Here is a 223,727-nt window from a genome sequence, read left to right as displayed (position 1 = left end):
GGACCGGCGCCGCCGGTGAGCTGCTGCTGGAGACCGCGCTGACGAAGTCGCTGCTCGGCGTGGGTTCGGCGGAGGTGCACTCATGAACACCGTGGTCCTGTTGACGCTGACCGGGCTCGGCCTGGCGGCGCTCTACTTCCTCGTCGCGTCCGGCCTGTCCCTGGTCTTCGGCCTCGCCGACGTGCTCAACTTCGCGCACGGCCTGTTCCTCGGCGTCGGCGCGTACGCGACCTGGTGGGCGGCCGGCAACCTGCCCGGCGCCGGGCCGGACGGCCTCGGCTTCGTGGTCGCGGTGCTGTTCGGCGTGCTGGCCGGCTCGCTGGTCGCGGTGCTGGTCGAGCTGGTGCTGATCCGGCCGCTCTACTCCCGCACCATCGAACAGGTGCTGGTCACCGTCGGCCTGTCGCTGGCCGGCGTGGCGCTGCTCCAGGCCACCTGGGGCGCGGACCCGCGCACGTTCCCGCGCCCCGACTGGAGCCGGAACGTGACAGCGGTGCTCGGCGCGCAGGTGCCGAACGCCGGGCTGCTGCTGATCGTCGCCGCGGTGCTGGTGCTCGGCGCGCTGCTGGCGTTCCTGCGCTGGACCCGGTACGGCCTGATCATCCGGGCCGGCGTGGAGAACCGGGAGATGGTGACCGCGCTCGGCATCGACGTGCGCAAGGCGTTCACGCTGGTCTTCGCGATCGGCGGGGCCGCCGCCGCGCTGGCCGGCGCGCTCGGCGGCGTCTACTTCGGCACCGTCTCACCCGGACAGGGCGGCTCGCTGCTGATCTTCGCGTTCATCGTGGTGGTGATCGGCGGAATGGGCTCGGTCGTCGGCTCCGCGTACGCGGCGGTCGCGGTGGGGCTGCTGCAACAGTTCGTCAACTACTACGGCACGTCCGGGCTGGGCGACCTGTGCGTCGTCGGCCTGCTCGCCGTGGTGCTGCTGCTGCGTCCGCAGGGCCTGGCCGGAAAGGTGGCTCACGCATGACCGAGGTCAAGAGTGCCGAGGTGCCCGCGCCGCCGGCCACGGTGCCCGACGAGTTGACCCCCGGGCCCTCCCGCTGGCACGGGCTGCGTCCGTACCTGCCGCTTGTCGCGCTGGTGGTGGCCGCGGTCCTGCCGTACTCGACGGTGAACCTGCCCGGCATCTTCGAGGGGCCGCTGAACTCGCCGGGCACGCTGCAACTGCTCGCCATCTGCCTGGTCTTCGGCGGGCTCGCGGCCGGCTACGACCTGCTGTTCGGGCGCACCGGCATGCTCTCCTTCGGGCACGCGCTCTACTTCGCCGCCGGCGTCTACGGCACCGACATCCTGGTCACCAAGGCCGGGCTGCCGCTGTGGCAGGCCGCCGTGCTCACCGTGGCCGGCGGCACCACGCTGGCCGCGCTGCTCGGCGCGGTGGCGCTGCGCACCGTGGGCATCGCGTTCGCCATGGTGACGCTGGCGTTCGCGCAGGTCGGGGCGATCCTGGTGGCCCGCGACTTCGGCGGGCTGACCGGCGGCGAGGAGGGCCTGCCGCTGGACGTGTCCGGGCTGCCGTCGGCGCTCGTCGGCGTCACCAACACGGTCAACCTCTACTGGCTGGCGCTGGCGTACCTGGCGCTGGTGGTGCTGGTGGTGCACCGGGTCAGCGGTTCACCGACCGGGCGGGTGCTGGCCGGGCTGCGCGACGACGAGCGCCGGATCGGGGTGCTCGGGCTCGACCCGTACCGGTTCAAGCTCGTCGCGTTCACCCTGGCCGGCGGTCTGGCCAGCGCCGGCGGGGTGGTCTACGTGCTGATCGTGGGCGGTGCCAGCCCGCACATCACGTCGTCCGAGCTGACGCTGTCGCTGCTGGTGATGGTGGTGCTCGGTGGCCCGGGCACCCGGTGGGGGCCGGTGCTGGGCGGCGTCCTCTACATGTACCTGGACCACCGGCTCACCGCGTTCGGCAGCAGCGACGCGGTGAACAGCCTGCCCGCGTTCCTCAGTCACCCGCTGAGCCAGCCGCTGTTCGTCCTGGGCACCGTGTTCATCCTGGCGGTGTACTTCTTCCCCGGCGGCCTGGCCAGCCTGCGCACCCGACTGGCCCCCCTCGGGACCGCGCTGCGCCCGCGCCGCTGACCGCCGCGACGGGCGGCGGCCCCCCGTGTGGCCGCCGCCCGTCGCGCTGGTCGCGGGTCAGCCGTTGAGCATCTCGTACACCAAGGCCGGCGCCTTCTGCACCTGGTCCCCGGTGGGCTCGGCGATCTTCGGGGCCTTGCCGTAGTCGTAGTACCTGGTGATCAGCTTCATCGCCTTCTGCTTGCCGGCCGCCGGCACGTTCAGGGTCAGCGAGGCCAGGTTGCCGTCCGCCCCGACGACGGCGGTGAACGGCACCCTCTTCCCCGCCTCGCCCAGCGCCGTCAGGTCCACGTTGTCGAACGTGCTCTGCACGTCGGCGTTGTCGGTCAGGTCGGCGAGCCCGGTGTACGTGCCGTCACCCTTGGCCTCGACCGTGTCCGCGGTGCGGATGACGGCGGCGGTGTTGCCCGGGTCGGCGCCCTGGTAGGCCGGGATGCTGGACTCGTCCTTCAGCTTGTCGCGGTCCATCGCCATCCAGCGCTTGGGCAGCCTGAGCGAGTCGGGTACGTCGGTGAGGCCGGTCAGCTTGATCCGCATCCACAGCGCCTCGTCGATCCACCGGAACGTCATGTCCATGGTGAACTTCGGGTCGTCGTTCCGCTGCTTGACGGCGAGGTCCATGGCCTCGGTGGCCGGGTCCAGCACGCCGGTGAACTTGTCGGCGCCGTCCTGGAGCAGGAACCGGAAGGCCGGGTCCTGCTCGGTCGGCACGGCGGCCAGCAGGGCGGCCTTCGGGTCCGCCGACGGGGTCGGCGCGGGGCCGGCGCCATCGGAGGCGTCCCCGGCGCCGCACCCGGCGGCCAGTGCGGTGGTGGCCAGCACGGCGGCCGCGCGGAGCCCGATCCGCCGGACGGTCGCGGCGGTGCCGTTTCGCTGCGTCATCTTCGTTCGACTCACTTTCCCAGGTGGCTGATGCCGGGGAAGCTTCGCAGGCCGCCATCGCCGTTCCACTGCCGATATGCTGCCGTCCGACTGCCGCCGGCCACGGCGGGCGACGGCCGGGGGTACGGGGGCGGGAAACTCGCATGTCAGAGGCGCTGCGTTTCGAGCTCCTCGGTCCACAGCGGGCCTGGTACGCCGACCGCCCGCTCGATCTGGGCCCGGCCAAACAGCGGGCCGTGCTGGCCGTGCTGCTGCTCGCCGCCGGCCGCCCGGTCCCCACCGGGCAGATCGTCGAGGCGGTGTGGCCCGAGGAAGCGCCGGTGAACGGCCCCAACGTGGTGCAGAAGCACGTGGCCGGTCTGCGCCGGATGCTGGAGCCCGACCGGTCACCGCGTACGCCGGCCCAGGTGCTCACGCTGACCGATGCCGGATACGTGCTGCGGGTCGCGCCGGAGGCGGTCGACGTGACGCGCTTCGAGCGGGGCGTCCAGCGCGCCCGGCAGGCGCAGGCGGCCGGGCGTACGGCGGAGGCGCTGGCCGAGGTGCACGCCGCGCTGGAGCGGTGGCAGGGCGAGCCGTTCACCGGGTTCGCCGGCCCCTGGTTCGACGCCGCTCGGCACCGGCTGGTGGAGTTGCGGGCCGTCGCGCTGGAGACGCGTACCGAGCTGGAGTTGGCCGCCGGCCGGCACGGCGAGGCGGTGGGCCGGCTGGTCGAGCTGGTCGCCGAGTTCCCGGTCCGGGAGCGGCTGCGGCTCCAGCTCATGCTGGCGCTCTACCGGAGTGGCCGGCAGGCCGAGGCGCTCGCCGCCTACCGGGACTTCGCCGACCTGCTCCGCGAGGACTACGGCATCGAGCCCGGCGGGTCGCTCCAGGACCTGCACCGGCGGATCCTCCGCTCGGATCCGGCACTGTTGCCGCCGGTCGCGGACCTGCCGTCCCCGGTGCCGCCCGTCGCGGACGCGCCATCCACGACGACGCGGCCCGGACCCGTGCCGCCACCGCCCGCACCCCTGCCGCCGGTGTCGGCTACGCCTGTGCCCGGGCCGCCCCCGGCCGCGCCGACGACGGCCGCTCCGACGACGGCCGCTCCGACGACGGCCGCTCCGACGACGGCCGCTCCGACGACGGCCGCTCCGACGACGGCCGCCCCGATGCCGCCCCCGGCCGGCTGGGCCGGCCCGGACCCGCTCCCGCACGCGCTGCTGCTCGCCCTCAACCCGCCGCCGGAGACCACGCCGCGCCGCTCGCCGAGGTGGGTCCAGGTCACCGCGACCGTCTTCGGTACGGCCACCGTGCTGCTCTCGTTCGGGTCGCTCACCTGGGCGGTGGTCCTCGGGTACGCGCTGTGGCGGCGGAGCTGGCGGCTGGCCCTGGCCGGCGTCAGCTACTTCCTGCTCATCTTCATCCTGGTCGTCGTCGCGCTCAACATGCCGGAGAACGAGGAGGTGACGGACGCCGAGGCGTTGTATCTGATCGGGGCGATGGGCGTCTGCTGGTTGGTCGGCGCGGGGCACGTGGTGCTGCTCAACCCGGCGCTCTGGGCGGCCCTCGGCGCGCTGTTCTGGACCGGCCGACAACGCAGCGACGAGCAGCGCCGGCTGCGTCGGGAGCAGGCGCGCCACCTCCTGCACCACTATCCGGCCGCCCGGACGGAGCTGCGCATCGGCCGCCCGGACCTGCTCCGCGGCTACGACGACGGCGGTCTGGTCGACGTCAACGCCGTACCCGAGCCGGTGCTCGCGACGCTGCCCGGGCTGACCGCCGAGCAGTGCCGCCAGCTCGCGGTGGACCGCTGGCTGCGCGGCCCGTACGGCTCGCTGGAAGAACTGGCCGGGCGCTGCCACCTACCGTCGTCGACCACCGAACCGCTGCGCGAGCTGCTGCTCTTCCTGCCGCCCGAGCCGTCGCCCGCCCCGCCGGTGTGGTCGGCCGCCCCTGGTAGAAATGCCGGATGAGCCAGGATCGGAACGCCGTCCGGGAACGCGCCGAGGCGGTCCTGCGGCGGCTGGCGGGTGACCACGCCCGGCTGCGCGAGGACCAGTGGCGCGCCATCGAGGCGCTGGTCGTCGACCGGCGGCGGGTGCTCTGCGTGCAGCGCACCGGCTGGGGCAAGTCGGCCGTCTACTTCGTGGCCACCGCGCTGCTGCGGTCCGGCGGCGGGCACGGGCCGACCGTGATCGTGTCGCCGCTGCTGGCGCTGATGCGTAACCAGGTCGACGCCGCCGCCCGCGCCGGCATCCGGGCCCGCACCATCAACTCCGCCAACCTGGACGAGTGGGACGAGATCACCGCCGAGATCCACGCCGGGGCGGTCGACGTGCTGCTGATCAGCCCGGAACGCCTCAACAACCCGGACTTCCGGGACGGCGTGCTGCCGAAGCTGGCCGCCACCACCGGGCTGCTGGTGGTGGACGAGGCGCACTGCGTCTCCGACTGGGGGCACGACTTCCGCCCCGACTACCGCCGGCTGCGCACGTTCCTGGCGAACCTGCCCGAGCGCACGCCGGTGCTCGCCACCACGGCCACCGCCAACGCCCGGGTCACCCGCGACGTGGCCGAGCAGCTCGGCGACGCGCTCGTGCTGCGCGGCACGCTGGACCGGGAGTCGCTGCGCCTCGGCGTACTCGATCTGCCGAGCCCGGCCCACCGCCTGGCCTGGCTGGCCGACCACCTGGACCGGCTGCCCGGCTCGGGGATCGTCTACACGCTCACCGTGGCCGCGGCCACCGAGACGGCCGAGTTCCTTCGCGGCCGGGGCTGGTCGGTGGCGTCCTACACCGGGCAGGCCGAGGACGCCGACCGCCGCGCCGCCGAGCAGGACCTGCTCGACAACAAGATCAAGGCGTTGGTCGCCACCAGCGCGCTCGGCATGGGTTTCGACAAGCCCGACCTGGGCTTCGTGGTGCACCTCGGCGCGCCGCCGTCGCCGATCGCCTACTACCAGCAGGTCGGTCGCGCCGGCCGCGCCGTCGAGCAGGCCGAGGTGCTGCTCCTGCCCGGCGTCGAGGACGCGGCCATCTGGCGGTACTTCGCCTCGCTCGCGTTCCCGCCCGAGGAGCAGGTCCGGGCCGTGCTCGCCGCGCTGGACACCGACCGGCCGATCTCCACCCAGGCCCTCGAACCGGTCGTCGACCTGCGCCGGGCCCGGCTGGAGCTGATGCTCAAGGTGCTCGACGTGGACGGCGCGGTCCGCCGGGTGCGCGGCGGCTGGCTCGCCACCGGCGAGCCCTGGACCTACGACGAGGCCCGGTTGCGGCGCGTCGCCGACGCGCGCACCGCCGAGCAGCGGGCCATGCGGGAGTACGCGGACACGTCCCGCTGCCGGATGCGTTACCTGCGGGAAGGGCTCGACGACACCGGGGCGGAGGACTGCGGCCGGTGCGACAACTGCGCCGGCCCGCTGCTCGACGCGGACGTCTCACCGGAGGCGCTCACCGCCGCGCAGACGTTCCTCGGCCGCCCCGGCGTCCAGATCGCGCCGAAGAAGCTCTGGCCGACCGGGTTGGACGCGGTCGGCGTACCCCTGAAGGGTCGCCTCCCCCCGGCGGAACAGGCGCTGCCCGGGCGGGCCGTGGGGCGCCTGTCCGACCTGGGGTGGGGCGGGCGGTTGCGGGGCCTGGTCGGCCCGGACGCGCCGGACGGCCCGGTGCCCGACGACGTGGCGGCGGCCGTGGTCGAGGTGCTGAAGGCGTGGGCGCACGGCGACGACCCGTGGCCGCGCCGCCCGGCCGGCGTGGTCGCGGTCGGCTCCCGGGCCCGGCCGACGCTTGTCGGCTCGTTGGCCGAGCGGATCGCCGCGGTCGGCCGGCTGCCGTTGCTCGGCGTGGTCGTGCCGACCGGTCCGGCCGGCGCCGGCGGGCCGCGCGGCAACAGCGCCCAGCGGGTACGCGCGCTGCACGACGCGTTCCACCTGCCGGACGAGTTGGCCGGCGCGCTGCCCGCGCTGGACGGGCCGGTGCTGCTCGTCGACGACCTGGTCGACTCCGGCTGGACGATGGCCATGGTGGCGCGCCTGCTGCGGCGCGCCGGCGCGCCGGACGTGCTGCCGCTCGCCCTCGCCCTCGCCGGCTGAGTGCGAGGGGGTGGGTGCGAGCGACGCCACCGTTCGCGCGGGCGTCGTCCGCGGGCGTCCCGGCCGGCGGTACCGTGGGGCCATGACCGAGCAGCGACCCGTCGTCCAGACGTACACCGTGACCGGGATGACCTGCGAACACTGCGTCCGGGCGGTGACCGGGGAGCTGTCCGCGCTGCCGGGCGTCGAGGAGGTCCGGATCGACCTGGTCGGGGGCACGGCCACCGTCACCAGTGCGGCTCCGCTGCCGGTGGAGTCCGTCCGCGCCGCCGTCGACGAGGCGGGTTACGAGTTGGCCGGCGGCGTTGCCTGAGTCGCCGTCCCTCGCCGAGCCCGCGCCCGACCTCGTCGGTCCCGCGTCGGGCTCCGTCAGCGACGGTAGCGGTGCCGACGGTTCCGTGGCGACGGGTCCGGCGGTGGTGGACCGGGACACGGTACGGCTGGCCCTGGTGGTGGGCGGCCTGGTGCTGGCCGTGCTGCTCGGTTTCGGGCTCGGCCGGTTGAACCCGCCGGCGAACCCGGGCGGCGGCGCGGCTCCGGCCGGCACGGTCCCGGCGGGCGACGCCGCCCCGGCCGGTGGCGCCCACTCCCACGCGCCCGGCACCGGCGCGCACTCGCACGACGGGGCCACGGTCACCCAGGGCGGTGGCGACGGCGCGACCGGGCTGTCGATCAGCTCGGCCGGCTACACGCTCGTCCCGTCGACCGGGGACCTGACCGCCGGTCGCGTCGGTGAGCTGCGGTTCCAGGTCCGCGACGACAAGCGTCGGGCGGTGACCCGCTTCGCGGTCGTGCACGACAAGCCGATGCACGTGATCGTGGTCCGCCGCGACCTCACCGGCTATCGGCACCTGCACCCGACGATGGCCGCCGACGGCACCTGGTCGGTGCCGTTGACGCCCACCGCGCCGGGCGCCTGGCGGATGTACGCGGACTTCACCGCGGTGGCCGACGACGGCCGGCAGGTCGCCGCCGTGCTCGGTGCCGACCTGGCCGTGCCGGGCGACTACCTGCCCCGGCCGCTGCCCGCCCCGGAGACGTCGGCCACGGTCGACGGGTTCACCGTCGGGTTCACCGGCACGCCCGACGTGGGACGGTCGGTGCCGTTGCGGTTCCGGGTCACCGACGCCGGCGGCGCGGCCGCTGCCCTGGAGCCCTACCTGGGCGCGTTCGGTCACCTGGTGGCGCTGCGTGACGGCGATCTCGGCTACCTGCACGTGCACCCGGAGCCGGCGCGGGACGGCGACGCCGTGACGTTCTGGTTGACCGCCCCCGGGCCGGGCCGCTACCGGATGTTCCTGGACTTCCAGGTCGGCGGCGTGGTGCGGACCGCCGAGTTCACGCTGACCGTCGCCTGACCGGCCGGCCCGGGGTCAGCCGGCGCGGCGGACCGGTCGGCGGGCCAGGTAGCGCAGCAGGTCGCGGATGTGGTGCTTCTCCTCGGCGGGGACGTTCGGGTCGGCCAGCCGTTCCAGGATGACCCGAACGTCTGCCTCGACCGGACCGTCCTCGGCGGCGCGTCGGCGGGGCACCGCCCCGGCGTCGGGCAGGCCCAGGGCCCGGAACGCGGCGGCCACCGGCAGATCGAGGGCGGCGCAGAAGCCGCGCACCTTGGCGAGCTCGGGATAGTCCTGCCAGTCGCCGGCCAGCCAGCGGAACACCGTGGAACGGCCGACGCCGGTGTGGGTGGCGAGGTCGGTCACCGTCCAGCCGCGCTCTTCACGCGCGTCGTCGATGGCCCGTCGCACGAACCGTGCGAAGGCCATCTGCGGCGAAACCTCTGCGGAGCCCATCCCTCCTCGGCTGTCCCCTTCCGCCGGTGCGCCCGGCTCTGCGCCCCGAGCCTAGTACGCCCGGGGGAAGAAGTAACTGACTGATCGGTCGGAAGGTCTCGTGGGCGGGACCGACGCAGCATGAACAGTTGCGGACTGTCAACTAAGCTGAACGAATCCTCCCCGGCAGCGACTTCAGAGGAGCAGCATGGCCGAACCAGACCGTCCCGTTCCGCACCGTCCTGGCGCGGTGAGCCTCTTCTTCGTGGCGAAGGCCGGCGTGTTCGCGCTGGGTTTCTGGATCTGGCTGCTGGTGCTGGCGGTGCGGGGCGACCCGGCGGAGGGCGTGCACCTGATCGCCGCGACCGGCGCGGTCTGCACCACCCTGGTCGGTGTGGTGCTGGGCGCGCGGGTGGCGCTCCAGCGCAACGCCGCGGCCCGGCACGCCGAGCTGAAGCGGTTGCTTGTCGACATCTCCTGGAACGCGTTCGCCGCCGTCGGCAACTCCGACCAGCAGGCGAAGGTGGTCCCGTTCCCGACCGTGCCGCCGGACGGTGACCGGGCCACCAACCGCGGCCCCGGCGAGCGGGTGTCGGCGCTGGACCGCGGCGACCGCAACCGCGGCGAGCGGCGCCGCTAGACCGGGTCAGGGTCCGGCGCGGCGAGCAGCGTCTCCAGCCGGGGCGTGACGCCCCACCGGTCCACCAGCTCGCGGTATTCGGCCCGTTGGTCGTCGGTCGGCGAGCCGGCCGTGCGTCGTGCCCGGATGAGCAGGTTGCGTGGGGTGTGCTGCGAGTCGACGAACTCCACCACCTCGGCACGGTAGCCGTGCAGCCGGAGCAGCCCGGCCCGCAGCGCGTCGGTGAGTACGTCGGCGAACCGCTCGCGCAGGATGCCCTGGCGGGTGAGCAGTCCGTCCGGCCCGGGCGCGGGCCGGGCCCGGAGCTGGGCGGCCAGGTCGTGGTGGCAGCACGGGGCGGCGAGCACCCAGCGGGCGCCCCAGTGCACGGCCCGGGCCAACGCCTCGTCGGTCGCCGTGTCGCACGCGTGCAGCGCCAGCACCAGGTCGGGCGCCGGCTCGACAGGGGCCTGCGCGATGGTGCCGGCGACGAAGCTGACCCGGTCGGCCCAGCCCAGCCGTTCGGCCAGTTCCGTGTTGCGGCGGCGCTGGTCCTCCCGGACGTCGACGCCGATCAACGTCACGTCCAGGCCGCGCCGGGTCAGGTAGCGGTGGGCAGCGAAGGTCAGGTAGGCGTTTCCGCAGCCCAGGTCCACCACGCGCAGCGGGCCGGTGAGGTCGTCCGGCAGCGTCGCGGCCAGTGCGCGGAGGAACGCGTCGACCTGGCGGCGCTTGGCCGCCGAGCCGCCGATCGCGGCGAACAGCGGATCACCCGGGTCGAGCAGCCAGTCCTTGGCCCGGTCGTGTCCGTCCGGCTCGGCGACCGGCCGGCTGGCCTTGGCGCGGTGCACCTGCGCCTCGCCGGACTTGGTCACCCGGAGCTGGAGCGTGGTGCCGGTGGTCTCCACGTGCCAGTTGCCGAACGGCTCGGCGAGCAGCGCGTCGACGGCCGTGTCGGCCTCCTCCGTACCGGGGGTGACGTTACGGGTGTGCGGTCGGGCGCCGTCGGAGGTGGCGATCTGCAACCGCGCGCCGGCCTTCAGCGTGACCGGGCGCAGTTCCGCGCGGACCACCGAGGGCCGCTGTCCTCGTTGCCGGCCGGCGGCGACCGCCCGGGTCAGACCGGGGTCGAGCAGCAGTGCCCGCACCTCCCGCAGCGCCGCGTCCAACGCTTCCGGCATCCCTGCTCCTTCCGTCCTGCGGCCTCCCCGCCCGCCGTCCCCCGCTCGCGTTCGGTCGATCATGAGGTTGGCGGCGCGACACGCCGGGCGGGCGGGCGCCAACCTCATGATCGACACGGGCGAAGAGTGCCGGGGTGGGGACAGGGAGCGGCCCCCGGAGCGGGTCCGAGGGCCGTCGTGTGTGGAGACTCCGCTCAGTCCGTGGTGGGGGACTCGGCGGTGCCGGCGCTGCTGCGGCGACGCCGACGGCGGCGCGGCTTGGTCGCGGTCTCGTCGCCGCCGTCAGCGGCGGCGACGGTGGTGATGGTGGGCTGCTCCGTCGCGCCCTCGGTGGCGATCACTGCGGTCGGCTGCTCGCCGGCCACCGTCTCGCCGGCCCGGCGGCGACGCCGCCGGCGCGGGGTTCGGGTGCCCTCGTCCGTCGCGACCGCTGTCGCGCCGCCTTCGGCGGGCGCCCCGCCGGTCTCGCCACCACGCCCACGTCGGCGGTCCCCGCCGCGCCCGCGGCTGTCGCCGCGGCTGTCGCCGCGCCGGCCGTCCCGCCGGGACCGGCCGCCGCCCAGGTCCTCCTCGACCTCGGCCGACAGGCCGGCGCGGGTACGCGCGGCGGTCGGCAGGGTGTCGCTGACGTCCGGGGAGATGTCCAGGTCGGTGTAGAGGTGCTTGGAGGTGTGGTAGGTCTCCGGGGGCTCGGGCATGTCCAGCCCGAGCGTCTTGTCGATGATGCGCCAGCGGGGCATGTCGTCCCAGTCGACGAACGTCACCGCGACACCTGTCGCCCCGGCCCGACCGGTGCGGCCGATCCGGTGGGTGTAGGTGTCCTGGTCCTCGGGGCAGTCGTAGTTGATCACGTGGGTGACGCCGGTGACGTCGATGCCCCGGGCCGCCACGTCGGTGGCGACGAGCGTGTCGATCTTGCCGGCGCGGAACGCCCGCAGCGCCCGCTCCCGGGCACCCTGGCCCAGGTCACCGTGCACGGCCGCCACGGCGAAGCCGCGGAAGTCGAGATCCTCGGCGACCCGGTCGGCGGCCCGCTTGGTGCGGCAGAAGATCATGGTGAGCCCGCGCCCCTCGGCCTGCAGGATCCGCGCCACGATCTCGACCTTGTTCATCGAGTGGGTGCGGTAGGCGAGCTGCTGGGTCTGCGGCGACGGGCCGGTCTCGGCGGTGTGCCCGGCGTGGATGGTGACCGGCCGGCGGAGGAACCGCCGGGACAGCGCCACGATCGGGTCCGGCATGGTGGCCGAGAACAGCATGGTCTGCCGGTCCTCCGGCAGCATCGCCAGGATCTTCTCGACGTCGTCCAGGAAGCCCAGGTCGAGCATCCGGTCGGCCTCGTCGAGGACGAGCGCGCGGACCCGGTCGAGCCGCAGGTGCTTCTGCTTCTGCAGGTCGAGCAGGCGGCCGGGCGTGCCGACCAGGATCTCGACGCCCTTGCGCAGCGCCTCGATCTGCGGCTCGTACGCCACGCCGCCGTAGATCGGCAGCACCCGGACGCCCCGGGTGCGACCGGCGGCGTCGAGGTCCTTGGCGACCTGGATGCCCAGCTCGCGGGTGGGGACGACGACGAGTGCCTGGGGCACGCCGTCGCTGCCCTCGGACGGGGCGAAGACGCGCTCCAGCAGGGGGATGCCGAAGCCGAGCGTCTTGCCGGTGCCGGTCGGGGCCTGCCCGATCAGGTCGACGCCGCGCAGCCCGATCGGCAGCGCGTACTCCTGGATGGCGAAGGCGCGGGTGATGCCCGCGGCGGCGAGCGCCTCGACGGTCTCCTGGCGGGCGCCGAGCGCGGCGAATGTGGGTGCCTCCGGGGGAACCGGAGCGGTGGGGGCCAGTGGCTGGCCTGTGCTCTGCTCACTCATGTGGATGTGGGGGTGCCCTCTCGTGGTGCGCCCCTCATGTCCTCAGGGCGCGGACGGTTTGGCGCGGGCCACGCGGTCGGGGGCGGTTTCGCCGAGCCGGACCGGGCCGCACGCGCGCCGGGGACCGGTGCTGATCAGCGACGCTGGCCAGGTCGGTGCCCACGGCAACTGCTTCATCCTACCTGAACGGCCTGCGAGCCGTCCCGATTCCAGGTGTCGGCCGGGCAGCCGGGGGCACTTCATGTGACCTGCATCACAGCAAGTGGGCGGTAGCCTGCGCTCGTGTCCGCCCCCGATTCCGCCGCCGTCGGCCTGTTCGGCCTCGTCGCGTACGGCGAACTGCTCGCCTTCGACCGGCTGGCCGCCGACGCCCGGCTCGCCCCCGACCTGCGCCGTCGCGCCGCGCTCAGCGAGATGGCCGCAGGCGAGATGGCGCACTACCGGTGGCTCACCGACCGCCTCACCGCGCTGGGCGTGACCCCCGAGGAGGCGATGGCCCCCTACGTCGAGGCGTTGCGGGCGTACCACGACTCGACCGAGCCGCGGGACTGGGCGGAGGCGGTGACCAAGGCGTACGTGGGCGACGCGATCACCGACGACTTCCTGCGCGGGACCGCCGACGGCCTGGCCGGGCCGGACCGTGCGCTGCTGCTCGACGTCCTGCACGACTCCCGGTACGCCGAGTTCGCCGCCACCGAGATCCGGGCCGCGATCGAGGCGGACCCGAGGGCGGCCGGACGGCTCTCGATGTGGGCGCGTCGACTGCTCGGCGAGGCGCTCTCGCAGGCCGGACGCGTCGCCGCCGCCGACCGGGGCGCGCTCGCCGCGTTGCTCGGCAGGGCCGGCGACGACGTGCCGGCGGTGCTGCGCCGGCTGACCGAGGCGCACGCCACGCGGATGTCGGCGGTCGGGCTGAACAACTGAGCCGCCGCGGCGGGTCTCCCCGCCACGGCGACCGGTGCGACGCGGATCAGCGGACGGTGAACCCGACCGCGCGGGGCGAGGCCTCCGCGATCTCGACGTAGGCGACCTTGCCGACCGGCACGATGACCCGCCGGCCCTTCTCGTCGGTCAGGGAGAGCGTGCCCTCGCTCCCGGCGAAGGCGTCGGTCACGATCTGCTCGATCTCGGCCGGCGACTGCGCGCTCTCCAGGACCAGCTCCCGCGGCGCGTACTGCACGCCGATCTTGACCTCCACTGTGCCTCCTCAACTGGGGCGAAAAAGCCACCGTGGGAAGGCTATCCGATCGGGCGGCGCGATGGTCAGGCTGACTCACCTTGCAGCGGGAAGCTGGCGATGCCACGCCAGGACAGCGCCGCGACCAGCGCTTCCGCCTCCGGCTTGGCCACCTGCCGACCGCCCGCCAGCCAGAACTGCGCGGCGGTCTCCGCGGCGCCGACCAGGCCGGACGCGAGCAGCTCGGCGTGCGCCCGGCTCACCCCGGTGTCCGAGATGATGGTGTCGGTGATCGCCGCGATGCAACCCTGCTCGACCCGCTCCACCCGCTGCCGCACGGCCGGGTCGTTGCGCAGGTCGGATTCGAAGACCAGGCGGAACGCCTCGCTCTCGTGGTCGACGAAGTCGAAGTAGGCCCGCACGGCGGCGCCGACCCGCTCCTTGTTGTCGTTGGTGCCGCGCATGGCGTCGTGCACCTTCGCCACGATGGCGTCGCAGTGTGTGTCCAGCAGCGCCAGGTAGAGCTCCATCTTCCCGGGGAAGTGCTGGTAGAGAACGGGCTTGGAGACGCCGGCCCGCTCGGCGATGTCGTCCATCGCGGCGGCGTGGTAGCCGTGTGCGACGAACACCTCCTGGGCCGCGGCGAGCAGCTGCTTGCGGCGCGCCGAGCGGGGCAGGCGGGTGGGCCGGCCGGCCGTGTGTGCACCGTTCCCCACTGCCGTCATGGGAACCTCCGAGTATCTGCGTCGAGCCGGCACGTATCGCCCGAACCGGTCCGGGTTCGTGAACCCGTCGCGGAATTGGCCCGCCGCTGTAACTTATCGCCACTGTCACCACACGGTAGCCTCAGCGAGGGCGACCAAGGAGCGCGCGGTGAGTGAAACAGGGCAACCCGGAGCCGCCACCCCGGGAGAGCACGGCGACGGGACGGGCCAGCACGACGACCCGGCCCGCACCGGCGGCGGATGGGCGCCCCCGGCGGACGGCTGGTCCCGCGGCGCCCCGGCGCCCGGTGGCTGGCCCTACGGCGACCTCGGTGGCGGGTGGGCGGCGTCCTCGCCCCGGCACGGCGACCTGCCGGCCCCGCTGTCCGGCCACCCGGCCGAGGAGCCGGCGGCGCGCGTCAACGGCCGCCACGTCAACGGCGTGCACCACGCCGGGGAGGAGTCACCCGTGACCCGCCAGGCGCCGGTGAGTGCCCCGCCCGTGGGCGAGCCGCCGCGGGAGACCGACGGCGACCGGCTGGCCGTGCCCGCCCCCCGCCCCGCGCCCGCCGTCGAGCAGCGTCCCGGCCCGGCCGACCCCACCGGCTCCCGGCACGCCTCGGACGACACGTCCGCCGGGCGGTCGCCCCGCTGGGCCGAGAGTGGTCCGGCCTCCGCGCCCCCGGCGCTCCAGGTGCCGCCGGTCGGCGCCGCCGCCTCCGGCTTCGAGGTGCCGCCGGGCTTCCACGCCCCGACCGTCGACCAGGCCCCGGCGCTGCACCAGGGCTGGCCACACCGGGGTCCGACCGAGCCGCCGGTGACGGTTCCCGGCCGGGGCGAGCCGCCGGCGGCGGAGCACCACCCGGGCGACGCCCACCCCGGAGAGGGGCCGCGGACCGCCGCCGATCCCCACGCCGCCGCGCCGAACGACCCGGGCACGGGGCCGGCGGGTGAGCCGGAGTGGCCCGGGCCGTCCTGGAACCGCCCGAGTTGGGGCGACGGCTGGGCCCCGCCGTGGGCCCGCGCCGACGAGCCGGTCGGGCGCCGCTCGGCCCGCGACGACGCGCCGGCCGAGCGACGGACCGTGGACGACGAGCCGACCGGCCGCCGCGCCGCCCGCGAGGACCGCGCGTCCGAGTGGGCGCCCGAACCGATGCGACCGTACGAGCCGACCCGCGTCGATCCGCCCACCGGCTACCAGCCGACCCGCGTCGATCCGGCCGGCGGTTACGAGCCGCGGCCCGAGCCGGTCCGACCGTATGAGGCGGTGCGGGCCGAGTCGACGGCAGCGCCCGAGCCGCCGCGTCCCGAGGCGACCCGGCCGTTCCGGCTGCCCCGCGAGGACGCCGAGCCCCGCTCGGGTCACGAGCCGCCCGCCGAGCGGCCCTCCTGGGCGGGTCCGCCGGTGCCGGTGACCCCGTTCGGCGCGCGTCCCGAGCCGGCCGGCGCGGCGCCGGTCGCCCGTGAGCGCGAGGCGCCGGCCGGTCCACCGCCGGCGGCGTACGCTGCGGGGCCGGCCTCCCGGGCCGTCGGTGAGCCGGCCGCCGGGTACCCCGCACCGGACCCGTCGCACGGCGAGCCGGCCGGCCTCCCCGCGCCGGGCGGGACGGCGCGGTTCGACCCGCCGCCCGCGCCCCGCCCGACGAGCGCCCCGCCCTACGCGGCCCGCCGGTCCGCCCCGGAGCCGACGCCGGCCGCCGAGGCAGCTGGCGGGCCGGAGCCGACCGAGTCGGCCCCGGCGGTGCTGCCGCAGCGCGTCCCCGCCGAGCCGGATGTGCCGGTCGTGCCGGAGCCGCCGGCCGTGGAACCGTCCGCCGAGACCCCGGAGTTGGCCCGCATCGCCACCCACCTGCGTCGGGACGACGAACCGGCGCCGCTGCGCGAGCGGCCGGAGGGCTTCGACGTCAACGCGATCCTGGACGCCGTGCGCGAGGTGGCCGGCGTCCGGGACGCCGCGCTCCGCCGCACCCCGGCCGGTGCGCACAGCCTCCGGCTGGACCTGGCCGACGGCGCGGACCCGGCCGAGGTGAGCCGGCTGGTGGCCCGGCTGCTCCAGGATCGGATGGGTCTGGCCGCCGCCCCGCAGAACCTGCCGGGCGCGCCGGCCGTACCGCCGCCGCCGGTCCGCCGGCGGTCCGCCACCGCGCGCACGGACCGCCTGGCCGAGGCCGCGGCCGTCCGCGACCGTCCGGTGGAGGTGCCACCGGGCCGCGCCGACCGCCTCGCCGAGGCCCCGCCGGTGGCGGAGGTCCCGCCGGGCCGTGCTGCCGACCGCCGTGCCGAGGCCGCGTCGGTCGAGCCCCGATCCGGTACGCCGCGCGCCGACGACGAGCCGGGCGCTCCGGCGCGGGGCGGGGCCTCGTCCGGTCCGGTCGAGGCGGACATGCCGGCGCGGGCCGGCGTGGTGCGGCCGGCGTCGAACCGGCTGGCCGAGAACCGCTCCGGCGAGGGCCGGTTCGGCGGCGTGGAGTCGCGTGCCGGCCGGCTGGTCGACGCGCCGGGGGAGGACGCCGACGAGCCGCCGCGCCGCCGCCGGCAGGCCACCCACCGGGGCCGGGCCACCGTGGACGAGACGTCGCTGGCCGCCGCGCCCACCGGCATGTCCACCGGCAGTCCGGTCACGCTCGGCACCTCGTACTCCGGTGGGCAGGTGACCACGACGGAGACCGCGCCGTCGCGACCGCTGGATCCGGGCGGCGTGCCCGGGCCCCGGGTGGTGATCGACCACGTCCTGGTGAGCACGTTGGGGCTGGACGCCACCACCGAGGTCCGCCTGCTCGCCGGCGACCGGACGGCCGAGGGGCACGCGACCGGGCCGGCCGTCGACGGGTACGTGCTGCGGCTCTGCGCGGTGGCCGCGGCCGCCGCGGTGGACGAGCTGCTCGGCCCGGCCCTGCCGGCGGGCGAGCGGGGCCGGTGCTTCGTCGAGCACGCCGCCGTGGTGCCGTTCGGCAACTGCGAGGTGGCGACCGTGGTGGTGCTGCTGGTCTGCGACGGGTGGGTGGAGCAGTTGGCCGGTTCCGCCCTGGTCGCGGGCGATCCGCGGCAGGCGGTGGTGCGGGCCACGCTGGCCGCGGTGAACCGGCGTCTGGAGGCGCTGCTCGCCTAGGGGACTGTGCGGACGGGGCCGGCGCGGGGAAGACTGGACGCATGAAGCGTGCCGCGCTCGGGCCCGAGCATCTCCTTCCCGCGCATCATCTCCCGCCGCCCTGGCCGGGCCGGCACGTGCGGCTCGACGGCGCGCTCGTGCACGTCCGGGACACGCCGGCCACCGGGCCCGACGCCGAGCCGGCGCTGTACGTGCACGGGCTCGGCGGCTCCGCGCAGAACTGGACCGACCTGGCCGGCCTGCTGGCGCCCCGGCTCGACGGCCAGGCGATCGACCTGCCCGGCTTCGGGCGCAGCGAGCCCGGCCGGCGTTACACGATCCCGGCGTTCGCGGACCGGGTGGTCCGCTGGATCGAGCACAGCGACCGGGGCCCGGTGCACCTGTTCGGCAACTCGCTCGGCGGGGCGGTCGCGGTCCGGGTGGCGGTGCTGCGCCCGGATCTGGTCCGCACGCTCACGCTGATCTCGCCGGCCCTGCCGTTCCTGGACTTCCGGCGCTCGTTGCAGGGGCGGATGTTGCCGGTGCTGGTGATCCCCCGGGGTGAGCGGCTGGCCGCCTGGCGGCTGGCCCAGCTCGCTCCGGAGGCGATGGCGCAGCAGGTCATGGAGTCGTGCGTGGCGGACCTGACCCGGATCAGCGAGCAGCGCCGGCAGGAGGCGATCGAGGAGATCCGGATCCGGTACGAGGCGGCGCACTACGCCGCCGCGTACGTCCGGACGTTCCGGGGCCTGGTCGGCAGTTTCCTGCGGTCGTACCTGCCGGGGGAGGGCGCGCTCTGGCGGCAGGCCGCGGCGGTGCGGGTGCCGACGCTGGTGGTGGGTGGACGGCAGGACCGGCTGGTCGACGTGCGCGTCGCTCCGCAGGCCGCCCGGGTGATCCCGGACAGCCGGCTGCTGATGCTGGACGGCGTCGGGCACGTGGCCCAGTTGGAGGTGCCCCGGACGGTGGCCCGGGCGGTGCTGGCACTGCTCGACGAGGCGGCGCCGACCGGGTCGCCGGAGGCCGCCACGCCGGGGTCTGACGGCCGGAAAGCGCAGGCCACGGCGCTGCTGACCGGAATGGGGGAGAGCGGCGGCGTCCGCGACATGGCAGGCTGAGCGGGATGCCCAGCTCCCGCCGTCCGCGTTTTCCGCGGTCCCTGTCCGCTGCCCGTCGTTGGCGCTCCGCCGTCGTGGTCTGCGCGTTCCTGGCGACCGCCGGGGCCGGCGTGGGAGTGGCGCTGCAACTGCCGCCGGCCGGCGCGCGGGAGGTGGTCGCCGACGGGTTCGCGGCCCAGCCGGTGGCACCGGTGGCACCGAGCGTCCCGTCGTCGTCGCCGCCGTCGCTCGCGCCGCCCCGCTCGCCGGCGCCCGTGCTGAGTCTGCCCGGTCCGGTGCCCGCGCGGGGCACGGGCGGTTTCGGGTACGACGACCGGGCCGGCGGCGTGCTGGGCCGGGGCGGTGAGTTGCGCCGCTTCCGGGTGGCGGTGGAGCGGGGCGTCGGTGAGGACGTCCGGGCGTTCGGGGACGCGGTGCAGCGGGCCCTGGCCGGGCCGGGGAGCTGGGTGGACAGCGGCCGGCTGCGGTTGCAGCGGGTCACGCCGGGCAGCCGGTACGACTTCACGATCTATCTGGCGAGCCGGGACACCGCCGGCCGGCTGTGCGGGGCGGGCGGGATCGACATCCGCAAGGGCGGCGTGCCGTACACGTCCTGCCGGGTGCCCGGCAGGGTCGTGCTCAACCTGGACCGGTGGCGGACGTCCGCGCCGCACCTGGTGGCCGCCGGGATGCCGCTGGAGACGTACCGGCTCTACGTGGTCAACCACGAGGTGGGGCACCAGCTCGGGCACCACCACGAGGCGTGTCCGGGCGCCGGGCGGGCCGCGCCGGTGATGCAGCAGCAGACGCTCTTCCTCGACGGTTGCCGGCCGAATCCGTGGCCGTACCTGGGTGGGAAGCGGTACACCGGGCCGGCATTGTGACCGAGTTATGAGCAATTCTCAGGACTTGCGCCGCAAAAGCAGCTAAATGCCCGAATTGCGTGGCACGCTGTCCGCATGACGTCGTACCCGCCCGAACGCCCCGGGCTGCGCCGGATGCGCCGCCGACGCCGACGCGCGGCGCTGCTGCTGGCGATGCTGCTCGCGGCCGTCGGCGGCGCGGCGGGCATCACCCGGCTGAGCGAGCCGCCGCGTCCCGTGCGGGTCCCGCTCGCCGCCGAGCCGACGCTGATGCCGGACGCCGACACCGCCGCGTCGGCGTCGCCGACCGGCTACCCCACCGCCGGCCCCGGCACGTTCGCGGTGGCCGACGGGCGTTCACCGGTACGCGGCCTCGCCGGCCCGCTGCGTCGCTACCGGATCGAGGTCGAGCACGGTACGGGGCAGGACGCCGACGCGTTCGCCGCGACCGTGGACGCGGTGCTCGGCGACCCGCGTAGCTGGATCGCCTCCGGGGAGCTGCGGGTGCAGCGGGTGCCCGAGGCCGCCGCCGCCGACTTCACCGTCTACCTGGCCACGCCGGCCACCTCCGAGCGGATGTGCGCCGAGGGCGGCCTGCACACCGAGCGCTACACGTCCTGCCGGCTGCCCGGTCGCGTGGTGCTCAACCTGGCGCGCTGGATGACCGCCGTGCCCGACTACGGCGCCCCGCTCGACGTCTACCGGACGTACGTGGTCAACCACGAGGTCGGGCACGAGTTCGGCGAGCTGCACCAGGCGTGCCCGCGCCCCGGCGCCCCGGCCCCGGTGATGCAGCAGCAGACGTACGGGCTGGACGGCTGCCTGCCGAACGCGTGGCCGTACGTCGACGGGGTGCGGTACTCCGGCGAGCCCACCGACGGCGCCTGAGATATTCCCGGTCCCGCAGTTCGGGCCGGGTGTCCCTCGTCATGGCCGATCCCCACCACGGCGAGCGACAATGGCGCGGTCCCACCGCCGATCCCGGGGAGTCCACCGTGTCGTTGCCCCCGCTCGTCGAGCCCGCCGCCGAGCTGACCGTTGACGAGATCCGCCGCTACTCGCGCCACCTGATCATCCCGGACGTCGGGGTCGAGGGGCAGAAGCGGCTGAAGAACGCCCGGGTGCTCTGCGTGGGCGCCGGCGGTCTCGGCTCGCCGGCCCTGCTGTACCTCGCCGCCGCCGGCGTCGGCACGCTCGGCATCATCGACTTCGACACCGTCGACGAGTCGAACCTCCAGCGGCAGATCATCCACGGTGTCTCCGACGTCGGCCGGTCCAAGGCCGAGTCCGCCGCCGCCTCGATCCGCGAGATCAACCCGCTGGTCAACGTGGAGATCCACGACACCGCGCTGGACCGGGAGAACGTCCGGGACATCTTCTCCCGGTACGACCTGATCGTCGACGGCACCGACAACTTCGCCACCCGCTACATGGTCAACGACGCGGCCGTGCTGCTCGGCAAGCCGTACGTCTGGGGTTCGATCTACCGCTTCGACGGCCAGGCGTCGGTGTTCTGGGCCGAGCACGGCCCCTGCTACCGCTGCCTCTACCCGGAGCCCCCGCCGCCCGGCATGGTCCCCTCCTGCGCCGAGGGCGGCGTGCTCGGCGTGCTCTGCGCGTCCATCGGGTCGATCCAGGTCAACGAGGCGATCAAGCTGCTCGCCGGCATCGGCGAGCCGCTTGTCGGCCGGCTGATGGTCTACGACGCCCTGGAGATGAGCTACCGCAAGATCAAGGTGCGCAAGGACCCGAACTGCGCGCTCTGCGGCGAGAACCCCACGGTCACCGACCTGCTGGAGGACTACGAGGACTTCTGCGGCGCGGTCTCCGAGGAGGCGCAGGAGGCGGTGGTCGACTCCACCATCACCGCGCGGGAGCTGAAGGAGTGGCAGGACGCCGGCAAGGACATCTTCCTGGTCGACGTACGTGAGCCCGCCGAGTACGAGATCGTCCGCATCCCCGGTTCCACGCTGATCCCGAAGGGGGAGATCCTCTCCGGCGAGGCGCTGGCGAGGTTCCCGCAGGACCGGCAGATCGTGCTGCACTGCAAGTCCGGCGTCCGGTCCGCCGAGGCGCTGGCCGCGCTCAAGGCGGCCGGGTTCAAGGACTCCGTCCACGTGCAGGGGGGCGTGCTCTCCTGGGTCAAGCAGGTCGACCCGTCGCTGCCCGCGTACTGACGTCGATGTCGTGAGGGCCCTTCCGGTGCGCCGGGAGGGCCCTCGGCGTCTGCCGCTTTCTGGCCGAGCTACCGAGGCGTGACCGCGTCCGCGCAGGTAGCGTCACGACCGTGGTCGATCTGGAAGCGGCGATCGGGTTCGTCGTGGCACACGGGGACGCGGTGGACCGCGCCCGCCTGTCCCGACTGCGTTCCGGCACGCCGGTGCCGCCGGCGGTGCTCGACGCGGCGGAGTCCGGTCAGGCTCCCGGCGGTGGCTGGCCCGCCGTGCTCGGTGGCGACGTCGCCTCCGTCGACGCGACCTGCTTCCGCCTCGCCGAGCTGGACGACCTCGGCGCGCTGAGCCGCCCCGCCGCCCGGCACGCGCTGGACTGGCTGGCCGCCGGCCAGCTTGCCGACGGTGGCTGGGACGAGCACTCGTCGCTGGCCGGGTTCGCGCCGGAGTGGGCCGCCCCGGGCGACCCGGAGGCGCGGTTCTACCTGACCGCCGACGCCGGGTTCTGGCTCACCGTGGCCGGGCTGGACGCCCGTGCCGCCGGCCCGCTCGATTACCGCGTCGGCGGGGCGTACGCCGGGGTGGTGCAGGCGGCGGCCCACACGCTCGCCGCGCAGCTCGCCCCGGACGGGAGCTGGCCGTCGTTCCTGCCCGCCGGTTGGCTCGCCGCGGCGGTGCTGCACCGCCAGCGGATGTACCACGAGTCGGCCCGGATCCAGGCGGTGCTCGCCGACCGGATCCCGGAGATGTCCCCGGCCGACGTGGCGTGGCTCGCCGCCACGCTGCGCCGGGTGGAGGTGGGCGAGGAGCAGTGGCTGCTGGTCTCGGCACGGCGTCGGCTGGCCGGGACGCAACGCAGCGACGGCGGCTGGGACAGCGACGACGGTCACCAGTTCGACGTGCACACCACGCTGCGCGCGATCCGGGCCTGCCGGCCGACCGAGCCCGAGGTCGCGGCGTCCGGGGCCCCGTTCGTGGCGCCGCGCGCCGCCGCGCTGCCCGAGCCGCCGTCCCGCCGCCGCGCGCCCGAGCCGCCGCCCGCGCCGCCCGCGCCGCCCGCGCCGGCCGTTCCCGACCCGGTCGCGCCCCCGGCCCCGGCCCTGCTGCCGGCCCCGGCCGCACCCCCGCCCCGGCCTCCGGCCGCCTCGCCGGCTCCGACCCTGCTTCCGGCCGTGGCTCCGCCTCCGGTCGTGGTCCCGGCTCCGGCCGCCTCCCCGGCTCCGGCCGCCTCCCCGGCTCCGGTCGTGGTTCCGGCTCCGGTCGTGGTTCCGGCCGGGACGCCGGGGCCGGCTCCGGCCCCGAATCCGCTCCGGGTGGCGTAGCCCGCCGCCACGGGCGCGAGCCGGGGCCGGGTGCGGCTCAGCGCAGGTGGCCGTCGCCGGTGACCACGTACTTCGTGCTGGTCAGCTCCGGCAGGCCCATCGGGCCGCGGGCGTGCAGCTTCTGGGTGGAGATGCCGATCTCGGCACCGAACCCGAACTCGCCGCCGTCGGTGAACCGGGTGGACGCGTTCACCATCACGGCGGCGGCGTCCACCCGGGCCACGAACTCCCGCGCCGCCCGCTGCGAGTCGGTGACGATCGCCTCGGTGTGGCCGGTGCCGTAGCGCCGGATGTGCGTGACCGCCGCGTCGAGCGAGTCGACCACGGCGACCGAGATGTCGGCGGAGAGATATTCGGTGGCGAAGTCCTCCTCGGTCGCCGCGACCACCGCGTCGGAGTGGGCGGCCACCTCCGGGCTGCCGTGCACGGTCACCCCGGCCTCGGCGAACGCGGCCAGCACGGCCGGCAGGAACGCGTCCGCGACGGCCCGGTGGACCAGCAGCGACTCGGCGGTGTTGCAGGTGGACAGCCGCTGCGTCTTGGCGTTCAGCGTGATCGCTACGGCCTTGTCGAGGTCGGCGGCGGCGTCCACGTACACGTGGCAGTTGCCCACCCCGGTCTCGATCACCGGCACGGTCGACTCCTCGACCACGGCGCGGATCAGCGACGCGCCGCCGCGCGGGATCAGCACGTCGACCAGGCCCCGGGCGCGCATCAGCTCCTTGACCGAGTCGCGCGTGCTGGCGTCGAGCAGTTGCACCGCGTCCGCCGGCAGGCCGGCGCCGGCGACCGCGTCGCGCAGCACCGCGACCAGGGCGGCGTTGGAGTGCGCCGCCGACGAGGAGCCGCGCAGCAGCGCCGCGTTGCCCGACTTCAGGCAGATGCCGGCCGCGTCGACCGTCACGTTGGGCCGGCCCTCGTAGACGATGCCGACCACCCCGAACGGCACCCGCACCTGGCGCAGCTCCAGCCCGTTCGGCAGCGTGGACCCGCGGACCACCTCGCCGACCGGGTCGGGCAGCGCGGCCATCTCGCGCAGCGCGTCCGCGATGGCGGCGACCCGGCCCTCGTCGAGCGCGAGCCGGTCCAGCACGGCCGCGCTCAGTCCGGCGTCGCGCCCGGCCGCCAGGTCCGTCGCGTTCGCCGTCAGGATCTCCGGGGTACGCGCCACCAGCGCGTCGGCCATCGCGTGCAGCGCGGCGTCCTTGGCCGTACGGGTGGCCGCCGCCAGGGCCTCCGCCGCGTCCCGGGCCCGGCGGGCCTGCTCGACGACGCTCATGGTGCGCTCTCCTTCGCAGTGGCGTTAGCAGGGGCCCCCTGTTATGCGGAATGCGTTAACAGGGGGCCCCTGCTTACAACAAGACGAGGTCGTCTCGGTGGACGACCTCACGTTCGTAGGCCGGGCCGAGCGCCGCGGCGAGTTCCGCGGTGGAGCGGCCGAGCAGGCCGGGCAGCTCCACCGCGTCATAGTTGACCAGGCCACGGGCCACCGGCGCGCCGGCGGTGTCGACCAGGTCCACCGGGTCCCCGGCGGTGAACGCGCCGTCCACCGCGGTGATGCCGGCCGGCAGCAGCGACTTGCGCCGACCGACCACGGCCTGCACCGCGCCCGGGTCGAGGTGCAGCCGGCCGCGCGGCGCGGTGGCGTGCGCCAGCCAGAACAGCCGGGCGGCCGGGCGTCGGCTGCTGGCGTGGAAGAACGTGCCGACCGGCTCGCCGGCCAGCGCCGGGCCGGCCAGCGGCGCGGCGGTGAGCACCACCGGAATGCCGAAGCCGGTGGCGATGCGCGCCGCCTCCACCTTGGTGACCATGCCGCCGGTGCCCACCCCGGCCTGGCCGGCCCCGCCGACGTCGATGCCGGCCAGGTCGCCCTCGCCGTGCACCTCGGTGACCCGGGTGCTGCCCGGACGGGTCGGGTCGCCGGTCCAGAGCGCGTCCACGTCGGAGAGCAGCACCAGCAGGTCGGCGTCGACGAGCGCGGCGACGAGCGCGGCGAGCCGGTCGTTGTCGCCGAACCGGATCTCGTCGGTGGCCACCGTGTCGTTCTCGTTGACGATCGGCACGGCCCGCAGGTCGAGCAGCTTGCGCAGCGTGCGGTACGCGTTGCGGTAGTGCGCCCGCCGGGTCACGTCGTCGACCGTGAGCAGCACCTGCCCGACGGGGTGACCGTGCCGGGCGAACGCGGTCGCGTACCGGCCGATGAGCAGGCCCTGACCGACGCTGGCGGCGGCCTGCTGGGTGGCCAGGCCGCGCGGGCGTCGGGGCAGCCGGAGCGGGGCGAGGCCGGCGGCGATCGCACCGGAGGAGACCAGCACCACCTCGCGTCCCGCGCCGATCAGGGCGGCGAGCGTGTCGACGAGCGCGTCGACCCGGGCGTCGTCGAGGCCGCCCGTCGCGGTGGTCAACGAGGACGATCCGATCTTGACCACGATCCGGCGGGCCGAGGCGACTGCTTCACGCACCCGACCATTCTGCGGGTCGCGGTCCGCGCGGTCGTGGCGCGTTCCCATATCGTGGCAGCTCGTGACACCTGACGAGTACATCGAGGCGGTGCTGACGCTGGTCGAGCGGATTCCGCCCGGGCGGGTGATGTCGTACGGCGCGGTGGCCGACGCGCTGGCCGAGCGGTCGGGGCGTGCGTCGCCACGCCTGGTCGGCTCGATCATGGCGCGGCACGGGGGCGGGGTGCCGTGGCACCGGGTGGTGAACGCGGCCGGCCGGCTGCCGCCGGGGCACGAGCTTCAGGCGCGGGCCCGGCTGCGCGCCGAGGGCTGCCCGTTGCGCGGGGATCGGGTCGACCTGGCGGTGGCCGCCTGGTCGCCGGAGGAGGGGATGTGACCGCGACCATAACGTGAGTAGCATTCGGCTCCATGACAGCTTCGGGCCTGCCCCGCCGGGTGCACCTCGGGTACGCGTCGGGCTCGCTTGTCACCGGCGCGTTCGGGACCGTGCCCGGGCTGCTCCTGCTGCCGTACCTGACCGACACGCTGGGCGTCGCGGCCGGGCTCGCCGCGCTGCTGGTGCTCCTGCCGAAGGCGTGGGACGTGCTGGTCAACCCGGTCGCCGGCCGCGTCTCGGACCGGACCCGCTCGCGCTGGGGTGCCCGCCGGCCCTACCTGCTCGGCGGCGGGCTGGCGCTGGCCGTGCTGTTCGCCGCGATCTTCGCCGCCCCGTTCGGGCGCGGTCCGGCCGCCGCCGGATACGTGGCGCTGGCGTTCCTGGCCACCGCGACCGCGTTCGCGTTCTTCCAGGTGCCGTACGTGGCCATGCCGGCCGAGCTGACCGCCGACCCGGCGGAGCGTACCCGGCTGATGACCTGGCGGATCGCGGTGCTGGCGCTGGCCATCCTGGTCTCCGGCGCGGTGGCCCCGGCGGTGGTCTCCGCCGGCGGCGACGGCGTGCCCGGTCACCGCTGGATGGGCCTGTTCGTCGCCACGCTGATCGTGGTGGGCGCCCTCGGCGCGTTCCTCGGCACCCGGTCCGCGCCGGCCGGGACGGTCGGGGAGAGCGAGCCGAGCCTGCGCGCCCAGCTCGCGGTCGCCGGCCGCAACCGGCCGTTCTGGGTGCTGCTGGTCTGTTTCGTGCTCCAGTCCGCCGGGGTGGCCACCGTGCTGGCCGGCGTGAAGTACTTCGCCGACCAGGTGCTGCGCGCGCCGGACAGCGGGCCCACCCTGCTCTTCGCCTGCTTCGTCGCGCCCGCGCTGCTGGTCATGCCGCTCTGGCGCCGGGCCGGCGACCGGCTCGGCAAGCGCACCTCGCTGGTCGCCGCGTCGCTGCTCTTCGCGGCCGGCGCGCTGGCACTGGTCGCCGCGCCCGCGCTGCCGGCCGCCGGGGTGTACGCCGTGGTCGCGCTGATCGGCGTCGGCTACGCCGGCCAGCAGGTGTTCGCGCTGGCCATGCTGCCGGACTGCATCGCGTACGACACCGCGCGCACCGGCCGTCGGCAGGCCGGCGTGTTCACCGGGCTGTGGACCGCCGGCGAGACGTTCGGCCTGGCGCTCGGGCCCGGCATCTACGGCCTGGTGCTCCAGCTCTCCGGTTACGTCTCCTCGTCGACCGGCGCCGCCGCCGTCCAGCCGGACTCCGCCCGGCTCGGGGTGCTGCTCGGGTTCACCGTGCTGCCCGCCCTGCTGGTGGCCGCCCCGGTGGCGCTGCTGCGCGGCTACACGCTCACCCCGGCCGACCTGACCGCCGCGTCCGACGCTGCCGCGTCCGGGTCCGGGTCCGGCGACACCGCCGCCGCGCCGGTGGCTCGGGCGTGAGGCATCGCACCCGTCCGCCGGTCGACGCGGACCGTCACGAGAGGAACACCTGATGAGCGACACGGCGGGGACGGGCGCGCTGCCCGCACGGGGGGTGCCGGCGGCGCGGGTGCTCGACGAGATCCGGGCGCTGCGGTCGGCCGACCGCCCGACCCACGGCGGCCGGCTGTTCGCCTACGTCTACGACCCGGGCGTGGCCGGCCTGGACGAGCTGGCCCAGGCCGCGTACGCCGAGAGCGCGCACGTCAACGGCCTCGACCCGACCGCCTTCCCGTCGCTGCTGGCGATGGAGAACGCGCTTGTCGCCGCCGCCGCCCGGCTGCTCGGCGGCGGCCCCGGCACCACCGCGCCGGACGTGGTGGGCAGCGTCACCGGCGGCGGCACCGAGTCGCTCCTGCTCGCCGTCAAGGCCGCCCGGGACGCCCGCCCCGAGCTGACCGCACCGCGGCTCGTGGTGCCGGCCAGCGCGCACGCCGCGTTCGCCAAGGCCGCCCACTACCTGCGGGTCGAGCTGGACACGGTGCCGGTCGACCCGGTGACGTTGCGCCCGGCGGTGGCCGACGTGGCCGCCGCGATCCGGCCGGAGACCGTGCTGGTGGTCGCGTCCGCCCCGTCGTACGCGCACGGCGTGATCGACCCGGTGGCCGGGATCGCCGAGGTGGCGGCCGGGGCCGGGGTGCGCTGCCACGTGGACGCCTGCTTCGGCGGCTGGGCGCTGCCCTGGCTGCGTCGGCTCGGCGCGCCGGTGCCGCCGTTCGACTTCGCCGTGCCCGGCGTCACCTCGATCTCGGTCGACCTGCACAAGTACGCGTACGCGCCGAAGGGCGTGTCGGTGCTGCTGCACCGCGATCCGGCGTTGCGCGCCCCGCAGTTCTTCGCGTACGCGGACTGGCCCGGCTACACGATGGTCAACCCGGTGATCGCCTCCACCCGGTCCGGCGGCCCGATCGCCGCCGCGTACGCCACGCTGCGGCACCTCGGCGAGGACGGCTACCTGCGACTGGCCGCGTCCACCCGGGACGCGGTCGCCGGGCTGGCCGACGCGGTGCGGGCGGCGGACGGGCTGCGGCTGATGGCCGAGCCGGAGTCCACCGTGGTGTGCTTCACCGCCGACGACCCGAAGCTGGACCTGTTCGTGCTGGTCGACGAGTTGACCGCGCGCGGCTGGCACACCCAGCCCCAACTCCGGTACGCCGACCTGCCGGCCAGTGTGCATCTCACGGTGACCGCCGCGGTGGCGTCCCGGGTGGCCGAGTTCGCACCGGCGCTGGCCGACGCGGTCGCCGCGGCGCGGGCCGCCGGCCCGGTCGTGCTGCCACCGGAGCTGCTGGCGCTGGCCGCCGGCCTCGCCCCGGAGGCGCTCACGCCGGATCTGGTGGCCGGGCTGGCCGAGGGGCTCGGCCTGGCCGGCGGCGTCCCGGACCGGATGGCGGTGGTCAACACGCTGCTCGACGCCGCCCCGGCGGCGGTCCGGGAACGCCTGCTGGCGGAGTTCGTCGGGCTGCTCCAGCGACCCGCCTGGTGACCTCGGCCGGCCGCCGGAGCAGCCCGGCCGGCGCGTGAACGCCGGCCGGGCGAGGGGGCGTCAGCCCGCGTCGGCCACCGTCACGGTGAACGAGGCGGTGTTGTCCGCCGGGGCGGCGTCCGGCACCGTGACGGCGTCCCACTGGGTGTTGAGCTGGAGCGTGGCGGTGCCGAGGTCACCCGGCACGGTGCCCGGCTCGGCGTAGAGCAGCACGTCGAAGCTCCGCTGCTCGCCGGCCATGAAACGCCCGCCCGGCACGATGAAGCTGGTGAAGAAGCTCGGTGCGTCCTGCGGGTCGGTGCCCCAGATCTGCACGCCCGCCGGCAGCCCGCTCGCCTCGGCCCAGAGCTGGTCGTGCGCGGCGTCGCCGGCCCACCCGACGGTCACCGGCAGCCGGCCCCGGTAGCTGCCGTCCTCCTGGCGGGTCAGCGTCGCCGCCCCGGCCGTGGTGATCGAGGCGCGGGCCTGGGTGTCCTGCACGTAGGGCACCGGGTCGCGCAGCGACCCCGTGGTGGAGCGGAACCGCGCCGCGTAGCTGGCCCGGTCGGCGACCTCGTCCCGGCCGTCGCCGACGTTCACCGAGATCTTGCCGCCCTTCGCGATCATCGCGACGTCGCGGGTCGCCGTGAGCACCTCGAACGTGACGGCGAACTGCCGGCTCTCGCCCGGCTCGATGTCGCCGCCGGGCACGCCGCAGGTGGCGGTCCGCCGGTTGTCCTGCAACGCCCCGAAGCCGCACGCCTCCTCCGGGTTCACGCCGCGGAACGAGCCGGCCACCGGCTCCCGCAGGAAGACGCTGAAGTAGGTGGCGACCGGGCCGTTGTTGGTCACCGTGACCGGCAGGCTGCCGTGGTAGCCGCGCGCGCTCGGTTCGAGCACCAGCCGACCCACCGAGATGTCGGCGGCCGGAGCGGCGGTGGGCGCGGCGGCGGCCGGAGCGGTGAGCGCCAGCAGCGCGGCGGCCGAGCCGAGCAGGACGCCGGCGAGCCGGCCTCCGATACGTGTCCTCATCTGGAAGGTCCTCCCAAGGTCCCCGTCACCGCGCGGCTGGTCCGCGCGGCGTCACCGGTAGCACGCGACGGGCGTCGATCCGGTTGCGATCTTTTTCTGCATGGAATCCGACAGCGGTTCAGCGGTACGTGTAGCGGTCCTCGTTGTTCTCGTGGTTCGGGTCCAGCAGCGGGTCGGCGTCGCTGCCGACCGGCGTCACCTCGGCGATGCCGGTCCCGCTGGCGCTGTTCGTGTTGCGCAGGCCGAACCGCAAGGTCCGCTCCGCGCCGGGTCCGAGCGGACCGAAGCGGCAGATGATCGGTCCCTTCGGCGGTGCCCCGTCCCGGCAGGCCGACCAGGCGTCACCGTCCGCTACGGTGCCCACCTGCATCCGCAGGTGCAGTTCGACCAGGTCGGCCGGGACCGCGCTGAGGTTCCGGACCGTGACCGAGATCGTCCCGGTGCGTGCGCCGTCCGCGTCCGGCGCGCTCCACGCCACGTCACCGGCGGAGACGGTCAGGTCGGCCAGGTGCGGGTTCGGGCCGAACGAGGTGGGCCCGTCCACCTGGTCGAAGCGCTTCCCGGTCCACCGGTACTCGCGCCACTGGCGTTGCGACCAGTCCAGCGACCAGCCGCCGCCGGGCGCGATGTCCGCCATCTCCACCCGGACCGTGCCGTGGTCGGTGACCTGCGTGTCCAGCAACCACTCGGGAGCCGTCCTCGCGGACCGGGCGACCTGGCCGAGGACGACGATCCGGCCGTCGGCGTCCCGGTCGAGCGCCACCACCTGGGACGGGCCGTGCTGGAAGATCTGGCAGCGGAGCAGGGCGACCGTCTCCACCGTGCCGTCGCCGTCCACGTCGCCGTGGACGAGTTCCTCCAGCAGCACGTCGCCCTCCTTGCGGTAGGTGGCGGCGATCCGGGTCGGACCCGCCGGGCAGACCGGGTCGGGTGTCAAGGCCGGCAGGTCGACCCGGGCGGCCAGCAGTTGGGACCGGCTGATCCGTCCGTCCGGTGCGGCTCGGCTCGGGCTGGCGGTGGTCGGCGCCGGCGTCGTCGGCGGTGGTGGTGGTGGCGACGACGTGGTCTCGGCCGGGCTCGGGGTGACGGTCTGGGCCGGCGTCGGGGGCGGCCCGGTGCGCCGGTGCAACGCCCCACTGGCGCCCACCGGGACCGCCACCGCGAGCACCACCGCCGCGGCGGTCACCACCGTGGTCCGCCGGCGGCGCCGGCGCACGGTCCGCCGGACCGCCGCCGTCCCGGCCGGATGCACCACCGGCACGTACGCCGCGCGGAACTCGGCGAACTCGCCGCCGACCAGGATGTCGTCGGGCTCAGTCATGGTGGTTCACCTCAGTCGTGGTGGTGAGTTTCGCCGCCAGCGCGGCCCGCCCCCGGTGCAGCCAGGACTTGACGGTGCCCTCCGGCACGTCCTCCTGGGCCGCGATCTGCGCGACGCTGAGATCGGCCAGGTAGTGCAGCACCACCGCGCGACGCTGGTTGGCGGGCAGGTCGGCCAGCGCCGCGGTCAACGCGACGCGGTCCGGCCCGGGGCCCGGCACGTGCTCCTCACGCTGCCGGTGCAGCCACGCCTGGGCCGTCCGCACCCGCCGCCACCGGCTGGTCGCCAGGTTCCATGCCACCCGACGGATCCAGGCCACCGGATCGTCGTAGCGGGACACCCGGGACCAGCGCGCGAACGCCCGGCAGAACGCCTCCTGCACCATGTCCTGCGCCTGGGCCAGGTCCCCGCAGTAGGCGGTGAGCTGAATGGTCAGCGACCGGAAATGCGCATGGTAGAGACCGTCGAAGTCGGCCGGCCCCGCTCCGGCCGGGCGCCTCGTGGTCTCCTCGGGCGGCGGCTCGTCGAGCCGCGGCTCCCTCGTCACTGTCATCCGGTCCTCCCCGTGAGCATGCCGCCGGCGCGGTCACACCGGTCACACGTCCGGACGCCGGCACGGGTTGCGGCCGTTGCCGTACCGGCGGGTGGCCGACTGTCCGGTCGGGGACAGCGGCGGTGGCCGGCGGCCGGTCCGGGCCCCGGACGCTGTGGTTGACTGTCGGTTCGGGGACCGTGGAGGGAGAGTCAGGTGCAGTTGCCGGCCGTGCTCGGTGAGCCGATCCGGTTCGTGCTGAACTGGGGCCGTCGCTACTCGCTCTGGGTGTTCAACTTCGGCCTGGCCTGCTGCGCCATCGAGTTCATCGCGACCAGCATGGGCCGGCACGACTTCATGCGGCTCGGCGTGATCCCGTTCGCCCACGGCCCCCGGCAGGCCGACCTCATGGTGGTCAGCGGCACGGTCACCGACAAGATGGCCCCGGCGGTCAAGCGGCTCTACGACCAGATGCCCGAGCCGAAGTACGTGATCTCGTTCGGCGCCTGCTCCAACTGCGGCGGCCCGTACTGGGACTCCTACTCGGTGACCAAGGGCGTCGACCAGCTCATCCCGGTCGACGTCTACGTGCCCGGCTGCCCGCCCCGTCCGGAGGCGCTGCTGCACGGCATCCTCCGCCTCCAGGAGAAGATCGCCGCCGAGCAGTCCGGCCTCGGCGGCGTGCCCCGCCCGGACCGGCTCGCCTCCCCGGCGGACGTGGTCCCGCGCCCGGTCGAGGCGCTGACCGCGCCCCCGGTGCGTCCCCCGATCGGCTGACCCGCTCCGGTGGCGCGGCGGAGCTAGCCTGCGGACCATGACCGACTCTGCGGAGAAGCGTTCCGCCTACATCGTCGACGTGCTGACCGAGGAGTTCGGCCCGTCCATGGCGATCGACCCGGCGGCGTTCCGCCGGAAGTTCCGCAAGATGGCCGCCTCGCCGTTCGCGTTCTACCGCGGCAGCGCCTCGCTGTTCTACGCCGACCAGCGCGGCGACTTCGCCAGCGACCGGTTCCTCGACGACCGGACCAGCCGGGTCTGGATCCACGGCGACCTGCACGCCGAGAACTTCGGCACCTACATGAACGCCTCCGGCCGGCTCGTGTTCAACGTCAACGACTTCGACGAGGCGTACGTCGGACCGTTCACCTGGGACCTGAAGCGGTTGGCCGCCAGCGTGGCCCTGCTCGGCTACGCCAAGGCGCTCTCCGACCGGGTGATCGGCGAGCTGGTGACCGGCTTCGCCCGGTCGTACCTGACCGAGCTGCGGGCGATCGCCACCGGTGGGGACGACGCGATCGGCTCGATCACGTTGGAGAACGCCGACGGCGTGCTGCGTCGGGTGCTCCAGCAGGCCCGACTCAGCACCCGGGTGGACCTGCTCGCCGCGCAGACCACCGTCGACAACTACGAGCGGCGGTTCTCGCTCGGCGACGGCGTGCACGAGATCGACGCCGCCACCCGGGAACGGGTCTGCGCCGCGTTCGGCGACTACCTGCACACGCTGCCGGAGTCGAGTGCCCGGCTGCGCCCGGTGGCGACCACCATCAAGGACGTGGTGCTGCGCAAGGGCGTGGGCATCGGCTCGGCCGGGCTGCCGTCGTACAACCTCTTGCTGGAGGGGCACACCGAGGCGCTGGAGAACGACGTCGTCATCTACATGAAGCAGGCCCAGGTGCCGGCCGTGGCGCGGCACATCGACGACGAGCGGGTCCGGTCGTACTTCCGGCACCAGGGGCACCGCACCGCCGAGTCGCAGCGGGCGTTGCAGGCGCACGCCGACCCGTGGCTGGGCTTCACCGAGCTGGACGGCGTCGGCCAGCTCGTCGCCGAGGTCTCCCCGTACGCGGCGGACCTCGACTGGGCCGACGTGAACGAGCCCGAGGACCTGGCCGGGGTGCTCACCGACCTGGGCCGGGCGGTGGCCCGGATGCACTCGGTGGCCGACGACGAGTCCAGCCACGACCTGGTCGACTACTCCACCGAGGAGTCGATCGTCGCGGCCGTGGACGCCGATGCCGACGGCTTCGTCGACTACCTGGTCGACTTCGCCCACCGGTACGGCATCCGGGCCCGCGAGGACCACCAGCTCTTCGTGGACCTGTTCCGCAACGGCCGGCTGCCCGGCATCTGAGCCGGCACCCGGCTCACTGGACGAAGTCCAGCACCACCTTGATGTCGTCGCCGGTCGACGCGTACGCCTCCCGGTACGCGGAGACCGGCACCCGGCGGGTGACCAGCGAGGTCAGCCAGGACCGGTCGGCGCGGGCGAGCGCCTCGGCGGCCAGCTCCCAGTGCCGGCGGCCCGCGTTGACCGACCCGAACACCACGTTGTTCTCCAGCACCAGCTCCCGGTTGAGCGCGCCGGCGTCGAAGTCGATGGTCCGGCCGCCGCTGGACACCCCGGTCAGGCAGACGATGCCGGTCGGCGCGGCCTTGCACATCGCGTCCAGCACCACCGGCGGCGCGCCGGTGCACTCGACCACCACGTCCGGTGCGAGGTCCAGCTCGGCCACCGTCGACGTGTGGTAGGTCGCGCCGAGCGCGCGGACCAGGTCCGGCTTCGGGCCGGTGGTGTTGCGGTCCAGCACGTGCACGGACAGCTCACGCTGGCTGGCCAGCAGCGCGGCCAGCAGACCGATCGGCCCGGCACCGGTGATCAGCGCGGTCTTCGGCTTCCACTCGGCCCGGCGGCCGATCCGCTCGATGTGGTCCCACGCCTTCGCCACCACGCTCGTCGGCTCCAGCAGCATGCCCACCGACTCCAGCGCCGGGTCCAACCCGACGGCGAACTTGGGCGGCAGCCGCCAGCGGTCCCGGGCGAAGCCGGGCAACCCCTTGATGCCGTGCTCGGTGTACCGCCCGTTGCGGCACATGTCCCACTCGTCCACCGCACAGTTCGCACAGGGCACCGGGTCGGGGCGGCGGACCACGCCGGCCACCAGGTCACCGGGGCGCAACGTGCCGGTCGGGTCCTCCAGCACCCGGCCCAGCGACTCGTGCCCGAGCACCAGGCGCTCCTGACCCGGCGGCGCCTCGCCGTACTCCCCGGCGATGATCTCCTGGTCGGTCCCGCAGACGCCGACCGCCAGCGCCTCGACCAGGATCGCGCCCTCCTCGGGCGCCGGCTCGGGCCAGTCCTCGGTGAGCCGCAGCGAGTCCGGAACACCGGGGGTCACAGTCACAGCGCGCACGGCCTCATCTTTCCCCGCCGGCCAACCGCCCGCCCGGCAAAGCGGCGAACCGGGCCCGGACGGCCCGACCCGGCCGGGAGCTGCCGGCCATAGGATCAGCGCATGACTCCGGAAGAGGTCGGCCGCCGCGTGGTCGCGCTGCTCGCGCCCGTCGAGGCCGCCGCGTCGGTCTCCGGCGGTCAGGGGTACGCCCGGGCCACCGTCGACGTACCGCCGGCGAGCTGGGCGGACGCGGTGCGCGCGGCGCGCGACGACGCCGAGCTGGGCTGCGACTTCCTCGACTGGCTGTCGGCGGTGGATGAGCTGGCCGACGGCTTCGACGTGGTGGCGCACCTCTGGTCGGTGCGGCACCGGCACGGGCTGCTGCTGCGCACCCGGGTCCCCCGGGACACGCCGGTCGTGGCCTCGGTGGTCGACGTCTTCCCCGGCGCGGCGTGGCACGAGCGGGAGACCCACGAGATGTTCGGCATCGACTTCGCCGGGCACGGCGAGCTGCGGCCACTGCTGCTGCCCCCGGAGTTCGAGGGGCACCCACTGCGCAAGGAGTTCGTGCTGGCCTCCCGCGTGGCGAAGCCGTGGCCGGGCGCGAAGGAGCCGGGCGAGTCGGAGGCGGGCGGCGGTCGCCGGCCGGTCCGGCCGCCGGGCGTGCCCGCGCCGGGGGAGTGGGGGACGACGCCCACGCCGGCCGGCGCGGCCGGCGTCGGCGAGGGCCCACGCGGCGGTACGCCGGCCCGCCCGGCCCGCGAGCGCCCCGCGCGCCCGGCCCCGGGTGAACGCCCGGCCCGGCGGGAACCCGCCCCGCCGCCGGCGGAACCCGGCCCGCTCGGGCGCCCGCTGCCGGGGGAGCGACCGACCGGTCCGCCGCGGCAGGAACCGGCGGACGACCGGCCCGCCGGCCCGGCCCGGCCCGACGCGGGCTCCGGCGTCGAGGCGGGGGAGGACTGATGCCGGACTGGTTGGAGCTGGTCCTGCGGGTGGCCGGAGTGCTGGTCGCGTTCCTCACCCTGCCGCTGATCGTCGGCCAGGCCGAGCACAAGGTGATGGCGCACATGCAGGGCCGGCTCGGCCCGATGTACGCGGGCGGCTTCCACGGCTGGGCGCAGCTCGTCGCGGACGGCATCAAGTTCGTGCAGAAGGAGGACGTCACCCCGCGCGAGGCGGACCGGCCGGTGTTCCGGCTGGCGCCGGCGGTGGCGCTGGTGCCGTACCTGCTGGTGCTGCTGGTCATCCCGCTCGGCCCCGCGGGCCTGGTCGCCCAGCCGCTGGACATCGGCCTGTTCTTCGTGCTCGCCGTGGTGGGCATCGGAGTGCTGGCGGTGCTCATGTCGGCCTGGGCGTCGGCCAACAAGTACAGCCTGCTCGGCGGGCTGCGCGGCGCGGCCCAGTTGCTCGGCTACGAGCTGCCGCTGGTGTTGGCCGCCGCCTCGGTGGCGATGGCGGCCGGCACGCTGAGCCTGAGCGGCATCGTCGAGGCGTGGCGGCCGTGGTGGCTGCTCTGGCAGGCGCCGGCCATGGTGATCTTCTTCGTGGCCGGGCTGGCCGAGATCCGCCGCCCGCCGTTCGACATGCCGGTGGCCGACTCCGAGCTGGTCTTCGGCTACATGACCGAGTACACCGGCCTGCGTTTCGCGTTCTTCCTGCTCGCCGAGTACGTCGGCATCGTGGTGATCGCGGCGCTGACCACGGTGCTCTTCCTCGGCGGCTGGCAGGGCCCGTTCGCCGACGCGCAGCTCGGTTGGCTGTGGACGCTGCTCAAGGTGTTCGCCGTGGCGTTCGTGATCATCTGGCTGCGGGTGAGCTACCCCCGGCTCCGCGAGGATCAGCTCCAACGCCTCTGCTGGCTGGTCCTGGTCCCCCTCGCGTTGGCCCAGCTCGTCCTCACCGTCGCCGTCCGCCTGGCGCTGTAAGGCGGGGCCCCCTCTTAACGCATTCCGCACAGGAGGGGGCCCCGCTTAACGCCACAGCTCAGCGCAGGGGAGTGTGGGCGGGGTCCACGCGCTCGGCGGGGGGCGGAGGCGGGGGTGGGGTGCCGTCGCCGAAGGGGCGACCGCCCAGATCCTCGCGGCCGTGCGGGGTCAGCCAGTTCGACAGGTCCGGGCCGAGCGGCACGATGCCGGTCGGGTTGATGTCCCGGTGGACCTCGTAGTAGTGCCGCTTGATGTGGTCGAAGTCGATCGTGTCGCCGAAGCCCGGCGTCTGGAACAGGTCCCGGGCGTACGCCCAGAGCACCGGCATCTCGCTCAGCTTCTGCCGGTTGCACTTGAAGTGCCCGTGGTAGACCGGGTCGAAGCGGGCCAGCGTGGTGAACAGCCGCACGTCCGCCTCGGTGATCGTGTCGCCGACCAGGTAACGCTGGCCGGTCAGCCGCTCGCTCAGCCAGTCCAGCCGGTCGAAGAGCCGGTGGTACGCCTTGTCGTACGCCTCCTGGCTGCCGGCGAAGCCGCACCGGTAGACACCGTTGTTGACGTCGGCGAAGACGACCTTGTTGACCTCGTCGATCTCGGCGCGCAGCGGCTCCGGGTACAGCTCCGGCGCGCCCGGCCGGTGGTACGCGGTCCACTCGGTGGACAGGTCCAGGCTCATCTGCGCGTAGTCGTTGGTCACCACCTGGCCGGTGGGCACGTCGACAAGCGCCGGCACGGTGATGCCCCGCTCGTACCCGGGGAAGCGGGCGAAGTAGGCGTCGGCGAGCCGCTCGATGCCGAGCACCGGGTCCTTGCCGCCGGGGTCGAGGTCGAACGTCCAGCTCCGCTTGTCGTGCGTGGGACCGGCCACGGCCTGCGAGATGGCGTCCTCCAGCCCGAGCAGCCGGCGCACGATGATCAGCCGGTTCGCCCACGGGCAGGCCCGGCTGACCGCCAGCCGGTAGCGGCCCGGTTCCACCGGCCAGCCGTCCCGTCCGTCGGCGGTGATCCGGGTCGCGATGTACCGCTGGTCGCGGGTGAACTCGCCGCCCGGTTCCACGTACTTGCCGCCGGTCCGGTCGAGGATCTCGTCGTCGCTGCCGCCCACGCCCACCTCCCAGGTTGTCGTCGCCTCCCATCATGGTCGCTCGGACCGGTCCCGGCAGTTCGAGCGGCGGAGACGGCCGCCACGACCGTTCGAGCGGCGGAGACGGCCGCCACGACCGTCCGAGCGGTGGAGACCGTCGCGCCGGTCCGTCCCGGCGGGCCGGGTGCCGTCGAGCCGGCATAGGCTGCCGGCCGTGACCGATCTGGAGGCGGCGGCCCGACGTTTCATCGCCGACGTGTGGAACGCCGGCCGCGAGGAGAGCGCGTACGAGCTGGTGGCCCCGGAGTGCCCCGGGCTGGGCGGCGCCGGGCCGGACGCGGTGCTGGCCGGGCACCGGGACCGGCGGGCGTCCTTCCCGGACCTGCGCTACAAGATCGTCGAGCTGGTGCCGGGCGACGGGCGGGTCGCGGTGCACTGGCGGGCGGCCGGCACCCAGGCCGGGCAGTTCGGCCCGGTGCCGCCGACCGGGCGGGTGGTCAGCTACTCCGGGGCGTCGTTCCTGCGCTTCGACGACGCCGGGCGGATCGTGGACGTGTGGAGCGTCAACGAGCTGTTCCAGGTGCTCCAGCAGCTCGGTGTGGAGATGTTGCCGCCGCTCACACCCGGCGGGGCGTGATCCGGCTGATCGGCAGGTTCACCGGGAACGGCTCGCCGGTGTCGACGAACGTGGTCCACCGACCGGTCTCCGTGTAGACCTCGTGCACCGGATCGATCTTGTAGGTGTGGACGACGAGACCCTCGTCCTCGATCTCGATCCGCCAGTGGAACGGGATGCCGGCCTGCGCGTAGAGCGCCGGCTTGAGAACACGGTCGATGGACCGGGTGCTGGGCGAGACGATCTCCACGGCGAGCACCACCTCGTGCGGCTCGTACCGGGACGGCTCGCGGGCGGCGGCTGCCGCGGTGGTGACCAGCACGTCCGGGATGAAGAAGCGGTCCCGGTCGAGCCGCACCCCCACCGCCTGGGTCACGTCGTACCCGGCGGGGCAGTCCTCGTCGAGGGCCACCATGAGCAGGGCAGCGATGCTCTGGTGCGTCCGGCCGCGCAGGGACAGGAGCATCGCGCCGTCGACCAGTTCGCGACGGCGACCGTCCTCCGGCAGCAGGTCCAGGTGATCGGTCGTCCAGCCGCCCACCGGCGGGCGCAGACTCTCCAGGTCGGCGGTCATCGACCGGCCCTTCCCGGTGTGTCGTTCTCCCCGCGCTCACGATAGCGCCGCCAAGAGTCGGGTGGTGGTCGCGCGCGCCGGGGGCACAGGGCAGGATGGGCGGCATGAGCGAGCACGGTGGAGTGCCCGGCGGCGGGCTGGTGAAGGGCCTGGCGGTCACGTTGAAGACGATGACCCGCCGGTCGACCACCCAGCAGTACCCGGACGTGGCGCCCGAGCTGCCGCCCCGCTCCCGTGGCGTGATCGCGCTGCTGGAGGAGAACTGCACGGTCTGCATGCTGTGCGCCCGGGAGTGCCCGGACTGGTGCATCTACATCGACTCGCACAAGGAGGAGGTGGCGGTGCCCGGCGCCGCCCGCCCCCGGCAGCGCAACGTGCTCGACAAGTTCGACATCGACTTCTCGCTCTGCATGTACTGCGGCATCTGCATCGAGGTCTGCCCGTTCGACGCGCTCTACTGGTCGCCCGAGTTCGAGTACGCCGAGTACGACATCAAGGACCTGCTGCACGACAAGGACCACCTGGGCGAGTGGATGGGCACCGTACCGCCGCCGCCGGCCCACGACCCGCTCGGCGACCCCTCGAAGGAGGAGACCACCGCCGCCCGCAAGGCCGCCGCGCCCGCCGCCCGTCCGGCCCCGACCCGGGTACGCTCCGACGACGCCGACTCCCCGGGCGGAGGCGCGGCCTCATGACCGGTGCGGACGTGCTGCTGCTCGCGCTCGGCGCGGTGGCGGTGGGCGCGGGCGCGCTGGTGGTGGGCACCCGCCACCTGGTCCGGGCCGGGCTGTGGCTGGTGGTGTGCCTGGGCGCGCTGGCCGGCGACTACCTGGTGCTCACCGCCGAGCTGGTGGCCTGGGTGCAGGTGCTGATCTACGTGGGCGCGGTGGTGGTGCTGCTGTTGTTCGCGGTGATGCTGACCCGCGCCCCGATCGGCCCCTCGGACGACCTGGACCGCCCCGGCTGGCCGGCTGCGCTGGTCGGCGCCGGCAGCGGCCTCGGCCTGGCCGTGCTGCTTGTCGACGCGTTCCGGTGGTCGCGGGTGGAGTTGCCGGCGGCGGGGACCGCCGAGCGCCTCGGCGAGCAGGTGTTCCGGTCCTGGGTGCTGCCGTTCGAGGTGCTCTCGGTGCTGCTGCTGGCCGCGCTGGTCGGCGCGATCGTGCTCTCCCGCCCGGACATCGGCCGCCCGACCAGGCCCGTCGACGCCGCCGACCTGACCGTGGGCACCGGTCCGACCGTGGGCACCGGGCCGGCCGGCAGTTCCGGGCCGGCCGGCGAGTCCGGGCCGGCCGTCGGCCTGGAACCGGCCGCCGCAGCCGCCGACGAGGGCGGACGCCGGTGAGGCCGGTCATCCCGTACGTCACCGCCGCGCTGCTGTTCGGCCTCGGCGTGTACGGCGTGCTGCGTCGCCGCAACGCGGTGCTGGTGCTGATGGCGGTGGAGTTGATGCTGAACGCGGTCAACCTGGTGCTGGTCACCGCGGACACCACGGTCCGGGCCGCGTTGCCGCACTCCGGGCAGGTGTTCGCGCTGTTCGTGATCGTGCTGGCCGCCGCCGAGATCGGCGTGGGGCTGGCCATCGTGCTCCAGCTCTACCGGCTGCGGGCCAGCGTCACTGTCGACGACGTTCCGCTGGCCGAGCGGTCCTCGGAAGGCGCGGCCCGATGAGCGCGTCGACGGTCTGGCCGGCGGCGGTGCTGCCGGCCGCGCCGCTGGTCGCCGGCCTGCTCGGGCTGCTGTTGCCGCCCGCGTCGCACGGGGACCGGGCGCCGGCCCGGAAGCTGGCGGTCGGGCTGGGGGTGACCGGCGCGGCGGTGGCGTCGTTGGCCGCGCTGGCGTTGCTGGTCCGTGTGGACGGGCCGGTGGAGGCGGCCACCACCTGGGTCGAGGTGGGCGGGCTGAGGGTCACGCTGGGCCTGCGGCTGGACGGCGTGGCCGTGCTGGTCGCCACCGCGGTCACCGTGGTGGCGCTGGCCGTGCAGGTCTACTCGACCGGTTACCTGCGTCGCGGGCCGCACGACGACGTGGACGTGGACCACCGCTACCCGCCGTACGCGGCGCAGCTCAGCCTCTTCACCGCCGCCATGCTGACCGTGGTGGTCTCCGGCGACCTGATCATGCTGCTGGTCGGTTGGGAGGTGATGGGCATCTGCTCGTACCTGCTCATCGCCCACGACCGGCGGCTGCCGGAGGCGCCCGGCGCGGCGGTGAAGGCGTTCCTGGTCACCCGCGTGGGTGATGTGGGCTTCCTGCTCGGCATCGCGCTGCTCGGCGTGGGCGCGGGCAGTTTCCGGATCGCCGACGTGCTGGCGCACGACTACGGCACCGGCACGCTGACCGCCGCCTGTCTGCTGCTGCTGGCCGGCGTGGCCGGCAAGAGCGCCCAGTTCCCGCTGCACACCTGGCTGCCGGACGCGATGGCCGGCCCGACGCCGGTCTCCGCGCTGATCCACGCCGCGACCATGGTCGCCGCCGGGGTCTACGCGGTGGCCCGGCTGTTCCCGCTGTTCGAGCGGGCCCCGGCCGCGCTCGCCGTGCTGGGCGTGATGGCGGCGGTCACCATGCTGCTGGGCGCGTTCGCGGCCACCGCCCAGGACGACCTCAAGCGGGTGCTGGCCTGGTCGACGGTCTCCCAGATCGGGTACATGACCGGCGCGCTCGCGGTCGGCGCGCCGGCCGCCGCGCTGTTCCACCTGCTCACCCATGCCGCGTTCAAGGCGCTGCTGTTCCTCGCCGCCGGTGCGGTGATCCACGCGGTGGGCACCACGCTGATGTCCCGGATGGGTGGCCTGCGCGCCGCCATGCCGGTCACGTTCTGGTGCATGCTGGTGGGGCTCGGCGCGCTGGCCGGGGTGCCGCCGCTGTCCGGTTTCTGGAGCAAGGACGGCGTGCTGGCCGCCGCCGAGGCCGCCGCGCTCGACGACGCCGGCCCGACCGCGCCGTGGGTGGGCTGGCTGGTCTGGCTGGCCGGGCTGCTGGGGGTGGCGGTCACCGCCTGGTACGCGACCCGCCTGCTGCTGCGCGTGTTCTTCGGCGCGACCCGTACGCCGCTGCTCCGACCGCACGATCCGCCGGCGTCGCTGCGCTGGCCGGTGCTGCTGCTGGCGGTGCCGGCGGCGCTGCTCGGGCTGGCCGCGTTCGCGCCCTGGTTCGCCGACCGTCTGCGGGTGCCGGGTGACGCCTCCGGCGAGGCGGTCGAGCTGGTGCACCTGGCGCCGAACCTGATCCTGCCGTTCCTGCTGCTGGTGGCCGGCGCGGGCGTGGCCTGGGCCGGCTGGCGTCGGGACCCGGCCGCCGACCCGGCCCGCTTCCTGGGTCCGCTGCGGCCGGTGTTCGCCCGGGCGTTCCGGCTCGACGACGTCCAGCACGCCCTGGTCGTACGCCCGACCGGCGCGTTGGCGCGGGCCGTGCGGGCCGGCGACGAGCTGGGCGTGGACGGCCTGGTCGAGGGCGCCGGCCGGGCGGCGGTGGAGGCGGGCGGCGGGCTGGCCGCGCTGCACCGGGCGGCGCTGCCCCGCGCGGCGGCCGGCGTGCTGGCCGGCGCGTTGCTGATCGGCCTGGCGGTCGCCCTGATCGGAGTCACCTCATGACGTTCGGGCAGGTCCTGCTGGTGGCCGTGCTGGCGGTCCCGGCGCTGGGCGCGGTGGCGACCGCCGCCGTGCCGGGTGACCGGGCCGGCCGGCTGGTCGGCACCGTCGCCGCCGCGTTGACGCTGCTGGCGACGCTGCCGCTGGTCGGCGGCGAGCACGGCTGGTTCGGGTACGGTCCGCGCCCGGCGGTGCAGCCGTGGCACCGGCTCGACGTGCCCTGGGTGCCGGGCCTCGACCTGCGCTTCCACCTGGGCGTGGACGGCATCTCCTGGCCGCTGGTGGTGCTGACCGCGCTGCTCACGTTGCTGTGCTGCGGCTACACGTGGTGGCGGGTGCCGGCCGGTGGTGGCAGCGGGCGGGCGCTGGTGGCGTTGCTGCTGGTGGTCGAGGTGGGCATCCTCGGCACGTTCCTGGCGCTGGACCTGGTGCTGTTCTTCCTCTTCTTCGAGGTCGTCCTGCTGCCGATGTACGCGATCATCGCCGGCTGGGGTGGGGACGACCGGCGGCGGGCGGCCCGCAAGTTCGCGCTCTACACGCTGTTCGGCTCGGTGCTGCTGCTGGTCGGCGTCTACGTCGTGGTGGCCGCCGCGGGCACCGCCGACCTGGTCACGTTGACCGGCGGCGCCGGCCTGTCGCGGAGCACCCAGCTTGCCGCGTTCACGCTGCTGGCGTTGGCGTTCGCGGTGAAGAGCCCGCTGTGGCCGCTGCACTCGTGGCTGCCCGACGCGCACACCCAGGCGCCGACCGTGGGCAGCGTGATCCTGGCCGGGGTGCTGCTGAAGATGGGCACGTACGGGTTGATCCGGGTGGCGGTGGGGGTGGCCCCGGAGGGGGCCCGCTGGGCGTCGCCGGTGCTCGGCGCGCTCGCCGTCGCGGCCATTCTGATCGGTGGCCTGGTCTGCCTGGCGCAGGACGAGCTGAAGCGGCTGATCGCGTATTCGAGCGTGGGGCACATGGGTTTCGTGCTGCTGGGGGTGGCCACGCTCACCGCCACCGGCCTCCAGGCGGCGCTGATCGGCAACATCGCCCACGGGGTGCTCACGGGGCTGCTGTTCTTCCTGGCCGGGGCCGTCAAGGACCGGACGCACACCGGTTCGTTGGCCGAGCTGTCCGGGTTGCGGGAGACCGCGCCCCGGCTGGCCGGGCTGCTGGGCTTCGCGGCGGTGGCCTCGCTGGGGCTGCCCGGTCTGGCCGGCTTCTGGGGTGAGGCGTTCGCGGTGGTGGCGGCCGTGCGGCGGGGCGGCCCGCTGTGGCTGACGCTGGCGGTGCTGGCCGCGTTGGGCGGCGCGCTGGCCGCCGCGTACCTGTTGCGGTTGTTGCGTCGGGTCACCCACGGCCGGCCCTCCCCGGCGGTGGCCCCGCTCGGGCCGGGGCTGGCCGGCGCGGAGCTGACCGCGTGGGCGCCGCTGGTGCTGCTGGCGCTGGCGGTCGGCCTGGCCCCGGCGTTGGTCCTGTCCTACGCTTCCGGCCCGGTGGAGGCGCTGCTGGGGGTCGTGCCATGAGTCTGGTGCAGAGCGTCGACAACGTGGCGTTGCTGCCGGGCTACCTGGCCGCCGGCACCGCGATCCTGGTGCTCCTGGTGGACCTGCTGGTGGCCCGTCGGGCGGTGACGGTGGCGGTGGCGGCGCTCGGCGCGGCCGGCACCGCGGCCGGTGCGGCGCTGGTGGGCGCGGCCGGCACCCGGCGCACGTTCTGCGTCGACGCGGACTGCTCCTGGGTGTGGAACGGTCGGGCGGCGTTGGCGGCGGTGGTGATCGCGTTGCTCACGCTCGGCGTGCTGGCGATCTCCGGTCCGCTGCTGCGCGCCGGGCGCACGCCGGCCGGGGAATACTGCTTCCTGCTCGCCTGCGCGATGACCGGCGGCGTGGTGCTCGGCGCGGCCGGTGACCTGATCACGCTGATCGTGGCGTTGGAGACGTTGACGCTGCCGTTGTACGTGCTGGTCGGGCTGCGCCGGGCGAGCCTGGCCGGGGCCGAGGCGGCGGTGACGTTCTTCGTGGTCAGCGTGGTCGCCACCACGGTGACGCTGCTCGGCGCGGCGTTGCTCTACGCGGTCACCGGCAGCCTGCACCTGGACCGGCTCGGCGCCACCCTGGCCGCCCGGGACGACCTGACCGACCTGCCGCTGACCACTGTCGCGGTGGCGCTGGTGGTGGCCGGGCTGGCGTTCAAGATCGCCGCGGTGCCGTTCCACGCCTGGGCGCCGGCCACCTACGACGGAGCGCCGCTGCCGGTGGCCGCGTACCTGTCGACCGCGTCGAAGCTGGGCGGTGTGGTGGCGTTGCTGGCGGTGGTGCAGCGGGCGCTGCCGGGTGGGGTGACCGGTCCGGTGCTGGCGTTGCTGGCGGTGCTGACGATGACCGTGGGCAACCTGGTGGCGCTGCGTCAGCGGCGTACCGTGCGGTTGTTGGCCTGGTCGTCGGTGGCCCAGGCGGGCTACGTTCTGGCCCCGCTGGGCGCGTTGGCGCTGGCCGCCGGGCGCACCCCGGACGCCCGCGCCGGGGCGTACGCGGCAGCGGTCGCGTACGCCGTGTTCTTCGTGCTGCTGGAGTTGGCCGCGTTCGCCGCGGTGGTGGCGTTGCGGCCGGCGGACGGTGACGGCGGCACGCTCGCCGACCTGCGCGGCGCGGCGCGACGGCACCCGTGGGTGGGTGGCGCGTTCGCGTTGGCGCTGATCGGGCTGGCCGGGCTGCCGCCGGGCCTGGCCGGGCTGTTCGCCAAGGTGACGGTGGTGCGGTCGCTGCTGGCCGGGCACGCCGGCTGGCTGGCCCTGGTGGTGGCGTTGAACGCGGTGCTGGGCCTGGCCTACTACCTGCGCGTGACGGCGTCGCTCTACGCGGTGCCGAGCGGCGTCGCCCCGGCCCGACCGGCTCGCGCGGTGGCGGTCGCGCTCGGGGTGGCCACCGTGGCGGCCGTGGTGATCGGGGTCGCACCGCAGCTCGTGCTGGACGTGGCGGCCCGCTGACCGGTTCCTGCCCGGGTGGGCGGTCGGTTCAGCGGGTGCACAGGAATCCCCAGTCAACTTTCAGCCATGAGCCGGATGGTTGACGGGTACCGGTGTGTTGAACCGGTCAGCGGGTTCCCGTGTGGCCCCGCGGCACCGAAGGAGCGATCGTGCATCACAACCGTCTCAAGACCGCAGCGCTGCTCGGCCTGTTGACCTCGCTGATCCTCGCGGTCGGCTACTGGTTCGGCGGTAGCGGCGGTCTCGTCATCGCCGTGCTCGTCTCGTTGGTGATGAACGGCGTGACCTACTTCTACTCCGACAAGCTGGCCCTGCGTTCGATGAAGGCGCAGCCGGTCAGCGAGGCCCAGTTCCCCGAGCTCTACCGCATGGTGCGGGAGTTGTCCACGCAGGCCGGCAAGCCGATGCCCCGGCTCTACGTGAGCCCGACGTCGCAGCCGAACGCGTTTGCCACCGGGCGTAACCCGGAGCACGCGGCGGTCTGCGTCACGCAGGGCATCGTGGAGATCCTGGACTACCGGGAGCTGCGCGGCGTGATCGGGCACGAGTTGTCCCACGTCTACAACCGGGACATCCTGATCTCCAGCGTGGCGGCCGGTCTGGCCGGCATCATCACCATGCTGGCTAACATCGCCTGGTTCATCCCGTTGGGCTCCTCGGACGACGAGGACGGCCCGAACCCGGCGGTGCTGCTGCTCACCCTGATTCTCGGCCCGATCGCGGCCACCGTGATCCAGTTGGCGATCAGCCGCAGCCGGGAGTACCAGGCCGACCAGTCCGGCGCCGAGCTGAGTCGCGACCCGCTGGCCCTGGCCAGCGCGCTGAAGAAGATCCACATGGGTACGCAGGCCCGCCCGCTCGCGCCGCAGGGCCAGCTCGCCAGCACCGCGCACCTGATGATCGACAACCCGTTCAAGCGGGGCGGTGGCATCGCCGCGATGTTCGCCACCCATCCCCCGATGGAGCAGCGGGTGGCCCGGCTGGAGCAGATGGCCCGCAACTCCGGGCCGGTGCAGTTCCAGCGCTGACCCGTCCGTCCGTCACCCTCCGCCCGCGTCCGGCCCCGGACGCGGGCGGGGTCGCGTTCCGGCCGCCTCCCGAGGGGAGCCGGTCTCAGGCCGGTTCGGGAATCCGGTCCAGCCGGGTGAACAGCCCCACGACGAGCAGCAGCAGCCCCGACGCCAGATAGGCCGCGGCCGGACCGAACAGCGCGGCGGTGCCGCCGAGCAGGAAGATCCCGACGCCGGAGAGCATGATGTTGCCGGCCACCATGGTCGCCTCCACCTGCCCCATCCGCTCCCGGGGCGCCAACCGCGCGAACGTCGCCTGCGCGCCGATCAGCCAGCCGCCACCGGCGCCGATCAGCGCGTTCGCCACCGCCAGCGCCCAGAGCGGGGCGCCGATCACCACCAGCAGGCCGGCCAACAGGAACGCGGTGCCGAGCGCGCGGGTGGCCAGGACCTGGCCGGCGATCCGGGCCAGCCAGCTCCGACGCCCGACCACCAGCACGAACACGGCCCCACCGAACGACGAGGCGGCCAGCAGCACCGGTCGCCAGGCTCCGCCGGTCAGGTCCGGGGCGAGCGTCTCCGGCAGCGCCCCGGACAGCGCGGTGGTCACGGTGAGCAGCGCGACGCCGCGCAGGACCGGATGGCCGGCGATGATCCGCAGGCCGGCGGTGGCGGGTGGCCGGGGACCCCGGCTCTCCTGCCGGCCGACCGGCAGGCCGGCGAGCACCACGGCCGCGAGCAGGAACGACACCAGGTCGATCACCAGGGCCGTCCGGGGGCCGAGCGCCACCGTCATGCTCGCGCCGGCGACCAGGCCGACCACCTGGCCGCTCTGGTTCGCGAACGCGGAGAGCCCGAACAGCGGCAACCGCAGCGGCGCCGCCACCGCCTCGGCGGTGACCGCCACGTGCACGCTCGAATACCCGGCCCGGACCGCGCCGAGCAGCCCGGCGGCCACGATCGCCGGCAGCGGCTCGGGCACCACCACCGGTACGGCGATGAGCGCCGCGCCGGCCAGCGACAGCCCGACCAGCATGGTGCGTCGGGCCGGCACGTCCAGCCAGCCACTGAACACGGTCGCGACCAGCAGCGCGGGCAGTGTCCGGGCGGCGTAGACGGCGGCCGGCCCGAGCACCGAGTCGGTCTGGTCGTAGGCGAGCAGCAGCAGCGCGGCGAGCCCGACGAAGTCACCCAGCTCGGAGATGCCCCGGGCGATCAGCAGCCGGGACGCCACCGGATGCCGGAAGAGCGCCCGGTAGCCGGGCGTCGCGGGGTCGGTCATCGGGCTGACGGGTCCGCTGTCTCGACCCGCGACGGCGCACCCGCCGTGCCGCTCATCCGACCTCCGTAGACGCCGGCGGCCGACCCTGCCGCCGTTGGCATGGACTCAATTCGATGAGGAACCTACCCCGTACCGATCGGTACGGCAGCCCCTGTCCTCCGGTGAGATGTGCGGCGGCGGGAACCGGCCGGGGTCAGCGCTACTGCCCGCAGAGCCGTGCCTGGGAGAACGGCGGTCCCGGCGGCACGTGTCCCCGCCAGACATGGTTGATCGTGATGGCCAGCGTGGGGGCCTGCCAGGCCGCACCGAGCAGTTGGAACGTGCCGTACTCGCGCCGCTGCGACCGGATGTCCTCGCCGGAGAGGAACGCGATCGCCCGGTCGGTGATCGCCTTCTCCCCGAGCAGTCCCCCGTGCAGGGCGGGCACCTCGTAGACCGGGATCTGGGTGAACTGGCCGGGCGGGAGTTCCGTCGCGCTGACCGTGGGCAGGAAGGCGATCATCCGGACCCCGGGGACCGGGCACATGGTCTGGAACCGGTAGAACGGCGCATGGTCCAGCAGCGAGCGGATGAACGGCTCGTCCGGACTGTCGCCGCCCCCGCTGAGGCGGGCCGCCAGCGCGAAGATCCCGCGTAGCTGCCAGCCGGGGGTGATGCCCCAGCCCGCCGCCGCGTCCTCCGGGGGGTAGTAGTCGCGGGCGGCGCGGACCAGTGGGCTGAACATCAGCAGCGCCTTCACCGGGGAACTCGGCCGGTCGCGCAGGTAGGTCCGCCCGACCATCGCCCCTTCGCTCTCGCCGAGCAGCGCCACCGGCCGGCCGGTCCGGGCGTGCAGCGCGTCCACCTGCCGGGCGAGCAGGACCGAACTGGAGTCGAGCGAGCGGTGCGTGTCCCGGGACTGGTAGGGCTTCGGACGACCGGCGGCGTCCGGACCGGTGTAGGAGAACGTCTCCGCCATCGGGTCGACGGCGGGCCGCCCGTCGTACCGCGAGTTGTGCGGGCCGATCACGATCACCGCGTACCGGACCGAGGCGGGCAGCCGTCGGTCGAGCAGCAGCGGCCGGAACGCGCCCACCTGGTACGACGGACTCGACGTCACCACCTGCGCCGCCAGCGGGATGGCCAGTGCGAGCACCACGACGAACGGGGTCACCGGCACCCGGGGCCAGTGGACCCGGGACGGCAGCAGCGCCGCGCGTACCGACCGGTTCCACAGCAGGCCGTTGGCGGCCCCGGCGAGTGCCGCCACCAGCAGCGTCCACCAGCCGGGCACCCGCCAGACCACCGCGCCGGCGACGGTGATCACCACGAAGTCGAGCAGCGACCAGCCGACCAGCGCCGCCGACGGCAGGCCGCGCCATCCGTGGGAGTTGACCGCGGCCCGTTGCAGGAACGGCGCGAGCAGCAGCATCGGCCCCACCGCGGCGAACACGAACCAGGACAGCGACACCACGCCCGCGGCGACGGCGAGCGCGGCGAACGGGGTGACGATCACCGCGGTCAACGCCGCGATCCCCAGGTTGCGCAGCAGGATCCGCCGGCTGGCCGGCCGGGGCGCCTCGACCGGCCAGGCGAGGCTCACCAGGGCCGCGCAGAACAGCCCTCGCAGCCCGATGACGACCACCAGCCCGAGCACGTACGCCTGCCAGGAGTCGTGGTAGACCAGCAGCCACCGCATGTCGGTGTACGAGTCGTACGGCCAGACCGCCGAGCCCTGCGGCGAGAGGCCCTCCGCGCTGCGGAAGTCAAGCGCCAGGAACAGCACGTTCTGGAGCACCGGGACGGCCGCGGCGAGCGCGACGAGCCCGAGCAACCTGCCCCTCGGGTGGCTCACCGCGCTCCTCCTCGACCCCGGTATCCCTCCCGACTCTCCGACGCCTGGTGGCCGCGGCGGGACGGAATGCCGGAAATCGCTGGCGCGATCCGGGTGGGCCGGGCCACTGTGAGGCAGCCGACCGTTTCCATCGCCCCCGGTCGGCGTTAGGGTCGAAAGGCTTCTGACTCGTTACATCCCTGGAGGTCGACAGTGGCCGCGCTGCGCCAGTACCTGGGTGTCTGGCGGATCCCCGGCGCGCCGATGCTGTTGATCCTCGGCATCATCGGGCGGCTCGGGATCGGCATGACCCCGCTGGCGCTGCTGCTGGTGGTCGAGCAGGTCACCGGCCGCTACTCGCTCGCCGCCGTCGCCGGTGGCATCTACGCGCTCTCCGGCGCCGCGCTCAGCCCGATCGCCGGCCGGATCGCCGACCGGGTCGGTCCCACCCCGGTGTTGCTGGCCACCGCGCTGGCCCACCCGCTGGCGCTGCTCGGGCTGCTCGGCGCCAGCCGCTCCGACGCCGGCAACCTCGCCCTGATCTACCTCGCGGCGGGCGTCGCCGGTGGCACGTACCCGCCGCTGACCGCCGCCATCCGGGGCGCCTGGAACGACCTGACCACGCCGGCCAGCGGGCGCGGGCACCTGCGCAACACCGCGCTCGCGGCCGAGACCTCCCTGTTCGAGGTCGTCTTCGTGCTCGGTCCGCTGCTGGTGGCCGGCTTCGTGCTGTTCGCCGACGCGTCCACCGCCCTGCTCGGCGCCGCCGTGGTCACCCTGGTCGGCACCGGATCGGTCGCGCTCGGCCGGGTGATGCGCGCCTGGCGCCCGCACCCGCGCGAACACCACGCCCGGGGGCTCGGCCCGCTGCGAGTCGGTGGCTTCCCCGCGCTGCTGCTCTGCGTGGCCAGCCTCGGCATCGCGTTCGGCGCGTCCGGCGTGATCGTCCCCGCCTTCGCCGGCAACAGCGGCGCCGCCGACCCGGAGAGCCTGGCCGGCGTGCTGCTCGCCGTCTGGGGCATCGGCAGCGCCGCCGGTGGCTTCACCTTCGGGGTACGCAAGCCGGCCGCCAACATGACCCGCCAGTTCGCCTGGCTGCTCGGCGCGGTGGCGGCCAGCTTCGCCGTCTTCGCGGTGATGCCCGGCCCGGCCGCGCTCGGCGTCGCGCTGGTGCTCGGCGGCGCCGCCATCGCGCCCGCGCTCACGCTGGAGAACACGCTCGTCGGGCGGATCGCCCCGGCCGGCATGCTCAACGAGGCGTACACCTGGGTGGTGACCATGTCGGTCGCGGCGAGCGCGGCCGGCGGCGCGGTCGCCGGCCTGATCGTCGACCACGCCGGCGGCGTGCCGTGGGCGTTTCTCTTCGCCGGCGCGGCCGTCGCCGTCGGGGCCGTGGTCGCCGCACTGCCCACCGGCCCGATCGCCCGCGCCGAGGCGTCCGCGGTCCGCGCCGAGCAGTCGCTCGCCGCCTGAGCCCCTCCTGCCCGCTCCCTCGCGCCGCTCCCTCGCGTTGATCATGAAGTTGGCGGCAACCTGCGCCCGATTTGTCACCGCCAACTTCATGGTCAACGCGACAATTCCCGGGCCGGCGGAGCGCGCCCGCCCCGGCCGCCAGCAGACCCAGCGCGACGGTCCCGACCGCGCACACCAGCAGCGTGGGCCGTGCGCCCAGCGCGACGGTCGCCGGGCCGCCCAGCATCGTGCCCAGCGGCACCGCCAGCACCGTCACCGCGCCGTTGGCGGCCAACACCCGGGGCAACTCCGCCACGCCGGCCCGCCGCTGGAACAACGCGGTCGCGGTCGGCAGGTAGGGCGCCCAGACCAGACCGGCCACCGCGAACGCCGGCAACGACACCACGACCGGCGCGCCCAGACCCAGCGGCAGCAGCGCCGCCCCGAACGCCACCACGATGCCGAGCAGCGTGGGCCGCAGCGGCCGGTCCCGCAGATGACCGGTGAGCAGCCCACCGGCCAGCGACCCGACGCCGAACGCGGTGTAGTAGCCGCCCAGCGTCGCGGCGGACGCGTGCAGGTCCTCGGTCACGTGCAGCGGCATCGCCACGTAGAACGGCCCGAACAGGAAGAAGAACCCGCAGCTCAACGCCAGCAGGCCGAGCAGCGACCGGTCCCGGCCGATGACCCGGAACCCGGAGGTACGCGACGGGCCGGCGCCCGCCGCCCGACCCGCGCGACGGCGTACGGCCGGGACCACGAGCCGGTAGCTGACCGCCAGTACCGCGAAACTGGCCGCGTCGATCGCGATCACCCACACCGCGCCCGTCCCGGCGATGAGCAACCCGGCCAGCGGCGGCCCGACCACGGTGGCCGCCTGCCCGAACAGCCCGAGCAACGCGTTGCCGGCCAGGTGGTCCCGCTCCGACAGCAGCTCGGCCACCAGCGTGAACCGGCCGGCCGACCCCCACGGGTGCAGCAGCGAGGAGGCGGCGAGCAGCGCCACGTACAGCCCGACGTCCAGCACCCCGGCGAGGTGCGCGACCGGGATCGCCCCCAACGCCAGCGCCCGCAGCGTCGCGTCCCAGCCGGCGAGCTGCGCCCCGCTCCGCCCGCCCAGCACGCGCCCCAACAGCACCGCACCGGCCGCGCCCGGCAACGTGTACGCCGCCACCGCGAACGCCGTCCAGATGCCGCGCTGCCCGGCCGGTGCGAGTTGCAGCGCCAGCCACGTGACCGCGACCAGGGCCAGCCCGTCACCGAGCGCGGAGACCGCGAGCCCGGGAAGCAGCCGGCGCAGCACGGGTTGGGCGAGGACCGGGCGGTAGGGGAGGAGCGGCATGGCTCCCACCCGACCGCACGGCGGGCCCTCACCTCAACGAAGTTGCCTCAGGGCAGAAGAACTGGCGTCATACGGGTCACGGGCGGCCAGCGCGGCGGCCTCCGACACTCCGAGCCGGTGGCCGACCCGCCGCCGCGCCCGTACCTGGGCACTCGTGCGGGGCCGGAACTTCGGCTCCCGCCCGCAGCCGCACACCTCGAACCCCTCGTACCGCAGGCCCGCCCCGAGCACCGCCGCGACCGCCGCCCAGCCGGAGTCGTTCCGGCGGCGGGGCGCCGCGAAGTCGTGCCCGGCGAACACCATCGGCCGCCGGCACGACGTGCAGCGGTGCGTCGCGTCGTCCCAGGCGTACTTGTGGCTGCGACGGCACGGCACGCACACGTAGTGGACCCGGTAGAAGGTCATGGCGTACCGGCACATGCCGGCAGCGTAGCGGCGCGGCGGACGAAGGTCGCGGCGGTTACCGCGCCTACCGGTAGTTGGTGAACTGGAGCGCCACCCCGAAGTCCTCGCCCTTGAGCAGCGAGATGACGGCCTGAAGGTCGTCCTTCTTCTTTCCGGTGACGCGGAGCTGGTCACCCTGGATCTGCGCCTGCACGCCCTTCGGGCCCTCGTCGCGGATCTTCTTGCTGATCGCCTTGGCCTTCTCCGTGTCGATGCCCTGGATCACCTTGGCGTCGATCTTGAAGATCTTGCCGGACGACCGGGGGTCGCCCGCGTCCAGCGACTTCATGGAGATGTTCCGCTTGATCAGCTTCTCCTTGAAGACGTCAAGCGCGGCGCGCACCCGCTCCTCGGTCTCCGCCTGGAGGCTGATCGCCTCCTCGCCCGACCAGGAGATCTCGGCGCCGGTCCCACGGAAGTCGAACCGCGTCGCGAGCTCCTTCTCCGCCTGGCGGAGCGCGTTGTCGACCTCCTGGCGGTCAACCTTGCTCACGATGTCGAACGACGGGCTCGCTGCCATGATCATGCTCCTGCTGTCCGGCGGTGTGTCCTGATCCGTCCCGCACTGACCAGCGTGGGACCCCCTGACGGTACCCCGTTGCGCAGGGGCCGGGGACAACCGCTATCCTTGCTTCCGCTGCCGCGTCACGACGCGGTGGGTGCCCTGGCGGGTTGCCCGAGCGGCCAATGGGAGCGGACTGTAAATCCGTCGCGAAAGCTTCAGAGGTTCGAATCCTCTACCCGCCACCAGGTGCAGATGCGGCCCCTGACCAGCAGGAATGCTGATCGGGGGCCGTTGTCGTTGATCTAGCCGAGTCCGGCTGAGTCCAGCCGTTGACGACTGGTTGTGGGCAGATGGTGGGCAGATCGATCTTGCCCGCTGAAGGCTCTTCTGGGGCTGTGAACGCTGGCGTTGGTGACCTTGGTCCGGTCTGGCGGAGTCCGTGCGTGTAGCGATTGGCTGAGGGATCCGCAGTGAGGTGTCGCCGGCTGGGGGAGAGGGACCGGGGGCAAGCCAGTCCCGGGGTTGGACTGGCGCGGCAGTCGGAAGCCCTGACCGTCGACGAGGCCGACCGGCTTGGCTTCCGTACCGCCTGGCCGTGATCGTGCCGCCGGCCGCATCAACGAACTCGGGGCGGCGGTCCGGCGGCAGTCGGTGGCTCTCCGCCCCGGCGCCGGAGGCGGCCGGGGCGGCTTGCCGCCGGCCGGGTTACCGCCCCGCGACGCGCGGAGCGCGGCGCCTTGATCTAGAACAGAGGAAATCGGCAGCGATTGTCCTTGACGGCAAATACCAGCGAGGATCGTGCTCGGGCCGGCTCACGTTCTGGTGTCGGACCCACCCATTCGCTGTGAACTAGACTCGGGCACTCTTGGTCGGTACGGTTATCTATCTGGCCCTGATGCCTGATGCATGGGAGTACGATGCGCGCTGATAGTGACGTCATTCGGAGATTCGAGCTGGCGCAAGATGCGTTGGTCCTTCAGGCGTCCGACCTGTCTCTTGAAACGGTGGCCTCGATGGTCGAGGGCGAGGCTATCGATGTGCGTCCCCAGTTTCAACGTCGTGAAAGGTGGGATGCGGCTAAGCAGTCGGCTCTAATCGAGTCTTTCTTGCTAAACATCCCCGTGCCTCCGGTATACCTGGCTGAAGATGATTTCGGAAGCTATTCGGTAATTGATGGAAAGCAGCGACTGACGGCGATTCATGAATTCATGAGAAACCGCCTCTCCCTCTCGCTTCTTAGTAGGTTCGAGGAGCTTAACGGTTACCGGTTTAGGGATCTTCCCCCTTCATTAAAGAACGCGCTGCTTGTTCGTCCGTATATTCGCGCAGTTACACTCCTGCGCCAGAGTGACCCTGCAACGAAGTACGAGGTCTTTCACCGTTTAAACTCGGGTGGCCAGCCGCTCAACGCCCAAGAGATCCGTAACGTAATATACCGAGGCACCCTCAACGATCTGCTCGTGAAGCTGTCGGAAAACTCCTTCCTTCGCCATCAGCTAAAGATTCGTGATACCAGGTCTCCTGCATACAGGGCAATGCTGGATGTCGAGTATGTCTTAAGATTCTTCACCCTCATGGATTCTTGGCAGCAGTTTTCGGGTGACTTTCGGTTGTCTATGGACATTTACATGCAGAGGAATCAGAACCCCGACTCTAAGTCACTAAATGATTTATCCTCCGCCTTCCTAAACGCAGTAAGTAGCTGTGAGCGACTCTGGGGTGCTAACGCTTTCAAGCGGCCCGACAGGGCTGCATGGCGAGACCAAGCGTTGGCTGGGATGTATGACAGTCAGATGATTGCCGTTAGTCTGGTTTCCCCTGCCGTAATCGAGAAATTGGGGCGCAGAAAGGGGCGCGCGGAGCAGGTCACTCGCAGACTTTTTGAAGACGATACCTTTGAGGATGCGGTCCGTGTCGCAACCAATACGCCCTCAAAAGTAAAGTACAGAGTTAGCGAAATGGCCAATGCGCTACGCGAGGCGGCTGAATAGCGCATGTCGGTCACGCGTCGCAACTTCTTAGACAGAGTTGTTGCCGTGCAGGATGCACTCGCACAGCCACTTCTTATTGACCAGGCGCTTACTGAAACCTCTCACAACAACCGTGCTCGGATCCTGCGCAATGGCCTAATGGTTGTGACGTTCAGTGCACTTGAAGACTTCATACGCGAGAGATCGGCAGAGGTCCTAGCCTATATCAGTAGAACTGCGCTCGTATTCTCCGATCTCCCCCGCGACTTGGTCCTTGCTGCCACTGTGGAGGTTATGCGGGCGGCTCATGCCCATGCAAAGATGGCGAGCCGCCAGGGGGACGATCCGGTGCCGCTTCTGCAGCAGGCCGCGTCCGAGGTCGCAAGCACTCTCAACGGTCCGTTGCACATATCGAAGTTTTCACTGGGCTACAGCGGGTCCAATGTGGGCGCGGATGAAGTGGGCAATATTCTCAAGACGCTCCATGCTGCGGATCCATGGAATGAAATGACAAGGCTTGGTTCTCGCGTCGGTCTGGGGGCAGTGCCACTCCGTGATGCATACGCCCAAGGGCTGAGGCTGCGCAATCGGGCGGCGCATAAGGCGGACTCTAATATTCAGCCAAGTGAGTTGCTTACCTTCTGTCAGCAGGCTAAGGCAATCGCTCTTGGGTTCGACCTCCTTGCCAGTAGGGCGGCACGTTTAATTCATGATAGCGCCACCAGTTTCGCGCAAGCTTCGCGGCCGAAGTTGGCGGATGATATCTCTATTGTTTTCGTCGATTTTGATGGTAGGCGCTACGCCTGCAAAAGGGAGAACGCGCGCCGAGCGCTAAAGACCGACCTTGACCGGAACGCCATCTGGTTGCACGCTATTTCGAAAGCTCGCGTGAGTTACGATGCTGTGGTAGAAAGAGACAAGAGTGGAACGGCGATCCGTTGGGAGAGCACAGACTGCGCTTGAGCGGACTGCGATGATTATAATCAGGCGGGCTGCACTTCTATTGATCTTCTGGTCTTACCCGATAGACTCGGATAACCGTCTCCGTGCGTCCTTCCACCCATTCGACGCTCTCGTATTCGGTCAACAGTGCCCCGGCCTCAATGCCGAACAGGCCTGCTAACTCTGCATCCGCAGCCGTTCGCCACCCTCGGCACCCCTCCCGACTACATCCGCACCGCTGCGGCGCGGACTTCAACGACCTGGTGGCGGTCAAGCCTTCCCGATCCTGCGACCACGAGAAGATCGAATATCGCTGGGGACGCCTGGTGCTCGCCGGCACCTCGCCGCGCGCCGGCTCGCACTGGACCGACGACGGCGGCTCCCACGAGCGGCGCGGCCTCAAGCACCGGGGTAGGGCCGAGACTCGCACGGTCCCGATTCCGCCCCGGCTGGTCGAGCTGCTGTGCGCGCACGTCGACAATCACGGGGTCGCCCCAGATGGCCGCTTCTTCCGGGGCCTCCACGGTGGGCCGCTTTCTGAGTCGGTCTACGACCGGTGGTGGAAGCTCGGCCGCGAGAAGGCGCTGACCGCATCACAGGTCGCCTCGCCGCTCGTCCGCCGGCCCTACGACCTCCGGCACGCGGCGGCCTCGCTCTGGCTGAATGCCGGCGTCCCGCCGACCGAGGTTGCCCGGCGCCTGGGCCACGGCGTCGCCGTCCTGCTCCGCGTCTACGCCAACTGCATCGACGGCGGTGACGACAGCATGAACGACAAGATTGGTGACGCCCTCGGATGACGTTCCTGCCAGCCCGGGTCACATTTGCGGACGTCCGGCCGAGCACCGATGTGGACGAGGTGCGCTAGAAGTAGGGAGTGGAGTTTCCTGTGCCCCAAGCTTCAACCCGGCCGGAGGTCCTTGTCGCGGTTGGTTCCGTTTCAGCCACCGACAGCCCTGTGCCAGAGCTGCGGCTCTGGGGAATCCGTCGGTCAATCGCCTTGGCTGTTGCGATTGCGTTGCTGTTAGTTGGCAGTCTGATCACTGCGGCGCTCTGGTATGCGGGGTGGCCTGGTGTTAAGCGGGATGCGACTGTTACGGCAGCTACCCTGTTCGACCTCTTAAAGCTTGTGTTCGCCGTTGTGGCCGGCACCGGCGGTGTGGCAGCCCTGGTGGTCGCCTACCGTCGGCAGCGCGTAACAGAGCACACGAACGCGCTGGCGGAGTTCGCTCACCAACTGGCGCACGCTGCTGATCTGCGGGCCGAAGTGACCAAGGCTCTCGCTGAGGCGGCCGACGAACGGGCAAAGATCGAGACCGATCGCAACGGCGTCCGCCTTTTCAACGAACGCTTTGCCAAGGCATCCGAGCAGCTTGGGTCGGAGAAGGCTGCCGTACGACTGGCTGGTGTGTACGCAATGGCCGGTCTTGCTGATGACTGGCTGAAAGGGCGGCAGACCTGCATCGACGTCCTTTGCGCCTACCTGCGCATGCCCTACGCCCCTCTGGCGGACGCGGTCAGGGAAACGCCAGCACCGGCTGACGACCAAGTGCCGATCATGGGCATTGAGACGGCCAGGATCGCTCGCGAGGAGCGGGAGGTACGTCGCACCGTCGTCCGACTAATTGGCGGACATTTACGCCTCGGCGCTGAGGAGGAAACCTCATGGAGTGGCTGCGACTTCGACTTCACCGGCGCGGTCTTCGACGGCGGGGATTTCTCGCATGCGTTGTTCAGCGGCGGGAAGGTGTCCTTCGATGAGGCGTTGTTCAGTGGCGGGAGGGTGTCCTTTCATCAGGCGAAGTTCTGCGGTGGGGAGGTATCCTTCCTCGGCGCGAAGTTCACTGGTGGGGAAGTGTCCTTTAGCAATGCGTCCTTCAGTGACGGAACGACGTCTTTCGGTAGAGCGGAGTTCAGCGGTTCGAAGGTGAACTTTGACGAGGCGAACTTCAGTGGCGGGCAGGTGTCCTTCTCGGGGGCGAAGTTCGCTGGTGGAGATGTTTCCTTCAACAATGCATCGTTCAGTGGCGGGCAGGTCTTCTTCCTCTTTGCGTGGTTCAGTAGCGGGACTGTGTCTTTCTTTGGGGCGAAGTTTAGAGGTGGGGGAGCGTCGTTCTACGGTGCGAAGTTCAGAGGTGGAGACGTTCTCTTCTTCGATGCCTCCTTCTCTGGTGGAGAGGTGTCCTTCGACAATTCGGTGTTCAGTGATGGACAGGTGTCCTTCTTTCAGGCGGCTTTCAACGGTGGGCATGTCTCCTTCAGCGATGCGGTATTCAGCGCTAATGGGCGGCTGTCCTTCCCTGAGGCGGTATTCGGTGGGGGAAGGGTGTCTTTTGTGAGCCAGTTCAATGGCGGAGAAGTCTCCTTCGAGGGGGCTTGTTTTAAAGGCGGACAGTTGTCCTTCCAGGGGTCGAATCTCCGAGTTCCGCTCAAGTTTGATGCTTGGCCGGAGGGCTATCCGCCGGATGGCTTGGTCCTTCCATAAGCATTGATTCCGTAGGCGTGGGCATATAGTGGGCTGCGCGTCGACTGGCTTGCGATCGAGGGAGTAGATGGCCAGGTCACGCAGGTTGAGGCAGGTGAGAATACGGACGCTCTGTAAATCCGTCGCGAAAGCTTCAGAGGTTCGAATCCTCTACCCGCCACCAGGTGCGGATGCGGCCCCTGACCAGCAGGAATGCTGATCGGGGGCCGCTTTCGTGATTCGCGGACCCCTTTCGGATGCCGAAGCTCAGCTATGGGAGCTGTCCTTCACGAACTCGACGAAAGAGTTCCAGTGCGCCGAGCTGAACGTCAGCGACGGACCGGCGACGTCCTTGCTGTCCCGTACGCCCACGACGCCCGGAAGATTGTCGGCAACCTCGACACAGTTGCCCTCGTTGCCGCTGTAGCTGCTCTTCCGCCAGCGGGCCGTGGTCATCTCAGTCATCGAAAGTCTCCTTGATCACGGCACCCACCAGATCCTCGGAGGCGCGCTGGTCCAGGGCAAGGTCCCACAGAGTCTCCCAAGCCGACGAGTAAGTCTCTACCTCGCTCCGCCGATCGAGGTAGATGCTGCCGGTCATCGACTCGCTGTAGACGGTGGTCGGCTCGGCAGGCCGAGTGCCCTTCGCGGGAAAGTCGAGCAACACGAAGTTCCCTGCGACGGACGCTCGGTGTGGGCCGATGCTGCTCGGCAGTACCCGGACCCTGATATTCGTTGCCTGAGTCGCGTTGACCAGGTAGGCCAACTGAGCCCGCCAAGCCTCCACGTCACCGAGCGGCCGGTGTAGGACAGCCTCGTCGACGATCGTTTCGAAGAGGGGCGCTGCCGGACTCCTGCGAGCCAGGAGCTTCTGTCGTTCCATCCGGAGGGCGACTTTCTGGGCCACCTCTTGTGGCGTGCGGCCGGGTTTGGTCTCGAAGACCGCCGACATGTACTCGGGTGTCTGAAGGAGTCCAGGGATCAGGTTCGGCTCGTACTGCCGGATGTGGCAGGCGGCGGCTTCCAACCCGACGTACAGCTCGAACCAGGCGGGGATCGCATCGCCGTAGGCGTGCCACCAACCCCGGCTCTTGCTCTCCCGGGCGAGTGAGACGAGGACTTCGGTCAGGTCGGTCGACGTGCCGTAGAGCTGGCACATGAGGTTCACGTCGTGGGTGCGTAGCGAGGTGTGGCCGGCTTCCAGCCGATACATCTTCGCCCGTGACCACTCCAGCGTTCTCGCGGCGGCTTCCAGGTTGATGCCGGCTTCCTCGCGCGACTGCCGCAGCAGCCGGCCGAGTTGCCGACGCGGGACGGAAGATCCCGTCTCGGCCATCTGGTCCCCAATCTCCCGTCAGATGCTCCTGTGTCTCATTCCAGCCACCCTGCCCGCCCGAATGGCACGCCGTCAATCTCTATGTCCGAATCCCGCGATGAGACATTGCAGTCACGGTGTCACTACGCCACGTTGACTGCGGAAAGGGGTCGACCGACGATCGCCGGAGGTGCGCGATGCCCCGCTGGAAGTGGTTCCTACGCAGCAACGAGCCGGTCGACGTGGTGCAGCGGCCGACCGGCAACGAGCGCCCTCGCGTAATCAGGAAGCGGAACGACACGGCAAATGTCCTGCCGCTGGTCCGACCTCCCGCGGACCGGGCCGCACAGGATCGGACAGAACACCGCGAGAAGCGGCGTAACGGCGGGGCGCCGTGAGGCCGGAACGGAGACCCGACACGCCTCTCCTGGTGGCGGTGTCCTGGGCCGTCATCGACTACCACGTGGCGTACACCTGCTCGCGCTGCCGGCCGTACGGATGGTGTCCCCGTGTGGTCGTCGCCCGCGCCCGCATCCGCGCCTGGCGCAAGGTCTGCGAGCAGTGACGGAGCTGAAGCCCGGCGTGCTGCTTCTCGTCGACAGGGCGGCCGGCGTGCAGTTCGTGCGGCCGTTCCACTTCCGGCTGATCCGCGTCCTCGACTGGAGCACCTACGACGGGTGGACATGGCTGGACGGCTACCAGCTCGACGAGCAGGGCGACGCCGTGGCGCGTCGGTCGATCTTCGTCAAGCAGTGCGGGCTGAGAGCGGGCGCTGCTTCTCCACAAGCAACCAGAATGCTGGGGATGAGGCCGGCTCCGGACGGTGGACGCCGGAGCGACGGAGTGCGGGTTCCCGCCAGCCGTCCTCACTGCCCGGCACGGGAACGGACAGGCTGATGGTGCGCAGTTGGCAGGACACCCGCTCGCGGATGAACCTCGACGAGGCCCAGGTTGCCGCGCATCGGAAGCGCATGCTCGCCGAGGTCAGGGCATCGCGTGCGGAGCTACCACCCGCTCCGGTCGACCGCCCCCAAGGGCCGTCTCCGAGGACCGGCGATGACCACTGACCCCGCGTCGGAAGCCCGGTTGGTCGACGTGCCCGCCGCTTGTCTGCACCGCCGGTTCCTGGGTGGGGCGCGGTGAGCATTCTTCGGGCCGGCGACGAGAAGTTCCACTACAGCGACGGCTCCCACCGGTGGATCCCGCCGGACCCGGACTACGACCAAGAGGTCTGGGACGAGCAGGTACGCCAACACAAGCAGGGCCACCTGCGGAACGAACGCCCGAAGGTCCGCATCCGACGCCTGACCTGAGGCCGGCACCCACGCACCCATGGCGTTCCACCCACCGGCCGGGCGGCCCTCGGGTGGAACGCCATGGGTGTCTCCGGTGCCCTGATACACCCATGGCGTTCCACTCGCGGACGTCGGGGAGCGCGACTGGAACGCCATGGGTGTCTGACGAGAAGTTGCACTGCGGCGAGGGCTCGCCGGACCGGACTACGACCGGGAGGTCTGGGATGAGCAGGTGCGTCAGCACGAGAAGGACCACCCGAGGAACGGACGCCTGGTCCGAGCGCCGGCGCGCCGCCGTACAAGAAAAGGTCGTACCGTGCGGTCATGCTCTATGTCGGCCTGCTCGGCTGGGTGCTGATCCACGTGCTGGCCCTCGCCGCGGTGGTCGCCGTCGTCTGCCTCGCGCGGTGGTTGTGGCGGTCGACGCGACGCGGCGTGGCGGCGCTGCCGGGCCGGCTCCGGGCGCTGCCGGGCCGGCTCCGGGCGTTGCCCGGCCGGCTCCGGGCGCTCACGGTGGAGCCGCCGCCGGGGGCGGCGTTCAACGACGCCCGGGACGTGTGGCCGATGCCGGTGGACGACTGAGGCGGAACCGGCAGGTGAGGGGATGTGTCGGTGATTCGCCAGCGATTGACCCGTATCGCCCTCTGGTGCTGAGGCGAGTTATAGGTATGGTGGTCTATGCCCAGGGTCGTCCGAGCCACGGGGATGGGGAGTGCGGCCGGGCGCAGCGGCCCGATCGCTTCGAGGCCGCCTAGATCAGTTCGCGCTGAAGGTCGGAATACGCAATGGACGGACGGCCGCGGGGCCCCTGAGCCCGCTGATCTGGCTTCGCGTCCCTCTGGCACCGGGCCGATCGGCGAAACCTTTTCGACGGTCGGATCGGGCCTGTTCCCACCGCTTTCCTGCGTGCGGGCCCTGTGGCACGATCGTGGAACCTCCACCATCCCCGGTGTCCCATCCCCGACAGGAGAGCGAACATGTCTGGTCGAAGACTGGGCCGGCTGCTTGGCTCAATGCTGGTTTTTGCCGCTGTCATGAGTGGCGTCCTGGTCGGCGCAGGGCCGGAGCTCGGCGACATGCAGACCGCGGACGTCATCTGGAACATGCCTGCGACTCGCTGACGTTCACCGTCCCCTCCGAGCCAGGCGAACGTCGATCGACGGAAGGGGCGGCATGTCCGCACAGCCCGTCAAGGGCTCGCGGTCCAACGATCACGCTTGGCTGATCACCGGGCCGCTCGTCCTTTTCGCTGTCGTCTGTGCGACGGTGACCGGTCTGATCAGCGACCATCCGTTCGGCGGTTGGCCGCTGGCGGTGGTGCTGCTGGTGGCGATGGTCGCCGCCGGGCTTCCGGTGCTCAACTTCACCGTACGACGCCAGTCGCTCGGTGTGACGATCACCGAGATCCCGTTGGTGCTCGCGTTCTATCTGACCCGTCCGCTGACGGTGGTCGCGATCTGCACCGGGGCCGCGATCCTCACCCATCTCTGGCACCGGATGGGCGCGACGAAGCTCTGGTTCAACGTCGCCCGTGCGGCGGCCGGCTCCTCGCTCGCCGTGCTGGTGTTGCAGGTGCTGCCCCCGGTCGAGGGCGTGGGCCCGCGCACCTGGCTGACGCTGTTCACCGCCGCCATCATGGTCAACCTGGTCAGCATCACGTCGGTGGCCGGCGTCTACACGCTGGTCCAGGGCTGGCAGACCGGCCGCGACGCCTTCCGCAAGTCGCCCTCCGCGCTGTTCTCCGCCGGCATCAACATCGTCGCCGGTCTGATCGTCCTGATCCTGATCACCTCCAACTGGTGGTCGCTGGTCCTGCTGTCCGCACTGGTCTCCGCGCTGGCGCTTGTCTACCGCGCGTACGCGCAGTTCTTCCGGCAGCACCGGACGCTCTCCGACATGTACGAGCTGAGCCGCGCGGTCAGCGGCAGCGGCCAGGACGGCACGCTCGCCGACGCCCTGCTGGGCCGCGTCCGGGCGATGCTCCAGGCGGAGTACGCGACGCTCTGGCTGCCGGCGCAGCGCCGCCACCCGGAGGTGCTGCTGACCTCCCGGATCGCCGACCCGGGGCTGCTGGACGTGGCGCCCACGCCCGCCGCCCTGCGCGAGCAGGTCCGCCGGGACGGGCAGACGCTGGTGCTCACCCGCGGCGCGGGCGCCGACGGGAAACTGCGGACCGCGCTCACCGAGCAGCGGGTCAAGGACGTCATCGTGGTGCCGCTGCGCTCCGGGCAGGCGGTCGTCGGCACCCTTGAGGTGGCCAACCGGCTCGGCGCCAGCAACTCGTTCAGCCGCACCGACGTGCCGCTGCTGGAGACCGTCGCCGCGCACGCCGCGGTCGCGCTGGAGAACTCCCGCCTGGTCGACCGGCTGCGGCACGACGCCGAGCACGACACGTTGACCAAGCTGCCGAACCGGCGGCGACTCATCGCGGCGGTGGGGGAGGCGGTCAAGATCCGTGCCCCCGGCGAGGTGGTGGCGCTGCTGCTCTTCGACGTCGACCGGCTGCGCCAGGTCAACGAGTCGTTGGGCCACGCGGCCGGCGACAAGGTGCTGGTCGAGGTGGCCGAGCGGCTGCGGGCCTGCGCGCCCTCCTCGGCGCTTGTGGGTCGCGCCGGCGGGGACGAGTTCCTGGTGACGCTCCGGCTGGAGGGCGTCGAGGCCGCGCTGGACCTGGCGACCCAGCTCCGGGAGCAGATCCGGGACGAGATGGTCTTCGACGCGCTCACCCTGGACGTGGACACCGCCGTCGGCGTGGCCGTCCACCCCGACCACGGTGGGGACGCGGTGGCGTTGCTCCAACGCGTCGACCTGGCGGCCAACGCGGCGAAGTCGGTCCCGGGCAGCGTGCAGCTCTACAGCCCGGCGCTGGAGTCGCGGTCGCTGCGCCGGCTCGGTCTCGCCGGCGACCTGAAGCGGGCGCTGGAGGACGGCGAGCTGGAGGTCTACTTCCAGCCCAAGGTCACGCTGGGGGACCGCCGCCTGGTGGGCGTGGAGTGCCTGGCGCGTTGGGAACACCCGGCGCACGGCACGGTCTCGCCTGACGACTTCGTGGCGGTGGCCGAGCACACCGGCCAGCTCGGCCGGCTCACCGAGTTCGTGCTGCGGGAGAGCATGCGGCGCAGCCGCGACTGGAGCCACGGCGAGCAGCCGCTCTGCGTCTCGGTCAACCTGGCCGCCCGGACGGTGAACGACCCGCGCTTCCCGGGGCTGGTGCGGGAACTGCTGACGGAGTACGGCGTGCCGCCGCAGCGACTCACGCTGGAGATCACCGAGGCGGGCGTGCTGGACGGCACCGAACGACCGGTGCCGATCCTGCGCTGTCTGCGCGACATCGGGGTCCGGCTCTCGGTGGACGACTTCGGCACCGGCAACTCGTCGCTGGCCCAGCTACGCCGGCTGCCGGTGCACGAGGTGAAGGTGGACCGGTCGTTCGTGCAGGGCATGGCGACCGATCCGGGCGATCTGGCCATCGTCAACGCGGTGGTGACGCTCTCCCAGCAGTTCGGCCTGACGGTGGTGGCCGAGGGGGTGGAGAGCGAGCTGACCCTGGAGCTGCTCCAGGACATCGGTTGTGAGATCGGCCAGGGCTTCCTGTTCAGCCGGCCGCTGCCGTACGAGCGACTGGAGGCGTGGTTCGGCGCCCAGGTCGACCCCGAGACGGTCGCCGCGGGGGAGCTGCCGCGGCTGCGTGTGGTGCCCTGAGCAGGGATGGCACCTGTCGGGGGGATCCGATTTCACCTCCGCGACGCGGTCGTGTACTGTTTCCTCTGCGCGACACCCGAAGGGTGATCGAGCAGGCCCCCTTAGCTCAGTCGGCAGAGCGTCTCCATGGTAAGGAGAAGGTCTACGGTTCGATTCCGTAAGGGGGCTCAAAGGGTCCGGCTGGACCCGCCACGGCGGTGTAGCTCAGATGGTAGAGCAAGCGGCTCATAATCGCTGTGTCGCCGGTTCAAGTCCGGCCACCGCTACTCTCGTCCCCCGGGTCCGCCCGGTGGTCGGTGGGATGGGCGCCACAGGGCGCCCGCTTTGCATGTCCGCGTGGTCAGCGCGTAGGCTGACACGCCGTAGTTGATATCCGTGAGCGAGGAAGGCACTCCGCCGTGGCGAAGGCGACCGATGTCCGGCCGAAGATCACTTTGGCGTGTGTGGAGTGCAAGGAGCGCAACTACATCACGCGCAAGAACCGCCGTAACGACCCGGACCGCATCGAGCTGAAGAAGTTCTGCCCCCGGGACGGCAAGCACACCGTCCACCGCGAGACCCGCTGACGCCCGGCCGGCACCGCCGGCCCCGCAGCAGCATCCCGTACGCCGATTCGCACCGGTCGACGGCCTGAGAAGGCCGCTCGACCGCGCGGGTCGGCGTTCGTGTGTTCCGTGTAGGTTCGCGGCATGTCCCTGGACCCGTCCTTCGTCGGCCGGACCTATCCGCCGACCGCCCCCTACCTGGTGGGCCGAGAAAAGATCCGCGAGTTCGCCACCGCCATCGGCGCGATCGACCCGGCGCACCACGACCCGGAGGCGGCCCGGACGCTCGGCCACCCCGACGTGGTCGCGCCGCCGACCTTCCCGGTGATCATCACCATGGCGGCCAACCAGCAGATCGTCGATGACCCGGCGCTGGGCGTCGACTACAGCCGGGTGGTCCACGGCGACCAGCGCTTCGCGTACACCCGGCCGGTGGTGGCCGGTGACGAGCTGGTGTGCGTCAGCGTCATCGAGGATGTCAGCAGCCGGGGCGGGCACGGTTTCCTGACCACCCGCACCGACGTGAGCACCGTGGCCGGTGAGCCGGTGGTCGCGGTCTGGTCCAAGATCGTCGTACGTCGGGAGGAGGCGTGAGCATGGAACTGCCCGTCCAGACGTTCCGGGTGACCCGGGCGGACCTGGTCCGCTACGCCGGCGCCTCGGGGGACTTCAACCCGATCCACTGGAGCGACCGCACCGCCACCGGGGTGGGCCTGCCCGGGGTCATCGCCCACGGCATGTTCACCATGGCGCTGGTCGGTCGCGCGGTCGCCGGCTGGGCCGGCGCGCCGGACGCGGTGGTCGATTTCGGCGTCCGCTTCACTCGGCCGGTGGTCGTGCCGGACACCGACGAGGGCACCGAGATCGAGGTCGCCGCCGTGGTCAAGGACGTCACCGAGGCGGGCCTGACCAGGCTCGACATCACCGCCACCTGTCGGGGCGAGAAGGTGCTGTCGCAGGCCCGGGCGCTGATCCGTACTCCTCGCTGAGGGGCCACCCGACGCGCGAGGGGCAGACCGGTTGGGAAAGTCGCACGACTACCCGTACACTGGTCCGCCGTGGGGCAAGTGACCCCCGCTCGGCACAACGTGTCCGGGTGGAGGTGAGTTGCCGCACAGGGGTGTAGCTCAATTGGCAGAGCAGCGGTCTCCAAAACCGCAGGCTGCAGGTTCAAGTCCTGTCACCCCTGCGCCTCAGGCCTGACCGTTCCCGTGGGTCGTGCCGCCGTTCGCGGCGGCGTCCGGCCCGTGGTGGTGGCACCGGTGGGGTGGTTCCGAGGCGTTCGGGGCCCTCCCGTCCGGTCCGCCGGCCGCGGCCCGTCGCGGGACGGTTGGTCCGGCCGGCGTGACCAACACGCCGCGCACGCCGCCCGGCGTGCGACCCCATACCCGCACGGAGGGCGAAGTGGCCGAGAAGAAGCGGCGCGGCGAGGACGACGGCGACGAGCGTCTGAACGACGACGCGACCGTCGACGGCGTGGCCGACGACGACGTGGCCGACGATGCCGCCGACGCGGACGAGCCGGTCTCCCGGGGCGGCACCGCCACCCGCAAGCGGGCCCAGGCCGAGCCGGCCGAGGGCCGGAAGACCCGCAAGGACACCGAGCGGATCGGGCTGTTCGCCCGCATCGCGCGGTTCTTCCGCGAGGTCGTGGCCGAGCTGCGTAAGGTCATCTGGCCGACCCGCAAGGAGCTGCTGACCTACACGGCCGTGGTGGTCACCTTCGTGGCGGTGATGCTGGCGATCGTGGCCGGCCTGGACTACGGCTTCGCCAAGGCGGTGCTGTGGGTCTTCGGCAACCCCAGCTGACCTGCGCACAGTAATACTGACGGAAGTGAGCGAGCGTGCCTGAGTACGACGAGACCGCCGAGACCCCGGACGAGCAGTCCGCGGTGGCGACGGCGGCCAACAACGAGTCGGTCGAGGCCGCCAGCGAGCCGGAGTTCCCGACCACCGAGCCGGCCCCGGACGAGGATTTCGACCCGGTCGCCGAGCTGCGCCAGAAGCTGCGCTACGCGCCCGGTGACTGGTACGTGGTGCACTCGTACGCCGGCTACGAGAACAAGGTCAAGACCAACCTCGAGACCCGGATCACGTCCCTCGACATGGAGGACTACATCTACCAGGTCGAGGTGCCGACCCGGGAAGAGGTCGAGGTCAAGAACGGCAAGCGGTCGCAGGTCCAGGCGAAGGTCTTCCCGGGCTACATCCTGGTCCGGATGGAGCTGACCGCGGAGTCCTACTCCTGCGTCCGGAACACCCCGGGGGTCACCGGCTTCGTCGGCGCCACCGACCGGGCCGACCGGCCGGCGCCGCTGAGTCTCGACGAGGTGCTCAAGTGGCTCGCCCCGGCGGTCGAGACCGAGCAGAAGAAGGCCAAGCCCGAGATCAAGGTCCTCGACTTCGAGGTCGGCGACTCGGTCACCGTCACCGACGGCGCGTTCGCGTCGCTGCCGGCGACGATCAGCGAGATCAACGCCGACCAGCAGAAGCTCAAGGTGCTGGTGTCGATCTTCGGTCGGGAGACCCCGGTCGAGCTGAACTTCAACCAGGTCGCCAAGATCTGACGGACGTCCGCACCGGCGGTCGGCCTTCCCGGGCCGGCCGCCGGTGTGCCGTTCCACCGCTCGCCGACCTCGGCGGCGAACCCGGTAGCGGGTTGCGCTACCCTTGAACGTCGGCCGTCCGCACCGCGCTGACCGTGCGCGCCCGCGGGCGGCGGAGAATCCCAGTTTCAAGCCCCAGGAAGAGACATGCCTCCGAAGAAGAAGCTCGTCAAGACGTTCACGCTTCAGCTGCCGGCGGGCCAGGCCACCCCGGCGCCGCCGGTCGGCCCCGCGCTCGGCCAGCACGGCGTGAACATCATGGAGTTCTGCAAGTCCTACAACGCGCAGACCGAGTCCCAGCGTGGCGACGTCGTCCCCGCCGAGATCAGCGTCTACGAGGACCGCACCTTCACCTTCGTGCTGAAGACCCCGCCCGCCGCCCGGCTGCTGATCAAGGCCGCCGGCGTGCAGAAGGGCTCGGGCGTCCCGCACAAGGAGAAGGTCGGCTCGGTCACCCGCGCCCAGCTGCGCGAGATCGCCGAGAAGAAGATGGCGGACCTCAACGCCAACGACATCGAGCAGGCCGAGAAGATCATCGCCGGCACCGCCCGGTCGATGGGCCTGACCGTCGCCGACTGATCTCGTCGTACCCGCTCCACCCGATCCGTTCGTGGGAGGGCCGCGAGTCCCGCGCGCCCGCCAGAGACCACAGGAGTCACCAGAAATGCAGCGCAGCAAGAGCTACCGCAAGGCCGCCGAGGTCATCGACCGGTCGAAGCTGTACGCCCCCGCCGAGGCCGTGAAGCTGGCCAAGGAGAACACCAACGTCAAGTTCGACGCCACGGTCGAGGTCGCGATGCGCCTCGGCGTCGACCCCCGCAAGGCGGACCAGATGGTCCGCGGCACGGTCAACCTGCCGCACGGCACCGGTAAGACCGCCCGCGTGATCGTCTTCGCCGCCGGCGCGAAGGCCGAGGAGGCCGCCGCGGCGGGTGCGGACGAGGTGGGCACCGACGAGCTGGTCGCCCGCATCCAGGGCGGTTGGCTGGACTTCGACGCGGCGATCGCCACGCCGGACCAGATGGCCAAGATCGGCCGGATCGCGCGGATCCTGGGCCCGCGCGGTCTCATGCCGAACCCGAAGACCGGCACCGTGACCATGGACGTCACCAAGGCGGTCGCGGACATCAAGGGCGGTAAGATCACCTTCCGGGTGGACAAGCACTCGAACCTGCACCTGATCATCGGCAAGGCATCCTTTTCGGAGAACCAGCTGATCGACAACTACGCCGCGGTGCTGGACGAGGTCCTCCGGGCCAAGCCGTCCGCGGCCAAGGGCACGTACCTCAAGAAGGTCACGCTGACCACCACCATGGGCCCGGGCGTCCCGGTCGACCCGAAGCTGATCAAGAACCTGCAGGAGGGCTCGGCCGAGGGCTGAGCACGCACCTCCCGGACGGGGCCCCGCCACCACCACGTGGCGGGGCCCCGTCCGTCTGTCCGTTGTGGCAGGCTCGGCGCATGCGGCTCGACGGCGTCTGGCTCCGGTACCACCGGCACGGCCCCTGGGTGCTGCGACAGGTCGACGCGACGATCGGTCCGGGCGAGGTCGCGGTCGTGCTCGGCCGCAACGGCGCGGGCAAGTCCACCCTGCTCCAGCTCGCCGCCGGGGTGCTGCGGCCGAGCCGGGGCCGGGTCGTCGACCGGCCGGCGACCGTCGGCTGGGTGCCGGAGCGCTTCCCCGCCGACCAGCCGTTCACCGTCGGGGACTACCTGGCCGCCATGGGCCGCGTCGCCGGCCTGCCCGGTGCCGCCGCCGACCGGGCGGTGCGCCACTGGGTGGAGCGGCTGGGCCTGACCCGCTTCTCCGACGTGCGCCTGCCGCAGCTCTCCAAGGGCACCGCGCAGAAGGTCGGCCTGGCCCAGGCGTTGCTGCGCCCGCCCGGCCTGCTGGTGCTCGACGAGCCCTGGGAGGGGCTCGACGCCGCCGCCCGCGAGCTGGTCCCCGAGATGATCGGCGAGGTGCTGGCCGGCGGCGGCGCGGTGCTGGTCAGCGACCACCGGGGCGAGACGGTCCGACTGCCCGGCGCCCGCCGCTGGTCGGTCACCGACGGCACGCTGGCCGAGGAGGCGTCGTCCGAGAGCTCGGCCGTCGCGGTGGTCGAGCTGGCGGTGCCGGCCGCGGGGCTCGCCGTCGCCGTCGCCCGCCTGCGCGCCGACGGCCACCAGATCCTTCGGGTACGCGAACCTGCCGTCCCGCCCGCCGCCGGGTCACCGGCACCGGCTCCCGCCGGCGGGCCGGGCGTCGAGGCCCCCGGCGAGTCACCGGCACCGGGCCGGTCCGGCGCGTCGACGGTCGACGCCGATGCCGGACCACCGGTCCGGTCCGGCGTATCGGTGGTCGGGGCCGATGGCGGGTCACCGGCCCGCTCCGGCGCGTCGGCGGTCGCGGCCGATGGCGGGTCACCGGCCCTTCCCGGTGCGTCGGCGGTCGAGTCCGATGGCGGGTCACCGGATGTCCCCGGCGCGCCGGGCGTCGAGGCCGGGGCCGGGTCGGAGACGCCGCAGGCCGGTGCCGTCCGTTCCGGCGTGACGTCGGAGGTGACCCGGTGATCGCCCTGGTCCGGCTGCGGCTGGTCGGCTTCGTGCGTACCGGACGGGCGCTCGCGCCGGTGCTGGCCGGTCTGCTCGCCCTGGGCATTCTCTACGGCGGCGGTGGCGCGGGCCGACCGGCGGAGGTCTACGGCGTCTCCGCGGTGGTGATCTTCCCGGTGCTGGCCTGGCAGACCAAGATCCTGCTGGACGTCGAACCCGACGTGCAGCGCCGGTTGGCCCGGGTCGTGGTCGGGCCGGCCCGGGAACGGGCGGCCGGGTTGCTCGCGGCGCTCGTGGCCGGGCTCGCCGTGGTGCTTGTCGCCCTGGCGATGCCGTGGCCGCTCGGCGCGGTGTCGCTGGCGGGCGGGCCGGCGGGCCGGCCGGCGCTCGTCGGGGTGGCGCTCGGCGTCTGGGCGCACCTGCTCGCGCTGCCGGCGGCGGTGGCGCTCGGCGCGCTGGCCAGCCGGCCGATCACCCGCAGTGCCGGCTACGGGGCGGCGGTGCTGGCGGTCGGCGTGGTCGGGGTGGTGGTGTGCGGGTTGTCCGACTCGGTGGTGCCGTGGCTGGTCCCGCCGGTGATGGCGACCGCGCGGGCGGTCACCGCGCCGGTGACGCCCGGCGCGGGGCTGCTGCTCACCGGCTGGGCGGCGCTGTGGGTGGCGGTGGCGCTGGCCGGCTATGCCTGGGGGCGGCGCACCCGGGCCTGACCGCCGGGTGACCCGGAGCACTCCGGGGCGATTTGGCGCTCTGCCGCACGTCGCGTAACCTGAACCGGTAGTTCCACCCAAAGACCGCTGGTCACCGTGCCCCGGCACGGTCGAAGGTCCCGCGACGACGGGCGACCCGCGCAGGGCGGCAAGCGAAACTCGGTGTCAGGCACGGTCCGCCGACTGTGTTCCATGATCCCGGCCCTCGCCCCGTGCGCCCCGCGCCGGGGCTTTTTCGTTGTCGTGGTGCCTCCGCCGCCGTCGCGACGTCCCGTCGCCGGCGTGCCAGCTCCGAGTAACGAGAGAGGAGGGACATGGCGGACAAGCCGATCCGGGCCGACAAGGCCACGGCCGTCGCCGAGCTGACCGAGAACTTCCGCACCTCGGGAGCCACCGTGCTCACCGAGTACCGCGGGCTCACGGTCTCGCAGCTCACCCAGCTGCGGCGCGCGCTCGGCAAGGAGACCAGCTACACGGTCGCGAAGAACACGCTGGCCAAGCGTGCCGCGACCGATGCGGGCATCTCCGGCCTCGACGAGCTGTTCACCGGTCCTACCGCGCTGACTTTCGTTTCGGGCGACGTCGTCGAGGCGGCGAAGGGGCTTCGCGACTTCGCGAAGGCCAACCCGAAGCTCGTCATCAAGGGCGGTGTCTTCGAGGGCAGGGCCATTTCCGCGGCCGAGGTCACGAAGCTCGCCGACCTGGAGTCCCGCGAGGTGCTGCTGGCCAAGCTGGCCGGCGCCATGAAGGGCAACCTGAGCAAGGCCGCGGCCCTGTTCCAGGCGCCGCTCTCCAAGGCCGCCCGCGCGGCGGCCGCCCTGGCGGACAAGAAGCGCGAGCAGGAGGGCGCCGAGGCGGCCTGAGGCCGCACGGCGCACCACATTCTTAGTTTTCACTTGTAGAAAGGACGCCAGACATGGCGAAGCTCAGCACCGACGAGCTGCTCGACGCGTTCAAGGAGATGACGCTGATCGAGCTCTCCGAGTTCGTGAAGCAGTTCGAGGAGACCTTCGAGGTCACCGCCGCCGCTCCGGTCGCGGTTGCCGCTGCCGGCGGTGCCGGTGGCGCTGCCGCCGCCCCGGCCGAGGAGGAGAAGGACGAGTTCGACGTCATCCTCGACGCCGACGGTGGCAAGAAGATCCAGGTCATCAAGGTCGTGCGTGAGCTGACCGGCCTGGGCCTCAAGGAGGCCAAGGACCTGGTCGAGGCCGCTCCGAAGGCCGTCCTGGAGAAGGCCAACAAGGAGACCGCCGAGAAGGCCAAGGCCAAGCTCGAGGGCGAGGGCGCCAAGGTCACCCTCAAGTGACAGTGGTCTGACCTGACGCGCGTCCGGCTCACGTGAGCCGGGGCACACCGTGTCGCAGCGGGCGGTGATCCGGGAGACCGGGTCACCGCCCGCTGTCGTGGTGTCACCCGCTGGAAGCGCCGTGAGCAGGGCGTACAGGTTCCTCGTACCGGCCTCTCAGCGATGTGGAGCCGGTAGCCCGTCGGTGGGAAAGACACTCTGAGCGGTAACCGGCCCTTGACGCGGCACCGGCCGGCAGGCACGCTGGCATCAGCAAGACCTTCCGCGCTTGCAACGGCCGCCACTCGGGTAAGGGCAACGGCAGCACCAACGCCGCGGCTCCCGAGCGGACCGGCAGGAGCGTCGCGTTCCGAGCGGCCCGGTGGACCCGGTTTTTCGAGGTCCCAGGGCTTGTTCCGCGACGACCTGCGGGGTGGGCTGGACAGCGGTTAGCCTCTCGGCTACACTGCTAGTTTGCGCTGCCTTCCGACTTGACCCCTGCTCGGAAATGTCCGATTGCGGATATTTCTGGTGGGGTCATTGGAGTGCACGCGTACCAGCCGTTCTGCAGCACCGGTCCTCGGAAGGACGCATCTTGGCAGCTTCCCGCCCTGCGAAGACCAGTCGTACGTCGAGCGCTTTCGCACCCCGCCGAGTTTCATTCGGCCGGATCACCGAACACCTCGAGGTCCCCAACCTCCTTGCCATTCAGAACGAGTCCTTCGACTGGCTCGTCGGCAACGAGGCTTGGCAGGGCCGGTCGGCGGACGACCCGCACGCACGCTCGGGTCTCGCGGAGATCCTCGACGAGATCAGTCCCATTGAGGACTTCTCCGGCACCATGTCGCTCTCCTTCTCCGCTCCGCGCTTCGACGAGGTCAAGGCCTCGATCGAGGAGTGCAAGGAGAAGGACCTGACCTACTGCGCGCCACTGTTCGTGACCGCGGAGTTCACCAACAACACCACCGGCGAGATCAAGAGCCAGACGGTGTTCATGGGTGACTTCCCGATGATGACGCCGAAGGGCACCTTCATCATCAACGGCACCGAGCGCGTCGTGGTCAGCCAGCTCGTCCGCTCGCCGGGCGTCTACTTCGACAAGCAGCCGGACAAGACCTCCGACCGCGACCTCTCCAGCGTCAAGGTCATCCCGAGCCGGGGTGCCTGGCTGGAGTTCGACATCGACAAGCGCGACACGGTCGGCGTACGCATCGACCGCAAGCGTCGGCAGGCCGTCACCGTCCTGCTCAAGGCCATCGGGTGGTCCGCGGAGCGCATCCGCGAGAAGTTCGGCTGGTCCGAGCTGATGATGACCACGCTCGAGAAGGACCACATCGCCGGCCAGGACGAGGCGCTGCTCGACATCTACCGGAAGCTCCGCCCTGGCGAGCCGCCGACCCGTGAGAACGCCCAGACCCTGCTCGACAACCTCTTCTTCAACCCGAAGCGGTACGACGTCGCCAAGGTCGGGCGCTACAAGTTCAACAAGAAGCTCGAAGTCGACGTGCCGATGAACACCGGCACGCTGACCGAGGACGACATCGTCGCCACCGTGGAGTACCTCTGCCGGCTGCACGCCGGTGAGGAGGGCTACGAGGCCGACGACATCGACCACTTCGGCAACCGTCGCCTGCGTACCGTGGGCGAGCTGATCCAGAACCAGGTCCGGGTGGGTCTCTCCCGGATGGAGCGGGTCGTCCGCGAGCGGATGACCACCCAGGACGTCGAGGCGATCACGCCGCAGACCCTGATCAACATCCGCCCGGTGGTGGCGGCGATCAAGGAGTTCTTCGGCACGTCGCAGCTGTCCCAGTTCATGGACCAGACCAACCCGCTGGCGGGTCTGACCCACCGGCGCCGGCTGAGCGCGCTCGGCCCGGGTGGTCTGTCCCGGGAGCGGGCCGGCTTCGAGGTCCGGGACGTGCACCCGTCCCACTACGGCCGGATGTGCCCGATCGAGACGCCGGAAGGCCCGAACATCGGCCTGATCGGCGCGCTCTCCACGTTCGCCCGGGTCAACCCGTTCGGCTTCATCGAGACGCCGTACCGGAAGGTCATCGACGGTCGGGTCACCGACCAGATCGACTACCTGACCGCGGACGAGGAGGACCGGTTCGTCAAGGCGCAGGCCAACGCCCCGCTGAAGTCGGACGGCACGTTCGCCGAGGACCGGGTGCTGTGTCGTCGTAAGGGTGGCGAGACCGAGGACGTGGTCCCCAGCGCCGTCGACTACATGGACGTCTCGCCGCGGCAGATGACCTCGGTCGCCACCGCGATGATCCCGTTCCTGGAGCACGACGACGCCAACCGCGCGCTCATGGGCGCGAACATGCAGCGTCAGGCGGTGCCGCTGGTCAAGGCCGAGGCCCCGCTGGTCGGCACCGGCATGGAGTACCGCGCGGCCGTGGACGCCGGCGACGTGGTCGTCGCCGAGGTCGGCGGTGTGGTCGAGGACCTGTGCGCGGACTACATCACCGTGCACCAGGACGACGGCCACCGCCGGACGTACCTGCTGCACAAGTTCCGCCGCTCCAACGCCGGCTCCTGCGTCAACCAGAAGCCGGTCGTCTTCGAGGGCGACCGCGTCGAGGCCGGTCAGGTCGTCGCCGACGGTCCGTGCACCGACGAGGGCGAGATGGCGCTCGGGCGCAACCTGCTCGTGGCGTTCATGTGCTGGGAGGGCCACAACTACGAGGACGCGATCATCCTGTCGCAGCGCCTCGTGCAGCAGGACGTGCTCACCTCGATCCACATCGAGGAGCACGAGGTCGACGCCCGGGACACCAAGCTCGGCCCGGAGGAGATCACCCGCGACATCCCGAACGTCAGCGAGGAGATGCTCGCCGACCTCGACGAGCGCGGCATCATCCGGATCGGCGCCGAGGTCGTCCCCGGCGACATCCTGGTCGGCAAGGTCACGCCGAAGGGCGAGACCGAGCTGACCCCGGAGGAGCGGCTGCTCCGCGCGATCTTCGGTGAGAAGGCGCGCGAGGTCCGGGACACCTCGCTGAAGGTGCCGCACGGCGAGACCGGCACGGTCATCGGTGTGCGTACCTTCTCCCGCGAGGACGGCGACGAGCTGCCCCCGGGCGTGAACGAGCTGGTGCGGGTCTACGTGGCCCAGAAGCGCAAGATCCAGGACGGTGACAAGCTCGCGGGCCGCCACGGCAACAAGGGCGTCATCTCCAAGATCCTGCCGGTCGAGGACATGCCGTTCCTGGAGGACGGCACCCCGGTCGACATCGTGCTGAACCCGCTCGGTGTGCCGTCCCGGATGAACATCGGCCAGGTCCTGGAGACCCACCTCGGGTGGGTGGCCAAGACCGGCTGGAGTGTGGACGGCGACGACGCGGAGTGGAAGCGCCAGCTCAAGTCGATCAATGCGCACGAGTCCGAGCCGGACACCAACGTGGCCACCCCGGTCTTCGACGGTGCCCGCGAGGAGGAGATCTCCGGCCTGCTGGCGTCGACCCTGCCCAACCGGGACGGCAAGCAGCTCATCGGGCGCACCGGCAAGGCGCAGCTGTTCGACGGTCGTTCCGGCGAGCCGCTGCCCGACCCGATCGCGGTCGGCTACGTCTACATCCTGAAGCTCAACCACCTGGTCGACGACAAGATCCATGCCCGGTCGACCGGCCCGTACTCGATGATCACGCAGCAGCCGCTGGGTGGTAAGGCGCAGTTCGGTGGCCAGCGCTTCGGTGAGATGGAGTGCTGGGCCATGCAGGCGTACGGCGCCGCCTACGCCCTGCAGGAGCTGCTGACCATCAAGTCCGACGACGTCCTCGGCCGGGTCAAGGTCTACGAGGCGATCGTCAAGGGCGAGAACATTCCCGAGCCGGGCATCCCGGAGTCGTTCAAGGTGCTGCTCAAGGAGCTGCAGTCGCTGTGCCTCAACGTCGAGGTGCTCTCCAGCGACGGTGTGGCCCTGGAGATGCGCGAGACCGACGACGAGGTGTTCCGGGCCGCGGAGGAGCTGGGCATCGACCTGTCCCGGCGCGAGCCGAGCTCGGTCGAAGAGGTCTGAGGCGGTGATTCGGGGGCCGGCTCGCCGGCCCCCGATCCCGCCCGTTAGCTAGCAGTACAGACGACGACATAGGGGACACAGTGCTCGACGTCAACTTCTTCGACGAGCTGCGCATCGGTCTCGCCACCGCCGACGACATCCGTCAGTGGTCCCACGGCGAGGTCAAGAAGCCCGAGACCATCAACTACCGCACCCTCAAGCCGGAGAAGGACGGGCTCTTCTGCGAGAAGATCTTCGGTCCGCAGCGGGACTGGGAGTGCTACTGCGGTAAGTACAAGCGGGTCCGCTTCAAGGGCATCATCTGCGAGCGCTGCGGCGTCGAGGTGACCCGCTCCAAGGTTCGCCGGGAGCGGATGGGTCACATCGAGCTGGCCGCTCCGGTGACCCACATCTGGTACTTCAAGGGCGTGCCGAGCCGGCTGGGCTACCTGCTGGACCTCGCCCCGAAGGACCTCGAAAAGATCATCTACTTCGCCTCGTACGTCGTGACGAGCGTGGACGCCGAGTCGCGTCACCGTGACCTCTCGACCATCGAGAACGAGATCCTGGCCGAGAAGCGGCAGTCGGAGAACAGCCGCGACTCGGAGATCGAGAAGCGGGCCGCCAAGCTGGAGGCCGACCTGGCCGAGCTGGAGGCCGAGGGCGCGAAGGCGGACGTCCGGCGCAAGGTCAAGGAGGGCGGAGAGCGCGAGATGCGCCAGATCCGCGACCGGGCCCAGCGCGAGATCGACCGCCTCGACGAGGTCCTCGACACCTTCCGCAAGCTGGAGCCGAAGCAGCTCGTCACCGACGAGCTGCTCTACCGCGAGCTGCGCGACCGCTTCGGTGAGTACTTCACCGGCAGCATGGGCGCCGAGGCCATCAAGGCGCTGGTCCAGAACATGGACCTCACCGCCGAGGCGGAGAACCTGCGCGAGACCATCCGCTCCGGCAAGGGCCAGCGGAAGATCCGGGCGCTCAAGCGGCTGAAGGTCGTCGCGGCGTTCCAGAACACCCGGAACTCCCCGCTCGGCATGGTGCTGGACTGCGTCCCGGTCATCCCGCCGGACCTGCGCCCGATGGTGCAGCTCGACGGTGGCCGCTTCGCGACCTCCGACCTGAACGACCTCTACCGCCGGGTGATCAACCGGAACAACCGCCTCAAGCGACTGATCGACCTCGGCGCGCCCGAGATCATCGTCAACAACGAGAAGCGGATGCTCCAGGAGGCCGTCGACGCGCTGTTCGACAACGGCCGTCGTGGTCGCCCGGTCACCGGCCCGGGTAACCGGCCGCTGAAGTCGCTCTCCGACATGCTCAAGGGCAAGCAGGGCCGGTTCCGCCAGAACCTGCTGGGCAAGCGCGTCGACTACTCCGGCCGTTCGGTCATCGTGGTCGGCCCGAAGCTCAAGCTGCACCAGTGCGGCCTGCCCAAGCAGATGGCGCTGGAGCTGTTCAAGCCGTTCGTGATGAAGCGGCTGGTCGACCTCAACCACGCGCAGAACATCAAGTCCGCCAAGCGGATGGTCGAGCGGCAGCGGCCGGTCGTGTGGGACGTGCTGGAAGAGGTCATCGGCGAGCACCCGGTGCTGCTGAACCGCGCGCCGACCCTGCACCGCCTGGGCATCCAGGCCTTCGAGCCGCAGCTGGTCGAGGGCAAGGCCATCCAGATCCACCCGCTGGTCTGCACCGCGTTCAACGCCGATTTCGACGGTGACCAGATGGCGGTCCACGTGCCGCTGTCCGCCGAGGCCCAGGCCGAGGCGCGGATCCTGATGCTGTCGTCGAACAACATCCTCAAGCCGGCCGACGGCAAGCCCGTCACCATGCCCACCCAGGACATGGTGATCGGCCTCTACCACCTCACCCACCTCACCCCGGGTGGCACGGGCGAGGGCCGGGCGTTCAGCTCGGACGCCGAGGCGCGGATGGCGTACGACAACGGCGAGCTGCACCTGCAGACCCCGGTCAAGATCCGACTGCACGACGTGGTCGGCGTCGACAACGGCGCCGGCGCCGAGCCGTGGACCGCGCCCGAGGGCTGGGTCGAGGGCGAGCCGGTGACGGTGGAGACCACGCTGGGCCGGGTCCTGTTCAACGAGACGCTGCCCCCGGGCTACCGCTTCGTGAACTACGAGATCCGCAAGGGCCAGCTCTCCGCGATCGTCAACGACCTCGCCGAGCGCTTCCCGAAGGTGGCCCTGGCGGCCACCCTGGACGGGCTCAAGGAGGCCGGTTTCCACTGGGCCACCTGGTCCGGCGTCACCATCGGCATGGAGGACGTCATCGCTCCGCCGCGCAAGCGGGAGATCCTGGAGCGGTACGAGAAGGAAGCCGACCGGATCGACAAGCAGTACCAGCGTGGTCTGATGACCGCCGAGGAGCGCCGCGGCGAGCTGATCGAGATCTGGACCAAGGCGACCAACGAGGTCGCCAAGGAGATGGACACCGCGCTGCCGCAGGAGAACCCGCTGTGGAAGATGATCAACTCGGGTGCCCGCGGTAACCTGCTCCAGCTCCGGCAGATCGCGGCGATCCGTGGTCTGGTGGCCAACCCGAAGGGTGAGATCATCCCGCGGCCGATCAAGGCCTCGTACCGGGAGGGTCTGTCCGTGCTGGAGTACTTCATCTCCACGCACGGTGCCCGTAAGGGCCTCGCGGACACCGCCCTGCGTACCGCCGACTCGGGTTACCTGACCCGGCGTCTGGTGGACGTCTCGCAGGACGTCATCATCCGCGAGGAGGACTGCGGCACCGACCGGGCCATCCCGATGCAGATCGGCGAGCGGGTCGACGGCAAGCTGGTCGTGCACGAGCACGCCGAGACCAGCGTGCACGCCCGGACGCTGGCCGACGACATCAAGGGGCCGGACGGCACCGTGGTGGCCCACCGCGGCCAGGACATCAACTCGATCGGCGTCGACGCGATCGTCGCCGCCGGCGTGGAGACGGTGCGGGTGCGCAGCGTGCTCACCTGCGAGTCGAAGCTGGGCGTCTGCGGTGCGTGCTACGGCCGCTCGCTGCCGACCGGCAAGACCGTGGACGTCGGCGAGGCGGTCGGCATCATCGCCGCCCAGTCGATCGGTGAGCCGGGTACGCAGCTGACGATGCGTACCTTCCACACCGGTGGTGTCGCGGGTGAGGACATCACCCAGGGTCTGCCCCGTGTCCAGGAGATCTTCGAGGCCCGGGTGCCGAAGGGTAAGGCGCCCATCGCCGACACCCCCGGCCGCATCCGGATCGAGGACGGCGAGCGGTCCCGCAAGATCGTGGTCATCCCGGACGACGGCAGCGACGAGATCGTCTACGACAAGATCTCGAAGCGGGTCCGGCTCCGGGCGCACGACGGCGACCACGTCGAGGTCGGCGAGAAGCTCACCGAGGGCACCATCGACCCGCACGAGCTGCTGCGCATCCTCGGCCCGCGCGCGGTCCAGGTCCACCTGACCCAGGAGGTCCAGGAGGTCTACCGCTCGCAGGGTGTGCTCATCCACGACAAGCACATCGAGATCATCATCCGCCAGATGCTCAAGCGGGTGACGGTCATCGACTCCGGCTCGACCGAGTTCCTGCCGGGCGTGCTCGTCGACCGGGCGCTGTTCGAGTCGGAGAACCGCCGGCTCGTCGGCGAGGGTGGCGAGCCCGCCGCCGGTCGCCCGGTGCTGATGGGTATCACCAAGGCCTCGCTGGCCACGGATTCCTGGCTGTCGGCGGCCTCCTTCCAGGAGACCACCCGGGTGCTGACGGACGCGGCGATCCACGCCCGCAGCGACTCGCTGATCGGCCTCAAGGAGAACGTGATCATCGGTAAGCTCATCCCGGCCGGTACCGGCATCAGCAAGTACCGCAACGTCCGGGTCGAGCCGACCGAGGAGGCGAAGGCCAAGGTCTACTCGATGACCGGCTACCCGGAGACCGACTACGGCTTCGGGCCGGCCAGCGGCCAGGCGGTGCCGCTGGACGACTTCGACTTCGGGTCGTACCGCTAACCCGCACGAACGACGAGGCCCCCGGCACCCGCCGGGGGCCTCGTCGCGTCCGGGGCCCGGTCGCGCCCGGAGCGGAGGCATGATGGAGGGCATGACGACCGTGCCCGGGCAGGTGCCCCACGTGCCGCAGGCGCACCGCCATCCGCACGACCCGGATCCGGTCCGCTCCACGAAGGCCCGCGCGGTCTTCGCCCTCGGCCTGATCGGGGCGCTGACCGGCTTCTTCGTCGGCGGGGTGGTGCCGTCGACCATCGCGCTCACGCTGGCCCGGCAGGCGCGCCGGGAGGCGTACGCGTCGGGCGGTTACCTGACCGGCGCCGACTGGCTGCGGCGCGGTGAGCGGCTGGCCCGGATCGGCCTGCTGCTGACCGCCGTGGCGGTGGTGGCCGCGGTGGTGATCGGGGTGGTCCGGCACGCCGACGCGTCGTTCGGGCACGACTTCGCCCCGAACTTCGACTGACCGGGCGGGGGAGCGGCCCGCGCCGGCCCACCGGTGGTGACCCGCGGCGGTAGCCTGGCCGGTGTCCGCCGCGTGGCGGGTGAGCCAGGTGACAGGAGGACCCCGTGACGGAACCGGCCGCGCCGGGAGGCGACCCGATCCGCCCCGGTGCCGAGCCGGACGCCGCCGCGTCGCCCGGCCCCGACCCGGTCAGCCCGTGGGCCGCGCCGTCCGACCCCCCGCCGTCGAACCCGCCGTCGAACCCGGGCCCGCCGCCGCACTCCGCCCCGCCGTCGGACCCGTCCGCGCCGCCGTTCTACTCGGCCCCGGCGCCGGACCCGGCCCCGCCGCACTCCGCGCCGCCCGGTCCCTGGCCGCCGGCGGGACCGTATCCACCGGGCGGGCACGGTCCGGCGTCCGCGCCGGCCCACCATCCGGGTTCGCGCGGGCCGGGGGCGGCACACCAGCCCGGGCCGTTCGGGCCGGCGTACCCGCCCGGACCGGCCGGGCCCGGGTCGGCGTACCCGCCGGGACAGCACGGGTACGGCGCTCCGGGGGCGGGGTTCGGGGCGTACCCGGGAAACGAGCCCGGCCACGGCGGCGGGTGGGGGGCGCCGGCGCTCCCGCCGCCCCCGCGCGAGGCGCCCCGGCCGCCGAAGCGGGTCGACGCGGTGCCGGGCACCCCGTTCGGGGTGGTGCACCTGGACGTGCCGCCGGTCACCTCCGGGCTGGCGATCGGCTCGCTGATCACCGGCGTCGCCTCGATCCTGGTGTCGCTGCTGGTTCTCTGCTTCGGCATCGCCGGGCCGGACTACGGCGGCGCGTGGGCGGCCGGCGCGTTCACGGTGCTCGGCGCGCTGGCCGGGGTCGGGGCGATCGTGGCCTGGCTGCTCGCCCGCCGGCAGATCCGGCGACCGGCGCCGCCGCCGGCGGTCCGGTTCACCGGTGGCGGCCTGGCCGTGGCGGGGCTGAGCTGCGGCGCGGTGGGGCTGCTGCTGAGCGTGGTCGGGCTCGGGATCGCCCTGGTGGTGCAGATCACGTGACCGCCGGCGCGCCGCTGACCGGTTGAGGGATGTATGTCCGGGTCTTCGGCGCTCATCCGGTGTCGGGGCCGCCGGGCCGTGCGCCGGACGAGCCGGTACACTTGTGGTCGTAGGTGCCTGTCGGGGGCGCACCGGTGATCCGGAACCGACCGTTCGGGGCTGCGATGCAGCCCTCCCGAGTCGATCCGTTTTGACCGGCGCGGCTGTGGTAGGTACTCTTTCCCCTTGCGCCCGGGCTCGCCCGGGCAATGCGTGCGTGCGCTGGAGCCGCTCAGTCGGTGATCGTGTGGTCGCACCACCAAAGACCAAATTCCGGTACGACGCGTCAGCGGTCGGCACCGGGACCGTGACTCGGGCGACACGCCCGACCGCGGGTGCTGGGGCCGCCTCAGGTGACCCCGGCTGGAATGTAGGAGAGCCGTCCATCAGGCCGGCTAGAGCAGACGGCGCGGTCGCCTCGCAGCGGCCGAAGGGAGCGGAGAAACCCGGTGCCCACCATTCAGCAGCTGGTCCGAAAGGGCCGACAGGCCAAGACGACCAAGACCAAGACCCCTGCGCTCAAGGGGTCTCCCCAGCGGCGCGGTGTGTGCACCCGCGTGTACACCACCACCCCGAAGAAGCCGAACTCGGCGCTGCGCAAGGTCGCTCGTGTCAAGCTCAGCAGCCAGATCGAGGTGACCGCCTACATCCCGGGCGTCGGCCACAACCTGCAGGAGCACTCGATCGTGCTCGTGCGTGGCGGCCGTGTGAAGGACCTCCCCGGCGTGCGGTACAAGATCGTGCGCGGCTCGCTGGACACCCAGGGTGTCCGCAACCGCAAGCAGGCTCGCAGCCGTTACGGCGCGAAGAAGGAGAAGAGCTGACATGCCGCGTAAGGGACCCGCTCCGCGGAATCCGCTGGTCGCTGACCCGGTGTACAACTCGCCGCTGGTCACCCAGCTGGTGAACAAGATCCTGCTGCGTGGCAAGCGTCAGCTCGCCGAGCGCATCGTGTACGCCGCCCTGGAGGGCTGCCGCGAGAAGTCCGGCACCGACCCCGTCGTCACGCTCAAGCGGGCGATGGACAACGTGAAGCCGACCCTCGAGGTGCGCAGCCGCCGTGTCGGTGGCGCCACCTACCAGGTTCCGGTCGAGGTCCGGCCGGCCCGCGCGACCACGCTCGGTCTGCGCTGGCTGGTGACCTACTCCCGGGCCCGGCGTGAGAAGACCATGATCGAGCGGCTGATGAACGAGCTGCTCGACGCGAGCAACGGCCTCGGCGCCGCCGTCAAGCGGCGTGAGGACACGCACAAGATGGCGGAGTCCAACAAGGCCTTCGCGCACTACCGCTGGTAACACCTGTGGTTCCGGCGCCCGGATGGGCGCCGGAACCAACCACCAGTTGTGTCGAGACGACGATAAGTAGGGATTGAAGTGGCCGCCGCAGACGCGCTCGCCAACGTACGCAATATCGGCATCATGGCGCACATCGATGCCGGTAAGACCACTACCACCGAGCGAATCCTGTTCTACACCGGCATCACGTACAAGATCGGTGAGGTCCACGAGGGCGCCGCCGTCATGGACTGGATGGAGCAGGAGCAGGAGCGCGGTATCACCATCACTTCCGCCGCCACGAAGTGCGAGTGGAAGGGCCACACGATCCAGATCATCGACACGCCCGGCCACGTCGACTTCACGGTCGAGGTGGAGCGGTCGCTGCGGGTTCTGGACGGTGCGGTCGCGGTGTACGACGGCGTGGCCGGTGTGGAGCCGCAGACGGAGAACGTCTGGCGGCAGGCGGACAAGTACAACGTCCCCCGCATGTGCTTCGTCAACAAGCTCGACCGGACCGGTGCCGACTTCTTCCGCTGCGTGCAGATGATGATCGACCGGCTCAACGCCACCCCGCTGGTGCTTCAGATCCCGATCGGCCTCGAGGGCGACCACATCGGCGTCGTCGACCTGATCGGCATGCGCGCCCTCACCTGGCGCGGGGAGACCCAGAAGGGTGAGGACTACGCGATCGAGGAGATCCCGGCCGAGCTGGCCGACTCCGCGGCCGAGTGGCGCGAGAAGCTGATGGAGACCCTCGCCGACGTCGACGACTCGGTGATGGAGAAGTACCTGGAGGGCGAGGAGATCTCCGCCGAGGAGACCAAGGCCGCCATCCGCCGGGCCACCATCGCCGGCAAGGCCAACCCCGTGCTCTGCGGTTCGGCGTTCAAGAACAAGGGCGTGCAGCCCATGCTCGACGCCGTCATCGACTTCCTGCCGTCGCCGCTGGACGTTCCGGCGATCGAGGGTACGGCCACCGACGGCGAGACGCCGATGCTGCGGAAGCCGTCCCCCTCCGAGCCGTTCTCCGGCCTGGCGTTCAAGATCCAGACCGACAAGCACCTCGGTAAGCTCACCTACGTCCGGGTCTACTCCGGCGTGGTCGAGTCCGGGTCCCAGGTGGTCAACTCCACCAAGGACCGCAAGGAGCGCATCGGCAAGATCTACCAGATGCACGCCAACAAGCGTGAGGAGCGCGGCTCCGCCAAGGCCGGCGACATCATCGCGGTCCAGGGCCTGAAGCAGACCACCACCGGTGACACGCTGTGCGACCCGGCGAACCCGGTCATCCTCGAGTCGATGACGTTCCCGGAGCCGGTCATCGAGGTGGCCATCGAGCCGAAGACCAAGGCCGACCAGGAGAAGCTCAGCACCGCCATCCAGCGGCTGGCCGAGGAGGACCCGACCTTCCGCGTCAAGCTGGACGACCAGACCGGTCAGACGGTCATCTCCGGCATGGGCGAGCTGCACCTGGACATCCTGGTCGACCGGATGCGCCGCGAGTTCAACGTCGAGGCGAACATCGGTAAGCCGCAGGTGGCGTACCGCGAGACCATCCGCCGCAAGGTGGACAAGGTCGAGTACACCCACAAGAAGCAGACCGGTGGTTCCGGCCAGTACGCCCGCGTGATCGTGAGCCTCGAGCCGCTGCCCATGGGCAACGACTCGCCGACCTACGAGTTCGCGAACGCCGTCACCGGTGGCCGCATCCCGCGGGAGTTCATCCCGTCGGTGGACGCCGGTGCCCAGGACGCCATGCAGTACGGCATTCTCGCCGGCTTCCCGCTGGTGGGTCTCAAGCTGACGCTGCTGGACGGCCAGTACCACGAGGTCGACTCGTCCGAGATGGCGTTCAAGATCGCCGGTTCGATGGTGATGAAGGAGGCGGCCCGCAAGGCCGACCCCGCACTGCTCGAGCCGATGATGGCCGTTGAAGTCACCACTCCGGAGGAGAACATGGGTGACGTCATCGGCGACCTCAACTCCCGGCGGGGCATCATCCAGGCGATGGAGGAGCGCAGCGGCGCTCGCGTCGTCCGGGCACTGGTGCCGCTGTCGGAGATGTTCGGCTACGTCGGCGACCTGCGGTCGAAGACCCAGGGCCGGGCTAGCTACAGCATGCAGTTCGACTCCTACGCCGAAGTGCCGCAGAGCGTGGCGAAGGAGATCATCGCCAAGGCGACGGGTGAGTGACGCTCACCCCGAGCTGACCCGATGATCCGAGGGCGGTCGCGGGAGGGATCTCCCACCCGCGGCCACCTCGGTCGGGTTGTGTGAATCCGGGCCTGTAGGCTTCATCGCCGCAGAACCCACAAAGGCTATCCGGCCGTCAGGCCGGAAAGGCTGTCGACAGAGTCCTACGCGCCGACCGGCGCACCGGGGCGAACGAACCAAGAAAGTCCACCAGGAGGACACCAGTGGCGAAGGCGAAGTTCGAGCGGACTAAGCCGCACGTCAACATCGGCACCATTGGTCACATCGACCACGGTAAGACGACGCTGACGGCGGCCATCACGAAGGTCCTGCACGACCAGTACCCGGACCTGAACCCGTACACGCCGTTCGACGAGATCGACAAGGCGCCGGAGGAGAAGGCCCGCGGCATCACGATCTCGATCGCACACGTCGAGTACCAGACCGAGGCGCGGCACTACGCGCACGTCGACTGCCCCGGTCACGCCGACTACATCAAGAACATGATCACCGGTGCCGCGCAGATGGACGGCGCGATCCTGGTGGTGGCGGCGACCGACGGCCCGATGCCGCAGACCCGCGAGCACGTGCTGCTGGCCCGTCAGGTCGGTGTGCCGTACATCGTCGTGGCGCTCAACAAGAGCGACATGGTCGACGACGAGGAGCTCCTGGAGCTCGTCGAGCTCGAGGTCCGCGAGCTGCTGTCGGCGCAGGAGTACCCGGGTGACGACCTGCCGGTCGTCCAGGTCTCCGCGCTGAAGGCGCTCGAGGGCGACCCGGTCTGGACCGAGAAGCTGCTCGAGCTGATGAGCGCGGTCGACACCGCGATCCCGCAGCCGGAGCGCGAGACCGAGAAGCCGTTCCTCATGCCCGTCGAGGACGTGTTCACGATCACCGGTCGTGGCACCGTCGTCACCGGTCGTGTCGAGCGTGGCGTGCTGCTCCCGAACGAGGACGTCGAGGTCGTCGGCATCCGCGAGAAGGGCTTCAAGACCAAGGTCACCGCGATCGAGATGTTCCGGAAGACCCTGGACGACGCCCGCGCAGGTGAGAACGTCGGCCTGCTGCTGCGTGGCACCAAGCGCGAGGACGTCGAGCGCGGCATGGTCGTCATCAAGCCGGGCAGCAACACCCCGCACACGGAGTTCGAGGCGACGGTCTACATCCTCTCCAAGGAGGAGGGTGGCCGCCACACCCCGTTCTTCCAGAACTACCGCCCGCAGTTCTACTTCCGGACCACGGACGTCACCGGCGTCGTCACGCTGCCCGAGGGCACCGAGATGGTCATGCCGGGCGACAACACCACCATGTCGGTGAAGCTGATCCAGCCCATCGCCATGGAGGACAACCTGAAGTTCGCGATCCGCGAGGGTGGTCGTACGGTCGGCGCGGGTCGCGTCACCAAGATCGTCAAGTGAGCTGGGTAACCCCGATTAGCGTCGCCGCCGGTCGTGCGGCATACTAGTCAGGTTGCGTAACGACGGTCGGTCACCTGCGTCCGGTTGAGGCTGGACCTCCGGGAGTCAGATCGTTTCGCGTGGGGTGGTTGATCGCCATCGGCGGTCAACCACCCTCGCGCGGCGTCCAGGTCGCGGTCACCGCGATCGGCGCCATGACCCACCGCGCGGTCAGAGAATCGCTCCGGAGCCTCGGGGCGGAGCCTGGTCCACGGGCGCGACACGCCCGACCGCGGGGGTCGGCGGAAGTGGGCCTGTACCAGCCGGTACAGGTGCCCGCGACACAGCGGCATCGAGAGAAGGAACAGAAGCCACCATGGCGGGACAGAAGATCCGCATCCGGCTCAAGGCCTATGACCACGAGGTCGTCGACTCCTCGGCTCGGAAGATCGTCGAGACGGTGACGCGTACCGGGGCGCAGGTCGCTGGCCCGGTGCCGCTGCCCACGGAGATCAACCGTTTCTGCGTCATCCGCTCGCCGCACAAGTACAAGGACTCGCGCGAGCACTTCGAGATGCGCACGCACAAGCGTCTGATCGACATCATCGACCCGACCCCGAAGACGGTCGACTCGCTCATGCGCCTCGACCTGCCGGCTGGCGTCGACATCGAGATCAAGCTGTAGGGATCGATCAAATGGACAGGCAAGTCAAGGGGATCCTGGGCGCCAAGCTCGGCATGACCCAGGTCTGGGACAACAACAAGGTCGTCCCCGTGACCGTGGTCGAGGCCGGCCCGTGCGTCGTGAGCCAGGTTCGTAGCGCCGACAAGGACGGCTACGCCGCCGTTCAGCTCGCCTACGGGGCCATCGACCCGCGCAAGGTCAAGAAGCCGGTCGCCGGGCACTACGCCAAGGCGGACGTCGCGCCGCGTCGGCACATCGTCGAGCTGCGCACCGCCGACGCCGCGGACTACGCGCCGGGCCAGGAGGTCACGGTCGACGCGTTCCCGGTCGGCGCCGTGATCGACGTGACCGGCAAGACCAAGGGCAAGGGCTACGCCGGCCCGATGAAGCGGCACGGCTTCCACGGTCTGCGCGCCAGCCACGGTGTCGAGCGCAAGCACCGCTCGCCCGGCTCGATCGGCGCCTGCGCCACCCCGGGTCGCGTCTTCAAGGGCACCCGGATGGCGGGCCGGATGGGTGGCGTGCGCTACACCGTCCAGAACCTGACCGTCCAGGCGGTCGACACCGAGAACAACCTCCTGCTCGTCCGTGGCGCCATCCCGGGCCCGAAGGGCGCGCTCGTCCTGGTCCGCACCGCGGCCAAGGCGAAGGTGAAGAAGGGCGGTGTGGCCAAGTGACCACCGTTGACGTCCTCAACGTCGAAGGCGGCAAGAGCGGCTCCGTCGAGCTGCCGGCCGACATCTTCGACGTCCAGGCGAACGTCGCGCTGATGCACCAGGTCGTGGTGGCTCAGCTCGCCGCGGCCCGGCAGGGCACGCACAAGACCAAGACCCGCGGTGAGGTCTCCGGCGGTGGCCGGAAGCCTTACAAGCAGAAGGGCACCGGTCGGGCCCGTCAGGGTTCGACCCGCGCGCCGCAGTTCGCCGGCGGTGGCGTGGTCCACGGCCCGACGCCGCGCGACTACAGCCAGCGCACCCCGAAGAAGATGAAGGCCGCCGCCCTGCGTGGCGCCCTCTCCGACCGGGCCCGCGCCGGCCAGGTGCACGTCGTCGAGGCGTTCGTCTCGGGCGAGAAGCCGTCGACCAAGGCGGCCCTGGCCACGCTGACCAAGCTGACCGCCGCCCGCCGGGTCCTGGTCGTGCTGAGCAGCACCGACGAGCTGAACTGGGTGTCGCTGCGGAACCTGCGCAACACGCGGGACAGCCGGGTGCACCTGATCGAGGCCGGCCAGCTCAACACGTACGACGTGCTGGTGGCCGACGACGTGGTCTTCACCAAGGAGGCCCTGGACGAGTTCCTGGGCGTGCCCGCCGAGACCACCGAGGAGGATGGCAAGTGAGCACGATCGCCGATCCGCGTGACGTCATCGTCGCGCCGGTCGTCTCGGAGAAGAGCTACAGCGAGCTGAACCGGAACTGGTACACCTTCCTGGTGCACCCGGACGCGAACAAGACCGAGATCAAGATCGCTATCCAGCAGATCTTCAACGTCCGCGTCCTGACGGTCAACACGCTCAACCGCCAGGGCAAGCGCAAGCGGACCAAGACCGGGTTCGGCAAGCGCAAGGACACCAAGCGGGCGATCGTGAAGCTGGCTGACGGTGACCGTATCGAGGCCTTCGGCGGCCCGGTCAGCTGAGGGGTGTAGACAATGGCTATCCGTAAGTACAAGCCGACGACGCCGGGCCGGCGAGGCTCCAGCGTCGCCGACTTCGCCGAGATCACCCGGTCCACGCCGGAGAAGTCGCTGCTGGCTCCGCTGCCGAAGAAGGGCGGGCGTAACGCCCACGGCCGGATCACCACGCGGCACCACGGTGGCGGCCACAAGCGCCAGTACCGTCTGATCGACTTCAAGCGGGTCGACAAGGACGGCGTGCCGGCGAAGGTCGCCCACATCGAGTACGACCCGAACCGCACCGCGCGCATCGCGCTGCTGCACTACGCCGACGGCGAGAAGCGCTACATCCTCGCGCCGAAGGACCTGAAGCAGGGCGACCGCGTCGAGTCCGGCCCGGGCGCCGACATCAAGCCGGGCAACAACCTGCCGCTGCGCAACATCCCGGTGGGTACCACCATCCACAACGTGGAGCTGCGTCCGGGCGGCGGCGCCAAGCTGGCCCGCTCGGCCGGCGTCGGCATCCAGCTGCTCGGCCGCGAGGGCGCGTACGCGACCCTGCGTATGCCGTCCGGTGAGATCCGGCGGGTCGACGTGCGCTGCCGCGCCAGCGTCGGCGAGATCGGCAACGCCGACCAGTCGAACATCAACTGGGGCAAGGCCGGCCGGATGCGGTGGAAGGGCAAGCGCCCGACCGTCCGTGGTGTCGCCATGAACCCGGTCGACCACCCGCACGGTGGTGGTGAGGGTAAGACCTCCGGTGGTCGCCACCCGGTCAACCCGCAGGGTAAGCCCGAGGGCCGTACCCGTCGTAAGGGCCAGCCGAGCGACCGGCTGATCGTCCGCCGCCGCTACGCCACGCGTAAGCGCGGCTGAGGGAGATAAGACATGCCTCGCAGCCTGAAGAAGGGCCCGTTCGTCGACGACCACCTGCTCAAGAAGGTGGAGACGCAGAACGACAAGGGCTCGAAGAACGTGATCAAGACCTGGTCGCGCCGCTCGACGATCATCCCGGAGATGCTGGGACACACGATCGCCGTGCACGACGGACGCAAGCACGTCCCGGTCTTCGTGACCGAGGCCATGGTCGGGCACAAGCTCGGCGAGTTCGCGCTGACCCGCACGTTCAAGGGTCACGAGAAGGACGACCGGAAGAGCCGCCGGCGCTGACGCCGCGGGCATACGGATAGAGGAACAAGGGGTTACAGCGATGCCAGGAAAGGGCGACGCTCCGGTGCTTCCGGGCGCGCGGGCGGTTGCGCGGCACGTGCGCATCTCGCCGATGAAGGCGCGCCGGGTGGTCAACCTCGTCCGCGGCCTGCCCGCGAAGGAGGCTCTCACGGTGCTGCAGTTCGCGCCGCAGGCTGCGAGCGAGCAGGTGTACAAGGTGCTCGCGAGCGCGATCGCCAACGCGGAGAACAACGAGCGGCTGGACCCCGACGCGCTGCTCGTCAGCGAGGCGTTCGTCGACGAGGGCCCGACGATGAAGCGGTTCCGGCCGCGGGCGCAGGGCCGGGCGTACCGGATCCGCAAGCGGACCTGCCACATCACGGTGGCGGTCGAGGCCGTGGCGCCGGCCGCGCCGAAGAAGTCGGCGAAGAAGGCCGCTCCGGCCAAGCAGGCCGAGCCGGCGCAGGCGCAGAGCACGACGGAGGGTGCCGAGTAATGGGTCAGAAGGTTCACCCCACTGGGTTCCGGCTCGGCATCTCGACCGACTGGAAGTCCCGCTGGTTCGCGGACAAGCTCTACAAGGACTACATCGGCGAGGATGTCAAGATCCGCCGGATGATGTCCAAGGGCCTCGAGCGTGCCGGCATCTCCAAGGTCGACATCGAGCGCACCCGCGACCGGGTCCGCGTGGACATCCACACCGCCCGGCCGGGCATCGTCATCGGCCGTAAGGGTGCGGAGGCCGACCGGATCCGCGGCGAGCTGGAGAAGCTCACCGGCAAGCAGGTCCAGCTGAACATCATCGAGGTGAAGAACCCCGAGTCGGACGCGCAGCTGGTCGCCCAGGGCGTCGCCGAGCAGCTGTCCAGCCGGGTCAGCTTCCGTCGGGCCATGCGCAAGGCGATGCAGTCCGCGATGAAGAACCCGGCCTGCAAGGGCATTCGGGTTCAGGTCTCGGGCCGTCTCGGCGGCGCCGAGATGAGCCGGACCGAGTTCTACCGCGAGGGTCGTGTCCCGCTGCACACGCTGCGGGCCAACATCGAGTACGGCTTCTTCGAGGCCCGTACCACCTTCGGCCGGATCGGCGTGAAGGTCTGGATCTACAAGGGCGACGCCGTGCCGGGCCGTGAGGCCCCGGCCGAGGCCGCCCCGTCGCGCGGCCCGCGCCGTGACCGTGGCGACCGGCCGGACCGGCCGCGTCGTGGCCGGTCGGGCTCGTCGGGTACGACCGCCGGCGGTACCGAGGCCGGGCGTGCTGCCGCGACCACCATCGCGCAGCAGGCGGAGACGCCGGCCGGCGAGCCGGTCGACAGCAGCGCTGTCGCCGCCGCCGCCTCGGCTCCGAACCAGCCGGCAGAACAGCAGCAGGAGGGCTGACAGATGCTGATGCCGCGCAAGCCCCCGAAGGGCTTCCGCAAGCCGCACCACCCGGACCGCAGTGGCGCGTCCAAGGGTGGTAACCGGGTGGTGTTCGGCGAGTTCGGGATCCAGGCTCTCGAGCCGGCGTACGTGACCAACCGTCAGATCGAGTCGGCACGTATCGCGATGACCCGCCACATCAAGCGTGGTGGCAAGGTCTGGATCACGATCTTCCCGGACCAGGCCCTCACCAAGAAGCCGGCCGAGACCCGGATGGGTTCCGGTAAGGGTTCTCCCGAGTGGTGGGTCGCCAACGTCAAGCCGGGGCGGGTCCTCTTCGAGATGTCCTTCCCCAACGAGCAGATCGCGCGAGAGGCGATGCGTCGCGCGATCCACAAGCTCCCGATGAAGTGCCGCATTGTTACGCGCGAAGTGGGTGAATCCTGATGGCAGCCGGCGTCAAGCCCTCCGAGCTGCGTGAGCTCTCCGACGAGGAGCTGGTCACGAAGCTGCGCGAGGCTAAGGCGGAGCTGTTCAACCTCCGCGTGCAGGGCGCGACCGGGCAGCTGGACAACAACCGGCGGCTGCAGGTCATCCGTCGGGAGATCGCCCGGATCTACACGATCATGCGTGAGCGTGAGCTGGGTCTCTCGGCCGCGCCGACTGAGGTGACTGCATCATGAGTGAGAACACCACTACCACCGCCGCCGCGCGGTCCCGCCGTAAGGTGCGCGAGGGCCTCGTGGTCAGCGACAAGATGGACAAGACCGTCGTGGTCGAGGTCGAGGACCGGGTCAAGCACGCGCTGTACGGCAAGATCATGCGTCGTACCAGCAAGCTGAAGGTGCACGACGAGCAGAACTCGGCCGGCATCGGCGACCGGGTCCTGATCATGGAGACCCGGCCGCTCTCCGCCACCAAGCGGTGGCGGCTCGTGGAAATCCTCGAGAAGGCCAAGTAGCGAAGGCTCGAGCTCGGCCGGGATCGGTCGGGCGCAGGTTCCGCCAGGCTCCGGCCGCCCCCGGCGGCCGGAGAACCGGCAGACATAGGAGATAGACGTGATTCAGCAGGAGTCGCGACTGCGCGTCGCCGACAACACGGGTGCCCGGGAGATCCTGTGCATCCGGGTTCTCGGTGGCTCCGGTCGGCGCTACGCGAGCATCGGCGACGTCATCGTGGCCACGGTCAAGGACGCGATCCCCGGTGCCGGTGTGAAGAAGGGCGACGTCGTCAAGGCCGTCGTCGTTCGGACCGCCAAGGAGAGGCGGCGGCCGGACGGGTCGTACATCCGCTTCGACGAGAACGCCGCCGTCATCATCAAGGACGGTGGGGACCCGCGCGGTACCCGTATCTTCGGCCCGGTGGGTCGTGAGCTGCGGGACAAGCGGTTCATGAAGATCATCTCTCTCGCGCCGGAGGTGTTGTGACCGTGAAGGTCAAGAAGGGCGACACGGTCGTCGTCATCGCCGGCAAGGACAAGGGTGCCAAGGGCAAGGTCATCGCGGCCTACCCGCGGCAGGACAAGGTCCTGGTCGAGGGCGTGAACCGGGTCAAGAAGCACACTCGCATCAGCACCACCCAGCGTGGCGCCAAGACCGGCGGCATCGTCACCCAGGAAGCCCCGATCCACGTCTCGAACGTGATGGTCGTGGACTCCGACGGCAAGCCGACCCGCGTCGGCTACCGGATCGACGACAACGGCCAGAAGGTCCGCATCGCGCGTAGCACCGGTAAGGACCTGTGATGACCACGGCTACCGAAACCAAGACCCAGCCGCGCCTCAAGGAGCGGTACCGCAACGAGATCGTGGCCGAGCTGCAGAAGCAGTACAGCTACGGCAACCCGATGCAGGTGCCGCGGATGGTCAAGATCGTCGTCAACATGGGTGTCGGCGAGGCCGCTCGCGACGCCAAGCTGATCGACGGCGCCGTCCGCGACCTGGCCACCATCACCGGCCAGAAGCCGCTGGTCCGGCGGGCCACCAAGTCCATCGCGCAGTTCAAGCTTCGCGAGGGCATGCCGATCGGCGCGAAGGTCACCCTCCGGGGCGACCGGATGTGGGAGTTCCTGGACCGGCTGCTCTCCATCGCGCTGCCGCGTATCCGTGACTTCCGCGGTCTGGACGGGCGCAAGCTCGACGGGCACGGCAACTACACGTTCGGTCTGACCGAGCAGTCGGTGTTCCACGAGATCGACCAGGACAAGATCGATCGCCAGCGGGGCATGGACATCACGGTGGTCACGACCGCCACGACCGACGACGAGGGCCGGGCGCTGCTCAAGCTCCTGGGCTTCCCGTTCAAGGAGAACTGAGATGGCCAAGAAGGCGCTGATCCTCAAGGCGGCCGCGAAGCCGAAGTTCTCGGTTCGCGCGTACACCCGCTGCCAGCGGTGCGGGCGTCCGAAGGCGGTCTACCGCAAGTTCGGTCTCTGCCGGGTGTGCATCCGGGAGATGGCCCACCGCGGTGAGCTGCCCGGCGTGTCCAAGGCTTCCTGGTAATAGCCCGGCGCGCTCCGGCGCGTCAGCTGAACTGTCTCTTCGCCGTAGGCCCCGGGCCCGGCCCGGGGAACCCCGGCGAGAAAGGTTGACGAGTTTTCATGACGATGACCGACCCGATCGCAGACATGCTCACGCGTCTGCGTAACGCCAACCAGGCGTACCACGACCGGGTGACGATGCCCTACTCGAAGATCAAGGCGAACATCGCCGAGGTCCTCAAGGCCGAGGGTTACATCGCCACCTGGTCGGTCGAGGACCCCGAGGAGGGTGCCGTCGGCAAGCGACTGGTCGTCGAGCTGAAGTACGGCCAGAACCGCGAGCGGAGCCTGGCCGGCATCAAGCGCGTGTCCAAGCCCGGTCTCCGGGTGTACGCCAAGTCGGAGGGGCTCCCGCGGGTGCTCGGCGGGCTTGGTGTGGCGATCATTTCGACGTCCCAGGGGCTGCTCACCGACCGGCAGGCCCGCAAGCGGAGCGTTGGCGGGGAAGTCCTCGCCTTCGTCTGGTAACGGGAGACAGGTAGAAATGTCGCGTATTGGACGTAAGTCGATCCCGGTGCCATCCGGCGTCGACATCACGATCGACGGCCAGACCGTCAAGGTCAAGGGCCCCAAGGGCGAGCTGAGCCACGTGCTGGCCGAGCCGATCACGGCGGAGCGCAGCGAGAACGGCGAGCTGCTCGTCAACCGGCCCAACGACGAGCGCAAGGCCAAGGAGTTGCACGGCCTGAGCCGTACGCTGGTGGCCAACATGATCGTCGGGGTGACCGAGGGCTACCGCAAGAGCCTGGAGATCGCCGGCACCGGTTACCGCGTGACCGCCAAGGGCAAGGACCTGGAGTTCGCGCTCGGGTTCTCGCACCCGGTCGTGGTGCCGGCACCGGACGGCATCACCTTCACGGTCGAGCGGCCGACGCTGTTCCACGTGGCCGGCATCGACAAGCAGCAGGTCGGCGAGGTCGCCGCCAACATCCGGAAGATCCGCCCGCCGGAGCCCTACAAGGGCAAGGGCGTGAAGTACCAGGGCGAGGTCATCCGCCGTAAGGCTGGAAAGGCAGGTAAGAAGTGAGCGCCACGCTGCTCAAGCGCCGCCGCGGCGTTGCCGCCAAGCGTGCCGTCGGGCGTGCGCGTCGGCACTTCCGGGTCCGCAAGAACGTCAGCGGCACCGCCGAGCGTCCTCGCCTCGTCGTCACCCGTTCCCTGCGGCACATGGTCGCCCAGGTCGTCGACGACACCAAGGGTCACACCCTGGCGTCCGCGTCGACCATGGACGCCTCGCTGCGCGGCGCCGAGGGCGACAAGAGCGCCCTGGCCGGCAAGGTCGGCGCGCTGCTCGCCGAGCGGGCCAAGGCCGCCGGCGTCTCGAAGGTCGTCTTCGACCGCGGTGGCAACCGGTACGCGGGGCGGGTCGCCGCGCTTGCCAAGGCCGCCCGCGAAGCCGGGCTCGAGTTCTAGAAACCCCGTCACGAGAGAGAAGGAAGGCTGCTGATGCCAGGTCAACAGCGCCGTGGCGGCGGGTCCGGTGGCAACGAGGGTGGTCGCCGCGACAACCGCCGTGAGGGCGGCCGCGGAAACGCGCCCGTCGAGAAGACCCCGCACCTCGAGCGGGTCGTCGCGATCAACCGCGTCGCCAAGGTCGTGAAGGGCGGTCGTCGCTTCAGCTTCACCGCCCTGGTGATCGTGGGCGACGGCGACGGCACCGTCGGCGTGGGCTACGGAAAGGCCAAGGAGGTGCCCGCGGCGATCGCCAAGGGCGTCGAGGAGGCCAAGAAGCACTTCTTCAAGGTGCCGCGGATCGGTCAGTCGATCCCACACCCGGTCACGGGCGAGGACGCCGCCGGTGTGGTGCTGCTCAAGCCGGCCTCCGCCGGTACGGGTGTCATCGCCGGTGGTCCGGTGCGTGCCGTGCTGGAGTGCGCGGGCATCCACGACGTGCTCTCCAAGAGCCTCGGCTCGTCCAACCCGATCAACATCGTGCACGCCACCGTGGCGGCCCTGAAGGGGCTCGAGTCCCCCGAGCAGGTCGCGGCGCGTCGTGGCCTGCCGGTGGAGGACGTCGCGCCGGCCGCCATGCTGGCGTCGCGTGCGGGGGTGGCGTCCTGATGGCACGTCTGAAGGTCACCCAGGTCCGGTCCGGGATCGGGCGCAAGCAGAACCAGCGTGACTCGCTGCGTTCGCTCGGGCTCAAGCGGATCAACGACGTGGTGGTCAAGGAGGACCGGCCGGAGATCCGCGGCATGATCTTCACGGTCAACCACCTCGTGAAGGTCGAGGAGGTCGAGTAATGACGATCAAGGTGCACCACCTGCGTCCCGCCCCGGGAGCCAAGACCGACAAGACCCGGGTGGGTCGCGGTGAGGGTTCGAAGGGCAAGACCGCTGGACGCGGTACCAAGGGTTCGAAGGCCCGGAAGAACATCTCGCCGGCGTTCGAGGGTGGGCAGATGCCCATCCACATGCGCCTGCCGAAGATGAAGGGCTTCAAGAACAAGTTCAAGGTCGTGTTCCAGGTGGTCAACCTGGACCGGCTGGCGGAGCTCTTCCCGAACGGCGGCCAGGTCGGCCCGGTCGAGCTGGTCGAGACCGGCGCGGTCCGCAAGGGCCACCCGGTCAAGGTGCTCGGCACCGGCGACCTCGGTGGTGTGTCCCTCCAGGTGTCGGCGCACGCGTTCAGCGCGTCGGCCAAGGAGAAGATCACCGCGGCCGGCGGCTCGGTCACCGAGCTCTAAGGGCATTTTCGTGGCGCCCGCTCAGTTGTTCGCGACTGGGCGGGCGTCATGGTCTACCGGTCGCGTGTGCGCCGGGTAACATCGGATTCGTTTTATGTAGCCGGGCACATCTGCCCGGACCGGGATCGGGCTGTTAGAGTCCGTTGCCAGCCATGGATACCGGGCACTCCGCCCGGCACCCACCCCGCCCCGCCAGGGATCGTCACCGGCGGCCCGCGTCGCGCAGGAGGAAGAAGTTGCTGTCCGCCTTTCTCAGTGCGTTCCGTACGCCTGACCTGCGCAAGAAGCTGCTGTTCACAGTAGGCATCATCGCGGTCTACCGGCTGGGCGCCACGCTGCCCAGCCCGGGCGTCTCGTACGGCAACGTGCAGAAGTGCCTCGACACCATCCAGGGCAGCACCGGCGTGCTCAACCTGCTGGATCTGTTCTCCGGCGGCGCGCTGCTCCAGCTCTCGGTCTTCGCGCTGGGCATCATGCCCTACATCACCGCGTCGATCATCCTGCAGCTGCTGACGGTGGTGATCCCGCGCCTGGAGCAGCTCCGCAAGGAGGGCCAGGCCGGCCAGGCGAAGATCACCCAGTACACCCGCTACCTGACGCTGGGGCTGGGCATCCTCCAGTCCTCCGCGTTCGTGGCGCTGGCCCGCTCCGGGCAGCTGTTCAACAACCAGTGCGACCAGTTCCCGATCGTGCCCAAGGGCACCGGCATCCCGGACTGGCTGACGCTCACCGTCCTGGTGATGACGATGACCGCCGGCACCGGCGTGGTGATGTGGCTCGGCGAGCTGATCACCGACCGGGGCGTCGGCAACGGCATGTCGGTGCTGATCTTCACCTCGATCGCGGCCCGGCTCCCCAGCGAGGGCTGGAAGATCAAGACCACCAAGGGCTGGGGGATGTTCCTCCTCGTCATCGCCCTGGTGCTGCTGGTCATCACCGCGGTCACGTTCATCGAGCAGGCGCAGCGCCGAATCCCGGTGCAGTACGCGAAGCGCATGATCGGCCGGCGGATGTACGGCGGCACCTCCACCTACATCCCGCTCAAGGTGAACCAGGCCGGCGTCATCCCGGTCATCTTCGCCTCGTCGCTGCTCTACCTGCCGACGCTCGCGCTCCAGTTCTTCGACCAGAACGACCCGGGCAAGGTCCAGGCCTGGATCCAGAACCACATCGTGAAGGCGAGCGCGCCGGAGCACATCGCGATCTACTTCCTGCTGATCATCTTCTTCACGTACTTCTACGTGTCGATCACGTTCAACCCGACCGAGGTCGCGGACAACATGAAGAAGTACGGCGGCTTCGTGCCGGGCATCCGCCCCGGCAAGCCGACCGCCGAGTACCTCGACTTCATCCTCAGCCGGATCACCCTGCCGGGTGCGCTCTACCTCGGCATCATCGCGATCCTGCCGAACTTCTTCTTCATCTGGCTGGACAACCAGCAGTTCCAGAACTTCCCGTTCGGCGGCACCGCTGTGCTCATCATGGTCGGCGTCGGTCTGGAGACCGTGAAGCAGATCGAGAGCCAACTCATGCAGCGGAACTACGAAGGGTTCCTGCGGTAGATGCGACTCGTTCTGGTTGGCCCGCCGGGCGCGGGCAAGGGCACACAGGCGGAGTTCATCGCCGCGCACCTCTCGGTGCCGAAGATCTCGACCGGTGACATCTTCCGGGCCAACGTCACCCAGGGCACCCCGCTGGGCGTCGAGGCGAAGCGGTACATGGACGCCGGCAAGCTGGTCCCGGACGACGTCACCATCAACATGGTCCGGGACCGGCTCGCCGAGCCGGACGCCGGCGAGGGTTTCCTGCTCGACGGCTTCCCGCGCACCACGCCGCAGGCGGCCGAGCTGGACAAGCTCCTCGCCGACCTGGGCACCATGCTGGACCTGGTGCTCGAGCTGGTGGTCGACGACGACGAGGTGATCCGGCGGCTCTCCGGCCGGCGCACCTGCCGGGGCTGCGGCAAGATCTGGCACGTCGAGTTCGACGCGACCACCCGGGACGGCATCTGCGACCGGTGCGGCGCGGAGCTGTTCCAGCGCGACGACGACAAGCCGGAGACGATCGCCGCGCGGCTGCGGGAATACTCCGAGAAGACCGCGCCGCTTGTCGACTACTACGGCGCCCAGGGCAAGCTGGTGGGCATCGACGCGACCGGGCCGGTGGAGGACGTCACGGTCCGCGCCATCGACGCCCTGCGGTCGTACGGCGGCTGACCTCCCACCGCCGCCCGGCGGATAGACTGTGAACAGCGGGGTACGCGCGACGTGCCCCGCTGTTCCGTGTAACGAAAGGTGAACGCCGTCATGCGCCGTCCCCAGCTGGACATCCAGCTGAAGACCCCCGAGCAGATCGAGCTGATGCGGGCCGCCGGTCTGGTGGTCGCCCGCGCTCTGGCCCGGATGCGGGAGGCGGTCGCGCCCGGTGTGTCGACCGCCGACCTCGACGCGATCGCCGAGACGACCATCCGGGAGGCCGGCGCGGTCCCGTCGTTCAAGGGCTACCACGGCTTCCCGGCCTCGATCTGTTCCTCGGTCAACGAGCAGGTGGTGCACGCCATCCCGTCGCCCGAGCAGGTGCTGCGCGAGGGCGACCTGATCTCGATCGACTGCGGGGCGGTGCTCGACGGTTGGCACGGCGACGCGGCGATCACGGTGGCGGTGGGGGAGGTCGACCCGGCGCTGCTGCGGATGGCCGAGGTGGCCGAGGACGCCATGTGGGCCGGGATCGCCGCCGCGGCCCGGGGCGCGGCCTCCGGCAAGGGCCGGCTGACCGACATCTCGCACGCGGTGGAGACCGCGGTCCGCAAGGGCGGCCGGTACGGCATCGTCGACGGCTACGGCGGCCACGGCATCGGCACGGAGATGCACCAGGACCCGCACGTGCTCAACCACGGTCGCCCCGGCAAGGGCCCCCGGCTGGTGCCCGGTCTGGCGCTCGCCATCGAGCCGATGATCACGGCGGGCTCCCCGCGTACCGTCGAGTTGGCCGACGGCTGGACGGTGGTGACGCGGGACCGCTCGATGGCGGTGCACGTGGAGCACTCGATGGCGCTGCTGGCGGACGGGGTGTGGGTGCTCACCGCCGAGGATGGCGGCCGGGCCCGCCTCGGCGATCTGGTGACCTCCCGCCAGCCGGCGAACTCCCCGGCCCGCTGACCCACCCGCCCCCTGTTTCACGGAAAGAGGGGGTATTCGGGCCCGGACGGCAACTCATTCCGTGAAACCGGGCGCGGGGCGGGGTGGCGGGGTGGCGGTCCGGTGGCATCCTTGCCGACATGGACGGGCACCGGGAGATGCGGGCGGCCGACCGCGACCGGGAGGCCGTCGCGGAGCGGCTCCGGGTGGCGCTGGAGGAGGGGCGGCTCGGCCTGCACGAGTACGACGAGCGGCTGGCCCGCGCGTACGGCGCCCGGACCTACGGCGAGCTGGACGAGGTGGTGGCCGACCTGCCCGGCCCGGCGCCCGTCGAGCGGTCCGCGCTGGCGCCCGCCGCGCCGAATCCACCTCCTGCGCCGGTCGCGCCGTCCGACCCGGTGGCCGGTGCCCACGAGGTGCCGGAGAACCGGTCCCGGCTGCTCGGGCTCTGGCTGCCCTGGCTGCGGGTGGCCGCGATCCTGGTGCCGATCTGGCTGATCGGCGCCGTGGCGTCCGGGCATGCCGCCGGCGTCTGGCCGCTCTGGGTGCTGGGGCCGTGGGGCGGCCTGGTGCTGATGCAGTCGGTCGGGCTGATCGGCGCGGATCACGGCCGGAAGCGGCGCGACCGCCGCCGATAGCTGTGCCGCTTGTCACAACCGGGCCGGAAATCCGCCGTTCGAGGGATCTGCCGGCCGGCCGGTTTGGCGACGGCGCGCGGGCGGGCGTACACTTTCAGATCGGCGCACAGCGTCCACTCCGCCATGCCCACCCTGCGCTTCGGTGGGAGTCGGAGCCGCGGCTGGCGCGGGTTCACTGATCTTGGTCAGTTCACCCGTGTAAGACGTTGTGGGCCGTCCGGAGCAACCGACGTCAGGACAGCGGAGTACATGCCGAAAAAAGACGGAGCCATCGAGATCGAGGGTCGGGTCATCGAGCCCCTGCCGAACGCCATGTTCCGGGTGGAGCTCGCGAACGGCCACAAGGTGCTGGCTCACATCAGCGGCAAGATGCGGCAGCACTACATCCGCATCCTGCCGGAGGACCGGGTCGTCGTCGAACTGTCGCCGTACGACCTGACCCGCGGGCGCATCGTCTACCGCTACAAGTAAGCCTGACGACGGCCGGGACGTCCCCGTATCCGTCTTCGACGTCCGGGTCGCGATCCGTCGCGCTCCGGGCCAGATGGGAAGTAAGGCAACCGTGAAGGTCAAGCCGAGCGTCAAGAGGATCTGCAACAAGTGCCGGGTGATCCGTCGGCACGGCCGGGTCATGGTCATCTGCAGCGACCCGCGTCACAAGCAGCGCCAGGGCTGACGCCCCACACATCACCAGCTCGTCCCAGCCGCGGACGGTGCGCCTCGCGCGTACCCCTCGTGGTTGACCCCCGGTCGGAGGCCGGGGCCCGCTCGGGCAGCGGGGTGGGACGGGTCCAGACCTCCGCCACAAACCATGAGGAGTACGCCCGCACATGGCACGTCTAGTCGGCGTGGATCTCCCCCGCGAGAAGCGGATGGAGATCGCGCTCACCTACATCTTCGGGGTCGGCCGTACCCGCGCCCTGGAGACGCTCGCCGCGACCGGCATTTCGCCGGACAAGCGCGTTCGGGACCTCACGGACGAGGAGCTCGTCGAGCTCCGGAACCACATCGAGGGCAACTACAAAGTTGAAGGCGACCTGCGCCGCGAGGTCGCCGCTGACATCCGCCGCAAGGTCGAGATCGGCTGCTACGCCGGCATCCGGCACCGTCGCGGTCTGCCCGTGCGCGGTCAGCGCACCAAGACCAACGCGCGGACCCGGAAGGGCCCGAAGCGGACCGTGGCCGGCAAGAAGAAGCCCGGCAAGAAGTAACTAGGAGCGCACAGACTTATGCCACCGAAGGCTCGTGCCGGAGCCGCCGTCAAGAAGGTCCGGCGCAAGGAACGCAAGAACGTCGCCCACGGGCAGGCGCACATCAAGAGCACCTTCAACAACACCATCGTGTCCATCACGGACCCGACCGGTGCGGTCATCTCCTGGGCCTCCTCCGGCCAGGTGGGCTTCAAGGGCTCCCGCAAGTCGACCCCGTTCGCCGCGCAGCTGGCCGCCGAGGCCGCCGCGCGTCGGGCCATGGAGCACGGCATGCGCAAGGTCGACGTGTTCGTCAAGGGCCCCGGCTCCGGCCGGGAGACCGCCATCCGTTCGCTGCAGGCCGCCGGTCTCGAGGTCGGGCAGATTTCCGACGTCACGCCGCAGCCGCACAACGGGTGCCGTCCGCCGAAGCGTCGCCGGGTCTGAGAGGTTAGAGAGAGATGGCTCGTTACACCGGTGCTGACTGCCGCCGTTGCCGGCGGGAGAAGATGAAGCTGTTCCTCAAGGGCAGCAAGTGCGATGGTCCGAAGTGCCCGTTCGAGTCCCGGCCGTTCCCGCCCGGGCAGCACGGCCGCGGCCGCACGAAGGAGACGGAGTACCTGCTCCAGCTCCGTGAGAAGCAGAAGGCCCGTCGTGTCTACGGCGTGCTGGAGAAGCAGTTCCGCGGCTACTACGAAGAGGCCGTGGGCAAGAAGGCCAAGACCGGTGAGGTTCTGCTCCAGATCCTCGAGTCGCGGCTGGACAACGTGGTCTACCGGGCCGGCTACGCCAAGTCCCGGGACATGGCCCGTCAGCTGGTCAAGCACGGTCACTTCACGGTGAACGGCAAGAAGGTCGACATCCCGTCGTTCCGCGTCAAGGAGCACGACATCATCGAGGTTCGGGGCAAGAGCAAGGAGCTCACCCCGTTCATCGTCGCGCAGGCCGAGGCCGGCTCCAAGACCGTTCCGGCGTGGCTCGAGGCCATCCCCAGCCAGATGAAGGTCCTCGTGCACTCGCTCCCGGCCCGTCAGGTGATCGACACCCAGGTCCAGGAGCAGCTGATCGTCGAGCTCTACTCCAAGTAAGGGCTCGTTGCGGTGGCCCGTCCTGCGGGGCGGGCCACCGGAACAGTTGTGTCGTGGGCGTCAAATAGCGGGCGCCCCGGAAGAGAAGAGAAAAGATGCTCATCAGCCAGCGACCGTCTCTCTCCGAAGAGTCGATCAACGAGACCCGGTCCCGGTTCACCATCGAGCCGCTGGAGCCCGGCTTCGGCTACACGCTCGGCAACTCGCTGCGCCGTACGCTGCTGTCGTCCATCCCGGGCGCGGCGGTCACCTCGATCAAGATCGACGGTGTCCTGCACGAGTTCACCACCATCCCCGGTGTCAAGGAGGACGTGGTCGAGCTCGTCATGAACATCAAGGAGCTGTGCGTCAGCTCCGAGCACGACGAGCCGGTCAGCATGTACCTGCGCAAGCAGGGCCCGGGCGACGTGACCGCCGGTGACATCCAGCCCCCGGCCGGTGTCTCCGTGCACAACCCGGACCTGAAGCTCGCCACCCTCAACGGCAAGGGCCGGCTCGACATGGAGCTGACCGTCGAGCGGGGCCGGGGCTACGTCACCGCCGCGCAGAACAAGCAGGCGGGCGCCGAGATCGGCCGGATCCCGGTCGACTCGATCTACTCGCCGGTGCTGAAGGTGACGTACCGCGTCGAGGCGACCCGCGTCGAGCAGCGGACCGACTTCGACCGGCTGATCATCGACGTCGAGACCAAGCCGTCGATGGGCCCGCGTACCGCGCTGGCCTCGGCCGGCTCGACGCTGGTGGAGCTGTTCGGGCTCGCCCGCGAGCTGGACGAGACCGCCGAGGGCATCGACATCGGGCCGTCCCCGCAGGACGCCCAGCTGGCGGCGGACCTGGCTCTGCCGATCGAGGAGCTGGACCTCACCGTCCGTTCCTACAACTGCCTCAAGCGCGAGGGCATCAACTCCGTTGGTGAGCTGATCGGGCGTACCGAGGCCGACCTCCTCGACATCCGCAACTTCGGTCAGAAGTCGATCGACGAGGTCAAGATGAAGCTCGCCGGGATGGGCCTGGGGCTGAAGGACTCGGCTCCGAACTTCGACCCGGCGCACGTCGTGGACGCCTTCGGCGAGGCCGACTACGACACCGACGACTACCGCGAGACCGAGCAGCTCTAGTCCGCGCTGCCGCCACACCTGAGGAGCACCAAGCATGCCCACGCCCACCAAGGGCCCCCGCCTCGGCGGCAGCCCCGCGCACGAGCGGCTGATGCTGGCCAACCTGGCCACCGCGCTGTTCCAGCACGGCAAGATCCAGACCACCGAGACGAAGGCCCGGCGGCTCCGTCCGCTGGCCGAGCAGCTCATCACCAAGGCCAAGCGCGGCGACCTCGCCTCGCGTCGGCGGGTGGCGGGCGTCGTCAAGGACAAGGACGTGGTCTACTCCCTGTTCGACCAGATCGCGCCCCGGTACGCCAACCGCAACGGTGGCTACACCCGGATCGTGAAGACCGGTCCGCGCAAGGGTGACGCCGCTCCGATGGCGATCATCGAGCTGGTCGAGGAGCTTCAGGTCGCCGAGCCGAAGGCGAACAAGAAGACCGCCGCCCGCAAGGCCGCCCAGCAGGACAAGGTCGAGGCCCTGGCCCCGGCCGAGGAGACCCCCAAGGCCAGCACCGGCGACCAGGACGCCGAGGCTCCGGTCTCCGCCTCCGGTGACACCGCCGCCGCCCGCGAGGACAGCGACGAGGCCACCGAGAACGACAAGGCCTGAGTTCAGGCTCGACCGGGCCCGGCATCCCCACGGGGGTGCCGGGCCCGTCGCCGTCAACGGGAGGTACGAGGTGGACGAGCGGACCCGGCTGCGGCTGGACGTCTCGTACGACGGCACCGACTTCTCCGGATGGGCCCCGCAGCCCACCCGGCGCACGGTGGCCGGCGTGCTCATGGCGACGCTGGACCTGGTGCTCGGCGCCGGCACGGTCACCGGGCTCACCGTGGCCGGGCGGACCGACGCCGGGGTGCACGCCACCGGACAGGTCTGCCACCTGGACCTGCCGACCGAGGTGTGGCGGGCGCACGAGGGGCGGCTGCTGCGCCGGCTGGCCCGGCTGCTCCCGCCGGACGCCCGGGTACGCGCGATGACCGAGGTGCCGGCCGACTTCGACGCCCGGTTCTCGGCCACTTTCCGGCGCTACGAGTACCGGGTCACCGACGCGCCGTGGGGCGCCGAGCCGCTGCGTCGGCGGGACACGCTGGCCTGGTCGAAGCCGCTGGACCTGGCCGCGTTGAACGAGGCCGCGGCCGGTCTGGTGGGCGAGCACGACTTCGCCGCGTACTGCCGGCGCAAGGAGAACGCCACCACGCTGCGCGAGGTGACCCGGCTGGACTGGCGGCGCGACCCGGACGGGATCCTGGTCGCCACCGTGCGGGCCGACGCGTTCTGCCAGAACATGGTGCGCAGTCTGGTCGGCGCCATGCTGGTCGCCGGTGACGGCCGGCGGCCGGTCGAGTGGCCGGCCGGGCTGCTGACCCGCCGGGAACGGTCCAGCGAGGTCACCGTGGCGCCCGCGCACGGCCTCGCGCTGGTCGAGGTCGGCTACCCGGCCGACCCGGCGCAGTACGCCCGCCGCGCCGACCTCACCCGCCGGCTGCGGGTCCCGGTCGCCGAGGGCTGAGCCGGGCGGAGGACGACGCAGGCGCGGCCAAGCGGCCCGGAGACGGCGAACGGCCCGCCACCGGAGTTGGATGGCGGGCCGGGGGAGCGCCGCTTCAGTCGCCGGTGCCGCGCTGGCCGGCGCTGTCCTCGGTCGGACCGTCGGTGGGCTGGCCGGCCGTGCCGCCCGCGGCCCGGTGGTCCAGCACGTTCCGGTTCAGGTGCAGCTCGATCAGGTCGAACATGATCTCGCGGGCGACCGCGTCGTCGGTCGGGATCCGTTCCCCGTCCGCGCGGGTGACCAGGCAGAAGGCGAGATAGTGGCCGCGTACCTGCCAGCCGACCCGGGCGGCGGCCTTCTCCACCGCCTCGGTGCCCGCCCCCGCCGGCAGGCCCCGGAACCGTCCCTGGCGGTCGTCCAGCAACGGCCGGATCCGGTCCCGTACCCGCTGGGCGCTGGCCAGGTCGGTCAGGTTGAACAGCCCGGCGGTGAGCAGGTGGTCGCCGTCGGGGGAGCGGAGCGTGCCCCGGACGACCTGGTTGCACCCGAGCCGGACCAGCAGGTCGGCGATCTCGCCGGTGGCCGAGACGGCGCAGTCGGTGCTGGCCTGCGTCTTGAGCACCCGGTACGCCGGCTTGCCGTCGGTGACCACGAGTTGCTTGCCCGGGAACAGCTCCTTGGCGGTGAGCGTCGCCTGGTCGGTGTCCCGCGAGTCCAGGTCGGACCGGCCGGGCACGCTCGACTCGGACACCGTCGGCCGGGGGGTCTGCTCACTCGTCGGCGGCGTGTCGGCCCGCTCGTCGAGCAGCGCCGCGACGGCCAGGCCGGTGAGGGAGAGCAGGAGCAGCACGGCGGCGCCGCCGACCAGCGCCTGCCAGAACCGGCCGCCGTCGCGGCGGCCCGCCCGCCGGTTCCGTGCCTGGTCGGGCAGGCTCGTGGCGCGGAACGCCGGGCCGGCCGGGACCGGCACGGTCGGGCCCGCGGTCGCGGCGGGCACCGGCTGTGGCACCGGTGGCGCGGGCTGGGGCACCGGGGCGGGCTCCCGGGGCGGTGTGGGCGCCGGCGCGGGTGGCGCGGGGGCGGGCGCCCGGGCGTCGTCGGGGGCCGGGCGGGTGGCCCGGGCCGGTGGCAGCGACGGCGTGGGGAAGCGGGACGGCGACGGGCCGGCCGGTGGCGGCGTCGCGACCACGGGCCCGACCGGGGCCGGCCCGGGCTCCGGATATTCGAGGAAGGCGTCCTCATCGGACTCGTACCGGTACACCATGTGGGATAGAGTAGGGCCGATTATCCCTTTCAGGGGGAATATCGGGAAATTCCGGCGGGGTGGCGTCGCTCCCTGCCTGCCGTACCGTCGCCCGGGCCGCCACCTGCCGGTGCGAGAATGCCCGCGTGACCGGCGACCACTACTTCACCGCTGAGCCCACGACCCCGGCCCGCCCGCGCGAGGTCGAGTTCTCCGTCGCCGGGCGCGACTACACGCTCACCTCGGCCGGCGGCGTCTTCTCCGCCGACCGGCTCGACCCCGGCACCGCCGTGCTGCTGCGCAAGGCCGACCTGCCGGCCGCCGACGCCGCCGGCCCGCTGCTCGACATCGGCTGCGGATTCGGCCCGATCACCTGCGTCCTGGCCACGCTCGCGCCGGCCGCCACGGTCTGGGCGGTGGACGTCAACGAACGGGCCCGCGCGCTCACCACCGCCAACGCCGCCCGCCTCGACGCGGCCGACCGGGTCCACGCCGTCGCCCCGGACGACCTGCCGCCGGACGTCACGTTCGCGCAGATCTGGTCGAACCCACCGATCCACGTCGGCAAGGCCGAACTGCACGACCTGCTGCTGCGCTGGCTGCCCCGGCTCACCCCGGACGGCGTGGCCTGGCTGGTCGTCGCCCGGCACCTCGGCGGCGACTCGCTGCACCGCTGGCTTGTCGAGCAGGGCTGGCAGGTGCAGCGGCACGCCAGCCAGAAGGGCTACCGGGTGCTCCGCGTCACCCGGTAATCCGGTGTCGGCCGGGCCGCCGGCTCGGGCAGGATGCCCGCGTGGGATACGTGGACGTGGCAGGGGTCGGGCACATCCTCCCGGACGGGCGGGAGCTGTTCCGCGACGTGTCGTTCCGGGTCGGTGAGGGCGCCAAGGTGGCGCTCGTCGGCCCCAACGGCGCCGGCAAGACGACGTTGCTCCGGATGGTCGCCGGTGACCTGCCGGTGCCCACCGGCGCGATCGCCCGCGCCGGCGGGCTGGGCGTGATGCGGCAGTTCATCGGCATGATCGGTGACGAGTCGACGCTCGCCGACCTGGCCCTGTCACTCGCGCCGCCGGCGCTGCGCGACGCCGGGCGCCGGCTGGTCGAGACCGAGGCGGCCATGCGGACGGCCGAGGTCCGGGGCAAGTTCAGCTCCGCCGCCGGCAAGGCCCAGCTCGCGTACGCCGACGCGCTGGCCGCCTGGGGCGAAGCCGGCGGGTACGACGCCGAGGTGCTCTTCGACACCGTCACCACCATCGTGCTGGACCTGCCGTGGGACGCCGCCCGGGACCGACCGGTCCGGACGCTCTCCGGTGGCCAGCAGAAACGCTTCGCGCTGGAGCTGCTGCTGCGCGGCCCGGACGAGGTGCTGCTGCTCGACGAGCCGGACAACTTCCTCGACGTGCCCGGCAAGCGGTGGCTGGAGGCGCGGCTGCGGGAGTCCGCCAAGTCCGTGCTCTACGTCTCGCACGACCGGGAGCTGCTGGCGCAGACCGCCGACCGGGTGGTCGCCGTGGAGGGCGGCAGCGCCTGGGTGCACCCGGGCGGCTTCGCGAGCTGGCACGACGCGCGGGTGGCCCGGCACGCCCGCCTCGACGAGCTGCGTCGGCGCTGGGACGAGGAACACCAGAAGCTGCGCGAACTGATGCTGATGTACAAGCAGAAGGCCGCGTACAACGACGGGCTCGCCTCCCGCTACCAGGCCGCGCAGACCCGGCTGCGCAAGTTCGAGGAGGCCGGGCCGCCGCCCGTACCCCCGAAGGACCAGGACATCCGGATGCGGCTGACCGGCGGGCGGACCGGCAAGCGCGCGGTGATCGCCGAGCAACTTGAGCTGGACGGCCTGACCTACCCGTTCGACCTGGAACTCTGGTACGGCGACCGGGTCGCGGTGCTCGGCGCGAACGGGACCGGCAAGTCCCACTTCCTGCGCCTGCTGGCCCGCGGTGGCACCGACCCCGAGCCGGGCAACACGCCTGTCGACGGCGCCGCCGCGCTCGCGCCGGTCGCGCACGGCGGTGTGGTGCGGCTCGGTGCCCGGGTCCGGCCGGGGCACTTCTCGCAGACCCACGACCGCCCGGAGCTGATGGCGAAGACGCTTGTCGAGGTGCTGTGGCGGGGTGACGAGCACCGGGCCGGCATGGACCGGCACGCGGCCATGGCGGCGCTGTCCCGCTACGAGCTGGCCGGCCAGGGCGACCAGCGCTTCGGCACGCTCTCCGGCGGCCAGCAGGCCCGCTTCCTGGTGCTGCTGCTGGAGCTGTCCGGGGCCACGCTGCTGCTGCTCGACGAGCCGACCGACAACCTCGACCTGGCCTCCGCCGAGGCGCTGGAGGCCGGGCTGACCGCGTTCGACGGCACGGTGGTCGCGGTGACGCACGACAGGTGGTTCACCCGGACCTTCGACCGGTTCGTGCTGTTCCGCGGCGACGGGGACGTGGTGGAGACGCCGGAGCCGGTCTGGGACGTCGGATGATCGACCAGGAGCTGGTCGACCGGCTCTGCGCGGTCGACGGCGTGGTCGCGGTGGCGCTCGGCGGCAGCCGGGCCCGCGGCGAACACCGGCCCGACTCCGACTGGGACGTCGGCCTCTACTACCGGGGTACGCCGGACGTGGCCGGGCTGCGCGCGGTCGCCGACTCGGTCGCCGACAGCCCGGTGGACCTCACCGCACCCGGCGGCTGGGGCCCCTGGGTCGACGGCGGCGGCTGGCTGCGCGTCGGCGGGGTGGCGGTGGACTGGATCTACCGGGACCTGGACCGGGTGCACCGGGTCTGGGCGGACTGCCGCGCCGGCCGCTACACGGTCGAGGTGCAGGCCGGGCACCCGCTCGGGTTCTACTCGCCCGCGTACGCCGGGGAGGTCGCGCTCGGCCGGGTGCTGGGCGACCCGACCGGCGAGCTGACCGCGCTGCGGGCCGAGACCGTCCACTACCCGCCCGCGCTCGGCGCGGCACTCGTGGCCGGCGGCTGGGAGGCCGGCCTGCTGCTCGACGGCGCGGCCAAGGGCGCGGCCGGCGGCGATGCCGGGTACGTGGCCGGGTGCCTGTTCCGGGTGGTCGGCGTGCTCGCGCAGGCGCTGCACGGCCGGGCCGGGCGATGGCTGGTCAACGAGAAGGGCATGCTCGCCTCGGCCGGGCGGCTGCCGGGCACGCCACCGGACTTCACCGCCCGGGCGCAGGCGCTGCTCGGCGCGCTCGGGCGTACCCCGGTCGAGCTGGCGGCGACGGTCGGTGCCGCCCGGGCGCTCGTCGCCGACGCGCTGGGCTGAGACGCCCGGGCCGGCGGGCTCGGCCCGGTGGCAGCCGGTCGGGCTCGTCCCGGTGCTCGGGCGGCGGCGGGCATAGGGTGGGACTCGTGAGTGAGATGACCTACCGTCGGCTGGGCGACTCCGGACTCGTGGTGTCCGTGGTCGGCATCGGCTGCAACAACTTCGGCCGCAAACTCGACAGCGACGGCACCCGGGCGGTGGTCGACGCCGCGCTCGACGCCGGGATCACCTTCTTCGACACCGCCGACATCTACGGCGAACCGCAGGGCGGCTCCGAGGAGCTGCTCGGTCAGGCGCTCAAGGGGCGCCGCGACGACGTGGTGGTCGCCACCAAGTTCGGCATGGACATGCACGGCGCGAACGGGCCGGACCACGGCGCCCGGGGCGCCCGCCGCTACATCGCCCGCGCGGTCGAGGCGTCGCTGCGCCGGCTCGGCACCGACCACATCGACCTCTACCAGATGCACGAGCCCGACCCGGGCACGCCGATCGACGAGACGCTCGCCGCGCTGGACGACCTGGTGACCGCCGGCAAGGTGCGTTACCTCGGCAACTCCAACTTCGCCGGCTGGCAGATCGCCGACGCCGACTGGACCGCGTCGTCGGCGGGACGCACCCGGTTCATCTCCGCGCAGAACCACTACTCGCTGCTGGAGCGGGGGGTGGAGGACGAGGTGATCCCGGCCTGCGAGCGGTTCGGCCTCGGCATGCTGCCGTTCTTCCCGCTCGCCAACGGGCTGCTCACCGGCAAGTACAAGCGGGGTGAGGCGCCCCCGACGGGCAGCCGGCTGGCCGGCGGCGGCCGGTACGCCGAGCGGCTGGCGGCGGCGCGCTGGGACACCATCGAGGCGATCGAGGCGTACGCCGCCGAGCGGGGGATCAGCATGCTCCAGGTGGCCATCGGCGGGCTGGCCGCCCGGCCGGCGGTGACCTCGGTGATCGCCGGCGCGACCACTCCGGACCAGGTACGCGCCAACGCCGACGCGGGCACCTGGCAGCCCACCGACGAGGACCTAAACGCCCTGGACGCCCTCCTCTGACGGCTCCCGCGTCGCCCGTTGGGTGGGCAACTCGGTGAGTGGAACGCTATGGCTGTCTCCGGGGGGATTTGACGTTCATGGCGTTCCACTCACGGGCGGCGTTCCGCGAGGGCCTGGCGGACTAGGGCGACGGTGGCGGTTGGGCGGCGCAGCACGTCGTCGGCGGTGAACCTCAGCACGATCCAGCCGGCTGCGCGGAGCGCGTTGAGGCGTGCCACGTCCTGCCGGAACTGGGCCCGTTGCCGGTGGTGGTCGCCGTCGTACTCGACCGCGAGGCGCAGCGCCGGCCAGGCCAGGTCCACCCGGGCCAGGAAGTGCCCGCCGGCGCGCACCTCATGCTGGGCGGTCAGCGGGCCGAGGCCGGCGTCGAGGAGGAGCAGCCGCAGACGCGTCTCCATCGGGGACTCGCTCAACGGCTCGGCCAGCGCCAACACCTCGCGTAGCAGCGGTGCACCCGGCCAGCCCGGGTGTTCCGCGGCATAGGCTCGCAACGCGGTCAGTTCCACCACCCGCCGATGCAGCAGCGCGTCCACGGCGACCAGCGCCTCCGCCCGGGGACCGGCGCGGCCCAGGTCGAATGCGGTACGCAGCGGTGTGGTGACCGGCAGTCCGGCGAACCGGATGCGGTCCCGCTCCGGTAACGGCGACCGGATCACGCGTAACCGCGGATGCGGGCGCAGCCGAACGGCCGTCGGCAGCAGCGCGGTCACCGGGGCGTTCCGGGCGAGCAGGTCCGCGCCGAACAGGTAGGCGGCGCTGCGGCCGGCCAGCGCGGCGTCCGGCGGCAGCCGCAACCCGACCGCGTCGCACCACATCCGGTGGTCGTCGGCGCGGTATGCGTCGCGGTGCACGTACACGTCGGGCAGCAGGCGGACCCACGTCGGCCCGCGCAGCATCGGCCGGGTGAAACGTCCGTCGGCAACCGCTCGGCTGGCTCGGAACGGCCACGCGGACAGGTCGCGCGGGACGCGGGCGTGAGTCGACATCCCGGCAGCGTGCCGTGACTCGACGGTCACCCGCCGTCCCGGTCCGCCGGGTGGTGCGGTCCTGGGAAAAAACTCACCCGGTCTTCCGTACGGCGGGGAGGCGTCGTACGGTAGGCCGCAAGTGACCCACGGGAGCCCGGTGTGGACCGGGCTGAGAGGGGGGCTGACAGCCCCCGACCGTTGAACCTGATCCGGGTAATGCCGGCGCAGGGAGGAGCGTTGCCGTGCCGTCCCTGGGACGACTGCATCTCATCACCGACACCCGACCGGGGCGGGATCCGCTCGGCGTGCTGCGTGCCGCCCTGCCGGTGGGCCGCGCCGAACTCGTCGTGCAGGTCCGCGTGACGGACGACGCCACCGACCGGGAGGCGTACGAGCTGGCCCGCCGGGTGGTCGAGGCGTGCCGGCCGTACGGCACGTGTTGCCTGGTCAACGACCGGTTGCACGTGGCGCTCGCGGTGGGCGCGGCCGGTGGCCACGTCGGGGCGGACGACCTGCCGGTGGCCGCCGCCCGCCGGGTGCTCGGCGTCGACGCGGTGCTCGGCGCGACCGCCCGGGAGCCGGGCACGGCCCGGTCCGCGGTCGCCGCCGGAGCGAGCTACCTGGGCGTGGGCCCCTGCCATGCCACCGCCACGAAGCCGGGGCTGCCCGCGCCGATCGGCCCGGACGGGGTACGCGCGGTCACCGACGCGGTGACCGTGCCGGTGATCGCCATCGGCGGGGTGACCGCCGCGGCGGTGCCGGCGTTGCGGGCGGCCGGGGCGTACGGGGTGGCGGTGGTCGGCGCGCTGTCCGAGGCGGCCGACCCCGCGCACGCCACCGCCGAGCTGCTCGGTGCGCTGACGTGTTAAGCGGGGGCCCCTCCTCTACCGAATGCGTTAACAGGGGGCCCGTCCTTTCCGAGGTGGGGGTGGTGGGGGCGGGGCCGGTGGGGCTGGCGATCGCGTGGCGGTGCGCGCAGCGCGGGCTGCGGGTGAGCGTGTACGACGACCGCCCCGGGTCGGGCGCGGCGCGGGTCGCCGCCGGCATGCTCGCCCCGGTCGCCGAGGCGTACTTCGGTGAGCGGGAGCTGACCGGGCTGCTCGTCGGGTCCGCGGCCCGGTGGCCGGCGTTCGCCGCCGAGCTGGCCGAGGCGAGCGGCGTCGACCTGGGCCACCGCACCGAGGGCACGCTGGTGGTCGGGCTCACCGCCGACGACCTGGCCGAGGCGGGGCGGCTGTGGTCGTACCAGCAGGGTCTGGGGTTGCCGATCACGCCGCTGCGCCCGTCGGCGCTGCGCGACCGCGAGCCGGCGCTGGCCACCCGGGTGCGCGGCGGCGCGGTCGCGCCCGGCGACCACCAGGTCGACCCGCGCCGCCTGGTCGCCGCGCTGCGGGTCGCGGCGGAGCGGGCCGGCGTGACGTTCCGGCCGACGCGGGTCGGCGCGTTGTCCGAGGTGGACGCGCGGGTCACCGTGGTCGCGGCCGGCTGCGGCGCGGCGGCGCTGACCGGGCTGCCGATCCGGCCGGTGAAGGGCCAGGTGCTGCGGCTCCGCGCGCCCGCCGGCGGTCCGCCGGGCTTCCGGCACGTGATCCGGGGGTACGCCGACGGCGAGCCGGTCTACCTGGTGCCCCGGGCCGGCGGCGAGGTGGTGGTCGGCGCCACCGTGGAGGAACGCGCGGACGTCGAGGTGACCGCCGGCGGTGTGCTGCGGCTGCTCCGCGCCGCCGCCGAGCTGGTCCCCGAGCTGACCGAGTACGCGCTGGTGGAGGCCGTCGCCGGGCGGCGCCCGGGCACGCCGGACAACGCGCCGGTGATCGGGGCGCTGCCCGGCCGGCCCGGCGTGCTCGCCGCCACCGGGCACCACCGGCACGGCATCGTGCTCACCCCGGTCACCGCCGACCTGGTCACCGAACTGATCGTCAACGGCGAGCCGGATCCGGCGCTCGCCCCCTTCAGCCCGGCACGGTTTTCGAAGGAGCGCCTGTGGAACTGATCGTCAACGGCACGGGGCGGACGCTGCCCGACGGCGTCACGCTCGCCGAGGTGGTCCGCGCGGTGACCGGTCAGCAGCGCGGCCTCGCGGTCGCGGTCAACGGCGAGGTGGTGCCGCGCGGCGGTTGGCCGGCGAGCGTGCTGCGCGACGGCGACCGCGTCGAGGTGCTCAGCGCCGCGCAGGGCGGGTGACCGGGATGTCCCTGGAGATCGGCGGCGTGCCGCTCGGCTCCCGGCTGGTGCTCGGCACCGGCGGCGCGGCCAGCCTGGACGTGTTGGAGGCGGCGGTCCGGGCGTCCGGCACGGAGGTGGTGACGCTGGCGCTGCGCCGGGTCGACACCACGCCGGGTGGCGCGGGCGGGCTGCTCGACCTGCTGGAGCGGTGCGGGGTACGGCTGCTGCCGAACACGGCCGGCTGCCGGACCGCGGTGGAGGCGGTGAAGACGGCGCACCTGGTCCGGGAGGCGTTCGACACCGACTGGGTGAAGCTGGAGGTGATCGGCGACGAGCGCACGCTGCTGCCCGACGGGGTGGAGCTGCTGCGCGCCGCCGAGGAGCTGGTCGCCGACGGGTTCACCGTGCTGCCGTACACCTCGGACGATCCGGTGCTGGCCCGGCGGCTGGCCGACGTCGGCTGCGCCGCGGTGATGCCGGCCGGGTCGCCGATCGGCTCCGGTCTGGGCATCGGCAACCCGCATCACATCCGGCTGATCCGGCAGGCCGTCGACGTGCCGGTGATCCTCGACGCCGGTATCGGCACCGCCTCCGACGCCGCGCTCGCCATGGAACTGGGTTGCGACGGGGTGCTGCTGGCCAGCGCCGTCACCCGCGCCGCCGACCCGGTGGCCATGGCCACCGCCATGCGCCACGCGGTCGGGGCCGGTCGCCTGGCGTACGGGGCCGGCCGCATCCCCCGCCGCTGTCACGCGCTCCCGTCCACCCCCGACGACGGCCGGCCCGACCTGTGACCGGCGCCCGCGTCGCCACCGTTCCCGGCGGGTGGACGCGTACCGGCATCCGCGATCGCCCGGCCGGTGTGGTGCTGCTGACCGATCGGCGGGTCGCGCGGAGGCCGCTCGTCGAGGTGGTGGCGGCGGCCGTCGACGGGGGAGTGCGGTGGGTGGTGCTGCGGGAGAAGGACCTGCCGCGCGCCGAGCGCCTGGCGCTCGCCGTCGAGCTGCGCGCGGTCCTGGCCGACGTCGGCGGCACGCTGGTCGTGGCCGGACCGGACCCGCTCGACGGCGACGCCGTGCACCTGCCGGCCGCCGGCCCGTACCCGCCGCCGCGCCTCGGGCTGGTCGGCCGTTCCTGCCACGACGCCGCCGAACTGGCGCGACTGACCACCGAGGACTACGCGACGCTGTCCCCGGTCCTCCCCACCCGCACCAAACCCGGCTACGGCCCACCGTTGGGCCCGGAAGGGCTGCGCGCGCTGGTCGGGGTCGGCCCGGTGCCGGCGCTCGCCCTCGGCGGCATCGAGACCCCGGACCAGGTGCGGGCCTGCGTCGCGGCGGGTGCCACAGGGGTCGCCGTGCTCGGCGCGCTCATGCGCGCACCCGACCCGGCAGCGACCGCCGCCACGCTGGGCAGCGCCTTCGAGGAGGCGGCCACCCCGATGTCGCGCACCCCCCACCCGACGGCGGAGACCCCCACCGCAACCAGAGAAGGAACGCAGTGACGCCGCAGGTAGTCCTCACCATCGCCGGTTCCGACTCCGGCGGCGGCGCCGGCATCCAGGCGGACCTGAAGACGTTCGCCGCGCTCGGCGCGTACGGCACGAGCGTGCTCACGGCCGTCACCGCGCAGAACACGCGCGGCGTGGACGCCGTCCTGCCGCTGCCCCCGCAGACCGTCCGCGACCAGCTCGACAGCGTGCTCGGCGACTTCGACGTCCGGGCCGTGAAGACCGGCATGCTCGGCACGCCGGCGGTCGCCGAGGCGGTGGCCGGGGCGGCCCGGGACGGGCGACTGCCCCGGCTCGTCGTCGACCCGGTGCTGGTCGCCACCAGCGGGCACCGGCTCGGCGTGACGGAGGCGGTCGAGCGGCTGCTGCCGTACGCCGAGGTGGCGACGCCGAACTGCGCGGAGGCCGCGGCCCTCACCGGACGCCCGGTCGGCACGGTCGAGGAGATGGTCGCCGCGGCCGAGGCACTGGCCGCGCGCGGGCCGACGTTCGTGGTGGTGACCGGCGGCGACGTCGACGCGGCCGGCGAGTCGGTGGACGTGCTGGCCGGCGGCGGCACGACGCGGCTGCTGCGCGCGCCCCGGGTGGACACCCGGCACAACCACGGCACCGGCTGTTCGTTCGCCGCCGCCGTCGCGGTCCGGCTGGCGGCCGGCGACGCGGCGCCGGTCGCGGTGGCCGCCGCCAAGGAGTACGTGACCCGCGCGCTGACCGGCGCGCGGGGCTGGGAGCTGGGCGCGGGACGCGGCCCGCTGGACCACTTCGGCTGGTCCGCTTGAGCGACAGGGAGGCTGTCATGCAGGCACGTCGCAAGGTGTACGTGGAAGGGTCGCGGCCGGACATCCGGGTGCCGTTCGCGGAGGTGACGCTGACCGGGGACAACCCGCCGGTGCGGCTCTACGACACCTCGGGCCCGGGATCGGACCCGGAGGTGGGGCTGCCCGCGCTGCGCGGGCCGTGGATCGCCGAGCGGGGCGACGTCGCGCCGGTGCGGGGCGCCGGCAGCCCGCTGGCGGGAACCCGGCCGACCCAGCTCGCGTACGCCCGGGCCGGGACCGTCACGCCGGAGATGGAGTTCGTGGCGATCCGGGAGGGCGTCACGCCGGAGTTCGTCCGGGACGAGATCGCCGCCGGGCGGGCCGTGCTGCCGCTCAACGTCAACCACCCGGAGTGCGAGCCGGCGATCATCGGCAGGGCGTTCCTGGTGAAGGTGAACGCCAACATCGGCACCTCGGCGGTCACCTCGTCGGTGGCCGAGGAGGTCGAGAAGCTCACCTGGGCGACCCGGTGGGGCGCGGACACCGTGATGGACCTCTCCACCGGCAGGCGGATCCACCAGACCCGCGAGGCGATCGTGCGCAACGCGCCGGTGCCGATCGGCACGGTGCCGATCTACCAGGCGTTGGAGAAGGTCGGCGGGGACCCGGTGAAGCTGAGCTGGAAGGTGTTCCGGGAGACCGTGATCGAGCAGGCGGAGCAGGGCGTCGACTACATGACCGTGCACGCCGGCGTGCTGCTGCCGTACGTGCCGCTGGCCGTGGACCGGGTCACCGGCATCGTCTCCCGGGGCGGTTCGATCATGGCGGCCTGGTGCCTGGCGCACCACGAGGAGAACTTCCTCTACACCAACTTCCGCGAGCTGTGCGCGTTGCTGGCGAAGTACGACGTGACGTTCTCGCTCGGCGACGGGCTGCGTCCCGGGTCCATCGCGGACGCCAACGACGAGGCGCAGTTCGCCGAGTTGCGTACGCTCGGCGAGCTGACCACGGTGGCCTGGGAGCACGACGTCCAGGTGATGATCGAGGGCCCGGGGCACGTGCCCATGCACAAGATCAAGGAGAACGTGGACCTCCAGCAGGAGTGGTGCCACGAGGCGCCGTTCTACACGCTGGGCCCGCTGACCACCGACATCGCGCCCGCGTACGACCACATCACGTCCGCGATCGGCGCCGCCATGATCGGCATGTTCGGCACCGCGATGCTCTGCTACGTGACGCCGAAGGAGCACCTCGGGCTGCCGGACCGGGACGACGTGAAGGCCGGCGTGATCGCGTACAAGATCGCGGCGCACGCGGCCGACCTGGCCAAGGGGCACGCCGGTGCGCAGGCGTGGGACGACGCGCTCTCCAAGGCGCGGTTCGAGTTCCGCTGGGAGGACCAGTTCAACCTGGCGCTCGACCCGGAGACGGCCCGGGCGTACCACGACGCGACGCTGCCGGCCGAGCCGGCCAAGACCGCGCACTTCTGCTCGATGTGCGGACCGAAGTTCTGCTCCATGAAGATCACCCAGGAGCTGAAGGACTACGCGGCGCGGGGCATGCGCGGCAAGTCCGAGGAGTTCGTCGCCGCCGGCTCGCAGGTCTACCTGCCGCTGGCTGGAGCGTGACCGGGGGCCGGGCGCGGTCCGGCCCGGCCCCCGGGTCGGCTCAGTCGCGGTGGTGCCGGCCGGTACGCAGGGAGCGGGCGTCGTCGGCGTTGTCGTCCGAGGCGAGCCCGGCGACCCAGTCGACGTACTCGTCGTCGGTCGTGGTGCCCGGCTCGGCGGTCTCGTCGGCCGGCTCCGGGCCGCCCTTGTCCCGGTTACGCCGGAACAGTCCGCGCCGAATCTTCGACTTCCCGCCGGCCGCCTCGGCGTCGTCCGCCCCGGCGTGCCGTCCCCGGGACGCCTCCCGGTCGTCGTTCCCGGCGCCGGAACCCGAGCCCGAGCCCGAGCCGGAACCCGAGTCGGTGGCCTGCTCCGGCACGGTCGTGCCGGTTCTCGCGCCGTCGGCTCGCGCCGGCACGGCCTCCTCCGCAGCGGTCCGGCCGGCCGGGCGGGCGTTGGTGGCGAGCGCGTCCCACCCGGTGCTCCGACCCGGCTCGGGCAGGCCCTGATGGTGGAGACGGGGCGCCGGTTCGGCCCGGTCGGTCGCGTCGTCGCCGTCCCGGCCGGTGGCCGGCGGCGTGGTGGCGGGCGGACGGGCCGGACGGCCGGCCGGCGGGGTGATCGGCCAGGCGGGGCGCACGTCCCCCGCTCGTTCGGTGGCGTCCTCGAAGATCGGGAACCGTGGCCGGGGAGACGCGGGCGGGGGTTGCTCGGCCGGCTCGGGGTCGAAGAAGAAGCTGCGTGGCCGCCGGGCCGGTTGCGGCGGGGCCTTCGGCTCCCCGGTTCGCGTTCCGCCCGGCATGTCGGTGCCACGCGCGTCGGTGCCGTCCGGGACCGGGCCGGCTGCCGTGGTGGCCGCGTCGGTGGCTCCGGCTCTGTCGGTGGCTCCGATCGCATCGGCAGCCCTGGCGGGCCGGGTGGCTCTCACCGCGCCGGCGGCCTGGACAGGGTCGGCCACGTCGGTGGCGTCGGGGGCACCGACCGCCGTGACCGGCGTGGCTGCGGGTGGCGTGGCTGCGGACGGGCCGGTGTCCTCACCGGTGGGACGCGTCGGTCGGGTGCGGCCCGAGCGCCCGGTCCGGGGGGCTTCGGCCGGGTCGCCTGTCGCATCGTCCGTGAGCGGTGTGGGCCGGGTGGCGGCGCGGCTCCGGCGTGCCCGGGTGGCGCGTGGCGCGTTCTCCGCCCGCCCCGCCGTGACGTCGGCCGTCTGCTCCGCCGTGCCGTCGGACTTCTTTTCCGCGGTGTCGTCGGACTTCTGCGTCGCGGTGCCGTCGGACTTCTGCTCCACCGTGCCGTCGGACTTCTGCTCCACCGTGCCGTCGGACTTCTGCTCCACCGTGCCGTCGGACTTCTGCCGCGCGGTGCCGTCGGACCTCTGCTCCGCCGCGGCGTCGCCCGTCTGCTCCGCGGTGCCGTCGGACTTCTGCTTCGCCGAGCCAGTGGGCGCATCGGTGGTCGGGATCGTGGCCCTCGTGCGCGCCGGGACGGTGGTCGTCGGCGCGACCGCGACGGACGGCGTGCCGGCCGTCGGGTCGGTGCCGGTCGCCTCCGGTGCGGAAACCGGCCGCATGGCCCCCCGTTCGTCGGTCCCCGGCTGGTCGGCCGCCCGCGCGTCGGTCCGCAGCTCGTCGGCCCTGGCCCCATCGGTGTCCGACTCGCTGGTGCCCGTTCCGGCGATGCCTGTTCCGGTGGTCCCCGTTCCGGCGATGCCTGTTCCGGTGGTCCCCGTTCCGGCGGTGCCTGTTTCGGTGGTGCCTGTTTCGGTGGTCCCCGTTCCGGTGGTCCCCGTTCCGGGCGTGTCGGGGCCGGCCGGAAGCGGCCCGGTCGACGGCTGCGGCTCGGGGCGGCCGGCGGCGAGGACGTCGATGGCCGAGGTGCGCCGGCCCGGTGGCAGCAAGCCGGGCATCGGGGACGTACGGGCCGGATCCTCGTCGCGCCGGCCACCGGCCGGCGTGACCGACCGGGCCGGTCGCTCGTCGTCGAGGGACGGCGCCGGACCGGCGTGTCGGGGCGCCGACGACGGCGGCGTGACCGATCCGCCGGCCTCCGGCCAGTCCCAGTGCGCGGGAGCCGGCGCGCCGGCCGTGGCCGGCACCGGCGCGCTGACGGCCGGCGTCGTCGGAACGGGCGCGCTGGCCGGCAGCGGCGCGAGGATGTCGGTCGGGTCGACGGCGTCGGCGTCGGCGTTGCCCGGCCGGGGCAGCACCGAGGTGGCGGTCGCGCCGAGCGCCCCGGCCGCGACCGCGATCAGCGCGCCGTAGTAGGGCGCGAGCTGGTAGCGGTCGGCCGCCGTGCCGGGACCGGCGGTCAGGTAGGCGAACGCCACCAGCACCGGCCCGGCCGCGCCGGCCGCGCCGCCGACCAGTGGCGGATACCCGGCCCGGCGGGCCAGCACACCGATCGCGCCGCCCGCGAGCAGGGCCAGCGTGGGCAGTAGCAGCATGGCCAGGCGTTGCGCCGCCGGGGCGCCCAGCCAGGACGGTTCGAGCACCCCGAGGCGTACGGTGGCCAGCGGCCGGTTGGCGACGATCGTGGGTGCGACGGAGAGCAGCGCCAGCAGCCAGACGATTCCGGTGGTGATCGCGACGCCCCAGCCGAACGGCGGCTTGAGCAGCACGGCGATCGCCGCGCCGGCGCCCACCACCGCACCGAGGACGGCGCAGATGCCGGCCGCCCAGACCGGGTCGACGGAACCGCCCAGCTCGGCGGCGCGGGCCGGTTGCATGCAGAGCGGGGCGACCACGATCGCGCCGAGCGCGCTGACGCCGGCGATCGAGAGCAGCTCGGTGGTGCCACCGGGGAGGTCGTCGCGGCGGGCGAGGCGCTCGGTGAGGACGGCCCCGGCGACGGTGGCGACGGCGGCGAACCAGGCGACCCAGACGAGCTGGGCGGGCCAGCGGTTGACCGAGACGTCGACGAACGCGCCGTCGAGGCGGACGACGCCGAAGCCGTACGCGACGCCGAGCTGGCCGGCAGCGGCCAGCACACTCACCCCGAGCGCTGTGAGCAGCAGCCTGCCCCACGTCCGAAAGGCCATGTCGGGCACGTTACGGCCCGGTGGGGTGGTTCGCCACCTTGCCACCGCGCGGCGCGGCGAACCGCCGCCGGCGTGGCTACTTCAGCTCGACCAGCCGGGCGAGGTAGGTGGTGTCGCCGACGTTGGTCAGCATGTGCACCGCCCCGGGGTCGCGGTAGACCACCCCGCCGGTGGGCTCGTCGGCGTCGATCGTGGTGCCGTCGATCGTCTGCACCACGTTCTTCGCACCCTCGATCGCCACCACCAGGTACGGGTGGTCGTGGCGGTGCAGCGGCTGGCGCTCGCCCGGCTCCAGCCGGATGTGCCAGACCCGGACCCGGTCGTTCTCGTAGACGATCTCCTGGCCCACCGGGCCGAGTTCGAGGTCGGCGTGCGCGTGGGTCATCGTGCTCCGTCCAGTTGGGGGAGCACCTCGGCGGCGATCAGCTCCACGTGGTCGAGGTCGTCGAAGTCGATCAGCCGCAGGTGCACCCGGGTGGTCCCGACCGCGGCGAACTCGCCGAGCCGGTCGACGAGCTGGGCGGGGGAGCCGACCACCGGGTCCTCCGGCGGGAGCGCGCTGGCGACGTGCAGTGGCGCGGCCCGTCGCTGCGCCTCGGCGTCGGTGCGCCCGATCGCCACCACGATTCCGGCGGAGAGCGTCAGCGGCGCACGCCCGGACGCGTCGCGCCCGGTGCGGTCGCACGCCTCCCGGACCCGCTCGTAGGCGGCGGCCGTCTCGGCGACGCTCTTGAACGGCATGTTGAACTCGTCGGCGTACCGGGCGGCCAGCTCGGGGGTGCGCTTGGGGCCCTTGCCGCCGACGATCACCGGCGGGCCGGGCTGCTGCACCGGCTTGGGCAGCGCGGGCGCGTCGACCAGCCGGTAGTGCTCGCCGGTGAAGCTGTACGTCTCGTCGGACGGGGTGCGCCACAGCCCGGTGACGATCTCCAACTGCTCGGCCAGCCGATCGAACCGCTCGTTGACCGGCGGGAACGGAATGCCGTACGCGGTGTGTTCGCGCTCGTACCAGCCGGCGCCGATGCCCAGCTCGACCCGGCCGCCGCTCATCCGGTCGACCTGGGCGACCATCACGGCCAGCGGCCCGGGGAGCCGGAAGGTGGCGGAGGTGACGAGCGTGCCGAGCCGGATCCGGGACGTCTCCCGGGCCAGCGCGGCGAGCGTCAGCCAGGCGTCGGTGGGGCCGGGCGGCGCCGGCTCGTTCCCCATCGACCGGTAGTGGTCGGCCCGGAAGAAGCCCTCGAAGCCGGTCTCCTCGACCAGCCGGGCGAACCGGAGCTGGTCGTCGTAGTCCGCGCCGCGGTGGGGTTCGGTGAAGACCGTGACCCGCATGCTCACCGTCCTCCCGCCGCCGCGGCCCGCGGCGGCGTCTCGACCGGCGCGGCCGGCGGTCCCACCGGACCGGCCGGCGTGGGTACGCCGGGTGCGTCCCGTTCCATCAGCAGTTCGTGCAGCTCGGCGCTGATCCGGGCGACGTCGGCCAGGTGCGCGTGCCGACCCAGGGTGCGGGGCCGGGGCACGGCCACCTCGACCACCTCGCGGATCCGGCCGGGACGCGGGCTGAGCACGACCACGCGGTCGGCCAGCAGCACCGCCTCGTCGATCGAGTGGGTGACGAAGACGATCGTCGCCTTCGTGTCCATGTGGACCCGTTGCAGCTCGCCGGAGAGTTCCTCCCGGGTGAGCGCGTCGAGCGCGGAGAACGGCTCGTCCATCAGCATCACGCGGGGTGAGCCGATCAGCGACCGGCAGAGTGAGACCCGCTGCTGCATGCCGCCGGACAGCTCGTGCGGGAGGCGCTTCTCGAAGCCGCCCAGCCCGGCCATCTCCAGCAGCGCCCGGGCCCGGTCGCGGTGCTTCGCCCGGCTCCAGCCGAAGATCTCCACCGGCAGCAGCACGTTGTCGAGCACCGTGCGCCAGGGCAGCAGCGCCGGCCGTTGGAACAGCATGGCGACGTCCTGGCGCGGCTTCGTGATCGGCGTGCCGGCGACGGTGATCTCCCCGGCGGTGGCCGGCAGCAGGCCGGCGATCATCCGCAGCAGAGTGGACTTTCCGCAGCCGGACCGGCCGAGGACGGCGACGAACTCACCCTCGGCGACGTCGAGGTCGATGCCGCGCAGCGCCTCCACCCGCCCTGAGCGGCCGTCGAAGGTGCGGGACACCCCGGACAGTCGGATCATCTGCCGGCTCCCTTCCCACGACGTCCGAATGCGAATCGGGCTAGCGTAGCGGGGCTCGTCCGGTCGTTCTGTCGGGGGTGGACGTCGGCTCACCCCCCTTATGCACGTTCGTTTCCGTTCCGCAACCCGGACGGTTGCTGCGCGTCATCTGGCTTCTCGTACGCTGTTGCGCGCGAAGAGTCCCCTCGCGACGGTCCAGTCGGCCCATCCCCCCTGCCGACCCCGTCGGACCCACGACCCGACCGGCGAAGATGCCCAGGTCGGAAAGGACATGGTGCACTGATGAGAAGGTTGACCCGCACAATCGCCGCGGCGGCGCTGGCGACCGCCCTCGCCCTCGTCGGCGGTTGCAGCAGCGACTCGGACAAGTCCGAGAGCAGCGGCGGTACCGGCGGGGCGCTGGAGAAGGTGACCTACCTCACCTCGTTCGGCAACTTCGGCCGTGACTCCTACGCCTGGGTGGCGAAGGACAAGGGCTTCTTCAAGGAGGCCGGCTTCGACGTCGACATCAAGCCGGGCCAGGGCACCGGCTCGGTCATCCAGACCATCACCGGCGGTCAGGCCGACTTCGGCCCGATCGACCTGACCGGTGGCATCCTCCAGCTCGGCAACGGCCAGGCGAAGGACTTCGTGGCGGTGGCCGCGATCCAGCAGCGCACCATGGCCGCCATCGTCACGGTCGAGGGCAAGAACATCGCCACGCCGAAGGACCTGGAGGGCAAGAAGCTCGCCGACACCCCGACCTCCGTCGTGCGCAACCTCTTCCCCACGTACGCGCGGCTGGCCGGTATCGACAACAGCAAGGTGACCTGGGTCAACGGTGAGGCGCAGGGCCTGATCGGCATGCTCGGCTCCGGCTCGGTGGACGGCATCGGCCAGTTCGTCGTCGGCCAGCCCACCGTCGAGGCGGTGGCCAAGAAGAAGCCGGTCGTGCTGCCGTACAGCAACGTGATGCAGGACCTCTACGGCAACGCGCTGATCACCTCCACCAAGATCGCCAAGGAGAAGCCGGAGATGGTGAAGAAGTTCACCGCCGCGCTGCTCAAGGGCCTGGAGTACGCGCTGGAGCACCCGGACGAGGCGGGCGAGATCCTGAAGAAGAACGTGCCGGCCGCCAACCCGGCCGCGTCCGCCGCCGAGCTTCGGCTGATGGCCGCGTACGTCCGGTCGAGCAACTCCGGCACCGCGATCGGCACGCTGGACAGCGGCCGGGTGGCCAAGAGCATCGCGCTGCTCCAGGGCGCGGGCGCGCTGAAGCAGAACCTCACCCCCGACCAGATCATCAACTTCGACCTCGCGCCGAAGGCCTGACCGGTCGCTCGGACCAACGGGGGTGCGACCCGCCGGGACACCCGGTGGGCGCACCCCCTTCGCGTGCCGGTCGTGCCGACCGGCCGGACAAGGAGGACATGTTGACGCAGTTGACCGAGGCCCGGCCGGGAGCGCCGGTGGAGCCGGCGCGCGCCCGGCGCGGTCGGGGCGTACCCCCGGCGGCGGTCGGCCTGCCGGTGCTCGGGCTGGTCATCGCGGTGGCCGCCTGGTGGCTGGTCACGTCCGTGCTGCACCTGGTGCACCCGGTCGCGCTGCCGCCGCCGCAGGCGGTGGCCCGTTCGCTCGCCGCCACCACCGACGTGCTGCTGCCCGCCCTGGGGATCACCACCTGGATGACGCTCTCGGGTTTCCTGCTCTCGTCGGTCGTCGGCGTGCTGATCGGGATGGCGCTGGCCGCGTCCCGCCGGGTGGAGCGGATGTTCGCGCCGCTGCTGGTGGCGGTGAACGCGGTCCCGAAGATCGCCTTCGGCCCGTTGCTCGTGGTGGCCGTGGGCTTCGGTCAGAAACCCATCCTGACCATGGTGTTCCTGCTCTGCTTCTTCCCGATCGTGCTCTCCACCGCCACCGGGTTGACCACCACCCCGGCCGACCTGGCGGAGCTGGGCCGGTCGCTGAACGCCTCCTGGTGGCAGTCGTTCCGCAAGGTGCGCCTGCCGGCCGCGCTGCCGCAGATCTTCGTCGGCCTCAAGGTGGCCATGCCGCTGGCCGCGATCGGCGCCGTGATCGGGGAGTTCTACTCGGACCGTCCCGGCCTCGGTTACCAGATCCTCCAGTACAACGGCGTGGGCGACACGGCGACCGCGTGGGCGGCCATCATGCTGGTGGCGCTGATGAGCATCGTGCTCTACGCGGCCCTGAGCGCGATCGAGCGGTTCGCCCTCCCGTGGGTGCGCGCCACCACCTCCGCCCGCTGACCGTCGACCGAGAACGTCACGTCGACGGGGGACACGCAAGCTCAACCCACGGTCTGCCGCCGACCACGACAGGTGTGGCCCCACCGCAACCGGCGCAGGGATCAAGCCTGACCGCCCGGAGCCGGTTGCGGTGGGGCCACACCCCACGGTGACCACTACCCGGCGAGCCGCCACCGACCCCCACGCGCCACCAGCGTCGTCAGCGCCTGCGGCATCAACCCGGAGTGGTTGTCCGGCGTCATCCGGATCGGGCCGGACAGGCCGTCGAGCTGCGAGGTCTCCAGCACGTCGCGCAGCGCGTCCCGGTCCACCTTCCCCCGCCCGCCGCCGGCGCGCTGCTCGGCGTCCGCGATGAGCTGGACCGCGTCGGCGGCGAACGAGGAGAACCCGTTGTAGCCGCCGAACCGGGCGGTGTAGTCCTGGAACCACTGCCGTCGGGCGGCCTTGGCCGGGGTGGTGGCGATGACGTCGTCGATCACCATCGTCTGGGTGAAGATCAGCGTGGCCAGCTCGGTGGAGCGGGCCGACGGGCCGAGGAACAGCTCGCCGGCGGCCGAGGCGTCGAAGAAGAGCGACCCGCGGTAGTTGCGCTGCCGGGCGGTGGTGGCGGCCAGCGTCGCCTGCTCCGGCGGCGTCCAGAGGATCAGGGCCTGCGGCCTCTTCTCGACCAGGTCGTCGATCTGCGCGCTCACCTCGGTGTCGGTGGTCCGCACCGCCTCGGCGGCGACCAGCTTCACCGACGTCTTGCCGAACTCGCGGCGCAGCGCGGCGACCCCTTCCTGGCCGTACCCGTCGGCGCTGTGCAGCACCGACACCTTGCGGATGTTGCGCCGGGTCAGCTCGGTGGTGAGGGCCGCCGCGCTGTCCACCGCGTTCGGGGCCAGCTTGAAGACGTACCGGCGCTGGTCGACCGGCTCCGTGACCGCGCCGGCGGAAGCGAGCGCGATGGTCGGAATGCGCTTGTCGCTGATCGTGCGCGCCGCGCCGACGGCGCATTCGTTGCAGCCGCCCATGATGACGGCGCTCACCTGTGCGTCGCCGCTGAAATCATTGATGTTACGCAAGGATTCGGCCGCGTCCGAGCGGTTGTCCTTGACTCTCAGTTCGATCTTCCGGCCGCCCAGCACGCCGGAGGCGTTCATCTGGTCCACCTTCAGTTCCAGCGCCCGCTGGTACACCTTGCCGATCGGTGCGGAAGCGCCGGAGAGTTCGAGGTCGGCGGCGATCACGATGGGGCTGGTGTCCTGCGGTTCCCCGCCGATCCCGCAGCCGGTGAGCGTGGTGGCCAGCACGGCCGATGCGAGCACGGCGATGCTCGCGGAGCGGATGGGGCTCAACTCAGTCCTCCAGGGTGCGGCGCGGGCCGGCGCCCGATCACCGCCGCTTGTCCGTCCTCAGTGGAGGAACGGGATTGGCGTGCCGTACGGTGTGCGCGAAGCTTGCAAAACCTTGCCAATGCCGGGCCCTGTGGTCAAGCGGGGATGCCGGATGCCGTTTCGGGACGGTCATCCCACATGTTGGGGACACGAAACGTTAACTGACAATTACTGCGCAGATGCGCTTGGCCACTCTGGAGTGACATCCCCTGTTCAGGGGGTTGGAGAAAAGAAGGTATTAGGTGACCGGATCACGGGTTGAGTCCACACCGACCGTTTCCTACCTCACCGCGGCTTCCCAAAAAGGATCTCGTCTGATGAAATCTCGGCCGTGCCGCGCGTGGCGCTGGCCGCTGCACCAGGCACGGGTCAGCGGGTCACGCGTGGAAGAAACGACGGAGGCGATGTCGTGAGCACCGGACCTACGACCCTGCCCGGGAGCCCCAGCGCCGAACAGCGGAATCGGCGGCGGCGTCTACCTCGGCTGCGTGACGCGCGGATCCGCTCCAAGCTCGCCCTCATCCTGGTCGTTCCGGTGGCGGCTGTCATCGCACTGGCAACTATCCGACTTATCTCGGTGGGTCAGGGCGCGTACGAGGCGGACCAGGTCCGGGCGCTGACCGCGGTCTCGGTCGACGTCTCGGCGCTCACCCAGGACCTGCACAAGGAGCGGATGGCGGCAGCCGCCTTCCTGGCCGACCCGAACCAGAAGCCGGACGACTACAACCTGCGGGTCCGTCGCACCGACGAGCGCATCGCGGCCTACCGGGAGGAGCGCGGCACGCTCGGCGACGTGCCGGCCGCGGTCCGGGACCGGCTGAAGGTGATCGACGACCACCTGGAGACGCTGAACGGCACCCGCCAGGAGGTGCTCGACCGCCTCCAGATGCCGGTGGCCGAGGCGAGCCTGCGCTACGGCATCGTCCTCGACGACCTCGTCGCGTACGGCGACACGCTGGCCCAGCAGCCCGGCGCGGAGAGCCTCGCCGACGCCCGCCGCGCGGTGGCCGCGTTCGCCCACGCCAAGGCCGAGGTGGCGGAGGAACAGGCGGTCGTGTTCACCGCGCTCGCGGTCGGCAACCGGATCGACGAGGAGCAGTTCTCCTCGTTCGTGGCCACGCTGACCGGCCAGCAGGAGGCCCTGCTCTCGTTCTCCCGGGCCGCCGCTCCGGAGCAGCGGGGCCTGGTGGACCGCACCGTCTCCGGTGACGCCGTCCAGCTCGCCGACCGGGTCGCGGCCGACCTGTCCCGGTCCATCGGCAAGCCCGCGCTGGTCACCCGCGACGAGGCGTCCGCCGCCATCGGCGCGGTCGACGACCTGATGCGGTGGGCGGAGATCCAACTCCTCGACGACCTGCTCGCCGACGCCGACGCGGTCCGCACCGACGTGATCCGGCAGGCGTTCGTGGAGAGCCTGCTCGTGCTGCTGACGCTGGCCGTCGCCGTGACGCTCGCCGTGGTGCTCGCCCGCTCGCTCAACGACTCGCTGCGTCGGCTCCGTGAGGGCGCGCTCTCCGTGGCCAACCATGACCTGCCGGACGCGGTGAGCCGGCTCCAGAACGTCAACGCCATCGGTGACGGTGGCGTGGACGAGATCGTCCAGCAGGTGCGGGACCCGATCAAGCTGACCAACCGCGACGAGATCGGCCAGGTGGCGGTGGCCTTCAACGTGGTCCACCGGGAGGCGGTCCGGGTGGCGGCCGAGCAGGCCGCGCTGCGGACCAGTGTCTCGGCGATGTTCCTCAACCTGGCCCGCCGCTCGCAGAGCCTGGTCGACCGGATGATCGGCGAGCTGGACGCGATCGAGCGCGGCGAGGAGGACCCGAAGCGGCTCGCCCAGCTCTTCGAGCTGGACCACCTGGCCACCCGGATGCGCCGCAACGACGAGAACCTGCTGGTCCTGGCCGGTGCCGACTCGGCCGTGCCGCGCCGCGACGACGCGCTCCTGGTCGACGTGCTGCGCGCCGCCCAGTCCGAGGTGGAGCTCTACAACCGGATCGAGTTCGGCACCGTGGACATCGACATCTCGGTGGCCGCGCAAGCCGTCAACGACGTGGTCCGTCTGGTCGCGGAGCTGCTCGACAACGCCACCCGGTTCTCGCCGCCGAACACCGTGGTGGTGGCCGACGGCCGGCGGATCCGTGACTACGTGCTGATCCAGGTGGAGGACCGGGGCCTCGGCCTCACCGACGACCAGCTCGACTCGCTCAACCGGCGGTTGGCCGCGCCGCCGACCGTCGACGTGGCCGCGTTCCGGCTGATGGGTCTGGCCGTGGTCAGCCGGCTCGCCTCCCGCCACGGGATCCGGGTCGAGCTGCGCCGCAACGTCGAGGGCGGCACGGTCGCCCAGGTCACGCTGCCGAACGCGACGGTGGTGCTGCCGGCCAACCGGGGCCAGGCCCCGCTGACCCGGCCGCGCCAGCCGCTCGCCGTCGAGCAGTCGCCGCTCAGCCAGGTCGGTGCCGCCGACGCGCTGGCCGGCGCCGGTCGGGGCGGCACCGCCACCTTGGCCGACCAGTGGCGCAGCACGGTCACCCCGCCGCCCGCGCGGTGGCAGGCGCCCGCCGAGGCGCGGGACACCGCGCCGGCCGTGCAGTTCGGCGGCATGCCCGGCACGCTGCCTCCGGTGCCCGCCGCAGCCCCGGTCGCCGCCGCGCCCGCAGCCGCGCCGGCCCCGGAGACGGGCTGGTCGGCGGGGGGCCCGACGGTCGCGTACCCGGCTCTCGAACCGCTGCCCAAGCGGACGCCGAACGGTGAGGCGGCGACGACGACCAACCCCGCGCCGTCGGCCTTCCAGGCGTTCGCCGCCGCGCCGGCGGTGGAGGCCACCCCGGCCGCGCCGGTGGTGGCCCGACCGGACCGGCCGGCCGAGGCGCCGATATTCCGGGAGATGGAGGCGGTCTGGTTCCGCTCGCACGGAGAGGACGAGACCACCATCTTCACCCGCCCCCGGTTCGACGAGCCGCCAACCGCTGCGGCGCAGCCCGCCCCGGCGCAGCCCGCCCCGGCGCAGCCCGCCGCGTCGGCCCGGCCGCCGCTGCCCACCCGAACCCCGGGGGCCCAGGCGTCGGGGCTGAGCACACCGCCCGCGTACAGCCCGCCGGCGGCCCCGTCCACACCGCCTGCCGCGGCGGCGCCGCCAGCGGTGACCCCGCCCGCGCCCGCGCCGGAGCCCGCGCCGGCTCCGCCGATCGACCCGGAGGCGTGGCGGACGGCGGCCGACGACGGTTGGTCCCGGGCCAGCCAGGCCGCGGAACCCACGACCGGCGGCACGACCCGGTCCGGCCTGCCCAAGCGGGTGCCGCAGGCGCAGCTCGTGCCGGGCGGGATCGAACCGAAGAGCGGCCGGGACCGCAGCCGACGCACGCCGGACGAGGTACGGGGGCTGCTCTCCGCCTACCACCGTGGCGTCCAGCGGGGCCGCACGGCCGGCACCGACCCGAACAGCACCTCGACCAAGGAGACGAACCGATGAACAGGCCGGCGGCCATGCAGGACATGGGTTGGTTGCTCACCAACTTCGCCGACAGTGTGGCGGGTATCGCGCACGTGGTGGCGGTGTCCGCGGACGGGTTGCTCCTCGCCTCCTCCCGGGATCTGCCCCAGGACCGGGCCGACCAGCTCGCCGCGATCACCTCCGGCGTGGTCAGCCTCACCGAGGGCGCGGCGCGGATGTTCAGCGCCGGCGGAGTGTTGCAGACCGTGATCGAGATGGACAGCGGCTACCTCTTCCTGATGTCCATCAGCGACGGCTCGTCGATGGCCGTGCTCGCGGCCCGTAGCTGTGACGTCGGGCAGGTCGGCTACGAGATGGCGTTGCTGGTGGAGCGGGTCGGTCAGGCGCTGGTGCCGCTGCCGCGGGACGCCGTCCGCTCCTGACGCTCTGTTGACCTGGTGATCCGGAGCCGGTCCGGCTCCGTACGAGGGGAGGTGATCGCGAGATGGAACCGCGACGTGATCCGCGTGGCGCGCTGGTGCGACCGTACGCGGTCACCCGCGGCCGCACCGAGCCGTTGCAGAACATCGCGCTCGAGGCGGTCCTGTCGAGCACGGCCACCCAGTCCGCCGAGGCGCGGTTCGCCGGGCACGACAAATACCGCATCTCCTCGGTCTGTGAAGGCCGGGCACAGTCGCTGGCGGAAATCGCCGCTTACACCCGGATGCCGCTGGGCGTCACCCGGGTGCTGGTCGCCGACATGGTGGCCGAGGGCCTGCTGACGCTACACAGTGCCGCTCCCGCGACGGGCTTCGCGGCGCGGATGAACCTGCTTGGAAGGGTGCTAAGTGGACTTCGCGAACTATGACCCCGACGGGGCGAGCCGCGGCCGGGAGATCATCTCCGCGAAGATCGTGATCGCGGGTGGCTTCGGGGTGGGCAAGACCACCCTGGTCGGGGCGATCTCCGAGATCCAGCCGCTGACCACCGAGGCGTTGATGACCGCGGCCGGCGTGGGCATCGACGACTCGTCGAAGGTGCCGGGCAAGGAGACCACCACGGTCGCCATGGACTTCGGCCGCATCACCATGGCCGAGGACCTGATCCTCTATCTGTTCGGCACGCCGGGCCAGACCCGCTTCTGGTTCATGTGGGACGAGATCATCCGGGGCGCGGTGGGCGCGGCGGTGCTGGTGGACACGCGCCGGATCACCGACGCGTTCGCGCCGCTGGACTACTTCGAGAACCGCAAGCTGCCGTACGTGGTGGCGCTGAACCGGTTCGACGACGCGCCGCACTACGAACTGGAGGAGATCCGGGAGGCGCTCGCCATCTCGCCGGACGTCCCGCTGGTGATGTGCGACGCCCGGCACCGGGACTCGGTCAAGCAGGTGCTGGTGACCGTGGTCGAGCACGCCATGCTCCGGCTCCAGGCCGAGCACGGCTACCCGGCCTCGGTGGGCTGACCCGGCGCGTCGCACTTCGGGTACTTCGTCGCTCACGCTGCGGGCGATGCGGGGCGAGGCGTTCGCCCACGCCAGTTACCTGGCGTACGGCGCGGAGGCGGCACGCAACGACCACGACGGCATCGCCAAGCTGTTCACGGCCACCGCCGCCACCGAGCTGAACGAGCACTTCACCGAGGAAGCGGCGCTTGTCGACTTCGTCGGCTCCGACGAGGCGAACCTGCGCGACTCGATCGCCGGCGAGTGGCACGAGGCCACCGTGGTCTACCCGGGCTACGCCCGGCAGGCCCGCCGGGACCGCTGCCCGCAGGCCGCGCGGTTGTTCCAGGAGTTGGCGGCCGACGAGGCGCGGCACGCCGCCCGGTTCCGGCTGGCCCGGTACGCGACCACGCACCCGGGCTCCGGAGTGGGGGTCCCCACCGGCGAGCCGGTTCCGCCGGTGCCGATCACCGCCGGTGAGCCGGTCTGCTCCGGCGCGACGCAGGACAACCTGGAGGCGACGACACGCGGCGAGGCGTTCGCGTATGCGAAGTACACGCTCTACGCCCGGCACGCCCGCGACGGCGGTCGGCTGCGCCTGGCCCGGCTCTGGGAGAACACCGCCGGTCAGGAACTCGGCGAGCACTTCAGCGAGGCGGCCACGCTCGCCGGCCTGGTCCGCGGCGACGCGGCGAACCTCCGCAGGGCGATCGACGGCGAGATCTACGAGGCGACCACCATGTACCCGTCCTTCTCCCGGCAGGCGGCCTCGGTCGGCGAGGACGAGGCGGCCGACCTGTTCGCCGAGATCGCCCACGACGAGGCCGGGCACGCCTCGGCGTTCCTGCTCGCCCTGGTCGACCTGGAGGTCGGCGGCGCGGGCGGGGCGCGCGACGCCCGCCGGAGCTGAGCCGGCTCAGTCCACCCGGAGGCGGTAGCCGCGCTTCACCACGGTCTGCACCACCCGGGGCGCCCGCAGCCCCACCCGCAGCCGGGCCACCGCCATCTCGACGGCGTGTTCGTCAGCGCCCCGGGGCAGCGTGCGCAGCAGCTCGGTGCGGGAGAGCACCTTCCCGGGCGACGCGGCAAGCGCCCGCAGCACGGCCATCGGGGCCGGCGCCAACTGGCGCAGCTCCCCGTCCACCACCGCGGCGTGACCGCGCAACGTGAGCACGTGCCCCGCCGCCTTCACCGAGACCGTGCGGCGGGGCAGCTCCTCGACGATGGTCCGGACCAGCGCGCCGAGCCGGGCCCGGCTCGGCGCGCTGACGGGCACCCCGCGCCGCACCAGCGGTTCGGCGGTGACCGTGCCCACACACCCGGCCAGCACGTCGCCGCGCAACGCCGCCAGCACCGTCTCGGTCCGGTCCCCGGCGGCCCGCAGCAGCGCCTCGGCCGCCGGGGCGGAGGTGAACGTGACGGCGTCGACCAGCCGCCCGGCGACCAGGTCGATGAGCCGGTGCAGCGGTGCCGGGTCGGCCGGTGGCGCCCACCGGTAGACCGGCACCTCGATCACCGTGGCCCCGGCCGCGACCAGCGCCTCGGTGCACTCCGGCTGCCGGTCGCCGTGCAGTTGCAGCGCCACCACCTGGCCGGCCACGCCGCGCCGGACCAGGTGCTCGACCACCTCGTCGCAGGACTCCGAGGCGGGCGACCAGTGCTCACGCAGCCCGGCCGCGCGGATCGCCCCGGTCGCCTTCGGCCCGCGGGACACCACGTACGCCCGGGTGAGCGTGTCCCGCAGCGGCTCGGCCAGCCCCCAGCCCTCGGCCGCCTCCAGCCAGCCCCGCATCCCGATGCCGGTGTTGGCCATCAGCACGTCCGGCGGGTGTGCCAGGCAGGCCCGGGTCGCCTCGCGCAGGTCGGTGTCGTCGGCCAGCGGCACGATCCGCAGCGCCGGGGCGAGCACCACCCGGGCGCCGCGCCGCTGGAACAACGCGGCCAGCTCGTCGCGCCGCCGGTCCGCGGTGACCCCGATGGTGAAGCCCGCCAGTTCGTCCCGCATTCACTCCTCCTGCCGCAGCCGCACCTCGACCAGGCCGTCCCGGCAGCGCACCCGGTGCCGCCGCAGCGTCACCCCGGGCAGGTCCAGGCAGTGCCCGGTGGTGAGGTCGTACACCTGCTTGTGCAGGGGGGAGGCGAGCGTCGGCACCCCGCCCCGGCTGCCCACCAGGCCCCGCGACATCACGTACGCGCCGCCGACCGGGTCCAGGTTGTCCACCGCGAACAGCCCGCCGACGGTACGGAAGAGGGCGACCTGCACCCCGTCCACGAGCGCCGCCACGCCCCGGTCGAGGTCGAGCCGGTCCAGCGGGCAGACCGGCGTCCAGCGCAACGTCACGGTCGGGCTCATCGGCGTACCTCCGGCAGGCCCAGCACGACGGGCTGCCGCCGGCCCTCCCCGCCCGGTGGCGCACCGCGTGCCGGCACCGGCTGGCCCCGCTCCACCGCGAAGGTGATGGACGGGTCCGGCACGTCCGGCGCGTTGACGAACGAGGTGAAGCGGCGTAGCCGTTCCGGGTCCTCCAGCACGTCGCGCCACTCGTCGGAGTACCCGTCGACGTGCCGGGCCATCGCCGCGTCGAGGTCGGCGCAGAGCCCCAACGCGTCGTCCACCAGCACCGACCGGAGGTGGTCGAGGCCGCCGTCCATGGCCTCGATCCAGGCGGCCGTCCGCTGCAGGCGATCCGCGGTGCGCACGTAGTACATGAGGAACCGGTCGATGAGCGTGACCAGCTCCTCGGTGCTCAGGTCGGTGGCGAACAGGTCGGCGTGCCGGGGCCGGAAGCCGCCGTTGCCGCCGACGTACAGGTTCCATCCGGTCTCGGTGGCGATGACGCCGAAGTCCTTGCCGCGCGCCTCGGCGCACTCCCGGGCGCAGCCGGAGACCGCCGACTTCAGCTTGTGCGGCGCGCGCAGGCCCCGGTAGCGCAGTTCCAACGCGATGGCCAGCCCGACCGAGTCCTGCACGCCGTACCGGCACCAGGTGTCCCCGACGCAGGACTTCACCGTGCGCAGCGCCTTGCCGTACGCGTGCCCGGACTCGAAACCGGCGTCGACCAGCCGGCGCCAGATCTGCGGGAGCTGGTCGACCCGCGCGCCGAACAGGTCGATCCGCTGCCCGCCGGTGATCTTGGTGTAGAGCTGGAAGTCCCGGGCCACCTCGCCGATCGCGATCAGCTTCTCCGGGGTGATCTCGCCGCCGGGAATCCGGGGCACCACCGAGTAGCTGCCGTCGCGTTGCAGGTTGGCCAGGAAGTGGTCGTTGGTGTCCTGGAGGGACGCCGCCTCGCCGTCGAGCACGTGCCCGGTGCCGAGCGAGGCGAGGATCGAGGCCACCACCGGCTTGCAGATGTCGCAGCCGTGTCCGCGCCCGTGCTCGGCGACCAACCGGGAGAACGTGCCGATGCCCCGGACCCGGACCAGGTCGAACAGCTCCTGGCGGCTCAGGTCGAAGTGCTCGCAGAGCGCGGTGGACTGCCGCACCCCGGCGGTGTCCAGCAACTGCTTCAGCATCGGCACGCAGGAGCCGCAGCTCGTACCGGCCCGGGTGCACGCCTTCAGCGCCGGCACGTCGGTCGCCCCGCCGGCGATCGCCGTGTCCAGGTCGGCCCGGGTCACCGCGTTGCAGGAGCAGACCTGCGCGGCGGCCGGCAGCGCGCCGGCCCCGGCCCCCGGGCCACCGGTCGGGGCCAACAACGCCAGCGGCGGACCGGGCAGCGGCCCGCCGACGCTCGCCCGCAACGTCGGGTAGGCGCTTGCGTCCCCGACCAGCACGCCGCCGAGCAGCGTCCGCGCGTCGTCGGAGAGGACCAGCTTCGCGTACGACCGGGTGGCCGGGTCGGTGTACGTCACGTCGAGGCAGCCGGCGGTGACGCCGTGCGCGTCGCCGAACGAGGCCACGTCCACGCCGAGCAGCTTCAACTTGGTCGCCGTGTCCGCCCCGGGGAACGTGGCCGCGCCACCGAGCAGCCGGTCGGCGACCACCTCGGCGGTCGCGTACCCGGGCGCGACCAGACCGTGGCAGACGCCCTCCACCGCCGCGCACTCGCCGACCGCCCAGATCCGCTCGTCGGCGGTCCGGCACGCCGCGTCCACAAGCACCCCGCCGCGTGGGCCCAGCGGCAGCCCGGCGGCACGGGCCAGCTCGTCCCGGGGCCGGATCCCGGCCGCGACCACGACCAGCTCCGCGTCGACCGTGCGGCCGTCGGCGAGGTCCAGCGCGGCCACCGTGCCGTCCGGGCCGGGGCGCAGCGCCGTGGTGGCCACCCCGAGGTACGGGGTGACGCCCAGCTCCTCCACGTAGCGCCGGAGCATCGCCCCGCCGGCGTCGTCCACCTGCACCGGCATCAGCCGGGGCGCGAACTCGACCACGCTGGTGGCGAGCCCCAGCAGGCGCAGCGCGTTGGCCGCCTCCAGGCCGAGCAGGCCGCCACCGATCACCGCGCCGGTCCGCCGGCCCTCGGCGTGTGCCCGGATCGCGGCCAGGTCGTCGAGCGTCCGGTAGACGAAGACGCCCGGCAGGTCGGTGCCCTCGACCGGCGGGACGAACGCGTACGAGCCGGTGGCCAGCACCACCGCGTCGTACGGGTGCTCGCCGGTCGCCGTGGTCACCACCCGTCGCGCCCGGTCCACGCCGGTGGCCGGCTCGCCCAGCCGCAGCTCGACGCCGTCGTCCGGGGTGTGCAGCCGTAACTCGTCCGCGTCCACGCCGTCGAAGACGGCCGAGAGCCGCACCCGGTCGTACGCCGGGCGCCGCTCCTCGGCCAGCACGGTGACCCGCCACCGCCCGTCCCGGTCGCGGGCCCGCAGCGCCTCCACGAAGCGCTGCCCGACCATCCCGTTGCCGACCACCACCAGCCTGCTGACCCGCTCGCTCATGACGGCACTCCGCTTCGCTGCGTGCCGCCATGAGGCACGGTCGCGCCGAGCCCGCTGATTCGCTCGCTTCGCTCGCTCATGACACCTGCACCGCCTCCCGATCCGCATCCGTCTCGCGTACCTCGTCGGTGGTCGGCGGGTCCGCCTCGGCGAGCCAGGCGGCGATGCCGGCCACCGCGTCCCGGCAGCCGCCACAACCGGTGGCGGCCCTGGTCGCCGCGGACAGCGCCGCGACGCTCCGGGCGCCGGCCCGCCAGCCCGCCACCAGCGCGCCCCTGGTCACGTCGTTGCACCGGCACACGACGGCCGCGTCCGGCATCAGCGCCGGGGACGCGGCCGGCTCGGCCGGTGCGCCGACCGCGCGGCCGAGCAGCAGCGCGCGCCGGTCCGCCGGCACCGGTGCGCCCCGGTCGAAGAGCTGCACCACGGTGCCGACCGCCGGGTTGTCGCCGAGCAGGATCGCGCCGGTCAGCCGCTCGTCGCGGATCCGCAGCCGGGCGTACGTGCCGCGGGTCGGGTCGGCGAACGTCAGCTCCTCGACCGGGCCGGTCCCGTCCGGGTCGCCGGTCCCGGCCAGATCGCCCATCGCGGCCAGGTCGATCCCGGCCGCCTTCAGCCGGGTCACCGTCGGTCGGGGCCGGTAGCGGGCCGCCTCGTCGTCCCCGGTCAGCACGTCGGCCACCACCCGCGCCTGCGTCCAGGCCGGCGCGACCAGCCCGGTCAGCGTCCCGTCGTGCTGGGCGCAGTCGCCCACCGCCGAGACACGCGGGTCGCTGGTCCGCATCCGGTCGTCCACCACCACGCCCCGGTCGACGGCGAGCCCGGCCGCCCGGGCCAGCGCGGTGTCCGGGCGTACGCCGCAGCAGAGCACCAGCAGGTCGGCCGCGAGCGGCTCACCGTCGGCCAGGTGGAGCCGGACGCCGTCGGCGTCGGCGGTCACCCGGGTCGCCGGCACGCCGAGCCGGGCCCGGACGCCGAGCCCGGTCAGGGTGCCCGCGAGGACCGCCCCGGCGGCCGGGTCGAGCTGCCGTTCCATCAGGTGCCCGTGCGGGTGGACCACCGTCACGTCGAGGCCCCGGGCGGCGAGGCCCCGGGCCGCCTCCAGCCCGAGCAGCCCGCCGCCGAGCACCAAGGCGCGACGCGCGTCCCGGGCGACGGCGAGGATCCGCCGGCAGTCGGCGAGCGTGCGGAACGGGACCACCCGGTCGGGCAGCGGGTCGAGCCCGCGCAGCGGTGGCACCACGGCCCGGCTGCCGGTGGCCAGCACCAGATGGTCGTAGCCGTACCGGCCGCCGTCGGCGGTGCGGACCTCCCGGGCCGCCCGGTCGACGGCGGAGACCGACGAGCCGGTCCGTACGTCCACCCGTGGACCGAGCGCCTCGACCAGCTCCACGTCCGGCTCGCCGATCTTCCCGGCGAGCAGGGTGGAGAGCATGATCCGGTTGTACGCCCGGTGCGGCTCCGCCCCGAGCACGGTGATCCGCCGGTCCCCGCCCCGCGCGTGCAGCTCGGCGGCGAGCCGGGCCCCGGCCATGCCGTACCCGACGACGACGATGCGCCCGGTCATGCCCGCTCCACCCGGACCGCGCAGATCTTGAACTCGGGCATCCCGGAGACCGGGTCGAGCGCGTCGTTGGTGACCGAGTTGGCGCGGGCCGCGCCGGGCCAGTGGAACGGGGCGAAGACGGTGTCCGGCCGGATCGCCGGGCTGAGCCGGGCCGGCGCGCGCAGCTCGCCCCGGCGGGACACCACCCGCACCGGCGTCCCGTCGGTCACGCCGAGTCGGGCGGCCAGGTCGGGGTGCAGCTCGACGAAGCCGCCCGGCGCGGCCCGGCGCAGCGCGGCGACCCGTCGGGTCTGCGTGCCGGACTGGTACTGCGCCAGCACCCGGCCGGTGGTGAAGTGCAGCGGATATTCGGCGCAGACCGGCTCGGCGGCCGGGCGGTGGGTCACCGGGTGGAACCGGGCCCGGCCGTCCGGGGTGGGGAACCGGTCGGCGAAGAGGCGGGGCCGGTCCGGTCCGTCCACGTCCGGGCAGGGCCAGAACACGCCGTCGTCGGCGTCGATCCGGTCCCAGGTGATCCCGGCGTAGTCGGCCGGGCCGCCGGCCGAGGCGCGCCGTAGCTCCTCGAACACCGTCCGCGGGTCGGTCGGCAGCGGTGCGCCGTCGGTCAGGCGGGCGGCCAGCGCGGCGAGGATCTCCAGGTCGGTGCGGACGCCGGCGGGTGGCGGGCGGAACGCGCGCCGGCGCAGCACCCGTCCCTCCAGGTTGGTCATCGTGCCGTCCTCCTCGGCCCACTGGGTCACCGGCAGCACGACATCGGCCAGCTCGGCCGTCTCCGAGCGGAGCAGGTCGGCGACCACGAGCAGGTCGAGGTCGCGCAGCCGGGACTCGATCCGCGCCGCGCGCGGCGCGGAGACGACCGGGTTGGAGCCGAACACCAGCAGCGCCCTCGGCCCGGACGGGGTGCCGAGCGAGTCGAGCAGTTGGTAGGCGGGCACCCCCGGGCCGGGCAGCGTCGCCGGGTCGACGCCCCACACGCCGGCCACGTGCTCCCGGGCCGCCGGGTCGTCGATCCGCCGGTAGCCGGGGAGCTGGTCGGCCTTCTGTCCGTGCTCGCGTCCGCCCTGCCCGTTGCCCTGCCCGGTCAGGCAGCCGTAGCCGGAGCCGGGTCGGCCGGGCAGGCCGAGCGCGAGCGCCAGGTTGATGAAGGCGGTGACCGTGTCGACGCCCTTGGCGTGCTGCTCGGCCCCCCGGGCGGTGAGGATGATCGCGCGGTCCGCGCCGGCCAGCGCGCGGGCGGCGGCCTCCAGGTCGGCCACCGGCACGCCGGAGAGGCGCTCCACCTCCGCCGGCCAGCAGCCGGCGACGGTGCGCCGGACCTCGTCGAACCCGGTGGTACGCGACGCTACGTACGCCCGGTCGAGGAGGCCCTCGGTGAGCGCGATGTGCAGCAGCGCGTTGGCCACCGCCAGGTCGGTGCCGGGCAGCGGTTGCAGGTGCAGGTCGGCCTGGCGGGCGGTGGCGGTGGCCCGGGGGTCGATCACGATCAGCCGGCCGCCGCGCGCCCGCTGGTCGGCGACGTGCCGCATCAGCGGCGGCATCGTCTCGGCCGGGTTCGCGCCGACCAGCAGCAGCGTGTCCGCCCGACCCAGGTCGGCGAGCGGGAACGGCAGGCCGCGGTCGACGCCGAAGGCGCGGTTGCCGGCCGCGGCGGCCGACGACATGCACCAGCGTCCGTTGTAGTCGATGTGCCGGGTGCGCAGCGTCACCCGGGCGAACCGGCCCAACGCGTACGCCTTCTCGTTGGTCAGCCCGCCGCCGCCGAAGACCGCGACCGCGTCCGGGCCGTACCGGTCGCGGACCGTGTGCAGGCCGGCGGCGATCCGGTCGAGCGCCTCGTCCCAGCCCGCCGGGCGCAGCTCGCCGCCGGGCCGGTCGCGCAGCAGCGGCGTGGTGAGCCGCTCCGGGTGGTCGAGCAGTTCGGCGGCGGTCCAGCCCTTCTGGCACAGCCCGCCCCGGTTGGTGGGGAAGTCCCGTGCGCCGACCTCGACGCCGTCGCCGGCGCCGCGCAGCACCATGCCGCACTGCAACGCGCAGTACGGGCAGTGCGTGGCAGCCTCCCGGGGGAGCACCCCCGATCGCGTCGCCACGCGTGCACCGTCTGTCATGTCGGAAAAGCGTGCCGCCGGGCGGTTTCCGGCCCGGGTCCCTTCTGTTTCGGTCCTGTCAAGAGCGCCTCACACCGGACGGGGCTGACGGAACGGGTCGACTGGTCTAGAATGTGAGAAAATCGTCCCACAAAATGGGAGGCAGATATGCGTGTAACGGAGGCTTTCGACGCCGTGGCCGGCCGCTACGACGATGCCCGACGCCGGCTGGTGCCCTGCTTCGACGCGTTCTACGGCACCGCGATCGAGGTGGCCGCGCCGCCGCTGCGGGCCGCGCTGGCCGCCGGGCGTACCCCCGAGGTGCTGGACCTCGGCGCGGGCACCGGCCTGCTCTCCCTGCTGCTGTCCGCGGCGGTCCCCGGCGTCCGGCTGACGCTTGTGGACGGCGCGCCCGCCATGCTCGCGGTCGCCACCGGCCACCTGACCGCCCGCGGGGTGCCGCACCGCACGGTCCACGCCGACCTGGCCGACCCGCTGCCCGCCGGCCGCTACGACGCGGTGGTCTCCGCGCTGGCCATCCACCACCTCGACGACGACGGCAAGCGGGCGCTCTACCGCCGGGCGGCGGACGCGCTCGCGCCCGGCGGCGTGTTCGTCAACGCCGAGCAGGTGGCCGGCCCCACCCCGGCGCTGGACCGGCGCTACGACGAGGTGTGGACGGCCCGGATCACCGAGCTGGGCTCCGACGCCGACGAGATCGCCGGAGCCCGGGAACGGATGCGGCACGACCGGCCGGCCACCGTGGCCGACCAGTGTCGCTGGCTCGGCGAGGCCGGCCTGGCGGACGTGGACTGCTTCTTCAAGGAGTGGCGCTTCGCCGTCTTCGGCGGCCACCGTCCCGGCTTCGAGTGACCGGCGCGGCCGATGTTCAGATCTTGGTACGAAATGGCCCCTCCAGGGGCCGTTTCGTACCAAGATCTACGCGATTCCCAAAGGCCGGAAGGCGTTTCTCGGATGGCGGAAGGAGGCTGTGGCTACCCGTCGTTGAAGCCCAGCGCGTCGGACTCCCACATGAGGGCTTCGTACGACTTCCGTCGTTCCTCCATCTGTCGTCCGCGGAAGGCGAGAACATCGCTGAGGAAGAGGCGTCGATGGCTGCCGACGCGATGGGAAGCGATGGCGTCGTTCTCCAGGAGGCGGATCAGTGTGGGGCGAGACATGCCGAGCAGCTTTGCCGCTTCGGTCGTGGTCAGCTCGCGGGAGAGGGCGTTGATGACGAGGCCGTCGCCGCGGGCGAGGATCGCCGAGATCTGACGAAGCACGTCGACCAACTGGGTGGGCACCTCGACCTGCTCTCCGTCAGAGAAGAGCAGACGGGCCGTGTCCCCTCCGGCGGCGTGAGGATGCCGCGTGAGAAGTGCCGCCACGGCGGCTGCTTGCTGGCGGTCGGCTCCCTCGGTCGGCCCGACCGAGGCGGCCGTCGCGGCGCTGAGGCTCATGATGCTCCCCTTGGTGGCTGTCCCAACCGTTCGGACCATCGTCATCTCTAAGTGCAATATCTGCAAGCCGTTTCGGTTGTTTCGCTTGGGCCGTGTCCCGTTTCTCGATCGGCGCCCATGGGGATGACTGGCGGTCATACTCGTGGGTAGTCTGCTCGGCATGACCGCCAAGGTGACACTGTCGTTCTCCGACGAGACCATCGAGGAGGCGCGCCGGTTCGCCAAGCGGGAAGGGCTCTCCCTCTCCGCCTGGATGGACCGGGCCGCCCGGGAGAAGGCGCTGCGCGAGGTCTTCACCGCGCACGCCGCCGCGGTCGCCCGGGCCGGCCTGGACCTGGAATCCGCCGCCCTGGCCGACGCCCAGGAGGCCGCGATGGTCGACGATGCCCTGTTCGGCGGCGGGCGTCCGCGTGCTGCGTAGGGGCGAGGTCTGGCGCATCTCCGGCGCCCGGGAACGGTACGGCCTGGTCATCAGCTCCGACGTCTACAACGCCACCGACGTGCCGATCGTGATCGTGGCCGAGGTGGTCGAGGAGTCGCTGCTGCGCGACTCGCCGCTCGCGGTGCGCACGGGCGGTTTCGTGGTGATGCCCGACCGGCTCTCCTCGCCGATGAAGAAGTGGTTCACCGAGTGCGTGGACGTGGCGGACGCCGAGACCATGCAGCGGGTCGGCCGGGCGCTGCGGATCCTCCAGGAGCTGTGACGATCTCACCGCCGCGGCCCGGCGGACGTGCGGTCTCCGTTTCCGGCCCGACGCGCGCGGGGCACCCCGGGGAAACCGCCCGTCCCTAGCGTCCTCCTCGTCACCGACGAGGAGGAGTCGCCGTGAGCACGCTCGCTTCAGCCCCGACCCCGACCGCGCCCCCGGCGCCGGCTGCCACCGGCCGCCCGGGACCGCTCACCGACTGGCGTCCGGAGGATCCGGCGTTCTGGGCCGCGGGCGGCGCCCGGATAGCCCGACGCAACCTGTGGGTGTCGATCTTCGCCGAGCACGTCGGCTTCTCGGTGTGGAGCCTCTGGTCGGTGACCGTGCTCTTCCTCGGCCCCGGCTACGGCATCGACCCGGCCGGGAAGTTCCTGCTCACCGCCGTGCCGGCCGCGTTGGGCGCGGTGCTGCGGCTGCCGTACACGCTGGCGGTGGCCCGGTTCGGCGGCCGGAACTGGACCATCGTCAGCGTGTTGCTGCTGCTGGTGCCGGCGGTGCCGATGGCGGTGCTGATCCGGCCCGGCGTGTCGTACGCCACGCTGATGGTGCTGGCCTGCCTGTCCGGTGTGGGCGGCGGCAACTTCGCCTCCTCGATGGCGAACATCAACCTCTTCTTCCCGGACCGGCTCAAGGGGCGGGCGCTCGGGCTCAACGCCGGCGGCGGCAACCTCGGCGTACCGGCGGTGCAGCTCGTCGGGCTGGCGGTGCTGGCCACCGCGGGGGCCGCGTACCCCTGGCTCGTGCCGGCCGTCTACCTGCCGCTGATCGTGCTCGCCGCGCTGGCCGCGGCACGGTGGTTGGACAATGTCCCGGGGGCGCGCAACGAGCCGGGCGCGCTGCGCGCGGCGGCCCGCGACCCGCACACCTGGGTGATGTCGCTGCTCTACGTCGGCACGTTCGGCTCGTTCATCGGCTTCGGCTTCGCCTTCGGCCAGGTGCTCCAGCTCCAGTTCGCCGACCGGTTCCCGACCCCGGTCGACGCCGCCTGGCTGACCTTCCTCGGGCCGCTGGTCGGCTCGCTGGTCCGGCCGGTCGGCGGCCAGCTCGCCGACCGGCTCGGTGGGGCGCGCGTCACGTTCTGGAACTTCGTCGCGATGGCCGGCGGCGCCGGGCTGGTGCTGTACGCCGCCCGGGACCGGTCCTTCCCGCTCTACCTGGCCGGGTTCCTGGCGCTGTTCGTCTTCTCCGGGATCGGCAACGGCTCGACCTACAAGATGATCCCGGCGATCTTCCGGGCCCGGGCCGTCACCGAGGCCGAGCTGACCGGGGACCGGGAGGCGGCGCAGCGGCGGGCGCGGCGCCTGGCCGGCGCGCTGATCGGCATCGCCGGCGCGGTGGGCGCGTCCGGCGGGGTGCTGGTGAACGTGGCGTTCCGGCAGTCGTTCCTGACCTCCGGCACCGCCGACGCCGCCTACCTGGCGTTCGTCGGCTGGTACGCGTTGTGCTTCCTGGTGACCTGGGCGGTGTACCTGCGGCCGGGGCCGGGTAGGCTGGCCGGCGTGTGACAGGCGCCACGCGAAGGCGCAGGCCGAGCGCGGGGCGACCCCGTTTTGACCTGCCACCGGGCGGCCGGGTATCGTTGCCTGCTGTTGTACGACATTCTTAGGCGTGCCGCATCAGGTACGCTTGGTCGTTCGTGCGCGCTGGTTCGACTGGGAAGCCCCGGTTACCTCGGCGCGCGACCCCAGACCGACGACGAGACAAGGTAGACCTGTGCGTACGTACAGCCCGAAGCCGGGTGAGATCGAGCGTCAGTGGCACGTCATCGACGCCTCTGATGTCGTGCTGGGCCGCCTGGCGACCCACGCCGCCACGCTGCTGCGTGGCAAGCACAAGCCGACTTTCGCGCCGCACGTCGACACGGGCGACTTCGTCGTCATCGTGAACGCGGGCAAGGTCGCGCTGACCGGCAACAAGCGCCAGACCAAGGTCGCTTACCGCCACTCCGGTTACCCGGGTGGTCTGAAGCGGGTCGGCTACGACGAGCTGCTCACCAAGCGGCCCGAGCGGGCCATCGAGCTGGCCGTGAAGGGCATGCTCCCGCACAACAAGCTGGGCCGTCAGATTCTCAAGAAGCTGAAGGTCTACGCCGGTGCCGAGCACCCGCACGGCGCGCAGCAGCCGGCGCCGTTCGAGATCAAGCAGATCGCGCAGTGAGCGCGGGCGAAGGAAGCAGCATGACCGACATCACCGAGACCGAGGTCGCCCCCGAGGCCACCGAGGCGCCGGCGCCCGTCGCGCGCGCGCCCCGCGGTGACCGCCCGATCCAGACCGTGGGCCGTCGCAAGGAAGCCATCGTCCGGGTCCGGATCATTCCGGGCAGCGGCAAGATCACCTGCAACGGCCGCGACCTCGAGGCCTACTTCCCGAGCAAGGTGCACCAGCAGCTCATCAAGGACCCGCTGGTCACCGCCGAGAAGCCTGAGACGTTCGACGTGATCGCCAACCTGCGGGGCGGCGGCACCACCGGCCAGGCCGGCGCGCTGCGGCTCGCCATCGCCCGGGCGCTGATCGTCAACGAGCCCGACGACCGTCCGGCCCTGAAGAAGGCCGGCTTCCTGACCCGTGACGCCCGGGTCAAGGAGAGCAAGAAGTACGGCCTCAAGAAGGCCCGTAAGGCTCCCCAGTACTCGAAGCGCTGATCACCACCAGCGTCTTGTACTTCTGACGGACGGCCGGGTCCGCCTCCCTTCTGCGGGGGCGGCCCGGCCGTTCCGCGTTTCTCTCCTCAACGGCAGTTCCACGGAGGTTGGCGGGTATGGGCCGGTTGTTCGGCACGGACGGCGTACGCGGGCGGGCGAACGCGGATCTCACCCCGGAGTTGGCGCTCGCGGTCGCGGTGGCCGCGGCCCACACACTGGCCGAGACCGACCGGAGTCATCCGCCGCTCGCGGTGGTGGGCCGGGACACCCGGGCCAGCGGCGAGATGCTGGAGGCGGCGGTGGTCGCCGGCCTGACCAGCGCCGGCGCCAACGTGGTGCGGGTGGGTGTGCTGCCCACCCCGGCGGTGGCGTTCCTCACCGCCGAGATCAAGGCCGACCTGGGCGTGATGCTCTCCGCCTCGCACAACCCGATGCCGGACAACGGCATCAAGCTCTTCGCCGCCGGCGGGCACAAGCTGCCCGACGAGATCGAGATGCGGATCGAGGCGGCCGTCGAGGCGAACGCCACCACCGCCTGGGACCGGCCGGTCGGCGCCGGGGTCGGCCGGGTGAACGACCTGCTCGACGGGGCCGACCACTACGTCCAGCACCTGGTCGGCACCGTGCCGCACCGGCTCGACGGGATCAAGGTCGTGGTGGACTGCGCCAACGGCGCGGCGGCCGACGTGGCCCCGGTGGCCTACCAGGAGGCCGGCGCCGAGGTCATCGCCATCCACGCCGAGCCGGACGGCCTCAACATCAACGACGGGTGCGGCTCCAACCACCTCGACGCGGTGCGCGCCGCAGTGGTCGAGCACGGCGCGCACCTCGGCCTCGCCCACGACGGCGACGCCGACCGGTGCGTCGCGGTCAGCGCCGACGGCGCGGAGGTCGACGGCGACCAGGTGATGGCGATCCTCGCGCTGGCCATGCGGGACGCCGGCGAGCTGACCCAGGACACCCTGGTCGCCACCGTGATGAGCAACCTCGGCCTGCGGCTGGCCATGTCCGCGCACGGCATCCGGCTGGTCGAGACCAAGGTCGGTGACCGGTACGTACTGGAGGAGCTGCGCGCCTCCGGCCTGGCGCTGGGCGGCGAGCAGAGCGGCCACATCGTGCTGCCCGCGTTCGCCACCACCGGCGACGGCGTGCTCACCGGCCTGCACCTGATGGCCCGGATGGCGGCCACCGGCACCTCCCTGGCCGAGCTGGCCGCCGTGGTCACCAAGCTGCCCCAGGTGCTGATCAACGTGCCGGTGGGCGACCGGACCGTGGGCGCCGCCGCGCCGGCCGTCCGCGCCGAGGTCGAGCGGGCCGAGGCCGAGCTGGGCGAGACCGGCCGGGTGCTGCTGCGCCCGTCCGGCACCGAGCCGCTGGTGCGGGTGATGGTCGAGGCCGCCACCGAGGACACCGCGCGCGCGGTCGCCGAGCGCATCGCCGAGCACGTCCGCACCGCCAGCCCGGTCGCCTGACCGGGCCGCCCCGCGTAGTCGCCTGACCGGGCCGGCCCGGGTGTCGCGCCGCGGCCCGGTCGCGTGACCGGGCCGGCGGCCGGTCAGAGCCGCAGCCGGGTGGCCCGGTCGAACGTGTCGGCCGGGTCCTCGCCGTCGGTGAGGTCGAGATCCTCGACGATCCGGCCGTCGCCGAGCCGGATCAACCGGTCGCACCGGGCGGCGACGGCCCGCTCGTGCGTGGCCAGCAGGATCGTCATGGCGTGCTGTTCCCGCAGGTCGAGCAGCAGGTCGAGGATCTGCGCGCCGGTGGTGGAGTCCAGGTTGCCGGTGGGCTCGTCGGCCAGCAGCAGCCGGGGCCGGCCCATCAGCGCCCGGGCGATGGCGACCCGCTGCTGCTGACCGCCGGAGAGCTGGGCCGGCAGTGCCCGCTCCCGACCGGCCAGCCCGACGGCCGCCAGCAGCTCCCGGGCCCGGGCCGGGTGGTCGGCGCGACCGGCCCGCAGCGGCAGCACCGGGGCGATCACGTTGTCCAGCACGGTCAGCGCCGGCAGCAGGTGGTAGCGCTGGAAGACGAAGCCGATCCGTTGCCGGTAGCGGGCCAGCGCAGCCCGGCGCAGCGCGGTGACCTCGACGTCGTCCACCGTCAGGCGGCCCCGGTCGGCCCGCTCGATGGCGCCGATCAGGTGCAGCAGGGTGGACTTGCCGGAGCCGCTCGGCCCGGTCAGCGCCACCACCGAACCGCCCGCGATCTCCAGGGAGACGTCGTCGACGGCGGTGAGTCGCTCGGTGCCGGCGCCGAACGCGCGGACCAGCCCCTCCGCCCGCACGGTGCTTCCGGTGCTCGGTTCCATCGTCACTCCTCGGCCAGTAGTCGCGCGGTGGGCAGGCGGCGCAGCAGTCCCGCCGGGACGAGCGCCGCGAGACAGGTGAGCAGCACCCCGGCCAGGGCGACCAGGGCCGCGACGGTCACCAGGGCGGCCGGCACGTCACCGACCAGCCAGGCCGCGCCAGCCAGGCCGAGGCCGGCACCGGCGGTCGCGCCCAGCCCACCGAGGAACAGCGCCTGGTAGCCGATCAGGCGGGCCAGCGCGCCGTCGGTCCAGCCGGTGGCCCGCAGCGTGGCCAACTCGGTGGCCCGATCCCGGACGTCCAGGTAGAGCACGTCGGCGACGGCGGCGGCGCCGAGCAGCACGGTGGCCACCGCGGCGAGGTTGTCCGCGCCGCGCACGCTCAACGACACGGTGTCACCGAGCAGACTGCCGACGACCGCGCCGCGGAACGCGTAGCCGACGGCGCCCACCAGGGTGAGCGCGGCCACGCCGATGGCGAGCGCGGCGGCGCCGAGCAGCGTGCGCCCGGGGACGCGGGCCAGGTTGACCACTGCCATCCCGGCGATGGTGCGGGACCGGCGGGCCCGGAACGTGCCGGCCACCGGTGGGCGCAGCGCGGCCGCCGGGTGGGCGCGCGCGGCCCGCAGCGCGGGTGCCAGGCCCGCGACCAGCGCCAGCAGCAGGGCCACCGGTACGGCGAGCAGCGCCCGCCGCCAGTCGACGTCGATGTCGAGGGCGCGGCCGAGCGGGACGGCCAGGCCGACCGCGAGCAGCCCGGCGGTCAGGCCGAGCGTGGCGACCTCGCCGAGCACGAGTGCGCCGATGCGACGCGCCGGCCAGCCGAGGCAGGCCAGGACCGCCAGCTCGGACCGGCGGTCCCGGACGGCGGCGGTGACCGCGTTGCCGAGGAAGAGCGCGCAGACCACCAGCACCAGCGCGAACAGCACGGCGCTCTTGCGGTCGACCGCGCGGGTGATGACCGAGGCGACGCCGAGGGCCGACCAGTTCTCGGTCAGCCGCAGGTCGGGGCGGCCGAACGCGCCGGCCGGCAGCTCGACGGTCTGCGGGGCGGGGGAGGAGCCGAGCGTGATGTCCACGTCGAGGCCGGTGGTGGTGGCGATCTTCTCGGCGATCAGCCGGACCCGCTCGGCGGACCGTTCGCTCCAACCGTCCACGTCGGCCACCCGGACCCGGATCGCGCTGATCGGCGCGGTGCGCTGCGGGCTGCTGCCGGCCGAGAGCAGCCCGGGCACGCTGGACAGGCTGGTGAGCAGCAGCGGCGGCGCGGACAGGTAGCCGGCCGGGTTGCCGCTCGGCTCCAGCGGCTGCCCGCCCAGCGCCGCGCGGCTGCGGTCGTCGGCCCCGTCGGCGCGCGGCGGCTCGTACGTCTCCAGCGGCACCTTGCCCAGGTCACTGAAGCCGGTCAGTTTCGCCGGGTCGAAGAGCCCCACGGCCTGCCACTGCCGGGCGTCCCGGTCGCCACGACCCAACCGGAGCGGGGTCAGCGGCCGGTAGCCGGTGTCCTCGCTGAGCCACGGTCGGGGCAGCGTGACCAGATCCTGCGAGTCGCCGTACACGGCCGGGTCGGCGGGCGCCGGGCGGACCCGCAGCGCGCCGTCGGGCAGCCGGTCGTAGCCGGCCTGCCCCGGCTGCACGACGACCTGCAACTGGCCGTGGCAGCAGGTACGCGGACCGAGCCCGGCGGCGAGTTGGGCCCGGTAGGCGCTCAGCGCGTCCCGTTGCGTGCCGCCGGCCGGGGTGGCCGGTACGCCGCGCAGCCGTCCGGCCAGCTCCCGGGGCGGCACGCCGGCGATGGTGCGGTCCAGCGGCAGGCGGGTGTAGCTGGCCCGGATCGCGCCGTCGAGGAACGGGCGGCTGGTGGCGAGCACCGGCAGCGTCCGGCTGGACAGGCCGCGCTCCCGGGTCACCACGGTGGTGTCGGTGGCGGTGAGCGGCCGGCCGGTGACCACCGCGTCGTCGAGGCCGACCAGTTTCTGCTCGGCGCCGGGGTCGACGGCGGCGAGCAGGAACGGCACGGTCAGGCGCACCGTCACGGTCACGCGGGAAGCCGGGATGGCGGGGGCGTCGAGGTTGGTGACGCCCTCGGTCGCCGGCCGCTCGAAGCGCCCACCGGGCAGCATCCGGAACGTCTCCACCTTCCACAGTTGCCGTTCGCTCACGTCCTGCAACCCGTTCGACTGCTCGACGCGCAGGTCGCAGAGCGGCGCGGCACGCCCACCCGGCAGCACCTCCCGGGGCAGCAGCCCGCAGTCGTTGGTGTCGTACGTCCGCCCGTCGGTGTAGCGCACCGCGTCCGGGTAGTACTCGTCGCCGATGACCGGGTAGAGCAGCGGATGCGTGGTGACGTACACGTAGGTGGGCTGGGCCGGCGCGTGGCTCAGGCCGCGTTCGGCGAGGAACTCGCGGTCGATGCGGATGAGCTGCCGGTCCAGCGCGGGGTCGACGGCCGCGGTGACGTCGAGCGGCATCTCGATCGACGTGGTGGAGTAGCCGAGCATGGCGATCGGGGCGGCGACGTCCACCCCCTCGACGGCCCGGACCCGGTCGTACTGCGCGGCGGTGATGCCACCGTAGCTGCCGGAGAGATAGTTGGGCCGGACCAGGCCGCGCTCCGCCTCCAACGGCGTGCGCGTCCCTTCGGGCCGGACCAGGATGTCGTAGGCGGCCCGGGTGTCGCGCTCCACGGTGCCGGTCACGGCCAGCCGGGAGGTGGTGGTGGCGCCGGTCAGCACCACGAAGCCGGTGGTGGCCACCAGCACGCCGACCAGCAGCGCCACCGAGCGACCGGCCCGGCCGCGCAGTTGACCCCAGACGAACCCGACCATCGCGCCTCCCCGTGTGCTGAGCACACTCTGCGCGATACATTGTGACAATGCAAGGCCCCGCCCGGGGCACCTGTCCGGAACCGGATCGGAGAAGACGGTGGCGATCCAGCACGCGGTCCTGGCCCTGCTAGCCCGCGGCCCCAGCTACGGCTACGAGCTGAAGAGCGCGTTCGAGGCGGCGGTCGGGCCGCAGTGGGGCCCGCTCAACATCGGGCACCTCTACCAGATCCTCGACCGGCTCTCCCGCGACGACCTGGTGGTGGCCGAGCGGCAGCCCCAACCGGTCAAGCCCGACCGGGTGGTCTACGAGATCACCGCCGACGGCCGCGCCGAACTCGACCGCTGGCTGACCGCGCCCAGCCCGCGCAGCGGCGGCTTCCGGGACGACTTCTTCCTCAGGGTGACCGCCGCCGCCCGGTCCGGCCGGGCCGACACCGTCCGGACCGTGCTGGCCAACCAGCGCGGCCACCTCATGCGGGAGCTGCGCAACCTCGACGGGCTGCGCCGGCAGGCCGACGACCCGGTGGTCCGGCTGCTGCTCTCGGCCGCCGGCCGGCACGTCGAGGCGGACCTGGCCTTCGTCGACGACGCCGAGGCGGCGCTGCTCGCCGACGGCGGCGCCACGCTCACCGGCCTCGCCGCCGCGCCCCCGGTCGCCGGGTCCGCCGGCCGAGGGCTTGGCGGACCCGGTGAGGGCGCCGGACCGGCGCGGGCCGCCGGCTAGCTCCGGGCCGGGGGCGGCGGGGTCAGCAGGTGGGCAGGCGGCGCAGGAAACGGGCGGCCAGCTCGCGTACGCCGTCGGCGTCCAGCTCCAGCGCCGGCCCGGCGATCGTCACCTCGGCCAGCGCCATCCCGGGCACCTCGGTGTCCCGCCAGCCGCCGACGAACCACGCCCGCTCCTGCTCGGCCAGCGCCAGGTTGGCCGCGTCCAGCGCCGCCGCCGGATACGGCAGCCAGAACCGGAACTGGTGGGTGTGCGGCGGCGTCGGATGCACCCGGGCGCCCGGCAACGCGGCCAGCGCCTCCGCCACCACCGTCGCGTGTCGCACGTACCCGCCCAGCCGGGGCAGCTCCCGCTGGAGGCCGACGAGCGCGGCGAGCGCCGCCGGCCACTGCTGGAACAGCGTGCCGCCGTACCGGTGCCGCCAGGCGCGCGCGTACCCGACCAGCTCCGCGTCACCGGCCAGCGCCGCGCCGGAGTGACCGCCGAGGGACTTGTAGAACGAGACGTACGTGCTGTCGGCGAGCGCCGCGATCTCGGCCGCCGAGTGGCCCAGGTGGACCGTCGACTCCCAGATGCGGGCGCCGTCGACGTGCACCCGCGCGCCCCGCGCCCGGGCCGCCGCCACGACCGCGACCAGCTCGTCCCAGGTGGGCAGCACGAACCCGGCGTCGCGCAGCGGCAACTCCAGGAAGAGCGTGCCGATCGGCTCGGCGAGCGCCGCCACCTCCTCGGCCGTGGGGTTGCGCGGCGCGGACGTGGTGTGCACCGCCCGCACGCCGGCGAGCAGCGCGTACGCGTCGCGCTCGTGCAGCAGCGGATGGCTGAGCGGGTGCAGGCCGACAGCGGCCCGGCCGGTCAGCTCCGCGCCGTGGCGCATGGCCACCTGCTGGGCCATCGTGCCGGTGGGGAAGAACGCCACCGCCGCCACGCCGAGCCGCTCCGCGACCCGCTGCTCCAGCTCCGCGACCGGGCCGCCCTCACCGTAGACGTCGGGCAGGTCGTCACCGGCCGTCGCGGCGAGCGCGGCCACCTGCTCCCGCACCGACTCCGGGCGTACGCCGGAGAGCATCGTGTCGCAGCCGCGCTGGGCGGCGAGCCGGCGCAGCCGCTCGGCGTAGCCGGCGCTCATCAGTGCTCCCGGAGCCGACGCAGGCGGGTCACCGCCTCGGCGAGCACCTCCGGCCGCTTGCAGAACGCGAACCGGACCAGCCGGCGACCCGCCGCCGTGTCGTCGTAGAACACCTGCGTCGGCACCGCCACCACGCCGCACCGCTCCGGCAGGGACCGGCAGAACTCCACCCCGTCCCGGCCGCCGAGCGCGGTGACGTCGGCGGTGACGAAGTACGTCCCCTCCGGCGCGAGCACGCCGAACCCGGCGTCGGCCAGCCCGGCGACCAGTTGGTCCCGGCGGCGTTGCAGGTCGTCCCGGAAGCCGGTGAAGTACGCGTCCGGCAGGCCGAGCGCCACCGCCACGGCCGGCTGCAACGGGCCGGCGTTGACGAACGTGAGGAACTGCTTCACCCGCAGCACGGCGGCGACCAGCGACGCCGGGCCGCTCACCCAGCCCACCTTCCAGCCGGTGCAGGAGAACGTCTTGCCGGCCGAGGAGACCCGCAGCGTCCGCTCCCGCATGCCCGGCAGCGTGGCCAGCGGCAGGTGCGCCGCGGCGGCGTCGGTGAAGACGAGATGCTCGTAGACCTCGTCGGTGACCGCGTACGTGCCGTGCTCCCGGCACAACTCGGCGACCAGGGCCAACTCGTCGGCGGTGAAGACCTTGCCGGTCGGGTTGTGCGGCGAGTTCAGCAGCACCAGCCGGGTCCGCGGCCCGAACGCGGCACGCAACTCGGCCGGGTCGAAGGCGTACCGGCCGTCGGCGCCGGGTCGCAGCGTCACCGGGCGGCGGACCGCCCCGGCCAGCGCGATCGAGGCGGCGTACGAGTCGTAGTACGGCTCGAAGCAGACCACCTCGTCACCGGCCTCGCAGAGCGCGAGGATGCTCGCCGCGACCGCCTCGGTCGCGCCGGCCGTCACCACGACCTCGCCGTCCGGGTCGTACTCCAGGTTCCAGAACCGGCGTTGGTGCGCCGCGACGGCCGCGCGCAACGCGGGGATCCCCGGCCCCGGCGGATACTGGTTGTGGCCGGTGCGCAGCGCCTCCGCGGCGGCGGCGAGCATCTCCGGCGGGCCGTCCGTGTCGGGGAAGCCCTGCCCCAGGTTGACCGCGCCGGTGCGCACGGCCAGCGCGGACATCTCGGCGAAGATGGTGGTGCCGAACGGCCGCATCCGGGCCACCAGCGGATCGGTCGTCGTCACGGCGGCCAGCCTACGGCCCGCCGCCGGACCCTCACCACCCGAAGCAGGTCGCGTCGTATTCTCCCGAGTTCCGCGAGACGACCTTGCCGTTGATGCTGATCCGGCAGCTCACCTCACCGGACTCGGCCGGGGTCGCGATCACCTGCACCCGCTCGCGGTCGTTCGCGGTGAACCGCAGCCGCCACGGCGCGTCCACGTCGTCGAGCTGGAGGAAGTTGGCGTCCGCGTCGTAGAACTGCACGTACACCTGGTCGGCCCCGGTCACCTCGTAGACGACGGTGAACCGGCCGGGCCCGCCGGAGGGCGTGGTGACCGGGACGGCCGGTGCCGGGGTCGGCTCGTCGGTGAACCCGTCGGGCTCCGTCGGCCCGTCGACGAACGGCCGCTCGTAGGGCTCGCCGGCGTTGCTGCTGCCGTCGGTGAGACCGCCGAGCACGCCCAGGCCGACGCAGCCGCAGACGGCCAGCACCAGCGCGACGACCAGGGTGATCACCAGTCCGATCGCCCAGCCCGCGTTCGACCGGCGCGGCGCCCCACCTGGGTACGCGTACGGCGGCGGATAGGGCCCGGGCGGGTACGCGGCCGGCGGGTAGCCCGTCGCCGGGTACGACCCGGGCGGGTAGGCGGCCGGTGGGTAGGGCCCCGGCGGGTACGCGGTCGACGGCTGGTCCGGCGCCCCCGGCTCACCCGGGTGGTGTGGACCGCTCGGATGGTGCGGACCGTGCGGGTCGCCCGGGTGGTGCGGACCGCCCGGGTGGCCCGGAGCGGGACCGCCTGGTGGTGCGGCGGCCGGGCCGTCGGGCGGTGAGCCGTGCCCGCTGCCGGGGTGGGGCGGCGCGGCGGAGGCGGGCGGCGCCCACGGGTTCGGGTCCCACGCCGGCGGCGACCACGGCGAGGGCGGGGCCCAGGGCTGCGGAGCGGCGAGCGCGTCCGGTGGCGTCCAGGTGGCGGGCTCCCCGGCGCCCGGCGTCGCGGTCGGGTCGACCGGGGCGGGGGTCGGCTCGGGACTGGGGGTCGTCTCGGACATCGGCTCAGCTCACAGGGGTACGGCGCGGACGACCGCGGAGGGGTGGACCGGGGCTGCCGCCCGGGCCCCTCAATGTAGGGCGCGGCGGCCATCCACGCGGCCCGCCCCGGCCGGCACGCGAGATCGTGGTACGTCGGGGAGTGGATCACTCACGTACCGTGGCGGTTTGTCCGGTTGGCGGCCTCCGCTGACCGGTTCGCTCAAGCTCAGTGATCGTTGAGCCGCCTTCCGCGCACGCGCGATGAGCGAAACTCGGCTAGGCTGCGGACCATGTGTGGAATCGTGGGTTACGCCGGTGCGCGCCCGGCGCTCGGCATCGTGCTCGACGGACTGCGGCGGCTGGAATACCGCGGCTACGACTCGGCCGGCGTCGCCGTCGTCTGCGACGACGAGCTGCTGACCGAGAAGAAGGCCGGCAAGCTGGCCAACCTGGAGAAGGTGCTCTCCGAGCGGGCCGCCGACAACCCCGAGGACTGCGCCGCCAGCCCGATCGGCATCGGCGACGGCACCACCGGCATCGGCCACACCCGGTGGGCCACGCACGGCGGGCCGACCGACCGCAACGCGCACCCGCACGTCTCCCCGGACGGGCGGGTCGCGGTGATCCACAACGGCATCATCGAGAACTTCGCGAAGCTGCGCACCGAGCTGGAGGACGAGGGCGTCGAGTTCGCCAGCGACACCGACACCGAGTGCGCGGCGCACCTGATCGCCCGCGCGTTGGCCGACCTGCGCGCGGCCGGTGAGACCGACACCCCACAGTTGCTCGCCGCCGCCATGCGGGTGGTCTGCGAGCGCCTCGAAGGCGCGTTCACGCTGCTCGCCGTGGATGCCGCCATCCCCGGCGCGGTGGTCGGCGCCCGGCGCAACTCGCCCCTGGTGGTGGGTCGCGGCGACGGCGAGAATTACCTGGCCAGCGACGTGGCCGCGTTCATCGAGCACACCCGGGACGCGGTCGAGCTGGGCCAGGACCAGATCGTCCTGATCACGCCGGAGAGCATCGAGATCACCGACTTCGCCGGCCAGCCCGCGGCCGGCAAGGACTTCCACATCGACTGGGACTCGTCGGCCGCCGAGAAGGGTGGCTACGACTGGTTCATGCTCAAGGAGATCGAGGAGCAGCCGCAGGCCATCGCCGACACGCTGCTCGGCCGGCTCACCGAGAGCGGCGAGATCGCCCTCGACGAGGTCCGCCTCAGCGAGCAGGACCTGCGCGACGTGGACAAGATCTTCATCGTCGCCTGCGGCACCGCGTACCACGCCGGTCTGGTCGCCAAGTACGCCATCGAGCACTGGACCCGGATCCCCTGCGAGGTGGAGCTGGCCAGTGAGTTCCGGTACCGCGACCCGGTGCTGGACCGGTCCACGCTGATCGTGGTGATCTCGCAGTCCGGCGAGACCATGGACACGCTGATGGCGCTGCGTCACGCCAAGGAGCAGAAGGCCCGGGTGCTGGCCGTCTGCAACACCAACGGCTCGACCATCCCGCGCGAGTCGGACGCGGTGCTCTACACCCACGGCGGCCCGGAGATCGCGGTCGCCTCCACCAAGGCGTTCCTCACCCAGGTCGTGGCCTGCTACCTGATCGGCCTGCACCTGGCGCAGGTGCGGGGCATCAAGTTCGCCGACGAGGTGGGCGCGGTGGTGGCCCAGCTCCAGGAGATGCCGGGCAAGCTGCGTGAGCTGCTCGACCGGATCGAGCCGGTGCGCGAACTGGCCCGTGAGTTGAAGTCCGAGCCGACCGTGCTGTTCATCGGCCGGCACGTGGGTTACCCGGTGGCGCTGGAGGGCGCGCTGAAGCTCAAGGAACTGGCGTACATGCACGCCGAGGGCTTCGCCGCCGGTGAGCTGAAGCACGGCCCGATCGCGCTGATCGACAAGGGCACGCCGGTGATCTGCATCGTGCCGTCGCCGGTCGGCCGGGGCATGCTGCACGACAAGGTCGTCTCCAACATCCAGGAGGTGCGTGCCCGGGGCGCCCGCACCATCGTGATCGCGGAGGAGGGCGACCAGGCGGTGGTCCGCTACGCCGACCACCTGATCTACGTGCCGCGTACGCCGACGCTGCTGGCACCGCTGGTGACCACCGTGCCGCTCCAGGTGCTCGCCGCAGAGATCGCCGCCGCCCGCGGGCACGACGTCGACCAGCCGCGGAACCTGGCCAAGTCGGTCACGGTCGAGTAGCCGACCCGCCTCCGCCACGGCCCCTCCGCCCACACCGGAGGGGCCGTCGCGTCTTCCCGCTCGGCGTCCGCTCATTGGCCCAGCACGATCCGGGCCATCCCGTCAAGGGCCGGATTGTCGGCGTCCCAGTAGCCGGTGTGGCCGTGCCGTCCGCTCGGGAAGCGCCGGCCGCCGAAGCCCGGCGCGCTCGGATCGGCGCCGAACCAGAGCCGCTCGCTGTGCCGGTCGTGTGCGGCCAGCACCGGGCCGAGCGGCGTACCGGCCAGCACGGCGCGACGGGCCAGCTCGTCCGGCGGGTGGGCCAGCCGGATCACGTCGTCGGGCGCGGTCGACGCCCAGACCTGGCCGGCCGGCATCCGCAGCTCGGCCGCGTGGTCGACGCCGACGCCGGGTGAGCCGACGAAGACCAGCGCGTCGGCGCCCAGCCCGTGGTCGCGGGCGGCGGTGCCGACGACAAGCGAGCCGTAGCTGTGCCCGAGCACGGTCTGCCGGGCCGGCGGCCCGTCGTGGGTGGCCCGCAGCCCTTCCTGGAACCGGTGCAGCGCCGGGCCGGCGGCCTCCGCCGGCCGGGTGCCGGACGCCTCGGGGAGGAAGTCCGGCGCGTCGTAGTCCAGCCAGAGGACCGCCGCCGCCTCCTCGCCCGGCCCGATCGCCGCGCACCGCCTGAGCACCCGGGCGGCCCGGCCCAACTCGGCCGGGGCGTCCGCGAGGTCGGCGGTCATCCCGGGGACGTAGGTCAGCACCGCACCGGCCCGGTCCGGGTTGCCGAGCGCCACCACCGCCCGACCGTCCCCGGCGGGGTCGAGCCCCAGCAGGTACGCCCGCGGCGCCCCCGACGTGGCCAGCCGCTCGGCCAGCCCGTCCAGGCCGCGCAGCGCCGCCTCGACCCCGGCCAGCCGGGCCCGCCGGGCCACCTCCGCCGGGCCGGCCGGCAGCGGTCGCCGCAGCGCGAGGCGGCGCGCGAGCAACTCCTCCCGCCGGTCGGTCAGCAGCAGCCGGTTGGCCTGGTCGCGGGCGGTCACCGGCACGCCGTCGAGGTGGCCGACCCGACCCGGCTCGTGCCCGACCAGCCACCGCCGCTCGGCCGGGCTCAGGCCGGCCCACCAGCGGCTCACCTCGGCCGGACCGGCGCCGGGCCCCGGTCGCCAGGCGGGCGGCACGCTGACCCAGCCGGTCACCGCCGCGGTGGCGATCTCCGCCAGCCGGTCGGCCGCCTCCCGGTCCGCCGCGCCGGCCAGCGCGAGCGCGTCCCGGATCCCGGCCTGCGCCCGCACCACGGCGGGGCCGGTCCGGGTGACGGGCCGGGCGGGATCCGGCCGGACCGCGCCGGAGCGGTCCACCCGCAGGCCGCCGCTCTCGGCGCGGACCACCTCGGCGTCGAGGCGGGCCTTCGCCGCGCCCACCCGGCTGGCGAACTCGGCGAGCGTCTGGTCGACCTCGACCAGCGCGGGCAGCACCTCGATCAACGAGGTGCGCAGCTCACCGAGGCGCCGTTGCGCGGCCGTCGAGGCCGCACCGGTCCAGCCGGGCCGGAGCGCGTCGGCTCGGGCGGCCAGCCCGGTGGCCCGGTGACGCACCGGGCCGGCGAGCCCACGCCAGGCCGCCCCGGTGGCGAGCCAGGCGCCCGGCTCGGCGCGCCAGAGCTGCGCGTAGCCGACCGGACCCGGGCCGGACCGGCGATCTCGTGCGGTGGCTGCCCGGCGGGGTGCGGGAGTTCCTCGGTCGTGGGTGGCTCCCGCCCGGTGCGGGCGGGTGCCGGCCGGCCCCGGGCCCCGGGTGGCGCCCGCCGGGCGCGGGCCCTGGGCGGCACCTGCCGGGCGCGGGCGGCGTCGCGTCTCGCCGCCGGTCACCGGCCGCCGTCCCGAGCGGTGCCCGCCGGAGCCGGGCGGACGGGGAGGCCGGCGGCGCTCCGCGTGAGGCGGCGGGCGGCCCGGTCGTCCACCGCCTCGTAGCCGTCCGCGCCGCCGCGCAGCGCCTCGGCGGTGGTGGCCACCCGGGCCGCGAGCGCGCCGGACCAGCGGCGCAGCGCGGCGTCCAACTCGTCGAGCGCCGCGTCGGCCCGCCAGCCGTCCGGTGGCGGCGCCACCGGCCCCGGCACCCCGCCCGGCCCGTACGCCAGCCGGTGCGCGTCGTCGGTCAGCTCCCGGGCCACCGCGCGCAGCAGCTCCGGATCGACGCTTAACGGCTCCTCGACCACGACGACCTCCCCACCCCGCCGAGCCCATCGGCCGACCCGGACAGCGGGGACGCTAGGCCGGCGGGAGCCGTCCGCGCCGACCCTGTGGACAACGGCCCCGGTTGTCCACAGGGCTGTCCCGGCGCCCCGCCCGGCCCTCGCGCCGCCGGTAGGGTGAGGCCGTGATCGCAGCCGACGGGAACGGACGGGGCGGGACGGCATGAGACCGGTGTGGCGGGTCGCGGATGTTCGCGCGGCGGAGGCGGGGCTGATGGCGACCCTCCCGTCCGGCGCGCTGATGCAGCGGGCGGCGGCCGGGCTGGCCCGCCGTTGCGCGCTGCTGCTGGCCGACCGGGGCGGCGTCTACGGCGCCCGGGTGCTGCTGCTCGTCGGTTCCGGTGACAACGGCGGCGACACGCTCTTCGCGGGGGCGCGCCTGGCCCGCCGGGGCGCGGCGGTCGCCGCCCTGCTGCTCACCCCGGAGCGCGCCCACGCCGACGGCCTGGCCGCGCTGCGCGCCGCCGGTGGTCAGGTGGTCGACCGGCCACCCGCCGGTGTCGACCTGGTGCTCGACGGCATCGTGGGCATCGGTGGCGCCGGTGGGCTGCGGGAGACCGCCGACCAGCTCGCCGCGAGCCTGACCGAGCACCGGGGTCGGGACGGCACGCGGGCCACCGTGGTCGCGGTGGACGTGCCGAGCGGCGTCGCTGTCGACACCGGCCACGTCCCGCTTACCGACGCCGGCCGGCCGCGCGCGGTCCACGCCGACGTGACGGTGGCGTTCGGCGCGCTCAAGCCGGCTCTGGTGGTCGGCCCGGCCGCCGCGCTGGCCGGGCAGGTCGACCTGGTCGACATCGGGCTCACCCCGTGGCTGCGCGGGTCCCCGGCGCTGGGGGTGACCGAGTGGTCCGACGTGGCCGCCTGGTGGCCGGCGCTGGGCGCCGCGTCGGAGAAGTACTCCCGCGGGGTGGTCGGGGTGGCGACCGGCTCCGCCACCTACCCGGGTGCGGCGGTGCTCTCGGCCGGCGGCGCGCTGGCCGGTCCCGCCGGCCTGGTCCGCTACGCCGGCGGCGCCCGGGCCGAGGTGGTGCGCCAGCACCCGTCCGTGATCGCCACCGACCGGGTCGCCGACGCCGGCCGGGTGCAGGCCTGGGTCTGCGGCTCCGGGCTCGGCACCGGTGACGCGTCCGCCGCCGAGTTGCGCGCGGTGCTGGCCACGTCGGTGCCGGTGGTGCTGGACGCCGACGCGCTGACGCTGCTGGTGGACGGCAAGCTCGCCGATCGGCTGCGCGGGCGGGACGCCCCGATCGTGGTGACCCCGCACGACCGGGAGTACGCCCGACTTTGTGGCGAGATGCCCGGTGCGGACCGGGTCGCCGCGGCGCTGCGGCTGGCCGCCTGGATGAACGCGGTGGTGCTGCTCAAGGGGGACCGGACGATCGTCGGCACGCCCGACGGCCGGGCGTACGTGAACCCGACCGGCACCCCGGCGCTTGCCACCGGCGGCACCGGCGACGTGCTGGCCGGGCTGCTCGGCTCGCTGCTCGCGGCCGGCCTGGCCCCCGACCGGGCGGCTGCCGCCGCGGCGTACCTGCACGGGCTGGCCGGCCGGGAGGCGGCCCGCGGCGGCCCGGTGACCGCGCCCGACGTGGCCGCCGCGCTGCGCCCGGTCCTCGCCCGCCTGCCCTGATCCGGGTGCCGGCGCTGGCGGGGCGGGGGCGCCGGCCACGCGGCTCCCGGCCACGATGATCACCGGCGGAAGTAGGCTGGGGGCATGTGGCAGTCGGAGGTGCGCGTCGATCTCGACGCGATCCGGGAGAACGTGGCCCGGCTCAAGGCCGGCACCAGCGCCGAGCTGATGGCGGTGGTCAAGGCCGACGGGTACGGGCACGGCATGGTGCCGGCGGCCCGCGCGGCGCTCGACGCCGGAGCGGACCAGCTCGGCGTCTGCACCCTGGACGAGGCGCTCCGGCTGCGTCAGGAGGGGATCACCGCGCCGGTGCTGGCCTGGCTGCTCGATCCGGGCCTGCCGCTGCACGACGGGATCACCGTCGGGGTCGACCTGGGCTGCGCCAGCCTGAGCCAGCTCGACGAGATGGTCGAGGCGAGCCGCCGGGCGGACCGCCCGGCCCGGCTGCACCTGAAGATCGACACCGGGCTGTCCCGGGGCGGGGCCACCGTCGCCGACTGGCCGGCGTTGCTGGAGGCCGCCGCGAAGGCCCAGGCCGACGGCCTGGTCGAGGTGGTCGGCGTGTGGAGCCACTTCGTGTACGCGGACTCGCCCGGCCACCCCACCACCGATCGCCAGCTCGCCGTCTTCCGGGAAGGGCTGGAGATGGTCACGCGGGCCGGCCTGCGGCCCCGGTACCGGCACCTGGCCAACTCGGCGGCCACGCTCACCCGGCCGGACACCCACTTCGACCTGGTCCGTCCCGGCATCGCGGTCTACGGTCTGTCGCCGATCGCGGGCGAGCGGTTCGGCCTGCGCCCGGCGATGACCGCCCGGGCCCGGGTGATGCTGACCAAGCGGGTGCCGGCCGGCACCGGCGTCTCCTACGGCCACACCTACCTCACCGAGGCGGAGAGCAACCTGGCCGTGGTGCCGCTCGGCTACGCCGACGGGGTGCCAAGGCACGCCTCGAACACCGGTCCGGTGCTGCTCGGCGGCGAGCGGCGGACCATCTCGGGGCGGGTGTGCATGGACCAGTTCGTGGTCGACTGCGGTGACGACGAGGTGGCCGCCGGCGACGTGGTGACGCTGTTCGGCAGCGGCGCGGCCGGCGAGCCCACCGCCGACGACTGGGCCGAGGCGGTCGGCACCATCAACTACGAGATCGTCACCCGGTTCGGCGGTGTGCGGGTGCCCCGCGTCTATGACGGCGAGAAGCCATGAGCCAGCGGCTGCGGGTGCCGCGTCCGCGAGGCGCCGCGGGGAAGGTCGCCGGGCTGGTCGGCGCCGCCGTCGGGGTGGCCGCCGCCGGGCTCGCGGCGGGCGTGGTCAGCGAGCGGGTGCTGGTCCGCCGGCTCAAGAACGACCCCACCGACCGGTACGCGCACGAGGTCTTCGGGCGGCAGCGCCACGACGAGGCGTACCGGCTGGAGATGCCGGACGGCACCGACATCCACGTGGAGGTGGTCGAGCCGACCCGGCCGGTCGCCGGGCACCCGACCGTGGTGCTGGTGCACGGCTTCTGCCTGGACATGGGCACGTTCCACTTCCAGCGCAAGCTGCTCGCCGAGCGGGGCGACTACCGGGTGGTGGCGTACGACCAGCCGGGACACGGCCGGTCCGGGCGGCTGGAGACCGGTGAGTACGACCTGACCGCGCTGGGCCGCACGCTGCGCCGGGTGCTCGACGAGGTGGTCCCGGAGGGTCCGCTGGTGCTGATCGGGCACTCGATGGGCGGCATGACGATCATGGCGTTGGCCGAGCTGTACCCGGAGCTGTTCGGTGACCGGGTGGTCGGCACCGTGCTGATGGCCACCTCCGGTGGCCTGGCGGCGGAGACGAAGCTGGTGGCGCCGGCGCTGCTCGGTCGCGTGGGCGCGCCGGTGCTCTACATGATGAGCAACGCCACCCGGTACGGCGGCACGGTGATCGACAAGGCCCGCAAGTCGACCTCGAACGTGGCCTGGCTGCTGACCCGCAAGTACGGGTTCGGCACCCCGAAGCCCAGCCCCGCCCTGGTGTCGTACGTGGAGACGATGAACTCCCGTACCTCGGCCGACACGGTCACCCGTTACCTGCGGACGCTGGCCACGCACTCGCGGTTCCCGGCGCTCGCCGCGCTGGCCGGCACGCCGGTGCTGGTGATCGTGGGGGACAAGGACATGATCACGCCGGTGACGCACTCGGAGGAGATCGTCCGGCGGCTGCCGGACGCCGAGTTCGTGAAGATCCACGACAGCGGGCACGTGGTGATGCTGGAGCACGCCGACGAGGTCAACGCGGCGCTGGAGCGGTTCCTGGAGTCGGTGACCGGGTGACTGTGGTGGTGGAGCTGCGGACCCTCGACGACACCCACGGGTTCGGGCGGCGGCTGGCGGGGGTGCTGCGCGCCGGTGACCTGCTGCTGCTCAGCGGTCCGCTGGGGGCCGGCAAGACCGCGCTGACCCAGGGCGTCGGCGCCGGCCTGGGCGTACGCGGCGACATCACGTCGCCCACCTTCGTCATCGCCCGCGTGCACCGGCCGGACCCGGCGCGGGGCGGCCGGGTGACGCTGGTGCACGCCGACGCGTACCGGTTGGGGGAGTCCGCCGATCCGCGCGCCGAGATCGACGACCTCGACCTGGACGCCTCGGTGGACGAGGCGGTGACCGTGGTGGAGTGGGGCGAGGGGATGGTCGAGCAGTTGGTCGACGCGCACCTGCGGGTCCGCATCGACCGGCGGGACGACGACACGCGGGTGGTCACGCTGGAACCGGTGGGCGGCGACTGGGCGACCCGGCTGGCGACCCTCGACTGAGCGCTGTCGTACCCGGTGCCTAGAGTCCCGGGGACGACTGCGAAAGGTTGCCGATGCCCGACGACGTTCCCGCCCTCGACCTGTTGGCGCTCCTGCCCGAGCCGTGGCGGGAGGCGCTCACCCCGCACCTCGATCCGGCCCGCACCGCGGCGTTGGCCGACTTCGTCGCCCGGGAGTACGCGACCGCCATGGTCTTTCCCCCGCTGGCGGACCTGTTCTCCGCCTACCGGTTGTGCGGGCCGGCGGAGACCCGGGTGCTCATCCTCGGGCAGGACCCCTACCACAAGGCGGGGCAGGCGCACGGGTTGAGCTTCAGCGTGCGGGAGGGCGTGGCGGTGCCGCCGTCGCTGCGCAACGTCTTCAAGGAGCTGGGCGAGGACGTGGGCGTGCCGAAGCCGCGCAGCGGCAACCTCGACGGCTGGGCCGCCCAGGGTGTGCTGCTGCTCAACTCGGTGCTCACGGTCCGCCAGGCCACCCCCGGCTCGCACGCCAACCGGGGCTGGGAGGAGTTCACCGACGCCACCATCCGGGCGCTCGACGCGCTCGACCAGCGGGTGGTCTTCCTGCTGTGGGGCGGCTACGCGCGCAAGAAGGCGGCGCTGGTCACGAATTCGCGGCACGTGGTGCTGGAGGCCGGGCACCCGAGCCCGATGAACCCGCGCGGCTTCCTGGGCAGCCGGCCGTTCAGCGCGGCCAACAAGGCGCTCGCCGACGCCGGTCTGCCCACCGTCGACTGGGAACGCTCAGCCGGCTGACCCGCCGGTGCGGTCGGCTGCGTCGGCCGCTCCTGCTGCGCCGGCCGCCAGGCGTTGCCGGTGCCGGCGCAGCAGCTCGGCCGCGCGCCGGTCGGCCACCTCCACCTGGACCAGCGGCTCGACCGGGTAGGTGCGCCCACCCAGCCGCACCTCGATCGGCTCGGGCAGTTCCTCGACCATCCGGGCCCGCAGCTCGCCGTGGCGGGTCCGCCAGCGGTGCTCGCCCGGCTCCTCGGGCTCGTGGCGCACGCCGCCCCACTCCTCCCAGCGGGCGTTCCACCGCTGTGCGAGCGCCCGCCCCAGGAACGCGGTGAACGAGGGGGAGTCCCGCCATCGCACGGCGATCTCGACCGCCTCCACCGGTATCGGCGCGCCCTGCACCACGGCCGCCGTGCTGCCGGCCAGCACGTGGGGGAGGTCGCCGAGCGCGTCGACCAAGCGGTCCAGCCCGAGGCGGTCGAGCCGCTCGACCGGGTCGGTGCCGGCCAGCTCGTCGAGCGCCGCGTCCAGGTGGCTGTCGAGCGGCTCGGCCTCGATCCGTAGCTGCCGGTCGAGTGCGGCGAGGAGACGCTCCACGGTGGTCAGGCCGGGTAGCCGGTCGCCTCGTTCGATCCGGGCGATGGCGGCCTGGCTCAGCCCGGCGCGGGCGGCCAGTGCCTGCTGGGTGAGCCCGGCCCGGTCGCGTTCGTGCCGCAGCGTGCGGGCGATCTGGTGGGCCAGGTGACTCTCCGTCATCCCGGCAGGGTGGCATGTCTCGGCGGAGCGATATACCGCTGTGTCATATTTATGACTCCTAGGTATATCGCTTCACCGCATGGTGTTCCCTCCGGACGCTACCGTCCGTGACGGCATGCGGTGGGCGGCCCAGGCCGGGGGACGGGCTAGGCTGGCTTACCGTGCTCGTACTCGTGGTGGACTCCTCGACGCCCGCGGTGACCGCGGCGCTGGCCGAGGTCTCGGCGGACGGCGTCGTGCTGCGCGCGTCCCGGTGCACGGTCGACGCCCGGGCCCACGGCGAGCTGCTCGCGCCGCAGGTCGACGCGGTGCTCGCCGACGTGGGCGGGCGCCCGGCCGACCTGGGCGCGATCGTCGCCGGGCTCGGCCCCGGCCCGTTCACCGGGCTGCGGGTGGGGCTGGTCACCGCCGCCACCATGGGCCAGGTGCTCGGCGTCCCCACGTACGGCGTCTGCTCGCTGGACGGCCTCGGCCAGCCGACCGCCGCAAGCCACCCCGCCGCTGCGGGTGAGCTGGCGCTGGCGGCGAGCGACGCGCGGCGGCGCGAGGTCTACTGGGCCGTCTACGACGGCGCCGGACGGCGCGTCGCCGGCCCGGACGTGGCCGCCCCGGCGGTCGTCGCCGAGCGAGCCCGCGACCTGGCGGTCACCGTCGCGGTCGGCGACGGCGCCCAGCGGTACGCGGACGTGCTCGGCCTGCCGGTGCGGGCCGAGCCGCGCTACCCGGACCCGCTGGCGCTGGCCCGACTCGCCGCCGAGCGGATCCGCGCGGGTGCCCCGGGTGAGGCGCTCACCCCGCTCTACCTGCGCCGCCCGGACGCGGTGGCGGCCACCGGCCACAAGCCGGTCCTGCGATGAGGCTGAGCCGGTTCCGCTGGTGGCACGTCGACGAGGTGCTGCCCATCGAGGCGGACCTGTTCGGCGCCGAGCAGTGGTCCCCGGGCATGTTCTGGAACGAACTCGCCAACGGGCACTTCTACCTGGTCGCCATCGACGACGACGGCACGGTGGCCGGCTACGCCGGGTTGGCCGCGGCCCCGCCCGACGAGGCGTGGGTGCAGAACATCGCGGTCCGCCGGGGCGCCCAACGCCGGGGCGTGGGCCGGCTGCTGCTGGAGGCGCTGCTCGCCGAGGCGGCCCGGCGCGGCATCCGCAGCACGCTGTTGGAGGTCGCCGCCGACAACGCCCCCGCGCAGCGGCTCTACGCCACGTACGGCTTCGAGCCGATCGGCGTGCGGCGCGGCTACTACCAACCGAGCAATACCGACGCGCTGGTCATGCAGCGCCACGAGGACTGAACGCGGATGGCTGACGAACCCCTGATCCTCGGCATCGAGACGTCCTGCGACGAGACCGGCGTCGGCATCGTGCGCGGGCACACGCTGCTCGCCGACGCGCTGGCCTCCAGCGTCGAGGAGCACGCCCGGTTCGGCGGGGTGGTGCCCGAGGTGGCCAGCCGGGCCCACCTGGAGGCGATCGTGCCCACCATGGACCGGGCGTTGCGCGAAGCCGGCGTCACCATCGCCGACATCGACGCCATCGCGGTCACCTCCGGTCCGGGTCTGGCCGGCGCGCTGCTCGTCGGCGTCGCCGCCGCCAAGGGGTACGCGGTGGCCGCGGAGAAGCCGGTGTACGGCGTGAACCACCTCGCCGCGCACGTGGCCGTGGACACGCTGGAGCACGGTCCGCTGCCCGAGCCGGCGATCGCGTTGCTGGTCTCCGGCGGGCACTCCTCGCTGCTGCGCGTCGACGACCTGGCCCGGGGCGTGGTGCCGCTCGGCGCCACCATCGACGACGCGGCCGGGGAGGCGTTCGACAAGGTGGCCCGGCTGCTCGGGCTGCCGTTCCCCGGTGGCCCGTACATCGACCGGGAGGCGCGGGCCGGCGACCCGGCGTCGATCGCCTTCCCGCGCGGGCTGACCGCCGCGAAGGACCTGGTCGGACACCGGTTCGACTTCTCCTTCTCCGGCCTGAAGACGGCGGTGGCCCGCTGGGTGGAAGCGCGGCAGCGGGCCGGCGAGCCGGTGCCGGTGGCCGACGTGGCGGCGTCCTTCCAGGAGGCGGTCTGCGACGTGCTGGTCGGCAAGGCGCTTGATGCCTGCCGCAGCAGCGGGATCGACACGCTGGTGATCGGCGGCGGGGTGGCGGCCAACTCCCGGCTGCGGGCGATGGCCGAGCAGCGGGCCGCCAAGCACGGCGTCCGGGTGCGTACGCCCCGGCCGAAGCTCTGCACGGACAACGGCGCGATGGTGGCGGCGCTCGGGTCGCACCTGGTCGCCGCGGGCGTCGCCCCGAGCCGGCTGGACCTGCCGGCCGACTCGGCCATGCCGCTGACCGTGGTCAGCGTCTGACCGGGGAGGAAACCGACATGATCGTCCGGATGTGGGAGGCGAAGGCCGAGCCGTACGGCTTCGCCGAGCTGATCACCTGGGTGTGCGAGACCGCGCTGCCCGAGTTCGAGCACGACCCGATGCACGTCGGCAGCGAGGTGTTCTCCTCCACCGACCACCGGCTGGTGGTCATCTCGAAGTGGCGCAGCAACCCCCGGGAGTTGCCCGAACCGCCCACGCGCCTGGTCGCCCGTCCACCGCACAGCTGGGACTTCACCGAGGTCGACCGCTAGGCGACGGTCGTCACAGCGCCCGGAAACTGGTTGGCGTGCGGTCGGCCGCGCCACCTAGCGTCGGTGGGTCATGCGCTTCTCACCGGCCGGCGATCCCGGCACCCCCGACGCGCGGTCCGCCACCCGTTACCTGGTGTGGCTCGCCGGGCGACATCCCGTGTACTTCGGCGGCGGTCTGACGCTCGGCGTGATCTGGATGCTGGCCCAGGCGCTGGTGCCGGCCGCGATCGGCCGGGCCGTGGAGGCCGGGCTCGCCCAGCGCGACCCGGACGCGCTGGTGCGCTGGAGCCTCGCCCTGCTCGGGCTGGGGCTGGTCCAGGCCGGCGCCGGCATCCTGCGGCACCGCTGCGCGGTGCACAACTGGCTCGGCGCCGCGTACCGCACGGTGCAGGTCACCGTGGACGCCACCAACCGGCTCGGCGCCGCGCTGCCGCGCCGGGTCGCCGCCGGCGAGGTGGTGAGCATCGGCACGTCCGACATCGAGCACATCGGCAGCGCGATCGACATCACCGCCCGGGGCGTCGGGGCGGTGGTCGGCATCGTCACCGTCGCCACCATCCTGCTCACCGCGTCGCTGCCGCTCGGGCTGGTGGTGGTGCTCGGCGTGCCGCTGCTGATGGCGCTCGTCGCGCTGCTGATCCGGCCGCTGCACCGGCAGCAGGCGGCGTACCGGGAGTCGACCGGCCGGCTCACCGCGCGCGCCGCGGACATCGTCTCCGGCCTGCGGGTGCTGCGCGGCGTGGGCGGGGAGCCGGTGCTGGCCGCCCGCTACCGGGAACGGTCGCAGGCGTTGCGCGCCGACGGCCTGCGGGTGGCCCGGGTGGAGTCGCTGCTCCAGGCCGCCCAGATCCTGCTGCCCGGTGTGTTCGTGGTGCTGGTGACCTGGCTCGGCGCCCGGTTCGCGTTGCGCGGCGAGATCAGCGCCGGTGAGCTGGTGTCCTTCTACGGCTACACCGCGTTCCTGGTCAGCCCGCTGCGCAACCTCACCGAGGCGGCCGACAAGCTCACCCGGGGGCACGTCGCGGCCCGCCGGGTGGTCCGGCTGCTGCGGCTCGCGCCGGAGTTCACCGACCCGGCCCAGCCGGTGCCGGTGCCGTCCGGGCCGGGCGAGCTGGCGGACGCGCGCTCCGGGCTGGTGCTGCGGCCGGGCCGGCTCACCGCGCTGGCCGCCGCCGAACCGCAGGACGCGGCCGAGATCGCCGACCGCCTCGGCCGGTACGCCGACGGGGACGTGACGCTGCACGGCGTACCGCTGCGGGACGTGGCACTGGCGACGGTGCGGGAGCGGATCCTGGTGGCCGACAACGACGCGCAGCTGTTCAGCGGCGTGCTCCGCACGGAGCTGGACCCGCACGACCGGGCGGACCGCGCCACGGTCGAGGCGGCGCTCGCCGCGGCCGGCGCGACGGACATCGTCGAGGCGTTGCCAGGCGGCCTGGACGGCGCGGTCGCGGAGCGGGGCCGGGAGTTCTCCGGCGGGCAGCGGCAGCGCCTGCGGCTGGCCCGCGCGCTGGTCGCCGACCCGGAGACGCTGATCCTGGTCGAGCCCACCAGCGCGGTGGACGCGCACACCGAGGCGCGCGTCGCCGACCGGCTGGCCGCGGCCCGGTCCGGCCGCACCACGCTGGTCTGCACCACCAGCCCGCTGGTGCTCGGGCGCGCCGAGCACGTGGTCTTCGTGGAGGACGGCAAGGTCGTCGCCGAGGGCCGGCACGAGGAACTGCTCGCCGCCGAGCCCCGGTACGCGGCCACGGTGAGCCGGGAGGAGGACCGATGAGCAACGCGCTGCCCGTCGCCGACGCCGCGCGGGTCCGCCGGTACGTGCGGGAGCTGGTCCGCCGGCACCCGCGTGGCCTGGCCACCGTGCTCGGCCTGCACGCGCTCGCCGCGGCGGCCGGGCTGGTCACCCCGCGCCTGCTCGGTGACCTGGTCGAGGGCATCTCGCGGGGCGTGGCCGCCACCACCGTGGACCGGGTGGTGGCCGCCATCGCCGCGTTCGTGGTGGTGCAGTCGGTGCTGGTCCGGTTCGCGCACCTGGCCTCGGCCCGGCTCGGCGAGCGGGTCCTCGCCGAGCTGCGTGAGGAGTTCGTCGACCGGGTGCTGGCGCTGCCGCTGTCCACGGTGGAACGGGCCGGCACCGGTGACCTGCTCACCCGCACCTCCCGCGACGTGTCGGCACTGTCGCGGACGGTCCGGTTCGCCGGGCCGGAGACGCTGATCGCGGCCCTGACCGTGCTGCTGATCCTCGGCGCGCTGGTGCTGACCGGGCCGCTGCTGGCGCTGCCCAGCCTGCTCGCGGTGCCGGTGCTCTGGGCCGGCACCCGGTGGTACCTGCGCCGCGCGCCGGCCGGCTACCTGCGGGAGAACGCCGCCTACTCGGACATCACCGACGGGATCAGCGAGACGGTCGAGGGGGCGCGGACCACCGAGGCGCTGCGCCAGGCGGCCCGCCGCCGGGCCCGCGGCGACGCCGACATCCGCCGCTCGTACGCGGCCGAGCGGTACACGCTGTACCTGCGTACCGTGTTCTGGCCGGTGGCCGAGTTCGGCTACCTGGTGCCGATGGTGGCCACGCTGCTGATCGGCGGCTGGTTCCACCTGAAGGGCTGGGCCAGCCTGGGCCAGGTCACCGCCGCCACGCTCTACGCCCAGCAGCTCACCGACCCGATCGAACGGCTGCTCGGCTGGCTGGACGAGTTCCAGGTGGGCGGCGCCTCGCTGGCCCGGCTGCTCGGCGTGGCCACCGAGCCGGACGAGCGTTCCCCGGCGCCCGTCGCGTCGCGTCGGCCGACCACCGAGGGTCGGCTCGCCGCGCACGACGTCCGGTACGCGTACCGCCCCGGCCACGACGTGCTGCACGGCGTGACGCTGGTGCCCCGACCGGGGGAGCGGCTGGCCATGGTGGGCCCGTCCGGGGCGGGCAAGTCCACGCTGGGTCGGCTGCTGGCCGGCGTGCACACCCCGTCGGCCGGTGCGGTGACCGTCGACGGCCGACCCCTCGCCGAACTGCCCCTGGACGAGCTGCGTACCCACGTCGCGCTGGTCAGCCAGGAGCACCACGTGTTCATCGGCACGCTCGCCGACAACGTGGCGATGGTCCGACCGACCGCCGACCGGGCGGCGGTGCGCGCCGCGCTGGCCGCGGTCGACGCGCTGGACTGGGCGGAGGCGCTGCCGGCGGGGCTGGAGACGACCGTGGGGGCCGGCGGGCATCCGCTCACCCCGGCGCAGTCGCAGCAGCTCGCACTGGCCCGGCTGGTGCTCGCCGACCCGCACACGCTGGTGCTGGACGAGGCCACCTCGCTGATCGACCCGCGCGCCGCCCGCGCGCTGGAGCGGTCGCTGGCCGCGGTGCTGCACGGGCGGACCGTGATCGCCATCGCGCACCGGCTGTTCTCCGCACACGACGCGGACCGGGTGGCGGTGGTGTCCGACGGCCGAATCACCGAGCTGGGCCCACACGACGCCCTGGTAGCCGCCGACGGCCCCTACGCCGCCCTCTGGCGCTCCTGGCACGGCTGATGGGTGAAAGGAGGGGCCCTCTCTTAACGCCTGGCGTATAGGAAGGGGCCCCGCTTGAACGCCCGTCAGGCGCGACGCATCAGCCGCCAGGTCGTGTACCCGCCGGTGCCCAGCGCGAGCAGGAAGACCGCCCACACGATCCCGGTGCCCACCTGGAGCCCGCCGCCGCTGGACGCGTTGGCCTGGGCGGCGGCGACCAGCGAGTCGCTCTGCGCGGCCGGCAGCGCGGGCGGCGGCAACTGCTGCCAGCGGACCAGCCCGGTGCTCTCCAGCATGGTCATGTGGTCGTTGACGAACTTGTTGGCGTCCTCGGCCAGCTTGCGTACGACCGGGTCCTTGGTGCTCGCGCGCACCGCGCCGATCACCGGGAAGATGTTGCCGTGGGCGACCCGGAGCCGGGTGACGAAGATCTGGTCGAACTGCGCGCCGCTGGCGTTCTGCATCTCGGTCAGCCAACCCTTCTGCTGGGTCGTCGGGTCCGTCGGCAGCACCGCCCCCAGCTTGTTCGCCGCCTCGACCACCAGTTGGTCCAGGACACCGTGCTGGCGGGCGATCTCCGCGCCGACCTCCCGTACCCGGGGGGACTGGCCCTTCTCGGCGGCCATCGTGCCGGCCGGCATCTCCCAGAGCCCGGCCAGTCGGACGCCGTTGAGCAGCGTCATGTCCGCGGCGTTCATCTGCACCCCGGGATTGGGGGCGGCCAGGGCCGCGCCGGGAAGAACGCCGATCCCTGCGCCGATCGCGACGAGCAGCAGGGTCACCCGGTGCGCCAGCCGGCGACGTGCGGATTCCAGCGATGCCATGGTTGCGGTGCCTCCTCGGTCCGGACCGGTACGCGGGGTCGCGGGACGGCCGAGCCCACCGGCCGCCCGTCCGCACGTTGGTACGGATCACCGGGCCGATCAGTTCAGCGGGTCGGCCAGGAGGCGTTCGAAGGCCAGCTCGGCGGCGCCGACCAGGGCCGCGTCGTCGCCGAGTTCCGGGGTGCGCAGCCGCACGTGCTCCAGGCAGGCGGGCAGCCCGTTGCGGTTGAGCCGGCTGCGCACCTGGGCGGCGGCGGCCAGGTAGAGGTCGCGCATGGTGCCCCCGAAGATGACCATCTCCGGGTTGAAGATGTTGACCAGGTTGGCCACGCCGAAGCCGAGCCAGTCGCCGGCCTGCCGTACCGCGCTCTGCGCGCGGGCGTCCCCTCGGTCGGCCGCGTCGAAGACGCTGAGCAGCGCGTCCCGGCCGCGCGCCTCGGCCCGGCCGGCGGCCCGCAGCAGCCCGTGCTCGCCGATCTCGGTCTCCCAGCAGCCGTACCGGCCGCAGTCGCAGCGCGCCCCGTCGCGGACCACCACCATGTGGCCGACCTCGCCGCCGTAGCCGCCGTGCCCGGTCAGTCGCCGGCCACCGGCGATGATGCCGGCGCCCACGCCGACGTCGCCGTACAGGTAGAGGACGTTGTCGCAGCCGGTGGCCGCGCCGCGGGCGTGCTCGGCGAACGCGGCCACGTCGGCCACGTTGCCCACCGTGATGGGGACGTCGATGCCCAGCTCGGTGGCGAGCGCCGCGCCGATCGGCTCGTCCACCCAGCCGGTGGTGGGGCTGAGCCGCACCAGCCCGTCGTCGCGGCGCACCATGCCGCAGACCGCCACTCCGGCGCCGACGCAGAACGAGCCGTCCGGCACCGCCTGGTGCATCTCCTTGACGGCGCCGGCCAGCAGCGGGGCGGCCTCGCCGGCGACCAGGTTGCGCGGCCGGTCCAGCTCCCGGCGGTCGAGCACCTCACCGCCGAGGCCGACCCGCGCGGCCCGCAGCCGGTCCACCTCGACGCTGTACGCGTACGCGTAGACCCGTCCCGACTCGGGCCGGACGACGAGTGACGGTCGTCCGGCCCGGCCGGTCTCCTTCGGCGTCCCCTCGCTGACCAGACCGGCGCCGGCCAGGTCGGCGGTCAGCGCGCCGATGGTGCTGCGGTTGAGCCCGAGCGCGGTGGTCAGCTCCGCGCGCGTGGTGGCCCCGTGCACGTGCACGTAGCGGAGCAATGCGCCCAGGTTCTGCCGTCGGATCTCGTCCTGGCTGGGACCCGCGCGCATTGCCACTGCCATGGTGTGTCCGTACCCCGGGGTCAGCGCGTGCCGGTGGCGGCGGCCCGCCGCCTCGACAGCGCGTCGATGGTCGCCGCGGCGAGCAGCACCACGCCGGTGACCACGAACTTGACGCCCGAGCTGTATCCCATCAGTCCCATACCGTTGTCGATCACCGCGACCACCGCGCCACCGAGCACGGCGTCGAGGACCCGGCCCTTGCCGCCGAAGAGGCTGGTGCCGCCGATCACCGCTGCGCCGACGGCGTACAGCAGCACGTTACTGCCACCGGTGTTGGGGTCGACCGAGTTGGCCCGGCTGGCCGCCACGATGCCGCCGATGGCGGCCATCCCGGAGCAGATGACGAAGACCGAGATGCGGATCTTGTCCACGTTGATGCCGGCCCGGCGGGCCGCCTCGGCGTTGCCGCCGACCGCGTAGATGTGCCGGCCGTAGCTGGTGCGCTGGAGCACGAACGTCCAGACGACCAGCAGCAGCGCGATGATCGGCACCACGATCGGCACGCCCTTGAGCGAGACCACCAGCACGTTGCGGCTGCGCTCCAGGTTCAGCACGTAGACCGCGACGCCGAGCACCACGGCGAGCCCGCCGATCCGCGCGGCCACCACCGCGATCGGGTCGGTGAGCAGGCCCCGGGCGGACCGGTTGCGGTGCCGCAGGAGCTGCACGGCCGCGTACCCGGCGATGGCCAGCGCGGCCAGCGCCCAGCCCAGCACCGGGGAGATGTTGCGGTTGGCGATCGCCACCAGCACGTCGTCGCGGACCGCGATGTTCGCGCCCTCGTCCATCAGCGTCAGCACGACGCCCTGGAACGCCAGGAAGCCGGCAAGCGTCACCACGAAGGACGGGATGCCGACCTTCGCGACCAGCAGGCCGAGCACGACGCCGATGACCACGCCGGTGACGACGGCGGCCAGCACCGCCACGTACCAGGGGTAGCCGAGCACGGTGACGGTGTTGGCCAGGATCGCCGCGCAGACGCCGCTGGCGAACCCGGCGGAGAGGTCGATCTCGCCGAGCAGCAGCACGAAGACCAGACCCATCGCGATAAGCGTGACCGCGGCGCCCTGGGTGAACAGGTTGGCGAGGTTGCCGGCCGTGAAGAACGACGGGCGGGCGATCGAGAAGCCCACCGCGAGCACGACCAGCATGACCACGGCGGGCAGCGCGCCGATGTCGCCGCCGCGTACCCGGCGCCAGTAGTTGTTCACGTGGCTGCCCACGGTCGGCGCCGGGGCGACGCCCGCCGGGCCTTCCTTCTTCACGACGGTGGCGGTCATCGGACGGCTCCTGGGGTGGTGTCGGCGGGCGCGGCGCCGGTGCCGTTGCTGCCCGGTTCGCCGGCGAGGCCGAGGCCGCCGGAGCGGCCGGCGGTGATCAGCTCGACCACCTGCGAGTGGGTGATGTCGGTGGTCTTCACCTGGGCGACCATCTGGCCGAGGTAGAGCGCCGCGATCCGGTCGGAGACGGCGAAGACGTCGTTCATGTTGTGCGAGATGAGCACCACGGCCAGGCCGTTGTCGGCCAGCCGGCGGACCAGCTCCAGCACCTGGGCGGTCTGCGCGACGCCGAGCGCGGCGGTCGGCTCGTCCAGGATGACCAGCCGGCTGTTCCAGAGCACCGCCTTGGCGATGGCCACCGTCTGCCGCTGGCCGCCGGAGAGGCTGGACACGTGCTGACGCAGCGACTTCACGGTGCGGACGCTGAGGCCGGCGAGCGTCTCGGCGGCCATCTGCTCCATGGTCGGCTCGTCGAGCACGATGCCGCTGCGCTTCTCCCGGCCGAGGAACATGTTCTGCACGATGTCGAGGTTGTCGCAGAGCGCCAGGTCCTGGTAGACGACCTCGATCCCGAGCGCGGCGGCGTCCCGGGGGCTGCTGATGCTCACCGGTCGGCCGTCGAAGAGGAACTCGCCGGCGTCGGTGGGGTAGATGCCGCTGATGCACTTGACCAGGGTCGACTTGCCGGCGCCGTTGTCGCCGACCAGCGCGGTCACCTCGCCGGGGTGTGCGGCGAAGGCGACGTCACGCAGCACCTGGACGGGACCGAAGCTCTTGTCGATCCCGCGTAGCTCCAGCAGGGGGGTTGCGGACACGGGGGTCTCCTTTGGGCGGAGGGAGGTCTCGGATCCCGTCCGGCGTGGGCGCCGCCCGGCGCGGGAGTCGTCCCGTGCCGGGCGGCGCCGCCTGAGGCGGGGTGGGTCAGCTCACGCCGGCGTCGGTGCAGAGCTTGGTGAACGCACCGGTGCAGAGCTCGTCCTTGGTGATGTAGCCGTCGGCCACGACGTCCTTGACGCTGTCCTTGTAGATGGCCTTCGGCTCCAGCAGCACGGCCGGCACGTCCCGGTTGCCCTCCGGGTCCTTGACGGTCTGGCCGGTGTCCTTCCGCTCGCCCTTGGCGAGTGCGATGGCCAGCTCGGAGGCGGCGTCCGCCTCCTTCTTGACGGCCTTGTAGACGGTCATGCACTGGTCACCGGCGAGGATGTTCTGCAGACCCTCCTTGGTGGCGTCCTGACCGGTCACCGGGACCTTGCCGTTGAGCTTGTTCTTCTTCAGCACCGAGATGGCCGCGTTGCCGAGACCGTCGTTGGCGGCCAGCACACCGTCGATCTTGCCGTTGGCCTTGGTGAGCTGCTGCTCGAAGATGGTGGCGGCCTGCGCGTTGTCCCACGCCGGCACCGAGTCGTCGGCGACCTTGGTGTACTCCTTCGAGTCGAACTTCGGCTTGAGCACCGAGTCGTACCCGTTCTTGAACAGGGTGGCGTTGTTGTCGGTCGGCGAGCCGTTGAGGTACGCGATCGACGGGTTCTTGGCGCCCTTGTCGGTCAGGCACTTGCTCAGGCCCTCGCCCTGGAGCTTGCCGACGGCCTCGTTGTCGAAGCTGACGTAGTACTGGGCGGAGCCGCCCAGGGTCAGCCGGTCGTAGTCGATCGTGGCGACGCCCTGCGACTTGGCCTTGTCGAGCACGGCCTTGCCGGTGCCGGAGTCCAGGTTGACGATCATCAGCACGTTCACGCCGTTGGTGATCATCTGGTCGGCGATGGTCTGGAACGCGGTCTTGTCGTTCTGCGCGTTCTGGATGTCGGACTCGACGCCGGCGGCGTCGAACGCCGCCTTGAGGAACTTGCGGTCCGCGCCCTCCCAGCGGGCGGAGGACTTGCTGTCCGGCAGGATCACGCCGATCTTCGGCTTCTTGTCGTTCGAACCGCCGGCCTTGTCGGAGGAATCGCCGCTGTCTCCACAGGCGGCCATGCTGCCGGTCGCGAGGAGACCGACGGCCGCGAAGGTGAGGAAGCCCTTGCGCATGTGCACGGGTCCTTTCGGGGGGTGGGGGAGTTGTTGACGGTGTTTTGTTGTGTCCGGCAACGTATTCCGCGCTTCCCGCGCTCCGCAAGAGTGCCGAGGTCAGAAGTTTGTTGGCGGCGGTAACAATTCAGCAACGCGGTTGTCACCCGGCGGACACCGGCTGCGGAAACGCTCCCAGTGTCCTGGTTCAGCCGGCCGCGATCGGGGCGGTCACGGCCCCGGTCAGCGCCACCAGATCGCCCGGTGCGAGTTGCACCTGGAGACCGCGGCGACCGGCCGAGACGTACACCGTCGGGTGTGCCAGCGCGGACGCGTCGACCACGGTCGGCAGCGCCCGGCGTGCGCGATCTTCCGCCTGGTCAGCAGCACGATCGCCGGAGTGCCCTGTCCCGCCATGACGGTCAAGCTAACCCGACCGCCGCCGGTCGGCGAGCCGGAACGGGCCGCTCAGCCGGAGGCCGGGCGGCCGATCAGCACGGTGGGTGCGCCGGCCACCCGGGTCAGTACCAGGCTGGCCGCCTCGTTGCCGGCCAGGCGCAGGTCACGGCGCAGCTTCTCCGGCTCCAGCGCCGAGCCCCGCTTCAGGATCTCCACCCGGCCGACCCGGCGCTCCCGCAGCAGGGCGCGCAGCCGCTTCAGCGAGAACGGCAGCACGTCGGTGATCTCCAGGCAGCGGGCGAACGGGGTGGGGTGTGCCGTGTCCGCGTACAGGTAGGCGATCGACGGGTCGGCGAGCGTGGCGCCCAGGTCGGCGGCCAGCTCCGCGACCAGGTGCGCGCGTACCACCGCCGGGTCGGGGTCGTACAGGAACCGCCGCACCGCGCCCACCTCCGCCTCGTCGGCGCCGGTGCCGGTGAGGTGGTGAGAGGGGGCCCCGTCTCTACCGGAGGCGTGAGAAGGGGGCCCGTCCTTCTCCTGGAGCAGGGTGGCGCGGCGGGGGACGCCGGCGAGCGGGCCGCACCAGAGGGCGGCCTCCACCAGGTCGCCGTCGACGCTCACCCACTCCGCCTCGGCGCCGGCCGGGATCAGCGCGTGGTCCAGGCCGGGCGCCACCTTGACCACGGTGCGCGGCACGCGCGCGGCCAGCCCGGTGACGAAGTCCCACGGCGGCGAGTAGGCGTTCGGGTCGAAGATGCGCCGCCCGGTGCCGGCCCGCCGCCGCGCCGGGTCGCAGAACGCCCCGTCGACCCGGGTCACGTCGAACGCGGTGGCGTCGCCGCACTCCACCGTGACCAGTCCGGCCAGCCCGGTGGCCTCGGCGTTCGCGGCGGCCATCGCGGCGGTGACCGGGTCGGCCTCCACCGCGTACACCCGGATGCCGGCGCGGGCCGCGGCGAGCGCGTCGGCGCCCAGCCCGCACCCGAGGTCGGCAAGCGTGGTCACGCCCGCGGCGCGCAGCCGGGCGGCCCGCCGGTCGGCGACCGCCCGGCGGGTGGCCTGCTCCAGCCCGGGGCGGGTGAGGAACATCCGGGCCGCCGCCGGGCCGAACTTGCCGACCGCCCGGCGGCGCAGCTCCGCCTGGGTCAGCGCCGCCGCCGCGAGCCCGCCCGGGATCCCGGCCGAGCGCAGCGCGGCGGCCGCCGCCAGCGGGTCGCCGCCGGCCACCCGCTCCGCCGCGGCGAGGGCGTCCGACCCCTCGGGGGTACGCAGCGCGATGAGCTGGTCGAGATCCATCCGCCCATTCTCCCGACCCGCTCCGGAGGCGACACGACGGGCGACGCGCTGGCACTCTCCTTGACGGAGTGCTAGCCGAGGAATAACCTGCGATTAGCACTCTCACCCTGAGGGTGCCAACGCCCGGGCCTGGTGCCCGAGCGTTGAACGCCAGGCGGACCGGCACCCGCGACGACGGCCCCGCCCGGTGGCATGTGGCAGATTGACGCCGGTCGGCGTGTCGACCGGCAACGACACCAAGTACCCCAGGAGGGTATGCCCGTGACTACCGCGACCAAGGTTGCGATCAAGCCGCTCGAGGACCGCATCGTGGTGCAGGCGAACGAGGCCGAGACCACCACCGCCTCGGGCATCGTGATCCCCGACACCGCCAAGGAGAAGCCGCAGGAGGGCACCGTCCTCGCTGTCGGCCCGGGCCGGATCGACGACAAGGGCAACCGCGTGCCGGTCGACGTGAAGGTCGGCGACACCGTCCTCTACTCGAAGTACGGCGGCACCGAGGTCAAGTACGCCGGCGAGGAGTACCTGGTGCTCTCCGCCCGCGACGTCCTCGCGGTCATCGAGAAGTAAGCAACCGATCAGTGTCGTTGCCCCGGTCCGGCTCGCCGGGCCGGGGCAACGTCGCTTCGAAGGGATACTGATGGCAAAGATCCTGAGCTTCTCGGATGACGCCCGGCACCTGCTCGAGCACGGTGTCAACGCCCTCGCGAACGCGGTCAAGGTCACCCTCGGCCCACGCGGGCGCAACGTCGTCCTGGACAAGAAGTTCGGTGCGCCCACGATCACCAACGACGGCGTGACCATCGCTAAGGAGATCGAGCTCACCAACCCGTACGAGAACCTCGGTGCGCAGCTGGTCAAGGAGGTGGCGACCAAGACCAACGACGTCGCCGGCGACGGGACCACCACCGCCACCGTGCTGGCCCAGGCCATGGTCCGGGAGGGCCTGCGCAACGTGGCCGCCGGCACCAACCCGACCGGCCTGAAGCGGGGCATCGACGCGGCGGCCGCCAAGGTCTCCGAGGCGCTGCTCGGCAAGGCCGTCGAGGTCGCCAGCAAGGAGTCGATCGCGCACGTCGCGACCATCTCCGCGCAGGACGCCACGATCGGCGAGCTGATCGCCGAGGCGATGGAGCGGGTCGGCCGCGACGGTGTGATCACCGTCGAGGAGGGCTCCGCGCTCACCACCGAGCTGGAGGTGACCGAGGGTCTCCAGTTCGACAAGGGCTTCATCTCGCCGAACTTCGTCACCGACGTGGAGGGGCAGGAGGCGGTCCTGGAGGACCCGTACATCCTGATCACCACGCAGAAGATCTCGGCCATCGAGGAGCTGCTGCCGCTGCTGGAGAAGGTCCTCCAGAACAGCAAGCCGCTGCTCATCATCGCCGAGGACGTCGAGGGTCAGGCGCTGTCCACCCTGGTGGTCAACGCCATCCGCAAGACCGTCAAGGTCTGCGCGGTGAAGGCCCCCGGGTTCGGCGACCGTCGCAAGGCGATGCTGCAGGACATGGCGATCCTGACCGGCGCCGAGCTGGTCGCCCCGGAGCTGGGCTACAAGCTCGACCAGGTCGGCCTGGAGGTGCTCGGCACCGCCCGCCGCGTCGTGGTCGACAAGGAGAACACCACCGTCGTCGACGGCGGCGGCCAGTCCGCCGAGGTCGCCGACCGGGTCGCCCAGATCCGCAAGGAGATCGAGGCCTCGGACTCCGAGTGGGACCGGGAGAAGCTGGCCGAGCGGCTGGCGAAGCTCTCCGGCGGCATCGCGGTGATCAAGGTCGGCGCGGCCACCGAGGTCGAGATGAAGGAGCGCAAGCACCGCATCGAGGACGCCATCGCCGCGACCAAGGCCGCGGTCGAGGAGGGTACGGTCCCGGGCGGCGGCGCCGCGCTGGCCCAGATCCTGCCGGTGCTCGACGACGACCTGGGCTTCACCGGTGAGGAGAAGGTCGGCGTCTCGATCGTGCGCAAGGCGCTCGTCGAGCCGCTGCGCTGGATCGCCCAGAACGCCGGCCACGACGGTTACGTGGTGGTGCAGAAGGTCATCGGCCAGGAGTGGGGCCACGGCCTCGACGCCGCCACCGGCGAGTACGTCGACCTGGCCAAGTCCGGCATCCTCGACCCGGTGAAGGTGACCCGGAACGCGGTCACCAACGCCGCGTCGATCGCCGGCCTGCTGCTCACCACCGAGGGTCTGGTGGTGGAGAAGCCGGCCGAGGCGGAGCCGGCCGCCGGCGGTGGCCACGGCCACGGCCACGGCCACCAGCACGGCCCGGGCTTCTGACCCGAGGAGTACGCCCCACGTCAGGGCACACCGCCGAGCCGGCGGTGTGCCCTGACGCCTGTTCGGGCCGCTGACGTCGCGGCCGTATCGCTTACGGAACGCTGACGGAATTGGCGGCCGGCCCGACCGGTCGACCAGACTGGGCCGGGTGAGCACGATCTCCCGCCGCCACGCGGCAGTGTCCGGTGTCGTCGCCGCCGTGGTGGCGCTCGGCGTCGCCGAGCCGGTGGCCGTCCTGACCGGTCCCCGGTCCGCCCCGCTGATCGCCGTCGGCGGCCTCGTGGTCGACCTGGTGCCCGAGCCGCTCAAGCAGTTCGCCATCGACGTCTTCGGCACGTACGACAAGATCGCCCTGCTGGTCGGGACGGCGCTGCTGCTGGCCGGTTTCGCGGCGCTGCTCGGCCTGGCGGCGGCCCGACGGCTGGTGGCCGGCCTGGCCGGCATCGCCGCGTTCGCCGTGCTCGGTGTCGTCGCCGCGCTGACCCGGGCCGGCGCGGACGCGTTCGACGCGCTGCCCGCCCTGGTCGGCGGCGCGTTCGGCGGGCTCACGCTCTGGGCCTTCGTGGCCGGCCCGCTGCGACCGGACCGCGGCCCGGCGGCCACCCTGCCGCAGTCTCCGGTGGCCGCCGCGCTCGCGCGTGAGGAGGACGACCCGGGCGGTTGGGAGCCGCTGGAGCGCGGGGACCTGGAGTCGCGTCGCCGGTTCCTGCGCGGCGCCGGCCTGCTGACCGGTGCGGCGGCGGTGGCCGGGCTGGGTGGCCACTGGCTGGCCGGGCGGCGGGGCGTCTCGGCGGCCCGGCAGGCGGTGACGTTGCCCGCCCCGGCCGCGCCCGCCCCGCCGGTGCCGGCCGGCGCGGACCTGTCCCTGCCCCGGCTGGCCCCCTACGTCACGCCGAACCGGGAGTTCTACCGGATCGACACCGCCCTGGTGGTCCCGCAGGTGGATCCGGTCACCTGGAAGCTGCGCATCCACGGCCGGGTCCGTAACCCGATCGAGTTGAGCTTCGACGACCTGCTGGCCCGGCCGATGGTGGAGCGTTACGTGACGCTGGCCTGTGTCTCCAACGAGGTGGGCGGCGATCTGATCGGCAACGCCCGCTGGCTCGGGGTGCCGCTCAAGGAGCTGCTGGACGAGGCGGACCCGGAGGAGGGGGCGGACCAGGTGGTCGGCCGCGCGGTCGACGGCTGGACCTGCGGCACCCCCACGTCCGTGTTGCGCGATGGCCGGGACGCGCTGCTCGCGGTTGGGATGAACGGCGAGCCGCTGCCGATCGAGCACGGCTTCCCGGTCCGGATGGTGGTGCCCGGCCTCTACGGGTACGTCTCGGCGTGCAAGTGGCTGACCGAGCTGGAGCTGACCAGCTTCGCCGACTTCGACGCGTACTGGGTGCCGCGCGGCTGGTCCGCCCAGGGGCCGGTCAAGACGCAGTCCCGGATCGACACGCCCCGTGCCCGCAGCCGTCCGGCCGCCGGCCCGGTGACGGTCGCCGGGGTGGCGTGGGCGCAGCACCGGGGCGTCCGCCGCGTCGAGGTACGCGTCGACGACGGCCCCTGGCGGGAGGCGACGCTGGCCCCGGCCGTGTCGTCGGACACCTGGGTCCAGTGGTCGTGGCGCTGGGACGCCACCCCGGGCGAGCACCGCCTCCAGGTGCGCGCCACCGACGCGGCCGGCGAGACGCAGCCGGAGCAGCGCAGCCCGGTGGCCCCGGACGGCGCGACCGGCTGGCACACCGTCCCGGTGACCGTCGCCTGACCGCCGGCTGCTGGGGTCACCCGGTTCCACGGCATGGCGGACCGGCGGGTGGACCGGCGGGGTGGCCGGACCAACCCGGGGTGAAGGCCGTCGTCATGGCTGCCTACCAACTTGATGGCGCGAACGGTTCAGCGGTCGATGGTCGGCCGGTTGACCGGTGTGCTGCCCCGACCGGCCAGCCCTTACCGTCCGCCGCGCCGGCGAGCGCGACGAGGGCCCGGCGAGCGCGTCGAACCAGTGTGGCGGCGGCCGTTCCCGCGTGAGTTGTCGACGCGTTGAAGTTTGCAGGCGTCGGACAGCGCTGTCGGCCGTCGCGGCACGATCGGCGGCTACCGACCGGCGGCGCGGCGACCGGCGGCGCGGCGACCGGTTCGCGCGGCGACCGGTTCCGCGAGACGGGCGGTGCCGAGAAGCGGTGACGGTCCGGCACGCGTCGGCGCGAACGAAACGCCGCCGCGCCCCGAGGTGCGGGGCGCGGCGGCGGGAAGTGCGAGGGTCAGGCGACCTTGCGCTGGTCCGGAACGGCGGTCTTGTGCGGCCGGCCGAGGCGGGCCTCGAGGCGGGCGATGTCGACCCGGGCCTGCCGGCGGTCGGCCAGGTCCTCCCAGCCGAGGGCGAGCAGCCGCAGCCGCTCGGACTCGCTGAAGCCGCCCCAGACGCCGTACGGCTCGCGGACGGCGAGGGCGTGCGCGGCGCACTCGGCGCGCACCGGGCAGGCGCGGCAGACCGTCTTCGCGCCGGTCTCGCGGCGCATGCGGGACGAGCCGCGCTCGCCGTCCGGGTGGAAGAACTGGGCGCTGTCGCGGCCCCGGCACGCGCCGAGCCGCTGCCAGTCCCAGAGGTCGACGATGGGTCCAGGCAGCCTACGTACGTTCGACATCAGCACCCCTCCTCCCGCGCGGCACCGCGGAGAATGTTGTGGCCAGCTACCGGGCGGCGGTCCGCGCGGGATGCCGGTTCCGGATGAACCAGTCGGTACCCGAGCCGTCCCCGGCTCACACATCTGTGATCGAAAACCTCGGACAGTCGATGTCATATGCCCCATCTGTCGGAAAAGTTCGGATGATTGCTCGGAACCCCCTCCCGACCCCACCCGCACGTGGTCTGCTCTGAGTCGGAGAGGAGACCACAGTGCGTAGCGTTCTGATCTGCGTTCGGACCCCATTGGCGGCCCAGAATCTGACCTCCGCGGCGGCGCGGCTGGGGCTGTCCGGCGCCGTCCGGACGGCCGTCTCCGATCCCGAGGTGATGTTGCGGCTCGCCGAGCGTCCGGTCGACGTCGTGCTGGCCGACACCGCCCTGACCCGGCCGGACAGCGCCGGGTTCGTGCGGCGGGTGCTCGCCCGCGCGCCCCAGGCCGCGGTGCTGCTGCTCGGCGCCGAGGAGTCGGAGTCGGCGGCGGCCACCATCAGTGCCGGGGCGCGGGGTCTGATCCAGAACGCCGACCACGACCTGACCAGCGCGGTGGCGAAGGCGCTGCTGCTGCTCTCCGCCCCGGGACGGGCGAACCGGCACCGGGTGGCCGACACCGCCCGGGACGCGGCGGCGGTCGGCGGACCGACCCGGCCGGCGGCGCCGGGGCGTACCCCGGGTGGGCCGGGCTGGCCGGCGACGGACCCCGCGGGCCTGCCCACGATGGTGCCGGTCCAGCGTGGGGAGGACGCCAACGACCCGGCGGCGGAGGGGGCGGAGACGCCCCCGCCGGGCCCCGGCCAGCGCCCGGCGCGGACCCCGCGCAGCGCGATCGGGCTCACCGAGCGCGAGCTTCAGGTGCTGCTCGGCATGGCGGAGGGCAAGAGCAACGCGGAGATCGGGCGGGAGTTGTTCGTCTCCGAGGACACCGTCAAGACGCACGCCCGGCGGCTGTTCCGCAAGCTCGGCGCGCGGGACCGGGCGCACGCCGTGGCCGCCGGTTTCCGGGCCGGCCTGGTCGCCTGAGCCCGGCCGGGTTCACTCCGACGCGGCGTCGTCCGTGCCCTCGGTGAGCGTGTCGTGCACGCCGTCCGCGTAGCCGCGGGCGTAGTCCCAGCTCACGTAGTGGTCGGGGTCGGGGTCGTAGGCCGGCTCGTGCACCCGGGGCCGCCCCGAGTTCAGCAGGTGGCGCAGGTTGCCCCGGAGCAGGTCCCAGTCGAAGTAGTGCGGCTCGCGGCAGTCCTCGCACTCGATCACCAGGCCACGCACCCCGATCGGCTGGAGCAGGGCCTGGTAGATCTCCAGATCGGCCAGATCCTCCAGCACGTCCTGGCGCTCGACCTCGGTCAGCGGGTCGAGCGCGTCCTCCTCGCCGGAGTCGTGCAGGCCGGCAGCCGGATCGGCCGGGTCGCCGTTGAACGGGTCGATGGGCTCGTCGTGCACCCCCTCACCGTAGACCCCGCGCCGCCGGAAAGCCCGCCCCCCGCCCCGCTGTGGCCCGGCCTACCCCGGGCCCGCCGCTGCCCGGGGCGGACCGGGCCAATGGGTACGATGAGGCGACGCGCCGTCACACCGGTGCGCGCCGGCGTCCGCGCGCGCCGCCTCGCTGCAGCCCGTTCGACCAGCTCAGGGGAGCAATCGTGGAGAATTCGCCCAGCACCGAGAACCCGGCCGGCCCCGACGGCGGCGAGTTGGGCGGTCATCTGCCCGAGTTGCCGGCCGGTTCCGCCCGGGTGGTGCCGCTCGGGCTGACCTTCGACGACGTGCTCCTCCAGCCGGGCGAGTCGGACGTGGTGCCCAGCCGGGTGAACACCCGGACCCGGCTCACCCGCAACATCGAGCTGACCGTGCCGCTGCTCTCCAGCGCGATGGACACCGTCACCGAGGGCCGGATGGCGATCGCCATGGCCCGGCAGGGCGGCATCGGCGTGCTGCACCGCAACCTCTCCGTCGAGGACCAGGCGCTCCAGGTCGACCTGGTCAAGCGCTCCGAGTCCGGCATGATCACCAACCCGGTGACCGCCAGCCCGGACGACACGCTCCGCGACGTCGACGCGCTCTGCGGCCGTTACCGCATCTCCGGGGTGCCGGTGGTCGACGGGCAGGGCCAGCTCGTCGGCATCGTGACCAACCGCGACATGCGCTTCGTCTCCGACCCGGCCACGCCGGTCCGCGACATCATGACCCGCACCCCGCTGATCACCGCGCCGGTCGGCGTGAGCAAGGACGACGCGCTCGACCTGCTGCGCCGCCACAAGGTGGAGAAGCTGCCGATCGTGGACGGCACCGGCGCGTTGCGGGGCCTGATCACGGTCAAGGACTTCACCAAGAGCGAGCAGTACCCGAACGCCACCAAGGACGAGGCGGGCCGCCTCCGGGTCGCCGCCGCGGTCGGCGTGGGCGAGGACGGCTACAAGCGGGCCCGCGCGCTCGTCGACGCCGGCGTCGACGTGGTCATCGTGGACACCGCGCACGGCCACCAGCGGGCCGTGCTGGAGATGGTCGCCCGGCTCAAGCGGGACGTGACCATCGACATCGTGGGCGGCAACATCGCCACGTACGCGGGCGCGAAGGCGCTCGTCGAGGCCGGCGCCGACGGCGTCAAGGTGGGCGTGGGGCCCGGCGCCATCTGCACCACCCGGATCGTGGCCGGGGTGGGCGTGCCGCAGGTCACCGCGATCATGGAGGCGGCCCGGGCCGCCCGGCCGGCCGGCGTGCCGGTGATCGGCGACGGCGGCATCCAGTATTCCGGCGACATCGCCAAGGCGCTGGTGGCCGGCGCCGACACGGTGATGCTCGGCAGCCTGCTGGCCGGCTGCGAGGAGAGCCCCGGTGAGCTGATCTTCATCAACGGCAAGCAGTACAAGGCGTACCGGGGGATGGGCTCGCTCGGCGCGATGCAGTCGCGCGGTCAGGGCAAGTCGTACTCCAAGGACCGCTACTTCCAGCAGGACGTGATGGCCGAGGACAAGCTGGTCCCCGAGGGCGTCGAGGGCCAGGTGCCCTACCGCGGCCCGCTCGCCCAGGTCGCCCACCAGCTCACCGGCGGCCTGCGCGCCGCGATGGGCTACGTGGGCGCCGAGAGCATCCCGGAGCTGCACCGACGTGGCCAGCTCATCCGGATCACCGCGGCGGGGCTGAAGGAGAGCCACCCGCACGACATCCAGATGACCGTCGAGGCACCCAACTACCACTCCCGCTGACCTCTCCCTCCACCCCCGAACACACCTGGAGTCCCCATGCGTGACGTGGTCGAGATCGGGCTGGGCAAGACCGCGCAGCGCGGTTACCACCTGGACGACATCGCCATCGTGCCGAGCCGCCGAACCCGGGACGTCGACGACGTCTCCACCGCGTGGCAGCTCGACGCCTACCCGTTCGGCATCCCCTGCGTCGCGCACCCCTCGGACGCGACCATGAGCCCGGCCTCCGCGGTGCGCCTCGGTGAGCTGGGCGGCCTCGGTGTGCTCAACGTCGAGGGCCTCTGGACCCGCTACGAGAACCCGGCCAAGATCCTGGAGGAACTGGCCGGCCTCGGCGAGGACGCCCGGGCCACCAAGCGGCTCCAGGAGGTCTACGCCGAGCCGATCCGCCCCGACCTGATCGCCGAGCGGGTCCGCGAGCTGCGCGAGGGCGGCGGCACGGTGGCCGTCCGGGTCTCGCCGCAGCACACCCTGGCGCTGGCCCCGGTGATCCTGGACGCCGGCGTGGACATCCTGGTCATCCAGGGCACCCTGGTCTCCGCCGAGCACGTCTCCACCACCGACGAGCCGCTGAACCTCAAGGAGTTCATCGCCGACCTCGACCTGCCGGTCATCGTCGGTGGCTGCACCGACTACAAGACCGCGCTGCACCTGATGCGTACCGGCGCGGCCGGCGTGATCGTGGGCATCGGCGGCGACGACTGGTCGACCACCGAGTCGGTGCTCGGCATCCGGGTGCCGATGGCCACCGCGATCGCCGACGCCGCCGCGGCCCGCCGTGACTACCTGGACGAGACCGGCGGCCGGTACGTCCACCTGATCGCCGACGGCGACATGCAGACCTCCGGCGACATCGCCAAGGCGCTCGGCTGCGGCGCGGACGCGGTGATGCTCGGCGAGCCGCTCTCGCTCTGCGAGGAGGCCCCGGCCGGCGGCGCCTGGTGGCACTCCGCGGCCAGTCACCCGTCGCTGCCCCGGGGCGCGTTCGAGGTGGCCGGCGAGCCGATCGGCTCGATGGAGCGGCTGCTGTTCGGCCCGGCCGACGAGCCGGACGGGCAGCTCAACCTCTTCGGCGGCCTGCGCCGCGCGATGGCCAAGTGCGGCTACCGCGACCTCAAGGAGTTCCAGAAGGTCGGCCTGGTCCTGGACCGCTGAGCAGGCATTCGAAAGGGATCGGGACGATGACGCGGCGCCGCGGACGACGAGGGCTCGGGCTGCTGGCCTGCGGGACGCTGCTGCTGGCCGGCTGCGGACCGGCCGAACCCGACCGGGGCGCCGCGACGACCGCGCCCGGTCCCACGGCCGCCCGGAGCTTCGCGCCCGGCGCGGCCGGCGTCGGCGACAGCTACTTCCCGAGCTACGGCAACGGCGGCTACGACGTCGCGAACTACACCATCAAGGTGCGCTACGACCCGGAGACGGACAAGCTCACCGGCACCACCACGGTGCGGGCCACCGCGACCGCCGACCTGTCCGCGTTCAACCTGGACCTGGCCGGGCTGACCGTCCGCTCGGTCACCGTGGACGGCGCCGCCGCCCGGCACGCCCGCACCGACGACGAACTGGTCGTCACGCCGGCCACCGGGCTCACCACCGGCAACGGCTTCGTCACCGAGATCCGGTACGACGGCAAGCCGACGCCGCTGCGTACCGAGGCGCTCGGCGAGGGCGGTTGGCTGCACACCGCCGACGGGGCGATCGCGCTCGGCCAGCCGGAGTCGGCGAGCACCTGGTTCCCGGTCAACGACCACCCGTCGGACAAGGCCACCTACGACGTCGACATCACCGTGCCGAAGGGGCTGACGGCGGTCGGCAACGGCGTGCCGAAGGGGAGGTCGACGGCCGGCGACTGGACCACCTGGCGCTGGTCGGAGACCTCGCCGATGGCCAGTTACCTGACCACCGTGGCGATCGGGAAGTTCCGGGTCACCACCGCCGAGCACAAGGGCCGGCCGGTCTTCAGCGCGGTCACCACGCAGTTGCCCGAGGGCGCGCCGGACCGCTCGATCGCCCGTACCGTCGAGGTCGCCGACTACCTGGAGAGCCTGTTCGGGCCGTACCCGTTCGACGCGTACGGGGGTGTGGTGGTCGCCGACTCCCGGATCCGGTACGCGCTGGAGACGCAGAGCCGGCCGGTCTACTCGGCCGGCTTCTTCCGGCAGGGCGACAACACCGAGGTCGTGGCGCACGAACTGGCCCACCAGTGGTACGGCGACAGCGTCTCCATCCAGCGCTGGCAGGACATCTGGCTCAACGAGGGGCTGGCCACGTACGCCGAGTGGCTCTGGGCCGAGCACAGCGGGTCCTCGACCGTGCAGCGCACGTTCGAGCAGAAGTACGCGGGCGCCTCCGCCCAGGTGTGGCGGACGCCGCCGGGCCGGCCGGGGGTGGAGAACCTGTTCGGCGGCTCGGTCTACGACCGCGGTGCGATGACCGTGCACGCGCTGCGGATCGCGGTGGGCGACACCAAGTTCTTCAGTATCCTGCGGACCTGGGCGGCCGAGCGGAAGAACGGCAACGCCACCACCGCGGACTTCGTGGCGCTGGCGGAGCGGGTGGCCGGGAAGCAGCTCGACAAGGTCTTCGACGCGTGGCTGTTCGGCACCGAGCGCCCGCCGCTGCCGAAATCCAGGTGAGGCGCGTCAGGTCCGGACGCGCAGCGACGGGTGGGCGGCCAGGAACGCGTCGGCCTTGCCGCCGCGCAACGCGGTGAGGAAGTCGCGGCCCAGCGGCTGGAGCTGCTCGCCGCGGTACGCGCCGCCGCTGCCCACCCCGGTGCCGGGGAGCCCGACCAGCGTGATCCGGTCCGTCGGCATCCCGCCCAGCGCGTACGCGAAGTCGACCAGCTTCCGGCCGCCGCCGACGTACACCACGGTTTTGCCGAGCGCGGCGACGACCTGCTCGACCCGCTGCGGGTCGCGGGCCGTGCCCTGGTCGAGGAGCTTGCCGGCGAGCGCGCGGAGCAGTTGCTGCTGGTGCCGCTGCCGGGTGTAGTCGCCGCCGGCGGTGTAGCGCTGCCGCGCGTAGTCGAGCGCCTGCCAGCCGACCAGGTGCCGCTGGCCCTTCTGGTAGACCATCTGCGGCCCGGTGTACCCGCCGCCGCCCAGCGGGCGCATCGTCCCGTCCGGCCGGCGGTGCCGGGAGGCGACCTTCTGGTCGACGTAGAGGTCGACGCCCCCGAGCGTGTCCACCAGCTTGTCGAAGCCGCCGAACGTGATCACCGCGCCGGCGTCGATGCGCAGCCCGGTGTAGCGGGCGACCGTGGCCCGCAGCAGGTCGTACCCCTGGGCGGTGCTGGGGTGGGCCTTGTCGCCGGGCACCCGGCTGCCGTAGCTCATCGCGTGGGTGAGCTTGGTCCTCCCGCCCGGGTAGCGGGCCTTCGGGTAGGCGGGGATGTCGACGACCAGGTCGCGGGGGAGTGAGAACAGGTACGCCCGGTCCAGCCCGGCGGGCACGTGCAGCACCAGCACGGCGTCGGCGTGCGGCTCCCAGCCGGGGATGCTGACCCGGGTGTCCACGCCGACGAGCATCAGGTTGAGCGGGCCGGTCAGGTCGGCGCCGGGCGGCGGGGTCGGGCTGCCGGTGGTCGGCGCCGGCGTGGGCGCGTCGGGCGGTGAGGTGGCCGGCGCGGCGGCCGGGGTCGGCGTGTGGTGCCCGGTCAGTCGGGTGGCCGCCACCGCCCCGCCGGCGACCAGCAGTGCCGCCACCAGGGCGGCCAGGCCCAGCAGGCGTCGTCTCGTCACGGTTGTTTCCTCTCCCCGTGTGTTCGACGCGTCCGGGGGCGCCGACGGTTGCACCGGCGGCCGGAAGCGCTCTGCATGATCTGCGAAAAACGCGTGCTGGCGCCATAGCTACCCGTCGGTAATGATGCGTGCATGCGCTACGACGTGGTCGTCATCGGTTCGGGTTTCGGCGGCAGCGTCACCGCGCTGCGGCTGGCCGAGAAGGGCTACTCGGTGGGCGTCCTGGAGGCCGGCCGCCGCTTCGCCGACGAGGAGTTCCCGCGTACGTCCTGGCAGGCGCGACGGTTCCTGTGGGCGCCGCGACTCGGCTGCTTCGGGCTGCAGCGGATCACGCTGCTCCGCTCCGCCGACCGGAAGGCCGGCGGCGGCGTGCTGGTGCTCTCCGGCGCCGGGGTGGGCGGCGGCTCGCTGGTCTACGCGAACACGCTCTACGAGCCGCTGGACGCGTTCTACGCCGACCCGCAGTGGCGGGACATCACCGACTGGCGCGACGAGTTGGCCCGCCACTACGACCAGGCGAAGCGGATGCTCGGCGTGACCACGTACCCGATCGACACCGGCGCGGACCGGGCCATGCGGGCGGTGGCCGAGCGGATGGGCGTGGCGCACACGTTCCACCCGACGCCGGTCGGCGTGCACATCGGCCGCCCGGGCCAGCGGGTGCCCGACCCGTACTTCGGCGGGGTGGGGCCGGACCGCACCGGGTGCAGCCACTGCGGGTCGTGCATGACCGGCTGCCGGCACGGCGCGAAGAACACGCTTGTCAAGAACTACCTCTGGCTGGCCGAGCGGCTCGGCGTGCAGGTCCACCCGCTGACCACGGTGACCGCGGTACGCCCCGACCCGGCCGGCGGCTACGTGGTGCACACCGCGCGCACCGGAGCCTGGCTGCGCAAGCGCCGCGCGGTGATCCACGCCGACCAGGTGGTCTTCGCGGCCGGCGCGCTCGGCACCCAGCGGTTGCTGCACGAGATGAAGGCGACCGGCGCGCTGCCGGCGCTCTCGCCCCGGCTGGGCGAGCTGACCCGGACCAACTCGGAGGCGATCCTCGGCGCCTCGGTGGGTTCGGGCGCGGCCCGGCGGCGCGGTCTGGACTTCTCGGCGGGGGTGGCGATCACCAGTTCGTTCCACCCCGATCCGCAGACCCACATCGAGCCGGTCCGTTACGGCAAGGGCTCCAACGCGATGGGGCTGCTCCAGTCGTTGCTCGTCGACGGCGGGCCGCACCGGGTCCGGCGGTGGCTGGGCAGCATCGTCCGGCAGCCGGGGCTGGCGGCCCGGATGCTGTCCGTCCGTGGCTGGTCCGAGCGCACCGTGATCGCGCTTGTCATGCAGTCGGTCGACAACTCGCTGACCACCCGCTGGCGGGGCCGCCGGCTGGTCAGCGGGCCGGGTCACGGCGCGGCCAACCCGACCTGGATCCCGGCCGGCAACGAGGCGGTCCGGCTGCTCGCCGAGGAGATCGACGGCACCCCGGGCGGCGCGGTGACCGAGCCGTTCAACATCCCGATGACCGCGCACATCCTCGGCGGCGCGGTGATCGGCGCCACCCCGGCCGACGGCGTCGTCGACCCCTGGCACCGGGTGTACGGCCATCCGGGGCTGCACGTGGTGGACGGCGCGGCGGTCTCGGCGAACCTGGGCGTCAACCCGTCGCTGACGATCACCGCGCAGGCGGAGCGGGCGATGTCGTTCTGGCCCAACAAGGGCGACCCCGACCCCCGTCCCGCACCCGGCTCCCCGTACACCCGCGTGCCCCCCGTCCCCCCGCGCCGGCCGGCGGTCCCCCCGCACGCCCCCGCCGCGTTGCGGTGAAAGGAGGGGCCCCTTCCTAACGCCTCCGGTAGAGGCAGGGGCCCCTGTTGACACATTCGAGGCGCGACACCGCCGGGGCGCGTCCGGCGGCCCGGTGACTGTCGGTAGGCTTTGCGCACATGAGCACGCCTCGCCCCGTCCTCGTGGTGGACTTCGGAGCCCAGTACGCCCAGCTCATCGCGCGCCGCGTCCGCGAGGCGAAGGTCTACTCGGAGATCGTCCCGCATTCCATGCCGGTGTCCGAGATGCTGGCGAAGAACCCGGCCGCGATCATCCTGTCCGGCGGCCCGTCCAGCGTCTACGCCCCGGGCGCCCCGCAGATCGACGCCGGGATGTTCGACACCGACGTGCCGGTCTTCGGCATCTGCTACGGCTTCCAGGCGATGGCCCAGGCGCTCGGCGGCACGGTCTCGCGCACCGGCAACCGGGAGTACGGCGGCACCCCGCTGCGCCCGCGCCTGACCGAGCCCGGTGTGCTGCTCCGCGACCTGCCGGCCGACCTGCCGGTGTGGATGAGCCACGGCGACTGCGTGACCGAGGCGCCGGCCGGCTTCACGGTGACCGCCGAGTCGGCGGGGGCCCCGGTGGCCGCGTTCGAGGACCTGGCCGGTCGCCGGGCCGGCGTGCAGTTCCACCCCGAGGTGGGGCACACCGCGCACGGTCAGGAGATGCTGACCCGCTTCCTGTACGACATCGCCGGCGTGGCCCCGACCTGGACGCCGGAGAACATCATCGACGAGCAGGTCGCCCGCATCCGCGAGCAGGTCGGTGACAAGGAGGTCATCTGCGGCCTGTCCGGCGGCGTCGACTCGGCGGTCGCGGCGGCGCTCGTGCACCGGGCCGTGGGCGACCAGCTCACCTGCGTCTTCGTCGACCACGGGCTGCTGCGGGCCGGCGAGGCCGAGCAGGTGGAGAAGGACTACGTGGCGGCGACCGGGATCAGGCTCAAGGTGGTCGACGCGCGGGAGCGGTTCCTCGGCGCGCTCGCCGGGGTGACCGATCCGGAACAGAAGCGGAAGATCATCGGCCGCGAGTTCATCCGGGTCTTCGAGGCCGCCGCCCGGGAGATCGCCGCCCACGGCGACGTGGAGTTCCTCGTGCAGGGCACGCTCTACCCGGACGTGGTGGAGTCCGGCGGCGGCACCGGCACCGCCAACATCAAGAGCCACCACAACGTCGGCGGCCTGCCCGAGGACCTGAAGTTCTCCCTGGTCGAGCCGCTGCGCACGCTGTTCAAGGACGAGGTCCGCACGATCGGCCTGGAGCTGGGCCTGCCCGAGGCGATGGTCTGGCGGCACCCGTTCCCCGGCCCGGGCCTGGCCATCCGGATCATCGGCGCGGTCGACGAGGAGCGCCTCGCCGTGCTCCGCAAGGCCGACCTGATCGCCCGGCAGGAGCTGACCGCCGCCGGCCTGGACCGGGGCGTCTGGCAGTTCCCGGTGGTGCTGCTGGCCGACGTGCGCAGCGTCGGCGTGCAGGGCGACGGGCGCACCTACGGGCATCCGGTGGTGCTTCGCCCGGTCTCCAGCGAGGACGCGATGACCGCCGACTGGTCCCGGCTGCCCTACGAGGTGGTGGCCCGGATCTCCACCCGGATCACCAACGAGGTCGCCGAGGTCAACCGCGTGGTGCTGGACGTGACAAGCAAGCCGCCGGGCACCATCGAGTGGGAGTGACGCCGGGTCAGGCGGCGGGCGGCGGCCCGGCCTGCGAGCCCGGCCCGGCCTGCGAGCCCGGCCCGGCCGGCGGGACCGGCGGCCAGCCGGGCGCGGTGCCCGGGGGGTGCGGCCAGGCGGGCGCGCCGGCCGGCTCCTCCGGCATCAGGAACCACATGATCGGGTACGCGAGCGCGGCCAGCCCGCCGGTGAGCACGGTGGCGACCGCGAAGGCCACCCGGACCAGCGTGGGGTCGACGGCGAAGTAGCGGCCGAGGCCGCTGGCCACACCGGCGACCATGCGGTCGCTCACCGGCCGGCGGAGCTGCTTGTACGGGGGCTGGAAGGGGTTCGTGGAGGTCATGTGTCCACGGTTGCGCGGCGGACGGCGGGCGACCTCGGTGACCGCCCGGACACTTACCCTGACCTGTCCCTGAGGCGCCAGCAGAGAGTCAGGAATCTGACTCTTTTCGATGGAGGTAACGGCCGCCGGGGAGAATTTGCTCCCGTGACCACCTCGCTGGAGCCGCTGCGCAGGATCGCGGCATACGCAGTTTGTGCTGATTCGAACGGCCGAGTGTTGCTGGTCCGCGCATCGGAGCGCTCCGGCACCCCCGGCACCTGGTCGCTCCCCGGAGGGGCGGTCGACCACGGTGAGGACCCCAAGCACACAGTCGTCCGGGAGACCGCGGCCGAGACCGGGCTCTCCGTCGCCGTCGCCGGCCTCCAGGACGTGCTGGCCGACATGCGGGCGTTGCCCGAGCGGCACATCACGATCCACACCGACCGCCTGCTCTACACCGTGTCGGTGCGGGGCGGGACGCTCACCGAGCGGGTCGACCGCCCCACCGACCTGGCCCGCTGGTTCACCCTCGACGAGGCCCGCGGGCTGCCGCTGCGGTCGTTCACCGCGCGTGCCCTGGGGCTGCCCACCTCCTCGCACGACGTGGTGCCGGAGGAGGTCCCCGAGTTCCCCTCGTTCTACGCCGTCCCCGGCCCGGACGGGCTGCACCGGGCGCAGCGCTTCGCCGCGTACGCGGTGGTGACCGACCCGGAGGAGCGGGTGCTGCTGACCCGCGTCTCCGACGGCTATCCGGGCGCCGGCTGCTGGCATCTGCCCGGCGGCGGCACCGACTACGGCGAGCAGCCCGCCGCGGCGCTGATCCGGGAGTTGGTCGAGGAGACCGGGCAGACCGGCCGCCTCGTCGAGCTGCTCGGAGTGGCCAGCCACCGGGACGCCGCCTCGCTCGGCCCGGAGGGCTACCCGATCGACTGGCACGGCGTCCGCGCCTTCTACCGGGTGGTCGTGGACCAGCCCGCCCCGCCCACCGTGGCGGACGTCGGCGGCTCCACGTGCGAGGCCCGCTGGTTCCGGCGCGAGGAACTCGGCGCTCTCCCCACCGACCGCCTCACCGAGGTCACCGCCGAGGCCGTCCAGGCCGCCCACCTCATCTGACCCCACCCCGCCCACCGCCCTCCCGCGTCGATGATCATGAGGTTGCCGGGACGAAATGTCCGTCCCGGGGCCGCTAACCTCATGATCGACGCTGGAACGGGTCGGGGAGGGTGCGGGGTGGAGCGGTGGCGGCGGGTGGGGGCCTACGGGGTTCTCCGGGACGCGGCGGGGCGGGTGCTGCTCGCGCGGGGTGCGGCCGGGGGCCCGTACCCGGGGGTGTGGCAGTTGCCCGGCGGTGCGGTCGCGCACGCCGAGCACCCGGCCGACGCCGTGGTGCGCGGGTTCGCCGCGGAGACCGGGCTGACCGTGGCGGTCGGCACGGTCCGCGCTGCGGTCGCCGACGTGGCCCTCTCCCAGGCCGACGCGGTGGCGGTGCACACCGACCGGCTGGTCTTCGAGGTCGAGGCCCGGGGCGGACGGCCGCGGCCCGAGCCGGCCGGCGGCAGCGACGAGCTGGGCTGGTTCACCCCGGACGAGGCCGCCGGCCGGCTGCTGATGCCGTTCACCGCCGAACTGCTCGGCCTGCCCGTGTCGCCGCTGCCGGCCGACCTGCCCCGGGCGCTGCCGGCCGCGCCGGCCACCGACCGCCGGCAGCGTTTCGCCGCGTACGGGCTGGTCACCGACCCGGACGACCGGGTGCTGCTCACCATGATCGCCCCCGGCTATCCGGGCGCCGGCAAATGGCACCTGCCCGGCGGCGGCACCGACCACGGCGAGCAGCCGGCCGCCGGGCTGCTCCGCGAGCTGGTCGAGGAGGCCGGGCAACTGGGCCGCGTGGTCGAGTTGCTGGCGGTGGACAACCTGCACACGCCCGCCGCGCTCGGCCCGGAGGGCCGCCCGCTGGACTGGCACGGCATCCGGGTGATCTACCGGGTCCGGGTGGACGCGCCGACCGAGGCGGTGGTGACCGAACTGGCCGGCGGTTCCACCGCCCGGGCCGCCTGGTTCACCCGACCGCAGGTGGCCGGTCTGTCGATGACCGAGGTGGCGGTCCGGGCCACCCGGCGCGGAGTGAGCTGAACCGCTCACCGAGCCGCCCTGGGCCACCTCCGGTACAGTCAGGAAGAGGGATGACGGAGAGAAAAGGGCGTTGCGGCCCGAGATGGGAATAACTGAGCGGTTAGTGCGGTTGAGGCAGATATAAGTACCGCCGGCAGCTATCGCCAAGCCCCCGTCCCCTGTGCAATGGTGTACTCCGCAAATGGGCTGCCGGGCCCGAAAGGTCCGGCACGAGACAGCCGGACACCCGCCCCGACGTGGGCGGCCAGCCGATCCGGTGATGGAGGAAACGTGCCGAGAGCCCCATGGCGCCGGCGTCGTACTACTGACAGTCCGCGCCCCGCAGGGCGTCGCTGGGCGGGCCGGTTGCGCCGCAGCAGCACGTTCGCCCGCCAGGTGCTGTTGGTCCGGGTGGGCCGCCGGGACGGCCTGGCCGGCCCCGGGACCGACCTGGTCACCCGCGACCGCCGCTACGCCGACCGCCAGCGTCTCCGCTACGGCCGGTTCGACGCCGACGTCGAAGCGGTACGCCCGATCAGCCCGGCGCTCGTCCCGGCCGCGCCGGTCGACGAGTCCCCGGCCATGTCGATCCCGCTGCTGCCCGGCGAGCGCACCGCCGCCCGGCGCGCCAAGTTCGCGCTGGTCAACGCGTGCACCCTGAGCAGCCTCATGCTCGGCATGCTGGCCATCTTCCTGGCCATGCAGGGCGAGGTGCGGCTCGCCGCGGTCTGCCTGATCGCGTGTGTCGCGTTCGACGGCCTCGACGGCGCCCTGGCCCGCAAGCTCGGCGTGGCCAGCCCGTTCGGCGCGCAGATGGACTCGCTTGCCGACATGTGCTCGTTCGGCCTCGCCGCGCCGGTGGTGGTCTACGCCTCACTGGCCGGCTCGGTGCCGCCGGCCGCCGCCGCGGTCGCCTGCGCCCTGGTCGCGGCGTGCGCGGCCATCCGGCTCGCCCGGTTCAACGTCTCGCCGAAGGACGGCCGGTTCTTCTGCGGCGTGCCGACCACGATGGCGGCGATGGTGCTCGCCCTGACCGTGGCGATCGGCGTGCCGGTCCCCGGCCTGGTCATGGTCGCCGGCGTGGCGCTGCTCGCCTTCGCGATGGTGTCCAGCTTCCCCTACGCCAAGCTCGCCCGGCTGCTGAAGCTGCCGCCGTGGCTCTGGGTGGCCCCGGTGGTCGGCGCGCTCGTCGACATCCGGCTCACCTTCGCCCTCGTGGTGGTGGGTTACCTGGCCAGCGGCCCGCTGCTCTGGCTGCACCAGCGCCGCGCCGCCTGACACGCGTCACCTAACGCCGAAAGGGGCGCCGCTCGCGAGAGCGGCGCCCCTTTTCGTACGTCGCGGGCGGGTCAGCGCCAGCGGGCGATGACCGTCGACCCGCCGATCACCTTGTCGCCGGGGCCGACCAGCGGGTCCGCGGCGTCGACCGGCAGGTAGACGTCGGTGCGTGAGCCGAACCGGATCAGACCGAAGCGCTCGCCCTTCGCCAGCAGCGAGCCGACCGGTGCCCGCTGCACGATACGGCGCGCGATCAGGCCGGTGCGCTGCGCCACGATCACCGTGCCGTGGTCGGTGTCCAACACCGTGTACGCCGCCACGTTGTGCTCGGCGTCCGGCTTCATGGCGTTGACGAACCCGCCGTCGGCGACGAAGTAGTCGACCACCTTGCCGGCCACCGGAGCCCGGTTGACGTGCACGTCCAGCACCGACAGGAAGACCGCGACCCGCAGCCACTCGCCGTCGCCGAAGCGCTCGTCGGTGAGCCGTTGCACGGACAGGACCTGGCCGTCCGCGGAGGCGACCACGGCCGACGGGTCCTCCGGGACGTCCCGCTGCGGGTCCCGGAAGAACGCGGCCACCGGCGCCGCGGCCAACGCCGGCACCAGCCAGAGCTTGGACTTCGGCCGGGCGGCCCGGGCCAGGGCGGCCAGGCCGAGCGTGATGCCGGCGGCGGCCACCCCGTTGGAGTCGATGTGCATCTGCCGGGTCACCGGCACGCTCGACGGCCGGTACGCCGGCGACAGCGAGGCCGCCAGCGCGGCCGGCGCCGGGGTGAGGCGCAGGTGGTGCACGCGGACCGGCGGGGAGTTGCGCAGCACCACGTCGGTGCGGACACCGTGCAGCACGCCCTGCCGCTCCAGCTCGGGGCCGGCGCCCTCGGTGCGGAACAGCGGCGCGGCGACGCTGAGCACCGCGCCGTCGGCCAGGTACTTGGACAGGCCGTCCACCGCGGCACGGGCCTCCTCGGCGGTGCCGGTGAACGGCTCGGCGACGAACACCACCGCGGCGGCCTCCGCCTCGGTGAGCGTGTCGACCACGCGTACCCGGTCGGCGACCCAGCGGCCCTGGGCCGTCACGTGCTCGCGGAGCGCCGTCGCCGCGGCGCCCTCCGCCGGCACCACGACCAGCCGGTCGCCCGGGAGCAGCGCCTCGATCGCCGCGGCCAGCACCGCGGACTCCGGGGTCGCGCCGACCAGCAGTCCGGTCTTCGGGTCGTTACGCCGGGCGAACTCGCTGACGAGCGTGCGGGCGGCGCGCTCGCCGAGGCGGACCGCACCGGACGGACCGGTGACACGCACGGCGGGGGACTGGGTCATGTCGGACGAGCTCCTGACGCGGTAGGGACGGACGGGGGCCGCTGCGGCGACGCGACCGGCCGGCCGGCCGGCCGGCCGGGGCGGAACGGGAGCGTCGGGCGTGGTCGGGGCGGCCCGGACCGGACGGCGGAGGGGAGGTCTCCCTCGACCCAGCATAGGCCGCGCCCGCGGGCCGCCGCACCGGCGCGGTCAGGCCGGCGGCTCCCCGGGGGTACGCCGTCCGGCCGGTGGCGCGACGGCCCCCGGGTCGACCGCGGGCAGCTCGCGGGTGGCCGGCCCGGACCGGTTCTCCGGTTCGGCGGTGGTCGGTTCCCCGGTCGCCGGTCCGGCCGCTGACCGGCCCGGCCCGTGTTCGGCCGGCAGGTCCTCCCGGGCCGGCGCCGGCACCTCGGTCACCGCGTCGGTGGCCCACTCGTCGGCCCGCTCGGCAGCCGGGCCGTCGCCGGCCGGGGTGCCGTCCCGGTACGGCGCGGCCACCGTCGTCTCCGCCCCGCCCGGCTGCCCGTACCGGTCGGGCTGAGCCGGTGCCGCCGGCCGGTCCGGGCCGCGGACCGAGCGCAGCGCGCCGACCAGGCCGAGCAACCCGATCACGACCAGCCCGCCGGCCAGGAACCAGCCCACCGGGGGCACGTCCAGCCCGAGGATCCGGGCCAGCAGCCACCAGAGGGCGAGCCCGAGGAAGACAAGTCCGAAGGCGAACGACACGATGTCCGTACGGTGGGCCTTCACCGGGTCACCTCCAGATTGCCGGCGTTCACGTGGACGTAGAGACGCAGCTTGCCCCCGCCGGGGCCGTCCGCGCCGGCGTCGGTGCTCTCCCAGCGGCGACCGCTGAGCCCGCCGGTGTGCCGGCCGAAGACGGTGGCGTCACCGGCGTTCACGTCGGCCACCGTGGTCACGTCCACGTTCGCCGGCACGACCACCGTCGCGTTGCCGAGGTTCACGTCCACGGTCACCTGGATGTCCTGCTTGTCGAAGTCGATGGCCCGCAGGTCGAGCACCGCGTCACCGAGGTTGTTCTCGTACCGGTCGGCCAGGTCGCGGCGGTCGGTCGGGGCCCAGGTGACGTTGCCGTCGATGCCGCGCACCCGGTCGTAGGACTCGGCGACGGTGGCGACGCCGAGCGCCGCCGCCGTCACCAGACCGAGAGCGATCAGCCAGCGGGCGCGGCCGAACCAGGTGCCCACGAGCAGCCCCAGGCCGATGGTGGCCAGCGCCGCGGCGAAGTAGCCGGCCGCGCCGACCGGGAACACGCCGAGCAGGTCGAGCATCGCCACCAGGCCCAGCGCCAGGAAGATCAGCGAGAACGTGATCGCACCGAGCGGGGAGCGTTCCTTCGGCCGCTTCGGCGGGCGGGGCGGTCGGACCGGCGCCGGGGCGGGGGGCGACCCGGCGTACGGGCCGTGCGGGGCGAACGGCGGACGGTAGCCGCCCGGCGGCAGCGGCGCGCCCATCGGGGCGGGCGGGGGCACGGCGGTCGGCCCGCCGAGCGGCGCGCCGGTGGTCGGTGCGGCGGGCCAGCTCGGGGCCGCGCCGGTGCCGGTGTCACCGGCCGGTGACGTCACCGTGGGCAACGTGGCGGTCACCGGCTCGGACCGGACCGGTCGGGTGCCGGCCGCGGCGGGCCAACCCGGGGCGGGCAGCGGCGCGGTCGGGTAGCCGGCCCCGGCCCCGGTGGCCGGTGCGGGCGGGTATCCGGGTCGGGCGTGACCGGGCGGCGTGGCCGGGTAGCCGGAGAACGGGGCAGCCGGGTAGCCGGGTTCGGCGTGGACGGGCGGGTAGCCGGGCTCGGCGTCCGCGTGCGGTGCGGCGGGGTGGCCCGGCTCGGTCCGGGCGGACGCGCTGACCGGGTCGCCGGCTGCGGGCCGGGCGGCCGGTGGGGAGCCGGCCCCGGGCGGGCCGGCCGGCCAACCCGGCGTGACCTCGACCGGTTCGTCGGTCCGGGACGCGGCGCCGGCTCCGGCCGGCGGCGCGTACCCGGCGGGTCCGGCCGGCCACGGCGGGACGGGCGGCGGCGGCCCGGATCCGGCGGGCGGACCGGCCCAGGAGGCAGCGGGTGGCGCGGGGAACGGCCCGCCGGACGGCGGCACCGGACCGGGGTACGCGCCGGCCCGGGGCGCGGGCCCGCGCTGGTCGCGATTGAGCATCAGCGCGCCGCCGATCAGGATCACGGCCCCGAGCAGGATGGCCCGGAAGCCGTCGGTGACGACGTACGCGAAGCCGACCGCGACCACGATGCCGAGCACGATGACGGTGACCGGGGACATGCTGGAGCGGCCCCGGCCGAGCATCGACTCCACGGGTGAGGCGGTGTCGCCCTCCCCGGGGATGATCAGCCACGCGGCGACGTAGACCAGGATGCCGATGCCGCCGAAGAAGCCGAGCACGGCCAGCAGGACGCGCCACAGCACCGGGTCGGTGTTGGTGGCCCGGCCGATGGCGGCGCACACCCCGGCCAGGTAGCGGCCCTCCCGAGGGCGGACCAGCCCGTACCGGGTGGTGAAGCCGGCGGCGCCGGGCGGTGGGGCGTACCCGCCGGGGGGTGGATCGGCGAACGGCGCGCCGCCGCCGGGCGGCGGGGGCCTGTCGTCGTCGGTGGGGGCCGGCCCCGGCGGGGGCGGCGGTGGATCGTCCTGTGCTGCCGCCCAGGGGCGGGGCGGACGGGCAGCGTCCTCGGTCATGCCTCCGATAGTGCTGCCCCGGCCGCCCGGACGACCTCCGGAACCGACCCTGACCCCACCCTGAGATCCTCCGGCGGGGAATGTCCGGGGCGTCCCCGTGGTCCGGGGCGTTCCGATCGTGTGACGATCGGGTCGTCGGCCGCCGCCGGCACCTCGCGCCGAACCGGGAGTCCGAAGATCAGCAGCACCGTCACGCCGCATCCCCCGCGCCTCTACCGGGCCACCGAGCACCGGTTGGCGGCCGGGGTGGCCGCCGGCATCGCCGAGCACCTGGGCATCCCGGTGCTCCGGGTCCGGGTGGCGTTCATGGTGCTGCTCGGGCTCAGCGGGCTCGGGCTGCTGCTCTACGCCGCGTTCTGGGCGGTGGTCCCGCCCCGGCCCGGCGACACCGCCGTGCCGCCCCGCCGCGACCTCGCCCAGCTGCTGCCGTTCGTGGTGATCGGGTTGGGCGTGCTGCTGCTCCAGGTGGTCGCGTTCGACTCGGTCGGGGCGGCCGGCACCGCCGGCTGGCTGGTCGCGATCATCGCGGTCGGCGCCGGGGTCATCTGGCACCAGTCCGGCCCGGAACGTCGCCGGCAGTGGGGCGACTCGGCGGTGCCCTGGCTGGGCGCGGTGGTGGAGGAGAGCGACCGGCGGGCGTTCGTGCTCCGCTTCATCGGCGGCGGCGTGCTCGTCGCGGTCGGCATCATCGGCGTGGCCGCCGTCTACTCCCCGGCGCAGAACTTCGACGCGGTGCTCAACGGCGTCATCTTCGCGCTGGTCGGGCTGGCCGGCGTGGGCGTGGTCACCGGCCCGGTGCTGTGGCGCACCTGGAACCAGCTCCGGTCGGAGCGGGAGGGGCGGATCCGCGAGCAGGAGCGCGCCGAACTCGCTGCCATGGTGCACGACCAGGTGCTGCACACGCTCGCCCTGATCCAGCGCAACGCCGGCGACGTCAAGACCGTGCAGCGGCTGGCCCGGGGGCAGGAACGCTCACTGCGCAACTGGCTCTACAAGCCGGCCGCCTCGCCGACCGAGCGCTTCGCGGCCGCGCTGGAGCAGGCCGCAGCCGAGGTGGAGGACACGTTCGCGATCACGGTCGAGGCGGTGGTGGTCGGCGACCGGGAGACCGACGAGCGGGTCGGCGCGCTCGTCGCGGCCACCCGGGAGGCGCTCGTCAACGCGGCCCGGCACGCCGGGGTGCAGACCGTGTCGCTCTACGCCGAGGTGGAGCCGGAGCAGGTCAGCGCGTTCGTGCGGGACCGGGGCAAGGGCTTCGACCCGGATACGGTGGAGAATCACCGGCACGGCGTCCGGGGTTCGATCATCGGCCGGATGCAGCGGCACGGCGGCCGGGCGGAGATCCGGTCCGAGCCGGGGGAGGGGACGGAGGTCCGGCTGATCCTGCCGATCAGCGGCTCCGGCTCCGGTGCCGGCTCCACGGCGGAAAGGGACAGGTGACCATGTCCGAGCAGGAACCGGTCGAGGGCGCGGCGCCGCGAGGGCCGCTGCGGGTGTTCCTCGTCGACGACCACGCCATGTTCCGGGCCGGCGTCCGCGCCGAGCTGGGCACCCGGGTCGAGGTCGTGGGCGAGGCCAGTTCGGTGGCGGAGGCGGTGGCCCGGATCGCGGTCACCCAGCCGGACGTGGTGCTGCTGGACGTGCACATGCCGGACGGGGGTGGCCGCGCGGTGCTGGAGGCGATGCGGCGTACCCACCCGCAGGTGAGGTTCCTGGCGCTGAGCGTCTCCGACGCGGCCGAGGACGTGATCGGGCTGATCCGGGCGGGCGCCCGGGGGTACGTGACGAAGACCATCTCGCCCGAGGAACTGACCGACGCGATCCGCCGGGTGGCCGACGGCGACGCGGTGTTCAGTCCGCGGCTGGCCGGGTTCGTGCTGGACGCGTTCGCCTCCCGGCCGGACGCGCCGGTCGCCGATCCCGAGCTGGATCAGCTCACCAACCGGGAGCGCGAGGTGCTGCGGCTGCTCGCCCGGGGGTACGCGTACAAGGAGATCGCCAAGGAGCTGTTCATCTCGATCAAGACGGTGGAGACGCACGTCTCCAACGTGTTGCGCAAGCTCCAGATGTCGAACCGCTACGAGCTGTCCCGCTGGGCCGCCGACCGTCGGCTGGTCTGATCGCCGGCAGCCTCGTCCACCTGGTCGGCGGGGGTGCCCGCACAGTCGACGAGGACCTCAGCCGTACGGGTAAAAACTGCGCGTACCCGGCGCTCGCTCGGGTGTTCCGCAGCGGGCCGCGGCCTGCCCGTGCGCCGGAGGTTCGGGGTGGTCTGGATCGAGGTGGGCATGTCGTGCCTGGTCAGAGGCGTGTGATCCGCGCCATTTGTGATCTTTTCTCAAGTATCGGCGACGTGGCGGGCAACTAACGGCTTGATAACGGCACCTTCACGGAAAGGGCCGGTGGGTGTCACAGTGGCAGCACCTCACCCCCCGGTGTGAGGCATCTCGTCGGGCCCGCCGACCACGGAACGCCGCAACCGCGCCGCCCCGTGGTTGTCGATCCTGCGTGATGTCCTCGTCGAAGGGTGTGGCGCCCGGCGGATCGGTACCCCAGGGGTGTCCCGATTTCCTCTGCGGTAAACCGGCGGCCTGTGGTTCGGGTCGTCGGCGGTGTCACCCCCCACACGTGCGTGAAACCCACGACGGAACCAGGTTAGAAAGAGGAGGCCCCTCGCAATGAGAGTCTCGAAGCGGGCGAGCGGCGCGCTCGCGGTGGGCGCGGCATTCGCGCTCGTCGCGTCCGGCTGCTCCAGCGGGAACAACGACGGTGGCGACACCGGCGCGAGCAAGGACGGCGCCATCGTCATCGACGGCACCCAGCCGGAGAACCCGCTGGTTCCCTCGAACACCACCGAGACCGGTGGCGGCAAGATCATCGACTGGGTGTGGAGCGGCCTGGTCGAGTACCCCAACAACGGTGGGGCGCCGCAGAACCTGCTTGCCGAGTCGATCGACACGAGCGACTCCAAGGTCTTCAAGATCAAGATCAAGCAGAACACCAAGTTCCACGACGGCAGCACGGTCAAGGCCGAGAGCTTCGTCAAGGCCTGGAACTGGGCGGCGTACGGGCCGAACGGCGCGCAGAACGCCTCGTTCTTCTCCGACATCCAGGGCTTCGGCGACGTCTACACCGAGGACCCGGACGGCCCGGACGGCCCGAAGAAGGCCCCGGAGCCGAAGGCCAAGGAGATGTCCGGCCTGAAGGTCGTCGACGACTGGAACTTCGAGGTCACGCTCTCCGCGCCGACCGCCGTGTTCCCGGTGAAGCTCGGCTACAGCGCCTTCATGCCGCTGCCGGACGCGTTCTTCGCCACCACCCCGGCGGAGTTCGGCAAGAAGCCGATCGGTAACGGCCCGGTCAAGCTCGTCTCCTGGCAGGACGACGTCGAGATCAAGCTGACTCGTTTCGACGACTACAGCCTGCGCGACAAGATGAAGATCAAGGACGTCACCGTCAAGATCTACCAGGACGACACGGCGGCCTACAACGACCTGCTCGCCAACAACCTGGACTTCCAGCAGCAGGTTCCGGTCTCGTCGCTGGCCGGCGACAAGTGGAAGACCGACCTGGGCGAGCGGGCGATCCAGACGACCGTTCCGTCGACCGGCATCATCGCCTTCCCGATCTACGACAAGCGCTTCACCAACCCGAAGCTGCGCAAGGCGATCTCGCTGTCCATCGACCGGCAGGCGATCACCGACAAGATCTTCTTCGGTAACCGCAAGCCGGCCGACAGCTGGGCCAACCCGCTGACCCCGGGTGCCGAGCCGGGCAACTGCACCGCCTGCAAGTTCGACGTGGCCCAGGCCAAGCAGCTCCTCCAGGAGGCCGGTGGCTTCCAGGGCAAGCTGACCCTGTCGTACAACGCGGACGCCAGCCACAAGGAGTGGATGGAGGCGGTCGCCCAGCAGATCAAGACCAACCTGGGCATCGACGCGGTCGCCGTCGGCGTGCCGACCTTCGCGGTCTTCCGTGCCAACATCAACAACTACAAGATGACCGGCATGTACCGCGCCGGCTGGCAGCAGGACTACCCGGACGTCGAGAACTGGATCAACCCGCTCTACGTGACCGGCGGTTCCTCGAACGACGGCAAGTACAGCAACCCGCAGGTGGACGCCCTCGCCAAGGAGGCCTCCGCGGCCCCCAGCATCGAGGAGGCCCACAAGAAGTTCGCCGAGGCCGTCAAGCTGATCGACCAGGACGTCCCGACGATCCCGATCTACTTCAGCGGCGAGCAGTCCGGCCACTCGGAGAAGATCAAGAAGCTGGAGCTGACCAACGTCGGCGAGCTCGACATCACCTCGGTCGAACTCTGATCCGAACGGTCTGACCCCGGGTCGGGCTCGCCTACCGGTGAGCCCGGCCCGGGGCCGTTCCGCGAGGGGGTGTACAACAAACCCCTCGCACGTTGTCGTCACCGCGTCGGGTGCCCGGCGCTCCCTGTCTGGAGGACCACCCCATGGGCCGTTATCTCTTGAGACGGCTGCTGCAACTCGTGCCGGTGTTCATCGGTACGACGTTCCTGATCTACTGGCTCGTCTGGTCGGTGCCCGGTGACCCCTTCGCCGGCAAGTGCGGCGACCGCGGTTGCCCGCCGAACTACCGGGCCATGATGACCGAGAAGTACCATCTCGACGACTCGATCTGGGTGCAGTACGCCAGCTACATGAAGAACCTGTTCCAGGGTGACTTCGGTATCACGTTCGGCGGTCGCGAGATCAGCGACATCATCGCCACGTCGTACCCGAACACCCTGAAGCTGGCGGTGGTCGCCCTCGCCATCGAGGCCGTGATCGGTCTCGGCGCGGGCATCCTGACCGGTCTGCGACGCAACGGCTTCCTGGACAACCTGGTCCTGGTCTCCACCCTGTTCCTGATCGCCCTGCCGGTCTTCGTCATCGGCTTCGTGCTGCAGTGGGTGCTCGGCGTCAAGTGGGGCATCATCAACCCGACCGTCTCCAACGAGATGCGGTTCAGCGAGCTGATCGTGCCCGGCTTCGTGCTCGGCAGCGCCTCGATGGCGTACATCGCCCGGGTGGCGCGCACGAGCATCGCCGAGAACCGGCGGGCCGACTACGTGCGTACCGCGATCGCCAAGGGCCTCCCGATGCGCCGGGTGGTCGGCGTGCACCTGCTCCGCAACTCGCTCATCCCGGTGGTCACGCTGCTCGGCACCGACCTCGGTGCGCTGATGGGTGGCGCGATCGTGACCGAGGGCATCTTCGGCATCAACGGCATCGGCCGGCAGGTGCTCCGCTCGATCGTCACCAAGGAGAGCGCTACCGTTGTCGGCATCGTGGTGGTGCTGGTGGTCGTCTACCTCGTGATGAACCTGCTGGTGGACCTGCTCTACGCCGCCCTCGACCCGAGGATCCGCTATGAGTGACGAGCGCCGCAGCGAACGAATCGTCCCAGCAGTCTGCGCGGGCAACCACGCCCGCGCCGAGCGCAGCGAGGTGCGGGCATGAGTGACCCGAGTACCGCGTCGATCGTGTCGACGCCGCCCGCGACCATGCCCACCGAGGCCGGGTCCGGCGCGCCCACCAACGCCGGCCTGCCGGAGAGCGCCAAGCAGCAGAAGCCGCGTGGCCTGCTCGGCGACGCCTGGCTCGACCTCCGTCGCAAGCCGCTGTTCTGGATCTCCGCCGCGTTCATCCTGCTCTTCATCGTGATGGCCGCGTTCCCGTCGCTGTTCACCTCCGGCGACGCGGTCAACGGCGCGCTGGAGCGCAGCCGGGTCGAGCCGTCGTCGTCCGCCTGGTTCGGCTACGACGTGCAGGGCCGCGACGTCTACTCCCGGGTCATCTACGGCGCCCGCGCGTCGATCGTGGTGGCCCTGGTGTCCACCATCCTCACGCTGCTGTTCGGCGGCGCGATGGGCATCATCGCCGGCTACCGCGGCGGCTGGGTGGACGCGGTGCTGTCCCGGGTCGCGGACATCTTCTTCGGCCTGCCCTTCGTGCTCGGCTCGATCGTCATCCTGACCACGTTCAACGGCTCGGGCACCGACAACGGCGAGTGGACGATCATGGGGCTGGTCATCCTGTCCCTGAGCGTGCTGAGCTGGCCCGTGGTGATGCGGCTGATGCGCTCCTCGGTGCTCGCCACCAAGGAGGCCGACTACATCGTCGCGGCCCGCGCGCTGGGTGCCGGCACCGGCCGGATCATCCTGAAGCACCTGCTGCCCAACTGCCTGGCGCCGCTGCTGGTCTACGGCACGATCATGGTGGGTTCGTTCATCGGCGCGGAGGCCACGCTCTCCTTCCTGGGCATCGGCCTGAAGAGCCCGGTGGTCTCCTGGGGCATCATGATCAGCGAGGCGCAGAACTACATCCGGGTCTCGCCGTTCCTGCTGTTCTTCCCCTCCGCGTTCCTCGTCACCGCCGTGCTGAGCTTCGTGATGCTCGGCGAGGCGGTCCGCGAGGCCCTCGACCCGAAGCTCCGATAGGGGAACTGAGTTGTCCGACATTCTCGTGTCCGAGCAGTCCGCGGCCGGCGCCGACGGATCCGGCCGCCCCTCGGGCCGCCTGCTCGAGGTCGACGACCTGCGGGTCGAGTTCCGCACCCGGGACGGCGTCGCCAAGGTCATCAACGGTGTGACGTACCACGTCGACGCGGGGGAGACCCTCGCCGTGCTCGGCGAGTCCGGCTCCGGGAAGAGCGTCACCGCGCAGACGGTCATGGGCATCCTGGACACCCCGCCCGGGTTCGTCACCGGTGGCGAGGTCCGCTTCCACGGCAAGGACATGCTCAAGCAGTCCGCCGAGCAGCGGCGACGGATCCGTGGCGAGGGCATCGCCATGATCTTCCAGGACTCGCTCTCGGCCCTCAACCCGGTTTTCACCGTCGGCTTCCAGATCGCCGAGCAGTTCCGCATCCGGCGCGGCCTCAGCCGCTCGGACGCCAAGAAGCGCGCGATCGAGATGCTCGACCAGGTGAAGATCCCCAACGCCAAGGGTCGGTTCAGCAACTACCCGCACCAGTTCTCCGGCGGTATGCGGCAGCGCGCCATGATCGCGATGTCGATCGCGCTCGACCCGGAGGTGCTGATCGCCGACGAGCCGACCACCGCGCTGGACGTGACCGTGCAGGCCCAGATCATGGACCTGCTCGGCGAAATCCAGCGGGAACGGCAGATGGGCATGATCCTGATCACCCACGACCTCGGCGTGGTCGCCGACGTCGCGGACCGGATCGCGGTCATGTACGCCGGCCGGATCGTCGAGGAAGCCGACGTCTACGAGCTGTACGCCAAGCCGGCGCACCCGTACACGCTCGGCCTGCTCAACTCGATCCCGCGGATGGACGAGAAGGGGCAGGAGCTCCGGACCATCAAGGGGCTCCCGCCGAACCTGATGAACATCCCGCCGGGCTGCGCCTTCAACCCGCGCTGCCCGATGGCGCAGCCGGTGTGCCGGGAGAAGGTTCCGCCGCTGCTGCAACTGGGCCACGGCCGGGCCAGCGCCTGCCACTTCGCCGAGGAGCTCGTGAACCGTGACTGAGAACATCATCGAGGTTCGTGACCTGGTCAAGCACTACCCCGTGACCCAGGGTGTGGTGTTCAAGAAGACCATCGGTCACGTCAAGGCGGTCGACGGCGTCTCCTTCGACCTGAAGGCCGGCGAGACGCTCGGCGTGGTCGGCGAGTCCGGCTGCGGCAAGTCGACGCTCGCCCGGGTGCTGATGAACCTGGAGAAGCCGACCGCCGGCCAGGTGCTCTACAAGGGCCAGGACATCTCCAAGCTCTCCGGTGGCGCGCTGCGGCGGCTGCGCCGGCAGATCCAGCTGGTGATGCAGGACCCGTACACCTCGCTGAACCCCCGGATGACTGTCGGTGACCTGATCGGCGAGCCGTTCGAGATCCACTCCGAGGTGGCTCCGCGCGGCAGCCGACGCGGCAAGGTCAAGGAACTGCTCGACCTGGTCGGCCTCAACCCGGAGCACATCAACCGGTACCCGCACCAGTTCTCCGGCGGTCAGCGGCAGCGCATCGGCATCGCCCGGGCGCTGGCGCTGCGGCCCGAGGTGATCGTCTGCGACGAGCCGGTGTCGGCCCTGGACGTGTCCATCCAGGCCCAGGTGATGAACCTGCTGGAGAAGCTCCAGGCCGAGCTCGGTCTGTCGTACGTCTTCATCGCCCACGACCTGTCGGTCGTGCGCCACCTGTCGGACCGGGTCGCCGTCATGTACCTGGGCAAGATGGTGGAGGTCGGCACCGAGGACGAGATCTACGAGCGGCCGACCCACCCGTACACCCAGGCGCTGCTGTCGGCGGTGCCGGTGCCGGACCCGACCGTGCGGGAGAGCAAGGCGATCATCCGGCTCCAGGGCGACGTCCCCTCGCCGGTCAGCCCGCCCTCGGGCTGCCGGTTCCGCACCCGGTGCTGGAAGGCGCAGGACGTCTGCGCCCAGGAGGTGCCGCTGCTGGAGATCCGGCCGGGCTCGGACCACCCGAGCGCCTGCCACTTCGCGGAGAAGCGGGAGATCGTCGTCACCCACGAGGTGGCCTGAACCAGACCGGACCGCCTGCCGACGTCAGCCCGACGCCGGCAGGCGGTTCGTCGTCTGTGGCGCGGGTCGGGTCACAGCGGGCCCCGGCCGGCGCGCAGCAGCAGAAGCGCGAGCTGAGTGCCGTCGGCGCCGAGTTCGGTACGGAACCGCTCCAGGATCTCCCGCTCGCGGGAGAGCACCAGCCGGGTGCCCCCGGCAGCCATCCGGGTCGCGCCGACCTCCTGGGACAGCGCCGCCCGTTCCTGCCAGAGCGCGATGAGCGTCCGATCGATCTCGTCGATCCGGCGCCGGATCTCACCGATCCGCTCGGCCGCCACCGAGTCGTCGGTGCCGGTCCGCGCCGCCGCGGCGCCGGTCGGGTCACCGCCGGCCTTCCGGTCGTGCCGCGCCAGGCCGCCGCTGGACTCCACCACGTCAGTCATCATCGTCGTCCCTCTCGGGGCTCGGACCCGGTACCCGGATCCCGGGACGGAAAAGCCCCGGGCTCGGGGAGCCCGGGGCGTTTCGTAGGTCTGATGTGATCAGGCGCGACCCACGGCTGCCGGACTCCCGGTGCCGTAGTAAAAAAAGCGCTTGTCGAACACGTCGTCGAGTATGCCGACCGGCGGGGCGGACGCGCAAGGAAACCGGCCAACTGGTGGGACGGGACGCGGTCCGGGGACCCGGGCGCGCGGGCGGGGAAGTGTCCGGGCGACGGCATAGACTCGGGCTGCGATGCATCCTCTCTTCGACATTCCCGCGTCCCCGCCCGCGCCGGAGTCCCGGCCGACCCCGCCGCGCCGTTCCGGGGGTGCCCGGTCGGACCCGCAGGCCCTCCTCGACGGCCTGAACGGCCCGCAGCGGGACGCGGTGACCCACGCCGGCTCCCCGTTGCTGATCGTGGCCGGCGCCGGCTCGGGCAAGACGCGCGTGCTGACCAACCGGATCGCCTACCTGCTCGCCGCCCGGGACGCGCACCCCGGCGAGATCATCGCGATCACGTTCACCAACAAGGCCGCCGGTGAGATGAAGGAACGGGTGGCCGCGCTGGTCGGCCCGCGCGCCCGGATGATGTGGGTGTCGACGTTCCACTCGGCCTGTGTCCGGATCCTGCGGGCCGAGCACGAGCACGCCGGCCTCAAGTCGACGTTCTCCATCTACGACGCCGACGACTCCCGGCGACTGATGCAGCTGGTGGCCCGCGAGCTGGACCTGGACCCGAAGCGCTACCCGGCGCGGGGTCTGGCGGCCCAGGTGTCCAACCTGAAGAACGAGCTGGTCGACCCGGAGGAGTTCGCCGGCCGGGCCAAGGGGCCGAACGAGCGGGCGCTGGCCGAGGCGTACGCGCTCTACCAGCGCCGGCTGCGCGAGGCCCACGCGCTGGACTTCGATGACCTGATCATGACCACCGTGCACCTGCTCCAGTCGCATCCGCACGTGGCGGAGAGCTACCGGCGCCGGTTCCGGCACGTGCTCGTCGACGAGTACCAGGACACCAACCACGCCCAGTACGTCCTGATCAAGGAGCTGGTCTCCGGCACCGAGGGCATCCCGCCGGCCGAGCTGTGCGTGGTGGGCGACGCCGACCAGTCGATCTACGCGTTCCGGGGCGCGACCATCCGCAACATCCTGGAGTTCGAGCGGGACTTCACCGACGCCCGCACCATCCTGCTGGAGCAGAACTACCGCTCGACCCAGACCATCCTCAACGCGGCCAACGCGGTCATCGACCGGAACACCTCACGCAAGCCCAAGCGGCTGTGGAGCGACGCCGGCGCGGGCGAGCAGATCGTCGGCTACGTGGCGGACACCGAGCACGCCGAGGCGGACTGGGTGGCCCGGGAGATCGACCGGCTGGTCGACGCCGGCGACACCCGGCCGGGTGACGTGGCGGTCTTCTACCGCACCAACGCCATGTCCCGGGTGTTCGAGGAGGTGTTCATCCGGGTCGGCCTGCCCTACAAGGTGGTCGGTGGGGTGCGCTTCTACGAGCGCAAGGAGGTCCGCGACGCGCTGGCCTACCTGCGGGCCGTGGTCAACGACGACGACACGGTCAGCCTGCGCCGGATCCTCAACACCCCCCGGCGGGGCATCGGCGAACGGGCCGAGGCCTGCGTCGAGGCGCTGGCCGCCCGGGACCGCATCTCGTTCGGCGCCGCGCTGCGCCGGGCGAAGGACGCGCCGGGGATCTCCACCCGGGCGGCCAACGGCATCGCCGAGTTCGTCGGGCTGCTCGACTCGGCCCGTGAGCTGACCGCCACCGGCACCCCGGAGGAGGTGCTGGAGGCGCTGCTGACCCGCTCGGGCTACCTGGCCGAGCTGGAGGAGAGCCTCGACCCGCAGGACGCCGGCCGGGTGGACAACCTCCAGGAACTGGTGAGCGTCGCCCGGGAGTACACCGAGCGGATCGAGTCGCTGGGCGCGGACGACGAGCGGGCCACGCTGGCCGGCTTCCTGGAGCAGGTGGCGCTGGTCGCCGACGCCGACGCGATCCCCTCCGACGACCCCGACCACCAAGGCGTGGTCACCCTGATGACGCTGCACACCGCCAAGGGGCTGGAGTTCCCGGTGGTCTTCCTGACCGGCCTGGAGGACGGCGTCTTCCCGCACCTGCGTTCGCTCGGCGACACCCGCGAGCTGGAGGAGGAGCGCCGGCTGGCGTACGTGGGCATCACCCGGGCCCGGCAGCGCCTCTACCTGTCCCGAGCGGTCACCCGGTCGGCCTGGGGCGCACCGGCCTACAACCCACCGTCGCGGTTCCTGGAGGAGCTGCCGCCGGAGCTGGTGCGGTGGGAGCGCACCGAGGGGTCGTACACCTCGTGGGGTGGCGGCGGTGGTGGCGTCGGTGGCCGGGCGGACCGGTTGTCCGGCGGCGGCCGGGGCGGCTTCACCGGCGGCACGCCCAGGGCGACCCAGCTCGCCAAGCGTCTCGGCGTGGACGCCAGCCGGCTGGCCACCGCGAGCGACCTGAAGCAGACGCCCAAGGTCTCGGTGGGCGACCGGGTCAACCACCAGCGCTACGGCCTGGGCCGGGTGCTGGCGGTGGAGGGTGCCGGGCCGGGGGCCCGGGCGCAGATCGACTTCGGCGAACAGACCATGTGGCTGGTGCTGCGGCACGCGCCGATCGACAAGCTCTGAGCGTCGAGGAGGCCCGGTCCGGTGTCGCACCGGGCCGGGCCTCGTCGTGTCGTGGCGCTCAGCAGGCCACGTCGATGCCGCGGGCGCGCAGGAACGGCGCCGGGTCGATCTGGTTCCACATCGCACCCTGGTGCACCTCGAAGTGCAGGTGCGGGCCGGTGGCGTCACCGGTGGCGCCCTCGTAGCCGATGACCTGACCGGCCTTGACCCGGTCGCCGACGTCGACGAGCAGCCGGCTCTGGTGGGCGTAGTGGGTCAGGTAGCCGTTGTGGTGGTCGACGAAGACGGAGTTGCCGTAGCCGTCGCCCACGTCACCGGCCTTGACCACGGTGCCGGACGCGGCGGCCCGGATCGGGGTGCCGGCGGGCATGGCGAAGTCGATGCCGGCGTGCAGTGTGCCCCACCGGGGCCCGAAGCAGGACGTGATGTCGGCGCCCGGCATCGGGATGACCCAGCTCGGCTTCGGCGCGGCCTTCTTCTTTTTCGGCTTCGGCTTCGGCTTCGGCGGCACGGTCTGCTTCGGCTTCGGGCTGGTCGCGCTCGGGCTGGGGGACGGGCTGGCCGGCGTCGCGGACGGGGTGACCGGGCGGAGCGACTCGCGGGCCGACCGGTCGGCGCGGGCGGCAGCCTCGGCGCGGGCCCGCGCGTCGAAGTCGACAGCGGCCGGCGCCGGCGCCGGACTGTCGTCGGTGGCGACCAGGACGCCGCCGAGGCCGAGACCGAGCAGGGCCAGCGCGCCGGTGACCAGGTACGCGGTCCGCCGGCCGGTCCGCCGGTGCCGGGCGGGGGCGGGGTCCGGGGTGGCGCCGTTCGGGGTGGGACTGCTGTGCTGCACGGGAACCTTCACCAGTTGAGGGGCACGTGGACCTGGAAATACTGGTGTCGGTCTCCGAGCGCGCCGGTGGCGGGTTCGCGGCCCGGTCGGGTGCGTCGCCGGATCGTGTCCGCGATCGGGCCCGGCTGGGCGATTCACGACAAGCGTCGATCACCGGGTGGTGTGGGCCCGCTCACATCGTGCGGTGTGACGGGGCAGACATGCGCCCACGCGAAACCGCCCGGATCGCGGGATCCGGGCGGTCATCGGGCGGTGCGGAGCGTCAGGAGGCGGCTACGTCGCCGTAGAGTGCCTCGGTTTCGAGCTTGATGTCCACTCCGCGCTCCTGGAGGAACGTCACCGGGTCGCGCGGCTCGCCGTTGACATGCACCTCGAGGTGCAGGTGCGAGCCGTAGGAGTGGCCGGTGTTGCCGACCAGGCCGAGCTGGTCGCCGGCCTTGACCTGCTGGCCCTCCTTCACGGTGACCGCGGAGGAGTGGCCGTAGATGGCCTCGCTGCCGTCGGCGTGCTGGACGATCACGGCGTAGCCGTAGCCGCCGAACCAGCCGGCCTTGGTGACGGTGCCGGCGTGGACCGCCTTGTAGGGCGTGCCCTCCGGCGCGACCAGGTCGATGCCGGTGTGCAGCTTGCCCCAGCGCATGCCGTAGGGCGACTTGAAGTCGTAGCCGTGCAGGGGTAGGAGCCAGGGGTCCTGCTCGGTGGCGGCGGTGTCGCCACCCGACCGGTCGTCGCGGGTGGCGCGGTCGGCGCTGTCGGCACGGGCCGCGGCGTCCTGGCTGGCGACCGAGGCCTGCCGGAGCTCGTCGAGGACGGACGGGCTGACGCTCTTGGCGTCGGGAAGGGCGTTCGCGCCGAGGGCGACGATGCCGGCGCCGACGAAGGCGGTCGTGACGACCGCCGCGTAGCGGCTCCGCGGGGGGGTGGGTACGCGGCGACGACCGCGATATCTATCGGGCTCAGACGACAGGCGCTGGCGCACGCACACCCTCCGTTGTCGGGGATCCGATGCGACCTCGGGCCGTTCGGTGAAGCTCTGCCGAACGTCCGGTGCCGCGTCGTCACCCGTCCGTGGACCTGATGACAACCGTGGACACGTTAGCCAACCGCCACTCCTGTCACAAGCCGAAGCGCCGAATCGGCGTTTCGTTATGTCCGTTTACATCCTGTCTTGTGTCATCTCGTGCCGCCGGTTGGATGGCCCGCCGACTGGCCTTTCGTCGCGGACCGTGACCGATCGGCGGAGGTGTCCGACTTCCGGCGCGCCCGGGTGGGCGGTATGGCGCAGCCCGGCTTTCCGCCCCCGGTCCGCCCGGGTTACCGTTCGTTCAGGGTCAGCAGTGCCGGTGCCGGTGAAAGGTGTGCGCAGATGAGCTCTCGGATTCGGGTCGTCGTCGCCAAGCCCGGCCTGGACGGCCACGACCGCGGCGCGAAGGTCGTCGCCCGCGCACTGCGGGACGCCGGCATGGAGGTCATCTACACCGGCCTGCACCAGACTCCCGAGCAGATCGTCGAGACGGCGATCCAGGAGGACGCGGACGCGGTCGGCCTGTCGGTGCTCTCCGGCGCGCACATGACGCTGTTCAAGCGCGTCGTCGAGCTGCTCACCGACCGCCAGGCGGCCGACATCGTGGTCTTCGGCGGCGGCATCATCCCGGAGGCCGACATCCCGGAGCTGGAGCGGCTCGGCGTCGCGAAGATCTTCACCCCGGGCGCCACCACCGGGTCGATCGTCGACTGGGTACGGGAGAACGTGGCCCAGCCGGTCGGCTGATTCCGGGCAGGGGGAAGGGCCGGACGCACCCCTCACACGCCCGGCCCCTCTATGCACGATGCCCCGCCGCCACCCCTCGACCGACAGGGCATCGGCCGCTCCCGTCATCGCGCTTGACCAGCGCTCCGACATCAGACTCAACGACGCCCCTGACCGGGGGTTACGCCCCGACGCGGACATCCCCCGGACGGCTGACACCGCGTCTCTCGTCGTGCGCTACCGCGACGACGGTTGTGCATTACCGCACACCCCGCACCCGCTCGGTTGCCGCCGGTTCCCATCTCGTTAGGCTGCGGCAAATGGCCTGTCTGTTCTGATGACAGGCGTCAAACTGATTTTCCAACGCTGGTGGCGGCGCGACGGCGCGCCGCGGAGACGGGACGGGACGCGCAATCGTGGACCTGTACGAGTACCAGGGGCGGGACCTGTTCGAGCGGCACGGTTTGCCCGTGCTCGCCGGCGGCGTCGCCACTACCCCGGAGGAGGCCCGCGCGATCGCCGAACGCCTCGGCGGCCGGGTGGTCGTCAAGGCGCAGGTGAAGGTCGGTGGCCGCGGCAAGGCCGGCGGCGTGAAGCTGGCCGAGGGCGCGGAGGAGACGGTGGCCCGCGCCACCGACATCCTCGGCATGGACATCAAGGGTCACACGGTCCACAAGGTCATGATCACGGTGACCGCGGACGTGGCCGAGGAGTACTACTTCTCGTACCTGCTCGACCGGGCGAACCGCACCTTCCTCTGCATCGCCAGCGTCGCCGGCGGCATGGACATCGAGGCGGTCGCCGCCGAGACCCCCGAGAAGGTCGTCAAGGCGCCGATCGACGCGAACACCGGCGTGGACGAGGCCAAGGCGCGTGAGATCGTCACCGCGGCCGGCTTCCCGGCCGAGGTCGCCGACCAGATCGTCGACGTCGCGGTCGGGCTGTGGCAGGCGTTCGTCGCCGAGGACGCCACCCTGGTCGAGGTGAATCCGCTGGCCACCACGAAGGACGGCAAGCTGCTGCTCCTGGACGCCAAGGTCACGCTGGACGAGAACGCCGGGTTCCGGCACCCGGACCACGAGGCCCTGGTCGACCAGGCGTCGGTGGACCCGCTGGAGCAGGCCGCCAAGGAGAAGGACCTCAACTACGTCAAGCTCGACGGCGAGGTCGGCATCATCGGCAACGGCGCGGGTCTGGTCATGTCCACGCTCGACGTGGTCGCGTACGCCGGGGAGCGGCACGGCGGCGTCAAGCCGGCCAACTTCCTCGACATCGGCGGCGGCGCGAGCGCCGAGGTGATGGCGAACGGCCTGGAGATCGTCCTCTCCGACCCGTCGGTGAAGAGCGTCTTCGTCAACGTCTTCGGCGGCATCACCGCCTGCGACGCGGTCGCCAACGGCATCGTGCAGGCGCTGGCGCTGCTGGAGCAGCGCGGCGAGAAGGCCACCAAGCCGCTCGTGGTCCGCCTCGACGGCAACAACGCCGAGGAGGGCCGGGCCATCCTCGACGGCGCGGCGAACCCGCTCATCCAGCGGGTCGACACCATGGACGGCGCGGCCGAGCGGGCCGCCGAGCTGGCAGCGGCGGGGGTCTGACAATGGCTATCTGGCTGACCAAGGACTCCAAGGTCATCGTGCAGGGTATGACCGGTTCCGAGGGTTCCAAGCACACCCGGCGGATGCTCGCCGCCGGCACCACCGTGGTCGGCGGCGTGAACCCGCGCAAGGCCGGCACCACCGTCGACTTCGACGGCACCGAGCTGCCGGTCTTCGCCTCCGTCGCGGACGCGATGAAGGAGACCGGGGCCGACGTCACGGTCATCTTCGTGCCGCCGCAGTTCACCAAGGCCGCCGTGGTCGAGGCGATCGACGCCGGCATCGACCTGGCCGTGGTGATCACCGAGGGCGTGCCGGTGCACGACACCGCCGCGTTCTGGGCGTACAACGTGGCCAAGGGCGAGCGCACCCGGATCATCGGCCCGAACTGCCCCGGCATCGCCTCGCCGGGTGCCTCCAACGCCGGCATCATCCCGGCCGACATCACCGGCGTCGGCCGGATCGGCCTGGTCAGCAAGAGCGGCACCCTGACCTACCAGATGATGTACGAGCTGCGCGACATCGGCTTCTCCACCTGCGTCGGCATCGGCGGTGACCCGATCATCGGGACCACCCACATCGACGCGCTGGCCGCCTTCGAGGCGGATCCGGAGACCGACGCGATCGTCATGATCGGTGAGATCGGCGGCGACGCCGAGGAGCGGGCGGCCGAGTTCATCAAGGCCAACGTCACCAAGCCGGTGGTCGGCTACATCGCCGGCTTCACCGCCCCGCCCGGCAAGACCATGGGTCACGCCGGCGCGATCATCTCCGGTTCGGCCGGCACCGCCGACGCGAAGAAGGCGGCGCTGGAGGCGGTCGGCGTCAAGGTCGGCAAGACCCCGACCGAGACCGCCGAGCTGATGCGGGAGCTCATGTCCGGCCGCTGAGCGGTCAGCTGACACGGCGAGGGGGTCGACCGGTTCCGGTCGGCCCCCTCACGCTCAGCGGTACCAGTACGGGTAGTAGTAGCTGCCCCGGGCCCGCACGATGGCGCTGGCCACGATGTTGATCACACCGAACGCGATGGCCAGCCAGCCGAGCAGCTGCGACTTGCCGTTGCGGCGCGCGTCGCGGATCGACAACCAGCCGAAGACGATTCCCAGGATGCCGCAGCAGAACAGGCCGAAGACGATGCCGAGGACGCCCCAGAGCGTGGTCCGGTCCCGACCGGCGGCCGGTGGCGGCGGGGGCGGCGGATACGGAGCGTTCACGGCTTCCTCCGAGCGGTCGGTGCCGCGACGGGAACGGTCGCGTCTCAAGCCGAGGCTAGACCGGATCACCGCCGCCGATCCGCGGGTTCGACGAACTCGCCACGGTTCCGGCCCGGTATCGGACTGCCGTCCTCTCCCGTGGCGTGCCAGAGTAGACGCGATGTCACGTGTCACCCCTGACCAGCCCCGCCGTCCGGCCGCCGGCCCCACCACCGGCGCCCGGCCGCGCGCCCGTGCCCGCCCCGCCGCGCGCGTGCCCCCGCCCCGGGCGGGTGAGCCGTCGCGCAGCCGGGCCCCGCTGCCCGTGGCCGCCGGCGTGGCCGCGCTCTGGGCGGCGCTGACCACCCTGCTGCCGGTCGTCGTCGTGCTCGGCCTCGCCCAGCTCACCGAGGACGCCGGGTCGCTCGGCGGCGCGCTGCGCGCCGGCCTGGCCGGCTGGCTGCTCGGGCACGGGGTGCCGTTGCAGACCGCCGCCGGGCCGCTCGGTCTGGCCCCGCTCGCGCTGAGCGTGCTGGTCGTCTGGCGGCTCACCCGGGCCGGGGTGCACGTCAGCCGGGCCGTGGGCGCGCGCGGCGCCGGCTCGCCCCGGCAGGCGCTCGCCGTCGCGGTCGCGGTCGCGGTGGGGTACGCGCTGCTCGGCACGATCGCCGCGGTGGCGGTCGGCGCGGGTGGCGTACGCGTCTCCCCGGTCACGACCGCCGTGACGTTCGCCGTGTTCGCCGCCCCGGCCGCACTCGTCGGCGCGCTGCGCACCACGGGCGTCTGGGCGCTGCTGGCCCGGCGGTGCCCGCCGGCGGTGCGCGACGGGTTGCGGGCCGGGCTGGTCGCGGTGCTGCTGCTGCTCGGCGCGAGCGCCGGCGCGGCCGGGCTGGCGGTGGCCACCGGCGGTGGCGACGCGGCCGACATGATCGGCGCGTACCGGACCGGGGTGGCCGGGCAGGCGGGCATCACGCTGGTCAGCGTCGCGTACGCGCCGAACGCCACCGCCTGGTCGGCCAGCTACCTGCTCGGTCCCGGGTTCGCCGTCGGCACGGACACCGCGGTCCGCACCAGTGAGGTGTCGGTGGGCGCGTTGCCGGCCGTGCCGTTGCTGGCCGGCCTGCCGCGTGGCCCGGTGGACGGGCTGGGCACCGGCCTGCTCGCGGTGCCGGTGCTGGCCGCGATGGCGGCCGGCTGGCTGCTGGCCCGGCGGCTGCTGCGCGCGGCGGCCGAGGACCGGGCCGAGGTCGGCTGGCCGGAGCTGCTGGTCCCGGCCGTGCTCGCCGGCCCGGTCGCCGGGGTGTTGCTGGGGCTGCTCGCGGCGGCCTCAGGCGGGTCGCTCGGCGGTGGTCGGCTGGCCGAGATCGGCCCGGCGCCCTGGCCGGTGACCGCCGTGGCCACGCTGGTGATCGCCGTGGGCGCGGTGCTCGGCGCCGCCGCCACCCACACCCTCACCACCCGGACCGCCCCGCCCCCGCCCCGGCCCGCCCCGACCCCGCGCTGACGGCTCGGGTCTTCGCCACCCGGATCGACGGGTGGACGTGACGAAGGGGCGCCCGGCGGCTGCCGGACGCCCCTTCGTCGGAGCCGGTCAGGAACCGAAGTTGCTCATGTTGATCGCGGCGCCGGCGATGGCGCTGATGATCCCGAGGACCACTCCGATGCCACCGCAGATCAGGGCGGCCTTCACCTGGCCCGGGTTGCTGGCCTCGCCGGCCTGGACCTTCTTCTGGCCCAGGAAGCCGAGCACCACGCCGGCGATGCCGGCGGGGACGCCCAGCAGCGGGCAGCAGAGGCCGAGCACGATCGAGGCGATGCCGACGATCATGCCGATCAGGCCCATGGTGTTGTTCTGGCCCTGGCCGGGGCCGGCCGGGTAGCCGGCGGCCGGGTACTGCGGCGCGGCGCCGTACGGCTGCTGCGCGTACGGGTCCTGACCGTAGGGCTGACCCGAGGTGGGCTGGCCGTAGGGCTGGCCGGAGGTCGGCTGGCCGTAGTCCGGCTGCTGCCCGTACTGGGGCTGCTGCCCGTAGTCCGGCTGCTGGCCGTACTGCGGCTGCTGGCCGTACTGCGGGGGCTGCGGCGGCTGGCCGTACGGGTCGTGCGGCTGGGCGGTCGGGTCCTGGTTCGGCTGCTGGCCGTACGGGTCCTGTCCGGGGTGTCCGGGCTGCATGTCGGGAAACTCCTCAGTTGGTGGGCTGTCGGTCAGTTCGTGCCGGTGCTGCCGCCGACGAGACCCGCCAGGCCACCGAACAGGCAACACACCACAATGATGCCGATCAGGACCAGGCCGACGATCAGGGCCCACTTGGACCACTTCCTGGACTCGGCGGCGGCGGCCTGCGCGCCGGCGTAGTCGCCCTGCTGGATCAGCGGGTTGACCTTGGAGGCGTTGATGATCGCCGGGATCGCGAGCGGCCAGCACAGGAAGATCGCGACGATGGACATCGTCATGTTGTTGTCGATCTGCGACGGCTGCTTCTGGGGGTATCCGGGCTGCATGGGGGTGACTCCTCGGGCCGGCGGCACGGCGCGTGCCGGTTACTCGTTCGGGGTGCGGGTCGGGCGTACGCCGGACACCGGGCGACCGGCAGCGTACCGCGAGCCCACTACCTCCGGAGATCATCCGACAGGCCGCCGCCCGACAGCCGGACCGCCCGACCTGCCCGATAGGGTGGCCGCGTGACCGAGCCCGCGTCCGTCGCCCGCCTCGTCGTCCTCGTCTCCGGCTCCGGCAGCAACCTCCAGGCGTTGCTGGACGCCGCCACCGAACCCGGCTACGGGGCCCGGGTGGTGGCCGTGGGCGCCGACCGGGACGGGATAGCCGGCCTGGACCGCGCCGCCGCGGCCGGCGTGCCGTCCTTCGTCGAGCGGGTCAAGGACCACCCCACCCGGGCCGACTGGGACAAGGCGCTCACGGCCCGGGTCGCCGAGCACCGGCCCGACCTGGTGATCAGCGCCGGGTTCCTCAAGTTGGTCGGCCCGGAGTTCCTCACCGCGTTCGGTGACCGCTACCTGAACACGCACAACACGTTGTTGCCGGCGTTCCCCGGCATCCACGGCCCCCGCGACGCGCTGGCGTACGGCGTGAAGGTCACCGGGGCCACGCTGTTCTTCGTCGACGCCGGGATGGACACCGGCCCGATCGTCGCCCAGGTCGCCGTACCGGTGCTCGACGACGACGACGAGGAGACGCTCACCGAGCGCATCAAGTCCGCCGAGCGGCGCCAGCTCGTCGAGCAGGTCGGCCGCCTGGTACGTGAAGGTTGGACGATCACCGGCAGAAAGGTCACCGTTCCGTGAGCACCCATGACGACGCCCGCCGCCCGATCCGGCGCGCGTTGGTCAGCGTCTACGACAAGACCGGCCTGGTCGAGCTGGCCCGCGCCCTGCACGAGGCCGGCGTGGAGATCGTGTCGACCGGCAGCACCGCGTCGACGATCTCCGGCGCCGGGGTTCCGGTCACCCCGGTCGAGCAGGTCACCGGCTTCCCGGAGATCCTCGACGGCCGGGTGAAGACGCTGCACCCGAAGATCCACGGCGGCCTCCTCGCCGACCTGCGCAAGGACTCGCACGCCATGCAGCTCGACGAGCACGGCATCGCCGGGATCGACCTGCTGGTCTCCAACCTCTACCCGTTCCAGGCCACTGTCGCCTCCGGCGCGAACGCCGACGAGTGCGTGGAGCAGATCGACATCGGCGGTCCGGCGATGGTGCGGGCCGCCGCGAAGAACCACGCCTCGGTCGCGGTGGTGACCGACCCGGCCGCGTACCCGGCGGTGGTGGCCGCGCTCGCCGACGGCGGGTTCACCCTGGCCCGGCGGCGCGCGCTGGCGGCCCGGGCGTTCGCCGACATCGCCGACTACGACGTGGCGGTGGCCGACTGGTTCGCCACCACGGTGGCCCCGGCCGAGGACGGCTGGCCGGAGTTCGCCGGGTTGGCGCTGCGCCGCCAGGCCGTGCTGCGCTACGGCGAGAACCCGCACCAGGCGGCGGCGCTCTACACCGACCCGGGCGCCCCGGCCGGGCTGGCCCAGGCCGAGCAGTTGCACGGCAAGGAGATGTCCTACAACAACTACGTCGACGCGGACGCCGCGTGGCGGGCCGCGCACGACTTCGCGGACCAGCCGGCGGTGGCGATCATCAAGCACGCCAATCCGTGCGGCATCGCGGTCGGCGCGGACGTGGCCGAGGCGCACCGCAAGGCGCACGCCTGCGACCCGGTCTCCGCGTTCGGCGGCGTGATCGCGGTCAACCGGCCGGTGAGCGTGGAGTTGGCCGGTCAGGTCGCGGAGATCTTCACCGAGGTGCTGGTGGCGCCCGGCTTCGACGAGGGCGCGCTGGAGCTGCTGCGGGCCAAGAAGAACATCCGGCTGCTGCGGGCGCCCGCGTTCGCCAGCCGGCCGGCGGAGTGGCGGCAGGTCAGCGGCGGCGTGCTGGTGCAGATGCGGGACGCGGTCGACGCGCCCGGCGACGACCCGTCCGGTTGGACGCTGGCCACCGGCGACCCGGCCGACGAGGCGACGCTGCGCGACCTCGCGTTCGCCTGGCGGGCGGTGCGCGCGGTGAAGAGCAACGCGATCCTGCTGGCCCGCGACGGCGCCACCGTCGGCGTCGGGATGGGCCAGGTCAACCGCGTCGACTCGGCACGGCTGGCGGTCAGCCGGGCCGGCGACGAGCGGGCCCGCGGCTCGGTCTGCGCCTCGGACGCGTTCTTCCCGTTCGCGGACGGCCCGCAGATCCTCATCGACGCCGGCATCCGGGCGATCGTGCAGCCCGGGGGCTCGATCCGCGACGAGGAGACCATCGCGGCCTGCAAGGCGGCCGGCGTGACGATGTACCTCACCGGCACCCGCCACTTCTTCCACTAGGTCTGTTCCGCACGGGTTGCACCTCGCCGCTGGTTACCGTGCGTAGCCGCAGGGGAGGGACAATCAGATCTGCGCGGTATACCTCAGAGGCATAGTTATGACTCTGAGGTATACCGCTTCAGACACCATTGGTGCCGCTGCCCCGACACGCCGGAAGCCGATGGCGGAACGCGCCGGACCCGGGTAGCCCGCCGCCGCGCGTCGTTGCCGGCCGTCGGGGGTGGTTGCTAGCGTGTGCCGGCGACGATCGATCGACCGTCTCCACTGTCCGTGAGCCCCGGCAGGTGTGCCATGCGCGTGCGCGACCGGTTGACCGCCGTCGTCGTCACGCTGGCGTTCGTCCTGGCCGCGCTCGGCTCCGCCGCCGGCCCGCACGCCGCCGGCCTGCCCGCAGTCGGCGCGGACACCCTCGCCCCGTCCGTCGTCGGCGGGAACGCCGTCGGGCCGGCTGCCGTCGTACCCGCCTCGGGGTGCCGGGCCGGGCCGGTCGCGTCGCTCGGCGCGTACCCGCAACGGCGGTGCGCGGAGCTGTCCGGCGGGTGGTGGGGTGAGCGGCGCGGCGGCCTCGCCTACGGCGACGGGCCGGACGAACCGCTCCCGACCGCGCCCCCGAGCGTCGCCGGCCCGGTCATGTCGGCGCGG

Annotated in this window: 217 protein-coding genes, 4 tRNA genes, 2 pseudogenes and 1 riboswitch (2 of these 224 running past the window's edge); of the genes and pseudogenes, 161 read left to right on the top strand and 62 right to left on the bottom strand. The window is 72.8% G+C overall.

From position 1 onward, the window contains the following. The 3 genes in view from AB0B02_RS08480 to AB0B02_RS08470 are tightly spaced (each overlapping or abutting the next) and all read left to right on the top strand, a layout consistent with a single transcriptional unit that may run on beyond the window. A protein-coding gene (locus AB0B02_RS08480) for an ABC transporter ATP-binding protein (RefSeq protein ID WP_357298219.1) crosses the window boundary here: on the top strand, window positions 1-86 show its 3' end. 643 nt of this gene lie to the left of the window's left edge; only the last 86 of its 729 coding nucleotides appear in the window; its start codon lies off the left edge, out of view; it ends in the stop codon at window positions 84-86. Then, entirely contained in the window at window positions 83-973 is an 891-nt protein-coding gene (locus AB0B02_RS08475; protein WP_281938220.1) for a branched-chain amino acid ABC transporter permease, read from the top strand. Before AB0B02_RS08480 ends, AB0B02_RS08475 begins: the two co-directional genes overlap by 4 nt. Continuing rightward, window positions 970-2,088, top strand: coding sequence for a branched-chain amino acid ABC transporter permease (locus tag AB0B02_RS08470; protein ID WP_281938218.1), 1,119 nt, complete (start codon window positions 970-972; stop codon window positions 2,086-2,088). The genes AB0B02_RS08475 and AB0B02_RS08470 overlap by 4 nt, the downstream gene beginning before the upstream one ends. Window positions 2,089-2,145: 57 nt before the next feature. On the opposite strand, the gene AB0B02_RS08465 is transcribed toward AB0B02_RS08470, so the two are convergent. Then, window positions 2,146-2,970, bottom strand: coding sequence for a hypothetical protein (locus AB0B02_RS08465; protein WP_357298214.1), 825 nt, complete (start codon window positions 2,968-2,970; stop codon window positions 2,146-2,148). Between the two features lie 143 nt (window positions 2,971-3,113). On the opposite strand from AB0B02_RS08465, the gene AB0B02_RS08460 reads away from it, so the two are divergent. The 4 genes from AB0B02_RS08460 to AB0B02_RS08445 all read left to right on the top strand — a co-directional run bounded on the left by AB0B02_RS08460 (window position 3,114) and on the right by AB0B02_RS08445 (window position 8,400). Then, window positions 3,114-4,925: a BTAD domain-containing putative transcriptional regulator gene (locus tag AB0B02_RS08460; protein WP_357298211.1), complete on the top strand. Its 1,812-nt coding sequence runs from the start codon at window positions 3,114-3,116 to the stop codon at window positions 4,923-4,925. After that, window positions 4,922-7,042, top strand: coding sequence for a DEAD/DEAH box helicase (locus AB0B02_RS08455; protein WP_357298208.1), 2,121 nt, complete (start codon window positions 4,922-4,924; stop codon window positions 7,040-7,042). Before AB0B02_RS08460 ends, AB0B02_RS08455 begins: the two co-directional genes overlap by 4 nt. Before the next feature lie 82 nt (window positions 7,043-7,124). Beyond that, the gene (locus AB0B02_RS08450; RefSeq protein ID WP_107161800.1) at window positions 7,125-7,355 is read left to right on the top strand and encodes a heavy metal-associated domain-containing protein; all 231 of its coding nucleotides are present in this window, start codon (window positions 7,125-7,127) and stop codon (window positions 7,353-7,355) included. A gap of 85 nt (window positions 7,356-7,440) precedes the next feature. After that, entirely contained in the window at window positions 7,441-8,400 is a 960-nt protein-coding gene (locus AB0B02_RS08445) for a hypothetical protein (protein ID WP_357298202.1), read from the top strand. Window positions 8,401-8,415: 15 nt separating this feature from the next. Here the strand turns inward: AB0B02_RS08445 and AB0B02_RS08440 are convergent, their stop codons facing one another. Beyond that, a complete protein-coding gene (locus AB0B02_RS08440; RefSeq protein ID WP_107161798.1) occupies window positions 8,416-8,835 on the bottom strand; it encodes a helix-turn-helix transcriptional regulator in 420 nt (139 codons plus the stop codon). A gap of 187 nt (window positions 8,836-9,022) precedes the next feature. Between AB0B02_RS08440 and AB0B02_RS08435 the strand changes: the two genes are divergently transcribed. Next, the gene (locus tag AB0B02_RS08435; protein ID WP_357298197.1) at window positions 9,023-9,454 is read left to right on the top strand and encodes a hypothetical protein; all 432 of its coding nucleotides are present in this window, start codon (window positions 9,023-9,025) and stop codon (window positions 9,452-9,454) included. Here the strand turns inward: AB0B02_RS08435 and AB0B02_RS08430 are convergent. Both AB0B02_RS08430 and AB0B02_RS08425 read right to left on the bottom strand, forming a co-directional pair. Further along, complete coding sequence (locus tag AB0B02_RS08430) at window positions 9,451-10,614, bottom strand: SAM-dependent methyltransferase (protein ID WP_357298194.1); 1,164 nt, start codon at window positions 10,612-10,614, stop codon at window positions 9,451-9,453. The genes AB0B02_RS08435 and AB0B02_RS08430 overlap by 4 nt on opposite strands. A gap of 194 nt (window positions 10,615-10,808) precedes the next feature. Next, entirely contained in the window at window positions 10,809-12,473 is a 1,665-nt protein-coding gene (locus AB0B02_RS08425; protein WP_357298190.1) for a DEAD/DEAH box helicase, read from the bottom strand. Window positions 12,474-12,755: 282 nt separating this feature from the next. Here AB0B02_RS08425 and AB0B02_RS08420 point away from each other — a divergent pair, with 282 nt between their 5' ends. Next, on the top strand, window positions 12,756-13,397 hold the full coding sequence (locus AB0B02_RS08420; RefSeq protein WP_357298187.1) for a ferritin-like fold-containing protein: 642 nt from the start codon (window positions 12,756-12,758) through the stop codon (window positions 13,395-13,397). Window positions 13,398-13,443: 46 nt separating this feature from the next. Here AB0B02_RS08420 and AB0B02_RS08415 read toward each other — a convergent pair whose 3' ends face one another. Together AB0B02_RS08415 and AB0B02_RS08410 are read right to left on the bottom strand one after the other, a co-directional pair. After that, the gene (locus tag AB0B02_RS08415) at window positions 13,444-13,671 is read right to left on the bottom strand and encodes a DUF3107 domain-containing protein (protein WP_107161788.1); all 228 of its coding nucleotides are present in this window, start codon (window positions 13,669-13,671) and stop codon (window positions 13,444-13,446) included. 65 nt (window positions 13,672-13,736) lie between these two features. Then, a complete protein-coding gene (locus AB0B02_RS08410; protein WP_107161786.1) occupies window positions 13,737-14,375 on the bottom strand; it encodes a TetR/AcrR family transcriptional regulator in 639 nt (212 codons plus the stop codon). A 148-nt stretch (window positions 14,376-14,523) separates the two neighbouring features. Here AB0B02_RS08410 and AB0B02_RS08405 point away from each other — a divergent pair, with 148 nt between their 5' ends. The 6 genes from AB0B02_RS08405 to AB0B02_RS08380 all read left to right on the top strand — a co-directional run bounded on the left by AB0B02_RS08405 (window position 14,524) and on the right by AB0B02_RS08380 (window position 22,895). After that, window positions 14,524-17,463, top strand: coding sequence for a hypothetical protein (locus tag AB0B02_RS08405; RefSeq protein WP_357298178.1), 2,940 nt, complete (start codon window positions 14,524-14,526; stop codon window positions 17,461-17,463). A 41-nt stretch (window positions 17,464-17,504) separates the two neighbouring features. Next, window positions 17,505-18,560 (top strand): alpha/beta hydrolase, encoded by a 1,056-nt coding sequence (locus AB0B02_RS08400; RefSeq protein WP_357298174.1) that lies wholly within the window; start codon window positions 17,505-17,507, stop codon window positions 18,558-18,560. A gap of 5 nt (window positions 18,561-18,565) precedes the next feature. Then, window positions 18,566-19,423 (top strand): DUF3152 domain-containing protein, encoded by an 858-nt coding sequence (locus tag AB0B02_RS08395; RefSeq protein ID WP_357298169.1) that lies wholly within the window; start codon window positions 18,566-18,568, stop codon window positions 19,421-19,423. Window positions 19,424-19,498: 75 nt separating this feature from the next. Beyond that, window positions 19,499-20,290, top strand: coding sequence for a DUF3152 domain-containing protein (locus AB0B02_RS08390; protein ID WP_357298167.1), 792 nt, complete (start codon window positions 19,499-19,501; stop codon window positions 20,288-20,290). A 41-nt stretch (window positions 20,291-20,331) separates the two neighbouring features. Continuing rightward, a complete protein-coding gene (gene moeZ, locus AB0B02_RS08385) occupies window positions 20,332-21,579 on the top strand; it encodes an adenylyltransferase/sulfurtransferase MoeZ (protein ID WP_281938193.1) in 1,248 nt (415 codons plus the stop codon). Between the two features lie 110 nt (window positions 21,580-21,689). Further along, the gene (locus AB0B02_RS08380; protein ID WP_357298163.1) at window positions 21,690-22,895 is read left to right on the top strand and encodes a hypothetical protein; all 1,206 of its coding nucleotides are present in this window, start codon (window positions 21,690-21,692) and stop codon (window positions 22,893-22,895) included. Window positions 22,896-22,932: 37 nt separating this feature from the next. Here the strand turns inward: AB0B02_RS08380 and AB0B02_RS08375 are convergent, their stop codons facing one another. Beyond that, window positions 22,933-24,174 (bottom strand): glutamate-5-semialdehyde dehydrogenase, encoded by a 1,242-nt coding sequence (locus tag AB0B02_RS08375; protein ID WP_357298161.1) that lies wholly within the window; start codon window positions 24,172-24,174, stop codon window positions 22,933-22,935. A 73-nt stretch (window positions 24,175-24,247) separates the two neighbouring features. Further along, window positions 24,248-25,357, bottom strand: coding sequence for a glutamate 5-kinase (proB, locus tag AB0B02_RS08370; RefSeq protein ID WP_281938188.1), 1,110 nt, complete (start codon window positions 25,355-25,357; stop codon window positions 24,248-24,250). A 61-nt stretch (window positions 25,358-25,418) separates the two neighbouring features. Here proB and AB0B02_RS08365 point away from each other — a divergent pair, with 61 nt between their 5' ends. From AB0B02_RS08365 to AB0B02_RS08355, 3 genes are read left to right on the top strand one after another with little or no spacing between them, the layout of a single operon-like run. Beyond that, window positions 25,419-25,733 (top strand): MGMT family protein, encoded by a 315-nt coding sequence (locus AB0B02_RS08365; protein WP_281938187.1) that lies wholly within the window; start codon window positions 25,419-25,421, stop codon window positions 25,731-25,733. A 32-nt stretch (window positions 25,734-25,765) separates the two neighbouring features. After that, window positions 25,766-27,157 (top strand): MFS transporter, encoded by a 1,392-nt coding sequence (locus AB0B02_RS08360; RefSeq protein ID WP_357298157.1) that lies wholly within the window; start codon window positions 25,766-25,768, stop codon window positions 27,155-27,157. Window positions 27,158-27,209: 52 nt separating this feature from the next. Further along, entirely contained in the window at window positions 27,210-28,682 is a 1,473-nt protein-coding gene (locus AB0B02_RS08355; RefSeq protein WP_357298155.1) for an aminotransferase class V-fold PLP-dependent enzyme, read from the top strand. 60 nt (window positions 28,683-28,742) lie between these two features. Here AB0B02_RS08355 and AB0B02_RS08350 read toward each other — a convergent pair whose 3' ends face one another. From AB0B02_RS08350 to AB0B02_RS08340, 3 genes are all read right to left on the bottom strand, one after another. Beyond that, a complete protein-coding gene (locus AB0B02_RS08350; RefSeq protein ID WP_357298152.1) occupies window positions 28,743-29,693 on the bottom strand; it encodes a hypothetical protein in 951 nt (316 codons plus the stop codon). 118 nt (window positions 29,694-29,811) lie between these two features. Further along, window positions 29,812-31,014: a hypothetical protein gene (locus AB0B02_RS08345; protein WP_281938181.1), complete on the bottom strand. Its 1,203-nt coding sequence runs from the start codon at window positions 31,012-31,014 to the stop codon at window positions 29,812-29,814. Then, complete coding sequence (locus AB0B02_RS08340) at window positions 31,007-31,567, bottom strand: SigE family RNA polymerase sigma factor (protein WP_281938180.1); 561 nt, start codon at window positions 31,565-31,567, stop codon at window positions 31,007-31,009. Before AB0B02_RS08340 ends, AB0B02_RS08345 begins: the two co-directional genes overlap by 8 nt. A gap of 195 nt (window positions 31,568-31,762) precedes the next feature. Between AB0B02_RS08340 and AB0B02_RS08335 the strand changes: the two genes are divergently transcribed. Further along, window positions 31,763-32,323, top strand: coding sequence for an NADH-quinone oxidoreductase subunit B (locus AB0B02_RS08335; protein ID WP_281938179.1), 561 nt, complete (start codon window positions 31,763-31,765; stop codon window positions 32,321-32,323). 37 nt (window positions 32,324-32,360) lie between these two features. Then, window positions 32,361-33,677: a DUF2252 domain-containing protein gene (locus tag AB0B02_RS08330; protein ID WP_281938177.1), complete on the top strand. Its 1,317-nt coding sequence runs from the start codon at window positions 32,361-32,363 to the stop codon at window positions 33,675-33,677. Window positions 33,678-33,690: 13 nt separating this feature from the next. Here AB0B02_RS08330 and AB0B02_RS08325 read toward each other — a convergent pair whose 3' ends face one another. Beyond that, on the bottom strand, window positions 33,691-34,737 hold the full coding sequence (locus AB0B02_RS08325; protein ID WP_281938176.1) for a glucose 1-dehydrogenase: 1,047 nt from the start codon (window positions 34,735-34,737) through the stop codon (window positions 33,691-33,693). Window positions 34,738-34,839: 102 nt separating this feature from the next. On the opposite strand from AB0B02_RS08325, the gene AB0B02_RS08320 reads away from it, so the two are divergent. Continuing rightward, window positions 34,840-35,682, top strand: a complete 843-nt coding sequence (locus AB0B02_RS08320; RefSeq protein WP_281938175.1) for an NADH-quinone oxidoreductase subunit C — start codon at window positions 34,840-34,842, stop codon at window positions 35,680-35,682. Then, window positions 35,682-36,644, top strand: a complete 963-nt coding sequence (nuoH, locus tag AB0B02_RS08315) for an NADH-quinone oxidoreductase subunit NuoH (RefSeq protein ID WP_343445002.1) — start codon at window positions 35,682-35,684, stop codon at window positions 36,642-36,644. Before AB0B02_RS08320 ends, nuoH begins: the two co-directional genes overlap by 1 nt. A 58-nt stretch (window positions 36,645-36,702) precedes the next feature. On the opposite strand, the gene AB0B02_RS08310 is transcribed toward nuoH, so the two are convergent. Further along, complete coding sequence (locus tag AB0B02_RS08310; protein WP_281938172.1) at window positions 36,703-37,755, bottom strand: glutathione S-transferase C-terminal domain-containing protein; 1,053 nt, start codon at window positions 37,753-37,755, stop codon at window positions 36,703-36,705. Between the two features lie 187 nt (window positions 37,756-37,942). Here AB0B02_RS08310 and AB0B02_RS08305 point away from each other — a divergent pair, with 187 nt between their 5' ends. Further along, window positions 37,943-38,365: an ester cyclase gene (locus AB0B02_RS08305; RefSeq protein ID WP_357298143.1), complete on the top strand. Its 423-nt coding sequence runs from the start codon at window positions 37,943-37,945 to the stop codon at window positions 38,363-38,365. Here the strand turns inward: AB0B02_RS08305 and AB0B02_RS08300 are convergent. Further along, a complete protein-coding gene (locus tag AB0B02_RS08300) occupies window positions 38,346-38,918 on the bottom strand; it encodes a Uma2 family endonuclease (RefSeq protein ID WP_357298140.1) in 573 nt (190 codons plus the stop codon). The two genes, AB0B02_RS08305 and AB0B02_RS08300, sit on opposite strands and share 20 nt — an antisense overlap. A gap of 104 nt (window positions 38,919-39,022) precedes the next feature. Between AB0B02_RS08300 and AB0B02_RS08295 the strand changes: the two genes are divergently transcribed. From AB0B02_RS08295 to htpX, 7 genes are all read left to right on the top strand, one after another. Next, window positions 39,023-39,613, top strand: a complete 591-nt coding sequence (locus AB0B02_RS08295; RefSeq protein WP_107157406.1) for an NADH-quinone oxidoreductase subunit I — start codon at window positions 39,023-39,025, stop codon at window positions 39,611-39,613. Next, the gene (locus AB0B02_RS08290) at window positions 39,610-40,260 is read left to right on the top strand and encodes an NADH-quinone oxidoreductase subunit J (RefSeq protein WP_357298134.1); all 651 of its coding nucleotides are present in this window, start codon (window positions 39,610-39,612) and stop codon (window positions 40,258-40,260) included. Before AB0B02_RS08295 ends, AB0B02_RS08290 begins: the two co-directional genes overlap by 4 nt. Next, a complete protein-coding gene (gene nuoK / locus AB0B02_RS08285; RefSeq protein WP_357298130.1) occupies window positions 40,257-40,586 on the top strand; it encodes an NADH-quinone oxidoreductase subunit NuoK in 330 nt (109 codons plus the stop codon). Before AB0B02_RS08290 ends, nuoK begins: the two co-directional genes overlap by 4 nt. Beyond that, window positions 40,583-42,508: an NADH-quinone oxidoreductase subunit L gene (locus AB0B02_RS08280; RefSeq protein ID WP_357298127.1), complete on the top strand. Its 1,926-nt coding sequence runs from the start codon at window positions 40,583-40,585 to the stop codon at window positions 42,506-42,508. The genes nuoK and AB0B02_RS08280 overlap by 4 nt, the downstream gene beginning before the upstream one ends. After that, on the top strand, window positions 42,505-44,010 hold the full coding sequence (locus tag AB0B02_RS08275) for an NADH-quinone oxidoreductase subunit M (RefSeq protein WP_281938161.1): 1,506 nt from the start codon (window positions 42,505-42,507) through the stop codon (window positions 44,008-44,010). The genes AB0B02_RS08280 and AB0B02_RS08275 overlap by 4 nt, the downstream gene beginning before the upstream one ends. Next, window positions 44,007-45,473 (top strand): proton-conducting transporter membrane subunit, encoded by a 1,467-nt coding sequence (locus AB0B02_RS08270; protein WP_281938159.1) that lies wholly within the window; start codon window positions 44,007-44,009, stop codon window positions 45,471-45,473. The genes AB0B02_RS08275 and AB0B02_RS08270 overlap by 4 nt, the downstream gene beginning before the upstream one ends. A gap of 149 nt (window positions 45,474-45,622) precedes the next feature. Further along, the gene (htpX, locus tag AB0B02_RS08265) at window positions 45,623-46,501 is read left to right on the top strand and encodes a zinc metalloprotease HtpX (RefSeq protein WP_281938157.1); all 879 of its coding nucleotides are present in this window, start codon (window positions 45,623-45,625) and stop codon (window positions 46,499-46,501) included. Window positions 46,502-46,586: 85 nt separating this feature from the next. On the opposite strand, the gene AB0B02_RS08260 is transcribed toward htpX, so the two are convergent. Further along, window positions 46,587-47,765 (bottom strand): MFS transporter, encoded by a 1,179-nt coding sequence (locus tag AB0B02_RS08260; RefSeq protein WP_357298122.1) that lies wholly within the window; start codon window positions 47,763-47,765, stop codon window positions 46,587-46,589. Window positions 47,766-47,964: 199 nt separating this feature from the next. Next, window positions 47,965-49,599, bottom strand: coding sequence for a hypothetical protein (locus AB0B02_RS08255; RefSeq protein WP_357298119.1), 1,635 nt, complete (start codon window positions 49,597-49,599; stop codon window positions 47,965-47,967). 192 nt (window positions 49,600-49,791) lie between these two features. On the opposite strand from AB0B02_RS08255, the gene AB0B02_RS08250 reads away from it, so the two are divergent. Further along, entirely contained in the window at window positions 49,792-51,051 is a 1,260-nt protein-coding gene (locus AB0B02_RS08250) for an MFS transporter (protein ID WP_357298116.1), read from the top strand. Between the two features lie 187 nt (window positions 51,052-51,238). Here the strand turns inward: AB0B02_RS08250 and AB0B02_RS08245 are convergent. From AB0B02_RS08245 to AB0B02_RS08235, 3 genes and pseudogenes are all read right to left on the bottom strand, one after another. Next, window positions 51,239-52,372, bottom strand: a pseudogene (locus tag AB0B02_RS08245) (MFS transporter); the annotation flags it as partial. A 33-nt stretch (window positions 52,373-52,405) separates the two neighbouring features. Next, window positions 52,406-52,792, bottom strand: coding sequence for a hypothetical protein (locus AB0B02_RS08240; RefSeq protein WP_357298113.1), 387 nt, complete (start codon window positions 52,790-52,792; stop codon window positions 52,406-52,408). Between the two features lie 49 nt (window positions 52,793-52,841). Then, window positions 52,842-53,336, bottom strand: a complete 495-nt coding sequence (locus tag AB0B02_RS08235) for a YajQ family cyclic di-GMP-binding protein (RefSeq protein WP_281938146.1) — start codon at window positions 53,334-53,336, stop codon at window positions 52,842-52,844. 146 nt (window positions 53,337-53,482) lie between these two features. On the opposite strand from AB0B02_RS08235, the gene AB0B02_RS08230 reads away from it, so the two are divergent. The 5 genes from AB0B02_RS08230 (at window position 53,483) to AB0B02_RS08210 (ending at window position 58,715) form a co-directional block, all read left to right on the top strand. Next, window positions 53,483-53,566 (top strand) — tRNA-Tyr (locus AB0B02_RS08230). A 672-nt stretch (window positions 53,567-54,238) separates the two neighbouring features. Further along, on the top strand, window positions 54,239-55,312 hold the full coding sequence (locus tag AB0B02_RS08225) for a DUF262 domain-containing protein (RefSeq protein WP_357298109.1): 1,074 nt from the start codon (window positions 54,239-54,241) through the stop codon (window positions 55,310-55,312). A 45-nt stretch (window positions 55,313-55,357) separates the two neighbouring features. Further along, on the top strand, window positions 55,358-56,254 hold the full coding sequence (locus AB0B02_RS08220) for a HEPN domain-containing protein (protein WP_357298106.1): 897 nt from the start codon (window positions 55,358-55,360) through the stop codon (window positions 56,252-56,254). A 242-nt stretch (window positions 56,255-56,496) separates the two neighbouring features. Then, window positions 56,497-57,030 (top strand): tyrosine-type recombinase/integrase, encoded by a 534-nt coding sequence (locus AB0B02_RS08215; protein ID WP_357298101.1) that lies wholly within the window; start codon window positions 56,497-56,499, stop codon window positions 57,028-57,030. A gap of 77 nt (window positions 57,031-57,107) precedes the next feature. Next, window positions 57,108-58,715 carry a hypothetical protein gene (locus tag AB0B02_RS08210; protein ID WP_357298097.1) on the top strand — a complete coding sequence of 536 codons (1,608 nt, stop codon included), beginning with the start codon at window positions 57,108-57,110 and terminating at the stop codon, window positions 58,713-58,715. Between the two features lie 246 nt (window positions 58,716-58,961). Here the strand turns inward: AB0B02_RS08210 and AB0B02_RS08205 are convergent, their stop codons facing one another. Both AB0B02_RS08205 and AB0B02_RS08200 read right to left on the bottom strand, forming a co-directional pair. Continuing rightward, the gene (locus AB0B02_RS08205; protein WP_357298094.1) at window positions 58,962-59,159 is read right to left on the bottom strand and encodes a DUF397 domain-containing protein; all 198 of its coding nucleotides are present in this window, start codon (window positions 59,157-59,159) and stop codon (window positions 58,962-58,964) included. Then, entirely contained in the window at window positions 59,152-60,030 is an 879-nt protein-coding gene (locus tag AB0B02_RS08200; RefSeq protein WP_357298091.1) for a helix-turn-helix transcriptional regulator, read from the bottom strand. Before AB0B02_RS08200 ends, AB0B02_RS08205 begins: the two co-directional genes overlap by 8 nt. A 415-nt stretch (window positions 60,031-60,445) precedes the next feature. On the opposite strand from AB0B02_RS08200, the gene AB0B02_RS08195 reads away from it, so the two are divergent. The 60 genes from AB0B02_RS08195 to truA all read left to right on the top strand — a co-directional run bounded on the left by AB0B02_RS08195 (window position 60,446) and on the right by truA (window position 105,790). Beyond that, complete coding sequence (locus AB0B02_RS08195; protein ID WP_357298088.1) at window positions 60,446-60,574, top strand: hypothetical protein; 129 nt, start codon at window positions 60,446-60,448, stop codon at window positions 60,572-60,574. A gap of 5 nt (window positions 60,575-60,579) precedes the next feature. Further along, window positions 60,580-60,906, top strand: coding sequence for a hypothetical protein (locus AB0B02_RS08190; protein ID WP_281938607.1), 327 nt, complete (start codon window positions 60,580-60,582; stop codon window positions 60,904-60,906). 242 nt (window positions 60,907-61,148) lie between these two features. Then, entirely contained in the window at window positions 61,149-61,322 is a 174-nt protein-coding gene (locus AB0B02_RS08185; RefSeq protein WP_281938139.1) for a hypothetical protein, read from the top strand. Between the two features lie 306 nt (window positions 61,323-61,628). Beyond that, window positions 61,629-61,886: a hypothetical protein gene (locus AB0B02_RS08180; protein ID WP_357298084.1), complete on the top strand. Its 258-nt coding sequence runs from the start codon at window positions 61,629-61,631 to the stop codon at window positions 61,884-61,886. A 591-nt stretch (window positions 61,887-62,477) separates the two neighbouring features. Then, window positions 62,478-65,006, top strand: a complete 2,529-nt coding sequence (locus AB0B02_RS08175; RefSeq protein WP_357298081.1) for a bifunctional diguanylate cyclase/phosphodiesterase — start codon at window positions 62,478-62,480, stop codon at window positions 65,004-65,006. Window positions 65,007-65,101: 95 nt separating this feature from the next. Next, window positions 65,102-65,174: transfer RNA gene (locus tag AB0B02_RS08170), tRNA-Thr, on the top strand. Window positions 65,175-65,199: 25 nt separating this feature from the next. Beyond that, a tRNA-Met gene (locus AB0B02_RS08165) sits at window positions 65,200-65,272 on the top strand. 132 nt (window positions 65,273-65,404) lie between these two features. Next, window positions 65,405-65,572 (top strand): 50S ribosomal protein L33, encoded by a 168-nt coding sequence (rpmG, locus tag AB0B02_RS08160; RefSeq protein ID WP_013288652.1) that lies wholly within the window; start codon window positions 65,405-65,407, stop codon window positions 65,570-65,572. A 123-nt stretch (window positions 65,573-65,695) separates the two neighbouring features. After that, window positions 65,696-66,145, top strand: a complete 450-nt coding sequence (locus tag AB0B02_RS08155; RefSeq protein WP_281938133.1) for a MaoC family dehydratase N-terminal domain-containing protein — start codon at window positions 65,696-65,698, stop codon at window positions 66,143-66,145. A 2-nt stretch (window positions 66,146-66,147) separates the two neighbouring features. After that, window positions 66,148-66,540 (top strand): MaoC family dehydratase, encoded by a 393-nt coding sequence (locus tag AB0B02_RS08150; RefSeq protein WP_357298078.1) that lies wholly within the window; start codon window positions 66,148-66,150, stop codon window positions 66,538-66,540. A 127-nt stretch (window positions 66,541-66,667) separates the two neighbouring features. Beyond that, a tRNA-Trp gene (locus tag AB0B02_RS08145) sits at window positions 66,668-66,740 on the top strand. Between the two features lie 215 nt (window positions 66,741-66,955). Next, the gene (gene secE, locus AB0B02_RS08140) at window positions 66,956-67,360 is read left to right on the top strand and encodes a preprotein translocase subunit SecE (RefSeq protein ID WP_107157494.1); all 405 of its coding nucleotides are present in this window, start codon (window positions 66,956-66,958) and stop codon (window positions 67,358-67,360) included. 35 nt (window positions 67,361-67,395) lie between these two features. Beyond that, complete coding sequence (gene nusG, locus AB0B02_RS08135) at window positions 67,396-68,118, top strand: transcription termination/antitermination protein NusG (protein WP_281938128.1); 723 nt, start codon at window positions 67,396-67,398, stop codon at window positions 68,116-68,118. 186 nt (window positions 68,119-68,304) lie between these two features. Continuing rightward, window positions 68,305-68,736 (top strand): 50S ribosomal protein L11, encoded by a 432-nt coding sequence (rplK, locus tag AB0B02_RS08130; RefSeq protein WP_107157429.1) that lies wholly within the window; start codon window positions 68,305-68,307, stop codon window positions 68,734-68,736. A gap of 85 nt (window positions 68,737-68,821) precedes the next feature. Beyond that, on the top strand, window positions 68,822-69,538 hold the full coding sequence (gene rplA, locus AB0B02_RS08125; protein ID WP_281938127.1) for a 50S ribosomal protein L1: 717 nt from the start codon (window positions 68,822-68,824) through the stop codon (window positions 69,536-69,538). Window positions 69,539-69,618: 80 nt separating this feature from the next. Next, entirely contained in the window at window positions 69,619-70,710 is a 1,092-nt protein-coding gene (locus tag AB0B02_RS08120) for an ATP-binding cassette domain-containing protein (RefSeq protein ID WP_357298070.1), read from the top strand. Beyond that, window positions 70,707-71,399: a hypothetical protein gene (locus tag AB0B02_RS08115; protein WP_357298067.1), complete on the top strand. Its 693-nt coding sequence runs from the start codon at window positions 70,707-70,709 to the stop codon at window positions 71,397-71,399. Before AB0B02_RS08120 ends, AB0B02_RS08115 begins: the two co-directional genes overlap by 4 nt. 314 nt (window positions 71,400-71,713) lie before the next feature. Further along, the gene (rplJ, locus tag AB0B02_RS08110) at window positions 71,714-72,262 is read left to right on the top strand and encodes a 50S ribosomal protein L10 (RefSeq protein WP_281938123.1); all 549 of its coding nucleotides are present in this window, start codon (window positions 71,714-71,716) and stop codon (window positions 72,260-72,262) included. A gap of 53 nt (window positions 72,263-72,315) precedes the next feature. After that, window positions 72,316-72,705: a 50S ribosomal protein L7/L12 gene (gene rplL / locus AB0B02_RS08105; RefSeq protein WP_089155263.1), complete on the top strand. Its 390-nt coding sequence runs from the start codon at window positions 72,316-72,318 to the stop codon at window positions 72,703-72,705. Between the two features lie 574 nt (window positions 72,706-73,279). Then, window positions 73,280-76,711 carry a DNA-directed RNA polymerase subunit beta gene (locus AB0B02_RS08100; protein WP_281938121.1) on the top strand — a complete coding sequence of 1,144 codons (3,432 nt, stop codon included), beginning with the start codon at window positions 73,280-73,282 and terminating at the stop codon, window positions 76,709-76,711. 80 nt (window positions 76,712-76,791) lie between these two features. Continuing rightward, window positions 76,792-80,679 carry a DNA-directed RNA polymerase subunit beta' gene (locus AB0B02_RS08095; protein WP_281938119.1) on the top strand — a complete coding sequence of 1,296 codons (3,888 nt, stop codon included), beginning with the start codon at window positions 76,792-76,794 and terminating at the stop codon, window positions 80,677-80,679. A 91-nt stretch (window positions 80,680-80,770) separates the two neighbouring features. After that, window positions 80,771-81,139, top strand: a complete 369-nt coding sequence (locus AB0B02_RS08090) for a hypothetical protein (protein ID WP_357298060.1) — start codon at window positions 80,771-80,773, stop codon at window positions 81,137-81,139. 650 nt (window positions 81,140-81,789) lie between these two features. Continuing rightward, window positions 81,790-82,161 carry a hypothetical protein gene (locus AB0B02_RS08085; protein ID WP_107157495.1) on the top strand — a complete coding sequence of 124 codons (372 nt, stop codon included), beginning with the start codon at window positions 81,790-81,792 and terminating at the stop codon, window positions 82,159-82,161. 488 nt (window positions 82,162-82,649) lie between these two features. After that, window positions 82,650-83,024 carry a 30S ribosomal protein S12 gene (gene rpsL / locus AB0B02_RS08080; protein ID WP_007465318.1) on the top strand — a complete coding sequence of 125 codons (375 nt, stop codon included), beginning with the start codon at window positions 82,650-82,652 and terminating at the stop codon, window positions 83,022-83,024. 1 nt (window position 83,025) lies between these two features. Then, the gene (rpsG, locus tag AB0B02_RS08075) at window positions 83,026-83,496 is read left to right on the top strand and encodes a 30S ribosomal protein S7 (RefSeq protein ID WP_091065767.1); all 471 of its coding nucleotides are present in this window, start codon (window positions 83,026-83,028) and stop codon (window positions 83,494-83,496) included. A 78-nt stretch (window positions 83,497-83,574) separates the two neighbouring features. Continuing rightward, the gene (gene fusA, locus AB0B02_RS08070) at window positions 83,575-85,671 is read left to right on the top strand and encodes an elongation factor G (RefSeq protein WP_107157436.1); all 2,097 of its coding nucleotides are present in this window, start codon (window positions 83,575-83,577) and stop codon (window positions 85,669-85,671) included. Between the two features lie 224 nt (window positions 85,672-85,895). Then, entirely contained in the window at window positions 85,896-87,089 is a 1,194-nt protein-coding gene (gene tuf / locus AB0B02_RS08065; RefSeq protein WP_089155259.1) for an elongation factor Tu, read from the top strand. 355 nt (window positions 87,090-87,444) lie between these two features. Then, window positions 87,445-87,753, top strand: coding sequence for a 30S ribosomal protein S10 (rpsJ, locus tag AB0B02_RS08060; RefSeq protein ID WP_007073037.1), 309 nt, complete (start codon window positions 87,445-87,447; stop codon window positions 87,751-87,753). 11 nt (window positions 87,754-87,764) lie between these two features. Then, window positions 87,765-88,430, top strand: a complete 666-nt coding sequence (rplC, locus tag AB0B02_RS08055; RefSeq protein ID WP_281938111.1) for a 50S ribosomal protein L3 — start codon at window positions 87,765-87,767, stop codon at window positions 88,428-88,430. Next, window positions 88,427-89,092, top strand: coding sequence for a 50S ribosomal protein L4 (gene rplD, locus AB0B02_RS08050; protein ID WP_107157438.1), 666 nt, complete (start codon window positions 88,427-88,429; stop codon window positions 89,090-89,092). Before rplC ends, rplD begins: the two co-directional genes overlap by 4 nt. Next, window positions 89,089-89,391, top strand: a complete 303-nt coding sequence (gene rplW, locus AB0B02_RS08045) for a 50S ribosomal protein L23 (RefSeq protein WP_107157439.1) — start codon at window positions 89,089-89,091, stop codon at window positions 89,389-89,391. Before rplD ends, rplW begins: the two co-directional genes overlap by 4 nt. A 12-nt stretch (window positions 89,392-89,403) precedes the next feature. Then, window positions 89,404-90,243: a 50S ribosomal protein L2 gene (gene rplB / locus AB0B02_RS08040; protein ID WP_091065788.1), complete on the top strand. Its 840-nt coding sequence runs from the start codon at window positions 89,404-89,406 to the stop codon at window positions 90,241-90,243. Between the two features lie 12 nt (window positions 90,244-90,255). After that, on the top strand, window positions 90,256-90,537 hold the full coding sequence (gene rpsS / locus AB0B02_RS08035; protein WP_007073032.1) for a 30S ribosomal protein S19: 282 nt from the start codon (window positions 90,256-90,258) through the stop codon (window positions 90,535-90,537). Window positions 90,538-90,577: 40 nt separating this feature from the next. After that, window positions 90,578-91,033 carry a 50S ribosomal protein L22 gene (rplV, locus tag AB0B02_RS08030; protein WP_107157440.1) on the top strand — a complete coding sequence of 152 codons (456 nt, stop codon included), beginning with the start codon at window positions 90,578-90,580 and terminating at the stop codon, window positions 91,031-91,033. After that, window positions 91,033-91,914, top strand: a complete 882-nt coding sequence (rpsC, locus tag AB0B02_RS08025) for a 30S ribosomal protein S3 (RefSeq protein WP_107157441.1) — start codon at window positions 91,033-91,035, stop codon at window positions 91,912-91,914. Before rplV ends, rpsC begins: the two co-directional genes overlap by 1 nt. A 3-nt stretch (window positions 91,915-91,917) precedes the next feature. Continuing rightward, entirely contained in the window at window positions 91,918-92,343 is a 426-nt protein-coding gene (rplP, locus tag AB0B02_RS08020; protein ID WP_007465292.1) for a 50S ribosomal protein L16, read from the top strand. Then, on the top strand, window positions 92,343-92,579 hold the full coding sequence (rpmC, locus tag AB0B02_RS08015) for a 50S ribosomal protein L29 (protein WP_107157442.1): 237 nt from the start codon (window positions 92,343-92,345) through the stop codon (window positions 92,577-92,579). The genes rplP and rpmC overlap by 1 nt, the downstream gene beginning before the upstream one ends. Continuing rightward, complete coding sequence (gene rpsQ / locus AB0B02_RS08010; RefSeq protein ID WP_091570077.1) at window positions 92,576-92,857, top strand: 30S ribosomal protein S17; 282 nt, start codon at window positions 92,576-92,578, stop codon at window positions 92,855-92,857. The genes rpmC and rpsQ overlap by 4 nt, the downstream gene beginning before the upstream one ends. A 97-nt stretch (window positions 92,858-92,954) precedes the next feature. Then, complete coding sequence (gene rplN / locus AB0B02_RS08005) at window positions 92,955-93,323, top strand: 50S ribosomal protein L14 (RefSeq protein WP_007465279.1); 369 nt, start codon at window positions 92,955-92,957, stop codon at window positions 93,321-93,323. After that, window positions 93,320-93,640, top strand: a complete 321-nt coding sequence (gene rplX, locus AB0B02_RS08000) for a 50S ribosomal protein L24 (RefSeq protein WP_018217055.1) — start codon at window positions 93,320-93,322, stop codon at window positions 93,638-93,640. Before rplN ends, rplX begins: the two co-directional genes overlap by 4 nt. Next, on the top strand, window positions 93,640-94,209 hold the full coding sequence (gene rplE / locus AB0B02_RS07995) for a 50S ribosomal protein L5 (RefSeq protein ID WP_107157443.1): 570 nt from the start codon (window positions 93,640-93,642) through the stop codon (window positions 94,207-94,209). Before rplX ends, rplE begins: the two co-directional genes overlap by 1 nt. 1 nt (window position 94,210) lies before the next feature. After that, window positions 94,211-94,396 carry a type Z 30S ribosomal protein S14 gene (locus AB0B02_RS07990; protein ID WP_007073023.1) on the top strand — a complete coding sequence of 62 codons (186 nt, stop codon included), beginning with the start codon at window positions 94,211-94,213 and terminating at the stop codon, window positions 94,394-94,396. A 98-nt stretch (window positions 94,397-94,494) separates the two neighbouring features. Continuing rightward, window positions 94,495-94,902, top strand: coding sequence for a 30S ribosomal protein S8 (gene rpsH, locus AB0B02_RS07985; RefSeq protein ID WP_107157444.1), 408 nt, complete (start codon window positions 94,495-94,497; stop codon window positions 94,900-94,902). A gap of 16 nt (window positions 94,903-94,918) precedes the next feature. Beyond that, complete coding sequence (gene rplF, locus AB0B02_RS07980) at window positions 94,919-95,461, top strand: 50S ribosomal protein L6 (protein WP_281938103.1); 543 nt, start codon at window positions 94,919-94,921, stop codon at window positions 95,459-95,461. Beyond that, the gene (rplR, locus tag AB0B02_RS07975; RefSeq protein WP_107157446.1) at window positions 95,458-95,847 is read left to right on the top strand and encodes a 50S ribosomal protein L18; all 390 of its coding nucleotides are present in this window, start codon (window positions 95,458-95,460) and stop codon (window positions 95,845-95,847) included. The genes rplF and rplR overlap by 4 nt, the downstream gene beginning before the upstream one ends. 33 nt (window positions 95,848-95,880) lie before the next feature. Next, entirely contained in the window at window positions 95,881-96,495 is a 615-nt protein-coding gene (rpsE, locus tag AB0B02_RS07970; RefSeq protein WP_013288621.1) for a 30S ribosomal protein S5, read from the top strand. After that, on the top strand, window positions 96,495-96,677 hold the full coding sequence (gene rpmD, locus AB0B02_RS07965; RefSeq protein ID WP_091065818.1) for a 50S ribosomal protein L30: 183 nt from the start codon (window positions 96,495-96,497) through the stop codon (window positions 96,675-96,677). Before rpsE ends, rpmD begins: the two co-directional genes overlap by 1 nt. Then, on the top strand, window positions 96,677-97,120 hold the full coding sequence (gene rplO / locus AB0B02_RS07960) for a 50S ribosomal protein L15 (RefSeq protein ID WP_357298029.1): 444 nt from the start codon (window positions 96,677-96,679) through the stop codon (window positions 97,118-97,120). The genes rpmD and rplO overlap by 1 nt, the downstream gene beginning before the upstream one ends. A gap of 236 nt (window positions 97,121-97,356) precedes the next feature. After that, window positions 97,357-98,682 carry a preprotein translocase subunit SecY gene (secY, locus tag AB0B02_RS07955; protein ID WP_281938099.1) on the top strand — a complete coding sequence of 442 codons (1,326 nt, stop codon included), beginning with the start codon at window positions 97,357-97,359 and terminating at the stop codon, window positions 98,680-98,682. Then, on the top strand, window positions 98,683-99,336 hold the full coding sequence (locus AB0B02_RS07950; RefSeq protein WP_281938097.1) for an adenylate kinase: 654 nt from the start codon (window positions 98,683-98,685) through the stop codon (window positions 99,334-99,336). 90 nt (window positions 99,337-99,426) lie between these two features. Further along, entirely contained in the window at window positions 99,427-100,278 is an 852-nt protein-coding gene (map, locus tag AB0B02_RS07945; protein WP_281938095.1) for a type I methionyl aminopeptidase, read from the top strand. 119 nt (window positions 100,279-100,397) lie between these two features. Then, complete coding sequence (locus AB0B02_RS07940; protein WP_281938094.1) at window positions 100,398-100,895, top strand: DUF1707 domain-containing protein; 498 nt, start codon at window positions 100,398-100,400, stop codon at window positions 100,893-100,895. A gap of 249 nt (window positions 100,896-101,144) precedes the next feature. After that, window positions 101,145-101,366 (top strand): translation initiation factor IF-1, encoded by a 222-nt coding sequence (gene infA, locus AB0B02_RS07935; RefSeq protein ID WP_007073013.1) that lies wholly within the window; start codon window positions 101,145-101,147, stop codon window positions 101,364-101,366. Window positions 101,367-101,457: 91 nt separating this feature from the next. Beyond that, a complete protein-coding gene (gene rpmJ / locus AB0B02_RS07930) occupies window positions 101,458-101,571 on the top strand; it encodes a 50S ribosomal protein L36 (RefSeq protein WP_043965539.1) in 114 nt (37 codons plus the stop codon). Between the two features lie 154 nt (window positions 101,572-101,725). Next, entirely contained in the window at window positions 101,726-102,106 is a 381-nt protein-coding gene (gene rpsM, locus AB0B02_RS07925) for a 30S ribosomal protein S13 (protein ID WP_013288614.1), read from the top strand. A gap of 18 nt (window positions 102,107-102,124) precedes the next feature. After that, the gene (gene rpsK / locus AB0B02_RS07920; protein WP_014440747.1) at window positions 102,125-102,532 is read left to right on the top strand and encodes a 30S ribosomal protein S11; all 408 of its coding nucleotides are present in this window, start codon (window positions 102,125-102,127) and stop codon (window positions 102,530-102,532) included. A 14-nt stretch (window positions 102,533-102,546) separates the two neighbouring features. After that, entirely contained in the window at window positions 102,547-103,173 is a 627-nt protein-coding gene (gene rpsD / locus AB0B02_RS07915) for a 30S ribosomal protein S4 (protein WP_089155247.1), read from the top strand. A 95-nt stretch (window positions 103,174-103,268) separates the two neighbouring features. Further along, window positions 103,269-104,291, top strand: a complete 1,023-nt coding sequence (locus AB0B02_RS07910; protein ID WP_007073009.1) for a DNA-directed RNA polymerase subunit alpha — start codon at window positions 103,269-103,271, stop codon at window positions 104,289-104,291. 34 nt (window positions 104,292-104,325) lie between these two features. Beyond that, window positions 104,326-104,886, top strand: a complete 561-nt coding sequence (gene rplQ, locus AB0B02_RS07905; protein ID WP_281938087.1) for a 50S ribosomal protein L17 — start codon at window positions 104,326-104,328, stop codon at window positions 104,884-104,886. A 70-nt stretch (window positions 104,887-104,956) separates the two neighbouring features. Continuing rightward, entirely contained in the window at window positions 104,957-105,790 is an 834-nt protein-coding gene (gene truA, locus AB0B02_RS07900; protein ID WP_281938086.1) for a tRNA pseudouridine(38-40) synthase TruA, read from the top strand. Window positions 105,791-105,884: 94 nt separating this feature from the next. On the opposite strand, the gene AB0B02_RS07895 is transcribed toward truA, so the two are convergent. Next, entirely contained in the window at window positions 105,885-107,033 is a 1,149-nt protein-coding gene (locus AB0B02_RS07895; protein WP_281938084.1) for a hypothetical protein, read from the bottom strand. Window positions 107,034-107,158: 125 nt separating this feature from the next. On the opposite strand from AB0B02_RS07895, the gene AB0B02_RS07890 reads away from it, so the two are divergent. The 4 genes from AB0B02_RS07890 (at window position 107,159) to AB0B02_RS07875 (ending at window position 111,319) form a co-directional block, all read left to right on the top strand. Further along, window positions 107,159-107,764, top strand: coding sequence for a methyltransferase (locus AB0B02_RS07890; RefSeq protein ID WP_281938082.1), 606 nt, complete (start codon window positions 107,159-107,161; stop codon window positions 107,762-107,764). A 41-nt stretch (window positions 107,765-107,805) separates the two neighbouring features. After that, on the top strand, window positions 107,806-109,485 hold the full coding sequence (locus tag AB0B02_RS07885; protein WP_281938080.1) for an ATP-binding cassette domain-containing protein: 1,680 nt from the start codon (window positions 107,806-107,808) through the stop codon (window positions 109,483-109,485). Continuing rightward, window positions 109,482-110,279 carry a nucleotidyltransferase domain-containing protein gene (locus AB0B02_RS07880; protein ID WP_281938078.1) on the top strand — a complete coding sequence of 266 codons (798 nt, stop codon included), beginning with the start codon at window positions 109,482-109,484 and terminating at the stop codon, window positions 110,277-110,279. The genes AB0B02_RS07885 and AB0B02_RS07880 overlap by 4 nt, the downstream gene beginning before the upstream one ends. Window positions 110,280-110,356: 77 nt before the next feature. Continuing rightward, a complete protein-coding gene (locus AB0B02_RS07875) occupies window positions 110,357-111,319 on the top strand; it encodes an aldo/keto reductase (RefSeq protein ID WP_357298005.1) in 963 nt (320 codons plus the stop codon). 89 nt (window positions 111,320-111,408) lie between these two features. On the opposite strand, the gene AB0B02_RS07870 is transcribed toward AB0B02_RS07875, so the two are convergent. Beyond that, the gene (locus AB0B02_RS07870) at window positions 111,409-112,305 is read right to left on the bottom strand and encodes a DUF559 domain-containing protein (protein ID WP_357298002.1); all 897 of its coding nucleotides are present in this window, start codon (window positions 112,303-112,305) and stop codon (window positions 111,409-111,411) included. A gap of 118 nt (window positions 112,306-112,423) precedes the next feature. Beyond that, a riboswitch (TPP riboswitch) is annotated at window positions 112,424-112,535 on the top strand. Between AB0B02_RS07870 and thiE the strand changes: the two genes are divergently transcribed. From thiE to thiC, 7 genes are all read left to right on the top strand, one after another. Beyond that, window positions 112,530-113,156 carry a thiamine phosphate synthase gene (gene thiE / locus AB0B02_RS07865; RefSeq protein WP_281938072.1) on the top strand — a complete coding sequence of 209 codons (627 nt, stop codon included), beginning with the start codon at window positions 112,530-112,532 and terminating at the stop codon, window positions 113,154-113,156. It overlaps the preceding riboswitch by 6 nt. Beyond that, on the top strand, window positions 113,150-114,280 hold the full coding sequence (thiO, locus tag AB0B02_RS07860) for a glycine oxidase ThiO (RefSeq protein ID WP_357297996.1): 1,131 nt from the start codon (window positions 113,150-113,152) through the stop codon (window positions 114,278-114,280). Before thiE ends, thiO begins: the two co-directional genes overlap by 7 nt. Then, the gene (thiS, locus tag AB0B02_RS07855) at window positions 114,271-114,471 is read left to right on the top strand and encodes a sulfur carrier protein ThiS (RefSeq protein ID WP_357297993.1); all 201 of its coding nucleotides are present in this window, start codon (window positions 114,271-114,273) and stop codon (window positions 114,469-114,471) included. Before thiO ends, thiS begins: the two co-directional genes overlap by 10 nt. Continuing rightward, a complete protein-coding gene (locus tag AB0B02_RS07850; protein ID WP_357297990.1) occupies window positions 114,468-115,247 on the top strand; it encodes a thiazole synthase in 780 nt (259 codons plus the stop codon). Before thiS ends, AB0B02_RS07850 begins: the two co-directional genes overlap by 4 nt. 47 nt (window positions 115,248-115,294) lie before the next feature. Then, window positions 115,295-115,957, top strand: coding sequence for a thiamine phosphate synthase (locus tag AB0B02_RS07845; protein ID WP_357298368.1), 663 nt, complete (start codon window positions 115,295-115,297; stop codon window positions 115,955-115,957). Next, entirely contained in the window at window positions 115,954-116,742 is a 789-nt protein-coding gene (thiD, locus tag AB0B02_RS07840) for a bifunctional hydroxymethylpyrimidine kinase/phosphomethylpyrimidine kinase (protein ID WP_357297987.1), read from the top strand. Before AB0B02_RS07845 ends, thiD begins: the two co-directional genes overlap by 4 nt. Window positions 116,743-116,759: 17 nt before the next feature. Then, window positions 116,760-118,349, top strand: a complete 1,590-nt coding sequence (gene thiC / locus AB0B02_RS07835; protein ID WP_357297984.1) for a phosphomethylpyrimidine synthase ThiC — start codon at window positions 116,760-116,762, stop codon at window positions 118,347-118,349. A gap of 40 nt (window positions 118,350-118,389) precedes the next feature. On the opposite strand, the gene AB0B02_RS07830 is transcribed toward thiC, so the two are convergent. The 4 genes from AB0B02_RS07830 to AB0B02_RS07815 form a co-directional block, all read right to left on the bottom strand. Next, entirely contained in the window at window positions 118,390-121,365 is a 2,976-nt protein-coding gene (locus AB0B02_RS07830; protein ID WP_357297981.1) for a hypothetical protein, read from the bottom strand. Between the two features lie 76 nt (window positions 121,366-121,441). After that, window positions 121,442-121,750 (bottom strand): cupin, encoded by a 309-nt coding sequence (locus AB0B02_RS07825; protein ID WP_281938063.1) that lies wholly within the window; start codon window positions 121,748-121,750, stop codon window positions 121,442-121,444. After that, a complete protein-coding gene (locus AB0B02_RS07820; protein WP_281938062.1) occupies window positions 121,747-122,697 on the bottom strand; it encodes an LLM class F420-dependent oxidoreductase in 951 nt (316 codons plus the stop codon). The genes AB0B02_RS07825 and AB0B02_RS07820 overlap by 4 nt, the downstream gene beginning before the upstream one ends. Before the next feature lie 2 nt (window positions 122,698-122,699). Continuing rightward, window positions 122,700-123,545: an ABC transporter ATP-binding protein gene (locus AB0B02_RS07815; protein WP_281938061.1), complete on the bottom strand. Its 846-nt coding sequence runs from the start codon at window positions 123,543-123,545 to the stop codon at window positions 122,700-122,702. 282 nt (window positions 123,546-123,827) lie between these two features. On the opposite strand from AB0B02_RS07815, the gene AB0B02_RS07810 reads away from it, so the two are divergent. Both AB0B02_RS07810 and AB0B02_RS07805 read left to right on the top strand, forming a co-directional pair. Then, window positions 123,828-124,856: an ABC transporter substrate-binding protein gene (locus AB0B02_RS07810; RefSeq protein ID WP_281938060.1), complete on the top strand. Its 1,029-nt coding sequence runs from the start codon at window positions 123,828-123,830 to the stop codon at window positions 124,854-124,856. A gap of 98 nt (window positions 124,857-124,954) precedes the next feature. Beyond that, window positions 124,955-125,791 (top strand): ABC transporter permease, encoded by an 837-nt coding sequence (locus tag AB0B02_RS07805; protein WP_281938059.1) that lies wholly within the window; start codon window positions 124,955-124,957, stop codon window positions 125,789-125,791. Window positions 125,792-125,946: 155 nt separating this feature from the next. Here the strand turns inward: AB0B02_RS07805 and AB0B02_RS07800 are convergent, their stop codons facing one another. Continuing rightward, a complete protein-coding gene (locus tag AB0B02_RS07800) occupies window positions 125,947-127,128 on the bottom strand; it encodes an ABC transporter substrate-binding protein (protein WP_281938058.1) in 1,182 nt (393 codons plus the stop codon). Between the two features lie 448 nt (window positions 127,129-127,576). Here AB0B02_RS07800 and AB0B02_RS07795 point away from each other — a divergent pair, with 448 nt between their 5' ends. The 5 genes from AB0B02_RS07795 to AB0B02_RS07775 all read left to right on the top strand — a co-directional run bounded on the left by AB0B02_RS07795 (window position 127,577) and on the right by AB0B02_RS07775 (window position 132,958). Continuing rightward, entirely contained in the window at window positions 127,577-130,642 is a 3,066-nt protein-coding gene (locus AB0B02_RS07795) for a sensor histidine kinase (protein WP_357297972.1), read from the top strand. Next, the gene (locus AB0B02_RS07790; protein WP_089155226.1) at window positions 130,639-131,046 is read left to right on the top strand and encodes a roadblock/LC7 domain-containing protein; all 408 of its coding nucleotides are present in this window, start codon (window positions 130,639-130,641) and stop codon (window positions 131,044-131,046) included. The genes AB0B02_RS07795 and AB0B02_RS07790 overlap by 4 nt, the downstream gene beginning before the upstream one ends. 62 nt (window positions 131,047-131,108) lie before the next feature. After that, window positions 131,109-131,471, top strand: a complete 363-nt coding sequence (locus AB0B02_RS07785; RefSeq protein ID WP_091065900.1) for a DUF742 domain-containing protein — start codon at window positions 131,109-131,111, stop codon at window positions 131,469-131,471. Next, the gene (locus tag AB0B02_RS07780; RefSeq protein ID WP_281938056.1) at window positions 131,452-132,069 is read left to right on the top strand and encodes an ATP/GTP-binding protein; all 618 of its coding nucleotides are present in this window, start codon (window positions 131,452-131,454) and stop codon (window positions 132,067-132,069) included. The genes AB0B02_RS07785 and AB0B02_RS07780 overlap by 20 nt, the downstream gene beginning before the upstream one ends. A gap of 46 nt (window positions 132,070-132,115) precedes the next feature. Further along, entirely contained in the window at window positions 132,116-132,958 is an 843-nt protein-coding gene (locus AB0B02_RS07775) for a ferritin family protein (RefSeq protein WP_357297965.1), read from the top strand. A gap of 6 nt (window positions 132,959-132,964) precedes the next feature. On the opposite strand, the gene AB0B02_RS07770 is transcribed toward AB0B02_RS07775, so the two are convergent. The 5 genes from AB0B02_RS07770 to AB0B02_RS07750 form a co-directional block, all read right to left on the bottom strand. Next, window positions 132,965-134,053, bottom strand: coding sequence for a uroporphyrinogen-III synthase (locus AB0B02_RS07770; RefSeq protein WP_281938054.1), 1,089 nt, complete (start codon window positions 134,051-134,053; stop codon window positions 132,965-132,967). Beyond that, window positions 134,054-134,401, bottom strand: a complete 348-nt coding sequence (gene nirD / locus AB0B02_RS07765) for a nitrite reductase small subunit NirD (protein ID WP_281938053.1) — start codon at window positions 134,399-134,401, stop codon at window positions 134,054-134,056. Beyond that, on the bottom strand, window positions 134,398-136,929 hold the full coding sequence (gene nirB, locus AB0B02_RS07760) for a nitrite reductase large subunit NirB (protein WP_357297958.1): 2,532 nt from the start codon (window positions 136,927-136,929) through the stop codon (window positions 134,398-134,400). The genes nirD and nirB overlap by 4 nt, the downstream gene beginning before the upstream one ends. A gap of 76 nt (window positions 136,930-137,005) precedes the next feature. Then, complete coding sequence (locus tag AB0B02_RS07755) at window positions 137,006-138,496, bottom strand: FAD-dependent oxidoreductase (RefSeq protein ID WP_281938051.1); 1,491 nt, start codon at window positions 138,494-138,496, stop codon at window positions 137,006-137,008. Next, window positions 138,493-140,601 carry a molybdopterin oxidoreductase family protein gene (locus AB0B02_RS07750; RefSeq protein ID WP_281938050.1) on the bottom strand — a complete coding sequence of 703 codons (2,109 nt, stop codon included), beginning with the start codon at window positions 140,599-140,601 and terminating at the stop codon, window positions 138,493-138,495. The genes AB0B02_RS07755 and AB0B02_RS07750 overlap by 4 nt, the downstream gene beginning before the upstream one ends. Before the next feature lie 147 nt (window positions 140,602-140,748). Between AB0B02_RS07750 and AB0B02_RS07745 the strand changes: the two genes are divergently transcribed. After that, on the top strand, window positions 140,749-141,453 hold the full coding sequence (locus tag AB0B02_RS07745) for a class I SAM-dependent methyltransferase (RefSeq protein ID WP_281938049.1): 705 nt from the start codon (window positions 140,749-140,751) through the stop codon (window positions 141,451-141,453). A gap of 122 nt (window positions 141,454-141,575) precedes the next feature. On the opposite strand, the gene AB0B02_RS07740 is transcribed toward AB0B02_RS07745, so the two are convergent. Continuing rightward, on the bottom strand, window positions 141,576-142,040 hold the full coding sequence (locus AB0B02_RS07740; protein ID WP_357297953.1) for an excisionase family DNA-binding protein: 465 nt from the start codon (window positions 142,038-142,040) through the stop codon (window positions 141,576-141,578). A 160-nt stretch (window positions 142,041-142,200) separates the two neighbouring features. On the opposite strand from AB0B02_RS07740, the gene AB0B02_RS07735 reads away from it, so the two are divergent. The 6 genes from AB0B02_RS07735 to glmM all read left to right on the top strand — a co-directional run bounded on the left by AB0B02_RS07735 (window position 142,201) and on the right by glmM (window position 146,861). Continuing rightward, the gene (locus AB0B02_RS07735) at window positions 142,201-142,461 is read left to right on the top strand and encodes a DUF6364 family protein (RefSeq protein WP_281938047.1); all 261 of its coding nucleotides are present in this window, start codon (window positions 142,201-142,203) and stop codon (window positions 142,459-142,461) included. After that, window positions 142,424-142,744 carry a hypothetical protein gene (locus AB0B02_RS07730; RefSeq protein WP_357297949.1) on the top strand — a complete coding sequence of 107 codons (321 nt, stop codon included), beginning with the start codon at window positions 142,424-142,426 and terminating at the stop codon, window positions 142,742-142,744. The genes AB0B02_RS07735 and AB0B02_RS07730 overlap by 38 nt, the downstream gene beginning before the upstream one ends. A gap of 122 nt (window positions 142,745-142,866) precedes the next feature. Next, window positions 142,867-144,252, top strand: a complete 1,386-nt coding sequence (locus AB0B02_RS07725) for a nitrate/nitrite transporter (RefSeq protein ID WP_281938045.1) — start codon at window positions 142,867-142,869, stop codon at window positions 144,250-144,252. A 208-nt stretch (window positions 144,253-144,460) separates the two neighbouring features. Continuing rightward, window positions 144,461-144,904, top strand: a complete 444-nt coding sequence (rplM, locus tag AB0B02_RS07720) for a 50S ribosomal protein L13 (RefSeq protein WP_174528511.1) — start codon at window positions 144,461-144,463, stop codon at window positions 144,902-144,904. Window positions 144,905-144,924: 20 nt separating this feature from the next. Beyond that, complete coding sequence (gene rpsI / locus AB0B02_RS07715) at window positions 144,925-145,389, top strand: 30S ribosomal protein S9 (RefSeq protein WP_269689944.1); 465 nt, start codon at window positions 144,925-144,927, stop codon at window positions 145,387-145,389. 116 nt (window positions 145,390-145,505) lie between these two features. Then, the gene (gene glmM / locus AB0B02_RS07710) at window positions 145,506-146,861 is read left to right on the top strand and encodes a phosphoglucosamine mutase (protein WP_281938044.1); all 1,356 of its coding nucleotides are present in this window, start codon (window positions 145,506-145,508) and stop codon (window positions 146,859-146,861) included. An 83-nt stretch (window positions 146,862-146,944) separates the two neighbouring features. On the opposite strand, the gene AB0B02_RS07705 is transcribed toward glmM, so the two are convergent. Together AB0B02_RS07705 and AB0B02_RS07700 are read right to left on the bottom strand one after the other, a co-directional pair. Continuing rightward, window positions 146,945-147,694 (bottom strand): ABC transporter ATP-binding protein, encoded by a 750-nt coding sequence (locus AB0B02_RS07705; protein ID WP_281938043.1) that lies wholly within the window; start codon window positions 147,692-147,694, stop codon window positions 146,945-146,947. 2 nt (window positions 147,695-147,696) lie between these two features. Next, a complete protein-coding gene (locus AB0B02_RS07700; protein ID WP_281938042.1) occupies window positions 147,697-150,519 on the bottom strand; it encodes an FtsX-like permease family protein in 2,823 nt (940 codons plus the stop codon). Window positions 150,520-150,616: 97 nt separating this feature from the next. Here AB0B02_RS07700 and AB0B02_RS07695 point away from each other — a divergent pair, with 97 nt between their 5' ends. Continuing rightward, window positions 150,617-151,243: a PadR family transcriptional regulator gene (locus AB0B02_RS07695; protein WP_281938041.1), complete on the top strand. Its 627-nt coding sequence runs from the start codon at window positions 150,617-150,619 to the stop codon at window positions 151,241-151,243. 22 nt (window positions 151,244-151,265) lie between these two features. Here AB0B02_RS07695 and AB0B02_RS07690 read toward each other — a convergent pair whose 3' ends face one another. From AB0B02_RS07690 to AB0B02_RS07680, 3 genes are read right to left on the bottom strand one after another with little or no spacing between them, the layout of a single operon-like run. Continuing rightward, window positions 151,266-152,372, bottom strand: coding sequence for a beta-eliminating lyase-related protein (locus AB0B02_RS07690; RefSeq protein WP_281938040.1), 1,107 nt, complete (start codon window positions 152,370-152,372; stop codon window positions 151,266-151,268). Next, entirely contained in the window at window positions 152,372-153,556 is a 1,185-nt protein-coding gene (locus AB0B02_RS07685) for a pyridoxal phosphate-dependent aminotransferase (RefSeq protein ID WP_281938039.1), read from the bottom strand. The genes AB0B02_RS07690 and AB0B02_RS07685 overlap by 1 nt, the downstream gene beginning before the upstream one ends. 31 nt (window positions 153,557-153,587) lie before the next feature. Further along, window positions 153,588-154,583 (bottom strand): MmpS family transport accessory protein, encoded by a 996-nt coding sequence (locus AB0B02_RS07680; RefSeq protein ID WP_357297934.1) that lies wholly within the window; start codon window positions 154,581-154,583, stop codon window positions 153,588-153,590. A gap of 270 nt (window positions 154,584-154,853) precedes the next feature. Between AB0B02_RS07680 and glmS the strand changes: the two genes are divergently transcribed. Then, window positions 154,854-156,767 carry a glutamine--fructose-6-phosphate transaminase (isomerizing) gene (gene glmS, locus AB0B02_RS07675; RefSeq protein ID WP_281938037.1) on the top strand — a complete coding sequence of 638 codons (1,914 nt, stop codon included), beginning with the start codon at window positions 154,854-154,856 and terminating at the stop codon, window positions 156,765-156,767. Window positions 156,768-156,838: 71 nt separating this feature from the next. Here glmS and AB0B02_RS07670 read toward each other — a convergent pair whose 3' ends face one another. Both AB0B02_RS07670 and AB0B02_RS07665 read right to left on the bottom strand, forming a co-directional pair. Continuing rightward, window positions 156,839-158,617 (bottom strand): alpha/beta hydrolase, encoded by a 1,779-nt coding sequence (locus AB0B02_RS07670; protein ID WP_357297929.1) that lies wholly within the window; start codon window positions 158,615-158,617, stop codon window positions 156,839-156,841. Continuing rightward, complete coding sequence (locus AB0B02_RS07665; RefSeq protein ID WP_357297926.1) at window positions 158,614-158,964, bottom strand: hypothetical protein; 351 nt, start codon at window positions 158,962-158,964, stop codon at window positions 158,614-158,616. Before AB0B02_RS07665 ends, AB0B02_RS07670 begins: the two co-directional genes overlap by 4 nt. 199 nt (window positions 158,965-159,163) lie before the next feature. On the opposite strand from AB0B02_RS07665, the gene AB0B02_RS07660 reads away from it, so the two are divergent. The 5 genes from AB0B02_RS07660 (at window position 159,164) to ung (ending at window position 164,164) form a co-directional block, all read left to right on the top strand. Then, complete coding sequence (locus AB0B02_RS07660) at window positions 159,164-160,633, top strand: NAD(P)H-hydrate dehydratase (protein WP_357297923.1); 1,470 nt, start codon at window positions 159,164-159,166, stop codon at window positions 160,631-160,633. Between the two features lie 84 nt (window positions 160,634-160,717). Continuing rightward, a complete protein-coding gene (alr, locus tag AB0B02_RS07655) occupies window positions 160,718-161,836 on the top strand; it encodes an alanine racemase (RefSeq protein ID WP_357297919.1) in 1,119 nt (372 codons plus the stop codon). Then, window positions 161,833-162,930, top strand: a complete 1,098-nt coding sequence (locus AB0B02_RS07650) for an alpha/beta hydrolase (RefSeq protein ID WP_281938032.1) — start codon at window positions 161,833-161,835, stop codon at window positions 162,928-162,930. The genes alr and AB0B02_RS07650 overlap by 4 nt, the downstream gene beginning before the upstream one ends. Next, window positions 162,927-163,409 carry a tRNA (adenosine(37)-N6)-threonylcarbamoyltransferase complex ATPase subunit type 1 TsaE gene (gene tsaE / locus AB0B02_RS07645; protein ID WP_281938031.1) on the top strand — a complete coding sequence of 161 codons (483 nt, stop codon included), beginning with the start codon at window positions 162,927-162,929 and terminating at the stop codon, window positions 163,407-163,409. The genes AB0B02_RS07650 and tsaE overlap by 4 nt, the downstream gene beginning before the upstream one ends. A 53-nt stretch (window positions 163,410-163,462) precedes the next feature. Next, window positions 163,463-164,164 carry a uracil-DNA glycosylase gene (ung, locus tag AB0B02_RS07640; protein WP_281938030.1) on the top strand — a complete coding sequence of 234 codons (702 nt, stop codon included), beginning with the start codon at window positions 163,463-163,465 and terminating at the stop codon, window positions 164,162-164,164. Here the strand turns inward: ung and AB0B02_RS07635 are convergent. After that, window positions 164,153-164,899 carry a helix-turn-helix transcriptional regulator gene (locus AB0B02_RS07635; RefSeq protein WP_281938028.1) on the bottom strand — a complete coding sequence of 249 codons (747 nt, stop codon included), beginning with the start codon at window positions 164,897-164,899 and terminating at the stop codon, window positions 164,153-164,155. The two genes, ung and AB0B02_RS07635, sit on opposite strands and share 12 nt — an antisense overlap. 161 nt (window positions 164,900-165,060) lie before the next feature. Between AB0B02_RS07635 and tsaB the strand changes: the two genes are divergently transcribed. The 6 genes from tsaB (at window position 165,061) to AB0B02_RS07605 (ending at window position 171,043) form a co-directional block, all read left to right on the top strand. Next, entirely contained in the window at window positions 165,061-165,756 is a 696-nt protein-coding gene (tsaB, locus tag AB0B02_RS07630; RefSeq protein ID WP_281938027.1) for a tRNA (adenosine(37)-N6)-threonylcarbamoyltransferase complex dimerization subunit type 1 TsaB, read from the top strand. Next, window positions 165,753-166,196 (top strand): ribosomal protein S18-alanine N-acetyltransferase, encoded by a 444-nt coding sequence (rimI, locus tag AB0B02_RS07625; RefSeq protein WP_281938025.1) that lies wholly within the window; start codon window positions 165,753-165,755, stop codon window positions 166,194-166,196. Before tsaB ends, rimI begins: the two co-directional genes overlap by 4 nt. Window positions 166,197-166,202: 6 nt before the next feature. Further along, entirely contained in the window at window positions 166,203-167,249 is a 1,047-nt protein-coding gene (gene tsaD / locus AB0B02_RS07620) for a tRNA (adenosine(37)-N6)-threonylcarbamoyltransferase complex transferase subunit TsaD (protein WP_107158831.1), read from the top strand. Between the two features lie 17 nt (window positions 167,250-167,266). Further along, entirely contained in the window at window positions 167,267-167,521 is a 255-nt protein-coding gene (locus tag AB0B02_RS07615) for a hypothetical protein (RefSeq protein ID WP_281938022.1), read from the top strand. 70 nt (window positions 167,522-167,591) lie between these two features. Next, window positions 167,592-169,298 (top strand): ABC transporter ATP-binding protein, encoded by a 1,707-nt coding sequence (locus tag AB0B02_RS07610; protein ID WP_357297908.1) that lies wholly within the window; start codon window positions 167,592-167,594, stop codon window positions 169,296-169,298. Further along, entirely contained in the window at window positions 169,295-171,043 is a 1,749-nt protein-coding gene (locus AB0B02_RS07605) for an ABC transporter ATP-binding protein (RefSeq protein WP_281938020.1), read from the top strand. Before AB0B02_RS07610 ends, AB0B02_RS07605 begins: the two co-directional genes overlap by 4 nt. Window positions 171,044-171,108: 65 nt before the next feature. Here AB0B02_RS07605 and AB0B02_RS07600 read toward each other — a convergent pair whose 3' ends face one another. The 7 genes and pseudogenes from AB0B02_RS07600 to AB0B02_RS07570 all read right to left on the bottom strand — a co-directional run bounded on the left by AB0B02_RS07600 (window position 171,109) and on the right by AB0B02_RS07570 (window position 178,112). Next, window positions 171,109-171,846, bottom strand: a complete 738-nt coding sequence (locus AB0B02_RS07600) for a DUF4142 domain-containing protein (RefSeq protein WP_107158835.1) — start codon at window positions 171,844-171,846, stop codon at window positions 171,109-171,111. A gap of 99 nt (window positions 171,847-171,945) precedes the next feature. Beyond that, window positions 171,946-173,121: an ROK family protein gene (locus AB0B02_RS07595; protein ID WP_281938605.1), complete on the bottom strand. Its 1,176-nt coding sequence runs from the start codon at window positions 173,119-173,121 to the stop codon at window positions 171,946-171,948. A 32-nt stretch (window positions 173,122-173,153) separates the two neighbouring features. Then, on the bottom strand, window positions 173,154-174,413 hold the full coding sequence (locus AB0B02_RS07590) for an ABC transporter permease (protein WP_281938019.1): 1,260 nt from the start codon (window positions 174,411-174,413) through the stop codon (window positions 173,154-173,156). Next, window positions 174,410-175,228 carry an ATP-binding cassette domain-containing protein gene (locus tag AB0B02_RS07585; RefSeq protein ID WP_107158841.1) on the bottom strand — a complete coding sequence of 273 codons (819 nt, stop codon included), beginning with the start codon at window positions 175,226-175,228 and terminating at the stop codon, window positions 174,410-174,412. The genes AB0B02_RS07590 and AB0B02_RS07585 overlap by 4 nt, the downstream gene beginning before the upstream one ends. Window positions 175,229-175,334: 106 nt before the next feature. Next, a complete protein-coding gene (locus AB0B02_RS07580; RefSeq protein WP_281938017.1) occupies window positions 175,335-176,438 on the bottom strand; it encodes a substrate-binding domain-containing protein in 1,104 nt (367 codons plus the stop codon). 187 nt (window positions 176,439-176,625) lie between these two features. Next, window positions 176,626-176,778, bottom strand: a pseudogene (locus AB0B02_RS07575) (Cys-tRNA(Pro) deacylase); the annotation flags it as partial. Between the two features lie 107 nt (window positions 176,779-176,885). Next, entirely contained in the window at window positions 176,886-178,112 is a 1,227-nt protein-coding gene (locus AB0B02_RS07570; protein ID WP_357297897.1) for a methyltransferase domain-containing protein, read from the bottom strand. Between the two features lie 255 nt (window positions 178,113-178,367). On the opposite strand from AB0B02_RS07570, the gene groES reads away from it, so the two are divergent. The 3 genes from groES (at window position 178,368) to AB0B02_RS07555 (ending at window position 182,146) form a co-directional block, all read left to right on the top strand. Continuing rightward, on the top strand, window positions 178,368-178,682 hold the full coding sequence (groES, locus tag AB0B02_RS07565; RefSeq protein ID WP_088998427.1) for a co-chaperone GroES: 315 nt from the start codon (window positions 178,368-178,370) through the stop codon (window positions 178,680-178,682). Window positions 178,683-178,752: 70 nt separating this feature from the next. Then, window positions 178,753-180,393: a chaperonin GroEL gene (gene groL, locus AB0B02_RS07560; protein ID WP_357297892.1), complete on the top strand. Its 1,641-nt coding sequence runs from the start codon at window positions 178,753-178,755 to the stop codon at window positions 180,391-180,393. 148 nt (window positions 180,394-180,541) lie between these two features. Beyond that, window positions 180,542-182,146: a molybdopterin-dependent oxidoreductase gene (locus AB0B02_RS07555; RefSeq protein ID WP_357297889.1), complete on the top strand. Its 1,605-nt coding sequence runs from the start codon at window positions 180,542-180,544 to the stop codon at window positions 182,144-182,146. Window positions 182,147-182,642: 496 nt separating this feature from the next. On the opposite strand, the gene AB0B02_RS07550 is transcribed toward AB0B02_RS07555, so the two are convergent. Further along, complete coding sequence (locus AB0B02_RS07550; protein WP_281938009.1) at window positions 182,643-183,026, bottom strand: WhiB family transcriptional regulator; 384 nt, start codon at window positions 183,024-183,026, stop codon at window positions 182,643-182,645. Window positions 183,027-183,277: 251 nt separating this feature from the next. Between AB0B02_RS07550 and AB0B02_RS07545 the strand changes: the two genes are divergently transcribed. Beyond that, on the top strand, window positions 183,278-184,084 hold the full coding sequence (locus AB0B02_RS07545; RefSeq protein WP_357297882.1) for a response regulator transcription factor: 807 nt from the start codon (window positions 183,278-183,280) through the stop codon (window positions 184,082-184,084). A gap of 12 nt (window positions 184,085-184,096) precedes the next feature. Here the strand turns inward: AB0B02_RS07545 and AB0B02_RS07540 are convergent, their stop codons facing one another. After that, entirely contained in the window at window positions 184,097-184,501 is a 405-nt protein-coding gene (locus tag AB0B02_RS07540; RefSeq protein ID WP_281938005.1) for a DUF5319 domain-containing protein, read from the bottom strand. A gap of 197 nt (window positions 184,502-184,698) precedes the next feature. Between AB0B02_RS07540 and guaB the strand changes: the two genes are divergently transcribed. From guaB to AB0B02_RS07525, 3 genes are read left to right on the top strand one after another with little or no spacing between them, the layout of a single operon-like run. Further along, a complete protein-coding gene (gene guaB, locus AB0B02_RS07535) occupies window positions 184,699-186,261 on the top strand; it encodes an IMP dehydrogenase (RefSeq protein WP_281938003.1) in 1,563 nt (520 codons plus the stop codon). 36 nt (window positions 186,262-186,297) lie between these two features. Continuing rightward, a complete protein-coding gene (locus tag AB0B02_RS07530) occupies window positions 186,298-187,416 on the top strand; it encodes a GuaB3 family IMP dehydrogenase-related protein (RefSeq protein WP_281938001.1) in 1,119 nt (372 codons plus the stop codon). 26 nt (window positions 187,417-187,442) lie between these two features. Further along, the gene (locus AB0B02_RS07525) at window positions 187,443-188,897 is read left to right on the top strand and encodes a M1 family metallopeptidase (protein ID WP_357297875.1); all 1,455 of its coding nucleotides are present in this window, start codon (window positions 187,443-187,445) and stop codon (window positions 188,895-188,897) included. A gap of 6 nt (window positions 188,898-188,903) precedes the next feature. Here the strand turns inward: AB0B02_RS07525 and AB0B02_RS07520 are convergent, their stop codons facing one another. Continuing rightward, entirely contained in the window at window positions 188,904-190,004 is a 1,101-nt protein-coding gene (locus tag AB0B02_RS07520) for an LCP family protein (protein WP_357297871.1), read from the bottom strand. Between the two features lie 132 nt (window positions 190,005-190,136). Here AB0B02_RS07520 and AB0B02_RS07515 point away from each other — a divergent pair, with 132 nt between their 5' ends. Next, window positions 190,137-191,819 (top strand): GMC family oxidoreductase, encoded by a 1,683-nt coding sequence (locus AB0B02_RS07515; protein ID WP_281937995.1) that lies wholly within the window; start codon window positions 190,137-190,139, stop codon window positions 191,817-191,819. A 119-nt stretch (window positions 191,820-191,938) separates the two neighbouring features. After that, on the top strand, window positions 191,939-193,495 hold the full coding sequence (gene guaA / locus AB0B02_RS07510; RefSeq protein WP_107158871.1) for a glutamine-hydrolyzing GMP synthase: 1,557 nt from the start codon (window positions 191,939-191,941) through the stop codon (window positions 193,493-193,495). 7 nt (window positions 193,496-193,502) lie between these two features. Here guaA and AB0B02_RS07505 read toward each other — a convergent pair whose 3' ends face one another. Then, window positions 193,503-193,838: a PspC domain-containing protein gene (locus AB0B02_RS07505; protein ID WP_357297866.1), complete on the bottom strand. Its 336-nt coding sequence runs from the start codon at window positions 193,836-193,838 to the stop codon at window positions 193,503-193,505. Window positions 193,839-193,982: 144 nt separating this feature from the next. Here AB0B02_RS07505 and AB0B02_RS07500 point away from each other — a divergent pair, with 144 nt between their 5' ends. The 3 genes from AB0B02_RS07500 to AB0B02_RS07490 all read left to right on the top strand — a co-directional run bounded on the left by AB0B02_RS07500 (window position 193,983) and on the right by AB0B02_RS07490 (window position 197,207). Further along, complete coding sequence (locus tag AB0B02_RS07500) at window positions 193,983-194,930, top strand: NUDIX hydrolase (protein ID WP_281937990.1); 948 nt, start codon at window positions 193,983-193,985, stop codon at window positions 194,928-194,930. A gap of 117 nt (window positions 194,931-195,047) precedes the next feature. Beyond that, a complete protein-coding gene (locus AB0B02_RS07495) occupies window positions 195,048-195,950 on the top strand; it encodes an NUDIX domain-containing protein (protein ID WP_357297862.1) in 903 nt (300 codons plus the stop codon). A gap of 345 nt (window positions 195,951-196,295) precedes the next feature. Then, entirely contained in the window at window positions 196,296-197,207 is a 912-nt protein-coding gene (locus tag AB0B02_RS07490) for a CDP-alcohol phosphatidyltransferase family protein (protein WP_281937986.1), read from the top strand. Window positions 197,208-197,278: 71 nt separating this feature from the next. Here AB0B02_RS07490 and AB0B02_RS07485 read toward each other — a convergent pair whose 3' ends face one another. The 3 genes from AB0B02_RS07485 to AB0B02_RS07475 all read right to left on the bottom strand — a co-directional run bounded on the left by AB0B02_RS07485 (window position 197,279) and on the right by AB0B02_RS07475 (window position 201,207). Further along, window positions 197,279-198,526, bottom strand: a complete 1,248-nt coding sequence (locus AB0B02_RS07485; protein WP_357297859.1) for a phosphatidylserine decarboxylase — start codon at window positions 198,524-198,526, stop codon at window positions 197,279-197,281. Window positions 198,527-198,715: 189 nt separating this feature from the next. Beyond that, window positions 198,716-199,255: a hypothetical protein gene (locus tag AB0B02_RS07480; RefSeq protein WP_357298387.1), complete on the bottom strand. Its 540-nt coding sequence runs from the start codon at window positions 199,253-199,255 to the stop codon at window positions 198,716-198,718. After that, the gene (locus AB0B02_RS07475; RefSeq protein ID WP_357297856.1) at window positions 199,252-201,207 is read right to left on the bottom strand and encodes a PspC domain-containing protein; all 1,956 of its coding nucleotides are present in this window, start codon (window positions 201,205-201,207) and stop codon (window positions 199,252-199,254) included. The genes AB0B02_RS07480 and AB0B02_RS07475 overlap by 4 nt, the downstream gene beginning before the upstream one ends. Before the next feature lie 177 nt (window positions 201,208-201,384). On the opposite strand from AB0B02_RS07475, the gene AB0B02_RS07470 reads away from it, so the two are divergent. From AB0B02_RS07470 to AB0B02_RS07440, 7 genes are all read left to right on the top strand, one after another. Continuing rightward, complete coding sequence (locus AB0B02_RS07470) at window positions 201,385-202,647, top strand: ATP-binding protein (RefSeq protein WP_281938603.1); 1,263 nt, start codon at window positions 201,385-201,387, stop codon at window positions 202,645-202,647. 2 nt (window positions 202,648-202,649) lie between these two features. Beyond that, the gene (locus AB0B02_RS07465; protein ID WP_107158888.1) at window positions 202,650-203,327 is read left to right on the top strand and encodes a response regulator transcription factor; all 678 of its coding nucleotides are present in this window, start codon (window positions 202,650-202,652) and stop codon (window positions 203,325-203,327) included. Between the two features lie 558 nt (window positions 203,328-203,885). Beyond that, window positions 203,886-205,529, top strand: a complete 1,644-nt coding sequence (locus tag AB0B02_RS07460; protein WP_357297852.1) for an ABC transporter substrate-binding protein — start codon at window positions 203,886-203,888, stop codon at window positions 205,527-205,529. Between the two features lie 143 nt (window positions 205,530-205,672). Beyond that, the gene (locus AB0B02_RS07455; RefSeq protein WP_107158893.1) at window positions 205,673-206,599 is read left to right on the top strand and encodes an ABC transporter permease; all 927 of its coding nucleotides are present in this window, start codon (window positions 205,673-205,675) and stop codon (window positions 206,597-206,599) included. A gap of 78 nt (window positions 206,600-206,677) precedes the next feature. Beyond that, window positions 206,678-207,661 carry an ABC transporter permease gene (locus AB0B02_RS07450; protein WP_281937979.1) on the top strand — a complete coding sequence of 328 codons (984 nt, stop codon included), beginning with the start codon at window positions 206,678-206,680 and terminating at the stop codon, window positions 207,659-207,661. Window positions 207,662-207,686: 25 nt separating this feature from the next. Next, window positions 207,687-208,715: an ABC transporter ATP-binding protein gene (locus AB0B02_RS07445; protein ID WP_281938601.1), complete on the top strand. Its 1,029-nt coding sequence runs from the start codon at window positions 207,687-207,689 to the stop codon at window positions 208,713-208,715. Continuing rightward, window positions 208,708-209,724 (top strand): dipeptide ABC transporter ATP-binding protein, encoded by a 1,017-nt coding sequence (locus AB0B02_RS07440; RefSeq protein WP_357297847.1) that lies wholly within the window; start codon window positions 208,708-208,710, stop codon window positions 209,722-209,724. The genes AB0B02_RS07445 and AB0B02_RS07440 overlap by 8 nt, the downstream gene beginning before the upstream one ends. A 71-nt stretch (window positions 209,725-209,795) precedes the next feature. Here AB0B02_RS07440 and AB0B02_RS07435 read toward each other — a convergent pair whose 3' ends face one another. Continuing rightward, window positions 209,796-210,149 carry a chorismate mutase gene (locus tag AB0B02_RS07435; RefSeq protein WP_281937976.1) on the bottom strand — a complete coding sequence of 118 codons (354 nt, stop codon included), beginning with the start codon at window positions 210,147-210,149 and terminating at the stop codon, window positions 209,796-209,798. A 289-nt stretch (window positions 210,150-210,438) separates the two neighbouring features. On the opposite strand from AB0B02_RS07435, the gene pcrA reads away from it, so the two are divergent. Then, a complete protein-coding gene (gene pcrA / locus AB0B02_RS07430) occupies window positions 210,439-212,841 on the top strand; it encodes a DNA helicase PcrA (protein ID WP_281937975.1) in 2,403 nt (800 codons plus the stop codon). A 58-nt stretch (window positions 212,842-212,899) separates the two neighbouring features. Here pcrA and AB0B02_RS07425 read toward each other — a convergent pair whose 3' ends face one another. Both AB0B02_RS07425 and AB0B02_RS07420 read right to left on the bottom strand, forming a co-directional pair. Then, the gene (locus AB0B02_RS07425) at window positions 212,900-213,688 is read right to left on the bottom strand and encodes a M23 family metallopeptidase (RefSeq protein ID WP_281937973.1); all 789 of its coding nucleotides are present in this window, start codon (window positions 213,686-213,688) and stop codon (window positions 212,900-212,902) included. A gap of 250 nt (window positions 213,689-213,938) precedes the next feature. After that, the gene (locus AB0B02_RS07420) at window positions 213,939-214,655 is read right to left on the bottom strand and encodes a M23 family metallopeptidase (protein ID WP_281937971.1); all 717 of its coding nucleotides are present in this window, start codon (window positions 214,653-214,655) and stop codon (window positions 213,939-213,941) included. Window positions 214,656-215,042: 387 nt separating this feature from the next. On the opposite strand from AB0B02_RS07420, the gene AB0B02_RS07415 reads away from it, so the two are divergent. The 3 genes from AB0B02_RS07415 to sucD all read left to right on the top strand — a co-directional run bounded on the left by AB0B02_RS07415 (window position 215,043) and on the right by sucD (window position 217,911). Beyond that, window positions 215,043-215,447, top strand: coding sequence for a cobalamin B12-binding domain-containing protein (locus AB0B02_RS07415; protein ID WP_107158910.1), 405 nt, complete (start codon window positions 215,043-215,045; stop codon window positions 215,445-215,447). A gap of 395 nt (window positions 215,448-215,842) precedes the next feature. Then, window positions 215,843-217,021, top strand: a complete 1,179-nt coding sequence (sucC, locus tag AB0B02_RS07410; protein ID WP_107158926.1) for an ADP-forming succinate--CoA ligase subunit beta — start codon at window positions 215,843-215,845, stop codon at window positions 217,019-217,021. Window positions 217,022-217,023: 2 nt separating this feature from the next. Beyond that, the gene (sucD, locus tag AB0B02_RS07405; protein ID WP_281937966.1) at window positions 217,024-217,911 is read left to right on the top strand and encodes a succinate--CoA ligase subunit alpha; all 888 of its coding nucleotides are present in this window, start codon (window positions 217,024-217,026) and stop codon (window positions 217,909-217,911) included. 54 nt (window positions 217,912-217,965) lie between these two features. On the opposite strand, the gene AB0B02_RS07400 is transcribed toward sucD, so the two are convergent. Next, on the bottom strand, window positions 217,966-218,235 hold the full coding sequence (locus AB0B02_RS07400) for a DUF4190 domain-containing protein (protein ID WP_281937964.1): 270 nt from the start codon (window positions 218,233-218,235) through the stop codon (window positions 217,966-217,968). Window positions 218,236-218,395: 160 nt separating this feature from the next. On the opposite strand from AB0B02_RS07400, the gene AB0B02_RS07395 reads away from it, so the two are divergent. Further along, entirely contained in the window at window positions 218,396-219,718 is a 1,323-nt protein-coding gene (locus tag AB0B02_RS07395) for a DUF6350 family protein (RefSeq protein WP_357297837.1), read from the top strand. Between the two features lie 87 nt (window positions 219,719-219,805). Here the strand turns inward: AB0B02_RS07395 and AB0B02_RS07390 are convergent, their stop codons facing one another. Both AB0B02_RS07390 and AB0B02_RS07385 read right to left on the bottom strand, forming a co-directional pair. Then, window positions 219,806-220,387, bottom strand: coding sequence for a DUF4190 domain-containing protein (locus AB0B02_RS07390; protein ID WP_281937960.1), 582 nt, complete (start codon window positions 220,385-220,387; stop codon window positions 219,806-219,808). A 32-nt stretch (window positions 220,388-220,419) separates the two neighbouring features. Then, window positions 220,420-220,716: a CD225/dispanin family protein gene (locus AB0B02_RS07385; RefSeq protein WP_281937959.1), complete on the bottom strand. Its 297-nt coding sequence runs from the start codon at window positions 220,714-220,716 to the stop codon at window positions 220,420-220,422. Between the two features lie 180 nt (window positions 220,717-220,896). Between AB0B02_RS07385 and purN the strand changes: the two genes are divergently transcribed. From purN to AB0B02_RS07370, 3 genes are all read left to right on the top strand, one after another. Next, a complete protein-coding gene (gene purN / locus AB0B02_RS07380) occupies window positions 220,897-221,517 on the top strand; it encodes a phosphoribosylglycinamide formyltransferase (protein WP_357297832.1) in 621 nt (206 codons plus the stop codon). Next, window positions 221,514-223,085 (top strand): bifunctional phosphoribosylaminoimidazolecarboxamide formyltransferase/IMP cyclohydrolase, encoded by a 1,572-nt coding sequence (gene purH, locus AB0B02_RS07375; RefSeq protein WP_357297829.1) that lies wholly within the window; start codon window positions 221,514-221,516, stop codon window positions 223,083-223,085. The genes purN and purH overlap by 4 nt, the downstream gene beginning before the upstream one ends. Window positions 223,086-223,376: 291 nt before the next feature. Continuing rightward, window positions 223,377-223,727: the 5' portion of a hypothetical protein gene (locus tag AB0B02_RS07370; protein WP_357297826.1), read on the top strand. Its footprint extends 81 nt past the window's final position; only the first 351 of its 432 coding nucleotides appear in the window; its start codon is at window positions 223,377-223,379; its stop codon lies off the right edge, out of view.

The sequence above is a fragment of the Micromonospora sp. NPDC049240 genome (assembly GCF_040647835.1).
In the GTDB taxonomy this organism is placed as follows: Bacteria; Actinomycetota; Actinomycetes; order Mycobacteriales; family Micromonosporaceae; genus Micromonospora.
This window is presented reverse-complemented; position numbering and strand designations above follow the sequence as displayed.

Excerpts from the sequence above, each read along its gene's own strand:
- rpsD (WP_089155247.1), top strand. The coding sequence starts at position 102,547 with ATGGCTCGTTACACCGGTGCTGACTGCCGCCGTTGCCGGCGGGAGAAG.
- rplB (WP_091065788.1), top strand. The coding sequence starts at position 89,404 with ATGGCTATCCGTAAGTACAAGCCGACGACGCCGGGCCGGCGAGGCTCC.
- AB0B02_RS07605 (WP_281938020.1), top strand. The coding sequence starts at position 169,295 with ATGAGCAACGCGCTGCCCGTCGCCGACGCCGCGCGGGTCCGCCGGTAC.
- AB0B02_RS07830 (WP_357297981.1), bottom strand. The coding sequence starts at position 121,365 with ATGGCCTTTCGGACGTGGGGCAGGCTGCTGCTCACAGCGCTCGGGGTG.
- AB0B02_RS08260 (WP_357298122.1), bottom strand. The coding sequence starts at position 47,765 with ATGACCGACCCCGCGACGCCCGGCTACCGGGCGCTCTTCCGGCATCCG.
- AB0B02_RS08425 (WP_357298190.1), bottom strand. The coding sequence starts at position 12,473 with ATGAGTGAGCAGAGCACAGGCCAGCCACTGGCCCCCACCGCTCCGGTT.
- rpmD (WP_091065818.1), top strand. The coding sequence starts at position 96,495 with ATGGCACGTCTGAAGGTCACCCAGGTCCGGTCCGGGATCGGGCGCAAG.
- AB0B02_RS08155 (WP_281938133.1), top strand. The coding sequence starts at position 65,696 with ATGTCCCTGGACCCGTCCTTCGTCGGCCGGACCTATCCGCCGACCGCC.
- AB0B02_RS07635 (WP_281938028.1), bottom strand. The coding sequence starts at position 164,899 with ATGACGGAGAGTCACCTGGCCCACCAGATCGCCCGCACGCTGCGGCAC.
- AB0B02_RS08120 (WP_357298070.1), top strand. The coding sequence starts at position 69,619 with ATGCGGCTCGACGGCGTCTGGCTCCGGTACCACCGGCACGGCCCCTGG.
- AB0B02_RS08090 (WP_357298060.1), top strand. The coding sequence starts at position 80,771 with ATGACGACCGTGCCCGGGCAGGTGCCCCACGTGCCGCAGGCGCACCGC.
- AB0B02_RS07870 (WP_357298002.1), bottom strand. The coding sequence starts at position 112,305 with ATGTCGACTCACGCCCGCGTCCCGCGCGACCTGTCCGCGTGGCCGTTC.
- AB0B02_RS08280 (WP_357298127.1), top strand. The coding sequence starts at position 40,583 with ATGAGCGCGTCGACGGTCTGGCCGGCGGCGGTGCTGCCGGCCGCGCCG.
- AB0B02_RS07590 (WP_281938019.1), bottom strand. The coding sequence starts at position 174,413 with ATGACCGCCACCGTCGTGAAGAAGGAAGGCCCGGCGGGCGTCGCCCCG.
- AB0B02_RS07610 (WP_357297908.1), top strand. The coding sequence starts at position 167,592 with ATGCGCTTCTCACCGGCCGGCGATCCCGGCACCCCCGACGCGCGGTCC.
- ung (WP_281938030.1), top strand. The coding sequence starts at position 163,463 with ATGCCCGACGACGTTCCCGCCCTCGACCTGTTGGCGCTCCTGCCCGAG.
- AB0B02_RS07730 (WP_357297949.1), top strand. The coding sequence starts at position 142,424 with ATGCCCTGTTCGGCGGCGGGCGTCCGCGTGCTGCGTAGGGGCGAGGTC.
- rpsS (WP_007073032.1), top strand. The coding sequence starts at position 90,256 with ATGCCTCGCAGCCTGAAGAAGGGCCCGTTCGTCGACGACCACCTGCTC.
- AB0B02_RS07740 (WP_357297953.1), bottom strand. The coding sequence starts at position 142,040 with ATGAGCCTCAGCGCCGCGACGGCCGCCTCGGTCGGGCCGACCGAGGGA.
- AB0B02_RS08320 (WP_281938175.1), top strand. The coding sequence starts at position 34,840 with ATGACTCCGGAAGAGGTCGGCCGCCGCGTGGTCGCGCTGCTCGCGCCC.
- groES (WP_088998427.1), top strand. The coding sequence starts at position 178,368 with ATGCCCGTGACTACCGCGACCAAGGTTGCGATCAAGCCGCTCGAGGAC.
- AB0B02_RS08430 (WP_357298194.1), bottom strand. The coding sequence starts at position 10,614 with ATGCCGGAAGCGTTGGACGCGGCGCTGCGGGAGGTGCGGGCACTGCTG.
- rpsH (WP_107157444.1), top strand. The coding sequence starts at position 94,495 with ATGACGATGACCGACCCGATCGCAGACATGCTCACGCGTCTGCGTAAC.
- AB0B02_RS07395 (WP_357297837.1), top strand. The coding sequence starts at position 218,396 with ATGTCACGTGTCACCCCTGACCAGCCCCGCCGTCCGGCCGCCGGCCCC.
- AB0B02_RS07570 (WP_357297897.1), bottom strand. The coding sequence starts at position 178,112 with ATGGATCTCGACCAGCTCATCGCGCTGCGTACCCCCGAGGGGTCGGAC.
- AB0B02_RS08290 (WP_357298134.1), top strand. The coding sequence starts at position 39,610 with ATGACCGGTGCGGACGTGCTGCTGCTCGCGCTCGGCGCGGTGGCGGTG.
- glmM (WP_281938044.1), top strand. The coding sequence starts at position 145,506 with ATGGGCCGGTTGTTCGGCACGGACGGCGTACGCGGGCGGGCGAACGCG.
- map (WP_281938095.1), top strand. The coding sequence starts at position 99,427 with ATGCGCCGTCCCCAGCTGGACATCCAGCTGAAGACCCCCGAGCAGATC.
- AB0B02_RS08440 (WP_107161798.1), bottom strand. The coding sequence starts at position 8,835 with ATGGGCTCCGCAGAGGTTTCGCCGCAGATGGCCTTCGCACGGTTCGTG.
- thiC (WP_357297984.1), top strand. The coding sequence starts at position 116,760 with ATGCAGGCACGTCGCAAGGTGTACGTGGAAGGGTCGCGGCCGGACATC.
- AB0B02_RS08465 (WP_357298214.1), bottom strand. The coding sequence starts at position 2,970 with ATGACGCAGCGAAACGGCACCGCCGCGACCGTCCGGCGGATCGGGCTC.
- AB0B02_RS07950 (WP_281938097.1), top strand. The coding sequence starts at position 98,683 with ATGCGACTCGTTCTGGTTGGCCCGCCGGGCGCGGGCAAGGGCACACAG.
- nirD (WP_281938053.1), bottom strand. The coding sequence starts at position 134,401 with ATGAGCCCGACCGTGACGTTGCGCTGGACGCCGGTCTGCCCGCTGGAC.
- rplP (WP_007465292.1), top strand. The coding sequence starts at position 91,918 with ATGCTGATGCCGCGCAAGCCCCCGAAGGGCTTCCGCAAGCCGCACCAC.
- AB0B02_RS08200 (WP_357298091.1), bottom strand. The coding sequence starts at position 60,030 with ATGGCCGAGACGGGATCTTCCGTCCCGCGTCGGCAACTCGGCCGGCTG.
- AB0B02_RS07735 (WP_281938047.1), top strand. The coding sequence starts at position 142,201 with ATGACCGCCAAGGTGACACTGTCGTTCTCCGACGAGACCATCGAGGAG.
- AB0B02_RS07825 (WP_281938063.1), bottom strand. The coding sequence starts at position 121,750 with ATGACCCACGCGCACGCCGACCTCGAACTCGGCCCGGTGGGCCAGGAG.
- pcrA (WP_281937975.1), top strand. The coding sequence starts at position 210,439 with ATGCATCCTCTCTTCGACATTCCCGCGTCCCCGCCCGCGCCGGAGTCC.
- AB0B02_RS07460 (WP_357297852.1), top strand. The coding sequence starts at position 203,886 with ATGAGAGTCTCGAAGCGGGCGAGCGGCGCGCTCGCGGTGGGCGCGGCA.
- AB0B02_RS07580 (WP_281938017.1), bottom strand. The coding sequence starts at position 176,438 with ATGCGCAAGGGCTTCCTCACCTTCGCGGCCGTCGGTCTCCTCGCGACC.
- moeZ (WP_281938193.1), top strand. The coding sequence starts at position 20,332 with ATGGCCGATCCCCACCACGGCGAGCGACAATGGCGCGGTCCCACCGCC.
- AB0B02_RS08330 (WP_281938177.1), top strand. The coding sequence starts at position 32,361 with ATGACCGACTCTGCGGAGAAGCGTTCCGCCTACATCGTCGACGTGCTG.
- rpsG (WP_091065767.1), top strand. The coding sequence starts at position 83,026 with ATGCCGCGTAAGGGACCCGCTCCGCGGAATCCGCTGGTCGCTGACCCG.
- guaA (WP_107158871.1), top strand. The coding sequence starts at position 191,939 with ATGAGCACGCCTCGCCCCGTCCTCGTGGTGGACTTCGGAGCCCAGTAC.
- AB0B02_RS07805 (WP_281938059.1), top strand. The coding sequence starts at position 124,955 with ATGTTGACGCAGTTGACCGAGGCCCGGCCGGGAGCGCCGGTGGAGCCG.
- AB0B02_RS07485 (WP_357297859.1), bottom strand. The coding sequence starts at position 198,526 with ATGACCCAGTCCCCCGCCGTGCGTGTCACCGGTCCGTCCGGTGCGGTC.
- rplL (WP_089155263.1), top strand. The coding sequence starts at position 72,316 with ATGGCGAAGCTCAGCACCGACGAGCTGCTCGACGCGTTCAAGGAGATG.
- AB0B02_RS07435 (WP_281937976.1), bottom strand. The coding sequence starts at position 210,149 with ATGATGACTGACGTGGTGGAGTCCAGCGGCGGCCTGGCGCGGCACGAC.
- rimI (WP_281938025.1), top strand. The coding sequence starts at position 165,753 with ATGAGGCTGAGCCGGTTCCGCTGGTGGCACGTCGACGAGGTGCTGCCC.
- AB0B02_RS07455 (WP_107158893.1), top strand. The coding sequence starts at position 205,673 with ATGGGCCGTTATCTCTTGAGACGGCTGCTGCAACTCGTGCCGGTGTTC.
- AB0B02_RS07750 (WP_281938050.1), bottom strand. The coding sequence starts at position 140,601 with ATGACAGACGGTGCACGCGTGGCGACGCGATCGGGGGTGCTCCCCCGG.
- AB0B02_RS08435 (WP_357298197.1), top strand. The coding sequence starts at position 9,023 with ATGGCCGAACCAGACCGTCCCGTTCCGCACCGTCCTGGCGCGGTGAGC.
- AB0B02_RS07660 (WP_357297923.1), top strand. The coding sequence starts at position 159,164 with ATGAGACCGGTGTGGCGGGTCGCGGATGTTCGCGCGGCGGAGGCGGGG.
- AB0B02_RS08350 (WP_357298152.1), bottom strand. The coding sequence starts at position 29,693 with ATGAGGACACGTATCGGAGGCCGGCTCGCCGGCGTCCTGCTCGGCTCG.
- AB0B02_RS08345 (WP_281938181.1), bottom strand. The coding sequence starts at position 31,014 with ATGACTGAGCCCGACGACATCCTGGTCGGCGGCGAGTTCGCCGAGTTC.
- AB0B02_RS07990 (WP_007073023.1), top strand. The coding sequence starts at position 94,211 with ATGGCCAAGAAGGCGCTGATCCTCAAGGCGGCCGCGAAGCCGAAGTTC.
- rplJ (WP_281938123.1), top strand. The coding sequence starts at position 71,714 with ATGGCGGACAAGCCGATCCGGGCCGACAAGGCCACGGCCGTCGCCGAG.
- rplV (WP_107157440.1), top strand. The coding sequence starts at position 90,578 with ATGCCAGGAAAGGGCGACGCTCCGGTGCTTCCGGGCGCGCGGGCGGTT.
- AB0B02_RS07475 (WP_357297856.1), bottom strand. The coding sequence starts at position 201,207 with ATGACCGAGGACGCTGCCCGTCCGCCCCGCCCCTGGGCGGCAGCACAG.
- AB0B02_RS07390 (WP_281937960.1), bottom strand. The coding sequence starts at position 220,387 with ATGCAGCCCGGACACCCCGGACAGGACCCGTACGGCCAGCAGCCGAAC.
- AB0B02_RS07550 (WP_281938009.1), bottom strand. The coding sequence starts at position 183,026 with ATGTCGAACGTACGTAGGCTGCCTGGACCCATCGTCGACCTCTGGGAC.
- rplQ (WP_281938087.1), top strand. The coding sequence starts at position 104,326 with ATGCCCACGCCCACCAAGGGCCCCCGCCTCGGCGGCAGCCCCGCGCAC.
- AB0B02_RS08475 (WP_281938220.1), top strand. The coding sequence starts at position 83 with ATGAACACCGTGGTCCTGTTGACGCTGACCGGGCTCGGCCTGGCGGCG.
- AB0B02_RS07705 (WP_281938043.1), bottom strand. The coding sequence starts at position 147,694 with ATGGAACCGAGCACCGGAAGCACCGTGCGGGCGGAGGGGCTGGTCCGC.
- AB0B02_RS08340 (WP_281938180.1), bottom strand. The coding sequence starts at position 31,567 with ATGACAGTGACGAGGGAGCCGCGGCTCGACGAGCCGCCGCCCGAGGAG.
- rpsI (WP_269689944.1), top strand. The coding sequence starts at position 144,925 with ATGACCGACATCACCGAGACCGAGGTCGCCCCCGAGGCCACCGAGGCG.
- AB0B02_RS07650 (WP_281938032.1), top strand. The coding sequence starts at position 161,833 with ATGAGCCAGCGGCTGCGGGTGCCGCGTCCGCGAGGCGCCGCGGGGAAG.
- AB0B02_RS07680 (WP_357297934.1), bottom strand. The coding sequence starts at position 154,583 with ATGTCCGAGACGACCCCCAGTCCCGAGCCGACCCCCGCCCCGGTCGAC.
- AB0B02_RS07940 (WP_281938094.1), top strand. The coding sequence starts at position 100,398 with ATGGACGGGCACCGGGAGATGCGGGCGGCCGACCGCGACCGGGAGGCC.
- AB0B02_RS08205 (WP_357298094.1), bottom strand. The coding sequence starts at position 59,159 with ATGACTGAGATGACCACGGCCCGCTGGCGGAAGAGCAGCTACAGCGGC.
- AB0B02_RS07615 (WP_281938022.1), top strand. The coding sequence starts at position 167,267 with ATGATCGTCCGGATGTGGGAGGCGAAGGCCGAGCCGTACGGCTTCGCC.
- AB0B02_RS07530 (WP_281938001.1), top strand. The coding sequence starts at position 186,298 with ATGCGTGACGTGGTCGAGATCGGGCTGGGCAAGACCGCGCAGCGCGGT.
- AB0B02_RS07690 (WP_281938040.1), bottom strand. The coding sequence starts at position 152,372 with ATGAGCGCCGGCTACGCCGAGCGGCTGCGCCGGCTCGCCGCCCAGCGC.
- tsaD (WP_107158831.1), top strand. The coding sequence starts at position 166,203 with ATGGCTGACGAACCCCTGATCCTCGGCATCGAGACGTCCTGCGACGAG.
- rpmC (WP_107157442.1), top strand. The coding sequence starts at position 92,343 with ATGGCAGCCGGCGTCAAGCCCTCCGAGCTGCGTGAGCTCTCCGACGAG.
- nirB (WP_357297958.1), bottom strand. The coding sequence starts at position 136,929 with ATGAGCGAGCGGGTCAGCAGGCTGGTGGTGGTCGGCAACGGGATGGTC.
- rpsQ (WP_091570077.1), top strand. The coding sequence starts at position 92,576 with ATGAGTGAGAACACCACTACCACCGCCGCCGCGCGGTCCCGCCGTAAG.
- rpsJ (WP_007073037.1), top strand. The coding sequence starts at position 87,445 with ATGGCGGGACAGAAGATCCGCATCCGGCTCAAGGCCTATGACCACGAG.
- AB0B02_RS07525 (WP_357297875.1), top strand. The coding sequence starts at position 187,443 with ATGACGCGGCGCCGCGGACGACGAGGGCTCGGGCTGCTGGCCTGCGGG.
- AB0B02_RS07515 (WP_281937995.1), top strand. The coding sequence starts at position 190,137 with ATGCGCTACGACGTGGTCGTCATCGGTTCGGGTTTCGGCGGCAGCGTC.
- AB0B02_RS07450 (WP_281937979.1), top strand. The coding sequence starts at position 206,678 with ATGAGTGACCCGAGTACCGCGTCGATCGTGTCGACGCCGCCCGCGACC.
- rplK (WP_107157429.1), top strand. The coding sequence starts at position 68,305 with ATGCCTCCGAAGAAGAAGCTCGTCAAGACGTTCACGCTTCAGCTGCCG.
- AB0B02_RS07465 (WP_107158888.1), top strand. The coding sequence starts at position 202,650 with ATGTCCGAGCAGGAACCGGTCGAGGGCGCGGCGCCGCGAGGGCCGCTG.
- AB0B02_RS07385 (WP_281937959.1), bottom strand. The coding sequence starts at position 220,716 with ATGCAGCCCGGATACCCCCAGAAGCAGCCGTCGCAGATCGACAACAAC.
- AB0B02_RS08360 (WP_357298157.1), top strand. The coding sequence starts at position 25,766 with ATGACAGCTTCGGGCCTGCCCCGCCGGGTGCACCTCGGGTACGCGTCG.
- AB0B02_RS07755 (WP_281938051.1), bottom strand. The coding sequence starts at position 138,496 with ATGACCGGGCGCATCGTCGTCGTCGGGTACGGCATGGCCGGGGCCCGG.
- AB0B02_RS08375 (WP_357298161.1), bottom strand. The coding sequence starts at position 24,174 with ATGAGCGTCGTCGAGCAGGCCCGCCGGGCCCGGGACGCGGCGGAGGCC.
- rplE (WP_107157443.1), top strand. The coding sequence starts at position 93,640 with ATGACCACGGCTACCGAAACCAAGACCCAGCCGCGCCTCAAGGAGCGG.
- nuoH (WP_343445002.1), top strand. The coding sequence starts at position 35,682 with ATGCCGGACTGGTTGGAGCTGGTCCTGCGGGTGGCCGGAGTGCTGGTC.
- AB0B02_RS08235 (WP_281938146.1), bottom strand. The coding sequence starts at position 53,336 with ATGGCAGCGAGCCCGTCGTTCGACATCGTGAGCAAGGTTGACCGCCAG.
- glmS (WP_281938037.1), top strand. The coding sequence starts at position 154,854 with ATGTGTGGAATCGTGGGTTACGCCGGTGCGCGCCCGGCGCTCGGCATC.
- AB0B02_RS08150 (WP_357298078.1), top strand. The coding sequence starts at position 66,148 with ATGGAACTGCCCGTCCAGACGTTCCGGGTGACCCGGGCGGACCTGGTC.
- AB0B02_RS07820 (WP_281938062.1), bottom strand. The coding sequence starts at position 122,697 with ATGCGGGTCACGGTCTTCACCGAACCCCACCGCGGCGCGGACTACGAC.
- AB0B02_RS07910 (WP_007073009.1), top strand. The coding sequence starts at position 103,269 with ATGCTCATCAGCCAGCGACCGTCTCTCTCCGAAGAGTCGATCAACGAG.
- AB0B02_RS07600 (WP_107158835.1), bottom strand. The coding sequence starts at position 171,846 with ATGGCATCGCTGGAATCCGCACGTCGCCGGCTGGCGCACCGGGTGACC.
- AB0B02_RS08295 (WP_107157406.1), top strand. The coding sequence starts at position 39,023 with ATGAGCGAGCACGGTGGAGTGCCCGGCGGCGGGCTGGTGAAGGGCCTG.
- AB0B02_RS07415 (WP_107158910.1), top strand. The coding sequence starts at position 215,043 with ATGAGCTCTCGGATTCGGGTCGTCGTCGCCAAGCCCGGCCTGGACGGC.
- AB0B02_RS08460 (WP_357298211.1), top strand. The coding sequence starts at position 3,114 with ATGTCAGAGGCGCTGCGTTTCGAGCTCCTCGGTCCACAGCGGGCCTGG.
- AB0B02_RS07700 (WP_281938042.1), bottom strand. The coding sequence starts at position 150,519 with ATGGTCGGGTTCGTCTGGGGTCAACTGCGCGGCCGGGCCGGTCGCTCG.
- groL (WP_357297892.1), top strand. The coding sequence starts at position 178,753 with ATGGCAAAGATCCTGAGCTTCTCGGATGACGCCCGGCACCTGCTCGAG.
- AB0B02_RS08240 (WP_357298113.1), bottom strand. The coding sequence starts at position 52,792 with ATGTGCCGGTACGCCATGACCTTCTACCGGGTCCACTACGTGTGCGTG.
- AB0B02_RS07505 (WP_357297866.1), bottom strand. The coding sequence starts at position 193,838 with ATGACCTCCACGAACCCCTTCCAGCCCCCGTACAAGCAGCTCCGCCGG.
- AB0B02_RS08355 (WP_357298155.1), top strand. The coding sequence starts at position 27,210 with ATGAGCGACACGGCGGGGACGGGCGCGCTGCCCGCACGGGGGGTGCCG.
- AB0B02_RS07810 (WP_281938060.1), top strand. The coding sequence starts at position 123,828 with ATGAGAAGGTTGACCCGCACAATCGCCGCGGCGGCGCTGGCGACCGCC.
- AB0B02_RS07770 (WP_281938054.1), bottom strand. The coding sequence starts at position 134,053 with ATGCGGGACGAACTGGCGGGCTTCACCATCGGGGTCACCGCGGACCGG.
- rplA (WP_281938127.1), top strand. The coding sequence starts at position 68,822 with ATGCAGCGCAGCAAGAGCTACCGCAAGGCCGCCGAGGTCATCGACCGG.
- AB0B02_RS08270 (WP_281938159.1), top strand. The coding sequence starts at position 44,007 with ATGAGTCTGGTGCAGAGCGTCGACAACGTGGCGTTGCTGCCGGGCTAC.
- AB0B02_RS08450 (WP_107161800.1), top strand. The coding sequence starts at position 7,125 with ATGACCGAGCAGCGACCCGTCGTCCAGACGTACACCGTGACCGGGATG.
- infA (WP_007073013.1), top strand. The coding sequence starts at position 101,145 with ATGCCGAAAAAAGACGGAGCCATCGAGATCGAGGGTCGGGTCATCGAG.
- AB0B02_RS08180 (WP_357298084.1), top strand. The coding sequence starts at position 61,629 with ATGCTCTATGTCGGCCTGCTCGGCTGGGTGCTGATCCACGTGCTGGCC.
- AB0B02_RS07775 (WP_357297965.1), top strand. The coding sequence starts at position 132,116 with ATGCGGGGCGAGGCGTTCGCCCACGCCAGTTACCTGGCGTACGGCGCG.
- rpsE (WP_013288621.1), top strand. The coding sequence starts at position 95,881 with ATGCCAGGTCAACAGCGCCGTGGCGGCGGGTCCGGTGGCAACGAGGGT.
- AB0B02_RS07745 (WP_281938049.1), top strand. The coding sequence starts at position 140,749 with ATGCGTGTAACGGAGGCTTTCGACGCCGTGGCCGGCCGCTACGACGAT.
- AB0B02_RS07895 (WP_281938084.1), bottom strand. The coding sequence starts at position 107,033 with ATGGTGTACCGGTACGAGTCCGATGAGGACGCCTTCCTCGAATATCCG.
- AB0B02_RS07790 (WP_089155226.1), top strand. The coding sequence starts at position 130,639 with ATGAACAGGCCGGCGGCCATGCAGGACATGGGTTGGTTGCTCACCAAC.
- AB0B02_RS08400 (WP_357298174.1), top strand. The coding sequence starts at position 17,505 with ATGAAGCGTGCCGCGCTCGGGCCCGAGCATCTCCTTCCCGCGCATCAT.
- sucD (WP_281937966.1), top strand. The coding sequence starts at position 217,024 with ATGGCTATCTGGCTGACCAAGGACTCCAAGGTCATCGTGCAGGGTATG.
- alr (WP_357297919.1), top strand. The coding sequence starts at position 160,718 with ATGTGGCAGTCGGAGGTGCGCGTCGATCTCGACGCGATCCGGGAGAAC.
- AB0B02_RS08455 (WP_357298208.1), top strand. The coding sequence starts at position 4,922 with ATGAGCCAGGATCGGAACGCCGTCCGGGAACGCGCCGAGGCGGTCCTG.
- rplF (WP_281938103.1), top strand. The coding sequence starts at position 94,919 with ATGTCGCGTATTGGACGTAAGTCGATCCCGGTGCCATCCGGCGTCGAC.
- AB0B02_RS08395 (WP_357298169.1), top strand. The coding sequence starts at position 18,566 with ATGCCCAGCTCCCGCCGTCCGCGTTTTCCGCGGTCCCTGTCCGCTGCC.
- rpsC (WP_107157441.1), top strand. The coding sequence starts at position 91,033 with ATGGGTCAGAAGGTTCACCCCACTGGGTTCCGGCTCGGCATCTCGACC.
- rpsK (WP_014440747.1), top strand. The coding sequence starts at position 102,125 with ATGCCACCGAAGGCTCGTGCCGGAGCCGCCGTCAAGAAGGTCCGGCGC.
- AB0B02_RS07815 (WP_281938061.1), bottom strand. The coding sequence starts at position 123,545 with ATGATCCGACTGTCCGGGGTGTCCCGCACCTTCGACGGCCGCTCAGGG.
- AB0B02_RS07785 (WP_091065900.1), top strand. The coding sequence starts at position 131,109 with ATGGAACCGCGACGTGATCCGCGTGGCGCGCTGGTGCGACCGTACGCG.
- AB0B02_RS08275 (WP_281938161.1), top strand. The coding sequence starts at position 42,505 with ATGACGTTCGGGCAGGTCCTGCTGGTGGCCGTGCTGGCGGTCCCGGCG.
- AB0B02_RS08470 (WP_281938218.1), top strand. The coding sequence starts at position 970 with ATGACCGAGGTCAAGAGTGCCGAGGTGCCCGCGCCGCCGGCCACGGTG.
- AB0B02_RS08175 (WP_357298081.1), top strand. The coding sequence starts at position 62,478 with ATGTCCGCACAGCCCGTCAAGGGCTCGCGGTCCAACGATCACGCTTGG.
- AB0B02_RS07880 (WP_281938078.1), top strand. The coding sequence starts at position 109,482 with ATGATCGACCAGGAGCTGGTCGACCGGCTCTGCGCGGTCGACGGCGTG.
- AB0B02_RS08300 (WP_357298140.1), bottom strand. The coding sequence starts at position 38,918 with ATGACCGCCGACCTGGAGAGTCTGCGCCCGCCGGTGGGCGGCTGGACG.
- rplC (WP_281938111.1), top strand. The coding sequence starts at position 87,765 with ATGGACAGGCAAGTCAAGGGGATCCTGGGCGCCAAGCTCGGCATGACC.
- AB0B02_RS07595 (WP_281938605.1), bottom strand. The coding sequence starts at position 173,121 with ATGCGCGCGGGTCCCAGCCAGGACGAGATCCGACGGCAGAACCTGGGC.
- AB0B02_RS08410 (WP_107161786.1), bottom strand. The coding sequence starts at position 14,375 with ATGACGGCAGTGGGGAACGGTGCACACACGGCCGGCCGGCCCACCCGC.
- AB0B02_RS08225 (WP_357298109.1), top strand. The coding sequence starts at position 54,239 with ATGCGCGCTGATAGTGACGTCATTCGGAGATTCGAGCTGGCGCAAGAT.
- rpsM (WP_013288614.1), top strand. The coding sequence starts at position 101,726 with ATGGCACGTCTAGTCGGCGTGGATCTCCCCCGCGAGAAGCGGATGGAG.
- AB0B02_RS08390 (WP_357298167.1), top strand. The coding sequence starts at position 19,499 with ATGACGTCGTACCCGCCCGAACGCCCCGGGCTGCGCCGGATGCGCCGC.
- rplO (WP_357298029.1), top strand. The coding sequence starts at position 96,677 with ATGACGATCAAGGTGCACCACCTGCGTCCCGCCCCGGGAGCCAAGACC.